We start from the raw sequence: 230,686 nt of genomic DNA on the forward strand, positions 1-230,686 counted from the left end.
ACATTGAAGACAAGAGTGATAACTGGAGCGATAGGAGGAGCTGTATTTCTTTCCCTTCTATTTTTAGGGGGAGTTAGTTATGGAGTCCTCCTTTTTTTCATCGCATTGGCTGGCTACTACGAGTGGCTGAAGATGAATAAGATATCTATTGGAAACCTCTCATCGATAATTGGCTTCTTGTTTACGATTTATTATTTTCTACCAAGTCACATCACGGGCGGTTTAACGATTGAAGCTTTTATCTTGCATCTTCTCATTCTATTAGCTGTGCCTGTTGTAAGCAAAAACAAATCCTCTATTCATGAGGTTTCTTATATATTTATGGGATCAGTTTATCTTGGTGTATCACTACACCTTATGCTTGAGACCCGTCTATTGGAGGAGGGATTAATTCTAACCCTTGCCGTATTATTGGCCACTTGGGCTACGGATACCTCTGCTTACTTTGTTGGAAAAGCTATTGGTAAACGGAAATTATGGCCTACCATCAGTCCAAACAAAACCATTGAAGGGTCATTGGGAGGAATTGTGGTAGCTGTAATTGTACTTGCTATATTGTCCTCTTTTTCCGATTACCTTACCTTATCCCATGCTTTTATTTTAGCTCTTGCCGTCTCCATTTTCGGTCAAGTGGGTGATTTGGTAGAATCAGCTGTAAAAAGGACTTTAGGAGTCAAGGATTCCGGGCAAATCTTACCGGGTCATGGCGGTGCGTTAGATCGTTTCGATAGTTTACTGTTTATTTTCCCGGTATTACACCTATTATCCTTGATTTAGGAAGGAGTACGTTTTTTGAAATACATATCTATACTGGGTTCTACGGGTTCGATCGGCAAGCAAACCCTAGACGTTATATCTCAGCATCCCGATCGTTTTCAAGTCATGGGTCTTGCTGCAGGAGCAAATTGGGAGGAGCTTATCCAGCAAGCTGCCCAATTTAGACCTCGGATCGTTTCGGTTGGAACAAAAGAATTAGCAGATAAAGTGCGTATGCATGTTTCACAAGATATTCGAGTTACATATGGTTCACAAGGAGTATTAGAAGTAGCGACATGGTCGCAAACGAATTTTGTAGTCTCTGCTATGGTAGGAAGTGCAGGTCTTGCCCCTACATTACAGGCTATCGAGGCTGGTAAAACAATAGGATTAGCCAATAAAGAGACCCTTGTTTCAGCTGGTCATATTGTGATGAGGCTTGCAGAAGAAAAAAAGGTAGAGATTTTACCAATTGACAGCGAGCATTCAGCTATCCATCAATGCCTCCAAGGTGAAGACCGAAGAGCAATTAAACGACTTATTCTTACCGCTTCTGGAGGTTCATTTAGGGATAAGACCAGAGAAGAACTTGAGGGAGTTACCGTGGACCAAGCCCTTGCACACCCGAACTGGAAAATGGGGGCGAAAATCACGATTGATTCTGCTACAATGATGAATAAAGGCTTGGAGGTTATTGAGGCACATTGGTTATTTAATCTACCTTTTACCCAAATTGACTCCGTATTACACCGAGAGAGTATCGTTCACTCTATGGTCGAATTTACGGATTCTGCCATCATTGCCCAACTAGGAACACCGGATATGAGAGTGCCGATACAATATGCGTTGGGTGACACGCATCGATTACCTCTTGACGTCCCGGCATTCGATTTGAGTCAAGCTTTGTCGCTAAATTTTGCCCCTATGAACTTTGAGCGATACCCAGCGTTAAGGCTGGCCTATGAATGTGGTGAGGCAGGAGGGACTATGCCCACAGTCCTAAATGCCGCTAATGAAGTAATGGTAGAGCGATTTTTGAAGGGACAAATCTCGTTTACTCAAATTGAGAGCAACATTGAGAAAGTATTGGAGAAGCACCAGAGAATAGCCAATCCACAGTTAGAGGCAATTTGGGATGCTGATCATTGGGCACGGAGAGAAGCGAGCCTAGTCTAAAACCATAAATTAGCCAGAAAGGTGGGGTATTATGTTTGAGGTCTTATCCATCATTCTAGTGTTTGGTGCGTTAGTGTTTTTTCATGAGTTAGGGCACTTGGTATTTGCAAAGCGTGCCGGAATACTCTGCCGTGAGTTTGCGTTAGGTATGGGTCCGAAGTTATTTTCTTTTAAAAAAGGAGAAACCACTTATACCCTGCGCTTGTTGCCCATCGGTGGATTCGTCAGAATGGCAGGAGAGGATCCTGAGGTGGTGAAGATCAACCCAGGACAAGAAATAGGGATCATTCTTGAAAATGAAAAGATCGTTCGAATTATTGTTGATCAGTTAAGATCTCATCCTCAAGCCGAAGTGATCTCCGTTGAACGAATCGACTTGGATAAAAAATTACTTATTGAGGCTTACCTCGATGGAGAATTGCATCGTTGGAACGTCCATCCTCAAGCTATGATGGTTTCTCATGGACAAGAGATACAGATTGCCCCTTGGGATCGCCAATTTGGAAGCAAGACGGTTCGTCAGCGAGCAACAGCTATCTTTGCCGGCCCTGCTGCGAATTTTATCCTTGCTTTCATCCTTCTTATGGTGATGGCACTTTCTTATGGAACACCTACGAATCTACCTTACTTAGGAGAGATCAGTAAAGGCGGACCTGCTGAACGTGCGGAACTCAAAGAAGGAGATCGAATCTTACAAGTTAACAATCAAGCGGTTCAGTCATGGCAAGATATCGTGACGATTGTTAGTCAATCACCCGGACAGGAATTGACCTTTATTATTGAAAGAAATAAAGAGCAATTCACAGTACCGTTAGTCACAGATTCGCTAGACGTGGAAGGGAAGGCCGTAGGTAAAATAGGAGTTTATCCTCCTGTAACGAAGGAATTCGGACCATCCTTAAACTATGCAGGAGAGACGACCTGGCAGTTTTCTACTCTCATCTTTAAGGGGCTAGGCATGTTGGTTACGGGCAAGGTTTCTATGGATGAACTTTCGGGCCCTGTTGGGATTTTTAATTATACCTATGAAGCCGCAGAAAGAGGCATGGCTATCCTATTGAAATGGTCTGCTATTCTAAGTATAAATTTAGGGATTATTAATCTTCTTCCTTTACCTGCTTTAGATGGTGGGAGATTAGTGTTTCTCATGCTTGAAGCCGTTCGTGGAAGACCTGTGGACCCGCAAAAGGAAGGTATGGTTCACTTCTTAGGCTTTGCTTTCTTAATGCTATTGATTTTAGTAATCACGTGGAATGATATTCAAAGATTTTTCTTCTAATTGATTGTGCTGTGTACGCGTTTAAGGAGGATGAAGGAATTGCGTCAATCGAGTTTGTTACTTCCGACACTAAGAGAAGTGCCATCGGAAGCAGAGATAGCTAGTCATAAATTAATGTTGCGTGCTGGTTTGATTAAGCAATTGGTTTCTGGTGTGTACTCTTACTTGCCCCTTGGGTACCGAGTGGTACGAAAGGTAACTCAGATCGTTCGTGAAGAGATGGATCGTTCCGAGGCACAAGAAATATCGATGCCTGCTATTCAGCCTGCAGAACTTTGGCAAGAGACAGGAAGATGGGAAGCGTACGGTCCTGAGTTGATGAGACTAAAAGATCGTCATGACCGCAGCTTTGTATTGGGTCCTACTCACGAAGAAGTCGTCACTAGTATAGCTAGAGATGGAATTAACTCTTACAAGAAGTTACCGATTAACTTATACCAGATTCAAACGAAGTATCGTGATGAGGTAAGGCCAAGATTCGGTGTTATTCGGGCGAGAGAATTCATCATGAAGGATGCTTATTCCTTCGATGTTGATCGTGATGGTTTGGACCGTAGTTATCAGGCGATGTATGACGCTTATACTCGTATTTTTACAAGATGTGGAATGGACTTTAGAGCTGTTGAAGCAGATGCTGGAGCCATTGGTGGAAAAGGGACACATGAGTTTATGGCCCTTTCCGATATAGGTGAGGATACGATTGCTTATTGTAACTCTTGCAACTATGCAGCTAACCTAGAAAAGGCTGATGTTGTGTACCAAGGTCAAGCTTCTGGGGAAACTTCCGAAACGCTAGAAAAGGTGCATACACCTGCGATTAAAACAATAGCTCAGCTTACAGAGTTTTTAGGCTTACCAGCGGAGAAGACGATAAAGTCGCTCTTGTTTAAGGTGGATCAACAGTATGTTCTTGCTCTTATTCGTGGAGATCATGAATTAAACGATATTAAACTTAAGAACATGTTTGATGCAAATGTAATCGACATGGCAACTGAACAAGAGGTAATGGAGGTTCTTGGTTCGCCTGTGGGATTCGTAGGTCCTATTGGACTTCAAGAAAAACCAGTAGCTATTGTGGCGGACCAAGCCGTGAAAGATATGGTCAATGCCGTGGTTGGTGCTGGTGTAGCTGATTATCATTATAAAAATATCACACCGGGTCGTGATTTCGAGGTTTCTCAGTATGGAGACTTAAGAAATATTCAAGAAGGCGATCCATGTCCGCAATGTGGAGGAGAGATTCGATTTGCAAGAGGCATTGAGGTTGGTCATGTTTTCAAGCTAGGTACACGTTATAGCGAAAAAATGAAAGCAACCTTCCTTGATGAAAACGGGAAAGAAAAACCTATGATCATGGGTTGTTACGGAATAGGCATCTCGCGTACGGTTGCAGCCGTTGTGGAACAAAATCATGATGAGAATGGTATTATATGGCCTCTTTCCATTGCACCGTTTCATATCCACCTTATCGCGGTCAACCCTAAGAATGAGGATCAGTTAAAATTAGCTGAAAGCCTGTACGAGCAAATTTCCCAAGCAGGATATGAGGTGTTATACGACGATCGACCAGAACGTGCAGGGGTGAAATTTAAAGATGCAGATCTTATCGGACTTCCTTTGCGCATTACGATAGGGGCAAAGGCAAGTGATGGTCTAGTTGAATGCAAGATACGCAAGTCCGGGGAAATGCAGGAAATCGCCGCTGATCAAGTTTTGGACTATATGAAAGAAACACTATCTAAGCTATAATATGATTGAAGAAGGTTGGGTTCCGATTAACTCTCGGAACTCTTTCTCTTTTTTGGAACGTATTTTGTGTTATGGGTAAGGAGAAATAGTAAAGCAGGGGTGTAAGGGGATGCAGCAATGGCTAGAACAGAAGGAGCGATTTCAACTTCTTTTACGACAGGCTGACATACCTGAAGAGTATAGAAGCCTATATTTTGCAGAAGGAAGAATTGATAGATTAGAACTAACAAGACAAAACAAGCAATGGACATTTTACATTGAACTAGAAAACATTTTGCCTAGTTTAGTCTATCGAGCTTTTATTCAGCGACTGCAAGCGACTTTCTCGCATATTGCAGTGGTAGATTGTTACGTGTCCTATATGAATCCAGTAGACATTCAAGCCTTCATTACAGATTATTGGGGGTACATTTTTGACATCCTGGCTGGCCAATTAACATCACTTGCCGGTATTATGAAGGAAACGGTGCCTGATATTGCAGGTAATAAATTAATTCTCTCCGTAACAAACGAGATCACTCTCTCCATGGTAAAGAAAAAGGAAGTTGATCGTCTAATAAGTGCAACAATGTTTAAAATGCTAGGTACTCACGTTCAAGTAGAATTCAAGGTCGTAGAGTCTGATGAAGACTATCAAGCTTTTCTTGAACAACGTATGCAAGAGGATCGCTCTCGTGCCTTAGAAGCCCTCATTGAAACCGAGAAAGAAAAGGAAAAAGGAGAATCGACCTCCCTCGCAGAGGCGAATGTGGAATTTCTCATTGGATATAAGATTCAGGATGATCCGAGCCCGATTCAGCAAATTGTGGAAGAAGAAAAGAGAATTACCATTCAAGGTCAAGTGTTCTCTACTGAAATCCGGGAACTTAAGAGCGGAAGATCATTGCTCACCTTTAGAGTTACCGATTATACCGACTCGATTAGCGTAAAGATTTTTTCCCGTGATAAGGAAGATCTTGTGATGATGAAAGCCGTTAAAGAAGGCATGTGGGTCAAAGTAAGGGGACGAGTAACTTATGATCAGTTTGCCCGTGAACTTGCGATGGAAGCGAATGATGTAAATGAAATTAAACCAAAGAACATCAGACAGGATACAGCAACTGAAAAACGGATTGAACTTCATTTACACACACCGATGAGTACAATGGATGCTATTACTCCTGTGAAAAAGCTGGTCGCTCAGGCTGCCAAGTGGGGACACAAGGCAATAGCCATTACGGATCACGCGGGGGTGCAGAGTTTTCCTGAAGCCTACAGTGCAGCACAAAAAGCTGGGATTAAGGTCATCTATGGGTTAGAAGCCAACATTGTAAATGATGGGGCGCCCATCGCTTATAATCCTAGTGATTTGCCCTTAAAAGAGGCTACCTATGTGGTTTTTGACGTGGAAACGACGGGACTATCCGTTGTCTATAATCAAATTATTGAACTAGCAGCCGTTAAAGTAAGAAATGGAGAGATCATTGACAGGTTCGAGAGATTCGCGAATCCACATGAGAATCTTACCAATACCATTATCGAGCTAACCGGCATTACCGATGATATGTTGGTCGATGCACCCGAGATTGACCAAGTATTGAATGATTTTAGGGAATTTGTAGGGGATGCCGTATTAGTAGCCCATAATGCTAAGTTTGACATGGGTTTTGTTAATACAGGATATCGGAAGTTGAATCAACCTGAGTTAAAAAATTCCGTTATAGATACATTAGAATTAGCTCGCTTTCTATTGCCAGAGCTCAAAAATCACCGTCTTAATACAATCAGTAATTATTTAAACGTGGAGCTTGTGAGCCACCATCGTGCGGTTTATGACGCCGAAGCAACGGGAAATGTTCTCTGGAAAATGGTGTTGCGTCTGGAAGAACGCAACATGACGAATTTACTTCAACTTAACGATCATATGGGCAGAAACGGTGACTGGATGCGTCAGAGGCCTTTCCATGGGATGATTCTTGTGCAAAATCAGGTAGGATTGCGAAATTTATATATCCTTGTTTCCAAGGCGCATACCGAATACCTTCATCGAGTGCCTAGGATACCACGCAGTGAGCTTATTAAATATCGCGAAGGATTGATTATTGGTTCGGGATGTGAACGTGGAGAGCTGTTTGAAACCGTTATGCAGAAGTCCATTGAAGAAGCTGAGGAAGTTGCTAAATTTTATGACTACCTCGAGATACAACCTACCTATTATAATCTTCACCTCATCGAGAAGGAATTAGTGAAGGACGAACAGGCTTTGCGGGACATTAATCGAAAGATAATGGAGCTTGGGCAGAAGCTAGGAAAACCGGTCGTTGCCACCGGGAATGTACACTATCTAGATCCACACGAAAAAATATATCGTCAAATTCTTGTTCGTAGTTTGGGTGGCGCAAGTATGCTTAAACCTGATAAGCTTCCAGATGCTCACTTTCCAACAACGAATGAGTTTCTAGATGAATTTAAATATCTTGGAGAAGATCAAGCTTATAATGTCGTAATCGCAGGACCGAGTCAAGTCAATGAATGGATAGAAGACGTTAAGCCGATTCCAGATAAATTGTATACACCAAAAATTGACGGTGCGAACGAAGATACGGAAGTGATGAGCTATGAACGTGCGAAAAGAATATATGGTGATCCGCTTCCGGAGCTCGTTCAAAAAAGACTGGAAAAAGAATTGAACAGTATTATTGGTCATGGTTTCGCGGTTATTTATTTGATCTCTCATAAGCTGGTGAAGAAGTCGCTTGACGATGGCTATCTTGTTGGTTCACGTGGTTCCGTAGGATCTTCCTTTGTGGCTACCATGATGGAAATCACAGAAGTTAACCCATTGCCTCCTCATTACGTTTGCCCGAGTTGCAAGCATTCTGAGTTTATAGAAGACGGTTCTGTGGCTTGCGGATACGACTTGCCGGATAGAGATTGTCCACAATGTGGCACAAAATACAATAAAGATGGACATGATATTCCCTTTGAAACATTCTTAGGTTTTAAGGGAGACAAGGTTCCCGATATTGATTTGAACTTTTCAGGAGAATATCAACCGAGAGCACATAACTATACGAAAGTGTTGTTTGGTCCAGACTATGTGTACCGCGCCGGAACAATTGGTACAGTAGCAGATAAAACAGCGTATGGGTTTGTAAAGAAGTATGAAGAAGAAAAAGGATTACAACTTAAAAATACAGAGGTTCTTCGCCTAGCGTCAGGCTGCACGGGAGTAAAACGAACAACGGGTCAGCATCCCGGTGGTATTATCGTTGTTCCGGACTATACGGATATCTATGACTTTTGTCCAATTCAATTTCCAGCAGATGATAAGGAATCAGAATGGAAGACTACCCATTTTGACTTTCACTCGATTCATGATAACTTGTTGAAGCTTGACATATTAGGACACGATGATCCGACAGCGATTCGTATGCTACAGGATTTAACTGGGCTGGATCCGAAGGGAATACCGACTGATGATAAAGCGGTTATGGGAATCTTTAGTAGTCCAGAATCTCTTGGTGTATCAACAGAACAAATAAGAACGAATACGGGAACACTCGGGATTCCTGAGTTTGGTACAAAATTCGTACGACAGATGTTGGAAGATACTAAACCTTCAACGTTTGCGGAACTTGTTCAGATCTCTGGACTTTCCCATGGGACGGATGTTTGGTTAAATAATGCTCAAGAACTGATTCGTAAAGGGACCTGCACCTTAAAAGACGTTATTGGTTGTCGTGATGATATCATGGTCTACTTGATGTATAAAGGCTTAGAACCGAGTCTCGCTTTTAAGATCATGGAAAGTGTGCGTAAAGGGAAAGGACTTACTCCAGAGATGGAGGAAGATATGTTGGCTAATAAAGTGCCAGACTGGTACATCTGGTCATGTAAGCAGATCAAATACATGTTTCCGAAGGCGCATGCAACGGCCTATGTTCTCATGGCCGTACGTATTGCCTATTTTAAGGTTCACTATCCATTGGAGTATTATGCAACTTACTTTACAGTTCGTGCAGATGATTTTGACATTCCAATCATGGTTAAAGGCAGTGCCGCCATACGGGCGAAAATTGAAGAAATTGAAAGAAAAGGGAATGACGCTCAGCCGAAAGAGAAGAACTTGCTGACTGTACTAGAAATTGCGTTAGAAATGTGCGAACGAGGCTTTCATTTCAAAAATATTGATTTATACCGTTCTCATGCCACTCAATTTCTCTTAGATGGTAAAGGCTTAATTCCTCCATTCAATTCCTTGCCAGGCGTTGGAACGAATGCCGCCATAAGCATTGCAGCTTCCAGAGAAAATGGAGAGTTTTTATCCATTGAAGATCTACAACAAAGGTCAAAGGTATCTAAAACCGTCATTGAATACCTGCAAGAACAAGGATGTTTACAGGGACTTCCTGCATCAAACCAATTATCATTATTCTAGAAAATGGAAATATAATGTTTTTCCGGGTACCTGTTATTGCTAGGGCTTCTGGGTTATGGTATAATCTTTTTGGAAATACTAAGGATACTTGAATTTTTGAGAGTGGGGAAACCCACTCTTTCGTTTTATACTTTTTGAGCAGTTGGTAAGGGAGATAAATAACCGGAGAGAATCCAAGTCGTTAACCGGAAGTTTTCTGTTAATTGGTGTTAGATTCTCCAGACAATACTTTAGCTTACATAAAGGAGGAAATTTGATGGGTAAGAATGTAACTGCAGTTGTTGAAGAACTCGTGACACCCATCCTTACAGACATGAGCATCGAGCTCGTTGATATAGAATACGTAAAAGAGGGAAACAACTGGTTCTTACGTGTATATATCGATAAAGAAGGCGGTATAGACATTGAGGACTGTGGAGCTGTCAGCGAAAAGCTGAGTAAGCGACTAGATGAAGTAGACCCCATCCCAGATGCCTATTTTCTCGAAGTATCCTCACCAGGCATAGAACGCCCACTCAGGAAAGAGAAGGATTTTCATTGGTCTATTGGAAAACGAGTCCACTTGAAGACGAAGGAACCGATAGAGGATCTTAAAGTTTTTGAGGGTACCTTGAGTCAGTTTACGGAAGGGATGATTATCATCCAAGAAGAAAACAAGTCGTACGTTATCCCAATGGATAAAGTAGAGAGTGCTCGTTTGGCTGTAGTATTTTAGTTCATACATATACAAGGTCTGTTCTAAAGGACAAGTATAGCTGGTAAACGAAAAGAGAATATTCGACGTAGTGCACCAGCTGATATATGAAGGAGGAATAAATCGGTGAACCCGGATTTTATTGAAGCTTTAAATGACCTAGAAAAAGAAAAAGGAATAAATAAGGAAATATTGATTGAAGCAATCGAGGCTGCTTTAATATCAGGATATAAGAGAAATTTCAATTCTGCTCAGAATGTCCGTGTAGATATCAATCGTGATACAGGGACGGTTAAGGTATTTGCCCGAAAGAATGTGGTTGAGGAAGTGTTAGATCCTCGTTTAGAGATCTCTCTTGAGGCTGCCCAAGAAATTGACCCGAATTTTACATTTGACGATATTGTTGAAATTGAGGTCACCCCTCGCGACTTTGGTAGAATTGCTGCCCAAACAGCAAAGCAAGTAGTTACCCAAAGAATAAGGGAAGCTGAACGTGGAATTATTTTCAGTGAGTTTATTGATCGTGAAGATGATATCATTACGGGTATCGTTCAACGACAAGATCCTAGAAATTATTACATTGACTTGGGGAAAGTGGAAGCTATCATGCCAGTCAATGAAAAAATGCCCGGTGAGAACTTCCAGCAAGGTGACCGGATTAAAGCTTACATCACGAAAGTAGAGAAGACGACGAAAGGTCCCCAGATCTTTGTGTCAAGAACACATCCAGGTCTGCTAAAACGATTATTTGAATTAGAGGTGCCAGAAATTTTTGATGGTGTGGTTGAGCTAAAGTCGGTAGCGCGTGAAGCGGGAGACCGTTCTAAAATTGCTGTTCACTCTATAGATCCTAATGTGGACCCAGTAGGTGCATGTGTAGGACCTAAGGGAGCACGCGTGCAAACTATCGTTAATGAATTGCGTGGAGAAAAGATTGATATTGTGAAATGGTCGGAGGACCCAACGGTATATGTTGCCAATGCACTGAGTCCTTCTAAGGTTCTCTCTGTAGATGTAGCTGAAGATGAGAAAATGACAAGAGTCATTGTTCCGGACTACCAGTTATCATTGGCTATTGGGAAGCGGGGTCAGAATGCTCGATTAGCGGCTAAATTAACCGGATGGAAGATCGATATTAAGAGCGAAACTCAGGCTAAGAAAGATGGCTATGAGGTTCCTGAAGGCTCTTATGATATACTAGAAGATGAGGCTGCCGAAGATCGTGTGAACGAGTAAAGGGGGGATTCTGATGAAGCCAAAGAAGATTCCTATGCGTAAGTGCGTAGCTTGCCAAGAGATGACCCCAAAGAAAGAATTGATTCGTGTAGTTCGCAATCCGGAAGGACAAGTAAGTCTAGATTTAACTGGTAAAGCTTCCGGAAGAGGCGCATATATATGCAAGAAACAAGAATGCTTTTCCCTAGCTAGAAAACGTAAATCGTTGGATCGTTCTTTAGAAGTTGCTATTCCAGACGAAGTATACGAGCGGCTTGAAATGGAATTGATGGGGCTGAGTACCCGTGAGCCATAAAGTTGAACAATTTCTAGGTCTTGCGCAAAGAGCGGGAAAGTTAATCACAGGGGAAGAACTCGTTGTGAAGGCGATAAGGGCAAAACAGGTTCATCTTGTGATTCTCTCAGGTGATGCGTCAGATAATACTCTAAAGAAAGTAACGGATAAGTGTCGAACATATGACATCCCTTTACGTTTGTTTGCTGACAGATATCGTCTTGGGCACTACATTGGTAAGGAACAAAGGGTTGTCATCGGTGTAAAAGATTATGGGTTTGCCCGTGAACTGCTGAAGCATATGGACCAAGTTGAAGGGGGTAACGTATGAATAAAATTAGAGTCTATGAATACGCAAAACAAATAAACATGTCAAGTAAGGAGCTCATAAATGTCCTTAAGAAGGTGGATGTGGAAGTCGCCAACCACATGAGTACATTAGAAACTGAGGCGATAACCAGAGTGGAAAATCATCTAAAGGGACTCAAGAATAAAACGGACCAACCTTCAGGATCTCCTTCGGTAGAGAATCGGAATCAGGACAATAGAACAAGTCAACGCCAACCCGGTGGCTCTGGTCACCAAGGAGGGCAGACTAACAGACCACAATCTACAAGGCAAGACGAGAGATCTCAGAATCGAGGCCCAGGGCGTGATCAACGACCGAACCAGCGACCAGCCGCGGCTGGTCAAGGGAAACCGGGTCCACAGGGTCAACAAAGAGGAACAAATGAACAACAGAGAAGACCGTCTAATCAACAGGCGGCAAACAACAAGCCATTTCATGGTGAGAAGGAAAAGAGAGGGAATTTGGTGGAGAAGAAAAATAATAACAATAATAATAACAATAATGTGAAACCGAAAGTCGGTACCCCTACAACGGATGAAAATTACGCATCTCGTGGAAAGACAAAGGTAAAGTCAAAAGGGAATCCTAAGCGTTTTGATGATAATAAAAATTCAGTGGATTTCAGTAATAAGTTAAAGAACAAGAAGATGGGACAGCCAGAGCAAAGAGCTCCAAAACCACTTCCAGAAAAGCTTGTGTTTACTGAGGGAATGACAGTTGGGGAGTTAGCTAAGAAGTTAAATCGTGAATCTTCCGAGATCATTAAGAAGCTTCTTTTCCTTGGTGTCATGGCTAACATTAATCAAGAATTAGATGGGGATACGATTACTCTGATTGCCACAGAATATGGAGTCGAAGTAGAAGAGAAAATCCTAATCAATGAGTTAGAGTTCGAAACCATCGAGGAAATTGATGATCCTGCTCAATTGACTGAACGTCCAGCTGTGGTTACGATTATGGGTCACGTAGACCATGGAAAGACGACACTCCTTGATGCTATCCGTGAAACAAAGGTAGTAACAACAGAGGCCGGAGGAATTACACAGCATATCGGCGCTTATCAAGTAGAAGTTAATGATAAGAAAATCACTTTCCTTGATACACCTGGTCACGCAGCTTTCACATCCATGCGTGCACGTGGAGCAAAGGTGACGGATTTAACCATCCTAGTAGTAGCAGCAGATGATGGTGTTATGCCACAGACTGTGGAAGCTATTAATCATGCTAAGGCAGCTAATGTTCCTATTATCGTAGCGGTTAACAAAATGGATAAACCATCTGCGAATCCTGATCGTGTCATGCAAGAGCTCACTGAACATGGTTTAGTCTCTGAAGCATGGGGCGGCGAGACGATTTTCGTTAACCTCTCTGCACTTAAGAGAGAAGGATTAGATGAACTGTTAGAAATGATCCTACTTGTAGCAGAAGTTCAAGAATTTAAGGCAAACCCTGATAAAAGAGCAAGAGGAACCGTTATTGAGGCAGAACTAGATCGAGGCAGAGGACCTGTTGCAACGGTATTAGTGCAACATGGAACATTGAAAATTGGTGATCCATTAGTTGTAGGTAGCGCCTTTGGTCGTGTGCGCGCGATGGTTAATGATAAGGGTCGCCGAATAAAAGAAGCTGGTCCTAGTACACCAGTCGAGATCACGGGTCTTAATGATGTACCACAAGCCGGGGATCAATTTATGGTTTTCGAAGACGAAAAGAAAGCTCGTTCCATCGGAGAGAAAAGAGCTTCTAAGCGTCGCGAAAATGAGTTAAAGGCATCTGCAAGAGTCTCTCTTGATGACCTGTTCAACCAAATCAAGGAAGGCGACGTAAAAGAGGTTGGCGTGATCATCAAAGCCGATGTTCAGGGTTCAGCTGAAGCTCTTAAAGGCTCATTAGAAAAAATTAATGTTGAAGGTGCGAGAGTACGTATCATTCATACAGGGGTTGGGGCCATTACAGAATCCGATGTTGTGCTAGCAGATGCGTCTAATGCCATTATTATTGGCTTTAATGTACGACCTGATGCAAACGCAAAGTCTGTGGCTGAATCTCAAAAGGTGGATATCAGGTTGCACCGTATTATCTACAAGGTAATGGAAGAGATTGAAGCAGCAATGAAAGGAATGCTTGATCCAAGCTTTGAAGAAAAGACTATCGGTCAAGCAGAAGTACGCCAGGTATTTAAAGTGTCTAAGGTAGGTAATATTGCTGGATGTATGGTTACTGATGGGAAGATTACAAGAGATTCCGGCGTTCGTGTCATTCGTGATGGCATTGTTATTTTTGAAGGTAAGATCGATGCCTTGAAGCGTTTTAAAGACGATGCGAAAGAGGTTGCTAGAGGCTACGAGTGTGGAATCACGATTGAAAAGTATAATGATATTAAAGAAGGAGACATCATTGAGGCCTTCATTATGGAAGAAGTTCCTGCTTCCTAAGATCTGTTAGGATAAACCCGTGATGTTAATCCAAAATAATTAAGCATAGTTTACGCCGCCGGGTTCACTCGGCGGCTCATTAATACTCGAGGTGATGGCCGTGAGTAAAGTTCGTGTTAGCCGTATTGGTGAACAGATGAAGAAAGAATTGAGTCAGATTATACAACGTGAAATAAAAGACCCTCGCATCGGGTTCGTTACCGTGACTGGTGTGGAAGTGGCAGGAGATCTACAATTAGCTAAGGTGTTTATTAGTGTTATGGGTAATGATGAACAAAGGGAAAATTCTTTAGGGGCTTTGAATAAAGCTAAGGGATTTATACGTAGTGAATTGGGGAAACGAATCCAACTTCGACACACCCCTGACTTGCAATTCAAGGTGGATGAATCCATTACCTATGGCAGCCGTATTGAGACTATATTAAGAGATATTAAGAAGGATACGGATCATGACATATAAAAAAGACCTAGAAGCAACCGGTCGTTTCCTAATGGAAAACGACCACTTTCTTGTTGTAAATCACGTTAACCCAGATGGTGATGCTACGGGATCCCTTCTTGCCATGGGTCATATTCTTCAAGCGCTAGGAAAAACGTTTATTCTTGCTAACGAGGGGCCAACCCCAGAGAAGTTCTTATTCATCCCTCTCAGTGAAAAGATTATAAACTTGTCTGAGGTGGAGCTGGATCAGATTTTTGATAGAGCAATTGCTTTAGACTGTGGAGATTTTCCACGAATAGGAGAAGCAGCACGGCTTTTATCGGAAGATGTGCAATTGCTTAATATTGATCATCATCCAACGAATGACTTATTCGGTCAAGTTAATCTTGTGCGGACAGATGCGTGCGCTACTGCAGAGATTCTCTACGATTTAGTAAAAGAAATGGGATTACCTTTACATACTAGTCTAGCTACAGCTCTCTATATGGGACTTTTGACTGACACAGGTGGATTTAGATACTCCAACACAACAGCTGAAGTTATGCATAAAGCCGCAGACCTCTTGAATCAAGGGGTTTCGCCTTCTGACGTTGCTGAGCGATGCTTAGAAACGATTACAGCTTCCTATTTGAAGCTATTACGGGAAGTCTTACCTACCCTAAACATGGATTTCAATGATGAAGCTGCATTTTTAACCATTTCTTTAGAAGCCATGGAAGCAAGTCAGGCTAATCGGGAAGACATGGAAGGGCTTGTGAATTACGCCAGAAATATTGAAGGTGTAGAAGTTGGAATTCTTTTCAAACAGGTGGACGTGGAAACCGTAAAGGTCAGCCTTCGTTCAAAAAAACATATCGATGTCTCTGCCATTGCTAAAGCACTGGGCGGCGGCGGTCATGCAAAAGCAGCTGGGTGCACCGTTAAAGGCAATCTCGATGAAGTGACCCAGATTGTAAAGAACAGATTAGAACAGGCATGGGGTAACCAATAATGGATAAGATAGGCATTATTCCATTACTCAAACCACCAGGTATGACTTCCCATGACTGTGTAGGTAAACTCCGCAGAATATTGAAAATGAAAAAAATAGGTCATACGGGTACCCTAGATCCATCTGTAATTGGAGTGCTTCCCATATGTATTGGACATGCAACAAGGGTAGTTGAGTATATTCAGGATCTTCCTAAGGAGTATGTAGGAACCGTTTCTCTTGGACGTTCTACGACCACGGAGGATGCGGACGGAGAAACGGTTGAAGAGAGAAGTGTTACGACCCCTCTCTCGGAAGTGGAAGTTAAAGAGGTACTAAAAAGCTTCCTTGGGACTATTGATCAGGTTCCTCCTATGTATTCGGCTATTAAAGTGAATGGAAGAAGATTGCATGAATTAGCGCGTGAAGGTAAAGAAATTGAGCGGAAGGCGAGATCTGTCCAGATCTACGAGCTTCATGTTCTCTCGATGGATCTTAATCCACCATACCCAGAGATTACGATCCATGTAAAATGCTCAAAGGGAACATATATTAGAACACTATGCGTAGATATTGGGAAGAAGTTAAAGTATCCTGCTCATATGAAAAATTTGCAGCGTGTTGCAAGCGGTCCCTTCCGCCTAAAGGACTGCGTTACTTTTGAGCAGATCCAAGAGGCAGTAGAGGATGGAACCATTGATTCTATCATTAAGCCGTTAGATTGGGCTCTGTTGCATTATCCTGAAGTGAGGGTGAATCTCGGGCAAGTCCCGGATATTTATAATGGTAAAAAAATTAGACTAGAAATGGACTTCACTGAGGGTCAACTCATTCGGGTTTACTCAATGGAAGGAACGTTTTTAGCCTTATATAAAGCTGTATACTTGGAAGGGGAAGCTTGGGGTAAACCGGAAAAAGTGTTTCGATTGGAAGGGGAATAAAAAACATGATCATACAGCACTTGCAGTATCCCTTAGAAGCCCTCGAGTATCATCCTAGTGTGCTGGCGATTGGATATTTTGACGGCGTTCATCAAGGGCATCGAAGAGTTATTCAGAAGGCAATGGATGTGGCAAAAGAAAAAGGATTAAGTTCTGCTGTCATGACGTTTCACCCTCATCCAAGGGAAATACTTGGGCAAAGCGGTTATACTCATTATTTAACACCTTTAGAGGAAAAGCTTAACCTATTAGAGAAGATGGGGATTGAGCTCGCTTATGTCGTTGATTTTGACATTCCGTTTTCCTCAGTATATCCCCAGGATTTTATTAATGAATTTCTTATTCCGCTGCAAGCTAGGCATATCGTGGTTGGGTTTGATTATACATTTGGATATAGAGGGAAAGGAACGGCCTTTACTCTGCAAGAGTATAGCCATAATCGGTATGGGCTGGATGTTGTGTCTCCCATCACACGTTACGGAGAAAAGATAAGTAGCACCATTATTCGCGAGTATCTTTATGGTGGTAAGATCCAGGAAGCTACTGAATTTCTAGGTAGGCCATACAGTATAAAAGGCATTGTTATTCATGGTGAAAAACGCGGAAGGCAAATTGGGTTTCCAACTGCTAATATTGGGCTAGAGGATCCTTATTTAATTCCACGAACAGGCGTATATGCGGTAAGGATCTATTTTGAAGAGAAGATCCTGTATGGCGTAATGAATATAGGCATTAAACCCACCTTTGAACAGGAAAAAAAGGAGAAGAGCCTAGAAGTATATATTTTTGATTTTAGTGAAAATATGTATGATATGGATATACGGGTAGATTTTCTCTTTTTTATTCGCGAAGAACAGAAGTTTGCTGGTGTGGAGCAGCTTGTAAATCAAATCAGGCAAGATGTTAGCCATGCAAAAAGCCGAATCTTTGGTACTTAAATGCGCTACTTAGAGATTGAAGAGTTATATTGCATGCAAGACCAGCATAATCTTTGTAATAACTGAAATAGACATTTACTCGTCCAAGAATTTATGCTATACTAACTCGTGGTAATTTCTTATTAGCTAAACGAGCTAGTAGACTTCCTCCTACTACACTTTCACTTGGATTTGATCTCACGGAGAAGATTAAAGTTTCGGTACTGTGAAGAAGGGAGAGGTTCATGATGAAATTGCCGAAGGCCGATGATACAGATCGGCAATTAAGTAAACTTTGCCAAGAAGTGGCCAATATATGTTGCAGTGATGAATTTAAGAGACTGCACAAGGAAATGTTTAAGATCTACCGAAAAAACGGATTAACTGATGCCCATAGGGTTGCATTCCAAGATTCATTGTTTACAATGTATCTTGAGCAGCTCCATTCTGAGGCAAGGGAAGAAATTCCCTACCTTTAGGCTATGCATGTGATTATTACTTCACATGTGAAGCAGCGGATTCGTCAACATCGACAAGTGGGAATATCAGTACCTGATATTATCCATCAAGCGAGATCAATACCTGGTACCGTGCCTGTAGCTACTCGTTTTCGAGGTTTTATGGCAAGCAGTGGAAGGGTTTTTGATATGGTGGTGAAGGACATTTCACAAGGAAGATTGGTAATCACGATTATTGGCAAGTAACCTTTGGCTTGGATGACCGACATCACCGACGGTGTATCTCGGCTAATGGGGATTATGATGAAGGAGGTGAAAAGGATGGCATTAACACAAGAACGCAAGCAACAGTTGATCGAAGAATACCGCGTACACGAATCCGATACAGGATCTCCAGAAGTACAGGTAGCTATCCTTACGGAGAAGATTAACTACTTAAACGGACATTTGCGCGAGCACAAGAAAGATCATCATTCTCGCCGTGGTCTTCTTAAGATGGTAGGACAACGTCGTAATTTGTTGACTTACTTGAAGAATTCCGATGTAACTCGTTACCGTGATCTTATCAATAAGTTAGGCTTACGTCGTTAGAGAATAAGCGGGGGCATTCCCCGCTTTTTCTGTTGTCTAGGATAATGTAAAATTATAGAAAAATACTCAAGGGTATCCATCTTTAATTTTTCATTTATAGGAAATAATAGTATAATGACGAAAGATCCAGTTTAAAATGACTATGGAGAAGGGAGGCCTACATATTATGGAGATTTTTTCTTATGATTTAGGTGGTAGGAAGCTTACAGTCGAATACGGAAAAATGGCTAAGCAATCGAATGCGGCTGTATTAGTACGCTATGGAGACACTGCTGTTTTATCCACGGTGACGGCGTCCAGTCAACCATCCACTCTTGATTTTTTTCCCTTAACCGTGAACTACGAAGAACGCTTATATGCGGTAGGAAAAATTCCTGGAGGATTTATAAAAAGGGAAGGAAGACCAAGTGAAAAGGCTATTTTAGCCAGCAGGCTGATTGACCGTCCTATTCGTCCGCTATTTCCAGATGGGTTCCGTAACGAAGTTCAAGTTGTAAACATTGTTATGTCAGTTGACCAAGATTGTTCCTCAGAAATCGCAGCGATGATTGGTACATCTATAGCCTTAAGTATATCTGATGTACCGTTTAACGGGCCGATTGGAGGAGCAGTTGTAGGAAGGATTAATGGAGAGTTCATCCTGAACCCTACGGTTGAGCAACAAAATCAAAGTGATATTCACCTTGTAGTCGCAGGGACGAAAGATGCCATTAATATGGTGGAAGCTGGAGCTCAAGAGGTTCCTGAAGAAGTGATGTTAGAAGCTATCATGTTTGGTCATGACCATATTCGTTCTGTTGTAACGTTTATCGAGGATATCCAATCGAAGGTCGGAAAGCCAAAAATGGAAGTTATTCTTCATGCTGTTGATACAGAAATCGACCAAGCGGTTAGAGAGTATGCACAAGAGCGGCTTGTGGAGGCAGTTCGTATAGAAGAAAAACAAGCAAGGCAAGATGCAATAGACGCAATCAAAGAGGAAACGCTAGAGCACTTTGCTGAGATCTTTCCGGAAGGTTCTAAGAGTATATCAGAAGTGTTGTACACCATTGTTAAGGATGAAGTACGACGTTTAATTACTCATGATAAGGTTAGACCGGATGGACGAGCTATTGATGAGATTCGTCCGATTACAGGTGAAGTGAACTTGTTGTCTCGGACACATGGCTCAGGGTTATTTACGCGTGGACAGACTCAAGCACTGAGTATTTGTACACTAGGAGCACTTGGTGACGTTCAAATCTTGGATGGTCTTGGAATCGAAGAGAGCAAGAGATTCATGCATCATTACAACTTCCCTCCATTTAGTGTAGGTGAAGCACGTCCGCTTCGACCTCCTGGGAGACGTGAAATTGGCCATGGAGCTCTAGGGGAACGCGCGTTGGAGCCTGTTATCCCAACTGAGGAAGAATTTCCTTATACGATTCGATTAGTCTCTGAAGTTCTTGAATCAAACGGATCTACATCCCAAGCTAGTATCTGCGCCAGCACACTAGCCATGATGGATGCTGGAGTACCCATCAAGGCACCGGTTGCAGGGATTGCCATGGGTTTGGTTAAGTCAGGAGACTATGTCACAGTTCTTTCTGATATTCAAGGGATGGAAGATCATCTAGGAGATATGGATTTTAAAGTGGCAGGGACAAGCAATGGAGTTACAGCCCTCCAAATGGATATTAAGATTGATGGTATCGATCGAGCTATACTTGAACAAGCACTTACACAGGCTCGTGTTGGACGCCTACACATTCTCGACCGTATGTTAGAAGCCATCTCCCAACCAAGACAGAGCTTGTCACAATTCGCTCCTAAGATACTAACTATGAAGATTCATCCCGATAAGATCCGTGACGTTATCGGACCAGGTGGTAAGATCATCAATAAGATCATTGAAGAGACCGGTGTCAAGATTGACATCGAACAAGATGGACGCATTTTTATTGCCTCTGTTGATGAAGCCATGAACCAGCGGGCAAAGCAGATTATTGAAGATTTAGTGCGTGAGGTTGCAGTAGGTCAGACGTACTTAGGGACAGTAAAACGAGTCGAAAAGTTCGGGGCTTTCGTTGAAGTGTTCGCAGGTAAGGAAGGTTTGGTGCATATCTCTCAATTGGCTGAAGAAAGAGTGGCTAAGGTAGAGGATGTTGTTTCAGTAGGAGATCAGATCATGGTCAAAGTTATTGAAATCGACAATCAAGGAAGGGTTAACCTTTCACGCAAAGTGCTTCTCAAGGAAGCAAAAGAACAACAAGAAAATCCAACAACCTAGTACAAGGGAAAATATCGGTTTGTTTTAGAAATCGATATTTCCCGAACTAGATATCTTAGTCACATAATGGCATGAAGTTAAGAATATAATACACCATTTCAACATAACTTGTACCATTGGAGAAACGGAATTCAATGGAGGTGGGTGTTATGAAATGGTCAAAAGCACAGGTGCAGCTCTTATTAAGCGGGCTTTTTCTAGTGCTTTTTTTGTTTGCGTTGCAATCGCAGGCAATCGATAGATATGTTTCCTCGGTGAAAGGCATCCCTGTCAATGGCCAGAACAGGGAGGAATGGATGGGGAAGTTACAAGAACTCAAGGCCAAGCATGAAATTGCTCCAATTGACGCGCGAATTGATCCAGTTTGGAAGGCCATTCCAGGATACAACGGTATAACTCTCAATATAGAGAAGTCCTTAGACAAGTTAGAGGATGCTGGTCGATTTGATCATTCACTCGTAGTGTTCGAGGAAGTTGAGCCAAAAGTAAAACTAGCGGACTTAAACCCCTCTCCCATTTATAGAGGGAACCCGGATAAGCCTGTAGTTTCTTTCATGATTAATGTAGCTTGGGGCAACGAATATTTACCCGAAATTTTGAGGACATTAGAAAAATATAATGTAAAATCTACCTTCTTCCTGGATGGTTCTTGGGTAAGCAAGTTTCCAGAGGAAGCCAGAAAGATTAAACAAGCAGGTCATGAGATTGGCAATCATGCCTTTTCTCATCCAGACATGAAAACCATTTCACTCAATAGAATCCGCTTGGAGATTTCAAAGACCAACGAGGTTATTCAAAAGGAACTAGATGTCAAACCAACGTTGTTTGCACCACCTTCTGGATCTTTTGATGAACGCACCGTACAAATGGCTGCACAAGATGGAATGTATACCATACTATGGACATTAGATACAGTAGATTGGCGTAAACCGGCACCATCCGAAATTATCCAAAGACTTACTCCGAAATTAGACAATGGCGGCTTGATTCTCATGCATCCTACAGAATCTTCCATGAAAGCCTTACCTGCATTATTAGAATCAGCTCAGTCTAAAGGACTTAAAGTAGGTACAGTGAGCGAACTAATCTCCTCCGGACGTGTGTATCCTATTGAGGTGAAAAGGTAATTTTGCTATAGTAGATATACTGACTGTCAAGGGGCAGATCTTACCAAGGTAATGACCAGCAATAGAGGACCCCACTGTTTGGGGACGACAAGGAGGCTTCACTCGTGATCGAAAAATACACCCTAGATAATGGGGTACGTGTGATAATTGAAAAAATCCCAACCGTGCGCTCTGTCGCTCTGGGGATTTGGGTTGGAACCGGCTCCCGGAACGAAGAGCCAACGAACAATGGAATTTCCCATTTTATTGAACATATGCTCTTTAAGGGAACGAAGTCCAGATCAGCGAAAGAGATAGCCGAGTCCTTTGACCAAATAGGCGGTCATGTTAACGCCTTTACTTCTAAAGAATACACGTGCTATTATGCCAGAGTATTGGATGATCATGCTCCAATGGCGCTTGATATACTTTCGGATATGTTCTTTAATTCTGTTTTTGACGAGGAAGAGATTAAGAAAGAACGTAAAGTTGTTATTGAAGAGATTAAAATGTACGATGATACACCCGATGATCTTGTTCATGATCTGATCTCTAAGGCCAGTTTTCCTCATCACTCCCTGGGGTACAGCATACTAGGAACTGAGGATGTACTAAATCAGCTTAATCAGGACAAAATCCTTTCTTATATTAATCAACGTTATACACCATCGAATGTGGTTATAACCGTTGCCGGAAATGTAACGGACGGACTATTAATGTCCATTAAAGAACAATTCTCTGCATTCCAGCGTGGAACAGAGGATAACAGCAGGACAATCCCACAGTTTCATGCGGGAATCAAGTTGAAGAAAAAGGATACCGAACAAGCACATCTATGCTTAGCTTTTCCAGGGCTTGAGGTAGGAAATAAGGATATCTACGCACTTATACTAATGAATAATATTCTTGGCGGCAGCATGAGTTCAAGGCTGTTCCAGGAAGTTCGTGAAGAGCGTGGCTTAGCTTACTCTGTGTTCTCTTATCATTCTTCCTTCCAAGATAATGGAATGTTTACGGTATATGCGGGCACAGCTCCGAATCAGCTAGAAGAGGTCTACTCTGTGGTTGTTAATACCCTGCAATCCTTGAAGGCCGATGGAATGACAAAGGAAGAGTTGAAAAAAGGAAAAGAACAGCTCAAAGGTAGTCTAATGTTAAGCTTAGAGAGCACGAATAGCCGAATGAGTCGTCTGGGTAAGAATGAGTTGCTTCTCGGGAAGCATTTGAATCTCGATGAGATCCTTCAAAGAGTAGACAATGTTTCGCTCGGTCATGTAAAGGAAACTATTGATAAAATATTTAATCAACCTATGTCGATTGCGTTAGTTAGTCCTTTCGAGGAATTACCAGCGTCTTTTAATCAGGAACATCTACTAAGATAACGTCATGAAGGGAGGGGAGCTTTTGCAACCTTCTATAGTCACCATACAAATTATGAAGACACCAGGGAATGAGGATATAAGCCTTCCTTCTAAAATGTCAGAATTTGCAGCCGGCTTTGACCTTTATGCTGCAACTAAGGATTCGGTAGCTATTGCCCCGGGTCAACGTGCACTAATCCCTGCCGGTTTTTCTTTGGCTCTACCAGTCAATATGGAGGCTCAGATTAGACCAAGGAGCGGGCTCGCATTGAAGCATGGGATCACCTGTCTGAACTCTCCGGGGACCATCGATGCTGACTACCGTGGAGAAATCGGGGTTATTTTAATTAACCATGGAGAGGATGTATTTAGCATCTCTCGAGGAGATCGGATCGCACAAATGGTCATTCAATACGTTCCATCTGTTGAATGGGAGATCGTTCAGGAACTTCCATCAAGTAATAGAGGTGCTGGTGGATTCGGCCACACTGGAGTTTAATAGTAAAATCTGTAGCTAGTACTTTTGCTTTTAGAGCAGAAGTACTTTTTTTTTTGCTAAGAGCATATCCTTCCACTGCAGGGATCATGAATTCTAAGATGAAAGGAATGGGAAAAGGATGAGATATAGCGAATTTAGTGGGAAAGAAATCATTGATCTCGACAACGGAGAGCGAATGGGAATGCTTGGACATTCCGATTTAGTCATTCATACTGAATCTGGACAAATCGATTCTATTATCCTTCCTGGTACCTCTTTCTTAGGGTGGGGAAAAAAGAAAAATGATTGTGTCATCCCGTGGAATGCCATTCGTAAGATTGGACCAGATATGATTATTGTTGAACTGAGAGAAAGAGGAAGGGCGAAATATTAAATAAATTGTTAAAGTAATTCTATATAAGGATAGTAGCTGAATGGGTGTAACGCTTCCGTGGGCGCTCACATACGATGAGGGTAGAACGCAACGAATTCCGGCAAACGGCTTTGAAAAAATCAATTCGTTTATACTTTTAATGTCAACTTTATTGTAGTAAACTGTTTGAAAGGGGTTATCAGCTTTATGCTCACAGGGATTCACGCTACCTTCATCGGAGGAGATGCTCGCCAACTTGAAGTAATTAAGAAGTTTATCGAGCTGGACGCATCGGTAACCCTCATTGGATTTGATAATCTAGAAAGTAATTTTATTGGAGCCACGAAAAAGGAACTTTCCTTGGACGTACTGCAGGAAACGGATGCTTTAATTCTTCCTATCGTAGGTACAGATGACGAAGGGGTGGTAGAGAGCATCTTCTGTTCAAAGCCGGTTCAATTAACTGACAAACACTTCGAGGTCATGAATAAAAATATGGTCATTTATACAGGTATGGCTAAGCCATTCCTTAGAGACCATAGCCAAGCTTATCAATTGCAACTCGTTGAGATTCTTGATCGGGACGATGTAGCCATATATAACTCCATCCCTACTGTAGAGGGAGCGTTAATGATGGCGATTCAGAATACAGACATCACGATCCATGGGTCTACCTGCATTGTATTGGGCCTTGGAAGGGTAGGAATATCAATGGCAAGGGCTCTGCACGCTTTAGGGGCCCATGTCCGAGTGGGCGCGAGGAAGCCTGAACATCTAGCAAGAATTTACGAAATGGGCTTATCTCCGTTTGAGTTAGATGATCTTGCGGAACAGGTAGACGATGTGGATATTGTCTATAATACGATCCCCAAAATGGTAGTCACTCCGCAAATTATTGCTCGTATGCCCCACCATACCCTTATCATAGATCTCGCTTCTAAGCCTGGTGGAGTAGACTTTCGATATGCTGAAAAAAGAGGAATTAAGGCCTTGTTAGCACCTGGTTTGCCTGGAATTGTTGCGCCGAAGACAGCAGGCCAGATTATTGCTAAGACTCTGTCTAGGCTGGTTTCTGAACAAATGGCAGATCGGGAGGGATCATCATGAAATTAGCAGGAAAAACAATTGGTTTTGGAGTAACGGGCTCTCATTGTACCTTAGAGGAGATAATGCCTCAAATTAAGCGATTAGTTGATGAGGGAGCGAATGTAATTCCCATCATTACACATACGGTGGCAACGACGGATACGTATTTTGGGAATGCCGTGGACTGGAAAAAGCAGTTAGAAGATATCACCGGCAACAAAATTATTTCAACAATTGTGGATGCTGAGCCGCTAGGGCCGAAAAGACCTCTAGATGTCATGGTTATTGCACCGATGACAGGCGGATCAACAAGTAAATTTGCTAATGCTTTAACAGACAGCCCTGTACTAATGGCTGCCAAGGCAACCATGCGTAACCATAGACCGGTGGTATTAGCTATTTCTACAAACGATGGTCTAGGACTAAACATGGCAAACATTGCTAAATTAATGGCTGCGAAGGATATCTATTTTGTTCCATTTGGGCAAGACGCTCCTGAGAAAAAGCCAAAATCATTAGTGGCAAGGATGGAATTAATTAAGGAAACTTGTGAGATGGCTCTTGAGGGCAAGCAGCTGCAGCCAGTGATTGTTGAAAAATTTAAATATATGCACTAGTATATACAATAACCATAGGATAAGGGAGAGAATACAATGGCAAATGCAAAAACTTTTAATGTAGCAGTAGTCGGAGCAACGGGAGCAGTAGGTACACAGATTTTACGTTTGTTGGAAGAACGTAATTTCCCAATTAGTCAGTTGAAGTGTCTCTCCTCTGCAAGATCTGCAGGAGCAACTTTAACCTTTAAGGGACAGGAAATAATCGTAGAAGAAGCTACTCCAGAAAGCTTTGAAGGAATTGATTTTGCCTTGTTCAGCGCTGGAGGAAGCGTAAGTAAAGCCTTAGCACAAGAGGCTGTACAACGCGGGGCTGTAGTTATTGATAATACGAATGCGTTCAGAATGACTCCAGAAGTTCCGCTTGTTGTGCCAGAAGTAAATATGGAAAAAGCGTTCGAACATCAAGGAATCATAGCTAACCCTAATTGCTCTACGATCCAGATGGTGGCAGCTCTTCAGCCGATTAAAGAAAAGTATGGTATTGACCGCATTATTGTTTCCACCTACCAAGCGGTATCAGGTGCTGGTAATCGTGCAATCGGGGATCTTGTAAGCCAGACTCAAGCGGTGTTGGAAGGAAAAGAGGCTAATGGAGAAATCTTACCTGTTGGCTCCTTGCCAAAGAAACATCAAATGGCTTTTAACGTTATCCCTCAAATTGATGTCTTCCAAGAAAATGGCTTTACTCTAGAAGAAATGAAAATGATTAATGAAACAAAAAAGATCTTTGGTGATGAAAACGTAAAGGTTGCTGCAACTTGCGTTCGTGTTCCTGTCTTAAACGGACATTCCGAATCTGTTTATGTTGAAACCAAAGAGGATTTCAACTTAGATGAGATCAAGGAATTATTAGCTCATGCTCCTGGAGTCACGCTAATCGACGACCCTGCTGAACAGGCATACCCGTTAGCTACTGATTCAACTGGGAAACTTGAAGTATTCGTAGGACGTTTAAGAAAAGACGTATCTGAGCCTCGTGGTCTTCATATGTGGATTGTAAGTGACAACCTACTCAAGGGGGCTGCATGGAACGCAGTCCAAATTGCAGAACAAATGGCAGCTAAATTTGAAAATTAACATAATGGATGTCCCTTTGGTTAGGTCTCAATTAAGCAATGATCTACAAGGGAGCAATGTGAAGAATGAAAATATTAGTTCAGAAATTCGGAGGTTCTTCCCTATCTTCACCTGAAGATAGGGAAGAAGCTATTAATCATATTTGTTTAGCATTGGATGAAGGGTATTCAGTTTGCGTTGTCGTTTCAGCTATGGGACGTAAGGGTCAACCCTACGCAACGGATACCCTGATCGAATTGATTCGTTCGAACGGTTCTACCTTGCAGAAGAGGGATTGGGACTTACTTCTTCATTGTGGAGAAGTAATCTCCGCCACAACTCTAGCTAGTATGCTTAATAGCAGAGACATATCTGCAACTGTTTTAACCGGTGGGCAAGCAGGGATTATTACAGACAATGAGTTTGGTAATGCCCAGATTCAAAAAATGGATGGAACGAGAATTAAAAAAGAATTATCGAACCATCGTGTTGTCATCGTGACAGGATTTCAAGGAAGAACAGAAGATTGGGAGGTCACGACTCTAGGGAGAGGTGGGAGCGATACGACAGCCACAGCCTTAGGAGTTGCTTTAAGGGCAGAATGCGTGGATATATTTACAGATGTGAGCGGGGTTATGACAGCCGATCCTCGCATTGTAGAGGACGCTCAACAATTAAATGCAGTGACTTATACGGAAATAGCGAACATGGCTTACCAGGGGGCAAAAGTTATTCACCCAAGAGCTGTAGAGATGGCAATGCAAGGGAATATTCCAATTCGTGTTCGCTCTACATTTAGTAGTGATGCAGGAACTCTGGTAGCTAACCGTTCCGAACTTCAAAAGAGATCCGATCAAACAGTGGAAAGAACCATTACGGGTATTGCTCACATTTCCAATATTACGCAGATAAAAGTGTTAGCAAGGGACGGACAGTACGATTTACAGTTAAGTGTATTTAAGGCAATGGCTGAACATGGAATAAGCGTTGACTTCATAAACGTAAACCCTATTGGAGTAGCCTATACTGTGAGGGATGAAGTTGCAGAGAAAGCAGTAAGAATTCTTCAGGAAATGGGCAATGATCCAATACCGACTCCGCATTGTGCCAAGGTTTCCATTATTGGCGCTGGTATGGCAGGAGTTCCCGGCGTAATGGCCAAAATAGCCGAAGCCTTAAATCAAGAAGATATTCAGATATTACAATGTGCAGACTCCCATACGACCATATGGGTATTGGTGAAGGAAGAGGATATGATAAAAGCGGTCCGGGCCCTTCATCGCAAATTCGATTTGCATAAACTTGCACACTAGACTTGAAGGGAGAGCCCCATCGTGACAGATTTCGGACGTTTATTGACAGCAATGGTCACACCTTTTAATGAAGACCTTGAGGTGGACTTTGAGAAAACAACACAATTAGTTAACCATCTTATCCAAACCGGGACGGATACCATTGTAGTTGGTGGTACCACAGGGGAATCGCCTACCCTGAGTAAAGAAGAAAAAGTAGCTTTGTTTAAACATGTTGCTCAGCAAGCCAAAGGAAAAGCAAAAGTAATTGCCGGGACGGGAAGCAATAGTACCCAGGCTTCTATTGAATTAACTCGTAAAGCGGAAGAAGCGGGTGTAGACGGAATTATGCTAGTGGTTCCGTATTATAACAAGCCTTCTCAAGAAGGATTATACCAACATTTCAAGGCTATTGCGGAATCAACAACCTTGCCGGTTATGCTCTATAACATTCCAGGCCGCTCTGCTATTAATATGCAGGTAGAAACAATTCTCCGTCTTGCTCAAATTTCTAACATAACTTCTGTTAAAGAGGCTAGTGGTGATCTCACTCCGGTAGCAGTTCTCGTAGATAAAGCGCCTGTTGGCTTTAAAGTGTATACAGGTGACGACAAGCTTACTCTCCCTACCTTAAGTGTTGGAGGCCATGGTGTAGTGAGCGTGGCAAGCCACGTGATTGGTCAGCAAATGAAGAGTTTGATTGAGACCTATGTTAAGGGAGATGTACAGACAGCTGCATCCCTTCATCGGAAATACTTACCGGTTTTTGAAGGGTTATTTATCACATCTAATCCTGTTCCGGTAAAGTATGCCTTAAATAAGAAGGGAATCGAAGTCGGGTCTGTAAGACTTCCACTTGTCCCTGCAAATGAGCATGAAGCAAAGTTTATAGATAACTTATTTGAATAAGCAGCCCTCTGTGGCTGCTCTTTTTGTCTTCGTTATAATCCATTCATGAGATGGTTAAATTAAGCTTACTATCCATCTGTTCAAGGGCTGACACGGTTTTGAATGCATTCGGAATATCTATCCTTCATTTGATCATTCATGTATAATAGGTTCAAATGACTCGTCCGGTGTTATTGTACCTATGAAGGCTAGCATCCTCAATATGAGGTGTACTTATATGGAAATCTTCATACGCTAAAACTGAATATAGGAGTCAAGGCTAGGAGGTATACAGTTGGTGAAACAAGGCAACAAGATATTGTCTATCTTTGCGTTGGGCGGCGTTGGCGAGATAGGCAAGAATATGTATGTTGTACAGTATGATGATGAGCTCGTTGTCATTGATGCAGGATTGAAGTTCCCTGATGAAGATATGCTTGGGATTGATATGGTTATTCCAGACATTACGTATTTGCAAGAGAATCGGGATAAAGTGAAAGGGATATTTCTTACTCATGGTCATGAAGATCATATTGGTGGACTTTCCTACGTATTGAGACATTTGAATGTTCCTGTCTATGGAAGTAAGCTTACACTTGGTCTAATACAAGTTAAGTTAAAAGAAGCCGGCTTATTGAGAGATGCTTCCTTGAATATAGTAGACGATCAAAGCATCGTTGGAGTTGGCAAATTAAAGGTAAGCTTCTTTAGGACTACGCATAGTATTCCAGATTCCCTAGGGGTTTGTGTAGATACACCAGAAGGGAAGGTAGTACATACAGGGGATTTCAAGTTCGACCAAACCCCAGTAGACAATCAAATGGCAGACTTAGTTGCTATGAGTAGAATTGGTCAAGAGGGAGTAGCCGTTTTACTTTCGGATAGTACTAACTCAGATAAACCTGGTTTTACGGGATCGGAACGACGTGTTGGACAAGCTATTGATCGTGTTTTTCGCCAAGCGAAGGGACGGGTTGTTGTTGCAACATTTGCTTCCAATATTCATCGTATCCAGCAGGTTATTGATGCTGCCGCTCATTATGGTCGTAAGGTTGCTGTTATAGGTAGAAGTATGCAGAATGTCATGCAAATTGCCATCGATCTTGATTATTTGCACGTTCCTGAGGGCATTATTATCGAGATTGATGAGATCCATCGTTTTACAGCAGACCAACTTGCTATTCTTTCCACCGGTAGTCAAGGGGAGCCGATGTCTGCTTTAACTCGTATGGCACGGTCTTCACACCGGAAGGTAGATATTCTACCTGGAGATACTGTAATTATTGCTGCGACGCCTATACCTGGTAATGAGCGACATGTAGGGCGGATTGTAGATCAGCTCTATCGAATTGGGGCAGATGTCTATTATGGGTCAGATGTCCATGTATCTGGTCATGGGAGCCAAGAAGAGCTGAAATTGATGCTTAATCTCTTTAAGCCGAAATATTTTATTCCTATTCACGGAGAGTTTCGAATGATGCGTGCACACGCGAAGCTCGCCCATGAGGTTGGAATACCCCCGGAGAATGTTTTCCTACTAGATAATGGGGACACAGTTGAGGTATCCGAGGGAACGGCACGCTTAGGTTCTAAGGTCCATTCAGGTCAGGTCCTTATAGATGGTTTAGGTGTAGGAGATGTAGGAAATATCGTGTTGCGCGATAGAAAACTCCTATCACAGGATGGTATCCTCGTTGTTGTTGTAACCCTTTGTAAACAAACCGGAGCTATCCTTTCAGGTCCGGATATTATATCGCGTGGCTTTGTTTATGTTCGTGAATCTGAGGAACTACTTGATGAAGCGAATCAGTTAGTTAGTCAGATTTTAAAGAAATGTATGGAAGAAAAGGTGAATGAATGGTCTACTTTAAAGAATAGTGTAAGAGATGGTCTGGGACGTTTTCTTTATGAGAAAACAAAGAGAAGGCCTATGATTTTACCCATTATAATGGAAGCTTAGATCTTAGCTAGAGCGAAGGCCCAAGCCCGTACAACCTTTATTGTACAGGACTTGGGCTTTTCATTTTAATTTTCATGAAGGGCTTTGTACATGTTCTATAAGATTCAGTCCATAATAATGGGGGAAGCTCCAAGTTCCGTTAATTATGGAGGGAAAAGACATGTCTTATGATTGGAACCAATTTAGACCTTATAACAATAATCCGATGCAAACTCCTGTACGAAATCCAATGTTTGTGAACCAGCCTGGCCAACCACCTAATTCAGATCCTGGTCAGCAGCCCAATCGAACGGAAGCCCCAGCACAGCCAAATGAGGATCAAAAAAAGAAGGGGATCTTAGAAACCATCCAACAGTTAGGGCAAACGGCGGTAGCTACAAGTCCTGAGAGTAATATTCATTGTTTGACCATTATTGGCCAAATTGAAGGACATATGCAATTACCTCCTCAGAATAAGACAACAAAATATGAACATATTATCCCTCAATTAGTTGCAATTGAGCAAAATCCTAAAATTGAAGGATTGCTCCTTGTCCTTAACACAGTTGGAGGTGACGTGGAAGCAGGCTTGGCCATTGCCGAAATGATTAGCTCTCTTTCCAAGCCGACGGTCTCCTTGGTGCTAGGGGGAGGTCATAGTATTGGGGTGCCTATTGCTGTATCAGCAGATTATTCTTTTATTGCCCCATCTGCTACGATGATTGTTCACCCCGTACGCTTAACAGGGCTTGTTATTAATGTAGTAGAATCCTTTGAATACTTAGAGAAAATGCAGGATCGTGTGGTCAGATTTGTCGTGGAACATTCGAAGATTGAAGAAGAAAAGTTCCGTGAGCTTATGCTAAAAGTTGGAGAGCTAACAAGAGACGTCGGAACCAATGTGGTTGGAACTACTGCAGTTGAAGTCGGGTTAATTAATGAAGTGGGTGGGATTGCCCAGGCAATGAAAAAACTTAATGAATTAATCCAACAACAAAAATCGCAAAATCCAATGTTACAGTAAATTAAAATCTAACCTGTTGGGTGGGATGAACATGATCATATATTCCGTAATGCCTATGGAAATGATAATGAAGAATTTGGATTCTACGGAATATCAGTATCAAGAAGCGGAGATTGAGGGAGTGAAAATGCTCGTTGAACCAGTACCTCATTCCACCGAAGTTAAAATTGTAAGATTAATGAGTCCGAATCCACAGGATTATTTAAATCCTAAATACATGCCCGGTCAGACCATACATTTTCGACCGGAGATTAGCCATTCTTAAGATGAGGAACTATTATCCAACTGCTTATTATGGTATAATATAGAAAATCATGGGCAGCCCCCTCTGTGGCTGCCTTTTTTCGGGTGAGAGGTGGATTATCAATGGCATCTAGCAAAAACAAAAAAAGTAAAAAACAGAATTCACCCAGATTCTCATTAAAGAGTACGTTGGTGTTCGAGTTATATGGACTAGTTCTTTTAGCCGTATTTCTTATCACTCTTTCAAAGTATGGTTGGGTTGGGGAAACTTTTTCTTGGATCGTTCGTTTCCTTACGGGTACTTGGGATTTTATCATTCCCTTGATTGGGATCTTCTGTGCAGCGCATATTATGGTTCGAAGGCAATGGCCAATTCTGTATACTCCCCGTTGGGTTGGGTTATTTATCATATTTTTCTCGGTTTTGCTCTTTGATCATATTCTCTTCTTTGATCAGTTATCAGCTCAGGGTAAATTTACAGATCAAAGTATTGTGAAGATTTCATGGGATGCTATCCTACAAGAAAAAGCACAGCTGGAATCAGGAATGGTTTCAACTACGGATATTGGCGGAGGAATGATTGGGGCAGTTGGACTTGCTATCAATTATTACCTATTTGCTCGTACCGGAACGATGATTATTGCCTTCTTTTCGTTTCTTATAGGTCTCATGCTTCTTTTTCAAATATCCTATGTTGCCTTGTTTACAAGAGGACGAGACTTGGTATCTGTTGCAGGCAAGTCTGTTGCAAACAAAGGGAAAGAGGCCGTTCATTTAATGCTTGAACGAGCTGAAAAGGAAGATTCAAAGAATGAGGTGACGAAAGGGAAGCCCGAGCCTAAAGGAGATTTCTCCTCTGTTGATTTTGATTTTCGTAAACCGGCCATGGAACCACAACAAGGGAGTTTTGATCCACCAGTTATACACGATTTTATAGAAACAGCTTATAAGCAAGAGGAACTAGATCTTGGCTTGGAGCCCCTTTCTTCCAAGGAACCGTCTTCACGAACCGGGGGCACCAAGGAGAAGCCTGCAGAGGTGGAATTAGATTTAAAGGATATGGAATTTATACAGATGGAGGAGAGCAATGGGGTGATAGTAGAGGAACCAGCTCCTCATTATGAGATCCCAAGCTTATCTTTGTTAGCGAGACCTAAACTTGCTAAGCAACAAGGAAAAGAATATCGAGATATGCAGTCCAATGCACGAAAATTAGAACAAACACTTGAAAGCTTTGGTGTGAATGCAAGAGTCATGCAGATTCACAGAGGTCCGACAGTCACACGGTATGAAGTTCAGCCTGCTGTAGGAGTAAAGGTTAGTAAAATTGTCAATTTAGCCGATGACATTGCTCTAGCATTAGCAGCAAAAGATATCCGAATAGAGGCTCCGATACCTGGGAAATCGGCCATTGGGATCGAAGTACCGAATTCGGAAGTCGCTGTAGTTAGTCTCAGAGAGGTTCTAGAGAGTGGGACTTATCAGGACTCAGAAGGTAAACTCAACGTAGGATTAGGCCGTGATATATCGGGCGAACCGATTATTGCAAACCTTGCAAAGATGCCGCATTTACTTGTAGCCGGGGCTACCGGTAGCGGAAAAAGTGTTTGTATTAATGGAATTATTACAAGTGTACTCTTTAAAGCAAAACCTCATGAAGTGAAGCTTATGATGATAGACCCGAAAATGGTGGAGCTAAATATGTACAATGGGATTCCTCATTTGTTGGCTCCCGTTGTAACAGATGCAAGAAGAGCTTCCATGGCCTTGAAAAAAGTAGTTGTGGAAATGGAAAAAAGGTATGAGCTATTCGCCAAAAGTGGAACAAGAAATATCGATCTATATAACCAAGCGGTAGTTCAATCCGGTACAGGGAAACCTTTACCCTTTATTGTAGTCATTGTGGATGAGTTAGCAGATCTTATGATGGTTGCTGCCGGCGATGTTGAGGATGCGATATGCCGATTGGCCCAGATGGCAAGAGCAGCTGGGATTCACTTGATTATTGCTACACAACGACCGTCTGTTGATGTAATTACTGGAGTGATTAAGGCGAACATTCCATCACGGATTGCCTTCGGAGTTTCCTCTATGACGGATTCAAGAACGATTCTTGATATGGGCGGAGCAGAGAAGTTGCTCGGTCGTGGGGACATGCTCTATCTCCCCATGGGAGCTTCGAAGCCAACCCGGGTTCAAGGGGCTTTCGTTTCCGATGAGGAAGTAGAAGCAGTCGTTGAATACGTGAAAAATCAGCAAAGTGCTAAATACCATGCAGAGATGATTCCGGCAGAACCTGAACAAGTGACCGAAGCAGTACCCGAAGATGACTTGTATGATGAAGCGGTAAAACTTGTAATTGAAGCCCAAACCGCTTCTGCTTCTTTACTACAGCGTAGATTTCGTATAGGCTATACACGAGCTGCTCGACTAGTTGATATGATGGAGGCGAATAAGATCGTCGGACCATTCGAGGGAAGTAAGCCACGAGAAGTTCTAGTTAAAAAGAACGAATCTAATATTTCATAGCCTTGTGGTTTCTGAATAAAAAACACATATCTTCCAAAACTAATGATGTAAGTGGAAGCACATAGGTCAAATGAGTTCGAGGATGTGGAGATATGTGGTCTTGCCCCTATTGCGGAAATCATAGCGGTGTAAAGTTTAAGGATATGAACTTGCAAGGGATGCTATGTATGCACCCGGATTGTGGACGTTTTAATGAGTTGGACGAAGCCAAGTTTGCGGAATTGAATCTAGAAGAGAACGAATCATGGAGTTTTGCCTAATCGCGAAACTCCATTTTGTTTGATAACCCCTTAATTTAGGTTAAACTATGAAGGGAAGTGGAGTATAATGGAAATAATACACTCAAAAAAGGAGAGGGATCATATTGGGTCAACTCTTGTTTGACAGCGTTTCAGTTCATGACATGAACCTACATGTGTTATCCACGGATAAATTTAAAACAACTACAATTGTCATTCAGGTGGAGCAAGATTTACATGAAAATACCGTGACGAAGACGGCATTGGTGCCTTATGTCCTAAAGCGAGGGAGTACTAAATATCCAACGACTAGACAGCTTCGACAATATTTAGATAGCTTATTTGGAGCCGTGTTTCATACCGATGTTATAAAAAAAGGAGAGAAACAGATCATCCAGATCCAACTTGAGATGGCAAATGAAAAATTCCTCTCTGATCCATCTCCCTTATTGAGTCGTGGGATCGAATTCCTGGGTGAAGTAATAACTCAGCCTTTAGTGCAAAACGGAGGTTTTCACCCAAGCTTTGTTAAATCGGAAGCCGAGCTGTTGAAAAATAAGATTACAGGTCTTGTTGATGACAAGATCAAATACGCTAATCAACGAGTTACAGAGGAAATGTGTAAGAATGAGCCTTACCGATTGTTGTCTTATGGGAAGCTAGAAGAATTAGACAAGATCGATCCGGTCGATCTGTATACATACTATCAACAGCTACTATCCCAGAATCCTATAGATATTTATGTTGTTGGGGACGTTCGGACAGCAGAAGTCAAGGAGGAAGTTAGAAAATATTTCAAGATAGAGCGAAATGAAGTGAAGAAACTCGTCTTTAATCCCGTTCAAAAAAGGGAGGTCGAGGAACACACCATAGTAGAACAGATGGAAGTGGGGCAGGGAAAATTAAATATAGGATGTCGCACGCAGACGACCTTAGCCGATGCGGACTATGAAGCGTTGTTAATGTATAACGGAATCCTAGGAGGATTCCCTCATTCCAAGTTGTTCGTTAATGTAAGAGAAAAGGAAAGCTTAGCGTATTATGCGGTCTCCCGTCTAGAGAGTCAAAAGGGAATTCTTATGATGATGTCGGGTATAGAGATAGATAAATATAACCAGGCAGTCGAGATTATGAAGGAACAGCTTCAAATGATGAAAAAGGGAGAGATTAGTGATCAGGAGCTATCCCAGACGAAAGCGACCCTTAGAAATCAGTTGCTAGAAACCAAGGATAACGCTAGAACCATTATTGATTTTACTTATAACACTCGTTTAGCAGGAACAGAAAAATCGCTTGAAGAGATGCTTGAGAAAATAGAAAAAGTGAGTGTGCAAGATATTGTAAATATCGCTAATAAAGTAGAAATTGACACCATTTACTTTTTAAGAGACAAGGGGGGGAATTAACATGAAGGAAATCACATATGATCAGCTAAAAGAAACCCTCTATTACGAAAAACTCGATAATGGTCTCGATGTTTATATCCTACCTAAGCATGGTTTTAGTAAAACCTACGCGACTTTTACGACAAAGTATGGTTCCGTTGATAATCATTTTAAGGTTCCTGGGAAAGATCAAGTGAAGGTTCCAGATGGTATAGCTCATTTTCTAGAGCATAAGATGTTCGAAGAAGAAGAAGGCGGAGATGTGTTCAATAAGTTTGCCACCTATGGGGCATCGGCTAATGCCTTTACAAGCTTTGATCGCACCGCTTATCTGTTTTCTTCTACTGGGAACGTCAAAGAAAATTTGACAACACTACTGGATTTCGTACAAAGTCCGTACTTTACTGAAGAAAATGTGGAGAAGGAAAAAGGGATTATAGGCCAAGAAATTAAAATGTACGATGATAATGCTGATTGGAGGGTTTATTTTGGATTAATTCAAAATATGTACCACCATCATCCTGTTCAGATTGATATAGCTGGAACCATTCCTTCCATCACGGAAATAACAAAAGATATGTTGTATACCTGTTACGAAACATTTTATCATCCTAGCAACATGTTATTGTTTATTGTGGGAGCAGTAGAGCCTAAGGAGATCTTGAACTTAGTTAGAGAAAACCAAGCCAAAAAGAATTACCAAGCTCAAGAGGAAATTGAAAGGTTCTTCGAAGATGAGCCTACTCACGTAGATGTTCCTCAAACAATAAAAGAAATGACCGTTGCGATGCCTAAAGTGATGTTTGGCTATAAAGAAAAAGAGGTAGGATTAGTCGGGGATGACCTACTAAAGCGTGAATTGACAACACAACTTGTATTAGATATTCTTCTAGGGCAGAGCTCAAATTTATATCAGAGCCTGTACGAAGAAGGACTAATTAATGATACATTTGGCACGGATTATAGTGGAGAGAGTAAGTATGGTTTCTCTGTTATGGGTGGTGATACACCGGACCCTGAGAAATTAGTCAAAATGATTACGGAAGGATTAGAAGCAGCGAAGGAAAAAGGAATTGAGACTGATGAGTTCGAGTTAAATCGAAAGAAAAAAATCGGATCATTCTTACGTTCCTTAAACTCGATTGAGTTTGTGGCTAATTCCTTTACAAAATATAAATTTAATGGATCAGATTTATTTCATATCGTTCCAACTCTCGAGCAAATTACACTAGCAGATGTAAACAACAGACTAAGGGACCATATTCAAAAAGAACAGTTGAGTGTTTCTATCATAAAGCCGCTAAAAAGGGACTAAAGAGAGAAAAGGGGAGGAGATGATTTGATCCTCCTTTTTTCTTTAGGAGGATTTTTGGAAATGAACGAGGAGAAATGGGCGTTAGTGACTGGAGCGAGTGGAGGAATCGGATCAGCTATTGCTAAGTTGCTTGCTCAAAAGGGTTACCATCTATATTTACATTATCGCAGCGGGGAGGAGGAAATAAAAAAGGTAAAGCAGGTCTGTGAGCAATCCGGTGCTCTGGTTATCCAACTTAAAGCAGATCTGTCCCGTATTGAAGAAATAGAGGGTTTGGTTTCCCAGATTTCAAGAATGCCTGATGTTCTAATTAATAATGCCGGTATAACTCATTATGGTTTATTCACGGAGACGCAGTTAGGGGATATTGAGTTGTTGTATCAAACGAACATCCGAGCCCCGTTTATTCTCGCCCAGAAGCTCGCACCTTCTATGGTTAACAAGCAATCGGGCAGAATAATTAATATATCTTCCATTTGGGGAGTGACAGGAGCATCATGCGAGGTACTCTACTCTACAACGAAAGGGGCTCTTCTTGCGTTCACTAAGGCATTAGCTAAGGAATTAGCACCAAGTCAGGTGACGGTCAATGCAGTTGTCCCTGGAGCAATTGAAGGGAAATTACTTAGTCGTCAATTTGCTGAGGAAGAGTTGAGCATGATTGCTGAGGAGATTCCCATGGGACGATTGGGCAAGCCTGAAGAAATTGCTTCATTGGTATGGTATTTAATGCAACCGGAGGCACAGTATATCACCGGTCAAGTCATTAGTCCTAACGGAGGATGGTATACTTAAGAAAATAAGCATAAAGAGGACGAAAACTTCCCATATTAATTGTGAGCAGGTTTTACCACCTGCGTACGTCCATTCAGGGAGGGGCGTTTGTGTCCGCTAGTGGTAAACCTTAGCTCTACTTTTATTTTATATACCCCCATATGGGGGTTATTTCTTTTTATTTTTTAGTAGAAGCTTTGATTGTGACAAGCTATAGAACATTTTCTATACATAAGGTTGAAATCCTATGGAGAAAACAAATAAAATGAGTTATGTATCTAATAAAATATGGTATACTTGCCAGAAAGATTATCTTTCCGCTTGGCCACATGATCGATGGGATTTAGGGGGATTATAATATGGAAACTCAAGATTGGTATTTAGAATATGAAATTCATAAGAACAGACCAGGGTTACTCGGAGACATTGCTTCGATCCTGGGTATGCTTACGATAAATATTATTACCATAAACGGCGTTGAAGTTCGCCGTAGAGGGATGTTACTTCAGACTGATGATGATAAAAAAATTGAGTTACTGGGAAATATATTAAGAAAGGTAGAAAACATTACCATTACGGCTCTTCGACCTCCAACCATAATGGACACCCTTGCCGTGCGTCATGGTCGCTATATCGAGAGGGATATGAAGGATAAGAAGACCTTTCGATTTTCCAGAGATGAAATTGGATTACTGGTGGATTTCATGGCTGAAGTCTTTAAGAAAGAAGGACATCAGTTAATTGGGGTGCGAGGTATGCCGCGTGTCGGGAAAACGGAATCCATGGTGGCTGCGAGTGTATCCGCGAATAAGAGATGGATTTTTATTTCCTCAACCCTATTAAGGCAAACTGTACGTAACCAATTAGCTAATGATGAAATGGTAGCTGAGAGCGTATTTTTTATTGATGGTATTGTTTCAACCATGCGTTCAACGGAAAAGCACCATTCGTTAATGAGGGAAGTTATGCGTTTTCCGGCACCAAAGGTCATTGAGCATCCGGATATTTTTGTGCGTGAAACAGAGTACACTCTTGACGATTTTGATTACATCATTGAGTTAAGAAGTCATCCGGATGAGGAAATTACGTATGATCTAGTTGAATCGAGCTTTACAGGATTTGATTTAGCTTAAGGATTAGGCAAGGTCATGAATTATAGGGAGGTGAAACAGTGAATGAATTGGGTGAAATGCTAAAAGAAGCAAGAATAAAAAAGGATTACACCCTTGAAGATATACAAAAAACAACGAAAATTCAAAAGCGCTACTTAGAAGCCATTGAGGAAGGAAATCTTGATGCTTTACCAGGTCATTTCTATGCTCGAGCATTTGTTAAGAGTTATGCGGAGGCTGTTGGTTTAGACCCCGAAGTCGTATTAGGTCAAGTAAAAGCAGAACTTCCTACACCTACAGTGGAAGAACACATAGTTCCACTAAGACGAGGCAGGCAGCCAAAAGCTCCTATTCAAGGCGGAAGATGGCTGTCTCGAGTGTTGCTTTATTTGTTTGCTGTGCTTATACTTTTCGTTATCTACATAGCTGTCTCAGAATTAGATAAAACGCCGGATGCGGGTGGGGATCAAGTTTCTCCGAATGCACCTATGATGCCTCCAGAAGTAGAACAGGGGGCGGATACGCCTGCGACTCCTGACGGACAGAGTCCCACTCCTCCAAGTGCAGAGCCAACGCCAACCGCTCCTCATGCAGCAGCGGAACCACCGGCACCTTCTGCAGCTTTGTCCTTTGTTCAACAACAAAATAATATCTATCGATATGAACTTACAGGAGCTAAAGATTTTTCCATCGCTATTCAAGCCACGGGTAGTTGCTGGTTACGGGTATTGAAAAATGGACAAAACGGGGAAAAAGTGGATGAACTGACTATGACTCCGGGAATGCAAAAGGAATGGACCCTTACAGGTGCGCAAGAAGCGTGGATACGCTTAGGAAGTGCACCTGATGTTAAGATAACAGTAAATGGCCTAGCATTAGACACAAGTCAAATGAAACGTTCATCACAGATCATAGCCATAACCCTAAAGCCATAACCCTTGCTAATAGGAGGTAATCTTCTCCTGAGCAAGGGTATCTTTTTTGACAGTGATCTATCCATATATTATACTGTAGGAGGCAAAAAAAGCTCATCATTGGATAAGATATGCGAGTCGATCATAGAAGTTTAAAGTAGAAAAGTGAGGCAAAACGAATGACTATAAAAACGAACACCAAGGAAAAAGTGGCGATTGTAACCTTGGGGTGTGAGAAGAACCTTGTAGATTCCGACATTATGTCTGAATTAATAGATAAACGGGGCTATGAACTGGTTAAGACTCCGGAAGAGGCTACGGTTGTCATTGTAAATACTTGCAGTTTCATTGATGCAGCTAAGGAAGAGTCGGTTAATACGATTCTCGATATGGCTGACCTGAAGGAAAAAGGCAACGTAAAATCATTGATCGTAGCAGGATGTCTCACGCAGCGTTACAAGGAAGTGCTATTAGATGAGATGCCGGAGATCGATGGTATTGTAGGTACAGGCGACTTCGATAAAATTACGGATATTATTGAAAAGTCTCTCATTGGGGAAAGACCCGTATTTGTGGGTAATCCTGCATTTTCCTATGAGGATGTAGCTAGGCGTAAGGTCGAAGCAGGAACCTACACAGCGTATGTAAAGATCGCTGAGGGATGTGATAATACTTGTACCTTCTGTATTATCCCGCAACTCCGTGGGAAATTCCGTTCACGTACGATTGAGTCCGTTGTTCGTGAAGCCGAGGATTTAGCTCGACAAGGCATTAAGGAGATCAGCTTAATTGCTCAGGACTTGACTAACTATGGTATGGATTTATACGGCGATCACCGTCTTCCTCAGTTACTTACGGAAGTGAGTAAGGTGGATGGTATTGAATGGGTGAGAATTCATTATGCATATCCGGGGTACTTTACGGATGAGCTCATAGAGGTAATTGCAAACAATCCGAAGATTTGTAACTACATTGACATGCCATTGCAGCACAGCGAAGACGCTATCTTAAAGAGAATGCGTCGCCCAGGTCGACAACGAGATACTCGTGAGCTAGTAAGAAAAATGAGAGATAGAATTGGACAAGTGGCGATTCGAACTTCAATTATTGTTGGTTTTCCTGGTGAAACGGAAGAAGAATTCGAACGTCTATGCGAATTTGTGAAAGAGATGAAGTTTGACCGTCTAGGAGTCTTCACTTATTCCCAGGAAGAGGGGACCGCGGCTAATCGCCTTGGAGATCAGATTGATGAGGAAACTAAGGAACGCCGTGCGAATACTTTAATGGAGATTCAACGTGAAATTGCTAATGACCGGAATGGTCAATTCGTAGGTCAAGTTTTAGATGTTCTTATTGAGAAGTATGATGGGAAAAACGATATCTACATTGGGCGAACTCAATTTGATGCACTAGAGATCGACGGCGAAGTATTCGTGACGGGGTATAAGGGTCCATTAGGTCAAATAGCAAAGGTAAAGATTACGCATTCTTACGATTATGACTTGTCGGGGGAGGTAAGTCTAGGTTGAATCTACCTAATAAGATAACCTTGGCACGTATTTTTTTAGTACCAGTAGTGATGCTTTTCCTACTGGTACGCTTTGATTTTGGTGTTTTTACAATTGGAGCATTTAAAATTACATACAGTGAAATTATCGCTACATTGATTTTCATCATTGCTGCTAGCACAGATGGTCTGGATGGCTACATTGCACGAAAAAAGAAACTGGTTACCAATCTTGGTAAGTTTCTTGACCCATTGGCAGATAAACTGTTGATCTCTGCGGTACTCATATCGTTAGTGGAGATGCAACGTTTAGATGCATGGGTGGCCATTCTTATTATCAGCCGAGAGTTTGCTGTAACGGGTCTCAGGTTAGTGGCTGTAGCAGAAGGGCAAGTCATTGCAGCGAGCAATTGGGGCAAGTTGAAAACGGTAGTGCAAATCGTTGCCGTCTGTTCCCTCATGATCAATAACTTCCCGTTTTCCTATATAGGTATTCCCTTCTCAACCATTGCTGTCTGGGCCGCCATTATTATTACTCTCTTCTCAGGAGTAGATTACTTTGTTAAAAATAAGCATGTTATAGATTTTAGTTAGACAAAAAGGGGTGAGGGGAAATGAGAGCGGAGATTATCGCGGTCGGTACGGAGCTTCTACTAGGTCAGATCGCCAATACAAACGCACAATACATATCTAAGAAGCTGGCCGAGCTTGGAGTGGATGTCCTTTATCATTCGGTAGTCGGAGATAATACAGATCGGCTTAGAAGAGTCGTAGAGGCGGCTCAGAGCCGTTCCCAGATCATTATCTTTACAGGTGGCTTAGGTCCAACGAAGGATGATTTAACTAAGGAGACCATTGCTAAGTGCATTCATAAAACATTAGTATTGGACCAAACAGCCATGCAGCGAATCGAAGAATTCTTTATTCGACGCGGTATTGTTATGACTGAGAATAATCGCAAACAAGCGATGGTTATCGATGGCTGTACAGTCTTACCCAATGACCATGGGATGGCCCCAGGAATGGCCATAGAGGCGCAAGGGCTCCATTATATCTTATTGCCTGGTCCGCCGCGTGAATTAAATCCAATGTTTGATTCTTATGGTATACCTTATCTACAAACGCTGTTCCCAGATGAGCAGATTGTTCACTCTAAGGTGTTGCGTTTTTTTGGAATTGGAGAGTCGGCACTTGAAGAAACCTTACTAGATCTTATTGATAATCAAACTAATCCGACAATTGCTCCGTTAGCAAGTGAAGGGGAAGTGACCATCCGGTTAACTGCTAAGACGAAGACGGTTGAGATAGCTAATGACATGATTCACCAATTAGAGTCGATAATCTATAGTCGCGTAGGGCAATATGTCTACGGATATAACCAAGATACTTTAGAGAGTGTTGCTTTTGACCTGTTAAAAGAAAAAAAGCTGACGCTAGCTCTAGCAGAGAGCTGCACTGGTGGACTGGTTAGCCGTTTGATTACAAGTATACCAGGCTCTTCAGAAGTTTTCGTTGGTGGAGTTGTGAGCTACTCAGCTGAAGCTAAAGAGTTGTTGTTAGATATCCCCTCAGGCTTAATTAATCAAGATGGAGCGGTTAGTGCTTCTGTTGCTGAAAAGATGGCTTTGCAGGTCAGACTGAAGTTGAATGCAGATATTGGTTTATCGATTACTGGAGTAGCTGGTCCTGGACAAACGGAAGAAAAGCCGGTTGGACTGGTTTATATCGGTATTTCCTCAGCATTCGGTGAGGAAACGTTAGAGCTTCGACTTTCTGGAACAAGAGAAGGAATCCAAATTCGAGCTGCTAAAAATAGTCTTTTCTTACTCATCCAGCAGTTAAAAGAACGAAACGAAATTAATTGAATACAAGGTGGTAAAATATGATTACTTTTTCAGATTTTGATCTACATCGCAATGTACATAGAGCCATTCATGATATGGGCTTTGAGGAGCCATCTCCCATTCAAGCTTCAGCTATTCCTCTCATTCTTCAAGGTAAAGACCTGTTAGGCCAAGCTCAAACAGGAACAGGAAAAACGGCAGCTTTTGGAATACCACTCATCGAAAAAATGACCAACGAACTTAAAGTTCAGGCCCTTGTACTCACTCCAACCCGTGAATTAGCCATTCAAGTTTCGGGTGAACTTCGAAAAATCTCTAAGTATAAGCGTACTCGTACACTTCCTATTTATGGTGGGCAATCCATTGGTCATCAGATCCGTACATTAAAACAAGGTGTTCAAGTCGTTATAGGGACTCCTGGAAGAATATTAGATCACTTGAGAAGAAAAACCCTTCGTCTAGACGAAGTAAGTATGGTTGTACTCGATGAGGCGGACGAAATGTTGGATATGGGCTTTATCGATGATATTAAAGAAATTCTTGGGCATACGCCTAATACTAGACAGACTTTATTATTTTCAGCAACAATGCCACATGAAATAAAAGATCTGTCTAGACGATATATGACTGACCCAGAAACGGTTGCCATCAATCGAAAAGAAGTTACCGCTCCTCTTATTGATCAAGTCTATTATAAGGTTCTAGAACGCAATAAAATGGAAAGTCTATGTCGCATATTAGACAGTGAGGATATAGGGTTAGGAATTGTCTTCTGCCGTACTAAACGCGGTGTAGACGAACTAACTGACGCCCTTCAAGAAAGGGGCTATATGGCGGATGGACTACACGGGGATCTTAGTCAAGCCCAACGAGATCGCGTGATGAAAGCTTTCCGTGATTCAACCATTGAATTGCTTGTCGCTACAGATGTCGCTGCTAGAGGGATTGACGTAGGAAATGTAACTCATGTTATCAATTACGATATCCCTCAGGATCCAGAGAGCTACGTCCATCGTATTGGAAGAACCGGTCGAGCAGGGCGTAAGGGAATTGCGCTAACTTTGGTTACTCCTAGAGAGATGAAGCAATTAATTACGATTGAAAAAGTAACCAAATCTTTAATACAGCCGCGCAACGTGCCTACTTTAGAGGAGGTTGCTGAGCGCCAACAAGGACAATGGAGAGATCAAATGGTTTCTTTATTGTCACAAGATGTGGACTTATCCCTATTTAACAGTATCGTAGAAGAACTTTCACAGAAGTTTCCTCTGGAAAGAATTGCCTCTGCAGCTCTCTACACGGCCTTTTCCTCCTCGCTTCAAGTAGGTGAAGAAGAGGAAGTGTATAACTTTGGAGAAACTGGAGCCACTAAAGGCATGGTTCGCTTCTTTATGAACGTAGGAAGAAATGTAGACATTAAACCGCACGATTTAGTCAAAGAAGTGTCAGAAATGGTTGGGATTTCCTCTAAGTCTATTGGACGTATCGATATCTTTGAAAAATTTACCTTCTTTGAAGTGACTGAAGAAGTAGCACCATTCGTTTACGAGGCCCTTCGTCAATCCAGGATTAAGGGTGCGAGGGTGAATGTAGAACCTGCAAAACCAAGAGGCGCGAAAGCATAGATGCCTGCTGGCTTAAGAGAGGCTCTCCTTAGTAGGGGAGTCTTTTTTTATGGACAGCATCTTGGTTGTTTAACATTGAAAATCATGTAATTTTTAATTAACAGTTTAAAAGAACGCATTTCACCAAAAGGGAACATCTGTTTGTAAAAAACTATTGGCAAGTGCCGTGATTTTAGGTATCATAGATATGAAGGATATAGGGCTATGCAGGTAGCTTTTTATCGTTACTCTAATTGAGGGAAGGGGAGAGCTTTTTTGTCTGATAGAAAAGCTGCCTTAGATATGGCGTTACGCCAAATAGAGAAACAATTCGGAAAAGGTTCGATCATGAAGCTAGGGGAGATGGCTGCTTCAACAACAGTTTCTACCGTACCTAGCGGATCCATCGCTTTAGATATTAGTCTTGGAATAGGTGGTTACCCACGTGGAAGAATCATCGAAATATATGGTCCAGAATCATCCGGTAAAACAACCGTAGCATTGCACGCAATTGCTTCAGTGCAGAAGAACGGAGGACAGGCTGCATTTATTGATGCGGAACATGCTTTAGACCCTGTCTACGCTCAGAAGCTAGGGGTTAATATTGATGAATTATTATTATCTCAACCAGATACCGGTGAACAGGCGTTAGAGATTGCTGAGGCGTTAGTGCGAAGTGGTGCTGTTGACATTCTCGTAATAGACTCCGTTGCAGCTTTAGTACCGAAGGCAGAAATTGAAGGAGAAATGGGAGATTCCCATGTCGGTTTACAAGCTAGATTAATGTCTCAAGCATTAAGAAAGTTAGCAGGGGCAATCAATAAGTCTAAAGCTATTGCTATCTTTATTAACCAGCTTCGTGAGAAGGTTGGCGTGATGTTTGGTAACCCTGAGACCACTCCAGGTGGAAGAGCCTTGAAGTTCTATTCTAGTGTACGCTTAGATGTTCGACGTGCAGATACCATTAAACAAGGCAATGATATGGTGGGTAATCGCACAAAGATCAAAGTGGTAAAGAATAAAGTTGCGCCTCCTTTTAAGGTTTGTGAGGTCGATATTATGTACGGAGAAGGGATCTCGCATGAAGGAAGCTTATTAGATATTGCTGCAGATGTGGATATCGTCAATAAGAGCGGTGCTTGGTATTCCTTTAATGGTGATCGTTTAGGACAGGGCCGTGAGAACTCTAAACAGTTTTTGAAGGATAATCCAGGGATTGCAGCTGAGATTGAAAAACAAATAAGAGAGCATTATAGCCTGGATAATCCGGTAATTCAACCTCAGAACGATAAAGAAGAGGATGCGCTTGATGAATTAGAGCTGGATTTTGAATAAAGAGAAGTCGCAAGAAGCAGTCTGATCGTTTTCTTCGGAGGAGGAACGGACTGCTTTTTTACGTATAACATAACAATAGTTTTATTGTAGTGAGTATATAAATATAAGGCCTGAGGCGCTGTTAAACGGAAATGTTCCTCTTTTTTGGCCGATATAATGATAAAGTAGGGATATCAATGTATGAGCAGCAAATGCACGGAAATGATTCAACAATAATAACGTCTATAGAACAGCAAAAGAGGAACAGATCTCGCTATAACATTTACATCAATCATGAATTTTCATTTGCGGTACATGAGGACATTCTAGTCAAGTATCGGCTAATGAAAGGTAGGGAGATTAATCCAGAAGAGATTAAGGAAGTACTGATTGCAGAAGAACGAAACCGAGCCATGCAATATGCGCTCCGCTTTTTGAGCTACCGCCCGCGCACCGCGACAGAGGTAAGTGAGCATTTACAGAGAAAAGGTTTTCTGCGTGAGGATATTGATGGTATCATAAGTTATTTACAAGATAAAAAATATCTAGATGATCAATCCTATGCTCTTCAATGGGTGGAGGAAAGAAAGAGGCTAAAGCCACGGGGAAGAAGCCTACTCCGGATGGAATTGATTCAACGTGGTATAGATGATCATTTGGCTGATCAAGCGCTTGAAGACCAACTCACTGGTCAAGAAGAAAGAGAAATGATTGAGAACTGGATTTATAAGAAATGTAGTCAAAAGAAATTTCCCAATCTCTATGAAATGAAAAAAAGAATAGTTCCATTTTTACAAAGGAAGGGTTTTCCATTGGATTTGATTTTAGAGGTAGTTCATACTGTTGGAGAGGACTTTCTAGAATAAGTTTATGTGTTAGTGAGGGTCCCAAGTGTAGCTCATCCTAGCTCACCTCATGATAATTAGTTAGTAATTTCTTGACAATGTTCACTTTCTATCAGTAAAATAAAAAGGTATATTCACCTTTACTCTTTTTTATAACTACTGTAAGATGCAAATTGATTTTTAGAACACTTCTATTTGAGTCCCTTATGGACAATTATTTCTAAAATTCAATGAGAAAGTTTATGTGTAAATTGAAAAATGACTTTAAGACCCAGGTGCAGGGAGGTGACAACAGATGGATCTACTAAGTATTGGAGGAATTACCATTCTGCTTGCATCCACGGCGGTCGGAGTCGGTATCGGTTATCTAATTCGAAAGTCCATAGCAGAAGCCAAGATCTCAAGTGCAGAAGAAGCTGCTAAGCAGATTCTTGATCAGGCGGGGAAGGAAGCTGAAGCGCTTAAGAAAGAGAAAATTCTTGAAGCGAAGGACGAGGTGCATAAAGTCCGCACCGAAGCAGAGAAAGAGAATCGTGAAAGACGAAATGAGGTTCAGCGTTTAGAAAAACGTGTCCTGCAAAAGGAAGAAACTCTAGACCGCAAATTGGATAATTTTGAGAGGAAAGAAGTCGAACTTGAAAAAAGAGACCGAGCTATCTCAGAATTGCAAAGCAAAGTGGAAGAACTTTATAATACTCAGAAAGTTGAACTAGAGAGGATATCGGGACTAACAAGAGAAGAAGCGAAGTCCATTATCCTATCTCAAGTTGAGAGTGAAGTTAAGCACGAGTGTGCGATACTCGTAAAAGACATTGAACAAAAGTCTAAAGAAGAAGCTGACAAGCGGGCAAGAGAGATCATTACAACGGCTATTCAGCGTTGTGCAGCTGATCATGTGGCCGAAACAACCGTATCTGTTGTGTCTCTACCGAACGATGAGATGAAGGGAAGAATTATCGGAAGAGAAGGTCGAAATATACGTGCCCTTGAGACATTGACTGGAATTGACTTAATTATTGATGACACACCAGAAGCGGTTATATTATCAGGCTTCGACCCAATTCGGAGGGAAATTGCTAAGTCTGCTCTCGAGAAGCTTGTAGCTGATGGGCGTATTCACCCAGCACGTATTGAAGAAATGGTTGAAAAGTCTAGACGTGAAGTGGATGAGCGAATTCGAGAATATGGAGAACAAGCTACCTTTGAGACGGGAGTCCATGGATTACACCCTGATTTAATTAAGATCATGGGTCGATTAAGATATCGTACAAGTTATGGTCAGAACGTGCTTAAGCATTCTATTGAAGTTGCTCATTTATGCGGATTGATGGCAGCCGAGCTTGGTGAAGATATCATCCTTGCTAAGCGTGCTGGTTTGTTACACGATATCGGTAAAGCAATTGACCATGAGGTGGAAGGATCTCATGTGGAAATTGGTGTAGAATTAGCCAAGAAGTATAATGAACACCCTCATGTCATTAATGCGATTGCTTCCCACCATGGAGATGTGGAGGCTGATAATGTTATTGCCATGTTGGTAGCTGCTGCTGATGCTCTTTCTGCGGCAAGACCAGGAGCGAGAAGAGAGACGCTTGAAACTTACATCAAGAGACTCGAGAAGCTTGAAGAAATCTCAGAATCCTTTGATGGGGTGGAGAAGTCGTATGCGATCCAGGCAGGACGTGAAGTCCGTATTATGGTGAAGCCAGAGGTTGTAGATGATTTGGAAGCACATCGATTGGCAAGAGAGATTACTAAGCAAATTGAAAGTGAATTGGATTATCCTGGCCATATTAAGGTAACGGTTATTCGTGAAACAAGAGCTGTTGAATATGCAAAATAAAGTGGCTAAGAGCCACTTTATTTTTTTGGTCTATTAGCGTTTGCGAAAAATTTATAAATATTTATAGGGCTGCCCAATGTGGTTAACCTTAGAATAAACAGAAAAAAGAAGGAAAATGATAAACTGAGGTGAAGCCATGAGAATACTATTTATCGGAGATATAGTTGGGAAAGGTGGAAGGGATACGCTTATTGAGTACCTTCCTAAGTTGAAAAGAAAATATCAACCATTGTTTACTGTGGTAAACGGAGAGAATGCTGCTGGTGGCAGAGGTATAACGGGCACGATTGCAAAATCATTTTATGAAGTTGGTGTCCAAGTGATAACCATGGGTAACCACACATGGGATAATAAGGAAATATTTGAATTCATCGATAATGAAACGAAGATAGTGCGCCCAGCTAATTATCCTCCGGAAACACCAGGTGCTGGGTATACTTATATCAAATCTAATCAATATGAGTTAGCCGTTGTAAACCTGATGGGAAGAACCTTCCTTCCTCCTCTCGATTGTCCTTTCCGTGTTGCAGAAGAACTCATTCAAAAGATAAAGCAACGTACTCCATATATTTTTGTTGACTTTCATGCGGAGGCAACTTCAGAGAAGCAGGCTATGGGATGGTTTCTTGATGGAAAGGTGTCAGCTGTTATAGGGACTCATACCCATGTGCAAACAGGGGATCCTAGGATATTGCCTAAAGGAACAGCTTACCTCACGGATGTAGGTATGGTTGGCCCTTATGACTCCATTCTAGGAATGGAAACAGATGCAGTGTTAAAAAAATTTCTAACGCAATTACCTGTTCGTTTTGAAGTAGCAATAGGACGTAATCAATTAAATGCTGTAGTCATTGATTTACATCCTCAAACAGGTAAAGCGGTTAAGATTATGCCGATTCGGATTGATGAGGATCACCCCTTTGAGCAGTAAGGGGTGATTTAATTTTTAAATAATTAATTGAAAATTTAGAAAGATCAAGAATCGTTAGTGGAATGTTTAGGAGTTCTAGTGAATATAGTAGCAGTGGTAATAATCCTACAATTATTCAAGGAGGTACTAGATCATGGAGGTATTAAAAGTTTCAGCAAAGTCCAATCCTAACTCTGTAGCTGGTGCGCTTGCCGGGGTGCTGCGAGAACGTGGTGCAGCTGAAATCCAAGCGATCGGAGCAGGTGCGCTTAACCAAGCTGTCAAAGCGGTAGCTATTGCAAGAGGATTTGTAGCTCCTAGTGGTGTCGATCTTATTTGCATACCAGCATTTACAGATATATTAATTGATGGAGAAGAGCGTACGGCTATAAAGCTTATTGTAGAGCCAAGATGATATTCTATGATAATATATAAAGGTAAAACCTGTTTGTTCTTCATGAATAAGCAGGTTTTTCATTATGTTTGCAATATTGCCAACCCTAGGAGGATGCTCGAGTGAAAATCATCGATGCTCATTGTGATGCTTTACTTAAGTTGTTGGAAGAGCCGGCCCTATCTTTTTATGCACCTAATGAAAAGTTGCAAGTGCAGTATTCGTTTATGGAAAGATCTAATGTAGCAGTTCAAGCTTTTGCTATGTTTGTTTATCCAGAAACCCCTGTTCAGCTCCGTTTTGATACGGCTTTGCAGATGGTTGACATCTTCCATGAGAAGGTCGTTAAAGAAAGTAAACTAATGCCTATATATAAAGCAAAAGACTTAGACACGGTCATGAAGGAAGGTAGCAGCATCCGTGGAGGATTATTAACCTTAGAGGGTGCAGACGCCTTGCAAGGCAATATTGTGAATCTGCGAACCTTATACCGTCTTGGAGTTCGAGCTCTGGGTTTTACGTGGAACTATCGCAACGAAGCAGCTGACGGTGTAGAGGAACCTAATCCTAGCGGACTCTCTCATTTCGGACGGGAAGTTCTGCGCGAGTGTAACCGCTTAGGGATCGTACTCGACGTTTCTCACTTATCAGAGAAAGGTTTCTGGGATGTGGTTGAGTTGTCGTCCCAATCGTTTATCGCTTCTCACTCGAACTGTCTACGTGTACATAAGCACCAAAGAAATCTAAACGATGAACAAATTAAGGCGATCTACCAGAAGAATGGTGTGCTTGGACTCACTTTTGTACCTTACTTTATTGCAAATAAGGAGCAGATTTCGATTGATGATTTTCTTTTACACTTAGAACATGCGTTAGCACTAGGTGGAGAAGACCACATTGCCTTTGGTTCTGATTTTGATGGAATTACGCAAACGATGGTGGATTTGAAGAGTATGGAATATTATACCCAATTAGTTAATTCATTATTGGTTCATTATAAAGAAGAACAAGTAGCGAAGTGGCTCCATGGAAATTGGTCGAGAGTATTCCGTGAGGTTTTGGGTTAAAATGTAAGATTGTAAATTCGCATTTATTCCGCAAAATTACTTGCATTTTTCTGTAGATAGGACTACAATGGAGACGGCTAAAAGCTTAACAATTTGTTCACATTTTAGGGAAGCTGTACGTCAAGTAATCGATTGGAAATACTCTTCCTTCTAAAAGTAAGAAATGATAAACTTGTAGGTGTATTTCGAGAAAGAAAACGATGTCAACGTTTGAAGGGGTGGAGTTCATGTTAAGTCAACTTTCGTGGAAGGTTGGAGGACAACAAGGGGAAGGGATAGACAGTACGGGTGAAATATTCGCTATTGCATTGAACCGTTTAGGTTATTACCTGTACGGTTATCGTCATTTCTCTTCTCGAATCAAAGGAGGACACACAAATAATAAAATGCGCGTAAGCACTAAGCCTATTAGCGCTATCTCCGACGATTTAGATATCCTAGTTGCCTTCGATCAAGAAACCATTGATGTTAATGCTCATGAGTTATGTAAAGGTGGCATTATCATTGCAGACAGTAAGTTTTCTCCAACTGCGCCAGAGGGTATGGATGTTAGATTATTCTCGGTACCTTTTACACAACTTGCAGAAGATCTAGGTACATCTCTAATGAAAAACATGGTTGCCGTGGGAGCTTCTACCGCGGTATTAGGGTTGCCTGTTGAATCCTTTACTGAAGTTGTGACGGAACTGTTTGGGAAAAAAGGACAAAAAGTTGTAGATAAAAATATGGAAGCGATCAGTAAGGGCGCTGAATATATAAATAATGAAGCTGGTGGAAGCATTCCAGAATTCAAGCTTGATCCTGCTGATGGCAAGAAGCGTATGTTTATGATCGGTAACGATGCCATCGCGCTTGGATTCGTTGCGGGTGGAGTTCGCTTCATGGCAGCTTATCCTATTACACCTGCTTCTGAAGTAATGGAATACTTGATTAAGAAGCTTCCAGAGTTTGGTGGTACGGTTATCCAAACGGAAGATGAGATTGCAGCGGTTACTATGACTCTAGGTGCTAACTATGCAGGAACTCGTGCAATCACAGCGTCTGCAGGTCCTGGACTAGCCTTGAAGATGGAAGCCATTGGTTTGGCTGGTATGACAGAAACTCCTATCGTTATTGTTAACACTCAACGTGGGGGCCCTTCTACAGGTTTACCGACGAAGCAAGAACAGAGTGACGTTAATGCGATGATCTATGGTACTCATGGTGAGATTCCGAAGGTTGTTCTTGCTCCAAGTACAGTCGAAGAAGCTTTCTATGATGCTATGGAATCCTTAAACATCGCGGAAGAATTCCAGGTTCCTGTAATCCTTTTAACAGACCTTCAGCTTTCCCTAGGAAAGATGTCCGTAGAACCGCTTGATTACACGCGAGTGAAGATCAACCGTGGTAAATTAGTGGACGAGGATCAACCAGAGCAAGAAGGTGGTCTGTTTAAGCGTTATGAATTTACTGAAGATGGAGTTTCTCCTCGTGTGATCCCTGGAGTGAAGAATGGAATTCACCACGTAACGGGTGTAGAGCATAACGAGGGTGGTAGACCATCAGAAGATACAGTAAACCGTCAAAAAATGATGGATAAGAGAATGGGTAAACTTAAGAACCTGAAAGTAACGAATCCAATCCTTGTTAATGCGAAGCATGAGCAAGCGGACGTACTTCTCGTTGGTATGAGTTCTACTCGAGGTACAATTGAGGAAGCCATTGAGAGACTTGAGCAAGACGGATTGAAAGTAAATCAAGCACATGTTCGTTTGATCTGGCCGTTCCCAGCAGAGGAATTAAGACCGCATTTAGAGAACGCGAAGACCGTGATCGTAATAGAAAACAATGCAACAGCTCAGTTAGCCAATCAGATTAAGCTTCATGTTGGTATGCACGAGAAGATTAAATCTGTATTGAAATACGACGGTAATCCGTTCTTGCCTTCCATCGTTTATAAAGAATGTAAGGAGTTGTTATAGTCATGGCAACATTTAAAGATTTTCGTAACAATGTAAAGCCAAACTGGTGCCCTGGTTGTGGAGACTTCTCCGTACAAGCTGCGATTCAGCGTGCTGCAGCTAATGTAGGGTTGGAACCCGAAAGTCTAGCTGTAGTTTCTGGTATCGGATGTTCTGGACGTATTTCTGGATATATCAATTCTTATGGATTCCATGGTATCCATGGACGTGCATTACCTATCGCCCAAGGGGTGAAAATGGGGAACCGTGAATTGACTGTCATCGCATCTGGTGGAGACGGAGACGGTTTTGCTATCGGTATGGGTCATACTGTACACTCCATTCGTCGTAACATTGACATCACTTATATCGTTATGGATAACCAAATCTACGGACTTACAAAGGGTCAAACCTCCCCACGAAGTGGAACTGGATTCGTAACGAAGAGTACACCTAAGGGTGCGATTGAAGCAGCTGTATCTCCAATGCAATTAGCACTATCTGTTGGGGCTACCTTCGTTGCTCAAACGATGTCTAGTGATCTTAAGGGAATGACAGACATTATTGAAAAGGCTATAAACCATAAGGGCTTTTCTTTGGTTAACGTATTTAGTCCATGTGTAACCTTCAACAAGATTAACACCTACGATTGGTTTAAGGAGAACGTTGTGAACTTAAGCGATATCGAAGGTTATAACCCTAATGATAAAATCTCGGCTATGCGTGTGTTAATGGAGCATAACGATCTAGTTAATGGTTTGATCTACCAAAACACGGAAGCTAAAGATTACCAGTCTCTTGTTCCAGGATTTAGAGAAGAAGGATTGGCAAAGCAAGATCTAACATTTGACGGAGCGAAGTTCGATAAGCTTTGCGCTGAGTTCATGTAATGATAAAGAAAGGGCTTGCTCATCTATAAGGATGGGCAAGCTTTTTTGTATAGTAAGGAGGTAACTAGATGTTCCCGAGAATTACGCAATATGCACATCAACTCCTCCAATCGAGGATAAAAGTTGGAGATTGGGTCATTGATGCAACAATGGGTAATGGTCATGATACCCTCTTTTTAGCTCAATTGGTCGGAGAGGTTGGGAAGGTTTATGCCTTCGACATCCAAACTCAAGCTTTACATAATACGAATGAACTATTAGAAACATATAACCTACGGCACCGTGTGGAGCTCTTTCAACAGTCTCATGATCGTTTGCATTTTCCACTGAGTAGTATCGCTGCAGTGGTATTTAATTTGGGATACTTACCAGGTTCAGATAAGACGATAGCGACTATGCCAGAAACAACACTCAAGGCGATTGAAAACTCTTTAGAGTTACTAAAAGTAGGGGGATTAGTCGTTTTGACCATTTATTGGGGACATGAACAGGGCCAGTTAGAAAAAGAGGCGGTGGAGAAATATGTTGAAGGGTTATCCTATCCAGAATATATGGTTCTTCGCTACCAATATGTTAATCCTAAAAATAATCCTCCATTTATCTTAGCTATAGAACGACGTAAGTAGAAACGTTAAGAGGGGCTCGAACCCAAAAGCAGACAGCTTTGGGACAGCCCCTCTTTTTTGCAAAAGTTTATTGCTCACCAGGGTTCCCAATTTTCTTGTGGAAAGGAACCTTCTTATTCTTTAAGCCTTCATAATGCTCAGGGGCATATTGTCGTACCTGTGACTTTGCTTCACGCGGACGAGGACGCCCAGCAGGCTTATAGAATTCGGTTGCAAACTCCGCTCTTGCAAAGTCACGTTTATTTCGGAAAATGTCATTAGGCAAGTGAACTACACCTCCTTATGTCAACTACCTTTAGCTTTACCTGCTGAACGCAAAACATGGCATGTAAGATTCACCAGTGCATGGAGCCATCTTGGTTAGGGAAACGTAAGCTTATCATGAAGTAGCGGAATAACCAAGGGAGGTGGAGCGAGTGTGGTATACTGCATCTGTATTATTTCGTTTGGAAGCAATAGGAGAATTGCCTACTCACTGTGAAACCCTAGTTTTACTAAAGGCTGATTCGGAGGACGAAGCAGCGATACTAGCAAATCAATGGGGAAAAGAATATGAAGACGAGATATGGGAAACAGATGGGAAAAAAACGCGCTGGGTATATGAGCAGGTCCTTGATCTCTGGGAGTTGTTTGACGATGAGATTCGCTCTGGAACGGAGGTTTACAGCCGATTCTGGGCAACTCCTCCGTATGTTGAATAGTAAAACAAATAAAAAAGGATAGACGGCGAACGATTTTCCATTTAAAATAAATGTCGGAAAAAAAATATAGGCATAGGTGATACATATGGGTAGATATCAAATTTTATTTGAGACAACAGAAGGAAAACAAATCACCGGTCACATGCTGGCGAATAACCAAGAAGAAGCCAGAAAAAGAGCGGAACAAGATTTAAATGAAAAAAATGGATTGAAGAGAGTTATCGAAGTTAAAGAAAGATAACCAGCCAAGCAGTCACAATGAGGTGGCTGTTTCTTTTTTCTATAAAAATCTAAGGCTAGCGTACATAAGTTTTACTTTGACAAGTCATTTGTTATAATAGGGTAGTTAAAGTGTGAACAATAATAAAAATAATTATGTCCACTAACACGCTAAGGTGTTTCAGATAAATGCGAGAACGTCTTATTCCATAAGGAGTGATTTGATGTCTGACAAGGATTATAGCCAATATTTCCAAACGACGTACAATGGTGAATCTAAGAAGAAAAAACCAAAAACAGCAGAGGATGTTGGATACTTCCAAAAAGAAGCTAAACGTCGTGGGAAAGAAGAAATAATGGTCGTCAATTTTGACCCTATACCTGATGAACTTAAGGAACTGGGCAAGGATAAAACGTACTGCCTTGTAACATTTGGATGTCAAATGAATGAACATGATAGTGAAACGATTGCCGGTATTCTCGAGAACATGGGATATACCTCTACGGATAATGAGCGTCAGGCTGATATAGTGCTTTATAACACCTGTGCGATCCGTGAAAATGCAGAAGACAAGGTTTTTGGTCATCTTGGAGCGCTTAAAGCGGTTAAGTTAGAACGGCCCGAGATGATTATTGGCGTTTGTGGATGTATGTCTCAAGATGAGTCTGTGGTCAATCGCATTCTACAGAAGTATCAACATGTCGATTTGATTTTTGGAACACATAATATCCACCGTCTTCCTATTCTCTTAAGAGACTCCTTATATAGCAAGGAAATGGTCGTAGAGGTATGGGCCAAAGAAGGAGACGTCATAGAGAACATGCCCAAGGTGCGTGAGGGCGGACTAAAAGCATGGGTCAACATTATGTACGGCTGTGACAAGTTTTGTACGTATTGTATTGTTCCTTATACAAGAGGAAAAGAACGTAGTCGTTTACCGGAAGATGTTGTTTCCGAAGTAAGAGAACTAGCGAGACAGGGTTATAAGGAAATTACATTGTTAGGACAGAATGTTAATGCTTATGGTAAGGACCTAACCGACCGCAACTACCTCTTTGGAGACTTAATGGACGATATATCCAAGATTGACGTCCCTCGAGTACGTTTTACTACGAGTCATCCGCGTGATTTTGATGATCATCTGATTGAAGTTCTTGCTAAGGGTGGGAATCTTGTTGAGCACATTCATCTTCCTGTTCAATCCGGAAATACGGAGATCCTCAAGAAGATGGCTCGCAAGTACACGAGAGAACAATACATGGAACTAGTCAACAAAATTAAGAAGGCCATTCCTAATGCTGTTTTAACTACGGATATTATTGTTGGTTTCCCGGGTGAAACAGAAGAGCAATTCCAAGATACCATTTCTATGGTAGAAGAGGTAAGATATGATTCTGCGTATACCTTCATCTATTCTCCTCGGCACGGTACACCTGCTGCAGGAATGGAAGACGATATTACCGAAGAGGTGAAGAAGGAACGTCTTCAGCGTCTAATGGAGGTTGTTAATCGTATTGCAAGAGAAAAGAATGAAGAACTGACGGGACAAGTCGTTGAACTCCTAGTAGAGGGAGAATCAAAGAATAATCCTAATGTTTTATCCGGAAGAACTCGAAGTAATAAATTAGTGCACTTTGTAGGACCAAAGGATTGTATCGGTAAGTTTGTCCATGTTAAAATTACAGAGGCTAAGACATGGACATTATATGGGGAACTTATGACGAAGGTGGAGGTTTAAGATGGGGATGGGGAACGAACAACAAGTTATTAATCAATCAATTATCGTAGATAAAGCGAAGGAACTAGCGGACATTATCGCAAGATCCAATGAAGTGGAATTCTATAAAAAAGCAGAACAACAAATTAAAGGCAACGCTAAAATACAGGAGCTTATCAGTGCCATTAAGAAAAAGCAGAAAGAAGCGGTCGCATTAGAACATCTAGGTCGCACGGAACTCATTAAAAAAGTGGAAGCTGAAATTGACCAACTTCAGCAAGAACTTGATGAAATTCCTGTTGTGGCAGAATTCAAACAAACCCAATTGGATATAAACGATCTATTGCAAATGGTAACGAATGTAATTGCAAATACAGTATCCCAGAATATCATCGTATCGACTGGCGGGGATCCGCTAAGCGGTGAAACCGGTTATCCGAAAGCTGGAGCCGGGGATCACGATGACTGTGGTTGCTGCTAATAGGATAATTAGAGAGTGCTCTTATGAGCGCTCTCTTTTTCTTTTTCCTCTGTTTAAGAAGTAAGAACGCTAGACGAATGACCTGCATAGGCTGAAGTAAACATAGAAAAATGTTCAAGGTTTGGAAGTACGTTTGTGAATTCACTTTTAACAAAGTGAATCTTGCACCCTAGACGAATGTCCTGCATACAAATGTACTGAAAAGCAGTATGGAGGAGGTAAAAACATGCCGAGTACAGATAAAGAAATGCAGTGCCGTGAAATTATTACAAAAGCGGTCTGTGGAAAAGGTCGTAAGTTCTCTCAAAGAACCCACACCCTTACCCCTAAGCAAACCCCTTCCAACATCTTGGGATGCTGGATTATCAATCACTCCTTCGATGCGGATAAGGTAGGTGACGTGATCGAGGTTTCGGGTTCCTATGATATTCAAATCTGGGTATCATTTAACAACAATACGGATACGGCAGTAATCAAGGAAAATGTTTCGTTCGTTGAGAATGTTCCTCTGTCCTTCTATGACAACAATTGCCGTGGGAAGCTCGAGGTTCACGCTCAAGCAACCCAGCAACCGAACTGTCTCGAAGCGCGGATTTCTGCAGGCGGAGACATTGTTGTAAGAGTGGAGAGTGAATTTGCAGTAGAAGTCATCGGTGAAACCAAGTTATGTGTTGTCATTTGCGATAGTTGTGATGATGGCGACAAGGATGTCGACTTCGAAGATCTTGAAGATGTGGAAGACTTCGATGATCTTGATGGATTAATCGATGACCTTGATTAAAAAAGGTTAGGGAGGGTGAACCTCCCTTTTTGTTTTCTTGTTGTATACCCATTTAATTTTTGATTCGCACCCTCTTGGAATAGGCGCATATGCTGATATGGAGCTATTGCGGTATTCTTGGCATTGAGGACCATCCCTTGATGTTGGAGAAAGGAAGAGTTGAATGTCAGCATTCTTGATATATTCTAAGCAGAACTCATTGGCGCCATTACTGTCTCTCCTGAAGATCCCGAGTGGTACCACTCTGACCAATGAAGATGCGGATGTTGTCATCCAATGGGGAGGTAATTCCTTTACGGCACAGGATCCTTCCAGACATGTGCTAAATGGAGCAGAAGGGTTAGCCAACGTATCTAACAGGCGACTTATGCTGGATATGTTGAAGTGGAATGGGATTCCCACAGTAGACAGTAATCAGCGTTCTTCCAAAGTGTCTACAATCAGGAGGTATTTCGTTACCGTTTTTCAGCAGCAAGAACTTGCTCTCTTCCGATCACGTGGTCGAAAAGTATGGTTGACCAATGAAATTTCCGCCAGTACGGATGATTCATATGAAGAAATTCCAATGAATCGAAGCGTGAGAGAAGTACGTAAGGTTCTTCGCTTAGCTGTTCGCAGTCTGTATTCGGTTGGGTTGGACTTTGGTGGTGTACTGATTGCGATCGGCCTTAATGGGGGTATGCAAGTTATTGATATTACACCTACCCCTAGATTAAATGGAGATCTAGCCCAAAAATTTGCTAACGCCATACATGAGTATGTAGCCGTGTATAGCAGGAAACCTAAACCTGTTACCCTCGGTGCAGATCCTGAATTTGTATTGAGGAACAAAACGAGCGGTAAAATGGTGTTGGCCTCCCGTTACTTTGGTAAGAAAGGGAAAGTGGGATGCGATCATATATGGCTTCGCAGTGATCAAACAAGAAAACAGCTGCCTCTAGCGGAATTGCGACCAGATCCCACTCAAGACCCAAGGCAACTAACAGTGAACCTATATAAGACCATGCTCTTCGCTGAAAAGAAGATAGGAAACTCCTCCATTGAATGGTTGGCAGGAGGCATGCCACTAAAAGGTTATCCTATCGGTGGGCATATTCACTTTAGTCGAGCACCCGTGAATTCTTCTTTTTTACGAGCTTTGGATTCATACTTAGCCCTTCCTCTCATGTTAATTGAAAATCATCATTCCCTCAATCGTAGACCTAAATATGGTTTTCTTGGGGATTTTAGGAAACAATTTCACGGTGGTTTTGAATACCGTACACTCCCAAGTTGGCTAGTTTCTCCCCGAGTGACCAAAGGAGTTTTGGCCTTAGCCAAACTCATTGCGGAATCCTATACTGAACTTCATCAGCTGCCGGTTCTAAATCCCACCGTTCAGAGAGCATTTTATGAAGGGAATAAAGACATTGTATTAAGTGCCGTACATTCTGTTTGGGCAAAGTTGGAGAAAACAAATGATTATTCGAAATACCAACATTATATAAATCCACTCCGCGATATGATGTTTCGTATGGAGGTGTGGAACGAGTTCCAAGATATTCGGGTCGCTTGGCAAATCCCTCCCTATTCTCATAAGAAATCACTCATTGTATGATATAATAGTGTCGATTTGTGATTTAGGAGAGGAAGTCTAATGGCTAAATATACACCGATGATGGAACAATATCTATCAATTAAGGCAGACTATCCAGATGCCTTTCTTTTTTTTCGTTTAGGAGATTTTTATGAGCTTTTTTTCGATGACGCTGTTTTAGCTGCAAGAGAACTTGAGATAACCCTTACAGGACGAGATGGGGGCGGAGAAGAGAAGATTCCCATGTGTGGGGTGCCTTACCACTCTGTTGATTCCTACTTACAGGCATTATTAGGGAAAGGCTATAAAATTGCAATATGTGAACAGGTAGAAGATCCTAGGGTGGCCAAAGGGGTTGTTCGGCGAGAGGTTGTTCGAGTGTTGACTCCTGGTACGGTTATGGAAGGAAAGATGTTGTCTGACCGGGAGAACAACTACCTCGTATCAGTCTGGATGGAGAAAGGTCAATTTGCCATGGCGGCATGTGACATTTCGACCGGGCATTTCCATGCTGGCTCATTTCATTCTTCGCAGCAACTGATCGGGGAAGCTTTATCCTTCCAACCAAAAGAAATCTTGGTCTACCATAATGAGGAAGGTCAGATGTTAAAAGACCGCTTCCATGTTATGGGTGTAGGAGCCATTCAGCTACTAAAAGGCCATAATGAAGAGGAGCTAGTGAGGTTAGCGAGGTCTCAGTTTTCTGTAGAGCTGGAAGAGCCTCTGCTCCGGAAGAATGTTGGACTACTGCTGTCCTATCTAATGGAGACTCAAAAGAGAACTTTGGGACATATTCAGACCTTAGACATTTATCAATCAGAACAATATATGATGCTCGATCTCTACTCAAAGAGAAATCTAGAATTGACAGAAACTTTAATGGATCAGTCCAAAAAGGGTTCTCTTCTTTGGTATTTAGATCATACTATTACTCCCATGGGAGCTCGTATGTTACGAAAATGGATAGACAAGCCTCTTGCTAATCGGGACAGGATCGAACAGCGCTTAGATGCCGTGGAATTCTTTACTCAACAATTCATGTTACGGGTCGAACTAAGGAATTATTTGAAATCCATTTATGATCTAGAGCGCTTAGCAGGGAGAGTCTCGTATGGGAATGCAAACGCTAGGGATCTGGCCAATTTGCGGAGCTCCTTGGAGTGCATACCAAATATTAAAGGACTGTTACGCGGCGGATCGTACCTTCTTCCTACTGGGCTGGAACGAATCGTTGCAGGGCTCGATGAATGCGAGGACATCGTTCATCTTATAGGTCATGCGATCGCTGAAGAACCACCGATCTCCTTAAAGGATGGAGGTTTAATTCGTGAAGGTTATGATGAGTATTTAGATAAACTAAAGATGACTAGCCGAGACGGTAAAAAGTGGATTACTGAGCTAGAACAGAAAGAACGTGAAGCAACGGGCATTAAGTCCTTAAAAATAGGCTACAATAAAATATTTGGCTATTATATCGAAGTGACAAGAGCTAATTTAGCGTCCATTCCCTCTGGTCGATATGAAAGAAAGCAAACCTTAGCCAATGCAGAGAGATTTGTTACCCCGGAGTTGAAAGAGAAAGAAGCACTCATTCTTGAGGCAGAAGAGAAGTTAACGGAGTTAGAGTACCAAATTTTTGTTGATATTCGAAACCAAGTAGCCGTGGAAATTGCAAGACTTCAGGCATTGGCTAGGGAAGTGGCCTCTCTTGATGTTCTTAGTTCATTGGCCGAGGTTGCTCAAGAGCATCGTCTTGTTCGTCCACGCATAGCCGATCAATCGTCTATAGCCATCGTAGAAGGAAGGCATCCTGTAGTAGAGAGAGTACTTGAAACAGAATCTTTTATCGCCAATGATACGATGTTAAATGATGAGGATCAACGTATGTTACTGATTACGGGACCCAATATGGCTGGGAAGAGTACTTACATGCGCCAGTTAGCTTTAATTGTGATTATGGCCCAACTAGGTAGTTTTGTCCCTGCTAATGAGGCGACCTTGTCCTTAGTAGATCGAATATTTACCCGCATTGGGGCAGCTGATGATTTAGTTGGCGGTCAGAGCACATTCATGGTTGAAATGAAAGATATTCAGTTGATGACCACCCAAGCTACGAAAAACAGTTTGGTTATCATTGATGAGATCGGAAGAGGGACCTCTACACATGATGGGATGTCCATTGCTCAAGCCGTTATTGAGTTTCTCCATAGTGAAGTAGGCTGTAAAGCCCTTGTATCTACCCATTACCATGAATTAGCTATCCTAGAGGACGAGCTTCCCTGCTTGAAAAACTTTCACATGGCTGTCCAAGAGAAAGAGAGCAATGTGATATTCCTAAGAAAGCTGAAGCGGGGAGCTACCGATGAGAGTTATGGTATCTACTGTGCCAAGCTGGCCGGTTTGCCAAGTAATATAATTAGCAGAGCTCAGGAACTCCTAGCCAACTATAAGCACACCCCCTTAGTTGGTTCAGTGGAACAGGCTGCGAGTAGTGAAAACTTACAGCTAGACCTTTTTGCAGTTCATGAACCACCAAAGGAAAAGATAGATGAATCAAAGAAAAAATATGAAAAAATAGTCAAAGATCTAAAAGAAGTCGACTTGCTAAATATGACACCCTTGCAAGCACTCAACTATCTTCATGAGCTCAAGCAAAAGCTTAGGTAATTCACCTAAGCTTTTTTTAGTATAAAGATCGACATGGGGACATATAGATGGGAAGGTGTACATCAAGAGGAGGGATGAAATTGAGGCTTTTGTGTCGATCCTTTATGAGCTTTGGGCTGCTTGCCTTTATTCTTGTCTTTTCCACTACGGAAAGCTCGGCTTTCTCAGATTTTAATGAGACTTACTGGGCAAAACCGCATCTGGTAAGATTAGCTGAAAAAAACTTGCTTGTTGCCAATGGACCTAACTATTACCCCCGAGCTGAAATTACGAAAGAAGAGTTTCTGAGTATGGCAACCAAAATTTTAAACTTACATAGAGGTTCAAATTCTAGGCAGGATAAACGGGATGGATTTGGCTTTTTGACAAGGGAAGAAATGGTGACCATTGCTGCCCATCTCAAACAGCCAGATAAGAAGAAGCAAAAACAAACTCCACATCCTTTTAAAGATGATAAGGCTATTAGCAAAGGAGCTCGAAAATCTGTCTATATCGCTGTCCAGCAAGGCTGGATTTCGGGTATGGAGGATCATTATTTTGCTCCAAAGAAAAGGGTCACGCGAGCAGAAGCTGCTGTCCTCCTTGACCGCATGGCATTTGGGAATCCACCTCCACTTAACGAAAAAATAGTTTCCGTATCAGGAAGTCACTATGAATATAAGACGAAAATGTCTATGAAATCGACAGCCTATGGTCCCCATGTAGGTTCAAGGACCGCCACGGGTAAAAAAGTCAAGTTTGGCATGATAGCCGTCGATCCGAAAGTCATTGCCCTTGGAACGAAGGTGTATGTTACCGGCTACCAATCTCCATATTTACCGTCTGAAGGTTTTTTAGCTGTAGCGGAGGATACTGGGGGAGCCATAAAGGGCAAGAAAATTGATATTTTTATCAATCAATCTAGAAGGAATATTATGAAATATGGAGTACAGCAGGTAGATGTATATATATTGAAAGACTAAGTGGTGGATATACTAAGGGCATCACTTAAGGTAAGGGGAAGGTTATATGTCTACACAAGAAAATCTTATGGAGTCTATCATTGAGCTTGTTAACCGGCACTTTGCTATGACCATCACGCTAGGAGAAGAGAATATCCCCGTTGTAACATCGGCTAGTCTGAAGACGGATGAATCAGCTGTTCAATTTCTCAATGAGATGATCCAAACCGTAGATCAAAATCTGGGTGCACAAGGAAAGCTTAATTATTACATGGATAATGAGTTGGATTTTGATACACCCGAAGAATTTCATCGTTATTAGGAGGGAAGGAAACCATCCAATACGAAAGACCACCTTTTTCTAGGTGGTCTTATTATTTCGCTCCTGTTGTTTCTGGTACATCATCTCATAAACACTAAGACCTTCCACCCGCCCCTCTTCTAGCTGGTCTGGGTCGAGTGCACTGTCATAATGATGGATTGAAAAAGGGTGGCTTGGCTGTTTTCTAGTAGTCTTTTGGTTGTTTTCCAACGTTCTAACCTCCACTCATGCTTTATTAATAAATAAAATACCCCAATTTCCTAGAGCATCTTCAATTTCTGTATGGTATAATATGTTATTGAGTGATTGTTCAGTCATTGTAACAGGGGGTGGGTGAGTGTTAACCGCAAGCAAAAAAGGGAAGATCGAGCGGATCATTATTCCTACACCATTTGCCGTTGGCGACGTGAATGTCTATTTACTGATCGGCGATGCTGTATCGCTCATTGATGTAGGGCCTAATACAGAAGAAGCCTGGAAGGCTCTAGAACGAGGTTTATCCATTTACGGTTTGAAACCATCTGATATAGATCAAATTCTGCTGACTCATCATCATGTTGATCACTATGGGTTAGCAACAAGAGTTCAGGAGAGGAGTGACGCTAAGCTTTACTGCCATCCTCTTAGTGAAATGTATGTGACCAGGCATGAAGAAAAAATGAAACAGGCTGTTCAATACTTTAATCAGTTCTATTTACGTCATGGAGTCCCAGAAACAGAGGCGAAAAAGGCCATTGGACTAAGCCATTTATATGACGTATATGGTACAAGCGCACCCATATTTGGTTGGCTGCAGGACGGGGAAAGTTTACCTGGTCATGAAAATTGGAAGATCTATCATATGCCCGGACACTCTCAAGATCATCTCTGTTTCTATGAGCAAGAGCAGAGGGTTATGATAGGCGGAGATCATCTGATTAAACATATTTCCTCCAATGCTATACTTGAAGCGCCGCAAGTGGAGGGAACAGAACGACCCAAGACATTGCTTCAATATCGGGACTCGATGCGCAGGTGTCTTGATTTTGATATTCAGCGCGTTCACTCTGGTCATGGCGAAACCATCTCGGAAGTCCGTGAGCTTATTCTGAACCGCTTGGAACGTCAGGAGCAAAGAGCAGAGGGTATGCTTACCTATCTCCAAGATGGAGCAAAAACAGCATGGGAAATTGCCAATCAGATGTTCGGAGAGCGGATCGAGCAAGAGATGTCGTTGATTTTGTCAGAGGTTATTGGCCATATGGATCTACTCCAGGATCAAGACAAAGTCACAACGAAGATGCAGGATTCTATCCAATATTACTATTCTAAATAATTGATGAGGAACTCAACCTATTAGACATGAGTTCCTTTTCCGTGTTAGCTTGATTGTATGGTATGATAAGATGATAACCATAACAACCCCTAAGAGAAAGTAGGTGTAGGAAAAGTGGGGGTTATTCAAGTATTAGACGATCGTCTGGCCAATATGATTGCAGCTGGAGAAGTAGTCGAGAGACCGGCATCTGTAGTTAAAGAGCTTGTCGAGAATGCCATTGACGCTGGCAGTAAGCGCATCGAGGTACATGTGAAAGAGGGAGGCTTAAGTCTCATCCAGGTTATTGATGATGGCTGCGGCATGGCGGTGCAAGACTGTGAGCTCTGTTTCGAGCGACATGCAACCAGTAAGATTAAAAGAGATCGAGATCTCTTTCATATCTCTACATTAGGCTTTCGAGGGGAAGCCTTGCCGAGTATTGCCGCGGTGGCACGAGTGGAGCTTAAGAGCTGCAGAGAAACGGGACAAGCGGGGACGAGAATCATCCTTGAGGGCGGAGAGAAAAAAACGGTGGAGTCTGTTGCTCAGCCTAAAGGAACGGACATCATGGTGAAGGACTTATTCTTTAATACACCTGCCCGACTGAAATATCTTAAGAGCATTCAAACGGAGCTAGGTCATATTTCTGACTATATGAACCGTCTGGCTTTCTCTTACCCTTCAATATCTTTCTTGCTAACCAGTGATGGCAAGACTTTATTTAAGACTTATGGAGATGGTCAGCTGCAACATGTTATTGCAGCGGTGTATGGCATGCCGATTGCTAAGGAAATGGAACACCTGCAAGCGAGTAATCTTGATTTTCAGTTGGAGGGATACTTCGGAAACCCTCAGATTACTCGTGCTAATCGATCCTACATCACTCTTTTAATAAACGGGCGATACATTCGGAATCATGCCCTGATCAATGCTATTTTGCGAGGGTATCATACCTTGTTGCCTATTAATCGCTACCCCATTGCGATATTAAATATCCGGCTGGAGCCGACGTTAATTGATGTCAATGTTCACCCGGCCAAGCTCGAAGTTCGCCTAAGTAAGGAACAGGAGCTGCTTGCCTTCGTTGAAGAGGAAGTTAAGAAGATATGGGGAAGGCAGAGATTAATTCCTGAACCTACCCGTTCAAAAGCAGTGGAGGATACAGCACAGACTCGTCTAGATCTGAGTAGGACTCCGGCTTCTTATATCCAGGAACCTCGAGAGAAAGAACGCTTCTATCAGCGTGCAGAGGATGCAGAGACGACGATGAAATATACAGAGTGGCTCCTACGCTCGGCTGAGGAGAAGGAAGAGCAGAACGAACAAGGACAAAAGCTTCCACAAGTGGTGGACTCCCCCCCCACACCAACTCCCGCTGTACCAGAATTTTATCCTTTAGCTCAGCTTCATGGATCTTATATCTTAGCCCAAAGTGAAGAGGGTCTTTATATCATTGACCAGCATGCAGCACAGGAAAGAATCTGGTATGAATACTTTCTGAATAAGCTCAGTGAGGAACAGATAGAATTACAGGATTTGCTAATTCCTCTCTCGATCCACTTATCCGTTAAAGAGATGAAGCAAGTACAAGAAAAAATGAACTTATTCAATCAAGTTGGTTTAGAGATGGAACCTTTTGGGAACCAGACCTTCCTTGTTCGTTCTCATCCTAGATGGTTTATACAAGGGGAAGAGGAAGCAACCATCCATGAGATGGTGGAGATGATTATTCGTGGGGAAACTAAGATTGATACGGTGAAACTGCGCGAGAAAGCCGCGATCATGATGTCATGTAAAGCAGCGATAAAAGCCAATCGATATCTAAGTCATATCGAAATGGAAGCTTTGTTAGACAAACTTAGAGAAACCATTTCACCTTACACTTGTCCTCATGGACGACCGATTATTATTCACTTTTCGAAGTATGAGATTGAAAAAATGTTTAAGCGAGTGATGTAAGGGATGATCATAACTACATCTCAGAGGGTAAACCAAGAATTAATCAATAAGGCTCAGGCATTAGCTGAGAGGGTAAACGGAACGTTTGTTTCAAGAAGGGAAAGGTCAATTAGGAAGTTTTATATAGAGGAGAAAATAGAGCAATTCCTTGTTGTTTCAAAGGATAGGATTCAGTGGTATGCAGAAGGAAATGAACGTCCATTTTTTTTTCATCCTGGGATGTCTGCCATTCGTATAAAGCGCTTGTTAGGCGGCGATAATGATATAATGATTCAAACATGTCAGTTGCAATCAGGGGATTCTATGTTAGATTGCACGATGGGTCTTGGAGCGGATAGTCTTGTTGCTTCCTTTGTGGTAGGAGAGACAGGAAGAGTCGTAGGAATTGAGTCAGAGCCTATGATCGCTCTCCTTGTCGAAGAAGGGCTAAAAGAGCTTGAACTATTTAAGGAATTGGATGAAGCGGCAAGAAGGATTGAAGTAATAGCCAAGCATCATTTAGAGGTATTGCAGCGCTTGCCTAGCAAGAGTTTTGATGTTGTATACTTTGATCCGATGTTTCGCCAAAGTATTGCTGAATCGACCTCTCTGCAGGTACTTCGCGGCTTTGCTAACCCATCCCCTCTTGAAACGACCGCCATTCAGGAAGCCGTTCGGGTGGCCAGGCGTCGCGTAGTTCTTAAGGAGCGAAGGGATAGCCGAGAATTCGATCGCTTGGGATTTACCATGATCTACAACGAGAACAAGGAAGTCGCCTATGGCATCCTCGAGGTTTGAAGGAGAATAAGACATGAGTAATAAAGAGAAACTCCTCGTGATTGTAGGTCCGACTGCAGTGGGGAAAACGTCCTTAAGTATCGATCTGGCTAAGGCGCTAGATGGTGAGATCATCTCGGGGGATTCCATGCAGGTTTATAAGGGAATGGATATCGGAACAGCCAAGATTACAGAAGCTGAGATGGATTCGGTTCCTCATTATTTGATTGATATCCTTGAGCCGGATAAAGATTTCTCGGTTGCTGATTTTCAGCATCAGTCACGCCAGCTCATTACGGAAATCAATCTGAGGGGTAAGCTTCCTATGATCGTGGGAGGAACAGGGCTGTATATCCAGTCCGTCATCTATGAGTACAAGTTCTCAGAAGCGCAGAAGGACCTATCCTTGCGTACAGCCTTAGAAGAGTATACGGAACTCCATGGGAAGGAAGCACTCCATCAGCGCTTGCAGGCCATTGATCCAATTACAGCTAAGCGATTGCATCAAAATGATGTAAAAAGAGTTATCCGTGCCCTTGAAATCTATGAATTAACGGGTAAGCCGATGGCCGAATATCAACAGCGTTCTTCCGAATCCCCCTATCAGCTCTGTCTTCTGGGATTGACTATGGAACGCACACTTCTCTATGAGAGAATAAATATGAGAGTGGACTTGATGATTAGTCAAGGCCTTGTGGCTGAAGTTCAGAGATTGCTGGATCAAGGATATGATAGCAGTATACCTTCACTGCAAGGAATTGGTTATAAAGAGGTCATAGATTACTTACATGGTAAAACATCGCTAGATGAAGCGATTGAACGAATTAAAAAGAATAGCCGTAATTTTGCTAAGCGTCAATTGACTTGGTTTAGGTCTATGAAAGATATCAACTGGCTCGATATGACAGAACCTGGGGATAGAGCTGAGCTTGTCGAAAATATTCGAAGCTTTGTAGCAGGAAAGATTAGGTAAGATAACGAATATAACTGTTAAGATATAAATAGAGGAGGTAAACCCCCAATGGCAAATTCCATCAACATTCAGGATACGTTTCTTAACCACTTAAGAAAGGAAAATGTTCCCGTTACCATATATTTAGTGAACGGATTCCAATTGAGAGGTCTCATTCGTGCATTTGATAATTTTACAATCGTGATTGATAGCGATGGCAAGCAACAATTAGTCTATAAGCACGCCATCTCGACTTTCCTTCCACAACGTCCTGTATCTTTGATGCCTGATAATCAAGAGTAAGCCTTAAGTCGGAGTAGAACTCCGGCTTTTTTCATTTACTCAGATTGTTCAAATTATAAAGACTTCATCTTTTTTCGTTGACATAATGAGTAAAACGTAATATTCTCAATATCGTTAACTTCTTCACATTCGGCATTTTTCAACAGATCGAAAGATAATGTTGACAACAATGGAGTCGGATGGTAGAGTAAGAGTAACAATTAAATAAAACAATTCCAATCGGAATTGTTTTCTTATCCAGAGAGGTGGAGGGACTGGCCCGATGAAACCCGGCAGCGGATCTTCAAAGAGAAGATGCTGTGCCAATTCCACAGGACGAATTGTCCTGACAGATAAGAGCGTGACCGTGACTACTACACGTCAAACCTCTTCTCTGAGCGAAGAGGTTTTTTATTTGTCAAACAACCAAGGGCCCTGGTAGCTGACAGTAAAAAGGTTCGCTCTCCTTAACACGAATACACATATGAAGGGGAGTATTAGAAAATGAAAAAGTGGACAAAGGTGTTAACAACTTCTATTTTAGCAGTATCACTTCTTGCGGGGTGTGGAAGTTCTTCCGATCAGCCAAGTCAAGCTAGTGGCGGTGGAGACCAAGTTACCAAGATTAAAGTAGGGGTAACTGCTGGTCCTCACGAAGAAGTAATGGAAAAAGTAAAAGAGGTAGCAGCAAAAGATGGCCTTGAAATTGAAATTGTTGCCTTTAACGATTATGTGCAACCAAATAAGGTATTAGCAGAAGGGGAATTGGATGCTAATAGTTTCCAGCATGAGCCTTACTTGGAAAGATTCAAGGCAGATCATAACTTAGATCTTGTAAAACTAGCTAACAACATTAACTTCCCAATGGGACTTTACTCTACTAAAATTAAAGATGTCAGTGAACTAGAAGATGGGGCACAAGTAGGATTACCAAACGACCCAACGAATGGAGCAAGAGCACTTCAACTGTTTGAGGAAGCAGGCTTAATTAAGTTGAAGGAAGGGGTAGGAGTTAAAGCTACGATTCACGATATTGCTGAGAATCCTAAGAACTTGAAGTTTAAAGAACTAGAAGCTGCATTTATTCCTAAGGCTCTTGATGATCTTGCGGTAGCAGCAATCAATACGAACTTTGCGATGGAGCATGGATATGTTCCAACGAAGGATTCCATCTTTATTGAGCCTAGTGATTCTCCGTGGGTAAATCTTATTGCCGTACGTACAGCTGATAAAGATCGTCCAGAATTTCAAAAGCTTGTAAAAGCTTATCACTCTGACGAAGTTAAGAAGTTTATAGAAGAGCATTTCCAAGGATCTGTTGTACCATCCTGGTAGTTTTCCTTGTATGCAGGAAAAAAGAGGATTAGGAGATGCTTTTGAAAAGGGAAGAGAAGACCTCCAACAGGGGGTCCTTCTTTTTGTTTGGTCTATGAGCAAAGATGTTTGGAGGTTGGGTACTCAATGATTGTTATCAAAAATTTATATAAAACATATGAACAAAATGGACGCAATGTAGAGGCGGTTAAGAACGTTAGCCTAGAGATAAAGAAGGGTGAAATCTTCGGAGTTATTGGGTTTAGTGGTGCCGGAAAAAGCAGCTTGATCCGTTGTGTTAATCTCTTGGAGACGCCTAGTTCAGGATCTGTCATGGTAAATGGGGTTGAAATGACAAATCTATCTGAGCGCAACCTACGTGAGGCAAGGCGGAAAATAGGAATGATCTTTCAGCACTTTAATTTACTTTCATCTAGTACGGTGTTTGAAAATATTGCAGCCCCTCTTGAGTTAGCTAATACGCCAAAGCATATAATCGAAAAGAAAGTTAATGAATTATTAGGTTTAGTCGGATTGTCAGATAAAGGGGCTTCTTATCCATCACAATTATCAGGGGGGCAAAAGCAAAGAGTAGCGATTGCTCGAGCATTAGCTAATGATCCAGAAATCCTTCTTTGTGATGAAGCAACCTCTGCCCTAGATCCCCAGACTACTGACTCTATTTTGGATTTACTATTGGATATCAATAAGAAATTTCAAATCACAATTATGTTGATTACCCATGAAATGCATGTCATTAAGAAAATTTGTGATCATGTGGCGGTTATGGAAAATGGGCAGGTTGTAGAGCAGGGAAGTGTATTAGAGATATTTTCACAACCTAAAACCCAAACGACCAAAAACTTCATTAAAAATGTTTTTGACATTAATTTACCTCAAAATCTTCAACTTAAGTTTAAAAACGAAAGGGCAAATGGGGAAATCATCCGTGTCTCTTTTGTCGGTGAAACAACAACAGAACCTGTCTTTGCTGAACTGGCTACCCGTTTTCCGCTTCGTCCCAATATCTTGTTTGGGAATATAACACAAATTAAGGAAACCACCTTTGGAAGTCTCATCTTGAAGCTAACAGGTGAAGCGAGTGTAATTCAACAAGGAATGGAGTACTTGCAAAGTGAAGGCTTGAGTGTGGAGGTGCTGCAGGATGTTGACTAGTTTATTTGATCGAAGCGATCTATATATTCAATCCTTAATTGAAACTTGGTGGATGGTATTTTACGCTTTATCGATCTCGGCATTAATAGGACTCCCGCTTGGTGTTCTATTGGTGGTTACTCGTCCGAAGCATATTTTTGAGAATGTCATGATCTATAATGTCTTGAATGTCATAATTAATATTCTTAGATCGGTGCCTTTTGTTATTCTTATGGTTGCTATTATCCCATTTACGAAGTTTATCGTAGGGACTGCCATTGGTGTTAAAGGAGCTATCGTACCTCTTGTGGTCTATACGGCTCCCTACATTGCAAGATTAATGGAATCTGCTCTTCTCGAAGTGGACCCTGGAATTATTGAGGCTTTTAAATCTATGGGAGCAAGCAGAAGACAGATTATCTGGCGTGTGATGATCAGAGAAGCTAGACCAGCAATATCATTAGGTTTAACCATTGCGACGATCGGTTTGATCGGGGCAACCGCGATGGCAGGGGTGATTGGTGCGGGTGGTTTAGGAGACTTAGCGATTCGTTACGGTTATCAGCGATGGGAACTTGATGTTATGCTTTGGACTGTTATTCTCTTAATTATTATTGTTCAAGGGGTTCAGTCCATTGGGAACTATATTGCGAAACGTCTTCGGAAAAACTAAGGCATGGAGTAATCATGTAAGGGGAATGAAAGCATGAACATTGAATCAGCTGATATTATGAAAGGCTTGCCAACTCAATTTTTCGCTACGCTTGTCGCGAAGGTGCAAAGGGAGGCAGCGGCAGGACACGATATAATTAATCTAGGTCAAGGAAATCCAGATCTACCTACCCCTGAGCATATCGTGGAAGAGATGCAACGTGCCGTAGCTAATCCTATTCACCATAAATATCCCCCATTCCAAGGGCGCAGGGAATTGAAAGAAGCGGTTGCTCATTGGTATAAAAGTGAATTCGATGTTGAGTTGGATCCAGAACAAGAAGTGGCTATCGTTTTTGGGGGGAAAACAGGCTTAATTGAAGTATGTCAAGTCTTATTAAACCCTGGAGATATCTGCCTAGTGCCAGATCCAGGATATCCAGATTATTGGTCGGGGGTTGCTTTAACAGGGGCTCGCATGTCCTTTATGCCTCTTCGAGAAGCGAATCAATTCCTACCGGATTATTCAGCTATTCCTATTGAAGATGTAAATAAAGCTAAACTTATGTTCTTGAATTATCCTAATAATCCCACTGCAGCGACGGCGCCACTTTCTTTCTTTGAAGAAACGATTCAATATGCAGACAAACATGGGATTGTGGTCTGTCATGACTTTGCCTATGGGGCAATTGGATTTGATGGACAAAAGCCAGTGAGCTTTCTCCAAGCCCCGGGAGCGAAAGAAGTGGGGATCGAAGTATATACACTTTCCAAAACTTATAACATGGCTGGCTGGCGAGTGGGTTTTGTCGTAGGAAATAGAAAAATGGTAAGTCTGATCAATCTCCTACAGGACCACCTTTTTGTAAGTCTGTTTGGAGCAGTCCAGATGGCGGCAACCCATGCCTTAACTAGTTCACAGGAGTGTGTAAGAGAATTAGTATCAACATATCAGTCGAGAAGAGATACGTTATTTCATGGATTATCTCAAATTGGTTGGCAGGCTAAGCCATCTCAAGGCTCTTTCTTTGCTTGGCTGCCAGTTCCAGATGGATATAGCTCCGTTTCCTTTGCGGACAAACTGCTAGATGAAGCCCATATTGTTGTAGCTCCAGGAAAAGGGTTTGGAGAGTACGGAGAAGGGTACGTTCGGGTCGGATTGTTAACACCAGGGGAACGTCTTAAGGAAGCGATCTCGAGAATTGATCAATTAGGGATATTTAAGTAATAGAAACAAAAGAGACTTGGCTGACCCCAAGTCTTTTTCCCGTTTCTTGTATCTTTTTTCTCCATGTACGAAACTATTTATTTGTTAAGTACGTATTATAGAATGATGAAACCAATGAAAGGATTGAATGCTCCGATGGATAGAAAAGCTTCACTCATCGTTATACATGCGAGTGCCTTTTTTGCTCCTATACTTGTTCCCCTGATTTTTATGTTTATTACAAAGGATCATGAAGTAAAGGATTTTGCTATACAGGCTTTACTATTTCATATTCTTCTTAGCTTCTGCATTTTTATTTCCTTTGTCTTATCCTTTGTATTAATTGGGATGCCTCTTCTTGTGTTCTTTGGAATCGTTGGGGTGTGGTACCCCATTAAGGGAATTATCTATGCAGCGCAAGAAAGACCTTATGGTTATCCTATCGTAGCCAAATGGGTAATGTAAAAATTCAAGGAAAGTTTTATATCCCTTCAGCATATAAATATAAAGGTTAAAAACAAGGATTAGGTAATATGGAGGGATTAAAGATGTACTTAGGCGTATTCGATCTTAAGCAACGACTCGAACATACTAGGAAGCTATTGAAAGACAAAATTCGGCTAAAGGAGTTGCTAGACGATGATATTAAAGAATTGGAGCAATCCATAAAAGACATAGAAGATATGATGAATAAAACTGAAAAAGCAATACTCGTGTAACTTGTTATTAAGGCCTCTCAGCCAATGTGGGAGGCCTTAAAACTTTCCCTTCACGAAGAAATCCTGTAAAATAGATTTGGTAACAATTTGCATGATTTCCCTAGCTTGATCTTGTTGAGAAGGGAAAGAAGGGAAGAAACTCTGGCAGGAGGAATCGGAGTGAGCAATCGTGATTGGGATAAATTCTTGATCCCGTATGAGCAAGCGGTAGAAGAACTAAAGATAAAGTTTAAAGGAATTCGAAAAGAATATAAAAAAAGGGAAGATTATTCTCCTGTTGAATTTGTAACGGGGAGGGTAAAGCGGATATCGAGTATATTCTCTAAGGCGAAAAGACTCAATGTCTCGATGGAAAACATTGAGACGGGGATTGAAGATATAGCTGGCATACGCATCATGTGTCAATTTGTTGAGGATATTGATAAGGTAAGGGAACTCGTCTTACTTAGAAAAGATATGGAAGTGATCTATGAAAAGGACTACGTTAATAATCAAAAAGATAGCGGGTATCGAAGTCATCATATTATCGTGAGGTACCCCGTGCAGACTTCCATAGGTCCGAAAGAAATACTAGCCGAAGTTCAAATTCGGACGTTGGCCATGAATTTCTGGGCAACTATTGAACATTCCCTCAATTATAAATATGAACAAAATATTCCCCCTCATATTCGTGAAAGATTGGTTAAAGCAGCAGAGGCTGCACATGAGTTAGATAAAGAGATGTCATTAATTCGGGAAGAGGTCAAGGATGCTCAACAGGAATTTGAAACAAAATCACAAATGGTAAGTAATATCCTGCGAGATATCCAACGACTTTATAGTTATGGCAAGGTCACCGAAGCCGATCGGTATTATCAGAGCTTTAAGGAGATTTGGGAATACGGTCGAATTTCACAACTTGGGCACCTAGGAGAACGTATTCGTTTAGCAATAGAAAATGCGGTTACGGATTCAGAAGGGACGGTATAGCAGCCGTCCTTTTTTAAACAAAAATTTAAGCTTAGCATAAGACAGAAAAAATCTCCTCGGATAAGGAGGAGAAGAAACAAAGGTTATGAGGTAGTGTTATTATAACACAGGTATTTCCTATTTAACAGAATTTTTTAATAATTACAACAAGAAATATCGCTATCGAAGACTTGACTAGATGGTTTACAATAGAGGTATACCAATATTAATCTCTAACCTAAGGCTGTCCGAGGATCAACAGGCATAGAAATGAGGGGTTAGTGAACAGTTCCTTTCCTTATGCTTTTCCCTCTGACAGGATAAAAAAGGAGTTACGTTATGTACCATAGAACGCAGACCAAGCCAGTTAAAGTAGGAAACCTGACCATCGGCGGAAGTGATCAAGTGGTTATACAGAGCATGACCACTACGAAAACAGCGGATGTGAAGTCTACTGTAGAACAGATTCTCCGCTTAGAAGAAGCAGGCTGCCAGGTTGTTCGGGTAACTGTAAATAATATGGAAGCGGCTGAAGCGATAAAGGAAATTAAGAAGCAGATTCATATCCCACTTGTGTCGGATATTCACTTTGATTATAAGCTAGCTCTTAAGGCAATTGAGAATGGAATTGACAAGGTAAGGATTAACCCAGGGAATATCGGGAAGAGAGAAAAAGTAGAAGAAGTGGTGAAGGCGTGTAAAGAAAGAGGGGTACCGATCCGTATTGGTGTAAATGCAGGATCTTTAGAGAAGCACCTATTGGACAAGTATGGTTACCCTACAGCTGATGCAATGGTGGAAAGTGCCCTTCATCATATTGGAATCCTAGAAGACCTCGATTTTCATGATATTATTGTCTCTTTGAAGGCATCGGACGTACCGTTAGCGATAGAGGCCTATACGAAAGCTGCTTCTGCCTTCTCTTATCCACTTCACCTAGGAATTACAGAGGCAGGAACCTTGTTTTCCGGAACGGTCAAGAGTGCGGCAGGTCTTGGCGCCTTATTAGCACAGGGAATAGGTTCTACGATTCGGATTTCTCTCAGTGCAGATCCTGTTGAGGAAATTAAGGTATGCCGTGAATTGCTGAAAACATTCGGGTTAGCTGCGAATGCTGCGACACTGATTTCTTGTCCTACGTGTGGTCGCATTGAAATTGATCTTATTTCTGTAGCTAATGAGATTGAAGATTACATCAGTAAAGTCAGGGCTCCAATTAAGGTTGCCGTCCTTGGTTGCGCAGTTAACGGGCCAGGGGAGGCTCGGGAAGCCGATATTGGAATCGCGGGAGCTAGAGGAGAAGGATTGCTTTTCCGTCACGGTGAAATTGTTAGAAAGATCCCAGAAGCGGTGTTGGTTGAGGAGCTTAAGAAAGAAATAGATGCTTTAGCGGAGGTCTATGAACGTACTGGAGAATTACCTAGGAGACATTAAGTCTTCAAGTATCCAAAAGGAGGTTAATAGATCTTATGAAAAGAAAAACGTCCTCCAAGTCTTCTTCTAAACCTGCAAACAATGAAGCAGCTCTCAGTTTAGGTGACTTGCTAAGTCAAGACATGGCCGAGCAATTAAAGAAGATAAAAAAGGAAAAAGAACAGGAACTACAGAAGCAACGAGAAGAAGAATTGGCTCGTAAGCAATTCGAAGCAAAACAAAGAGAAAAGAATAAAACGTTTGAAGAGCTTCTTAATGAAACTCCAATGGATTGGAAGAAATACAAATAGCTGACATAAATCCAAATCCCTCAGTGCAAAATAGGATATATCATGCATTGGGGGCATTTTTTTGTTGTAGCCATCACTTATTTACATTAGGAGTCTGAAAAGAGAAGGCTTCGAATAGGAATAAGTGGAGGGGGGATACACGAATGCTTGTCCAATTTATTTCGGGAGTTACGTTTTTATCTTTTATCTTTCTCTGGGCTATAGATGGATTTGAAGGTTATTTTAAAAACTTTGAAAAGCAAATTGCAGAAGTCAGTTACATGGACCGCATTAATAAGGAAAAGTATCTTGAAGAGGTTGGCTATAATGTAATGAATGATCCGTGGTAGGAGTAGATAGCATTGAGGGACTCTCTGTTCATCCATTCGATAAAGGAATATATAAGGTTATTAAGCTCTTCTGCTCCAACCCCAGGGGGAGGCAGCACATCGGCTGTCGTTGCCTCCCTAGGAGCGGCTATCGCTCTTATGGCGGCAAGAATCAGTGATCGCTCTGAGGTGGAAATAGAGCTGCAGATACGGATTCAGAGTTTGTTGAAGCATCTTGATCATTTTGAAGCATTGTGCCAAGAGGATATTCAAGCCTTTCAAGAGGTGATGACTGCCCTTGAAAAGAAAGAGGAGAAAGAACAGCTTCAGCACCGAATTTTACAAGCGGCTCAAGTGCCCTTCGAACTTGCAAGAGAGTGTTTGGATACAATATGTCTATGCGGTGAGCTTCTCTACCGGATAAAAAAGAATGTACTAAGCGATCTTGGCTGTGCTGTATTGTTTCTCGATGCTGCTTGCCAAGGAGCCTTACTGACGATGAGTATAAACTTGAAATATATAAAAGATAGCAAGCAACTTCAATTTTATCAAGGGGAAGTGGAAAGGTTGAAAAAGCAGAGTCGTGTCACGTGTAAAGATATACTTAAACGAGTAGAGACTCAGATGGAGAACATTCGATCAAAGGAAAAGTAAACCTATTATTCCGCCTTTGATTGTGAACATGAGAAGGGGGAGAATATCTGTGTATAAAGCTGTTTTTTTAGATTTAGATAATACGATCTTTAGCTTCGACGAGATGTATAAGAAGACTTCTCATGAAGCCTTGAACCAAGTGATCGGAATTCAAGAACTTGGGCTTGCATTTCCATCATTTTATGAAACGTTTCGATCTATAGCGGACGAGCTATATTTTGAATATGAAAAGGGAAAACGAACGATGGACAGCTATCGAGATGAAAGATGGATCAGAACCTTTAAGCACTTTAAAATCCCGATCGAGCAGGATAAGATGAAAGAATTAAATGAGTATATTGTCTCCAATTACCTTGATCATGTCGAGCCATTTACTGGGGCAAGAGAATTTCTTCAGAGGTTGCAAGAGCGATACCGAGTGGGACTGATTACGAATGGTCCAGTCGAAATGCAGTTGGCCAAGCTGGGTAAAATGAATATGATGTCTTACTTTGAAAAGGATCTCGTTATTATTTCCGAAGAGATTGGGGTGAGTAAGCCCGATCCAAGAATCTTTCAACAGGCCTTAGCGAGAGCTGGGATGACGGCTGAGGAAGCCGTTCACATGGGAGACTCAATGAAGCATGATATTGTAGGGGCTAATGGAATAGGAATGGCTTCTGCTTTAATCCATACTGAAAAAACTGATTTAGCCAATCAGGTTCCTACCTACCATTTTCGAGATTTTTTTGACGCTGCAGAGGTTTTTTTCAATAAAGTGGAGAATGTGTAAAGTGCGCCTTTGCGCACTTTTTAGTTTCTTTTAAGGAGGTGTCTTCTTGAAGACGCTCGTTATCGCAGAAAAGCCCTCTATGGGTCGAACTATTGCTGCTGTTATGGAACCTAGAGGCAAGAATAATAAGACTTATATTGAAGGGCAAGATTATATCATTACGTGGGCAATAGGACATTTAGTTGAATTGGCCCAACCGGAAAAATATGATGCTAAATTTAAAAGGTGGAACCTAAACGACCTCCCTATTATTCCCCAATCTTTTAAACTAGTCCCCAACTTTAAAACCCGCGATCAACTGAAGACGATTGCCGAACTTTCCAAGAGATGCCAAACATTAATTAATGCGTGTGATGCAGGACGGGAAGGCCAGCTTATTTTCTATTTTATTCAGCGTCATCTCGGATTGAAGCAACCGGTTAAACGTTTATGGATTTCAGATCTGACTCCGGAAACGATCCGTCGCGGTTTTATGCAATTGAAAGATGAAACGGAGTACGCTAATCTGACCAAGGCTGCCAAGTCCCGAAGTGAAGCGGACTGGTTAGTAGGAATGAACGGATCGAGGGCTTTTACAACACAAGTGAAGGCGCTTGTATCTGTAGGGAGGGTACAGACCCCCGTACTTGCCTTGATTTATGATCGGCAAAAGGAAATGGAAGAATTCAAGAAGGCTAACTACTATGAGATTGTAGCTCACTTCAGGCAAGATGATTTTGAATACAAGGGAAAATGGCAAGGAGAGAGAATACTGGATCGGAAGTTTGCTGAGACGATCGTGGAGAAGGTGAACCTAAAGAGAGGGCGCATTGCGCAATATGAACAGAAAGAGACAAAAGAATATCCATTTAAATTATATGATTTGACTTTATTACAGAGAGAGGCCAACGCCAAGCTCCACTTCTCAGCCAAGAAGACGTTAGATCTTGCCCAGGCTTTGTACGAGAAACATAAATTGATATCCTATCCGCGGACAAATAGCAACTATGTCACCGAGGAGAATATTCCTGAGATGTATCGAACCTTGGAGTCTCTTCGGGGTACAGATTATGGGGCCCTAGCTAACGGAGCGAATAAATCCATAGTTCATAAAAATAACAGGAGCATATGTAATCCTTCAAAAGTTGAGGATCATCACGCCATCCTTCCCACAAGTAAGAAACCAGGTAAGCTCACGGTAGATGAACAGAAACTGTATGATATGATTGTTAGAAGATTTCTTTCTCAGTTCTATCCCCCTGCAGAATACCAAGTTCACAATGTGATCACGGAAGTTGAAGGAGAGAGGTTCAAAACTCAGGTAAAGCAGCTTTTATCGGCGGGATGGAAGGTGGTCTACCCGGAAACTCCGAAGGGAAAGAAAAAAATAGAGGTAGAGCAAGAACAAGAAGAAATGGTAGCCTCATTTCCTATTGAACCGAGCAAGCCAGCTCTGTGCCAACGTGCCGATTGTATGGAGAAAGAAACCACACCTCCAAGCCTATATACGGAGGGAACCCTACTTAAAGCCATGGAGAGCGCGGGGAAGCGCATAGAGGATGAAGAATTGCGCGACGCCATGAAAGACTCAGGGCTTGGCACCCCTGCGACCCGCGCTGCTACAATTGAACGGCTAAAAAAGGTGGGCTACATTGCGATGGAGGGTAAGAAGCTAGCCTTAACTCCTAAGGGACGCTCAACAATTGAATGGATCCGTCAAATTGGGATTGAGCTTCTTACATCACCTGAAATGACGGGACAATGGGAAAGAAGATTAAATGAAATTGCAAAGGGGCAAGCGTCAGACACTTCTTTCCTTGAGCAGGTGAAGAAGCTAACTCACCTCATCGTGGAGAAGGTTCGTAACCAACCGTTGCCAAACATCGCTACAGAGTCCATCCGGCAAACGACGGCTGCTCGCCTACCGCTGGGCACTTGTCCTCGAGCGGGATGTGGAGGGCAGATTGTGGAAGGAAATAAGGGTTATGGTTGCACTCATTATAAAACGGGCTGTACCTTTGTGATCTGGAAAAACAGCTTTGGTAAAAAGATTTCCGAAGGTATGGTAAAAACTCTAATAACCAAGGGAAAGACAGGAAAACTAAAGTTTAAGAGCAAAACTGGTCATCAGTATGAAGCTAAGCTAGTATTAAAAAGTGAAAGTACGGGAGAATTAGAATTAGAATTTATAAATAATAAGAAAGCGGAGATGTAAATATGGAGTTTGCAGTCATAAGCAGAGGCGATGAGGTCTCTGAGGCAAAGAAAGAAATAGTCACCCAGTATCTGAATGGCCAAGGCTTTAACTACAACCAAGTTTTTCCAAGGGTTGTCATCGCTATCGGCGGAGATGGGACGGTACTGCAAGCCTTTCATACATATAAGCATCGGTTAGAAAGTACAGCGTTTATTGCTTATAATACGGGGCATTTAGGTTTTTATTCAGATTGGGACAATGTAGAATCCCTCCTAGAAGCCATAGTGGATAGCAGTTTAATTACAGTAGAATATCCACTGGTTCAAGCTGAGGTGGAAGCAGATGGCCAAACCGTAACCTACCAAGCTCTTAATGACGTTACCATTAAAGGGGTTAAAGGCTCCGTTCAAATTGACGTACGATTAAACAATCATCACTTTGAGTCGTTTAAAGGGGATGGTTTATGCATATCAAGCCCTTCAGGCAGTACTGGCTATAACAAAAGCTTAGGTGGGGCGATTGTTCACCCCTCACTTGAGATCATCCAGTTAAGTGAGATGGCATCCATAAATAATCGAGTTTACCGGACCATTGGTTCCTCCCTGGTAATTCCGAAGCATCATATCCTTACGTTGTTACCAAAAGCTGACACATACATGCTCTCTGTCGATCATGAGTCGTTCCCAGTGGAATCGATTCAACAGCTTACCTGTTCGGTTGCTAAAGAGAAGATTCGTTTTCTTCGGTGTCGTTCTTTCCCTTTTTGGAATCGAGTTAAAGAGGCATTCATCTCATTAAATGACTGCGAACCAAGAGGTGGAAGATAGGTCTTCTTCGAAGATATAATGGATTCCCCCAAAAAAAGGGCTTGCGTCATGGTTCAATACATGTTATTTTATTCATTGTTGATACAGAATAGGAACCAGGATTCACTCAAGGAAATTCTCCTCGATGAAAGTGAATGGCGTAGGTCCTAGCGATATCGTTTAACTATAATATGCTAGGAGGGGGGACCGAAAGATGGAATACTCAACTTTCGGAAGACATGTTGCAATTGATACTTGGGGTGTAGACTTTGATTTATTGAACAATGCAGGACTACTTCAACATCATATGGTAGAAGCTGCTGAGGCTTGTGGTGCTACGGTGTTATCCGTACAATCCAAGCAATTTGATCCACAAGGGGCTACAGTTCTGGTTCTTTTGTCTGAGAGTCATATCTCAATTCACACTTACCCTGAGAGAGGGTTCGCTGCACTTGACTGTTATACTTGCGGTGATACTGTAGATCCTGAAGTTGCTATTGAATATTTGGTTAAGATCCTTAATCCGGAGAAGACTTACGCACGCAAGATCATCCGTGGTGTTGGTGAGATGGAAGTCGTAATACCAGATCTAGTGAAGGAATCTGTACCCGTTATAAAGTAAATGAAGAAACCCAGCCACCTTATTCTCAGGTGGCTTTTCCATTACTTACTTGCATCATATCAAGGCAATTAGTGATATATTTGAATAAATAAAAGAGGACCTCTTCAACGAATTCTTATAGAATGGGGACGTGATGGATAATGAATCACATCTTTCTAATGTCTGAAAGTCCTGAGGCTCAGCTCAAAACGAACATCGTTGCTGGTCAAGAGTGGATCGATGTACGTAAATGCCTAAATGAAGGCTGCATTGGCTGGTCAAAGAATCTGGATATGGAAGTTTGTCCATTTTGCACGGGTAAGATGGTCATAACTCAAAAGAAGACACCACAAATTCAAGCGGTTAATTCATGCAGGAACTGCTTCTACCTTGTTAAGTCAGAAAACCTTTGCATGAAGAAGCAAAAGAAGCTATCCTTCCATGCGAGCGATTATTCTGAGGATTGTTCCTCTTATAAAATGGAGCGCAAGGCGACAAAAAAGGAGCGCACAGAAAAAGAACGATTTCTTGATGAGTGGAAGAGAAAAGTGACAGCTAACCTATAATAGACAGAAGAATGTACCTAATGGATACTTTCCTACATGGTCATTCTTCTTTTTTGGGTTTTTAGAAAATTAAGCGTTTTCATTGCTTGTTTTCATGCTTTCGACTATAATAAATCTTGTCGAGTGTTTTAATGTTTTTACATCCTTATTAGGCGTTCATTAAGTATTCAATACTTAGATGAACGCCCTTTTTTGTGTGTTTAGATAACGACCCACTTTCCTTTTCCTGTATTCTTAATTAGGTTATTGTATTCTAGCGTTTTTAGATCTCTCTGAATGGTACGTGTAGTATATCCAAACTCTTCGGCCAACTCCGTCGAATGTACATCATTCCCTTTCTTTTTCAGATAGTAGTAGATGGATTTGATACGGGTTACCATTCGTTCATTTGGATTCAACTAACAACGCCTCCTTTTAGAAGTGAGAAATTCGATAAGAAATGTTCTATTCCTCAAAAAGGTAATAGATCTGGTCTTATGTTTCCTGCAAAACTTGAAGAGAAAGAGGATGGTAGCTTTTTCTGGTTTAGGAATAGTCCTTAGTCATATTTTGGATTTATTTCCTATTATTATCCTGTCCGATTCGCAAAATTTGAGACGATCTAAACAGAAGATAATAAGTATTACCTGTTGCAACGCGAAAGAACTGAAAGTTTCGTAAAGTAAATCTATTGATATATAAAGGGTACCATATAACTCTCTGAAAGTGAACTGAATATCTTTTTGAATACTTGTACTATATTATGCAGAATTTTTTTGGAAAATAACGGTACACCCTTAATTTGAGTATAACATATAGGAGTTGAATGTAATGTTAATCTTCTGTTTATTTTATCTAAGACGACTTGGTTGAGTTAAGTATAAACCACCCTCGAATTCATGTATAATATGGTCAGGTTATAGTGATAGAAGGAGTGGTTTTTCATGACAAAAGAGGAAGTGTTATTAGCATTAAAGCAAAAAGGTTTAGAAGATATTGTGGAATTAATTGAAGATGCCGAAACAGGGGATCTCGAAGAGTTGGAATTAGTGGAATCCATTGGGTTAGTACATGATCCATTGTTGAATGATGCCGTGCTTCAGTTGCTTCAAGACTTAGGGGTAGAACTAATCTTTGTAACAGACGATGAAGAGGAAGAGGAAGAGACGGATTAAAATATATAAAGGGGACGAGCTATGAGTAACTTAGATGATCTGATTATCTGTACGAATCCCACACGTCGAGATGTGAAAAAGATTTATGGCCAAGAAAGATACGCCCGTGGTGTGATATTGAAGAATGGTGATGTCATTGTTTGGAACGGAGAGGTTATGCATAGCAAGGTTATGCCTTATATGCCGGAAAGTGGCCTTCATTTCAGCATCTTTAAAGATAAACTTGAGGTTTGTTGGCAATTTGAATCATGGCAAGACGTTCAAGAACGACTAAAGCAAGCCAAGAAGTATTTTGATATCCTGGATTATCCGGAAGATGGAGAAGTTGTAATGGATACGATGTTTTACACACATACGAAGAAAAAATTCCCTGAGATTCGATATAAGGAGCTCTTCGAAGAAGGGTATGAACTAGGGCCAATAGAGGAATAAACAAAAGGAGGATGAACCCTAATTTGGGACATCCTCCTTTTCTTATGCCTTAGCTTGCTCTTGTCGAATGGCTGCTTGTGCAGCAGATACAATGCCAACGGGGACGAGATGAGGGACGCAAGATAGATAATCTAAGCCTAATTGGTGAAAGAATCGAACGGATTTCTTCTCGCTGCTTGGGACGCCACAGACGCCCACGCGTAGGTTTGGATTATTCCTTCTTCCGTTCTCTGTCCCAAAGCGTATTAATCCTCCAACACCCTCTTGGTCTAAGACAAGGAAAGGATTCTCTGGCAGTATCTTATGGTCTACGTAATAAGCAAGATACTTGCCTTCCGCATCATCACGACTAAAGCCATAGGTAGTCTGAGTCAGGTCATTACAACCGAATATGATAAAGTCGGCATATTTAACAATCTGACCTGCTGTAATGCAAGCTCGAGGAAGCTCCATGAAGCATCCAACTGGAATGTTTATCCTCTCTTTATATACTCCGAATATGTGATTGAGAGTCTCCTCCACTTGTTCCCGAACGATCTTCATTTCATTGGCATGGCTGACAAGGGGAACGATGATAAGGGGTTGAACTCGAATTCCCTCCTGTTTTAGCTCCAGTGCCGCTTCTGCTATCGCTGTCACTTGCATTTCATAAATTTCCGGGTAGGTAATCCCAATTCGGCATCCACGGTGACCGAAGGATGGATTTAGTTCATGCAAAGCTTTTACTCGGCGGAGTAACATTTCTTTCTCTTGGACTTCTTCGAAATTTTTGTGGAGCTTTGCACGCTCAATCTCAATGGATAAGGTTTCTGCACTAGGTAAAAATTCATGAAGAGGTGGGTCTAATAGACGGATAATAACGTCTTTGCCTTCCATAATACGAAACATCTCAAGAAAATCACTTTTTTGCATCGGAAGCAACTTGTCCAGTGCTTTTTTTCTCTCCCATTTATTTTGTGAAAGAATCATTTCTTGAACGGTAGGAACGCGAACAGGATCCATAAACATAAATTCCGTACGGCACAGACCGATACCTTCGGCACCTAATGATTTCGCTTGAATAGCTTCTTTAGGGGTATTCACGCTCCCTAGGACGCCCATTGTTTTCTTTCTCTTAGCCCAATAAAGAAGCGTAGTTAGTTCTTGGCTAAGTGTAGGAGCGACAAGGGGAGCTCTACCAAGGATCACTCTACCTGTCGAACCATCTAGTGTGATCGTATCCCCTGCCTTAAGTGTAATTTGACCGAAGGTCACTTCTTGCCTAGACTCATTAAGTTGCATGGATTCGCAGCCGACAATACAAGGCTTGCTCATGTCGCGAGCTACAACGGCAGCATGGCTGGTCATTCCACCGTGGCTGGTTAAGATACCAACACTCGCCACCATCCCATGAATGTCGTCTGGACTAGTTTCCCTTCGCACCAAGATAACCTCGTGCCCTGTGCGCTGGAGACGCTCAGCTTCTTCTGAATCAAACACGATAATACCAGCAGCTGCACCTGGACTTGCGGGTAGGCCATGGGCTAAAACTTCCACTTCGACATCCATGTCCAATGTTTCGTGAAGCAGAGGAATAAGAGAATGTGGTTCAATACGCAAGAGAGCCTCCTCTTGGGTAATGAACTCCTCTTGAGCCATGTCGACAGCAATTTTTATGCTTGCTTGTGGAGTGACTTTGGCATTACGAGTCTGGAGTAAAAAAAGTTTACCTTGTTCGATGGTAAATTCAATATCCTGTACCGCTCGGTAGTGGGTTTCTAAATTGCGTGCTAACATTTTAAATTGGTGGTATGCTTCTGGAATATAACGTTTTAATTCAGACAGAGGTTCTGGAGTGCGAATCCCAGCAACAACATCTTCGCCTTGAGCATTGAGCAAGAACTCACCGAATATTTCGTTCTCACCATGATTGGGGTTACGTGTAAAGGCAACGCCAGTACCAGAGTCGTCTCCCATATTACCGAAGACCATAGATTGAATATTTACAGCGGTTCCATAGTCCTTCTCGATCCGGTTAATTCTTCTGTACAGTACCGCTCTTTGATTGTTCCAAGATTCAAAAACCGCACCTATTGCTAACATAAGCTGAATCTTAGGGTCTTGTGGAAACTCATCTTTGATTTCCTTTTTTATAATCTTTTTATATATTCGAACTAGCTCATAAAGATGAGCAGCAGAAAGATCTGCATCTCTTTTTACTTTGGCTTTCGCTTTCAACTGTTCAAGTTCTATTTCAAATTGATAATGATCGATTTGTAATACGATATCACTGAACATTTGAATAAAGCGGCGATAGGAATCAAAAGCAAAACGGGGATTACCTGTTTTTTGGGCAAGGCCCTCAACGGTAGTGTCATTCAAGCCTAAGTTTAAAATGGTATCCATCATACCAGGCATGGAGATGGGGGAACCCGATCGAACAGAGACAAGAAGGGGATCTTTAGCATGTCCAAATTCCTTGCCAGTTATTTCTTCTATTTTAATCAATGCTTCATCCATTTGTTTTTCAATAAGAGAGTTGATCTTTTTTCCATCCTTATAGTACATGCGGCAAGCTTCAGTTGTTACAGTAAAGCCAAAAGGGACTGGAAGTCCTAAACCATACATCTCAGCCAAATTGGCTCCTTTTCTGCCTAAGAGGTCACTCATGCTTGCATTTCCCTCGGAGAATAGGTACACATGCTTGTCATTCATTTGAATGTTTTCCCCCTGATTTGTTGTGTTTTGCTATTGTAGTTATTATAGTAAAAACTTGTAGGATTTGTAAGGTGCATGAGTATAAACATATGAAAAAAGCCGTGGTCTTGGCTCCCAGGGCTCTTTCGTTATTTACCTTAGATGATTTTTTCTCATGTTCTTGAACATAAGATAGCGTGGGCTGTTATCTTCATCCGTCTCATGATCAATGATAAGATAATGATTTCGTTGATAAAAACGCACAGCTTGAATATTTATGCTGCTTGCATGAAGAAAAGAGGATATAGCTCCTAATTCCTTCCCCATTTCTTCATAGTGGTTTAATAACAAATGACCGTATCCTTGTCCTCTATACTTCTCTTCAACAAACATCTGCATGAGGTAGGCCGTGGATTCATTTTTCTGAAATAAATAAAACCCCATTAAACTCCCATTAGAATCGTATAGGAGATTAGAATGACAATCTTGCTTCTTCGTACCATCTACATACCATTGCGTAATATTTTGGTAAAACTGATCATCAAAGTTCATCTTCTTAAAGTTAAGGGAGTATAGCTCTTTTTGATGATAGAGAATGTTTGGAAGATGTTGGATTGAGTACTTTTCCCACTTATAGGGGGAGTAATGTGACGGAATCATAAGTCGTTCCTCCGAAAGTTTTTACTCGCTCTTAGAATTAGACTCTATGTCTAGGGATTTAAAGCGTGTGAGAATTTTGCGAGTTCGATCCGTTCGCTCCTTCGGATCGGGAGAAAGTGGATACTTTTTCATTAATCCGTTCTTCGATGTATCTGGACGGTGAGGTTCAGAAGGTTTGTTATGGGACATAAGTCCGTATCATCCTTTCGCTGTAGCAAAGTTCCTTGGTAGTTAACTAGGTTAGAACTTGTCCCATTGTGGTGGACGGCCTTCTATAAAAGCAAGAGCACCTTCGTGATAATGCTCTGCTTCAATAGAGCGCAAAAGGGCAACATCTGACCCCAACTCAAGGAAAGCTTCTTTCGCATATTTTATCGCAATTGGGGATTTGCCCGCAAATTGAATGGCATATTCCTCTAGTTCCTGATCTATACGTTTATGACTTGCTATTCTGTCGGCAATCCCGTACGACAAGGCTAGTTGGCCGTTTATGGTAGATCCGCTTAAAACAAGGCGCTTGGCAATCTGTAGGGGAATGAGACGCTGAAGTCGCTTGGTATTATAGGTAAATCCCACATTAACACCTGGAAATCCAATTTTCGCTTTTTGTTCCATCCAACGGAAATCACAAGAGAGCGCAAGTTCAGCTCCTGCTCCCATAGCATAGCCCGTAATTTTGGCAATAGTGATAAAGGGTGCTGTTTCTAGTTTGTTTAAGAACTTCTCATAGGTGGCAAAGAGAGTTGTTACTTCTAAAGGAGCTAGATGGGCTAGTTGTTGTAAATTCATACCTACAGAGAAATGAGGGGTGCCCTCAATGATAAGTACGCTGGTTTTCTCGCTAATCGTATCTAGTACTTCCATAAAACGGTGAATAAAAGGTAAATCAATGGAGTTACCTTTATCATGACTAAATTGGATATGTGTATACTGAGAATGTTCAGTGACTTGGAACATAGGGTCTCCTTTTAGCATTCGTCGATATATTTAGTTTACCATATTTTTCAATGAAAAAGGACTAGCGTTAAGCTAGTCCTATCCTAAAAGTCCTTCTACTAGGACTACTCGTGCTGGTGCTGCATCTGTTCCTATTAATTTAATCGGAGCTGCCATCATAAAGTATTTACCTGCAGGGACGTCCTGCAATCTGAGCCCTTCAATGATGATAATCTTGGCACCAAAGAGACATTTATGGGTTGGATGCCCGGGTTGGCTGCGTTCTATACCTAAAGCATCTATTCCCACACCTTTCACCCGTTTGTAGGCGAGGAGCTTCGCAGCGTCTTCCTTCACATAAATAAAGTCGGGATTAAACGCGGTGTCAAGTGAATTAGCTGTCTTAAGCAACAGAAATTCCCCTTCTTGAATATCGAATGGCGCGAGGTCGTCAGCCGTAATGCCATCTTTAACATGGGATAGATCTAATACTCTGCACGGTCCTACCAGATCCTCCAAGGATATGGATTCCATCGTTTCACCGCTAACAACCATATGTAGAGGGGCATCAACGTGGGTGCCAGTATGTACATCAAGGCTTACCCTTGTTTCACTAACATAGTTATTTTGAACCGTTTCAAAGGCTGGCTGTTTTTCAGGTTTGTTTTTATAAACCGTCATTCCTTCATGGATGGCCATGGAGACATCGTAAATTTTATACATGGACTTTTCCTCCGTAATCATAATGTGCTCAAATCAAGTATTTCGCGTTCTATCTTGGCATTTCCTCCCCATTTTACACGGACAGTTGGTTATTATGCAAAATCAGGCAAGGATAAAACGATAGTAGGGGATAAAACTAAAAGAAAAAAGGGCGGGATTTTTATGAGTTGGGCAGTCATCATTCTCATGATATTTTTAGTTATATTATCTCTTAGTTGGCTTAATACTAGAAGGCGCGTACCCGCGAAGGCTGAAACGCTGGTCTATCTCCAAGGGCGTAATATGATGAATAATCCAGATTCGGATGCAGATATGCAAGAGCAATACAATTACCGAAAAGACACCAAAGAGGACGATTAAGCTTTTGGACATACTACCCCTATGGGGAGGTGGAAAAACAAATGGCATTAAAAGAACAAGCAAACATGAAGAAAACCCCGAGGAACCGCAACGGTTTAATGAGAGATGGCGTACCATTGGAAAAAGGGAAAATTAGTATTGAACCCAAGAAGAGATAAAACTTTGGAAAGAGGCATTCTGCAGCGGTTGCTGTGAGAATGCCTTTTTTAGTATGAATAAACTAATTCAGCTAGATAATGGGAAGTCGACTTCCCTCTTGTAATCCTCAAAGAAATATCCTATGCTTACGATAACTTTCCATAAATGGTCTATTTTTAGTCTGGGGGGAACATAAGGAATGAAGATATCGAGAGCCTTAACGATTGCTGGGTCTGATAGCGGTGGGGGTGCAGGCATTCAAGCGGATTTAAAAACATTTACAGTTCGAAAAGTGTATGGAATGAGTGCCATTACCGCCATAACCGCTCAGAATACGCTTGGTGTTGAAGGTATTCATCCTATACCTTTAGAAATGATTGCAAAACAGATTGAGATGGTGATTGAAGATATAGGAGTAGACGCTGTGAAAACAGGCATGCTTGGGACCTCAGAGATTATTGAACTCGTGGCCGACAGGCTAAAGCGATATGAAGTGCCTTATGTAGTCGTGGATCCTGTCATGGTGGCTAAAGGTGGGGCAAAGCTGCTTCAAGATGATGCTGTAAAGAGTCTTATTACTTCTTTACTTCCCCTCGCGTCTATTGTAACTCCTAACATTCCAGAAGCAGAAGTGATTACAGGCAAGCCGATCCACACTCTTGATGATATGCTGCGAGCAGCAAAAGAGATCGTAGATATGGGTGCGAAATCCGTTATTGTAAAAGGGGGCCATCTAGAAGGTGAGCCTATCGATCTGTTTTATGATGGTGTAGAAATTACGACTTTTAAGGGGATTAGAATCCCTACAAGACATACTCATGGCACTGGGTGTACCTTTGCGGCTTGTCTTACAGCAGAACTGGCTAAAGGCCATGAGATGATCGATTGTATTCGAACAGCAAAAGCCTATATAACCGCAGCAATTAGCAAGGAACTTGGCTTAGGAAAGGGCCATGGACCAACGAATCATTGGGCGTATGGGGTAGGACAAGATGAATAAAAGCAAGCGTTTGAAACAGTGGGATGTATATTTAGTCATGGACCTTCAAGGCCACGGTCCGTTCAATGCTCTAGAGCTCGCAAGGCAAGCCATAGATGGTGGAATCAAGGTTATTCAGATTCGTGAAAAAAACATGGGAAACCCTGATTATCTCCGTTTAGCGCTGCCTATTCGTGAACTATGTAAGACAAAGCAAGTAGACTTCATTATTAATGACCGGATAGACCTTGCACTAAGGTTGCAAGCAGATGGGGTGCATCTAGGCCAAGATGATATTCCAGAAGGGGCAATAAGAGATGAGATTGGCGAGGACATGATCTTGGGGATCTCAGCTTCAAGTACAGACGAAGCAAGGCGGGGGATACGCGTTGGTGCAGATTATTTAGGTGTCGGAGCCATATATCCTACATTTTCGAAAAGTGATGCAGGTGACGCGGTATCGCCATCCTTAATTCAGGACATCCGACATTTTAGCGATCTACCTATCGTGGGCATTGGCGGCATCCAATTGGGAAGAGCCACCCCTGTTATTGTTGCTGGAGGGAATGCCGTGGCTGTGATCTCGGCCATTTGCCAAGCTCCTTCGCCGGTAGAGGCTGCTAGAAAACTTCAAGTTGAGGTCAGAGAAGCAAAACAAAGGGTAACAGATTAATGGCATTTATATCGCAAATAGTAGCTCAAGATGGTCATAAACCAGTAGTTGGTACTATTCCAAAAATAATCCTTTTACTTTCTAGAAGCAATTTGATAAAATTGGGATAATTTAAAAGTTCATAGATTCCTTCGGGGCCGGGTGCAATTCCCGACCGGCGGTGATGGGTAGTGTACCCTTAGTCCGTGAGCCGAGACCTGTAACAAGGTTGACGCTGATTCGGTGAAATTCCGAAACCGACAGTATAGTCTGGATGGGAGAAGGAGATGGAAAAGAGGCAGGGGAAGACTGTGCTTATTTAGGTATGCCAGAGTCTTAAACTTTTTGCTTTTTTTAACTTTCATTTTGAATGTGAGCCCTGGGAGTAGTCTAACTATTTCCAGGGCTTTCTTTTTTTATTGAGTTTTACAAGCATGTTTAGGGTTAGGAGCGGATGGACTTGTTGAATACTCACGATTACTTTATGGATATTGCTCTTGGGTGGGCTCGTTCAGCCAAAGGACAAACAGCCCCGAATCCAATGGTAGGAGCAGTAGTAGTTAAGGATGGGGAAATTGTAGGTATGGGTGCCCATCTAAAAGCAGGCGAACCACACGCGGAGATTCATGCGTTGGCCATGGCGTCGAACAAGGCTAGAGGAGCAACCATCTATGTCACTCTTGAGCCGTGTTCCCATTATGGAAGAACTCCTCCTTGTGCAGAAGCTCTAATCCGTGCGGGAGTATCTAGAGTTGTTGTAGCTATGCTTGATCCTAATCCGCTCGTCGCCGGACGAGGTGTACAACTGCTTGAAGATGCGGGAATAGAGGTAATCAGCGGCATTCGTGAAAGGGAGTCCCGTAGATTAAATGAGGTTTTCATCAAATATATTACAACGGGGCGTCCGTTTGTAACCATGAAGACGGCTAATACACTAGATGGGAAAGTGGCAACCGAGATAGGAAGCAGTCGCTGGATTACAGGAGAAAAGGCAAGAATCGATGTGCATCGTTTGCGCCATGAGTATCAGGGAATTCTAGTAGGTGTTAACACGGTAATCAAGGATAATCCTGTATTAACTACCCGGCTCCCCGAAGGTGGAAGGAATCCCATTCGGATTATTCTAGATTCAACGCTTAGAATTCCCCTTGAATCCAATATCGTTCAAGATCACCAAGCTCCAACTTGGATCTATACCACGCGTGCGGCAGATGAAAGAAAGACTTCTCAATTAAAGGAAATGGGTGTTGAGGTTTTTGCTGTTTCGAGCGGGGGACAAGTGGATGTACTGGATGTGCTCTCCCATCTCGGAGAACAGCAGGTTTCCTCCGTGCTAGTTGAGGGAGGAAGTGAGGTGAACGGATCGTTCTTAAAAGCAAAAGCGATAGATAAAGTAATCACATATCTTGCTCCAAAGCTGGTAGGAGGCCGCCACGCTCCCACGTCTTTCGGTGGAGAGGGAATCCTCCAAATGAATGAAGCGATCCAATTAAGAGACCTTGAGGTCGAGATAATAGGAGAAGATATTCGTATCGAAGGTTATCCAGAATGGGGGGATTAGATGTTTACTGGAATCATTGAAGAACTAGGGGTCATCCAAGGCATCAAGCGTGGAGGAGAATGGATGGTTCTTACAATTGGGGCATCCATTGTGCTTAAGGATGTTCAATTAGGTGACAGTATTGCTGTCAATGGTGTATGTCTTACCGTGACCTCATTTTCCTCTCGAGAATTTACTGTCGATGTCATGCCGGAGACTTTTCATAAGACAAGCCTATCTGATATTCAAGTGGGGAGCAAAGTCAACTTAGAAAGAGCCATGGCTGCAGGCGGACGGTTTGGAGGGCATTTTGTTTCGGGGCATGTAGACGGAACAGGGAAAATCGTATCGAAGACCAGCTACGGAAATGCGGTCCTGTTTGAAATTAAAGCTCCTGAACAACTTTTGCATTATATGATACCTAAAGGTTCCGTGACCATTGATGGGATCAGCCTAACCATTTTGGATGTGTCCTCTGACAGATTCAGTGTGTCTATTATCCCACACACCCTTGAGATGACCATTCTGCAACACAAGGGAATGGGTGCTACCGTTAACTTGGAGTGTGACATGATAGGAAAATACATTGAAAAGTTTATCACGACCCGCAAGCCAACTTCCAAATTGACGGAAGCTTTCTTGTCGGAACACGGATTTATGTAGAAAAGGGGAGAAGAGGATATGTTTCATAAGATTGAAGAAGCCATTCATGATCTAATTCAAGGCAAACCCATTATTGTAGTAGATGATGAGGATCGTGAAAATGAGGGAGATTTTGTAGCCCTGTCCGCAAAAGCAACTCCAGAAGTCATCAACTTTATGATTACTCATGGACGGGGACTTGTTTGTGTACCCATTACAGAGGAAAGGGCGAGCGAGCTCAAGCTTGAACCGATGGTGTTCAATAACACGGACGCACACGCTACAGCCTTCACCGTTTCAGTTGACTCCTTTGATACGACGACAGGCATTTCTGCACATGAACGTTCCCAAACCATTATGGATTTGATCAACCCAAGCATTAAACCTAATCATTTTCGCAGACCAGGTCATATCTTCCCCCTCGTAGCGAAAAAGGGAGGAGTTCTGCGTCGAGCGGGACATACGGAAGCAGCTGTAGATTTGGCCCGATTATGTGGATCCTATCCTTCAGGAGTGATTTGCGAAATAATAAATGAAGATGGAACAATGTCTCGCGTTCCTGATTTATTAAAAATTGCCGAGCAATTTGATCTTAAAATTATAACGATAGAAGACTTAATTAAATATAGAACCAACAAGGAAAAGCTCGTCCAACGTGAGGTAGAGGTAAACATGCCAACCGATTTTGGAACCTTCCGAGCGATCGCTTATACCAATGAAGTGGATCAAAAAGAACACGTAGCCTTAGTAAAAGGTACGATTGATCCGAATGATCCGGTTCTGGTAAGGGTGCACTCCGAGTGTCTAACCGGTGATGTGTTCCATTCTCATCGATGCGATTGTGGGCCTCAGTTGGCAGCGGCCTTGTCACAAATTGAGGCGGAAGGAAAGGGAATCCTTCTTTATATGCGTCAAGAAGGCCGGGGCATTGGTCTAATTAACAAACTTAAGGCATATAAGCTGCAAGAACAAGGACTAGATACGGTCGAAGCGAATGAACAGCTAGGGTTTGCAGCCGATTTACGAGAATATGGTATTGGGGCTCAGATCTTAAAGGACCTAGGAGTCGGTAAAATCAAATTATTGACCAATAATCCTCGGAAAATTACAGGAATTTCAGGTCATGATCTTGAGGTTGTTGAAAGAGTACCGATTCAAATGAAGGCCAATGTAAGTAATGAGCGATATTTAAATACCAAGAAAGATAAACTTGGACATTTATTAAACTTATAAAAGGGGATAGAATCATGGCAAAAGTATACGAAGGTAAATTGGTTGGTACCGGGTTAAAATTTGGAATTGTAGTAGGACGATTCAACGAATTCATCACTTCGAAATTGTTGAGCGGTGCTCTTGATGCCCTTAACCGACACGGGGTAGATGAAAATGATGTGGAAGTTGCCTGGGTGCCTGGAGCATTTGAGATTCCTATGATCGCAAAAAAGATGGCCGAAAGCGGAAAATATGACGCCGTCATTACTTTAGGTACAGTCATTAGGGGAGCTACTCCTCACTTTGACTTTGTCTGTAATGAAGCCGCAAAGGGAGTAGCCGCTATTGCATTACAGACTGGGGTTCCAACCATCTTCGGTGTTCTTACGACAGATACCATCGAACAGGCAATTGAACGTGCGGGTACGAAAGCAGGTAATAAAGGGTGGGAGTCTGCTGCAGTAGCTATCGAAATGGCAAATCTAACAAGACAATTTTCTTAGAACATGAAAAAAGCATTCATAGCCACAAGCTATGGATGTTTTTTTTTTGCAAAGAAGAATAAAAGGGATTGAATTTTTATAAATTATAATGTATATTTAAAACAACCAAGGGATGAAATGAGGGGAAGTTAATGAAGATGGAATTACTAGAAAATAAAAATGAACTTCAATCGCAGCAAGAGAGTGAACTGTTGCGCAAGTCCCTAATTGAGGCCACGGAAACAATTGAATTTATGGTAAACTCCCTTATGTGGAGTGCTGAATATAAGGTTTTAGCTCAATCGAAAGAGAAGCTATGGAAGTTAAAACAAGTCTTGGCCCACTTAGATGCTTAAATTTCTAGGAAGCGGAATTCCCGCTTCTTTTTTGTTTTTTGTTTTTGGAAATGGAAATCATGCGGACATTAAATTCTGATCATAATGTGAATTTGTGAGATATGTCACAACCTGCTCTTACCCTTCTTGTTAAGATAGAGTCAGTTCAAATGACGAGGAGGAAAATTGATGTTCTGTTATCAATGTGAGCAAACACCATCTGGAGGCTGTAAGGTTATTGGCGTATGTGGTAAGAATGAAGATATTGCAAGTCTACAGGATACGATGATCTTTGCCCTCAAGGGGATTGCTGCTTATGCTACACATGCTCGCCAATTAGGTTATTCAGATCCAGAGGTGGATGCGACAACACATGAAGCATTATATATGACGCTAACCAATTCAAATTTTAATATGCAAGAACATATTGATATGGCAATGAAGGTCGGCCGGGCCGCTGTGAAAGTGATGGATCTTCTCGACCGTGCTCATACGTCTAGATTGGGAATTCCTCAGCCTGTAACCATCTCCCAAAATAAAGTAGAGGGAAAAGCTATCGTTGTTACAGGACATAATCTATTTGCTTTAGAAGAGCTTCTCAAGCAAACAGAGGGTAAAGGGATTAACATCTATACACATTCCGAAATGCTCCCAGCCCATGGATACCCAGCCTTGAAAAAATATGCTCACTTAAAAGGAAATATTGGGAAGGCCTGGTTCGATCAGCGCCGATTATTCGAACAATTCCCAGGAGCCATATTGGCCACTACAAACTGCGTAATGCCAATCAAGGGAACGTATGCTGATCGCTTCTTCTCCTACGAAGTAGCCGGCCTGGAAGGGGTTGCTAAAATTCAAGGGGAAGATTTTAGCCCGCTTATTGAAAAAGCTCTTTCCCTTCCAGATGCCAACATGGAGTCTGATCAAACTTTGACTACAGGGTACCACCATGAAACCGTACTTGGATTAGCACCAGAGATCATTGATGCGGTTAAGGCAGGTAAGATTAAGCGCTTCTTTGTTATCGCTGGATGTGACGCTCCAGGAAAAGGTGGAGAGTATTATCGTGAGCTAGCCACTTCTCTTCCTAATGACACGGTTATTCTTACTACATCCTGTGGAAAATTCCGCTTTAATGATGTGGACTACGGAACAGTTGGAGACACTGGAATTCCACGCTATATTGACTTAGGTCAATGTAATAACTCGGGATCCACGGTGAAAATTGCTATGGCACTCGCTGATGCCTTTGGCTGTGAAGTAAATGAACTGCCTGTAAGTATTGTGTTATCATGGTTTGAGCAAAAGGCTGTTGCTATTCTATTAGGTCTCTTCAGTTTAGGAATCAAAGACATTCGCATTGGTCCAAAGCCGCCAGAATTCATTACGCCTGGGGTTCTAAATATTCTTCAGCAAGCATTCAATCTGAAGTTGATTGGTGTTGCACAAGAGGATATGGAAGATATGTTATCCTTGTCACACTAATAGGAAAGATAAGAGGCTGTCACAAGAAGGGTGTATTACCTTTTTAGTGATGGCCTCTTTTTACCTTCACCCCCATAAACTCCCTCTTCCTTGCGAATCAAAGAGACAGGAGGGAGAATGATAACATGAAATTAAATAAAATAGCCTATATGTCCATTGGAGCCTTATTTGCCATAATCTTATCGTTTAGCATCATTAGCTTAGCAGATAATCAGGATCAAAAAACAGAAGGGAAGAATGAACAACCAGAAGTAACAGAAGAGAAAAAGGGAAATATAGAAGGAAAAATCTCTTATTTAGATCAGGCATCAGGGACTTTCATGGTGTTTGATGGGAAGCAAAAGCATGACTTCAGTTTAACGTCTGAAACTCAAGTGATGATAAACGAAGTGAGAACAGATTCCAGTCAACTACGATTAGATGATGATGTAAAGATCATGTTAAATTCTAACGGGGATGTACGATATATATTAATCAACCGTACTGTACAGGAACCTAACCAACCAGAACCAGAGGTAACCACCGCTTCTATTCCGGAATCTAAGCCTGTTCAAGCACCATCTACCTTAGCTGTTCCGGCTTCCAACTTACCAGCTAAGGAGCTAGAGCTTCAAGAGTTAAAAGTTGAACTCCATCAAGGGGCTCAAAAAATCAAGCTAGAATGGAAAGAAGATAAGGCCGAATTAGAATGGAAAACCGGGAAGGGAGAGGTAAAGCTCAAGGGATCAGAAGCCCAGGCGTTTTTGGATGAATGGTTTACCTCCTTAAATTTAGGGGAGGGAGCAAAGGAAAAGGAAACGATAGCTCTGATTGCCAAGTCATTCAAAATAGATAGTGGAAAACCTTACACTGCGACCATTGAATGGAAAAGGGGAGGGCAAGAAGGAAAATGGACGGTCGAACCCAAAGACTGGGCAAAAGGGAAAAAATCAAAAGATCAATCCCATGATGACGATGATGATAACGATAATGACGACTAATACACAAAACTCCAGCTAACTCATGTAGCTGGAGTTTTGTGTCTTGGAGTTAGCCTATTGGCGAGCTCTTCTTTCGTGTTTCTAAGAGCTGTTTATATTTATAAGCCATTGCCACTCGCCATGGAAAGATCATGCCTACTGCAAGGATATAGAATAAACCTCCTGCTTCGTAGAAGCTAACATATTCCTCCAGATAAAACCTCATGCCTAGTCTTAAGAGGAACAATCCCATTAAGATAAACATAAAAGATCTAGAACGCTTTAGAAAGATATCTGAACCATTGATCTCAAATTTAGAAGTAAGGATCAAGGGAATGGAGAGCAGCATACCAATAAGTAAGGATTCCACTGCATACAAGAACTGAACGTGCATGGGCGGAAACAGAAACATAATAAAACCCGTGCTCATAAAAATAGGTGGTAGGATAATACGCTTTAGTGATGTGGGCTGTTGATCACGCTTGATTCTTGCAAACATAACAATGAACATCATTAGAATACTTAGAAGGGTAGCCATAATGGTCATGAGAATGCTTTCCTTTCAAACAACCTGAATGCTTATGATTATAACAAAAAAATGAGGAAGAGAAAATTTCAGTATAAAACTGTAATCTAAGTGAATTTGTCCCATAGATGTCGGAATCCTTAACGTGATCGTCTCATATATATAGAGTAGGTTCAACTCTATTTATAAGGAGGCTGAAATCATGTTTTGTAAAGTCGTATGTTCAAACCAAATCGCTTTCCAGGAAATCTGTGATCATCTTACTTGCTTGAATATACTTTATTTAGCTGAAGCGCCCAAATTAGAAATTAGCATCAAGCGTGAACCGGAATTTGTAAGCAAGCTTTTACAAGACAACGGATATGATGCTCAAGTACTTGTTCTTAGGTAATTGTTACAATGAAAAAGGCCCCTGTTTGCAGAGGAGACAGGGGGGTTAAATAGGATCATTCTTTGCATCCATGATAATAATCTCTCCCACGAGGTATAGGTGTCCATCAGAGCCTAGGATAACTAGAGGTTTTTTGCATAAGCTGCATATAACTACTAATCCGTCCCTCATTTTTCGGTGGGTTATAATGATATTCTCGTCTGGGGTACATGGGCACTGAAGAACAACCATCCATTCCCTATCCGGTCCCATCGCTCTCCCCCTCGAAAACTATAATAATTAAGATATGCGGATAAGCTAAACGGCGAAATCGGCATCTATCCCTCATAACAGCCTAATTGTTGTAACAGCTCCATTTCATCAGGAGATGCAGAGCTGTTTTTTACGTTTCTTTTATGACGAAATTTGCAGGAATCTGTCCAGTAATGGAAGGTTTTTTTATTTTCGTGTGGAATAGAACTAAGCAGATGCCTTCTATGGGGGAGTGGATAAAGATGTGGGTATCAAAAGAGTGCACCAATCCTGATTGCAAGGAATTTGGCATACAACTCGTACATCATACTTCTTTACAAGTACATCCGGAATACATGTATTGCACCTCTTGTTTGATCGGCAAGATGGTAGTTCATATGAGTCATCATCGTTTAGATGCTGAAGACACTCTAGTCGAAGAGAAAGACGAGGAAGTATCAGCGATGTTTCATTTAAATAGAATTTTCAAGAAATAGGAGAGAAGAAGTATGAGCTTTTTTACCAAGTTAACGCAATTTAGAGATAATCCAGATACAACTCTTGATCAGCAGCAGAAAGAAAGCCCATTCCGTCCTTATTCTCAAACAGAAGATGATCAGAATCAATCGATCCGCGATCTATGGCAGCAAGCCGTGGATATTCATAAAGAAAAGCTGAGTGCTTCCAAGGAACTTGATGGGGAGCATAGCGAGCTCACCATGAACGATGAGGGCCCTTTAGTCGTCGAACAGCAAGCCCAGGAAAAAGTTGAGGGAAAAGTTGAAGAAGAGCAAGTTCCGGATCTGCTCCTAGTGCCGCCCATTGAAAAAGAGACGGAACCAGTAGTACCCGAGCATGTCCTGACGGAACCTGTTATAAGTAAATCTGGATCTCAAGTGGAAAAAGCGGATCTTGAAGAGAGTGTCTCGAGCTTGGCTCACGTTACTCTTGATGAATTGAACGCTCAAGTTGATCATATCCTTCAGACCGTTTATGGAGAGTACAGAAAACAGACTAAAAACTTTCTTGGAAAAGACCCTTTGTCCATTTCGTTGCAGGAACTAAAGGATACTCCACTGGGTCAAGATTTAAAACTTATAGTGGAAGTGTACATAAATCAAGGAAGAATAACACATCAGGCCTTACTTGCAGTAAATCGAGTACTAGAAACGTTATGGAAATCATTTGGAGATCAGGATTACCGAGTTCCTGAAGGATGGTATCAGTCTCCGATTGGCTATGTTTGTCGATATATCATGGCGGGGCAGTCCACCCCCATCTTCGACCCGGTTGATCTAAGTACAGCAGCATCGATGTTAGGACAAACGGAACGTTCCATTATAGAAAATTATCCGAGACTTGGCGGTGTGAAATTGGCTGGGGGTTATGTTTTCAGTAGGCATAAAATATTGGAGTATCATCATTCCAATCTAGCTAGCGTATCTCCCGTGACTTTTGAAATGTTAGAACACTATTACAGCAACTCTAAAGTCGTAATGAAAAAACTGATGAAGATTCGATCCTTTATGATTGAAGCTTATGATCAAATTCGATACCTTCGCGAACTTCTTCTGCAGCATATTGATTTTAATGAGAATCGTATGAGACAAGCAGTAAAGGAACAGACGGAAAGGCGCTTGTCAGATTTGTATCAGTCGTTTTTAGAACTTAAGAGTTATCGAATCGATGAGATTCAAATTAATAAAAATGACTTCTTAGCTTATTCCATTCCTAATGTTTTCTCCGAAATGGATCGATTAGAGGGAGGAACGATTAGCGGCGATGCCTTTATTCGCAGCTTAGAAGAAACCGTTAAGATTATGGATGAGGAAAAAGCAAAGGTAAATTCTCTTATCAACGAGATGGCTAAGAATCTAGGATATTTAAATATGGAATTAGAGCAAGGATAAGTTAAACTAGAATACTTTTCATCAATAGAGCTTTTGAGGAGGTGGTGATATGGACGTACAATGGGCGATAGAAGCTTTGAATAGGAGATTGCAACAGTTAGAGTCATTCCACTCGGATGATGAATATGTGCAAGCTACGTATATTGCAGAGCAGAAGAACATTCAATTTACACTTTCTTTTTGGAGCTTGTTACAACGGGTTCAAGAGTCTTCCTCTGATTATACGCTTTTCCTTCCCTTAGTGGACCATCACGAGCTGTTGTTTGATGCCGTGTTCTTGACACCTGGAGGGGTCTATTTATACTATTTGCTGCCGAATGATATTCACCGCTTGTCTGTTCTACCAGAGAAGATCATCTGGAGTATCCAAAAGAAGGATGATGAATGCTACCTTGGAATAGGACGCAAGACAATAAAACAAATCCAGGAAAAGATAGCCTTAGCCTCTCTTCCTGTTTATGAATTTTACGTGGTGCCTGATTCGGGAAGAAACATTCGCTATGTAATGGAAGACACGGTTATCCTCTCCTTTAATCACATTCCGCTATTATTTGAGAACTTTGTCTTTAGAGAGCATCCCATTCATCAAGAAAGCCAAACGAAACTCTTTCAGTACCTTACTGCTTCGTCGACCCCACCTTCGGTCATCCCTGCAATCGAGGCTCTGGAAGAATCCTTGCCTGTAGAGGAGAGCAAGGATGAGGAAATTAGGGTAGTTGATATTACGCAAGCAATAGAAAAGGATAGCCTTCTTCCGCCGAGGCAGAGGAGAAGGAAACAAAAAGAAGGCGGGTGGCTGTCGAGACTGATCTCAAGGGAGAAATAAACGTATTGTCAGGGTTAGAAATAGCGGAACGATGCTCCGCTATTTTTTATTTTCAGGTAAGAAAAATATGAAAACGCTTTTATTTATTTTAAAAGAGAAATAACGGTAATAACTTCTCCTTTTTCATTAAAGAAATTTTCCCGTTATAAGGATGTTCAGCCCACTTATCAGATACTGCTTACCCCAAAGAGGGTGGTGGAGTGTCCTTCTTTATCCCATATCTTTTTATATCGAGGCATAGTTTGGCCATCAACGTCAACTTCACTTTGAAACATCTCAAGGGGTCTGACGAACATCATCTCGCCGTCACTTTTATAAATAACCATTTCTTCAGTCGTTTCTGCATGAATGGCCCTGCCAATGATCATGTAGAGGTTTCCCTTATAACTTTGGTAAACATCTCCTGCTTCCGGTTTCTCTACTGTCTCCTTCATATTTAAGAGCCCCCCTACCACCATGAATATTTCTATATGACAAGATTATATACTCTTACCCTTTAATGCACAACAATGGGGATCTTGCATCCACCTTCAATAGGATGAAAAAAGTGGATGGGAAAAAGGAAATTGGAGAGAATATCCTCATGTACGAATCAATTAGGAGGAAGAGATATGACAACGTGGAAAAAGTTTTCAAGGGTAGGTCTGGCCCTTTCTTTAACGTTTTCTTTAGTGGCATGTGGGGGTGGACAAGCCACACCGACACCTGGTGAAACACCGGCTGCTGATCAGCCAGCAGGAGATAAGGTGAAACTTGTCTTTGCTCGGGGGAAAGATGTTACAGGTGCTTCTGATCGGATTATTGAAGCGTTTGAAGCGAAGTTTCCAAACATTGACGTTGAGTTAAGAGAGATGCCAGCAGATACGGGGCAAAGTCATGACCAATATGTAACGATGTTTAGTGCTCAGTCTTCGGAGATTGATGTCTTTGATTTGGATGTAATATGGCCTGCAGAATTCGCTCAGGCAGGATATCTCCTTCCTCTAGATCGCTTTATTGAGGAAGACGCCATCAATATGGATGATTATATTAAAGGGGCAGTTGACGCTGGTAGCTTCGAAGGGAAGCAGTGGACTATGCCTAAGTTTATTGATACGGGCCTCTTGTTTTATCGCAAGGATTTGGTCCCTGAGCCGCCAAAAACCTGGGATGAATTGATTGCAAAAGCTAAAGAAATTAAGGGACAGCAAGGAACCCAATTCGGCTATCTTATGCAAGCAAAGCAGTATGAGGGATTGGTGTGTAACTTTATCGAGTTCATTGGTTCTTATGGCGGTCGAGTCATTGATGCCCAAGGGAATGTCGTTGTAAACAGCCCTGAAACAATTAAGGGCTTGGAAAAGATGATCGAGATCGTGAAATCAGACTTTGTCCCTGGCAATATTACCACCTTTACGGAATTAGAGTCCCATACAGCGTTTATTGAGGGGCAATCTCCCTTCATCCGAAACTGGCCTTATCAATTTGCATTAGCCCAAGACCCTGCTCAATCCAAGATTGTAGATCAGGTCGGTGTAGCTCCACTTCCGGCTGGGGATCAAGGGTCTGCAGCAACTTTAGGCGGATGGATGTCAGGTATAAATAAATTCTCAAAGAATCCAAGAGAAGCCTGGGAGTTTTTAAAATTTATGAATGGGTCGGAAGGACAGAAGATCACTGCTATTCAAGGAGGTTCAGCTCCAACCTATCTACCGCTGTATGATGATGCAGAGGTACAGGCAGCCAGTCCATTGTTTGCGAATAGAGATTTTGTAGATGGGATTAGTGCAGCTGTCCCTCGTCCTACAAGTCCGATCTATCCAAAGATATCAGAAATTATCCAAATTGAAGTTTCAAAAGCGGTTGCTGGTCAGCAGACGGCTGAGCAAGCAGTAAGCAATATGGAAGCGAAAATGAAAGAAGCTACGGGAAAATAGATTGAATCTCCAGGTGGGAAGGAATGTCTCATTCTGACACCTGGAGAGCATTTTTTTAAGATTAATCCGGCTAAAGTAGGTGACTCCATGAAATTAGACTTATCTGAGAAACATATAGGATACTTGCTCGTCTTACCGGCTTTATTAATTATTATTGTAATAGCCATATGGCCCGTTGTGCGCTCCTTTTGGATAAGTCTTTATGATATCCGTCTGAATGATCCAACCAAAACAGAAATTCACTCTACTTACGGTATAGACCTGGAGCGTTACGTAGGAACAATGCCAACTTTGTTAAGAGCAATAGATCGAGAGATGAAGCAAGCAGAACCGGAAGGGGCAACAAGATTAGAATCTATTCGGGAAAATTTAGCCAATTTAGATCAGGTGATTCGAACACAGGAGCAAGTTGCTAATCGATATGAAGAAGTGGATCAGTTATTATACGATTTTCGTCCTGTGCCTCAAGATTTAAAATATGCCTCCATTGATCTTGCGGTAACAGAAGAAATCAAAGCTTCACTAAAACAAATGGAAGCCGAACTAGTACAGGTTGGATCAGAAAATATATTAAGAAAGCCTAATGATGTAATAGGATTAACGAGAGGTCTTCAGGCGGCAGTTATCTCCCCGAACTACGTAGGTTTTACCTATTATCGGCAATTCCTTACTGATCAGCGGACTTGGACGTCTTTGACGAATACTTTATTTTTTACCCTCATATCCGTGTTCTTTGAATTGATTTTAGGTTTGTGGATTGCGTTATTAATAAATAAGTCCTTTAAAGGTAGAGGATTAGTTCGTGCTGCTGTCCTCATTCCTTGGGCGATCCCTACTGTTATTTCAGCTTTAATGTGGAAATTCCTTTACGACGGACAAAACGGGGTGGTTGCTAAGTTTTTTGAAGCGATTGGTTTAATTCCTGACATGTCTGTTTTGCTTACGACAAAACTAGGAGCCTTATTCTCCGTCATTTTTGCAGATGTGTGGAAAACGACTCCCTTCATGGCTTTGTTAATATTCGCTGGACTGCAGACCATTCCTGATTCACTTTATGAAGCAGCTTCCTTAGATGGGGCGAATAAGAGGCAGCAATTTTTTACCATCACTTTACCCATGCTTAAATCGGCTATTCTTGTAGCTTTACTGTTCCGTACCTTAGATGCTTTCCGGGTGTTTGATCTTATCTACGTGTTAACAGGGGGAGGACCTGCTAATTCTACAGAAACGATTTCTATCTACGCCTATAAAACGATGTTTGCCCAGATGAACTTCGGAGCAGGTTCGGCTCTTTCCGTGCTTGTATTTCTTTGTGTAGCGGTAATAAGTATAGGATTTATCAAAATATTAGGTGCTGATATTCTAGCAGATGGAAGAAAATAGATCCGGATTGGAGTGACATCATGCAAAGGCAGGCTGGACCTACCTTCTATATTTTTCTTGTGGGATTCCTATTTGTGATTATGTTTCCGTTTCTTTGGCTGCTCATTGCATCACTTAAGCCACCGGCTGAGCTATTCGGTGCCAATGCGTTCAATCCTATTATTCAAAATCCCACCTTTGATAATTATATACGTGTGTTTACGCAAAGACCGTTCGGGAGCTACTTATGGAACAGCTTTGCCGTGGCAACACTGACGACAGCATATAGCATTTTAGTTGCTTCTATCGCGGCTTATGCTATAGCCTGGCTTGATTTTAGAGGGAAGGCGATTATATTAGGCATCGTTCTTGCTGTATCTATGTTTCCACAGATTGCAACAATCTCCCCGATCTTCTTATTTATGCAATCCGTGGGACTTACGAATAGTTGGCATGGGCTCATCATTCCTTACACGACTTTTGCTTTACCCTTAGCCATATGGAATCTAACCGTGTTCTTTAAGAAAATTCCTTATGATCTTGCAGAAGCGGCTAAAGTGGACGGAGCGACAATTATGCAAACCTTATTTAAAGTGTTCTTTCCAATTGCACTTCCTGGGGTATTTACCACAGCTATCCTTGTATTCATTGCAGCGTGGAACGAGTTTCTATTTGCATTAACGATTAACACAGAAGAAAGTATGAAAACCGTTCCCGTTGGGATAGCAATGTTTCAGGGGCAGTTTACCATGCCTTGGGGAGAGATTTCTGCTGCCTCCATTGTTGTGACCATTCCTCTTATTATCATGGTGCTGGTGTTCCAAAAACGAATTATATCTGGTCTAACATCAGGTGCTGTCAAAGAATAGGAAAAGGATTGTCGCTAAAAAATTATCAATTGTATTAACATAGATTATGTAGTATAAATATACATTATAGTACTTTATTAGATTTACGCCGTGTGAGGGGAGAATTATTTGATGTCTACGTTTCGCGTCATTGAGGGGAATATTGCAAAACCAAAGGGGTTTAAAGCAACAGGTATTTACAGCGGTATAAAGAAAGTAGAGAAACACGACTTAGGAATCTTAATCAGTGAGGTCCCAGCGTATGCAGCTGGAGCATATACAACGAATCTATTTCAAGCAGCCCCACTAGTGGTAACGAAAGAAAGTATTGGGCAGCAAGGAAAACTACAGGCTATCATTGTCAACAGTGGTAATGCTAATGCATGTACGGGGGAAAGAGGGTTAGACGATGCCCGCAGTATGCAGCAAGCTGTTGCTAATGCCTTCTCCATTGCTCCTGAGCATGTAGGTGTAGCTTCTACGGGTGTTATTGGTGAGTATTTGCCTATGTCTAAAGTAATTCAAGGGATAGAAAATTTGCCTGCAAGCCTATCAAGCGAGAGTGGTCCATTCTTTTCTCAAGCCATCCTTACTACAGACTTGGTAGAGAAGACGGTTTGTGTTGAATTGGAGATCGGCGGAACCCTTGTCACGATGGCAGGAACGGCAAAAGGATCCGGAATGATTCATCCTAATATGGCAACGATGTTAGCTTTTATTGCTACGGACGCTAAGGTAGATCAAGCCTTTTTACAGGCCTCGTTGAAGAAAGCCACAGATGAAACCTTTAATATGATTACAGTGGATGGCGATACTAGCACCAATGATATGGTTCTAGTAATGGCCAATGGATTGAGCGGGAATGAAGAACTAAGCGAAACTCATCCTGAAGCAGAGGACTTCTATCAGGCTCTCTGTTACTGTATGAGGGAACTAGCGAAGAAGATTGCCCGAGACGGAGAAGGGGCGACGAAGCTACTGGAGGTTGAAGTGAAAGGTGGACCATCTAAAGCAACAGCTAGTCAAGTAGCTAAGACGGTTATCAGTTCTAACCTTGTAAAGACAGCAATCTACGGTGCTGATGCCAACTGGGGACGGATTCTCTGTGCCGTTGGATACAGTGGGGCGGACATTTCGCCAGATAAGATTGATGTTTTTCTTGGCGATATCCAAGTAGTTGAGTCTAGTTTCCCTATACCATTTAGCGAGGAAGACGCGAGGGAGTACTTACTTCAGGAGAATGTAAAGGTCGTCGTAGATCTACATATGGGGTCAGAGAAAGCAACAGCATGGGGCTGCGATTTAACTTACGATTATATCCGAATTAATGCAAGCTATAGATCATAAATAATCAGGAAAGGTCTCTTAAGCGAAGTGTTCGTTTGAGGGACCTTTCTTTTATTCGGGTAGTTTGGAGGTTAACATTGTTTTCTTGTAGAATATAGTAATAAAGAAGAAAATCCACGGGGGTGCGGCATGACTCGTTGGCGGTTAATTGCCTTAGACATGGACGGAACGCTATTGGGTAAGGATGGTACCATCTCCAAGGAGAATAAGAAATGGATTCAGTATGCTCGAGAGTCAGGAACGGAGGTTACGATTGCCACCGGTCGACCAACCCGCATGATACGCTTCTATCTAGAATCTTTAAACCTTCAAGCTCCATTTGTGGTTGCGAATGGCAGTGAAGTTTGGACCGTTGGCGGAACGTTGTTAGAGCGCCACACGTTAAGTCACAAACATGTTTCCTTTTTATACAGCCTAGCGATCAAGTACGGAACACACTTTTGGTCTTCTGTTGTAGATGAAGTATTTAAACCGGGGACCTTCCCTAAGGAAATAGAAAAATACGAATGGCTTAAATTTGGATTCAAGAATGAAGATCCAGAGCTTATGGCATATTTGTGGAACCGGTTAGAAGAGTATGGAGGCTTAGAAATTTCGAGCTCTGATCCGTCAAATATTGAGGTTAACCCTAAAGGGATTTCGAAGGCAACAGGTTTACAACGAGTCTGTGATCACTTAGGGATATCATCAGAAGAAGTCGTAGCCATAGGGGATGGGCTCAATGACGTAGCGATGTTTCGCTGGGCCGGATTAAGTATCGCAATGGCGAACGCACCAACAGAGGTTCAAGCTGTCGCAGATCGAATCACCGCTCATCATTCGGAGGATGGAGTAGCACAAGCGATCCAGACGTTAATAAATTAGAACCCTCCCCCCATAAAGGAAGTCAGGTATCCGAATGATATAAATGTAACCAGATCCCACCACATGTGAGATCCTTATACCTTAATTTATACAGGGTGACTCAAAAGTTGACTTAAGCTCGGCTTTGAGGAAGCCCTCTTTTTTTGGGAAAGCATTAGGTAATACTAATTAAGAAGAAGACTAGGGTATAATAGACACTTCAGTCTTATTGTTAATCGTTTGACTTGGGAGTGATATGATTTTGGATACGATTCGTGATCGGTTGTCACATACAGTTAAAGAACTATTAGATCAGATAGATAGTCAGAATCCTTCGGATCATGACTATTTAATAGGGGCAGGTGGCTATGTTCCGCCGGATGCCGATCTGTTAGAGGATGCGGTGACTGCCCTTGCCATGGGAAAAAATATTCTCTTAAAAGGACCGACTGGTGCAGGTAAAACAAAATTTGCAGAGACCTTGTCTTATCTTTTTAAAAAGCCTTTGCATATGGTCAATTGTTCAGTTGATTTAGATGCAGAAAGCTTAGTAGGTGGGAGGTATATTGATTATAAAGAGAACCGGCAAGTGATTGAATTTTCTCCAGGTCCTGTGATAAAGGCTATGGAGCACGGTCATTTCTTATATATTGATGAAGTAAATATGGCAAAGCCTGAGACCCTTCCCCTCATTAATGGCGTGTTGGATTACCGCAGGATGATTACTAATCCGTATACGGGCGATGTAGTAAAAGCGAAGAGCGGATTCGGAGTTATTGCCGCGATCAATGAGGGTTACATTGGAACCGTACCACTGAACGAGGCACTCATGAACCGTTTTATCGTAATTGATGTTCCTTATCTTAGAGGTGAGGAGTTAAGAACTCTCATTCGTACAAACAGCTTGCTTAAAGATGAGTCCATTATTCGTTTATATGTTCAATTATCGGAGGATTTAATCCTTGCGGCTAGTCAAGGGAAGGTATCAGAAGAAGCAGCTTCCATTCGAGCCCTTTTAGACGCTTGTGATTTGAGTACAGTTATTCCACCACTTCGTGCAGTAAAGAGAGCCATTGCCGACAAGATGGAAGAGGAAAAAGAAAGAGAGTTTATTCAGAACCTTGCCGAAACCTTGTTTTAAACAAAGGGTGACGAAAAAATGAAATATATTGTTTTTAATAATAAAAAAGTAGATACAGGGTTGTTTATGCAGCTGCAGGATTTGGCCGGTGTGCTGACAGGATTTCCAGAATTAAAGTTTAAATTTGATTACGGCCATTATCTTGATTTAGAAAATAAAGTGATGACAGCAAGCCACTTCTGGGATAACCTTCTGCCGTTGGAGAGAGAAGCGGGGTATAAAACAGATATTTATCTCCGAGCAATAGGGACTGTAAAATATACAGATGCAAGAGAAGTGTATCGATATGTAAGACAAATAGAAGAGTACCGGTTAAATAAATTTGCCATTCAGGTATTTACGCTTTTAGAAGATATGCGCCTAGAAGAAATCTGTAAAAAGAAAAGACCCGGTACCTCAAAATGGTTTCAGATTCGTAAGAAAGAATACCAGAAGTACTTTGAAAGTCAATTAACGGTAAACCTTAGTCGTGGATACCACTTAGATGCGATGTTTTGCCTTATTTATCTAACTCTTCAGGCCGATTCGCCGGATCCATATTTTGCAGATATAAGCAACCGACAGCAGATGGAGCTGGAGGGCATTAAGCCTACCCTATATGAATCCTTTGAATCAAGAAGGACTCAGGAGGTGTCCCGAATTGCTGAACGCATTGTTGCAAGTTTATCTGATCTGACCAACAAGGATAGTTTGAATGAGTATTTTATTCTCCCTTTCCTTCAATCTCAGCTTAAAGAGGAAGGCATCTCCTTTGATGACTTGAAGCGCCAGAGTAAGCTGAAAAACAATAATCAAGATGATCATCACAGAGATTCAGAAGAAGCGAAGCAGGAGAAAATGCCAAAATGGCATGGAGAAACTAAGGAAGGCGAGCAGTCTCGAGCTTTTTTACAGTTTGATTTGGAAAGTGGAACTCAAACGGAAATGCTAGGAAATGCGATAAGAGGGACGGAAGATGGAGACCAAGCGATGGGGACAGTCCAAGGGAAAACAAGAGCTAGCGACAAGAAAAACTATAACCAGATGGAGGCGGAATTAAATAAGATAGATAATCCTGCAATGGGGGGAAGGGCCTCTTACGGGGAAGAGAATAGAGATGCTGTGCTTATCTTGAAAGAGGCCACAACACCGAGTATAGACGATGAACAATTGTATCAAGCGTATCTCTTCGATGTTGAGACGTATATTCGAAAGTTATCGAAGACCATTGAAAATACACTTGAGCATAAGCGAAGTCAACCAAGACAAGGATTAGCTTATGGGCGTTTATCCAAAAACCTCCTTCCTATCGTTCTAGATGATTTTCCTAAGGTCTTCTATAAAAAAGACCATCAGTCAAAAGAAATCGATGCCGTCTTTACCTTATTAGTCGATTGTTCTGCCTCCATGCATAACAAGATGGAAGAAACGAAACGGGGTATTACCTTATTCCATGAAGTATTAAAGAAGTTGAATATTCCTCATACCATTGCAGGATTCTGGGAAGACGCCAACCGAGTTAAGGAAGGATATCAGCCGAATTATTATCATTTGATTAAAGATTTTCACCAATCCATTTATAATAGAAGCGGAGCAGAAATCATGCAACTAGAACCTCAAGAGGATAATCGAGACGGTTTTAGTATCCGAGTGGCTGCACAGGAATTGAAAAGAAGGAGAGAGAAAAATAAATTCTTGCTTATCTTTTCAGACGGAGAACCTGCTGCTGCCAAGTACGACCAAAACGGAATCATCGATACAAAAGAAGCCGTGATACAAACCCGTAGGCAAGGCATAGAAGTTCTAGGCATGTTTTTATCTAACGGAGAGATTTCTGAAGAAGAAGAGAAAACTATGCAAAATATTTATGATAAAGAATATATCATGGTGCCAACAGTTGAGGAATTACCTGAACAATTTGCCCCCATCTTAAAAAAATTACTTCTAAAGAGTATCTAAAAGATAAGGTACCGGCGTATCGACAATCCTTACGATTGGACTATAATAGAAAAGAAAGAGCAAGGGAGGGACTTATTCGTCACGATGCGTCGTAAACGCTTCTCAAACATGGATGAAACACCAAATAAACGGACATGGGATCACTTTGTTCGGTGGCAAAAATCCAGAAGATCGGTAAGTAAGGATTATTCCTTTGTCATTCCTAATGAGCCACAGCCGAATATTGATTATTTACAAGCCAATCGAACAGATAATACGATGGTATGGATTGGTCATGCCACTTTTTTGGTTCAGATGGGTGGAATGAATATCGTAACAGACCCTGTTTGGGCGAACCGTATGGCGATGGCCGGACGGCTTACTCCGCCGGGGATAGGATTATCGGAGATGCCAGAGATTGATCTTGTTCTAATCTCCCACAGCCATTATGATCATCTTCACTTTAAGTCTATTCGAGGATTGCGAGGGAACCCTTCCTTCTTAGTTCCAGAGGGGCTCGGGGTGAAATTCTTATATAAAGGATTCAATCGAGTAGAAGAGTTTACCTGGTGGGATACAAAGAAAATAAATAATATTGAGATCTCGTTTGTTCCTGCTCAGCATTGGTCTAAACGGACCCCTTGGGATACGAATGCGTCTCATTGGGGCGGATGGGTAATAAAGGACTTAAGCAAGAAAGAAACGATTTATTTTGCAGGGGATAGTGGATATTTTCCTGGCTTTAGAGAAATTGGGAAGCGATTTGATGTGGATTTCTGTTTGATGCCAATTGGAGCCTATGAGCCGGAATGGTTTATGGGGATGCAGCATGTATCTCCTGAAGAAGCTGTTCAAGCTTTTCTTGATCTGAAGGGAACGACCTTCATCCCCATGCATTACAGCACATTTCGTTTGGCGGACGATACGCCTTGGGAAGCCATGGTCCGTTTGCAGACGGAATGGAAACGCAGAGGACTAGAAAAGAATCAATTAGCGATTCTTAAACTTGGAGAGATATTAAAGATAAGCAGCGCCTGAGCAAGGAGAGGAGTGTTCTAGCCCCTATGAAGAATGATTATGAGATATGTGGGACAGGTACGATCATCTTTGTTCGATACAAGGTATATTACCTGCAAGTTTGGATTGATACGAACGACTTAGAGAAGGTCCAATCCTTTCCAGGTACCTGGTTCGCAGGTTTTGATGATTCTGGAAGGCGATACTATATCCATGGAAAAGACCGACGAGGCGGAGTCAACAAGACCATCTTACTCCATCGTTTTATTATGGATTGTCCAGAAGGAATGGTTGTTGACCATATTGATCGGAACTCTCTTAATAATAAAAGGGAGAATTTAAGAATTGTTTCTCCCGGTGAAAACATGCAAAATAGAAAAATACACAGAAATAATACAAGTGGAGTTAGAGGGGTTTCTTGGTATAAGAAAACCGGACAATGGCGGGTACAGATTTCTTTAAACGGAAAGATGAAGAATCTAGGCTTGTTCGATCACTTTGACGATGCCGTTTCCATCGCCAAGGCTGCTTATGAAGATCACATGCCCTATTATGAAGACAGTGACGAAGAAAAATACGAGAAGAGTCCTACTCTTTTTGACTATACGTATAAATAACCCAGAGGGGATTCCTCTGGGTTACTTGTATTCTCGAGTTTTCGAGAAATATTCTTTAATGGTGTTGATCTGCTCTTCTGTAAGAGATTGGAGGCTTCCCTCCTCTATACGAGTAAATATAGCTGTACCATACACCCAGTCATGTGAACCATCAGTTTCAATGGTAAAGTTGTGTGGCTTCAAGCCACGTACTTCTTCATTGACAAGAATGCTAATTCCTTCTAGTTGGTCATCGAAGGCGACTTCGAACTCGCCCTCCAGCTTTTCTTCTAATTCTTCAATCGCGTTGATATGATAAATGGTCGGCGGCTGCTCCGGTTGTTTTAAGACAATTGTAATCATCTCTCATCCCCCTCTTTTAGTCATTTTTATTGTACATAAGAAAAAGGGTGAAAGCGAGAGGGGAAGTGAAATTAACGGATCTGTAAATAGATGCTTAACTGTTCCTTCATTTCATTTGATTCCGCCATGTTAGTCGGCATGATTCGGTAATGATCGCCAGTTAAATCAGCCGTAAATTCTCCAAAACCGTTTTGTTTTAGAAAATGATCAATGTCTTGTAGGGTATCATTTTGTGTAAGGAGTATTTTTTTTCCTACATAATCTTCATTGACGTAGACGTCATATTCATCATGAACTTGCTTGAGTTGATGATTGTCATCTAGATCCAGGCCTACAGACATAAGGTATTGACTTACAAAGGTATTATCTGTCACAAGGATTCTCCCTTTCCCAATAAAGTATCGTTATTATCTCCTGGGAGGGGGAGAATATGAAATGAAAAATGGACAAGTCCAATTTAAGACTTGTCCGCTAAAGCATCTCGAACGACCATTCTTTTTCTGCAAGCTGTTCTACAAACAACTTCTTGCTTAATTTGGGTAAAGGGACAGTCCATGCTCGAGCTGAACGAATATATTTAGGCTCACTCTGCGTAAGTTCCTTTAAATGGGCAAGGACGTCTTTATAAGGGCCATCCTCATAGTAATAAAGCAAATTATCACTTTTTGACATGCGAAATTGACCTACATAACGTGTCATTTTAATCACCTCACCTCAATTATTCTGCCCATAATTGGAAATTTAAGAAGGTAGGTGAGTATTTTTGGATTGTTCTTTTTCTTGAAGCCATCTTTTTATCGAATCTGATGGGAAAATTATATATTTTATGACAAGAGCTGCTGGGAGGATGTATCCAATTAAGGCTTGGATAACAGCAATTGCTTTAGACCATCCCATAGGGGTAACATCACCATAACCTACTGAAAGCAGAGTAATGGCGCTGAAGTAAAATGAACGGGTGAAACGATCCAACCATGGTTCTTGGTGAGTGGAAGAAGCATAGTGATCTACAATGGGACCAATCTGGGTAATATCCATTGTTGTATAAATGAGGGCAAAGCTTAAAATTATATTAAGGTAGAAAAGAAAGAGAGAAATAATCTGATATAGAAGGACCCTACTCCGATGCATATTAGAAAGCTCCTTTCACCATGCGGAAGAAAAGCATTACTACATTCTATGTGTTGGGTGGCTTCAGAATGAAAAAAAAGACAAGAATGAGGGAGAGGGACCTCAAGTCTTGTCTTTTTTGGTTTATTTTTCAAAAGCTAAAAGCTCAAGCTCATCGCCTTCTTGAAACCCTAGTGCAGGCAGACCTGTTTCGGGTGGAAGAGAGGCAAGTTTCCCGTGAGAATCGCGTGCAAGAAGAAGGAAGGTGTCCAGCTGTTCCTCTCCTACTTTCATGGCCACAAGATAAAAGCGATGATCAGAGAACTTCAACATCCCTGTTCTCCAAGTCTTGCCAAGTGATTGGATATAATGGCGGATGGACAGAGAGGCTGCCGAATTCAGGATTCTTTGAATTTCTTCTTCCGTCCCACCGAGGATTTGCAATTCACCTCTAAGGAATGACTCCTTCATAGTCTTACCTTGTTCTTCGAGTTCACGTTCTTTTGCTATGGTACAAGATGGGCAAATAGAATGAATCCCTTGAGATTCGTAAAAACCTGCAAGATGAGCAAGGGTAGTTAGTTCAAGAGGAAAGGATAGCCTCACCTGTCTACATTGCCCGCAAGGCTGGATAAACTGATTCAGTACCATCTGTGCCCAAGATAACAGCTGGTTCTCAAGTGGAACGGAGGGGTTTCGGTGGTGGTTTAGCACTTCTTCACTTAGGTCTTCTTCAATAAGGAGTTGCCCATCTTCATAGACTTGTACTGTATTACCTTCAAAAGCAACCTGATAAGTTAAACCATTCTGTTCAAGAGGATACGTTGTTTTTCCTGGTATTTCCCAGCGTAGTGCTTCCATGAGCTTCCCCCAATATTTATGGATTGAAACAGTAGCTTTATCTTATGATGACAAACCCTGTCTTAAGAGTCAAGCTGTTCAACTTTAAGCCTTCTTATGGCGAAATTGTGAAATATTAAGCCTTTAGGAGGAGATATGCGATTATTGTCGAAATATGTAGAGTCTGATAGGTGAAAGGAGCGTTTTTATGGCAGTTAATACAATTGAAGGGGCTCATACTTGTCTCATATGCAAAGGGAAGTTTACCTGGTCTGCAGCTATTTCGAAGGAACCAAATCAAGAAGGTCAAGTTGAAGTAGTTATAGCAAGTACATTCTTTACAGTGGATCAGGGGAGGAAAGCAGACCTTGAGATCTATGCCAAGTGTCCTTCTTGCCATACTAAATATAAATTCGAGTCATCTTGTCCATTAGAGATGATTAAATAAATAGAGTTGGGAGCGCAGGTTTTGCTGCAGCTCCCAATTTTTTTGAAGCGAAAGAAGAGTAAAAAAGCCGGTGCTCCTATGTACGTAGGGGACCCGGCTTCTTATTTTAAGGTGTTATGGAAGCTTCGCATGAGAAATGGAAGAGCGACAATGAGACAGGACAGCAAGCCGATTTCAAGTAACTCGATATTCATGGTTACCACCTTCAATTAATAATAATTATCATTTTTATTTTATCTTATTATAATGGGCTTTAACCTTTCTGTCAATTTCTAGTTTACAAACAGCTGAGGTCTAGCATATAATGGTAATATAAAGTTTCCTTTAGGCAACAATATTAGACATACACAAAATAATAATAATCATTCTTAACTAGGGATGCTGCTGTCAAATTGACAGCAGCATCGGTGCTTTTTAGGAGGAAAAAAATGAAATTCATTATCAGGAGGGATCGAGTATGAGTGATCTAAAACCGGCTGTTTCCTCGCCCCGTACGAACTCGAGAATAAGTACATCATTTTTACTTCAGCATGGAGAAGGTTTGGCCGCTATGGTGTGCGGGATATTAACCATGATTGCATGGTTTTTTGACCACTTCAATTATAGTGAAGTGTCACCCTATATTTATCTTTGTGCTTATATTGTAGGTGGATTTGTAAAAGCGAAAGAGGGGCTGTACACGCTTCTCAAAGAAAGAGAGCTCGATGTTAACCTACTGATGCTACTCGCTGCAATGGGAGCAGCAGGGATCGGTTATTGGTTAGAAGGGGCTATCCTCATCTTTATTTTTTCTTTAAGTGGAGTTTTAGAGAGTTATACTATGGCAAGAAGCTATAAGGATATTGCTTCTCTTATGGATCTAAAGCCAGAAACAGCCACAATGCTCAAGGATGGTAAAGAATGCGTTGTTAAGATTGAACAACTCCAAGTGGGCGACCTCATGGTAGTGAAGCCGGGAGAACGGATTCCATCTGATGGGAAGATTATCGAGGGACGTTCATCGGTTAATCAAGCGTCCATTACTGGCGAATCCATACCCGTTGAAAAAGGACTAAACGATGAGGTTTATGCCGGTACGCTAAACGAGAACGGAGCCCTTATCGTTGAAGTAACTTGTCGGAGTGAATCAACCCTTTTTTCTAAGATTATTCAACTCGTGCAAGAAGCTCAAAGTGAAAAGCCTGTTTCCCAAACTTTTATGGAGAATTTTGAGCGGATCTATGCAAAGGTGATTATTGGGGTAACCCTAGTTCTTATTTTAGTCCCTTCTTATTTCCTTTCTTGGAGCTTTGAAGATTCCCTATATCGGGCGATGGTGTTTCTCGTAGTAGCATCTCCTTGTGCGCTTGTAGCATCAATTATGCCTGTCGTTCTTTCCTCGATCTCTAATGCGGCAAGGCACGGGATATTGTTTAAAGGGGGGGCACACTTAGAAAATTTGTCAGAAGTGAAAGTGGTAGCGGTGGATAAGACAGGAACTCTTACCTATGGCCGTCCTAAGGTGACCGATGTCTTTACTTTCCAGCAGATGAGCCAGGAAGACTTGTTTTATGCTGTTGGTTCAATTGAAAGTCTCTCTGAACATCCATTAAGTAAAGCGGTAGTAGAAAAAGCCAAGGAGCTTCAACTCTCTCTAGATCGCCCTAAGGAAATAGAAGCTGTAACCGGTTTTGGAATTCAAGCTCTATTTAGTGGAGAGTATTGGAAGATTGGAAAAAGTGGGTTTATGGAACCTTCTGTAGTAACTGCAGAGGGAAAGGAACTCGCATCAAGGTTGGAAAGTGAGGGGAAGACGGTAGTTTTTATCCAAAATACAAAAGGCTTAGCTGGCATTATGGGGATTCAAGATATCATTAGACCGGATGCATTGGCAGCTGTAAAGCAGTTACAGAAACAAGGCATAAAAGTTATCATGTTGACAGGAGATCGAGAAGGTACAGCGCAAGTTATTGCTGAACAGTCAGGGGTGGATGATTTTTACGCTGAATTATTGCCTGAACAAAAGGTGGAAATGGTAAGAAAATTAAAGGAAAAATACGGAAAAGTAGCTATGCTTGGGGATGGAGTGAATGATGCTCCTGCCTTGGCGACTGCCACAGTAGGAATTGCAATGGGGACGACGGGCAGCGATGTGGCATTAGAAACCGCGGATCTAGTTCTTATGAATGACGATCTTGAAAAAATTCCTTCCGCTATCCGACTAGGCAAGCGAGCAAAAAGCGTGATTAAGCAAAATATCGTGTTCTCTTTATCTGTTATTTTACTGCTTATCATTTCTAACTTTGCCTATGAGTTAGCTCTACCACTGGGTGTCATAGGACATGAGGGCAGCACGATTTTGGTTATACTCAACGGACTCCGTCTACTAAAAATGTAATGGTGTAAGTCTTACAGCTGCTTTGATTTTACTTCGACAGGAGTTTTTCTTATAATGATACAGAACGTCTATGGAGAAAAGAGGGAATATCATATGAAGTGTAAGATTACCAGAAACGCAGCAAAAAAAATAAAAGAAATTATGGCTAAAGAGGATACAGAAGGGAAAATGCTCCGTGTCGCCGTTACTCATGCTCATGGGGACCATGCCCATTATGGTATAGGTATGGATGAACCGACGGAAAATGACGTAATTGTAAAGACAGATAAAGAGATTGATGTACTGCTTGATAAGACGCAAGATATGTTAGATGGTGTAAAGATCGATTACTTATACATTCCTCAAGAGGGCTTTGTGATTACCAACCCAAGTAAAGGAAATCATGGTGACCATTAAAGGGGCTGACCAAAAACAAAGTTTTAAAAGAAGGGCTACTCTCAACTGCTAGGTTGAGAGTAGCCCTTCTTTAATTTTCTGACAGGAGCTCGCGTTAAACCCCTGGAGCTGTCCGAATAAGGCTGGCATCCTGACAGGACTGCGCGATTTCCCCCTGCCGCTGTGCGCCTACCATATCTTAGTATACTCTTAAGCCCCTAACAGGTCAGGATTTATTTCTTGACGCGAAATATATTCAACAGTATGATATATTTCGTGGTGTAAATATTTCGTGATAGAAAAATTTTGTTTGACGAAAGATTGGGGGTATAACCTTTGGAACATTTAGCCAAACGGCTCATGAGTCTCAATCAGACTTTCATGGGAATTGTGGCCTATGAGCTCAAGAAACGACATATTACGATTCCACAGGCTATTGTTCTAGATACGATAAAAGATCGAGCTAAAACAATAGGCGATATTAGTAAAGCTGTAGATCTCTCCTATAGTACAGTCTCGGGCATCATAGACCGGTTAGAACGACAAGAGTTGGTCGAACGTTTTCGAGACGTCTCTGATAAACGCGTTGTCTTTGTTCGAATGACGGAAAAGTGCTTAGCCTTTCATAGTACAGATCCTTTTATGAGTCCAGATTTTTTTCAAGAAATCTTTAAGGGTATGACAAAGGAGGAAGAGGATCGGATCGTTGATTCCTTGTCCATCTTGCAAAACTATCTTGAAGAACACGTGAAGTTGAATGTCTAATAGGAAAGGATGTGAGTAGTAATGAATCTTTCTGAGTTATCGCTACGCCGCCCTGTCACGGTATGGATGATCATCGTGGCTATGCTAATATTTGGTTTTGTTTCATTTCCAAAGATGGCGGTAGACCTTTATCCGGAGTTGAATCTTCCTGTTGCTGTAGTAGTCACGAGTGTTGATGGAGGTACACCAGCAGAAGTCGAAAAGCTAGTTACGAAACCGATTGAGGAAGCACTCGCTTCTGTATCGAATATAGATCAGATCTCATCTAATTCTGTTGGAGGAGCTTCGCAGGTTATCGTTCAATTTAATTGGGGGACAGACTTAGACCAAGCTACCTTAGATATGAGAGATAAGGTAGATTTAATCCGTGGTATGCTGCCTGACTCAGCTAATACACCACAAATTCTTCGTTTTGACCCGAACGCTCAGCCTGTCGTCACTCTGGCGTTGACAGGAAGTGAGGATACAGCGAATCTAAAATCCGTAGCGGATAATATGATTAAGCCTAGACTAGAGCGTATTGATGGAGTTGCTTCTGTTGGGGTGATCGGTGGACAAGACCGCTTGGTTGAAGTCATGCTTGATCCGTTAAAGTTAGAGACATATGGCATCACAGTAGATCAAATCCGACAATCTCTTGCCTCGTCTAACCTTTCCGGTTCCGCAGGTTCCGTTAAGCTGGGGGACGAAAAACTGAGTATTCGTGTGCAAGGGGAATTTAAAGACATTGAGAGCATTGCCGAAACTCCTCTTTCTATGCCGGGAGGCAGTATCCCGTTAAAAGATGTCGCGGTGGTTACGGATAAATTAGCCGATATTACGCAGTTAACGTACTTAAATGGAGAACCAAGCCTCGGATTATCAATTACGAAGGCATCAGGCGGGAACACCGTACAAGTAGCTGAGATGGTTCACAAGGAGATTGAGAAACTGGGGACAGACCTCCCAGATGATCTTAAGTTAACCGTGATCGTAGACACATCAAAATATATTAAGGACTCTATTAACACAGTAGCGGAACATGCTGTATTGGGAGGTCTCTTCGCTATATTGGTATTGTATCTATTCTTGAATAGCGCTAGATCAACCTTAGTTGTATCCATTGTAATTCCGATTTCTATCGTGGCCACATTCTCGATGATGTATTTCTCTGGGCAAACGATTAACCTTATCTCTTTAAGTGGATTGTTGCTCGGATTAGGATCCTTAGTTGACTTTGCCGTCGTCATACTCGAGAACATCTTCCGTTTGCGTCAACAAGGGAAAGGGATGTTAGAGGCTGCGAAAGAAGGTTCGAAACAGGTAGGGAATGCCGTTATGGCATCTGCCCTAGCCCAAATCGTTGTTTTTGTTCCGATTATTTTTGTGGATGGAATAGCTGCTGAGCTCTTTGGTCCGCTGGCCTTAACGGTCATCTTCTCACACATCGCGGCATTAGTCGTTTCTATCATGCTTGTACCGATGTTAAGCTCTCGATGGATTAAGACCGTTCCAGATGAATCCATCTACCATTCAGGAACCTATAAAGGAAGAAACCCAGTTATCTGGTTTAACATTGGGTTTGAGAAGCTGTCTAAGACGTATGGTAACCTGTTATCGTGGGCGCTTAAAAAGAGAAAAACCGTATTTGCTTGGACGGTTGCACTATTTGTAGGCGCAGTTGGTCTTATGCCTATGGTTGGAATGGAGTTTATTCCCAAAATGGACCAAGGACAACTGAGTGTTAGTATTAAAATGCCAAATGGTACCGTACTAGAACAGACGGCTGATGTCGTATCGCAAGTAGAAGCTGTAGTGAAAGATATACCAGAATTAGATAAAGTGTATACCTCGATTGGTTCATCTGGTGGCCCAGCTGCTCTCTCTACAGGAGTATCTAACAGAGCTCAGCTAGATGTTATGCTTGTTGACCTTCAAGAGCGAACTCGTTCTACAGAGCAAGTGATGATGGAGCTTCGAGAGAAACTTAACTTTATTCCTGATGCAGAAATTAATGTAACAGAAGCTCAGGAGGGTGGAGGGATGACAGGTTCTCCTCTGCAACTTAACCTGCGCGGAGACAATCTTGAAGTTTTAAAAGATATTGCAGACATTATTGTTGCTGAAGTAGAACAGGTGGAAGGAACCTTCAATGTGAAGACTTCATTAGATTCTACGGGGCAAGAATTTCAAATCGTGGTTGATCCCAAGAGACTTAGCCAATATGGGCTGACAACGGGCCAAGTGTTAAATTCCGTTCGAACGGCCTTTGATGGTCAGAAGGTCACTCAGTATCGTACAGGGGATGACGAAATTGACGTGAAGTTAAAGTTGCCAGCAGAATTTAAACAGGATGTAACCTATTTAGAAAGGTTGCGAATTACGACTCCGCAAGGAGCGTCCGTAGCGTTATCCTCTGTAGCTTCAATTGTGAAAGAGGATGTTCCTCAAACGATCAGGAGAGCGAACCAGACGCGTGAGGTCCAGATTACGGCAGATATTGCTGGACGTGATTTGGGTTCTATAACCAGAGACGTTGAGGAAAAGCTAAACCGTCTTAACCTGCCGGAAGGCTATCAACTGCAGTACGGTGGGCAGAATCAGCAAATGACAGATTCTTTTATGAAGCTCGGGCTCGCTATGCTGTTAGCTATTGTGTTTGTTTATATGGTTATGGCAGCTCAGTTTGAATCTCTGTTTAGTCCATTTATTATCATGTTTTCAATTCCGCCTACGTTCATTGGTGTGGTAGTTGGTCTTGCTGTGACGGGTCATTCACTAAGTGTAATGGCAATTATTGGTTATATACTTCTAATCGGTATCGTAGTAAACAATGCTATCGTTCTAATTGACTATATTAATCAATTAAGGCAACAAGGTATGGAAAGGGATCAAGCAGTGCTTGAGGCCGGGCCTGTACGTTTGCGCCCCATTCTTATGACCACTTTATCTACCATTCTAGCTATTCTGCCTTTGGCCTTTGGAGGGGGTTCTGGGAATGAAGGTCAGGCACCCATGGCGATTGTTGTAGCATTTGGTCTGAGTTTCTCTACCTTAATTACTTTGATTCTCATCCCTGTGGTCTATACGTGGTTTGATGATATTGGACTCAAATGGCGTAATCGGAAGAATAGAAAGAAAAAAGCTGATTCAGTAGAACAGAACGTACAGTTGTAATTGAGGGAGGGAAGGAAGAAATGAAGAATATGAGATTGACATCGCTAGTTTTCATGCTTGCGTTATCCCTAAGTGTATTAGGGTGTTCGAAAAAAGAAGAAGTTTCCCAAGCAAGTGAGACGGCGGCTGTGCCTGTCCAAGTAGAAACTGTGAAAGAAGGAACGGTTGAGGAAAAGGCAGGGATCAGTGGTAAGCTAGCTCCGAATGAGACCGTTCAGGTGTCACCAAAAGTTAACGGAAAGATTAGTAAAATACACGTTACCCTAGGGCAGCAGATAACCCAAGGAGATATCCTATTCACACTTGATCAAGCAGATTTAGCCAATGCCGTCAAGCAGGCCCAAGCCGGCTATGATGTGGCCGTAGCGAATTTAAAGCAAAGTGAAAGTAGTACAAGTCAAGGAATTAATCAAGCGGAGGGAACAGTTGTTCAAACCAATAATGCCATCATCCAGGCTGAGAATGGGTTGGCTCAAGCCACCCAAGCGCTTCAAGATGCGATGGCCAATGAACAAAGAATCAAACAATTGTTTGAAGCGGGAGCGGTACCTACTATCGAGATGGAAAAAGCAGAGACTGCGCTTAAGAATGCTGAATTAGCCTTGAAGAATGCAGAAACAACACTTGCTAATGCGAAATCTTCTTATGACAATGCAAAGAAATCTTTACAAAATGTTCAAGGGAAAACGGGAGTGGAAGTGGCTAGGGCTTCCGTTCAACAGGCTCAAGTGAGCCTACAGAATGCAAAAGATCAATTAGCGAATGCTACCGTAAAAGCACCTATATCGGGAATCATCTCGCTGGTACAAGGAGCCACGGGACAGATGGCCTCTCCCCAAGCACCTGTTGTACAAATTGTAAATATTGATCCTATGCTGGTGAAGGCTCATATTTCGGAAAATGAAATGATCTCCGTGAAAATGGGAATGAAGGTTAATCTGGAGATTCCAGCACTTCAGAAAAAGCAAGAGGCGACGGTAACGGCGGTAAGCCCTGTCATGGATTCTCAATTAAAAGCTTATCCTATTGAGATATCCATACCGAATCCTACGGGTGAGCTGAAAGCTGACATGGTTGTGGATGTTAAGTTATCAAGTCAAACTAAGGGGCAGGTTAAGTCCCTTGTAGTTCCACGTAAGGCTGTCCTAGAGGAACAAGGCAAGCGTTATGTCTTCTTAGTCGAAGAAGATATAGCCAAGAAAGTAGAAGTATCAACCGGTAAAGAGACGAGTGAATGGACCCAAATAAAAACGGGCTTATCTGCAAACGATATAATTGTAGTTAAGGGACAAACTCTCTTGCAAGATCAAAGCAAAGTTGAAATTCAAGAAACAAAGTAGGATCATAGTTTATAAGAGAACCCCATGAGACAGCTTAAGAAAATCTGTTCGTGGGGTTTTTTCATAAAGATAAGGAGTGAGTGCTCATGAAGTTGACTTGCCTTGGAACGTGGGGGGCCTACCCTGAAGCTGGTTCGGCGACAACCTCATTTTTACTTGAGGAGGATGATTTTCGGCTTTTAATCGATTGTGGAAGTGGGGTTTTGGCTCAATTACAGCGAGTGATAAAAGTGGAACAGCTTGATGCATTGATCCTTTCTCATTTTCACCATGATCATATAGCCGATATCGGATGCCTTCAATACGCTACGCTCATCCAGACGATTCTTGGAAACCGCTCCGTTCCCTTACCCATATATGCTCATCAAGAGGAGGGTAACCAATTCTCCTCTTTAACTTATAATTCTTATACACAGGGTGTACAGGTATCGGCACATCAACCTATTCATATCGGGCCTTGGCAGGTGGACTTCTGTCCAACCAATCATGCTGCCTACTGCCTAGCTATGAGATTTTCCGATCAAAGGAACACGCTGATCTACACGGCAGATACAAGTTGGAGTGATGAGTTGGTTGAATTTTCGAGGGGAGCTGATCTCCTGATCTGTGAAGCTAGTCTATATAATGAGCAAAAGGGTAAAGTATCTGGGCATATGACGGGAGGAGAAGCTGGAAAGTTGGCTCGCCAGGCAGGAGTTAAACAATTAATTTTAACTCACCTTCCTCACTATGGAGATCAGCAGTTACTAGTCATACAAGCGCAAGAAGAATACGAAGGGCCGATACATCTTGCTGCTTCTTTATCGAGCTGGGAGTGGTAGAGGCGTTCTCTTGAGATACCAGTGCATCCAGTATAGGACCTCGCTGCGGACAAATTCCCACTTATATTCGGCCTGGTGATGATATCCTTGGTAGAAATAGCGCAGCTCTACTCCCTCCTCGGTTCGTTTTTCAGAATAGATTTTTACCCCTCGGTCTCGAAGGGCTTTCTTAATGCTGCCATAGTCCTTTTCTACGCGTAGAGATGCCTCCTCAATTATTGCGAGATAAGGCTCCTTCAGCTTGATTAAGGAATCGGTAATAAGACCCCGGTCACGATTGAAAACATGAAGAACGAGAGGGATGTAGACATATTGGGAGAGAAGCTTTTGTTCTCTTTCTGGAAGGAATTTCACCTTGTTTGATCCTCCTTTCATAAATAGGAACACTTGTTCTTAATCTAAGTATAACGCGGGATACGTACATTTATCAATGCGGGATTTTAATTGGATGAGGGACGTCTTGGGTATACTTATTTTAAATATTAACTAAAGCGGATGGTAAGGATGAAAACGACTATTACACAATTACACCAATCTCAGCAGTCGAAGCTTATTTGGAAAGGGAATTTTATTAAAATTGATGGCGTACGTATTCACTATGTAGAAAAGGGAAAAGGTTCCCCATTGCTGTTAGTTCACGGATTGGGAGCTTATTCTTTTACATGGAGACATAATCTAGATGAATTAGCGAAGCAATTCCGTGTCATTGCGGTTGATCTTAAGGGTTTTGGTTTTTCTGAGAAGCCAGTGGGACCTGGTTATTCCATTGACCACCATGTCAAAATAATGGCAAGCTTTATTTCTCAGCTGGGCTTGGGCCAAGTGGATTATGTGGGAAGCTCCATGGGAGGAGAAATAGGGCTGCGATTATGTTTGAAGCATCCTGATCTGATCCGAAAGCTGATACTCGTCGGGAGCTCCGGGTACCGAGACAGGCTTCCGTTATGGGTAAAGATGCTCGGGCATCTCCCTTATAAATCGTTCATAAAGACGTATATCCAAAGTAAATATCTACGAGTTGAAGTACTAGCAGAGATGTTTAAGGGAGCCTATCACGACCCTAACGTTCTATCTGATGAAGAGATCAAGCAATATCTCAGCCCCATTTACACACAAGGGTTTGAAGAATCTTATCTGACTATGCTTCGGGAGTTTGACTTTGGAAAGTGTAAAGATCAGTATGATCAGGTAACTCATTCTTCTTTAATCTTGGCTGCAGAGCATGATCTCGTCATTCCTATGGAACATTCCAAACAACTCCATCGAGATTTACCTCAATCCGAGTTTATTGTACTGCCAAAGTGCGGTCATTTTCTCCATGAAGAGAAATCGCAAGAAACGAACCAATTAATTCTTGAATTTCTGCACTAGACTTATAAATTCTAGAGAAATTAAGGATACTGTTACTATAGCTAGCTGGAAAAGTAAGGCAGGGGGACAAAAAAACGTGGGAAATGAGATGAGAGAAAAATGCGGTGTCTTTGGGATCTTTAATCATCCCAAGGCAGCCGATTTGACTTATTATGGACTTCATGCCTTACAGCATCGTGGGCAAGAAAGTGCAGGCATTGTTGCCAGTAACGGAAAAACCTTCAGTTATCATCGAGGTATGGGTCTCGTAACAAAAGTATTCTCACGATCTATTCTAGATCAGATTCAGGGAAATATGGCGATCGGTCATGTGCGTTACTCCACAACAGGAGAAAGTCTTCTCCATAATTCTCAACCGTTGGTCTTCAAATATCGGGAAGGGGATTTAGCCCTAGCTCATAATGGAAACTTAGTGAACGCGGAGTATGAACGAGAATTATTACAACAGCAAGGAAGTATTTTTCAGACCACAACAGATACCGAGGTGATTGCCCACCTCCTTGCGAGATCAGCCAAAAAAAGCTTGGAAGAGGCCATACCTGATGTACTTAAGAGAATTCATGGTTCATTTGCGTTATTAATGATGACGGAGCGACAATTGCTCATTGCTCTAGACCGTAACGGATTAAGACCGTTGTCCTTAGGGAAGATAGGTGATGCTATTGTGGCAGCTTCAGAGACTTGTGCCTTAAATGCCGTGGGAGCGACGTTCTGGAGGGATGTAGAACCGGGGGAATGGCTTTTAGTGGATGATCAAGGGGTTCGAGGCGGTAGATTTGCTCAAGAAGAGAAAAAGTCTCTTTGTTCATTTGAGTTTATCTATTTTGCAAGAGCGGACAGTGTGATCCAAGGAAAAAGTGTCATGGGTGTGCGGAAATTACTTGGCCAAACTCTGGCGGAGGAACACCCTATAGAAGCAGATGTAGTGGTAGCTGTTCCTGAGTCAAGCATACCTGCTGCCATAGGTTATTCTCAGCAAGCTGGAATTCCTTATGAGATCGGATTAATTAAAAATCCTTATGTTGGACGTTCTTTTATTGAACCTACTCAGGAATTACGCGAACTCGCCGTTAGGCTCAAACTCAGTGCAGTAAGAGAATTAGTGCAAGATAAAAGAGTGGTTCTTGTAGATGATTCCATCGTCAGAGGTACAACAAGTAAACGAATAGTGGAGCTTCTTCGTGATGCAGGGGCTAAAGAGGTACATGTTCGGATCAGTTCTCCTAAAGTCGGCAACCCTTGCTATTATGGGATAGATATGCCAACGAAAGAGGAGCTTTTTGCCAATCGTCATGCAGAAGAACGAGCGATGGGTCAAACCATAGGGGCAGATACCTTGGCTTTCTTGAGTGAAGAAGGCCTGCTGAAGGTCATCGGAATGGGGATGCCAAAGGGACCTGAACACTGTCTTGCCTGCTTTAATGGAGCCTACCCAACCAAATTATATTTGAAGTCAAAAGAAGAGCAGCCTAAAGGATAGGCTGCTCATTTTCTTGTTTCTTGCAAGCGGCGTACTACCTTCGTGAGCATCTTGCGAGGGGCCAGCCTGACTGAGGAAGCTAATATCTGGTTCTTGAGACCGGGGATGATGATGGTTTTCCCTTGAAGCAACCCAACATATCCAATTCGAGCAACCGTTGCGGCATCCATGTTGACCCCTTGGAAGAGCTTGGACTTCTCTAAGTTTGCCCGCTTCTCAAAGCCTGTTTCTGTCGGTCCTGGACACAGAGCCGAAACACTTATTCCATGCGGTTCCACTTCATTAGCTAAGGCCTCGGAAAAAGAAAGGACATACGCTTTAGTGGCATAATAGACCGCCATGAGAGGGCCCGGTTGAAAAGCCGCGGTTGAAGCAACGTTTAGAATTTTGCCGTTACCTCTTTCCATCATGCCGGGAAGAAGTAATTTCGTTAAGTGGGTCAGGGAGGAAATATTCACTTGAATCATGTCTAGAATCTCTTGAGTGTCTAACGTAGAAAATAAACCATATAAACCAAAACCCGCATTATTTACAAGTATGTCAACCTTCAGCCCGTCCCCCTCTAATTTTCTCAGTAGTTCGGCGGGGGCGCTTGGGTCGGCGAGATCCTGAACAATAATGGAACTCTTCGCTTGAAAAGAATCCTGCAAGTGTTGTGCCAGCTCGACTAGCTTTTCCTCCCTTCTGGCACAGAGAATAAGATGATATCCGTCTATAGCAAAGCATTTTGCCAGCTCATAGCCGATGCCGCTGGATGCTCCTGTTATTAACACGCTTTTGCCTTTTGTCTCTCCCATAATTATACTCCTGCTCCTTCTTTCAACTGATGTTTAGCTAGTTCACGGTATACCGCATGTTCTTCTAGTAGTTGTTCATGTGACCCTTGACCCGTCACTTTCCCCCTCTCCATGACAACAATTTGATCAGCGTCTACCACGGTAGACAGACGATGAGCAATAATGAGGGTGGTTCGATCCTTCATGAGATGTTGAAGTGCTTTTTGTACAAATTGCTCCGACGCACTATCAAGGCTAGAGGTCGCCTCGTCTAACATGAGAATAGAAGGGTTTCGAAGAAGGGCTCTCGCAATGGCGATCCTTTGTCGTTGCCCTCCCGAGAGGCGAATTCCTCGCTCCCCAATCTCGGTATCATAGCCGTTAGGCAGCTGATTAATAAATTCATCCGCATACGCCTGAGCGGATGCTTCTCTTAATTCTGCTTCACTTACTTCTCTTTCCAGTCCATAACAGATATTTTCTCGTACCGTTCCAGCCATCATGGGGCTATCCTGGGAGACATACCCCAGGTGTTTTCTCCAGGAGTTGATGGAAAAGGAGGAGATCGGTGTTTGCCCTAAAAGGATGCGACCTTCATGGGGAGTATAGAATCGCTCTAATAACGAAAATAAGGTCGTCTTCCCAGCACCGCTTGGTCCGACGATGGCTGTAACCCTTCCAGGCCATATCGTAAGATCTAAGCCTCGAAGAACGTCCCCGCTTTCTGGATACGAAAAGGAGATCTTCTCAAACCGGATAGGCTGATGGACGGAGGCCACTTCACGGTTCTCTTCGCTTTTTTCTTCTTCATGACCCAAGATGGAAATGATCCGTTCTGTTGCTCCCATTGCCTTTTGAGTAGCTGTATAAAATTGAGCAAGAGAGCTGAAAGGCATCATAATCTTAAACAAGTAGAGGAGGAATGCTACCAGTTCTCCAGCAGTTAACACCCCGGAAGAAACACGGATACCTCCGAATCCAATGATCACAACAAGGATGGCCATCATACAAATTTGCATGATAGGGGAGAGAACCGCATAAATTTTGGCTTCCTTCATACTGTATCGAAATAAATGTTCAATCCCTGTTTCTCCGTTCTTGCTTTCTACCCGCTCTGCATTGAATGACTTAACCAAGCGAATTTCTGATAGAACTCCTGTAAGCACACCGGATAATTGGGCTGTTTCATCTTGTAATCTCTTAGATATGAGGTGGATCTTGCGCCCCATCGGCCGAACAAACAAAACCATAAAAGGGATGGCTATGAGCAAGATAACAGTCATCTGCCAATCAATATAGGAGAGGATAATAACCGAACCAATAATCGAAATCAGACTAGAAAAGAAAGAAACGAGATGATTGGAGATTAAGTCCTTAATTACTCCTGTATCTCCCGTGACACGACTAATCGTTTCTCCTGTCCGCTGTTTATCAAAGAAAGGAATCGGAAGAGACAAAATCTTATTCCATAACTGCTTGCGCAATCGAGCTACCGTGAGTTGCCCAACATAAGCTAATAGATATAAAGACAGCCCTGACGTTACAGCTTGAATTAAAAAAGCAATACCCAGTAAGATGAACAGATGGCGATTAACGCTCTGAGCTGAAACTAAATCTACAACATCTTTCGTTAAGAAAGGAACAATAAGACCTGCAATCGTAGAAACGATACTGAGTACGCCAGCGGCAACGATTGCCCCTATAGGTGGGTTTGCCCATCGTAAGAGATGGAGAAAATCTTTAAATTTAATGTTCATCGCCCTCCAGCAAGAAATTTCTATGACATATTGTAGCATGAATTTTTCCATTTCTCGAAAGTTCAGGGTGCTATGCGTATAATTTTAGCTGTTTCCAAAAAGAATATTCGGGTTTTGGGTTGATTCTTCTCCGGATGCATGTATAATAGAGAAGGCTTGTGGAAATTTGTTCGTTTTTTCTCGCAAGCCAAACAACTATGATACAACAAAGGAGATCGTAAAACATGATGTACGATGTCATTATTGTAGGAGCAGGACCTGCCGGAATTTTCACTGCTTATGAAACGATAGAAAACAATCCAGAATTAAAAGTTCTTTTAATAGATAAAGGCCATGATATTTATTCACGACGCTGTCCGATTCTCGAAAAGAAAATAAAGAAATGTCCACCTCCAGCTGGTCGAAAGGACTTTAGTGGTTGTCTTCCAGCCTGTTCCATTACGAACGGCTTTGGAGGAGCTGGCGCTTACTCTGATGGAAAGTTTAATATTACAACAGAATTTGGCGGATGGATGACGGATTACCTCACACCATCCGAGGTGCTTGATTTAATTAAATATGTGGATCAGATTAACTTGAAGCATGGGGCTACATTAGACGTGACGGATCCTACGACCCCTGCTGTAAGGGAAATTGAAAGAAGGGGTGCAGCAGTAGGTCTAAAGCTATTGCGTGCGAATGTTCGTCATTTGGGAACCGAACAGAACCTCGAGATCCTTAAAAGCATCTCTGAGTACATTGCACAGAAGATTACGATGCGTTTTAAAACAGAGGTCGCTGATATTCTTACAGAGAAAACGGAAGGCGGTATAGTCGTTCAGGGTGTGGAGCTGAAGTCCGGTGAAGTGATTACTGGGCGTAAAGTTGTCATCGTTCCGGGGCGTGATGGTTCGGAGTGGTTTGGTAATATCATGAAGAAGAAGGGGCTAAAGCTTCTTAACAACCAAGTAGATATCGGAGTTCGGGTAGAAACTTCTGATGTGGTTATGGAGGAAATCAATCGCCACTTGTACGAAGGAAAATTTATATTTAAGTCTTCGACAGACCAAGTCGTTCGCAGCTTTTGTTCCAACCCTAGCGGTCATGTTGTCGTTGAGAATCATAGTGGTGTTATGACAGCCAACGGACACGCCTATAAAGATAAAAATTTGGGTAGTGAAAACACAAACTTTGCTCTACTGATTTCCCATGTCTTTACAGAGCCGTTTGACAAGCCGAACGAATATGCAAAAGAAATATCACGACGTGCCAATGACTTGTCCAGTGGATCCGTTATCGTTCAGCGATTTGGCGATATTAAGCGCGGACGTAGAAGCACAGAAAAGCGTATGAAAGAAGGATTCTTAGAACCAACGTTAAAAGAGGCTATCCCAGGCGACTTGGGTCTAGTCCTTCCTTATAATACGATGAAGAGTTTAATTGAGATGGTAGAGGCTCTAGATCATGTAACACCAGGAATCGCGAGCGATCATACGTTATTTTATGGAGTAGAGGCTAAATTTTATTCAGCTCGTCCGTATTTATCTTCTAACTTTGAAACAGAAATTCAAGGATTGTATGCAGGAGGAGACGGTGCAGGGATCACGCGTGGATTGGCTCAAGCTGGTGCCTGTGGAGTACACATTGCAAGGCATATCTTGAAGGAACTAGACAAGATGGAAGAGAAGCAGACAGCATCCGTATAAGAAATAGGAAGGGTCGATATAGGATAAAAAACCTATGTCGACCCTTTTTTGTTTTAGCGAATTACTCGGACAGCTCCAACATAATGCTTGTCCCACCATCCGCTAGACATCGTATTATACTTTACGCCACCTTTTCCATAGGTATGCAGAACACGGTTTTTACCAGCGTAGATTCCAACATGGCCAATGCGCTTAACCGAATAACGCGAGTATTTTAAGGTAGCCTTGGTTGAGAAGAATACTAAATCACCTGGTCTTAGATCATTCCTAGCTACCTTTACCCCGTGGTTATATTGTGCCCGCGCCCCACGAGGAAGGGAGATCCCATTCCTCTTGTAAACATATTGTGTAAAAGAGGAACAATCGAAACGGCGAGAAGTTTCATATTCTGCCCCCAATCGGTAAGGAACGCCTAAGAAACGATGGCCGGTACGGATAATATTTGATCTAACGTTCTGCGTAGTACTTGTAATTTGCGCACTCTGCAAAGAAGAGCTTGTACTTCCTGTATTCGCAGAAATGTTAGTTGTAAATCCAAATATCGTAGTTGAAAAGACGATACTCGCAAGTGTGAGTTTGAGTAATTTTTTCATACACTTTCAATCCTCTCTTTGTTTTATTTCCTAGTAGTCATCGCTGGCACCTAGTGAGTAGTATTGAAAGGGCACACAACATATGTTAATTCATTCGTACACTTGTATAAATACCAAAAGATTTCCAGGCTTCTCAGATCCCTCTGGCGGCAATGGTTGAGCTATACTGGTCCAATTCTTTCCTTCGAGATTTAACAGCTAAACAGAGAAGGGTTCCATAAGGAACCCTCACAGATGAGTATGATTAGTTGATTACACGTGCAGCAGCCACATAATGCTTGTCCCACCAGCCTTTAGACATATCATTGTATTTAACTCCGCCGTCACCGTAGGTATGTAATACTTTATTGTTTCCTGCATAGATCCCAACATGGCCAATACGCTTAATGGAATCCTTTGAGTACTTCGTTGTTTTTGTAGTCGAGAAGAATACCAAGTCTCCAGGTCTTAGGTCCTTACGAGCAATTTTCTTTCCATCCTGGAATTGTGCTCTTGCACCGCGGGAGAGTTGAATACCATTCTTTTTGTAGACATATTGAACGAAAGAAGAACAGTCAAAACGACCTGTGTTTTCATACTCAGCTCCAAGCTTGTATTTAACCCCTAGATACTTATGTCCAGTTTGGATGATATTCTTTGCTAATACGGATGTATTTGGTGATGATGGGTTGAAACTGTTCTTTTTCTCAGGAGTAATTCGTTTAGCCCCTAAAAAGTGATTCTTCACAACCGGTGAATTCATTGGTATTTCTTGGACTGTTCCGTAGGTCTTATAAGCAACCACGAATTCTCCTTCACCTGTATAGATACCTGCAGCTATAAGATCTGTTCCGCTGTTCCCAAAGAAAACGACATCACCTGATTTTAGTTTGCTTTTGTCTTTTATGAGGGCCCCTTGTTGGCTTAAGTTCATCAAATTTGCTGGAACTGGCAAACCCTCTCTTTTGAATACATGAGACACAAAGTCACCAGAACCAAAATTCGTTATCTTAGTTCCAATATACGCTTCGGCTCTAGAGGCAAGATCCTCCCCAAACGAAGAGGCATAGCTAGTTGGAGTGAAGGTAAATAATGCGCTTAGAGCAATTGTTCCAGCAAGGGCAATATTTAATAGTTTTTTCTTATTCATGGAATTCGTCCTTTCCTTAGCTGTATTTCATGTTGGTACCATGACTGGTAGGTCTTTGTAAAAAAGATACCATGTCGCAGATTGTCGAATAAGGGTTAAATGATGGATAAAACTTTAACAATTGGAAGGTATGGCAGCTTGAGGGTCTGGTAGTAAATTTATGATGGGATCTTCTAGGGCTCTAGGCCTGAAAAAAAATAAAAACAGAGCCCTTTTTCCTGAAAAGGACTCTGTTTTCCACAAACTTCCTTAGTTGTTTTCCGCTTTCTCCTCATTGCTTTCTTTTTCTTCTTGACTTACGAGAGTGGCAATCGGACCTGAACTCTCTTGTTTGTTTTTGACTAAGTGGAGAGCATATTGGAGTGGGCGCTGGACGGACTTTCTATAGAGTTCAGGTCTACCGAGTTCCTTAAAAATATCACGTCCTGGTTTAGGGTTTACCTCAATAAGCCAAACCCTACCGTTCACATCAATTCCAATATCAAGTCCGAATTCCATCATACTTCCAAAGTGCTTCTCGATGGTCTTAACGACAGTAAAGCCCAAGAGCTTACATTCATCCTTAATCCTTTCTGCCTTTTCTTCACCGAAGCGTTCTTTCATCAACTTTGAAAATTTTACTGGTTTTCCTCCATTGTGCAAGTTAGAGGTGGGGCTCTTCCTTGGACCAACACGTACACCTGATCCGGTAATGCACCATTCGCCAACCTCATTCTTTTGAATCAGCAGTCGGGTATCTGCCACGCGGTCTGGAATTAAAGCGAGATCCAATCCTTGTTGAATCATGAAATTTCCTTTGCGAATACATTCCTTATTGACCCAACGGTTTACAACTGAGATAAGGGAAGCCGCCGTCGAAAAAGAGGCTGACTTTGTTCTAAGGTTACGAGCTCTCCCAAGCAAGGAATATTTCGTCCCGTCATGACTAATTTTTAAAATACTTCTTCCACCAGTTCCATTCCCTGGCTTTATATACAATAAAGGAAATTCTTTTAGCATCTGTTGCAAATGATTAGGAGAATACTCTACTGTCTTTGGAATCCAAGATCTGAGTTCTTCCTCGCGAGAAAATAGTTGTGTTGCGTTCCATTTGTTTGTGTAGGTGTTATTCGCATAAACAAATAGATCCTTTTGTCTTCGTAAGGCAAGATAACCAGGTTCGCCTTTTCGGCAACGATCAATCACAATATCAGGCCAAGGGTAGATTTGACTTACCCATCCATTGGTGGAAGGGATAAACCCTCTTACTCTTTTTTTATTTTCCAATACATCTTCATGGGAAAATAAAAATACGGTACAACCTAATGAACGCCCTTCAAGGATTAACTGGCGAAGATAAGTAGGTTCTTCAAAACGAACCCCTTGTCTCCAAGTTAAGATTCCGATGATTGGTTTATTCATGTTGAGATGACAACTCCTCCAACTTATCCTCCTATTAATGTAAGTTTATGATGGACCTGTGTAAATGTGCCATTATGAACTGGTTATAGGCGCTATTGGATTGTCTCTAGGTTAGATCTTCCTTATAATCAAGAAGAAAATGCTTATCCGAAAGGGAGAAGATAAGATGACGTTAGGTAAGAATAGTGTGGTTGGGTTTATTGGGATTGGCGTGATGGGGAAGAGTATGGCAGGGCATCTGTTACGCGCAGGCTATCAAGTATTAGTTTATACACGCACAAAATCAAAAGCCGAAACCTTGCTTCAAGAGGGAGCCGTATGGAAAGAATCCGTTGCAGAGCTTGCAGCCCAAGCCCAAGTTATTATTACGATGGTTGGCTATCCGTCCGATGTTGAGGAAACATATCTCGGAGACGGGGGAATTCTTCGACATGCTAGGACCGGAACTTATTTGCTTGATATGACAACATCCACTCCATCTTTAGCTAAGGAAATCTATCAAGCTGCAAAACAAAAGGGAATGTATGCATTGGATGCTCCTGTATCAGGAGGAGATATCGGAGCTAGGGAAGCACGCTTAACCATTATGGTCGGAGGTGATCAAGAAGCTTTTGAGACCGTTCGTCCCATACTAGAATTGATGGGGCAAAATATAGTTTTGCAGGGACAAGCAGGAGCCGGTCAGCATACGAAAATGTGTAATCAAATTGCGATTGCTTCAAACATGATCGGTGTATGTGAAGCGATGGCTTATGCCGGCAAGGCAGGATTAGATCCGCTGAGCGTTCTACAGAGTATTGAGGCAGGAGCGGCAGGAAGCTGGTCATTGAGTAACTTAGCTCCACGGATGATTGCTGGGAGCTTTGAACCTGGTTTTTATATCAAGCACTTTATTAAAGATATGAATATAGCACTAGCTGCGGCAGAAGAAATGGGACTCTTGACGCCAGGATTGAAATTGGCCAAATCTCTTTATGAAGAATTAGCCGAAAAAGGAGAAGCCGAAAGCGGAACACAGGCATTATATAAGTTGTTTACGGAAAAACAGGGAGTATGAATGACAAATAGAAAGGGAAAAGAAGCATATGTTGCACGAATTTAGCCTTGAGATTCCCTACGCTGAGGTGGATGAAGCGATAGAAAAACTGAATGCGGTCGGAATTTATTACATTTCTTACGATGCTCCCATTGAGTTAGTAACAACGGATAATGGCTACGATTTTACAGAGAATCAAGACGCGGTGATTAATCTGATGATTTATGCAGAGGATGACGGTTTAGAAACACAGCCTGCTTACTATCTGGAGATCCTACCCGAAGTACTTGGGGTTGGGGAGGAACAGATCCGTTACCAGCTTCTGTTAACCGATTCATGGCAGCAGCCCTTCGAGGATGTCAACTTAGGAAACGGTTGGATCATTGGCTTGCCTGACCATGAAAAGAGCACGACTTCAAGTCATCAGTATTTATGGTTTGATCCACAAGGAGCTTTCGGTACAGGTCTGCATGGTACGACTCAGGATTGTCTGACTATCATATTAAAGCATGACTTCAGAGGTCAATCCGCTGCCGACCTTGGGACGGGTTCGGGAATCCTAAGCATTGCTGCTGCGGTTAAGGGAGCTACGGCCATTCAAGCCATAGATATTGAGCGGGTTGAACGGGAGATCCAGTATAACGCCAATCTAAATGGCGTAACATGTATTAGAGTGGAACAAGCAGACTTGCTTGAAGGTGAGTATAGAGTAAGCCCTTCCTATGACTGGATCTTTATTAATATTGGAGGAGATGAAGCTGTTCAAATGATGAAAAGGCATAACCTCCTAGAGGGGTATCAAGGAAATTTACTAATATCCGGTCTCGTAGAATGGAACGCGGGGGAAGTCGTTACATTGCTCGAAAAGTTTGGGTTTCGTTTGATGGAGAGATTGCAGTCCAATGAATGGGTAACAATACACTTCATAAAATAATAGCAAAAGGCCTCTCTTAAGGAGCAATCCTTCAGGGAGGCCTCAACTTATGACGGGAGGGGCTGTGGTAATGGCTTACCAAACAGATAGCCTTGGAATAATTCAAAACCAACATCTCTTAACCATAAGAAGTCTTCTCGAGTCTCAATTCCTTCGGCAAGAGGGACGGAACCGATTTCTTGGGCGGCTTTCAGTAGACGTTTGGCCATCAGCTGCTTCATTGAATCGCTTGCTACGCCGTGGACGTATTTCATATCCAGCTTCATATATCCAGGTGATAACTCCCTAAGCAATTCTATCGTACTAAATCCTTCCCCCACATCGTCAAGTGCATATTGAAATCCTTGCTTCTTGTAATAGGTTAGAATCGACTTTAGATGTTCAATGTCATCTACCTTCTCACTTTCCACAACCTCGAAGACGAGGTTCGTTGGTTTAACCCCTAGTTCCTCAGCTAAGCGGATTGTAGACTGTAAGCAGTGGGAGGGTGAGTATATAGAAGTAGGCAGGAAGTTAATAAAGGCCATTACGTTGATTCTGGCAGAATTTCGCACTGCAGTCATGCGGCACAATCGGTCTATAGCATAGAGACGATTTCTCTTCTTTGCCGCTTTGAAAACTTCACCGGGAGATCTTAAGTTGCCATCTTGTCCATAGAAGCGTGATAGAAGCTCGTAGGCTACGACTTGTTCCTCTTGATTGACAATAGGCTGAAAATAAGAGGTGACTTGTCCTTCACGTATAATATCATCAATCCATTGATTTTCATAAACGGCTTGCGCCTCAATAAGCGGTTTCCAGTCCTGATTATCAACACGAAAGAAGATATACTCAAGGTCCATATGGTCACGACAGAAATCGATAAGATCCAATAATGCATGTTCTTTTAGGTGGACAACCTCAGCTTGGGCTTCAATTAAAGCTTTTTCTCGTCGAAGATAGTTCAATAACTGAGGGATAAACGAGGTATTGTGAACGCCATCAAATCGAATCTGATAGATGAGTTCTGGGTTGAAACAGGCTGAACAAATGGACATGACTACTAAATCACCTCAACTACATATCTTATTTTCTATTATATAGGTTTGTGGTAAGAAAGTCCTGATTCGATGTGTAGTCATATCATAATTTATTCATTTTTAGGAAACAATACACCTATAGTAACGATGTAGGGAGATGGCATGATCATGACTGGCCTTTGGATGAAGCTTATTATTTGTCCCCTGGTTATCTTTTTAGTTGATTGGATGACGGGGGAAGTCTATTACCCGATGTTCTTTCAAGCTCTATTAGTCGGCCTCGTTCTTGCTGCCGCTGGACATGCAATGGAAGTGATGTGGTTAAAAAGAGGACGCCTTTGGGTAATGACAATTCTTGATTTCTTTGCTAGTGCGGCCATCGTATTTTTTAGTCAATTTGTGTTACCAGGAGCGTTTGTAACGATCATAGGAGCTCTTATCGCTGCTTCTTTCTTAGCCATTACGGAATACTTTACGCACCGTTGGCTTATTCAACGAGGAATGACAGAAAAAGCTGCGTAGTAAAAAACCGGAAGCTTATGTACAAGGCTTCCGGTTTTTCTGTGCTTATACTTCTCTCTCCATAGCTCGAATTCGGTGGAACATTTTTTTGTTTTTCAACTTAAGGAATAGGGTGATGTCAGGTGCAAAGTTTGCCTCAATAATCCAGATCTTCCCTTTGTGATCTATCCCCATATCCATACCTACTGTTCGCAGCCAACGATATGACTTCGTTAGACATTTGGCAGAAGATAAAGCAATATCATGGATCTTTGAAGAAAGTTTCTGTTTGTTTTTCGTTTTCACCGATGATTGCTGGATGGCTTGCTTTAGAGAAAGCACCTTTCCCTTACTTCTTTTAATATTGGTTACGAGATAGCCTTTTCCTGCCCATTTGGCTAGCTTGCCCGTAACTTTCCACGGTGTCCGCTTTCCTCTTTGAACCATGACACGCAAATCAAAAGGCCTATCATGGATCGTTGCGAGCTGAATTTTTTGTTGGATAATATAAGAGTTACCTTTCATTCTTTTGAAAATTTCCCGTATGGCGGCCTTTTTGCCTCTCATTTTTTTCTGCCTGTCTTCATAATGAATTTTATAACGATCGTTGCCGATGGATGTAAGCTGCAGAATACCTTCTCCTCCTTTTGTCCCGACAGGCTTTAGGACAAGTTCTCTATGTTTTTTTAGCATCTTCCAGAGTCTTTTTTTGGAGAAGGGCTTTGTACTGGGAAGGGTAGAGGAGAGGTGGCGGCACTTCTTAAGAAGTTTAAATTTATGCCATTTACTTTTATAAGTCTTGGCCATTAGGGTTGCTCCCCTAAGCTGAGAAAAATCACGAGTTTAACCGTTGCTCGATGAATCTTACCTTTGCACATCATTCGAAGCATGGATCTTTGTTCTCCTTCCACCGCTATTCTTCTATACAAGACAATGTATGTCAGTTGTCGACTAATTGCTTTAGGCTCCTATTGCGAGGCATGAGGAGGCTTGTCCCTCATACAATCAAAAAGGAAAAGGCGTTCAGCCTTTAATAGGTTTTTCTATTTGAGCAAGAGAACGGGGAGGGGCGATAGTTCTTGGTCAGGGGCCATTCGGTGCATCTTTTGGGCTTTTACAAATCGAGAAAGGATAATTTTCTTTCTTCTCATTCCATGAAAACTACCAGTAAGAGAACTTTGCTTACAGATATCGATAATATCTGACCAGTTAGCTAAACTCATATGAATATCCTCCTTTTTATCGGCAAAACCGTATTGGTGAGTTCTAATTACTAAAATATATTATCAGCCAAGTTTTTTGTTGACTAATTCTAGAAAATATTTTTCCCCTAAGGTCTCTACCGACAAATAACATATAGATGTTCTGCTAAAGATAGACGTAATTTAACACAATTATTCTGGTATATGCCTATGGACTTTTGTTAAATGATGAATCGAAACAAAAGGAAAGAAAATACTGATAATTGATTGGCAAACAATTGTCTTACAGCCTCATAAAAATGGTTTGTAAAGAAATGTGCCCTAAGCATTCGCACAAATCTGGTCAATTCGATATAATGAAGGTGCATGAGTGAACGAGGTGATTAGATTGAGCGGAATTGTTGGATATATAGGGAAACGCAATGCACAGCCGATCCTCCTAGATAGCTTGGAGCATTTAGATTACAGAGGATATGATTCGGCCGGTATTGCGATCTCTAATGGAACAACCATTGAAAAAAGAAGATCTGTAGGACGGGTTAAGGATCTTCGTACGTGTATACTTAGGGAACCCATCCCGTCAGGAACGATTGGGATTGGTCACACGAGGTGGGCGACACATGGGACCCCTTCTGTTCAGAACTCCCATCCTCTGACCGGTTGCGATGATCGTTTTCTCGTTGTTCATAATGGAATCATTGAGAATTATACCGCATTAAAAAGAAGTTTAAAGAAACAAGGGCATGTTTTTAAGACAGATACGGACACTGAGGTGATTCCTCATCTATTGGAGCAATATGATACAGGCGACTTTGAGACGACGGTACAGGCTATTCTTCCTTTACTTAGAGGCTCGTTCGCTTTAGCTATGATGTCGCGCGAACACCCTAATATGATCATCGCTGTTTCCCAAGATAATCCTTTAATTATTGGATTTGGTAAAGGTGAAGCTTATTTAGCGTCCGATATTCCAGCTTTGCTTCCTTATACACGAGAATTTTATCCTATTAAGAATAACGAAATGGCGATACTGACTTTGGGAAAAGTACAGTTGAAAACCTATGATGGGATCAGTGTGGAGCCGAAACGAGTTACCGTGGATTGGAATGTTCAGGATGTCTTGTTCCCTGATCAAGATCACCATATGTTAAAGGAAATCTTAGAGCAAACGAAGGCGGTTGAAGAAACATTAAAGGGACGCCTAACACCTGTGGGGGTGAAACTTCCTGAGATAGAAGCTCCTTGGAGTAAAGAGCGAGTCCAGAATATCAGCAAGATTCATATTGTAGCGAGCGGTACTTCTTACCATGCCGGTATTATTGGGAAAAAGGTGTTAGAACAGTTATTACAGATTCCTGTTCAGGTTTCCTTTTCTTCCGAGTTCCGAGATGATCATCCCCCGCTAGATGACAGGGATTTGATCATTGTCCTCAGTCAATCGGGTGAAACGGCCGATACCCTTTCTGCTCTGAGGGAGGCTAAGCGCTTTGGTTGTCCTGTCATTGCCATTACGAATACCGTTGGAAGTACGATATCGAGGAAGGCGGACAATACCCTTTATACGAAGGCAGGACCGGAGCTCGCAGTAGCTTCTACGAAGGCCTATACATCCCAACTCACAGTCATGATGCTGCTAGCTCTGTGGTTAGAGCAACAAATACGGGATACGCATGACGAGTATTCTCAAGCCTTGTTAGAATCCTTGACTCGGCTGCCAATGGATATTGATTCAACTTTAATCATGACTAAAGACGCCATAGATCAGTTAGCACAGATTACGTATGATCAGGAGCACCTTTTTCTTATCGGACGCGGACTTGATTATGTACTAGCATTAGAAGGTGCCTTGAAGTTGCAGGAGGTTGCCTATATTCACGCTGATGCTTATGCTGCGGGGGAAATGAAGCATGGTACCATGGCCTTGATTACTCCAGGTGTTCCCGTCATCGCGTTAGCCACGCAAACCCACTTGATGGATAAAGTGATAAGCAATATTAAAGAAGTTAAAGCCAGGGATGCCTTTGTCATCGGGATTACGAAGATCGGGGAGGACTTATTAACTGAAGAAGTAGATCAGGTCTTATATATTCCAGAGACCCATCCCTTCCTCATGCCCATCCTTGCTGCCATTCCCCTTCAATTACTAGCTTATTATTCTGGTACGGTACGCGGACATGATGTGGATCGCCCAAGAAATCTAGCGAAGTCTCTTACGGTGGAGTAGAAGTTAAAAAGCTCGTATTCACGGAATCAGTGCCCCTAATAAGCAGCCCTTTTTGTTTGTCACCCTAAAATAGCGATACGCCCTAGACCCTATGATGAATACAGATATAGGATAAGAATTGAAAGCTAGGGGCTGATATCTTGGGGAAGTATACGTATCACGACTTTTTGGCTCATTTTGGTGTAGGGGCTGCTCATCCGGGAGGTTTGGCACTAACGAAGGAACTTCTTAAAGGAGAACAGGTTACGTCTACTAGTAAAGTTATAGAGGTAGGATGCGGGACAGGGAAGTCTGCTGGCTATCTTGCTTCAACCTACGGGTGTGAGGTAACGGCTATAGAACCCCATCCCGTCATGTTACAGAAAGCTAGTCAACGGTTTGTAAAAGAAAAAGTTCAAGTTCACCTTTTACAAGGAAGCAGTGAACGGATCCCGGTTCCTTCCAACTCGTTTGATTTTCTTCTAGCTGAGTCAGTTACGGTTTTCACGAACATCCTTGCCTCTCTTAAAGAATATGCAAGGGTGCTGCGTCCTGGGGGGATCGCCCTAGACGTGGATATGACTGCAGGTCATTCATTTACAAGTGGACAGCTGCGTGAATTTACTAAACTATACGGGATTAAGCGAGTACCGACAGAGGCAGAGTGGAAAAGAATGGGCTTGAGGGCTGGTTTTCGTAAAGTAGAAGTGCTGAAAAGTGTTTGGGTAAATTCTGCTCTCAAGAAGAGTGGCGTTAGTACCGAAGAAACACCTGAACTCGATCCATCGCCTTCCCTTCATCCTGACCTTTATGACATCTGGGGAAATCATCAATCCTTGACTGAGAAATATGCAGGAAAATTGAAATATGCGGTCTACAGATTTACTAAATAAAATACTTTTTGGGCACTTGCCCAAAAATTCTTAAACTGGGCCCTTGCCTATGCCGCCTGGGCGAATGAACTCATAGTCTAGAGTGTAAGCTTGGAAAGGAGTTCTGCTTATGAGCGGTCAATCGGGCGGATTTTTTCAGGACGATGAGTTTGTAATTATCCTCGTACTGTTCATACTATTGGTCATCTTATTATTAAGGAGAAATTAGCCTTCTTTTGAAAGGAAGGCTTTTTTTCGTTCCATCATTTCTTCACATTCTTATGCTAGGATGATGTTTGGCTAGAGGTTTTGGGTCTGCTCCAGCGTTCCGTTACCCCTGTCGTCACAATCGAACATGTTGTCGGAATGGAAGAAGGTTCAACATTTATGGTTGTTATTCTTGATCATACTGGTCAAGTAACGGATGAAATTGCCCAGCTAGCACATTCCATTAACCATATGTCGGAAGGAGCAATTACTTAAGCTCATTTGGGGGCAGGATTATGAAGGTGATGACAGAACAGTGGATTCCCATGTGAAAAATTTGCGTGAGAAATTAAGAAGATCTGGGATTGATGTCAACGCGGTGATTAAGACGGTTTGGGGAATCGGCTATAAAGGCGTGTAAGGAGTAGGTAAGGAGGAAGCCCTTGGCTTCCGCCTTACTCGGTTTCGTAACCCGCTTCTTCAACCGCTGCTTTCATCCGAATGGGGTCTACTATGTCGGCGTCATATCTAACATGCACCTCTCCCTCAGCTAAATCAACGAGAGCTCTTTCTACTCCTGGTAAGGAGCCTAAGGCTTCTTCCACTGCTTTTACACAGTGATCACATGACATTCCTTTTACATGTAAAACGATATCCACCATACGCGTAAATTCCTCCTTAATTTCATGCTTCCTTTAGTTTCTGCATTATTTGAAATTAATATATAGATTAGTAAAGAAATTTATGGAATGGAGATAAAAATAATAGATTCGCTAGAGATTCCTTTGCATGGTTCATGTATAATTATCCTTACTTACATAATCTATCCTTGTTTGACACAAATAGTTTTAATAAGATTAAGGTATACTAGATTGTGAGATTCATAGTATCTGCACCGGAGGTATGTACCATGAAGAAGATCGCAGGAATCTTACTCCTTTCCTTTTTAGTAACAACAAATACAGCAGCTGCAGAAGAGTATATAGTTTCGAAAGGGGATACTCTATTTAAACTTTCCCGCCAATTCGGACTGGGCGTGGAACAGCTGAAGAAATTAAATCAATTATCCTCTGATACCGTTTTTCTTGGTCAGAAGCTTATTGTTTCGGATAAGTCACTCGGAGGAGGAATCAATACTCTTACCACACAAGAAGTAAAGTCTGTTTCGTCTACACCTGTAACTGTGCGAACCCAAGGTAGAAGCGCCGTCATTACAGGGGAAACGGTAAACGTAAGACAAGAGAGACACATCGAATCCAAGGTCTTAATTACCTTGAAGAAGGGGACAAGTGTAGAAATCGTCGAGCCCGGAGAACTCTGGACACAGATTAAGTGGGGTGAGACTGCTGGGTTTATCTATACCCCACTATTGGCTTCTGTTAAAGAGGAATCGGTATCGAGATCTGCGGACCTATCAGCATCAAGGATACAACAGCTTATTTCTCCTTTAATTGGTACACCTTATCGTGCTGGTGGATCTGACTTAAACGGGTTTGATTGCAGTGGTTTTACCTCCTATGTCATGAGCCAATTGGGGGTAAAATTGCCTAGAATATCGGAAGAGCAATTTAGTGTTGGTACATTGGTAGAGCGAGAGAATTGGAAAGTAGGAGATCTTCTCTTCTTTGATTCTTATTCGTCAGGAAAGATCTCCCATGTAGGAATCTACATAGGAAATAATAAGATGGCTCATTCGGCTGTCAAGTCTGTAGAGATTAGTGATGTAACCTGGTACCTCAATAATTATCCATTCTACGGGGCAAAGCGAGTATTAGGGGACTAGTTGATTAGCATAATGAATACATAGCGGTTAAGAGGCTGCTCAGGGAAGCTTACACTTTTCGGGTAGCCTTTTTGACCGTAAAACAAGAAAGGAGAGTGCAAGTTTTTTGAATGCAACTACATCTAAGTCTATACGTTGGATTCGATGGACAGCGATCTTGTCCATTCTAACGGGACTTCTGTATATTCCTTATTTTCCTTGGTATTTATTGGGTGATGAAACCGAGTCAGAAATTATGATTTGGGGAATCTTGGCCATCGGTGGCGGTGCCTTGGCTTGGATTGGATCTAGCTTGGTAGCGTTGGAGAGTAGGGCGATTCGGCAGATATCACTTCTTACTGCTTTTATAGGCATGTTTCTATTCATTCTCGGACAAGTTCCTCCGCTTTATTACTGGTACCTCTTCGCAGGCGTTCCAATTACCGAGGGTTCTGCAGAACAAGTGACAACAGGTAGTTATACCTATATGCTTCCCCATATAGCTGTTGTCGTACTCGCAGTTGCGACAATGGTTGTAATCGGAACAGAGCTATTTTCTACACGCTCTAGTAGTCGCCTGTCAGCGAAACAAACGATGGCCGCTATAGGAACTATTCTGTTCATTTTATCAGGATGGTTCGGGTGGGATAAATACCAAGATGCAAACTGGATTAGCTATACTTATCCTCAACATGGGGCGATCAATGTTCCTCTTTACGATACGGTAACGGTGCAGTGGAAAGAGGAAGCTTCGAGTATGGGAATGAGCGTAACTTATGCAGATGATCCAACGATCCGAGTCCAAGGTTCCACTTCTGGGTCAAAGGATGGGATGAGCTTTACTCCTGATATGTTTCTCCCTGGCAAGGAAGTGTTGGTCGAGGTGACTGCCGGAAGAAGATCGCATAGCTTTAGCTTCACCACAGCACTGGAAGCAGACGATAGAATTGGGCTGTATCGGGCTGTTCTTGCTCATATCTTCCGTTCTCCTCAATCGGGACAGCCACCTGAGGTATTAGCTTTTGATACAGCTAGTTTAAAGAACGCAAAAGAGGACGAAAAACGAACTATAGCAAGAGGCTTAATGGCTTATCACGGTCAAGTGGTGTATGGTAGTGTTGGGGCTGGTTTTACCTCTGCAGAACCTAGTTTTCTCGTCCCTCTTGAAGAACAGACAGAAGCTCTATTACTTTCAATTGAGATTTTAGAAGAAGTCTTTGATGAATATCATATACGAGTGATCGGCACCAAAGGTCCTGGAGTTCTATCAGGGATGCCAGGTCAGGTTTATGAGTTGGATTATACGCTGAGGTTCCAAGATGGAATATGGCAAATAACGACGATAACAGAGCAGGACACAGTGCGTCCGTGGGGTTAGTACCTTTTAGATAGAGTTTTCATCCAACGTACTTTGAATCTTTTGCGATCATGATGTCGGTTCCATTCATTAGGATCTGCAAGAGCATCCATCATGTGGCCAATTTCGAAGGATGATTTTCTAAGTCGTTTTGAGAGCTGAACGCATAATATTCTGCCTGGGACACTAGCTCCTACAAGGGCTAGATCCCACTGATGTCTTGTTCTCTTTAGGTAATTGAAGGTTTTCGGGAGAGAATGATAATGATCTAGGTTTACTGCTACCGCTACAGGAAGATTTCTTTTTCTAAGCTGCTTAGCAGCAGCCTTAGCAGACCTGCCGACTAAAGCTACTCTACAAGTGCGGGTCAATTCATGTAGGTAACCTTGATCATACATCTGATCATTAATGAAGGAGTCCGTGATTAGCCTCGGTCGCCAATGTCTGGCCTGCATAAAGTTCATCAATTGTTTGGCCCGATTTGGAAAGTAAGTAACTCCAACTACGGTTGCTTGGCGAACGGATTGATCAAGATCTCTTAAGAGCTGAGGAGTGGGAGGATAGGGGATGCCTATAAATGGGGCAACCTTTTTTAATGTAGAGATATCCCTTCTAGCTAATAGCTTAGCCATGACATCGCCAAGACGAATGACGGAAATAGCCTTCTTCTTTTTCACAGATAGCTGCAGCAAACGGAAAACATGATAAGGCTGAAGTAGTTTACGCCGGTAGAGATGATTCATTAGAATGTATCTTTCTCTTGAGTTCAATATCATAATGCTCTTCACCACCAATTAAATTTACGATTAATCTGTTATATCTTACTTTCTATAAACAAGTTTGTGCCCCCAATTCTCCTGCCCTCAGGGTAGCATTCCTTTAAACGGGCAATGATAAGGATGAGGATGAAAAGAAAGGAATGAAAGTAGATGGCAGATTACCGTTACAATGTCATGCACGAAGTAAGTGATAATGAACTGCACCATATTCACCAACTGCTTGAGCAGCTAAAGAAGCAAGATACCCTTACGATCATGGTGGATCATGTCAATGAGCGCAGTGAGGACAGAATTCAAGGGGCGATTGATCGCGATCAGTTTGATTTCTATACGAGGGGTATCAATGAGGATGATACGGAGTTTGTGGTTAGAAGAAAAATGTAAGACACAGGGGTTGATGTGTGAACATCGACCCCTTTTCTTTTGTCTTTTAGATGGATATTGTCCATTTTTAACGATATGATGTTAACGAGAATCATCTTTTTTATCATCGGATATAGGGATACCAGAAAATAATTCGGAGAAAACCTGTGACTGAACTTCTGGTGTTGTATGGGTGGGTAGTGGGAGACCATACCGCAAGGCCTGCATCCGATCGATTTCTTCTATCTGTTTTTCGGCTAGCTGTTCATAGGCTTGTTCTTTTAAATTGTTTTTATTTTCACTCATACACTTCACCTCCATAGCTAGGTTCTCCCATTGAACCAGATCCCAATAAGGAACATATTTCAAGTAAAGGAGCTTACATTTTGGATAGAGTCTATCTAGATTACAATGCCAGTACACCAATTGATGAGCGAGTAACGGAGGCGATGAGGCCTTACTGGATGGAGCACTACGGGAACCCATCGACAACCCATTGGGCAGCTACCCCAGCTAAGCAAGCGGTGGAAAAAGCACGCACCCAAATCGCGAATTTGCTTCAATGTGATCCCGCCGAAGTCATCTTTACTAGTGGTGGTAGTGAGGCTAATAACCATGCCTTAAAGGGAGTGTTCTATGCCCTACAGCATAAGGGCAAGCATATCATAACATCGGCTATCGAGCATCCTGCAATTATACAGCCCTGTAAGTTTTTAGAGCGTTTAGGTGCTGAAGTGACTTATGTCGGAGTAGACGAATACGGAAGAGTTTCACCGGAGGAGATTGAAGCAGCGATTACGGATAAGACGATCCTTATCTCCGTCATGCATGCGAATAATGAAGTAGGCACACTACAACCTATTGCTCAAATTGCTGAGATAGCTAAGAAGTATGGTGTATTGTTGCATTCTGATGCTGCTCAGTCAGTGGGGAAAGTTCCTACACGAGTCAATGAGCTGGGAGTTGATCTTCTAAGTATAGCTGGCCATAAGCTTTATGCACCGAAGGGAGTAGGGGCTCTTTATATCCGAAAGGGGACTCCTATTGAGACTTTCATCCATGGAGCCGGACATGAGGACGGAAGGCGTGCTGGTACAGAAAATGTCATCTTAGCGGTAGGGCTTGGAAAAGCTTGTGAATTAGCTGGAGAAGAGCTTGAACACTCGAAGGTTGAGGAGCTTCGAGATTACTTCTGGCATCGATTGCAAGAAGAGTTTGGACCAGCGATACGATTGAACGGACATCTACTAGAACGATTACCTAACACGTTGAATGTTAGCTTTATGGGACGCTTAGGAAGTGACATATTAACTTTCATTCCTGGGCTTGCTGCATCGACAGGATCGGCATGCCATTCTGGAAAAGTACAACTTTCTTCTGTATTACAGGCAATGGGTACAACGGAGGAAGAAGGACAAGGGACAATCCGGTTTAGTTTAGGTCGATATACGACGAAAGAAGAACTAGAGCAGGCCATTGGTTGGTTAGTAGGGACCATAAATTAGAAATGAAGAGGCTGATCTCAGGGAATTGGTTATCCAATGTCTTGGGACAGTCTTTTTGTCTTGACCAAACCAACCTTCCTTGCTAAGATTAATCTTAAAATTGTACTGACTAGTCAGTACAAAAAAGAACTTACGTTAGGGTGATAGGCAAGTGATAAAGAATGTTCGGGTAATCGTATTTACTTTTATGGCTCTGTTGATCTCTGCTGGGATTTTTGCTCTCACCTTTTATCAACAGACGGGAGAGACCAGGGCGGTGACAAACCAACCAACAGCTTATATAGAAGCGACTCATATGAATGTAGGTTTTAAAGTGGGAGGACGAATTGCTGAGGTTCTTGTTCAAGAAGGGGATCGAGTGGCAAAGGGTCAGGTATTAGCTCGATTACAAAATCAAGAGATTCAAGCAAAGGTAGCACAAGCAGAGGCGGCTGTAGCAGCGGCTAAAGCGAAAGAAACCCAAGGAAATCATGCGGTTGCCGTTACGAATCAAACCACTATAGAACAAGCTGCTCAAGCTAGAGCTGCAGTGCAAGCAGCAGAGGCTCATCTTGAAGCGTTAAAGAATGGAGCCCGCCAGGAAGATCGGATGAAGGCGGAGATTCAGTTGGAAGCAACGAAAGAGGGGTATCGCCTTGCAGAAGAAAATATGAAACGAATGAACGAATTGTTTGAGCAGGGAGTCATACCTCAGGTGAAGGTGGATGAAACTTATCTTTCACTGCAGAAAGCGAAAGCTGAGTATGAGGCTGCGGTTCAACAAGTAGAACTTGTGAAAAACGGGGCAAGGCCAGAAGAATTGAAGGCGGCTCATGCGCAGGTTGAGCAAGCGAAGGCTGCGCTAGCCATAGCTGAGGCGGGAAGGGGTCAGGTACAGCTAAAGAGGGATGATGTGTCCTTGGCAGGAGCTTCTGTTATGCAAGCGGAAGCCTCTCTATTAGAAGCCAAGACCTACTCTGATTATACGGAACTCATTGCACCAGCCGAAGGTTTGATAACCGGTCAATCTGCCCAACTAGGAGAGTTAGTAGGTTCTGGTTTTCCAGTATTTACCTTACAGGCAGAATCCGATCGCTGGGCTTATTTTTATTTTCCAGAAACAGACATTGGCGAGCTTCATATTGGACAGAAGGTAACGCTCAAGCTAGTGGCCACGGGGGACATAGTGCAAGGGAAGATCGCAGTCCTCAAGCCAGCTGCTGATTTTGCCATCCAAAAGTCTACAGGGCAGATGGGGGAAACGGATATTCGTTCGTTCGGACTAAAAGTAGTGCTAGAAGGTACGCCAAGCTCCTTTCATCCTGGGATGACCATTCAATGGGTCGATAAAGGGGCGAATACACCATGAAGCCATCGTTTAAAATAGGGGACATCATTCAGGAGGAATGGCTCCATATTTTTAAAGATAAGAGACTTATAGGGATACTTTTTATAATCCCTATTTTCTATACGGCACTGTTCGGTTATCTCTATTCCAACCATCAGGTAACCAATATAAAAACCGTTATTTTTGATGGAGATCAAACCGAGTTTAGTCGTAAAATTATTCAGGGTTTTGCAGAGTCGGAGGCGTTTGAAATTATTGGCCAAGCGTATGGCGAGCCTGAGGTGAACCAGTGGATTGAGAGAGGAGAGGCGAAGGTAGGAGTCATTATTCCTCCGGATTTCTCCGCTCGCATCAAGCATGGGGAGAATGTCCCTATTTTAACGATGATAGATGGCAGTAATATGTTGTTTTCCAATACAGCGACGAGAGCTGCAAATCACATCGTTTCTACCTTCAGCTACGGGGTGTCTGCTAATAAATTAAGTCAACAAGGGTGGCATGAAGAACAGGTTCATTCTACTTTTCAGTCGATTCCTTTTCGTACGAGAATATTATATAATCCCACATTTAACTACAGTCACTTCCTGCTTTTCGGTTTAATGGGGGCCATCTTACAACAAGTCTTGCTGTTGGGCATAGCGCTAACGGTTACTAGAGAAAAAGAAAAGGGGACATGGGGCAGATACTCCGAATGGAGAACGGCCCCATGGAAGGTAGCCTATGCCAAGACGGCCCCTTATTTCCTAATTGGCATCTTTAATCATTTAACTGTGCTCGGACTTGGACTGTATCTGTTTCAACTGCCTTTCCGAGGAACATTGTTCTCCGTGTTGGCTTTATCTGTATGCTTTGTTTTTGCTTTATCAGGAATAGGGTACTTAGCAAGTCTGTTTTCACCTAATCAAGTGCAAGCTACTCAGACGACGATGCTCATTGCCGTCCCTTCGTTTTTGTTATCGGGGTTTTCCTGGCCATTCGATGCGATGCCTGATGCCTTGGTGATAGCCGGACATGGATTGCCACTCACTTACTTTCTAGATGGAGTTCGGGAAATTTTTATTAAAGGACATGGATTTGGGATGATACAACAGGATTGTCTTGTTCTTCTCCTTATGGGTTTTATCTGTTACTTTGCTGCTTGGCTAATAACCCCAATGCAGTTTAAGCATAAGGTGAGAGGAGAAGAAAACATATTTCCTGGGACAAGCTCATAGAGTAGTAGGGAGAACCGTCCGAAAGGTGGGAACAAACAGGGTGAGAACCTCCCTTTTATTCATTTCCATAATGATGGTATGTGGTTTGATTTTTAGTGGTTGCAGTTCGTTTTCCCAAGAGTCTGCGTCTTCTGGAGAAGATAAGAAAGATATGAACTACGACCTATCGCGAATGGGAAAAGAACAAAGTACGAATGATAAGGCGTTTATCGAAATGCTAAAGTCTTCGGTGGCCACTGCAGAGCGACTGATAGAGGAGCTTGAACTAGAGCTGCTCGAGGCGCAGGGGCATGATGAACTGCATGAAGTGAAAGAAATGATGAACCAGACTCATCAGGATCTCCTTTATATCTGGAACAAAGTGAACAATGATCATAAGCCGGATCATCCTGAACTAAAGAAACTGCAGGCAAAGTTTGTGTATCTTATCGGGCAATATCGGTTAGGTATAAGTACGGAGCTTGAAGGAATGGAAACAGGTGATCCAGCTAGGCTCAAGGAAGGCTATCAAACGTCTATGGAGGCAAGACTACAATTGCAGGCGTTGTTTGAAGATGCCCAGGAGCTTTGGTGAGTACAGGCATTTCATAAGCGGAGAATTTAGATATCATACTCCGCTTATTTTTTCTTACTACCTACTAATCATCTCATAAGTTTCAGTAATCTCTATACTATCTTTTACCGATTGGACCATAGGACAATTTTTTCTAGTAAGCTCGATTGCTTTTTCAATTTTATCTTGATTTAAATTTTCGCCTTTTATGATGAAGTGGACATGAATTTTTTCAATTCGGTTCGCTTCTGCTTCATTTCTTTCTACCTGGGCAGTAAGCTTGATATCTTCATAGGGGACCCGCATTTTAGTAAGTACTTTGCGCAACACACCTCCACTACAAACCGCAATAGAGGAAACCATTAATTGAAATGGTCGAAAACCATAAATGTCATCTCCAGAAATATGAAGCTCTCCATATTCGAATTCTGCAATGTAACCATTTTCCTTCATTTTGAATTCCATTATAGGTCAATAACCTCCTTCCTCTTATCAAGCAATTATAAATCAAGTGTCACTTTAATTGGAACAAAAAAAGCTAAAGTAACTCTGAGTAAGAGTATGCTTTAGCTTTTCCTAAAGTTCAATTGTCACGCTGAATAATATAATACCTATAATGATCACGCCGAATGAACCGAGAAGGATATTCACTACAGAATTATTTACGGAATCTTTAAAGGATTGTACTGGAGAATGGGAGAGAGAGCCACATTCCTTGCACACTCCTGAAGATGACGAGGTAGATGTGTTACAAACTATGCATTTCATGTATTTCACCCTTTAATTATAAATGTTTCATAAACCTATTTCATTTTAATAAAGTAGAAATAAGAATGCAAATGAAAATCCTGCTAATCACAACGTTTTTATATTGACAAACGAAGAGGAAATGTTAATATTTTAATTAAATATTTATAACCGACTGATTTAAAGAGAAATTTAATTAAGCGGATATCACTTTAGCGTTCTGTAACAATCTTTGAGACAGAGTGAAGGAGTGAAGAGAAGCTATAAATTTTGCTAAAGATAGATCGGTATGTTTCTCCTTTTTATCATGGCGAATGGGGACACATGCCGATTCTTTTGTTTAGTATTCGTTTTTGTCAGCATCTTAAGAAGCTAAGTACCAGAGGTGATAAATGATGAATAAGCCAATGTCTAAAGGAGAAATGGAAAATCAATTAAGTCGGGCCTTGACCCAATGGGAGAAGGAATACCTAGGCCGAGGATCTGTATTGGTTAAGGCTGACATTGTTCGTAATATGATCATCGTATTGCTTAAGGGAATCTTGACCCCAGCCGAGCAGAATTTAGCCAAGACCCAAGAAGGCTTACTATCTATTAAGAAGATTAGGGCTGATCTTGTGGAATCAGGATTAGATCAGCTAGGTGAGATTATTGAGCACACAACCAATGAAAAAATGATGAGTTTCCATACTGACATCAGTACTCGTACAGGAGAACGCATCATGGTATTCATGATGGAAGAAAATCTTGAGAAAAAGTTACAAGGGTAGACTTTCAAAAAACCTCTAGGTCCGTTGAAAGTAAACCGGCATTGAACTAGAAATTCAGTGATTCGAATGGAATCGGCTGATATTTTTAGAGCTTGCCGGTTTTTTTTATGCTAAATATCCCGTCAGGAGTGATGAACATGTTGGAAATTGTCTTACAGAATTTGATATCCCCCGTAATTTTATTTTTTGTTCTAGGTTTGTTTGCTTGCTTCGTAAAATCCGATTTAAAATTTCCGACTGGGCTCAGTGAATTCCTTAGTATCTACTTGCTTATCGCTATCGGGTTAAAGGGTGGGATTGAGCTTTCTGAACATAACCTTATAACATTAATTAAGCCCTTGATTGGTGCCCTCTTTCTCGGTGTGCTCATACCTGTTATTATGTTTTTCATTTGCCGATGGGTGGGGCTAGATGTGAAGAACTCTATTGGGCTGGCAGCAACGTATGGTTCTGTGAGTATTGTAACTTACGGAGCCGCCATTTCGTTCTTGAGTCACTCTAACGTATCATTTGAGAGCTATATGAATGCTATGGTCGTTATAATGGAGAGTCCTGCTATCCTAGTATCTCTTCTTATGCTGAAGTCCATCGAAGCTAAACAATCGACACCAGGTATTCGTCAAGGTTCATTAGGGATTACGGCAGGGCGGCCCTTGTTAGTGAGATGGATTGAGCCAGAGGTAGTTAGGGAGAGTCTATTTGGAAAGAGTGTGCTACTGCTTGTGGGAAGTCTTCTCGTTGGATTCGTCGTTGGTCAGGAGGCCATTCCGGTAGTAAAACCGTTATTTATAGATTTATACAATAGCTTTCTTATTTTGTTCTTACTAAACATGGGGCTCGTAGCTGGACAGAGACTCTCAGATGTTCGCCGACACGGAATTGGTTTATTGGCTCTTGCGGTGTTAATGCCTATTACGTTTGGGATGCTTGGGGTCGTTATTGGAAGTTTGGCTGGTTTGTCTCAAGGTGGCGTTACTCTTATGGGGGTATTGGCTGCAAGTTCTTCTTATATCGCTGCCCCAGCAGCATTAAGGACATCAGTTCCCGATGCGAATCCATCGATTTATCTGGGTTTATCATTAGGGATTACCTTCCCATTCAATCTGACACTCGGTATTCCACTCTACTATATTATGGCGGAATGGATTGTTAAATTGTAGATACGTGTAAATGAAAAAGGTAACTAACCATGCACTCTTGTCTATCCTTTTCAAAGAAAAGATTCATATATTATTAGGGTGGAGAGGAGGGAAGTTTGGTTGGATGAAATTAGTTCGGAATATATGGCAACTTTGGTAGGTAAACGGATAAAGCTTGAGGTAAGTGGTTCGAGTATTACCGGAATAGTGCTATCAGTCCAAGGCGGACAAGTGATGATTAAGGTGCTGTCTAAAAAACGTCAGTCAAGAGAAGTAGTGGTTTCTGTTGATGAGATTGATGCGCTTATTATTTACTCAAAATCTAAGAAAGTGGGTTACTAAAAAGAAGAGTCTTGCTTGCGAGACTCTTCTTCTTATGATTTTCTTGAATATAACATTTACATTATGATATATACTACTAAAAAGATAATAAGGGGAGGTTAAGGAATGCGAAAGGTGTTCAGACGGTTTCGCTTCTTATTGAATCTTCGGAAATCGATACCATTTCTATTTGCTTTCTTTCGATCTGGTCAGGTTTCTATAGCGTATAAGTTGCTATCAGGATTACTCGTAGTAGGATATTTAGTATTCCCCTTTGATTTAATACCCGATTTCTTAGTGTTTTTTGGAATATTAGATGATATAACTCTGCTAGCTTGGATTCTTCAAACCATTGTGAAATGGGCGCCAGAATCCTTAAAGGAAAAGTATGAGGTCTTGGATTAAGGGTTTGGTCCTTTACTCACCCAAAAGGTGATCTGCGTTTCCTTTTCGACTTTACTTCCTGCAGGGATATCTTGTTTAAATACCTCCCCCTGCTGTCGCTCATTTACTTCTAGAAAAAATTGATAGTGCAGCCCGTGTTCTAGTGAGAGCTTTTCTGCGTCTTCTTTAGTTAGTCCTATAAGATTAGGCACATCTAGAGTCACTCCGTCACCTGCAGGTGGACTAGCCTTCTCAGGCTCCCCGTCGGCTACCGCTACTGGGGGTGTGACCTTCTCAGCAGGCTCTTCTACTGTCACGGGTGGTTCCAGAATTGAGGCTTCCTCTGTCTTCCAGTAAGATTTGCCCCATACGGCGACGAGTACAATGATAAGGAGAAATACTAATATAGAAGTTTTGGGTCTCTTAAGTAACCGTTGTTGTAAATCCTTCTTTGGAGCTTGTGGTTCTGTGGGAATTCTATCTATATGGTTATCTGCGATTAAGGGCCCTTGAAGCAAACTGCTCAATTCCAGAATAATAGAGGAAATGGAATCTTGACCATTGTAGGCTCGGCGGATGATCCGAAGGATGGCTCCTTTTTCTACGGGCGTTAGTTGGTTCAGATTTCCGCGGATTACGTCCTCTAATTTTTCATAGCAGTCAGGGATCGTAGGGGACTTGGTTAACAATTGATAAAGCAAATGGACTAAACCCAAGACACCCCGGTGGTGGCGTTCCCCTTCAGTCCAGTAGTTAATGACCATGACCTGGTTCCGATAGATCCATAAATTATCCGCTGTAATGGAATATCCTCGTATACGTTCTTCTAGAGCATCTTGGACAGCCTTTCCAACTTGAATAACCAGCTCAATGCTCTTTTTATAAGAGAGATTAAAATTTTCTTGCTGCATGAACTGTGACAAGGGAACCCCTTCTCGCTTTTCCATAACGGCGAAAGCCCCTTCTGAGGAGCCCATGTCGAGGATATGAAAAAAGTGAGGATGAGCAAAATGTGACACACCTGCCATCATGCGCATATATTCTTCGTCTGTTGTTGTAGTCTTTTTGTCCATCAGATAAAGAAAAACTTGGCGCTTTAATGATACATCTGTACCCAGAAAAAGGCTTCCTGTCGGCGAGGAGAATAGCTCCTCTCCAAATTGATATCTTTCATCTATGGGGATCATACGCCAGCCCTCCTTACTAATAACCTTATTAAGCATTCGAAACGAGAATAGAACTTGAGGGGGGAATCACAAAGCCTAACACGTCTATAATTAGCCATTCAGTCTTGAATTCCTGCTTTTGTTTGATCTCGCACTGTATGGAAAAGCCGGAGTTGTGCTTGATCGAGTGAATCAGGATTTAGTCACTTTATAAAAGTAAATATTCCTGTTATTTTCAGCCGAAAAAGAAAATAACAGGAAAAGGGTTCTCTTATTCTACCCAAACAGGTACCACTTGCATCGCTTTCCAGAAGTCGCTGTATTCAAAGCTTCCATAATAGGTCTGCGGTTGGTGGAATGAGGCACGAGAGGCACCAGACCACATTGCGAAGGGAATATTCATGAAGCCGACTTGCAGCTTTCCTATTTTTTGATCCTCCTTGAGCTCTCTTCCAGGCAGAAGTGTCCCTTCAATGGCCCATTGTACCGGAGGAAATCCCTGACCAAAAGGTTCAAGCTTAGCCAGAACTTCGAAGAATCGATCCATCTGCGGCAGCTCGTCTATGCTAAGTAAACCATCCCAGCGGTGAATTTTCACCCAGGTTTCAGGAGGGTATGTAGCTAGTTCTTCGTCCAAGGCACGGAAAAAAGGTTCGACCATGGATTCGTCTTCAAATGTAAGACCTGCAGCTGCCGCATGTCCTCCCCACTTATTACCTAGAAGATGCTGATACTTCTCCATAAGTTGAAAGAGGTGTACGCCCTCAATAGAGCGAGCAGAGCCCTTTACTTTCCCCTCATGCTTAGACAAACAGAACGTGGGTTTATAAAAGCGTTCAACAATCTTGGATGCGGCTATGCCCACTACTCCCTCATGAAACGTCTCATCCATAACAGCTAGAACATACCGGTAAGGAGAATTCTCAGCCTGTTTCATTCCTACTTCAACAACATGTTCCTGCGCTGCTTTTCTTTCTGTATTTCTTCTTTCTAATTCAGCTAGTATATGTTCACAGTAAGCGGCATCTTGAGAAAGTAGCAAGTTAACTACCGGGTCGGCATCTTTCATTCTCCCTGCGGCGTTAATGCGAGGGCCAATAGAAAAGCCTAGAGTTTTTGTATTCACTTGCTTCCAGCCAAATTTTTCTTTCATCAGACGGAAAGCCAAACGTTGACCACTTCGGATCTTATCCATTCCTAAACGCACATAGACTCGATTATCTCCTCTTAACGGCATGATGTCGCAAACCGTTCCAACAGCCACAAGGTCTAAGAGGTCCTCTGAAACCCATGTAGGAGGCTTCTTGCCCTGGCACTCCCAGATGGCCTTCATAAATTGATATGCAACCGTGCAACCGCAAATTCCATGATCAGGATAGTCCGTAATCATAGGATGAATTACCGTATAAGCATGTTCAGGGAATGATTGCTTAGGCTCGTGGTGGTCTGTAACGATTGTATCAATGCCTAACTCTCTTAGGACTTTTATTTGAGCATCACTTGATACGCCACAGTCGACGGTAATAACTAATTGAGGTTTCTTCTCAAGCAGACGAGGCAAGTTATGATCATTCAAACCATACCCCTCTGTAAAACGGTCTGGAATAAGATATTCCACTTCAAAACCATAATGCTTCTGCAATGTGCTTAAGACGGTCATAATCACTGTTGCTGCTGTGGTTCCATCTGCATCATAGTCGCCAACGATAACGATTTTTTCTTTATTTAAGAATGCTTTCTTTAGACGATCTACTCCCTTATATATCGCAGGTCCAAAAGCAATACTTGGAGTAGTTTGTTCAAGTTTGCCATGAAAGAAGTGCTCCAACTCCTGTATAGTCATGATTCCTCTACGATGGAGGATCGGGCCAAACAGCTGCGGAATATTATTTTCCTTTAACCATTGCTGCATGGGTACGGGTACATGAACCGGTTCATATGGCTTCCAAATCATAGATGATACTCCTCAGTAGATTCTATGTATCTATTTTTTATTCAGTAGTTTTCATCTTACCATTCCTACTAAATAAATTGAACCTACCAAATATATGAGAATAGATAAGATGGATGAGGGGAGAATAGTTTTGACATGAAATGAAGGAGAGATCGTTAATGACTCATAATCCAAGGGATGTAAGACAACTCGAGCAAGAAGCCAGCGAGCAGGAGATAAGTGATCGTCAAGCTCGCCTAGAGGTAGAGCAGGCTCTAAATCACTCAATCCCACAGAGGCGTTATCAACAGGAGCACACACAACAAAATATTTCAAATTTGACCCCCAGAAAATAAAGGAACTCATCGAAACCTGTCGATAGATGTCAAATAGAAAAACATGGCAGGAGGCAGGAGTATGGTAAAGAGAATGGGGAAAATTGCGTTAACCACGGCTATAATGACAGGATGGTTGACTACAGTCAGCTATCCTACTTATGCTGAAATTGCACCCAATATGAAAGTTACATCTCAAGGGACACAAATCACTTTAGGTTTTAAGCATTATCAGTCACTTGGTGCTGTAACATTGCATCTATTCCATTTAGCTAAAGCCGGGGATACACTTTGGAGTATCGCAAAAAAATACGGTTTAACTGTTGAAGAATTATCAAGGATAAACAAACTGGAGCCGACTAGGGTCTTGTTGGTTAACCAAAGAATTCTCATTCCGGTAAAAACTAAGGCAGAAGCAACGAAAACGGAAGAGAAGAGTGCAGTTCAGGTCTATATAGTGGTTGATGAATTGAAAAAGGAAAGCATCCAACTTAAATCATTAGACCATAAAGTGAAGCCAGGGGAAACTCTGTTTTCCATTTCTAAAAGGTATGGTGTTTCGCTAGAAGCGATGGCAAAACATAACCAAATCATTTTGCATCATCGGATTTCTTCTGGCACAACCTTGAAGGTCCCGCAACTAGTTGAATACAGTGTTAAATCGGGAGATACTCTCCATCAGATTGCACGAAAGCATAATCTAAGTGTGGACACCATTGCCCTACATAATAATTTAAAAGAACATCATTCTATAAAAGTCGGACAACGTTTAAAAATACCTCAATAATACATAATCAAGTCTACTTTCTGGAGGTGAGAGTGTGGAGAGTCATTATTTTCTGGCCCTACCAGTCCCAGCACCACTCACTCAGCCTTTAAATGAGTGGTTACTATCTAGACGTGCCGGTTTGCCCTTCAAGAACTGGGTCGCTCCAGAGGATTACCATATTACCCTTCATTTTTTAGGGAAGGCCAGCGTTGACCAACGAGCGCAAATTCATCATGATCTTCCAAGCGCTATAGAGAAAATACCTTGTTTTACACTTCAGGCTACTCACTTCGGTTTCTTTGGAGAGCAACAAGCCCCAAGAATTTTCTGGGTTGGTTTAGAACAAGAGGAAGAACTAAATCGTCTTCAAAAAGAATCGGGTGTTGTCTGCCAAAGAGCAGGATTTACCCTAGAGACGCGGCCCTATCGTCCACATATTACAGTTGCAAGAAGATGGCAGGGAACGTCTACTTTAATTCTTCCATTCTTTGATGAAGTAGGGAAACCATCGAATTGGACCTGGATAGCTGATCGAGTCGTCCTATATCAAACACATCTGGACCGAACTCCAAAGTATGAAGCAATTCAAAGCTATGGACTAAATAAGGTCAATCGATAATCGATTGACCTTATTGATTTATTGACGAATTATATTTAATAAAGTAAAAGAAAACCCAGAGCGTTGGGCCCTAGGTTTCCATTATCTAAGCTTCTAGTATAAACAATTCTTGGGTTAGTTCCTTTAGACGAGTATCAATCTCTTGTTTATTAGTTACCTTCATTCGAAGATCTAACAATTGGTCGATTTGCAGTCGAACCCAAGCAATTTGATCCTCGACTCCCCGCTCCTGAAAGAGACGAGTAAGTGCACCAATTGTATCTTTGTATTCAAAGATCAGCTTTGTTTTTTCTCCACGAATTTCCTGGATTTTTACAACGTTCCCATAGGCATAGTGATATTCCATGATGTGCTTGTGATAGAGGCGATGAACGAGAGCGTGACCTTTACATTCTTGAACAGCTTTGCGCATAGTATTGGCCAATTGAAGATCTTTCACAACAAAAGATCCTTCGAAGCAATAGTGAGGTCCTAAAGGATGAAAAACAAGAGGGATTTCGTTACCGTTATCAAAGAGGATCATCTCCGTGTCACCATTCTCAAAAACACGGATTTGTGTTGAAGTATGATGTGTTTCAAAAAGTTTAACAAACTCCTTTAACTGGTGGGGGCTAAGTTCCAACTTGACCTGTTTATACATGGTGGCTACTCGTTGAGCCATAAGAATTCGCTCCTATTTGTCCAATTTGTTATAGTCTTATTATACCTAAAATCTTCATTTAAATCATGTTACAAAAGCAGAGGAAATCGATTATATTTCAAATGAAAGCGTTTTTAACCAGTGATTTAGCCGGATAATCTTTGTATTTCTTTGTATTTCGCATGATTGCTCGACTTCTCGCTGAAACCTAGAAATCATATACTGGATAAATACACTTATTGAATTAATTCACTAATTTACAGTAATAAAATGCGATGGTATTATAAGTTCACAACATTTAGAAAATTATATTATTTATAATGCTGGGGGGAGTTTTAATGTCCTTCGTACACTTTGATGAGATTCTTGAACTTTGCTGTGAGGCCGCAGATTGGAGGAGAAAAGAGAATATAGATAGGATTGGCCGGAATGCCGTACTTGCTGTTACAGAACGTGGCGGGCTTAATCATCCAGTCGCTATGAAGAGGAAAAGAATAACCGTTTCCTCCAAGTCAAAGTCCAAGATTCCGCAATTCACATAAGGGATAGACCCAATTAAATTAAAAATAAAAAATAAGGAAGGACTCTTCTCATAACGGATAGAGTCCTCTTTCACTTTCAATTATTCCGGAGCCGTTTCTTGTTGCTTAGCTTTTTGCCCCGCATTTTTTAGTCCATTTGATTGCACTTGATCTTGGGGGAAATCGGGAACAATATCATTCTGATCAAGAGTTTGTGATGGCTTCTTTTGTTTTGGCATGTTCCACTCCCTCCTTTCTGTTTCTATCTTGTTCAGCTGAGGGGAAAAGTATCCACAACGACTACAGAGCTTCCATTCAGTACTAAATCCGTTATAATTGGTATAGGTTTTGTAAAAAAAGAGATAAAGAGGAGAGAGAAAATTAATGCAGGTTGCTGTAAATACGAGGGCTGTACCACAGCCTACCATGTACAGGATACTATTTGCCATTGGCTTCGTCCATTTACTCAATGATTCCATGCAGTCTGTCATTCCAGCGATATTTCCCATTTTAGAACAGTCGATGAAGCTTTCTTATGTGCAATTGGGATGGATTGCCTTTACCCTGAATATGACCTCTTCCGTCATCCAACCTATTGTTGGTTGGTTTACAGATAAGCAAGCAGCGCCATACATACTCCCCCTTGGGATGGGCTCTTCTCTATTAGGTATGTTAGGCTTGGCTCTAGCTCCCAATTTTGAGATGCTGTTGTTCTCGGTAATCTTTATTGGGCTTGGATCGGCAGCTTTTCATCCTGAAGGCTCACGCGTTGCCTATATGGCTGCAGGACCAAAAAGAGGATTAGCGCAATCGATCTACCAAGTTGGGGGAAATAGTGGTCAATCCCTTGCTCCACTTATGACTGTCCTTATTTTTGTTCCGTTAGGGCAATTTGGAGCGATCTGGTTTACCGGAGTAGCTGCTCTTGCTATTATCATCCTCATATATGTTTCTTTCTGGTATCGACAACAGTTAAGCTACTTTCCACGTACAAAAAAAGTAACAGTAAGTAAAGAAATCAATCCAGAACGAAAGAAAAAAATCATTTTTGCGATCTCCTTACTTATTTTTCTTGTTTTTGCACGAAGTTGGTACTCAACTGGAATATCGAACTATTATCAATTTTATCTTATTAACCATTATGGTTTGACCATTGAACAAGCACAGTATTATATCTTTGCTTTTTTAGCTTCAGGTGTATTGGGAACCTTTTTGGGCGGCCCGCTAGCTGATCGGTTTGGGAAAAGGAATATTATTATGTTCTCTATGCTGGGCTCTGCACCATTAGCATTACTGTTGCCACATGTCCCACAGTCTTGGATCTTTATTATTTTTATTCTTATGGGTTTCGTATTGTTATCTAGTTTTTCCGTTTCTGTGGTTTATGCCCAAGAACTCATGCCAGGAAGGGTTGGAATGGTTTCAGGTCTAATTGTAGGACTTGCATTTGGCATGGGAGCTTTAGGTTCAGTCATATTAGGAAAGATGGCTGATACTTATGGGCTTGTGTACGTTATGCTATTTTGTAGTTTTCTCCCCTTGGTTGGGGTTTCAACATTTTTGTTGCCTTCAGACGATAAGTTAAGGGAATGGCAAGAGTAAGTTAAAAAAAGCTCCTCATAATTTCCAAAGTAAAAGTCACATGTCAAGGACATCCTATTTATCGGGTGAGAATTTAGTATCCAAGGAGAACCCAACAATGGACTTGACAACAATGATGAACTTAAGGAGGTCAATGATGGGTATTTTAAGCGGAAATCCACAAAATGAGCCGATGCATTATGGTGAGGTTTTTGGAGTTTGGACTTATTTATCAGGTGCTAAGAGCTTGATTGCCGGCTATCAAACTTTTATCAATCATGCAGGTGATGATGACTTACGTAACTTCTTGCAAGATTCTATCCAGACAAAAAAGCAAGAGATTACCCAAGTTGAAAATTTGTTGAAGGCAAATGGGGTAGGACTCCCACCTGCTCCACCTGAACGCCCTAAGGCCGACTTAGAAAGCATCCCCGTTGGAGCTCGTTTTATGGATAATGAAATTGCTACCGCGGTCTCGCGAGATATCTCCATGGGACTAGTGGCTTGCAGTCAGATTATGGGTCAATCAGTGCGAGAAGATATCGCGGCCATGTTCGGTCAATTCCACGCAACAAAAGCACAGTATGGACTAAGATTATTAAGGATTATGAAGGAAAAGGGATGGCTTGTCCCTCCTCCATTGCACATGAACGCTCCTGAATTAGCTTATGTATAATCCTATATGGCCCTCGGTTTGAGGGCCATTTTCTTTTTTCAGTTATTTGAACTGGTCAGAATTACTTGATGTAGAGATCTCTTGTTGCGGAAATAATAGTGGATAAGGGGAACTAGTCTTTTTACAAAAAAGGAGGGGTAGGATGCAAAAAAAGTGGCTTACTGCAATGGCTTCTATTTGCTGTGTAACCTTCCTATTTTCAGGGTGCGGATTTTATCAGACAGATCATACTCAGGAAAATACTCAAGGAACACGTAACCAAAGTAAGATAAGTCAAACCGACATTACCGATAAGAATAGAAATGAATGGACCAGAACGGGGGGAGATCGCTGGAACAGAGCACCTTACGCTGTGGAAGGCAGAGGGGAAACCTTCAAGAGAGCCTCTTCTGTGAATCAACGTGAAGATGTTTTGTGGGGAGACCGCACGAATTACAGTACGACAAACCAGAGCCAGACAATGTCAAACCGTAACTTGAGTGAAGACATCACGGATGAGGTACGCGGTTGGGGGAATCCTCATTATGCCCGTTACCAAAGAAATAATGAGCCGAATACAAATATATGGGGGCCACAAAGAGGGGCCATTGTACCAGAATGGACGCCGGAAGGACAGGTCTACAAGATTAAAAAGTCTGCTCCGTATATGGAAAGAAAGCAAACAAGAGAGGACAATAGGATCCCAATGGGATCAAGGTAGTCGTCGTGATAGAGAGGGTATACAAAAGGATTTGTATACCCTCTCTTCATGCTTTTAGTTATTTAGTCTCTTCTGAAGAAACGTGGATTCCGTTCTGAATAAAAAGGGCGGCCGTAACTCCAACACCTTTTTTCTTTGAATTAGAGTATGTTCCATCATATATCATATGACTTCCGCAGGACGGGCTTCTTTCCTTAAGGACGGCTTCCGTTGCTCCGACAGTCTGAGCGATTCGTAAAGCTTGACGAGCACCATCTATAAATTGACTAGTTACATCATTTCCTTGATTGTCTATCACTTTTGCTGTTCCATTAAGCACATCAAACCCATCTCCACCAACAATTTCAGCGGGGTTTCTTGGTGTGGGGAGTCCGCCTAGTTGCTCTGGACATACGGGAAGAGCAGTTCCTTCTCGAACAAGTTGCTCAATATCCATTATCAGGTTCGACTTTTTGTCATAGCGGCACTCACATCCCATTAAACAGGCGCTTACTACTCTCATATTCCGATCCCCCCTTAATATTTCCCTATTTTATCATAAATGCTTTAATTTATGGAAGAAGTGGATAAAATGGTTATTAATAATCTAATACAAGGAGTTAATTGGAGATGAGTTTGATTATTAGAGTGCCAATGATCGGGATATTTTTGATATTCATCCTTACTGGCTGCAGTTCAATAAAACAAGAAGAAGAATCTATCCCTGTGTCTGAAATTGTATCAGCACGAACTGTTAATATAGTGAATGGTAAAGGAGAAAAGATAGGAAAAGCCGTGCTTACGGAAGAGAAGAGTGGAGTACGTTTACATATGCAAGTTTCCGGATTAAAGCCTGGAAGTCATGGGTTTCATATTCACGAAAAAGAGTTTATGGGTACCGACTTTCAAACCGCAGGCTCGCACTTTAATCCTACAGGTAAAGAACATGGTCATCTAAATCCAAAAGGATCACATATGGGGGATATGAAGAACTTAATGGTAAAGGCTAATGGTGAGGCCAAACAGACAGAATTTTTAAAAGGTGCTACCTTAAGCAAGGGAGATGCGCAATCCTTATTAGGTAGATCGATTATAATCCATGAAGGAACAGATGATTATTCGACTGATCCGACAGGAAACTCAGGAGATCGCATAGCAGGGGGCGTCATTCCTAAGTAAAGTATCGCGGGTGTTATAAAAAAAGCTGCTGAGTAATATAAACTGTACCCTATAGAGTAGACACGTAAAAAAAGTCTACCTGTAGGGTGCTTTTTTGTATAATTAAAAAATACAACGAGATAAACACACCATGGGATTGGAGAAAAGGAAAATGAGTAAAAAGATATTTACAGAGAAGGAGATTAAGGTACTCTCTGCTAACCCTTATGTTAAATCAGTGAGTTCAAAAGGAATTACCTATACGAATGAATTTAAGCAACTTTTTATTGTGGAAAATGAAAAGGGAAAGTTACCAAGGGAAATATTTGAAGAGTATGGATTCGATATAGAGGTGATTGGTTTAAAGCGGGTTCAATCGTCAGGTAAGAGGTGGCGTGCTGCTTACCGAGAAAATGGAGAAGCTGGGTTATGCGATACCAGAGCAGGAAACTCAGGAAGGGCAAGAGAAAGAGAGCTTACTTTAGAAGAGAAGAATGCTCGCTTAGAAGCTCAGATTGCCTTACTAAAGGCTGAAAATGAACTGCTAAAAAAGATTCGTTTGGTAGAAAGGAGGCTGAAGAAGTAGTCCTTCCTCCTAGCCAGAAATATATCCTTATTCATTCCGTGATTGAAAAATATCAACTAAAAGACATGGTGAAGCACCTTTGTGAAGTAACAGGTGTTTCAAGAAGTGGTTATTATAATTACTTCTCGTTAAAATCACAGGATCGAAGAAAACAACAAGATGAAGAGGATGAGGTCGTTAAGGATGTCATCTTAAAAGCATTCCACTTTAAAGGTCGTAAGAAAGGGGCACGTCAAATTAAAATGACCTTGGCGGGTCAATTTAATGTTGTCCACAATTTGAAACGTATACGACGAATTATGAAGAAGTACAACATTGTTTGCCCTATTAGAAAGGCCAATCCTTATAGACGAATGATGAAAGCCACACAAGAACATCGTGTCATGCCCAACTTATTGAACCGAGATTTTAATCAAGGGGTTCCGGGAAAGGTTCTCTTAACGGATATTACGTACTTATTTTACGGCAAGGGTCAGAAGGCTTACCTATCCACGATTATTGATGGATCCACTGGTGAGGCCTTAGCTTATCATGTATCAGATCGCATGACCATGGACTTAGCAACAGAGACCCTTTTAAAGTTAAAGAAGAACAGAGGCTTTAAGAAAGCAAATGATGCCCTCATCCACTCCGATCAGGGAATTCATTACACTCATCCTGACTTTCAAAAGATAGTCAAGAAAATGGGATTACGCCAATCCATGTCAAGACGAGGAAACTGTTGGGATAACGCCCCTCAAGAATCTTTCTTTGGCCATCTTAAGGATGAAGCCTCTATTAAAGTATGTTCAAACCTTGATGAATTAAAAAAAGAGATTAAGCAACATATGACCTACCACAACCACTACAGATATCAATGGAATCGAAAAAAGATGACCCCTGTTCAATACAGAGACCATCTTCTTAAGACTGCCTAGGCTTTTTTTAAAATGTCCTTTACAAAGGGTACAGTTTAATATTCAGCAGCTCTTCTTTTTATTGTAAGAAATTAAGCAAGCATGTAAGAGTTACAAAGCTAATTAAGGTTGTTATTAGGGTGCTACTGGATACAAATTGTGGCTTAGTATTGAATTGTATGGCGTACATAGTAGTTGTAGCAGCCGAGGGCATAGCCGCAAGAGTAATTAATACTTTTTGCAGGATCGGATCAAGAGGAAACCATAAGCAAATGAAATAGGCAATAATGGGTGATGCGATGAGGCGAATCACAGTAGCTAAACTTAATCCTTTCCATTCTAACTGATGGGTGGATACATTAGCTAATTGCATACCCAAGATAATCATGACGATGGGTATGGCCGCTTGGGCAACCATATCAATAGCTTGATAAAAGTTTTCAGGAACAATAATCCCCCATTTTTGGAGTAAAACCGCCACTATGACTGCGTAATTAGATGGCATCTGTAATACAGTTTTTATGGCTAGTCTGGCACCGTTTTGCCCTCGGGAAGCAAAATAGACGCCAAAAATACTCATGATGATCGAATGAAACACCATAATGGAAACAGCATAGCTGAAGCCTACAGGTCCAAATGCAAATAAGATGATGGGTGCACCATAGTTTCCGCTGTTCATGAAGGCTGTGGAAAGCATCAAGGCACTCTCTTGCTCCTTATCGTAACGAAAACATTTTGCTGTAATCACAGTAAGGATGATAAGTCCAAAGAGTAGTAGTAAGGAAATAACAACAATATAAAAGAGCTGTACGTCTAAAGGAGTTGTGTAGAAGGTACGGAAAACTAAAGCAGGTGATAAAATATAAATGGCAACCGTTGAAATTGGTTTTAGGTCAAGCTTGTAGATCCGTTGTATGATATATCCGCTTAAGAATATAAGGAGAACTGGAAGGATAACATTAACAAAAATCACGTTCAGACACCTACTTTCTATTGTCTATATAATAGAACGAATTAATAGATAAAACAATCACAGGAAGAGGGCAATCATTGTTTTTCTCTAATTTTTTGTATAGAGAGCTATTTTCGTAAGGGAATTGTCACAAAAAGTCTATAACTCTCTTACTCATTTTGATCGGATACTGCATAAGATAAAGAAAACCCCATCCTTTAGGATGATGACATAGATATAGGCTGCTCCAATGGAGCAGCCTTCTATTGTAAGTTACAGTATGTACATAAAAAAAGAGACGGTACCTCACTCAGTACCGTCTGGATTTTGGAAAAAAGGAGGTGTTAAGGCTATTGCAGGGTATATTGCCCTTCCCCTCCAGCTTACTCACTGGATTACTGTATTGTATTCCAATACATATCCATGCGATTGGATGTTTGTACAGGTAAACCATAAATAGGTTCAAGAAGCTTACCGCTAGTCAATATTAACGTAAGGCGATAAATTGCTTACTTTTCGTCCGGGCTACACGCTGTATAGTATTTTTTTTAGGGTTTACATCATGTTCTTCATTGTAGCAATCCATGCAAAGCCCTGACTTTTCACGCGCTTCATATTCAGTCAATTTCACTCCACATTGTTTGCATGTTCTTTCAGATAGGGTAATGTTCATAACTTGCCTCCTTACTTAAAGAATTATCTATGATTAGTTCAAGGAATATCAATTATATTCAGATAAAGGAATGTAATTAACATATATCATTATATCATGCATTCGACTTTGTTCGACAGTTGGTTTGTGAAGTAATTGTGACATTATAGACAAGTTGCAGAACAAATAATTTGAATAACTTTACCTTCACAGGACAGAATAACCTAGACTAATTTGAAATTATATTTATGCTTGTGGTGTAAAAAAGTAGAGAAAATCTAAAAATAAGAGTAACAAGCATAAAGGAGAGAATGGAATAAATGGTAATTCGGCAAGGCAAAGTGATCATGATTGTTTTAGCGCTAATGTTTTCTCTAACTGCTTGCAAGATGATACAGGAGCAAACGAATAGGGAAGCCCCTAATCAAGTTCAACAAAGAGAGGGAAGACAAGAAATTAAACAAGGAGCAGAGGGGAAAAAAGAAGAAGGGGCAAAGGACAGTAAAAAATAGTGCAACTCCCTGTATGGTTAAACTTCCAAGCTAAAGTGGATACTAACAGCACAGGGAGGTGAAGGAATGACAAAATCAATCTCGAAAACAGTTTGGATTCCAATATTCACCGCATTTCTGGCGAGTGCCTGCGGCTATACTCCTCAGGCAAATGATCAAGGGCCTAGAACCCTTACGGATAACCGAGGGGAGTATATGATTCAGCGACAAACGTCAGAAAACGAATATATGGACAAATCCACTACTCCTCATAATACGTATTTAGAGAATGTAAATCCTACAATCGACACTAGGATTACAGATGAGAGAAACAGGGCAGGAATTTCAAGCCAGGCTCGTCAAGCTGCAGAGTACGATATAGAAAGTACAATGAAATCAAAGGTTATGCAAATATCGGGAATTCGGGATGCAGAAGTTAATGTGCAAGGAACAAATGCCTCCATCCGGATTCAACCCGAAGAAGGAACCGATAGGGAAAAATTAGAAGAGCAGGTACGAAAGCAAATTCGGCTCCTTTACAATTTTAATGTTCAGGTAACTTCTTATTAACCATTCAGGAGAGCGGCAGAAAGAGCCGCTCTTTTTTCTGTCATAATATTCCACTAGTTCTATTAAACTATTACAAAAAGGAGAAAATCTGATGAGATTGATATGGGAGAAGATTAATGACTGGAAATTCTGGGCCCTAGCCAACGGTAAGGAAGAGTTCTATCAACTCTTGCTTTATAATAAAATAAACTCGATAAGAGGGGTATATTATGAGGAGCGTGAACCATTTCTTTCGCTAGATATCCCTAATCATCAACTGCTCCTGAGCAAAGCAAAGGGTTTATTAGAGCCAGATATATATAAAGAATTCTCAGCGGAATTATTCAAAACAGCATAGGTGAAAAAGGGCGTATGGCGGTGCTCATCGTTGCGCTTAGTGCATAGTCTATAAGGGATGAAAGGGGGCATAAGATGGCTATGAAATGGAGAAATTACTATCATCCAGGATATTTTTCTCAAGCTACACGCTTTGAGATAGATAATCATAGTGATGCGATAAAGCAAATCCTTAGTGGACGCTCCTTTGCAATTCTTTTAAGACAACATCATAAAAAGGAAATTACGTTGGTCACGTTAAGGGAAACACTATCAGGGATACTGACAAACCTGTGGTCAGATTATCTTGAATTCCAAGTTGATGAACGAACCTATTATATTCCGCTTAAGAGCATACTATATTTTTATAAATAACATGAATGCATAACAAAAGTGTGTTTATTCCATCCTATTACATAGATAAAAGAAAAGGAGGAGTAGTGCACATGTATGAATCAGACGAATGGTATATTCAAGATGACTTGACGGCAAAGCAGTATAAGAAAAAAGGAAGAGCATTTACAAACATGGTTGACTATACTCAATCAGCCACTCATGAAGTTGATGAGGAATGGGACTTAGATGCATCTGCTAGTGATAATGAATCCTTTGACCTTGAGATGGAGCAAATGTAAATCGAAAAACCTTAGCCTTTCGAGATGAGGCTAAGGTTTTTTCATTTATTTTGGAAACCTTTTCGAAATTCCTCTCGTCTATCCTTTTAAAGGAGGGTTTTCAATACCATGCAACGTTATGCACTTATAATGATAACTCTAATAACCATCCTATTTCCCCATACGGTTAGAGCTTGTGGGGTATTAGTTTCAGAATCAGGAACCAATGTCCGGGCTAACCATATGCTGGCAGCGGTGTTTTGGGATCAAGGTAAGCAGATAGAGGATTTGACAGTAAAAGTCCAGTATCTAGTAAACGAAGGAGAACCTTATTCATTTGGTTGGATTATGCCTTTTCCTTCACCGCCAGACATTCGAGAGCAAAATCATACTTTCTTTGATCACCTATATTATTTTACACAGAAAAAAGAAAATTGGTTAGAAAAGGCGGAGTTGCCTAAACTATCCTTCAATATGGGTGAAAAAAGTGAGGCAGGAATGCCTCAGGGTGTGGAAGTAGTTGATCAGTCCGTTATAGGGATCTACCAAACGGCAACCGTCAAAGCTACCGATGTCAAAGCTCTACATAAATGGGCCAAGCAACACGATTATGCCATCCCATGGGGTGAGCATCCATATGTCCAACATTATGTGGATAAGGGCTGGTATTTTGTATTAATGAACCTCAATGAAACAAACAAACTTGAAGAAGGCGATATTCATCCCATTCGTTTTACCTTTAGATCAGAGCAACCGGTTTATCCTATTCTCCTTTCATCTTTAAACCGAAAAGGAGAAGTTGGGAGTGAAAAGACGGTCCCTCTCACTCTCTATCTTTTATCTCGTCAAAAAATGGTGCCAGCTGCTCCATATGAGGAGAAGCTTAATCTTCAATATAGCGGAGAGTTAAATGAAGTAGAGACACGTACCCTGTTTAATAAAGAAGGCGGGAAGCTATGGGTTAGTCGGTGGGATGCGGTGCTCGTCGCCAGTCAAATAAAGGATGAAATATGGTTTGAAGCCTCATCTTATCTTCCAGAGGTCGGAAGTGGAAAAATGAACAGCGGAGATGTCTTTGTCTTATTTTGGACATTAGTAACCGGAGGGATTCAGTTTATTTCCATTTTAGTCCGACTCCTGTTTACTCTTACCTTTGAGAGTGTGTGGGTTGTAAATGCTGTTTTTGCCGGGCTTACTTTGTTTCTTCTAATCAGGATGCTAATGAAGTATTCGTGGTTAAACATTTTTCGAGGGCTTATTATTATGGAAGGGTTGGGTGCTTTATTACTCGCATTCTATTATAAGCACGAGCCTTTATTAGCCCTTAGTCAATTGGCAATTATCTTTTTCCTTTTTCTATGGTTTGCTTACCGCTGGTTCAGAAAAGTGGACGCATAATACATCAGAATTGTGGAAAGCTATATTTACATAAAATTCCCATTTAAGAGGACAGAATAATGCCTAATCGCAACCGCAAACTAGTTCCTCAGTCAAGTCAGGCGATTGATCAAATGAAGGTTGAAATAGCTGCAGAGTTTGGAGTTCAACTAGGACCTGACACAAGCTCTCGCGCTAATGGTTCGGTTGGTGGCGAAATTACTAAGCGGTTAGTCCAATTTGCAGAGCAAGCTTTATCCAGTTCAAGAATGCAGTAAAAACTAAGGCCTTAAAATCGAGCTTTGATGATTTTAAGGCCTTTACTATTGGAGTCAGAAAAAAATGAATTTCAAAATGGATATTCTGCTATTATAGTATTGGGCAATTATTCCATGGTAGGAGGAGATCATATGAACTTACAAGACAAATTAGGAAAAGGTCTAAAGCCTAAAGCTTTTATTGAGAGTATGTCCGTTAACCAGGAAAAGTTTCATGATGTATATGAGAGTTTTACATGGAAGAAGGAAGATGAAGAATACTTCGCTAGTCTAAAAGAGAATCAGCAACTTCAATGTTTTATCTTAGCCGCTGATTGGTGTGGGGATGTTGTCCGAAATGTACCTATTGTATTTCATGCAATGGAAAAAGCAGAAATTCCAACTGAAGTGTTAGTCATGGAGCAGAACTTGGATGTCATGGATCAACACTTAACTATGGGTGGGAGGTCTATTCCCATCGTCATATTCACAGATCTTGAAGGCAATGAATTAAAGCATTGGGGTCCAAGACCACAAAGGGTTCAGGAACCTATGGTTCAATTCAAAAGACAGCATCCAACTCGGGATGGTGTAGAGGATTATGAAGAAAAGATAAAAGATGTGTATCGTGAGATTGGAAAACGTTATGGAGAAGGTAACCTGTTGTATCAAGAAGAAATCATCCATGAGTTAAGAGTCCTTATCAGTTCAATATAAGCTTCAAAAAAGAAGAGTGCATAAGAAACCGAATAGTTTCTATGCACTCTTATCTTATTCATTCTCCATAACATCATCCGAGTAAGTTACGGACATGTCATCTTGACATTCCCAGCACTCACTTCTGTTTCTTTCCATAACAGCTAATTCCTCTTCGCACCGTACACAGTGATCTCTCATTTCCGTAACCTCCTCTTTCATAGTAGTGGGCCGTTAATTGTTAGCCAGAGCCAAAATTTGTCCTACTTCTATATTAGCGTAAAAAGACTATTTTGTAAACGTTTTCTTTTCTAATTTTTCTCTATATCCCATTCTCCTGAATCCATAGCTAAAAATATTGCTAGATCTTTTTTGAAAATTATGCGGCGGCAGTCAGTTTTAATCCGATCGCTCCGACAGCAATTAGGGATAGGAAAACTAACCGCTTCCAATCTTTAGACTCCTTGAAGAGGATCATCCCAACGATTACACTACCCGCCGCCCCGATCCCTGTCCAGATGGCATAAGCTGTACCAACAGGAAGAGAAAGGAGTGAAAGCGAAAGAAGATAAAAGCTTATGGACGCAGCTAGCACAGTTAATAGGGTATAAGGTGTTCTAGTAAAGCCTTTAGATAATTTCATAAACGTAACAAACGCTACCTCAGCTATCCCTGCAACGACTAAATATCCCCACTCCATTACGAAGACCTCACATTCGTTGGGTTTTCTTCATCACTTACATCGTTCGTGGTGATCTTCAAGCCAATGATACCCAGCAATAGGACGATAACAAAAAAGATTCTCATGAAATGAACACTTTCATTAAAGAGTAGCATTCCAATTATTACCGTTCCTGCGGCACCAATCCCTGTGAATACAGCATAAGCAGTACCAATAGGAATAGAGATTAGGGATTTGGAGAAAAGAATAAAGCTTAATACAATGGCCACAATCGTTAAAATCGTTGGAAGAAGGGAGGAGAAGCCATTAGAAAATTTTAGCCCAAATGCCCAAATGATCTCAAGTATACCAGCCAAAAAAATATATCCCCAAGCCATGTTTAACCCTCCTTAATTCCAGCCCAGAAAATTTCCCAAGAAGCCTCCATCCGGAACCTAAGTACTTCTGCTTCATAGTAGTGATGCTCCACAAATAGACCATCAACAAAACAGTAAAATGAAGCGAGTAGCTTGGAATAGTCAATATTACGTATCTCATTTGTTTGAATTCCTGCTTGGAAAATCGCAAGAAGGATTTGATCTATTTTTCTTTCAAAATCGAGGAACTTTACTTTTATTAATTTCTTAAAGGGTTCTGGTGGAAAGAATATGGCTCGTTTCCAAAAAAGCCCATGAATTGTTGTTCCAAAAGTCTGGCATAGGTGCTGGTAAACCTGGTTTAATCTTTGCTCGCAAGAATCACCTTCACCATGGTTATCGACCAGCTCCTGCAAAGACTGAGTTTCAAGATCTAGAACGTCGTCTAAAATAGCAAGAAATAACGCTTCCTTGCTCTCGTAATGATTGTATATTGATGGTTTCTTAATTCCCACACCATTCGCGATATCAACTAGGGATGTTTCTTCATAACCATAACGACCGAATAACTCCATTGCGACCTGTCTAATCTTTTGATTCGTCATTTTAATCCTCCAAAACTAACTATCGGTAGTTCATATTATAAAAATAAAAAATTCCTTTGTCAAAGGAATCAGTAATGCGAAGCTCAACTTATTTCTTTATAGCATGTTTACGAATTCCACTTTCTGTCATGATCGAGAAAAGACCACTCAAAAAAAATGTGATAAAGAAAAAAGATAATTGAGTGGGAGTGAAATTTAAGGTGTAATTCCATTGTAATGAGACGTCAAGTTTTGAAGTCAAAGCTTGAAGGAGGAAGAATAAAAGCAGAAGGAAAAGAAAAAGGTACATGTAGATAGTCGAGAGCCATTTGCCAATTTGATAAAACATAACCTTTTTCTCTAGCTTTTTTATGCGATTTTTTTCTACGCGGCTAGTCATTCCTATCATACCTTTCCAATATTCATTGTCTATTATATTATACAATGAGACAATACTTTGCATAGTTCGACATTATTGAATTATATGGCTAAGGTTTTTTATTGACGGGGAATTCAAATAGATGAGATTGGAAGAAAGGAAAGTAGGATGAAATGAGAGATTACTTAAAAGCTGATCTAGATATGCTGGAACATCTACTGGACTGGAATGATAAGAGAGGGAGACAATTAGAAATTGAGGTGCGTAAGCAGCGCCAGCAATGTATTGTTACTTTTTATGGATCATGCGAAGATGAGAGCCCCTCACTAATTGCTCAATTCACTGGAGAATCAGAAGAGGTACTTGATAGATGGGCAAAGAGTATTGTCCGTCGTTATGAAAGAAGAAAACAGCATGCCATCTCCAAGACATCTGCCACAGTAGCTGAATAAAATGAAAAAAGGCTGATCCCAAATAAGTCGGTTATTAACGTGACTTACTAGGGACAGCCTTTTAAGTAGCGTCTACATGCCCAGATTTCATTGCGAAATTGGTTACATTCTTGACTTATACCTCGTCTTATAATGTAAAAGAGGGATGAGGAGGTTTGAGTGATGATAAAGTATCAGAATTGTATTGATGTTGAGGATCGAAAGATCCACGAGGCGTTCCAAGCCGGTTTTAGCGATTACCTCGTAAAGATGGAATTTACGTGTGAAGAGTTCATTAAGCGCTTCTTTGGGGCAGAAGGAAATGAGCGAGCTTATTCTTATATTGCCATGGACGAGGACCGTCCAGTAGGTGTGATACTAGGTGGTATTAAAATCTATGAGGGTCTAAAAACGATGCGGTGCGGAACTTTATGTATCGATCCATCTTATCGAAAAGAAGGAATTGCCGAGCAATTGTTTTCATTGCATAAAAGCCAGGCACTTGCACAGGGGTGCAAACAACTCTTCCTGGAAGTCATTAAGGGTAATGATAAGGCTATAAAGTTTTACGAAAAACAAGGCTATCAGAAAATGTATGATCTTAAAATTTTCTCACTCCACAATATAGACCAAAAGGTATTAGGAACATCAGTGAAAAATATTGTTCCTATAGCTTTAGAACAATTGAGTCAGATTCGGTTAAACACCATAGATACTCATTTAAATTGGCAGAATGATATAGAATTTATAGAGAAAGTTGATGGACAACTACACTTTGGCTACCTAGACGAAGGTGATGTTCAGGGTGTTATCAGCGCGAATCCGATGGGCCGTATTCACTTTCTATGGGTGTCTTCGAAAAGCAGGGGAAAAGGGATCGCTAGTTCCTTAGTCACTCATGTGATTAATCATATGGAATTATCCAATGTAACGGTTACCTTTCCCAACCACGCTAACCTGGAGGGGTTTTATAAACATCTTGGTTTTAAACAAGCGGAATTATCTCAGTTTGAGATGTATCTCACAATTTAGATTGGTAAGTATCCTGATCTTACATAATTTTTAATGTTAACGGGCAAACTTCATACATAAAAATGGGGGTGAATAGGGTTGAGACCTACTGTAAAATGTGTGGTAGATACTTGTACACACTATCTGTATGGAGACCGTTGCGGTGCTGGAAACATTGACATTATGCACGAAGAAGAAACCCATATGTCTGAAATCATTGAGCAAACCATGTGTAAGACGTTTTCTCATGCACGTAATATTCTGAGCTATGTTAGTTCTGCAGACAATGTGAATTGGGCAGGCTCTGTAGCCGGTCTGTTAGATCCGGATTATAAAGTATCTCCTACGATTGCATGTACTGTTGCTTCCTGCAAATATTGGGGAGAAGGAGCAATCTGTATTGCGGAAGCAATAGAGGTAACAGGAGAGAACAGTGATGAGTGCCAAGACACAAATTGTAAGACGTTCGTAAGGAGGGAAGAAGGTGAATTATAACATAAAGGTAAAAGAACTAGATGAGGGTACTAACTATCCCCTTATTGTTCTCTCTGGTATGACAGGATTAGGTCAGAAGACAATTCAAGAATTAGCTGAACAAGGGAATTTTTCGATGATAAGCGAGAATGGTCAGCAAGTAGTCAAAGGTAAGGAATTTCTAGATTGGGCCAAGTCAGTTGATAATCAAATTGAAGTTGAAAAAAACGATTATCATCTAATGGATGTTGAAGATAGGTAGGAGATTGTTGAAAAACTGGCAGAAAAAAGAGAATGACAAAGACAAGGTAAAATGATATATTTATCTTTGTCGCTAAATGTACTTCAAAGAGGTGCCACCGTGCGACATGCTGAGCAGCTTATCATTTTTTAGCGATCAGCTTGACAAAGAATATTGATTTGATGTATGATCATATTCGCTAGTTGTTTTTGATGCGGGTGTGGCGGAACTGGCAGACGCACTAGACTTAGGATCTAGCGCCTTTGGCGTGGGGGTTCGACTCCCTTCACCCGCACCATCTATCTCATTCCCACTACGTCGAATAGACTTCTTAGTTGGAATGAAATCTCTGTACTCGGAGAGTGCACCATTATTATTGCGCTCGTAGCTCAGCAGGATAGAGCGGCGGTTTCCGGTACCGCGTCTGCCGGGGGTTCGAATCCCTCCGAGCGCGCCAAATTTATCATTCTTATTTACTCTACATGGCGGTGTAGCTCAGCTGGCTAGAGCGTACGGTTCATACCCGTAAGGTCGGGGGTTCGATTCCCTCCGCCGCTACCATACATAATATCATCAAGAGGGCTTCCCAGACTGTAGAGGGAATAGCCCTCTTTTTAATGTAAATATAAAAATGTCCTAACGAGGTTTGACTAGTCTAAATTTCCAAAAAGATGTAAAGGATGGTGAAGTAATGTATTGCCGTTACAGAGAAGTTTCACCCATCTGCGTGGGCAAACATCGACCATTAAGGACTGATGAAATAACTAAGGAACATTTAATTCCTCGTTTTCTTATGAAAGATCCTAAGTTCAGAGCAAAATGGGGAATCGCATTTAATCCCTCAGACGAGCCTAATGTGGACATATCGTGTCATAAATGTAACCATTTAAAGAATCAAATGGCAGATGTTCCTTTTGTATGGAAATTGCAGTATTTTAATAAATATGGGATTGTCATAAAAACCAAGAGATCGTTAGCAAGAAGTATTCGATTTCAAGAAGATATGACGCTAACTGTGAAAGAAAGAGATACCGCTCTTCAATGCATCTTAAGAGGGGATTTCGAATGGTTAGAGCATCGAGTTGCTCGTTTTAATTTCCGCCAAGTATCCGTAGACTTATCTGATGGAGTTGTTGTTAATTACTTAGACGCACGACGGAAGTTGCCAAGGAAAATAAAAAAGAAAAGTATATGACGATTATGTGAAAGCGCTTTTATTCGTCTGAAGATTACGCTATTATATTACTATAGTTAATCTGAGATAGTGGGGGTCAATCATGGAAAACACAGCGAAGAATGAAATCGAGATCTATCGAAAGATGCTAGAGGACCGATTAGAAGAAGCAAAAGAATTAGCTAAGCGATATGAGGATGACCCGTTTTATTATGGGTTGCATGAGGGCAGAAAGTTTGCCTATCGAAAAGTGCTAAAGGACTTAGAGGATCTTGGAACTATGTTGAAAGAGCATATGCCCCTAGTAGTTTCGAAAGGGAAAATATAAATATATAAGCAATTTGGCGAGTTACGTCAAGTTGCTTTTTTGTAACCATCATAAATTTTACTTTATTGAATAAAAAAGGTAACATGAGAAAAGCCGACCTTTACTTAAAGGGACGGCTTCATTTTTTTATTTTATATTGTTAATAATTCCAAGCAGGAATTGAGAACATAAATAAAGATGGGGGGAGGAACTTGCATGTCTATTGAACAACAAGATTGGATTCAAGAACAAAATCGGCTCAAAAGAGTGAAATCAGAAATTCAAACGGAAATGAAGCGCCTAGAAGGAATTGTTGAACATCGGGGTTCTGAGGTGCTAGATATACGTAGAAACTTCTGGGATGAAATAACGGTTAATCTTTCTAACTACGATGATGTAGCTGAGACAGCTGCAAGCATTACACAGCAACAAGCGGTACTTACCCAGCAGGAACGAAGTTTCCGGCACGCAGAGCTAACACTTCATAAGCTCCTAAAGCTAGAGAAGACTCCTTACTTTGCGAGAATTGATTTTTCTGAGAAGAACCATGATAAGTTGGAGCATGTTTATATAGGAATCGGTTCAGTTGTAGATGAAGATACGAATGAATTGCTTGTTTATGATTGGCGTGCCCCTATCTCTGGGATGTTTTATGATTATACACCAGGGCCAGCTAAGTATAAAACTCCTGAAGGTGAAATTGAGGGAGAGATGGCCTTAAAAAGGCAATATATCATCAAGAATAGTCAACTAGAAGATATGTTTGACACGGGTATTAACATAGGAGATGAAATGCTCCAGGTTATGCTTGCCAAAAATGCTCACGATAAAATGGGCAGTATTGTTATGACTATTCAGCAGGAACAAAATCAAATTATACGAGATGATCAGCATCGTGTACTGATTGTACAAGGTTCAGCAGGAAGTGGCAAGACTTCAGTTGCCCTGCAACGTGTAGCATACCTACTTTATAAATACCGGAATGCTCTAGATGCGGACCAAATGCTTCTCTTCTCACCAAACTCTTTGTTTAATGATTATGTTTCAAATGTATTGCCAGAACTCGGAGAGGCAAACATGCAGCAAACGACGTTCCAAGACCATCTTGATCGAGGGTTTGACGATGAATGGACTTTAGAAGATGCTTATGATCAATTGGAGTATCTCCTTAATGGTTCCGAACAACTAGTAGATTACCAGATGCGTGTTAAATCAATTGAATGGAAAACTTCAATAGAGTTCATGGGGGTTATGGACCAGTATATTGAACATCTTAAGGGGAAGGATATGTTGTTCCACGATTTTACCTTTAAGGAAAAGGTTCTAATAAGTAAGGAAGAACTCGCTGAATTATTCTACCATGAATTCGGTCATGATGAATCCATTAGCAATCGGCTTGATAAGGTAAAAGGAAAGGTATTGTCCGAACTGGAGAAAATTGAGCAGAGAGTGGCTCGAAATGTATATAAGAGAACGTTAAATAGTCCTAAGTACTTAGGGTCAAATAAGGAAATGAAAGAGGAAAGTAATAAGAAGGCGAGAAAAGCATTGGCGCCGCTTCGTGAAAAGGCGAAGACGCTTGCCTTCGTCGATGTGATTGGGATGTATAAACAACTACTGACGGATGAGCAATGGATGAAGCGTTTTGAGGGTAGTTCAGATAATTTCTTTGAACTGGCAAAGAAGACCATCAATCAATTAAATAACCGGAAGATACCTTATGAGGATGCTACACCGATGGTTTATTTTCAAACTGCGTTTAAGGGATTCCATACACTTAATCGAATTAAGCAGGTTATTATTGATGAGGCTCAAGACTACTCTCCTTTTCAGTTAGAATACATCCGTCGATTATTTCCTCGGGCTAAATTTACATTACTCGGTGATCTAAATCAAGGGATTTACTACGCAAATGTCCAGAGTTATAACCGAATTGGTCAATTGTTTGGCGAAGAGGATGTAAAGGTCATGCGTTTAACAAAAAGTTATCGCTCGACGGATGAAATTATAGAGTTCTCCAAGCGAATACTGAGAAAACCGGAACCGATACAGCCTATAGGGCGTCATGGCGAATCTCCGCAAATTATAGCTGTTAAACAAGTTGAGCAATTAGCTCCTACTGTAGCGGAGGGAGTTCGCCTGATGCTCCGGAAGGGAGCGGAATCAGTTGCCGTTATATGCAAAACAGATCAAGAGAGTGCTGAAGTCTATAGAATGCTGCTGACGTTGCTGGACCAAGAAGTGCATCTTTTTACCAAGAAGAGTCGTTCTTTCTTAAGTGGCGTCGTAGTGGTTCCGGCCTACTTAGCTAAGGGGCTGGAGTTTGATGGTGTAATCGTGTTCAATGCAAGCAGAACCGTGTATGAGCATGATAGTGAAAGGAAATTATTGTATACAGCATGTACAAGGGCATTACATTACTTGAATGTATACTTTGTAGGGGAGTTATCTCCGCTTATTGGATCTTAATTCCTTACAAAAGAAACAGGGAGCTTAAATCAGCTCTCTGTTTCTTTTCATACTCGTTGCTCGGATAAAAAAAGTCTATTCTCAATTTCTGAAGCCTTTAGTGGTTTAGCAAAGAGAAAGCCTTGAGCTTCATTACAAAGGTTATCCTTAAGGAATTCTAGCTGTTGAGGTGTTTCGACACCTTCCGCAATTATAGATAGGTTAAGATTATGTGCAACGTGGATAATAGAACGAATAATAGAAGATTGAGCCGAGCTTGTTTCGATGTCCCGAATGAAAGTTCTATCAATCTTGAGATAATCCACTGGGAATTCCTTTAAATAATTCAGTGATGAATAACCAGTACCAAAATCATCAAGAGCTAATTGCACGCCAACCCGTTTTAGTTCCTTTAGTTTTTCGATTACATAATCAGGATGTTTCATTGCAATGCTTTCCGTTATCTCCAGTTTAAGTTCCTCTGGATCCATTCCCGTTTCTCGGAGGATATTACGAAGGTTGTGAATGAAATCCTCGTGTAAAAACTGCTTCATAGAAACATTCACAGCTATTCGCAAGTCCGTCTGCCACTTTTTTCGTTGCCTGCAGGCCTCTCTCATCACCCATTCTCCAATAGGAATGATAAGTCCGGTCTCTTCGGCCAGAGGGATAAAGTCCGCTGGAGAAATCACACCCATGTTAGGATGATTCCATCTTAGAAGTGCCTCTACTCCGGAGATCTTGCCGTTATGAATATAAAATTGCGGTTGATAGAGAAGCTCAAATTGATTCTCTTCAATCGCTTTTCGGAGTTCCTTTTCTAGCTCCATTTTATAAAGGATAGATTCATTCATATTGGAACTAAAGAATTGGTATTGATTTTTACCTGAATCCTTTGCCGCGTACATGGCGGTGTCCGCATGCTTAATTAATGTTTTAATATCTTGGCCATCATAAGGATATATACTGATGCCCATACTTCCAGTCACGACAAATTCATGGCCTTCTAGATGGAATGGCTTTTGTATTTGATCAAGGATACTCTGGGCAACTGATTCTACTTCTTCCATATGTATGACCTCTGGAAGCATAATGAGAAACTCATCTCCGCCGTACCGCGCGATGACATCCTTTTCTCCACATTGCCACACCATACGTTTTGCCATTTGTTGAAGTAATAGATCACCAATGTCATGCCCGATGGAATCGTTAATGAATTTAAACCGGTCTAGATCAATAAAAAGTATAGCTATAAGGGTGTTTTCCTTTTTGGAATCCACAAGAAGTTGGAATTTTTCTTTAAAATGATATCGATTAGAAAGGCCTGTGAGTTCGTCATGGTGAGCCAGGTATTCTAGGTGTTCATTTGATTGCTGAATTTTATAAAACATATCTTTCAATTTCTCAGACATCAGTTGAAAGTTTTGAATAAGGATTTGAATCTCACGAATAGAAGTTCTCGGCCATGCTTCTTCTTGCTGTTTATGAGTTATCGCATCCACAGAGAGATTACTTGTAATTCTAGATAATCGTTCTATTGGCGATACAATCCAACGGCTGAGCAGAAGAGATAATGGTTGTGTTAAAATTAAGATAAACAAGCATATAGTTAGGATCTTGATATACAAGTTGTATACTTGAAGTTGATAGGGAGCAACTGACCCTTTTACAATGATAGACCAGGGAAGTGAACTTCCTAGGTGCGTATGCTTCCAGTAGTAGGACTTTTCCCACTTCAGCATTGGTGGAATGGACGGATCTGATGGTTGCCAAATTTGAATAGAACGATTAGACGTCAGGGAGTGCTGCTTCAGCTCATCTACGGTAGAATGAGGTAAAGAGCCGTACATATCCATCGTTCTCTTTCTAGGTTCATTGGTTGTAATTACTTGATTTTTAGAGTCCATAATGGTTACAGTATAGCCTGGTTTATCAAGCTTATCTAAGATGAGATTACGAACAGAATCAAGTGAAAGGGCAGCTCCAATAAAGCCATGGAAGTGATGGTCTTGGATAATAGGCATCCCCAATGCAACAATAGGATAGGGTTTACCTTTTGCAATGATAACATCAGATACAACCGGTTCGAGAGTGTTCTTCAGTACGCGGTAATAATCTCTATCACTATAATTTAATCCAATTAAAGATTCTCCCTGTTCGTTCGTAAGCGGATAAAAAGCATAGGCTGTACCATTAGGTTCGGCAATATACATCATAGTGAATTGTGGAAATGACTGGGTTAAGAGTTCTAAATTTTGATTGAGCTGTTCTAAAGGTACCGGGTTGTATGTCTGCTGTACTGCTAGCTTCCGCAAAGGCGTAAGATGCTGATAGTACCAATTGTTTAATTCTTCTTGAATATTTTGTGTGATATCAATGAGTGAAATTGCCATTTCTTGTCTTACGCGTTGTACTTCCTTATACCCTTCATATAAAATAAAGAATAAAGTAGGAAATAGTATAAAAGAAACTAGAAGATAGAAGATATTCCTCTGTAAGGAATGAGAGGCTTGTCCAAACGAGAACCACTTCTTAATTGGGCTGAATTCAAGGAGTAACCCGGCAACAAGAGCATTAAAAAGTCCGTTAACGCAATGTTTCAGGACGATTACAAGACTAAATGTTGTACCCATTCCAATTACATAATGGTAAAAGATCCAGGTAAGAGGAATCCCAATACTAAACCAAAACAATCCATCCCAGAACAATAGGTTCCTATTCATTCTATTCTTTCTTAGGAAAAAGCTAAGAAAAAGAGTTTCACTTATAAAGATGATGTAAGCGTAAGGATGTTCCCAAAGTATTAGCGCATAAGAGTGGATAATGAGAGCAGAAACAACACCACAGATTGGTCCGTAAATACGTAAAATGATCAGACTAGCAATAGACCCGAAAACGATACCAACCCCAAAGAACAGGGAAACACCAAAAATATTACCTACCAACCCCAAGGAAATGAGTAGGAGAAGCTTTTTCCATTGTAGTTTAGGGAAATGAGCAATATCCATCTGGCAATCTTCCCTTCTTATGTAAACGCATCGAAATGTAACGGAGTGTTCCTATTTTCCTATATTAATAGTCTATACTGTGCTTCTATTTTACTAGTTTAACCATAAGTTTTTCAACATAAAATCTTTTATTTGCAACAAAAGAAGTGATCCGTATGTTGTAGAGAAATGGAGGGATAGCTATGTTCACAATACGAGGGATGGCTGGTGGAAGGATGGCCCAAATGACTTGGCATGACGATGGTACGATAACAGGTGATCATTTTTTAGTTGATCTTATTAAGTATAAGGCGATGCGTATGGAAGGAGAGCCAGTTGGATTTCCGGAGGGTCCGTTCACGGAAACCAATCATTTATCAAGTCCTCTTAGTGTCCTTTTTTTAGCTTCTCAATATTATGATTTTATTGTGGATAGCGAAGGTGTTGTACCTAAGCGCTTAAGGGGGAAGTAATACAAAACAAAGGAGACCAGGTTGTCTGGTCTCCTTAGTGTATAGGCAAAACATAGAAGAAAATGGTGAAAAAGTGAAATACGCTTCCGCCTACTACAAATAGATGCCAAACGGCATGGTGATAGGGGAAGAGACGCCACATGTAAAAAATCGTCCCTAAGGTATATAGAAGGCCGCCAGCGACTAGCATGATAAGGCCGTTAGTGGCCAAGCTTGCAACGACGGGTTCAAAGGCAAAGACAATCATCCAACCCATCATCAGGTAAATGACAGTAGAAAGAAACAAGAAACGTTTAGTAAAAAACACTTTGAAAATAATCCCAAACAAGGCGATGCTCCATACGACACTCAGTAGAGTAATGCCTAGTGTTCCTTTAACAACAACTAGAAGTATTGGAGTGTAACTTCCTGCAATAAACACATAGATGGAAGCGTGGTCCATGATTTCTAGAATGTCTTTCGCTTTCCCTTCCTGCAGACTATGTAGGAGGGTAGAGCTTAAATACAGAAGGAGCATACTGGCTCCATAGATGCTAAAGCTAACAACATGTGCAGTAGTTCCTTCCTTAGCGGAATAAACAATAAGCAGAACTAATGCTGCGATGCTAAAAAGGACTCCAACCCCGTGTGTGATGGCATTTGCAATTTCTTCTCGTCTCGAATAGGTGTGTGAACCCACGGATTAAATCACCTCATTAATTAAGCTTACAATTAGGATGTACATCAACAAAGTCATTTTATGTGTGAAGTTATTAAATGGACACTTCGTTATTATCTCATATTTAAAGCTTGAAAAAAATAGGCAAAGTGAAATATCGAATCTTGTCGGAAGGTTTCTTGTAATTGCTTGTCGTTTTTTTCCACTTTTGTAAACAATAAAGGTAAGACATAGGGAAAGGATAGATGAGGGTGAGAATATCCCGAGCCCAGATCGCCCTTTTATGGTCACTGACCTTTCCGGGATTTGGTCAGATTTACAATCGTCAGGTCATTAAAGGGTTTACACTTATAGGATTAGAGTTTTTAATAAATTTGCAAGGCGGGATTAACCGAGCTATTCTATATAGCTTTCACGGGCAGTTTGCACCCGCGAGTCAATCAGTAGATTGGAATTGGCTATTATTTTATCCGTGTATTTATATTTTTGCGGCAGGTGAAGCCTTCCATCAAGCTACCCTTCAAGATCATAAGGAGTACCCGAAGAAAGCCCTTGTCCCATTTATTCTTGCAGCTATGGGTGGGACCATCGGCGCGATTTATGGCTATCAATTTGGGTTCGGACCTATCTTTAATGGTTTAATTGGCATGGCCATTGGTGCGTTAATTGGTCAATTTTTATCGAAGAGAATATTGGTGGACCTATAACTAAAGTATAAATTCTCCAATGGGTGCTTAGGCGGACCCTTACTCCGTAAGCAGATTCAAAAAAATCATAGCTTGTCTTTTATGCGGTCTTCTTTAAAGTAATGGAGATCGCATTGTTTGTTTCAGCGCTATTTTATGCTATAATCCAAGGAAATAAATTGGGTAACTCGTATCAGTGGTAAACCTTGTAGCTGTAGATACGTTGAGGGGGTATACAAAATGAGTGAAACTTCGAAGTTACAAAAAGAGGCTATGGAGATGCTATTAGCCACAAGCCGTACTTTTTACATTCCAATAAGCCGATTATCACCAGGTCTTCAAGAGGCTGTGGCGTCAGCTTATCTCTGTATGAGAGCAATTGATGAAATCGAAGACCACCCCCAACTTCCATCCGATACTAAAGTGAAATTATTAAAAGAAACGTCAAAAGTTCTGCAAAAACCGTTTAGTGATAAGGATTTCACTGATCTTTTCCATCCCTTTGAATCAGTCCTACCCGAAGTTACATTACGTCTAGGCGACTGGGCTAGGTTAGCTCCGGAGTCGATCGCTCAGACCATCTATGACTCAACGGCGAAAATGTCTAACGGGATGGCCGATTGGGTAGCGAAAGAGTGGATTATTCATACGAGAGAAGATTTAGATGACTATACGTATTATGTTGCAGGTTTAGTTGGAGAATTGCTCTCTGATATATGGATGTGGCACGATCAAACTAAAACAGATAGGGAACTTGCTGTTGCCTTCGGCCGAGGATTGCAGGCTGTCAATATTATTCGGAATAGGGTGGAAGATCAGACTCGTGGAGTGAATTTCTTCCCTGACAATTGGGAATTAAGTGATATGTTAACATATGCTAGAGGCCAATTGCAATTGGCTCACGTCTATACAGAAAGTCTTAGACCCGGTCCAATCCTTTTATTTTGCAAGATTCCTCTCGTTCTTGCACAAGGGACCTTGGATGCTATCGAGTCAGGCCAATCAAAACTTAGTCGAGATGATGTCGTTCAGCTAGTGAATCAGGTGTCAGGGGAATAATTTACGGAGGGTGTCCATTTTTGGATACCCTCCGTTATCTTGCTAATCTAGGATTAAACGGACATCCATTTATTCTAGAAAAAGAAAGAAGACTTGCTCTGAAAGCCAAGTCTTTAGTGATATTTATTAAGGGGGTTACTTGATAATTTAATCATACGGTATAAATATTACAGGTATGTTACAACAGTTTTACTTTTTTGTAATTCATTATTTTGACACAATTATAACGATTTTTCATCTATGAGTGAAAAAATTCACTGCTTTATTTCTTATTGTTTAGTAATCTGTAAATATAAAAGAGAGGGGGAGCATTTATGTATATCCTAATACCTGTAGACGGTTCTGAACATTCGTTAAAGGCTTTAAATTATGCAATAGATATGGCTAAGGCTTACGGAGATGAATTAATGATCTTAAACGTTCAGCCAAGTTTCGAGACTATGAACACTCGTCGCTTCTTCAGCAAAGAAGATATTGCCGAATATCGAAATCAATTAGCAGATGAAGCACTAGAGCAAGCCGTTCGTCTAGTAGAAGAATCCGGATTAAACTTTATCAAGAAGTTAAAAATTGGAGTACCAAAGATTGAAATCTGCAATGAAGTACAAGAAAACGATGTGCGTTGTATTGTAATGGGATCTCGGGGGAAGGGGCCAGTAATTGGAACAGTGATTGGAAGTGTAAGTTACGGTGTTCTCCATGAGGCGCCTTGTCCAGTTACGATCGTACCATAATATAAAATATAAAAGGCGATAGTCCCGACTATCGCCTTTTATACTTCCGTAAGATTGTTTAAACACCCGTGCGTCTGCGTTGGTTATTTGCCTTCTTTGTTTGCTGGCTTTTCATCTTCTGGTTTGATTGTGAAAAATTAGCAGCATTTTTGCTATTGGACTGAGCCTGTTTTTTGTTGGCCATCTTTTGTCGAATAGCTTCTTGTAAGCTTATCTTATTTCTTACAGGTTCCTGTATTTCTTTGTCTTGGTTAACATTATTTTCAGACATGAAGTAATCCCCTTTATTATAAGAATAACAGTATTATAATACATGGAACCGTTGAAAATACACCTGGAAATTACATAAGGAGTAGACTATCTGAACACATTATGGACATGGAGGTGAATAAAGGTGGAGAATAATCAGAATACCAAAGTGTACAACTTGTTAGCAGATGAAGAAGTGGCAAGAGAAAACAAAGAAGCAGAACAAGTCTACAAGAAAGTGTATGACTTAACGAATGAGGTACCAGGTAAACATCAGCCAGATTATATAGACCAATAGTTACGCCATACGGGAGAGTGAAGAGGTGCCTGAACTCTTCCTTTACTGTCTCTACGATTAAGGTAAAAGAAAAAAGACTCCAGCTTGAGTGAAGTCCTTAGAACTCTATAAAGAGTTAGTAAAATGGCATTAAGCATTAATGACTTGATTAAGAAGAAGCTCAGCCTGTTCCTCGGCGATTCCTTTCACAAGTACTACTTCACTGATTAGAATCTGACGGGCGTTATCGAGCATGACCTTGTCTCCAGTTGCAAGCTTCTTGCTCTTCTCAAGAAACATTAAGTCGCGGATCACTTCCGCTCCTTCATAGATATCGCCGCTCTTCATCTTGGTCATGTTAATTCGGTGTCTCTGCATAGGATTAGAAACTGGTTCTAAATCCCCGTGATTTATCTTCTTAAGCACATTCTCCAATATGTCGGAGTTTACTACCTGGCGTAATCCGAGATCAGCTGTCTTCGCCTTAGGAATCATGACCTGCATATTCTTCAAAGGCATGCTAAGAACATAGTAAAGCTGTCTTTCACCAAGGATTTCCTTTTCCTCGATAGCTTCAATCACGCCTGCTCCATGCATAGGATAAACAACCTTATCACCGATCTGAAACAACCGATACACCCCCTCATAGAGTCAACTCATTAAGTATATCATAAATTTGAGAAATTATCAAAAATAAAATATTATCATAATAAAATAAAGGGTGTCAATCTATGTTTAATTGGGTAAAAAAGACTTTGTTGGCAGGCCAATTTTTGGGGGCAATTATGTAACATTAATTGGATGAGCTACGTATTACAGTATGGGCACTCTCTATGATAAACACAGATAAAGGAATGGTGACATAAGCGATGAAAAAGGTTCTAAATACAGTCATATTATCAACCTTGGTATTCTGCTTTGCTCTTAGTGGTTGTTCTTATCAAGGACAAGAAATAATTTCGGATAAGGAAGTTGAAGTAGTGAAGGAGGCGGGAAAACAGCTAGGTAAATTGGCTGGTGACGTAGCTCAGAAGGTCATGGAAGATGAAGAGCTACAGCAAGCGTTGGTGAGCACAGCGAAAGTTAGTGCATCTGTTGCAGCAAGGTTCCTACAACAAGTCATGCAAGACCCTCAAGTTCAGGAAGCCGCTAGTCAGTTAGGAGACCAAGTTGTACAAGAAGTGATTCAGCAGGTGGTAACAGAAAATGGCGGCAACTTGAACGAGGCTGTGATTTCTTTAATTGCAGAGGAGTTAAAGCGTCGTATGGCGCAATAAAAATAGAAGTTCACGGTCGTACCTACCAATTTTCCTTCGAAGATACTAGTACAGGATATACTAGGAAAAACGAATGAAAGGTAGGATTGCAGAATGCTACACCAAAAACTATTGTTCATAGTTTTATTGATATCGGCTTTACTTACTACAGAGAGTGTTGCCCACGGAACTACTAGACTACAGTCCAATGTTCAAGTAAATGTTAATGGACAACTGATTGAATTCCCAGATGCTAGACCGTTTATTAATCGTTCAAATCGAACGCTAGTCCCTGTTCGGTTTATATCAGAACATCTGGGGTATGCAGTTACTTGGAATGATCAAAATCAAAATATTAGACTGCGAAATGATAGTCAAGACCTAATCTTTCGTATCGGTCAATATGAGTCTGTAATTGTAGATTCTCGTACGTTCGTCCCATTAAGATATGTCGCGGATGCCTTTGATGCGGAAGTGCATTGGAATGAAGAGTTGAGAGTGGCTACTGTAATGACAGAAGAATTAATCCATGAGCCAACCTCACCGGTCGACGAACCCCTAACCGAAGATATTCCAGAAGAGCCGTTATCTACAGCCAAACCGAGTGACATGGGCTGGAAGAAAAAAGCTGAAGATGTAATTAGCTTAGCAGAAACTTATTATGGTATTGATTATCTCTATGGTGCTAAAGCAGGGAGAACGGATGTATTTGATTGTTCTTCGCTTACTCAATATGTATTCTGGAAGAATGGGATTAAACTGAAACGAGCCTCACGCCCTCAGTTTCTCTATGATGGGGACAAAGTTCTAAGAAGAGAAGAACTTCGTAAAGGGGACTTGGTTTTCTTCTCGACCGCAGGGACAGCTAAGAAATACAATTTAGATGATTATCAAAGAAATGGGCATGTTGGGATTGTTAAAGAAATCAAAAAAAATGGTGAGATTATATTTATCCATACATATAAGAAAGGGATTGGGGTAACCGATTCTAAAATGAAGGCTAATCAGGAGAAAGGTTGGTGGAATCGTCACTTCCTATATGGGAAGCGAGTCATTGCTGACGACGGATCGGAAGCTCCAGATATTGAAGTAAAAAAAGAGGATATTCACTTGTTCATTAAAAAATAGAAGGGCTTAAAATGCCCTTCTATTTTTTTACAGTTAGTAAAACACGCACATAATTGAAGAGTGGGGATTAGTATAGTTTGAAGTATAGGCTAACGTAATTCGTTTGATAGCATATATTTTCGATTTCTTAATCGTTTTAATAAAGGAACTTGGACAGAGGTCTTACGTGGTTCTTTCTCCCGATGACAATCTATGCATTCTCCGGCATACTCCATCTTCTCATATTCACTTAATGTTATTCCGCAGCTCTTGCAAGGAATTTTCTTCGTGTTCATGCTCTCAACTCCCTATCGATTTTAACTTTTCTGTATATTTAAATAATAATCCATAGCTCGACAATATTCAACAACTTTCTTTGAATATTTTTAAATTTTTGTAACTATATCTTACTTTAATGTTTATTCGCCATTTAATATGCTATAAAATGAAAATAGTAAGGGGGTAAAAGATGCAAGCGTACGCGTATATATTTATCTTAGCTGGTGCAGCGTTATGGGGACTCATAGGTATTTTTGTACAGAAACTCTCTAGTTTGGGGTTTACCCCTTTCCAAATTGTAGCGATTCGAGTGATCACAGCTGCTGTAATTCTAGTGGTCTACACGGTTTGGAAAAATTCGGCGTTATTAAAGATAAAAGCGAAGGATTCAAAGTATTTCATAGGAACAGGAATTATTAGTGTTGTCTTTTTTAATTGGTGCTACTTTACCGCAATTGAGGAGACTTCTCTATCTGTTGCAGCGATTTTGCTTTACACAGGCCCTGCTTTTGTTGTATTACTCTCACGTTTCTTCTTTCAAGAAAGTCTAACGAGTCGCAAGTTGCTATCGTTAGGGCTTACTCTAGTGGGTTGTGCGTTGGTAGTAGGATTGATTCCCGGAGGAGGACATAAAGTTTCCACTTATGGTATTCTTGTTGGATTAGGATCTGGACTTGGATATGCCTTATATAGCATCTTTGGAAAATTTGCATTAGGGACTTATCAATCCTTGACCATTACCACTTATACGTTTGTCTTTGCTAGCGCCGTCATGCTTCCCGCAAGTCAACTATGGAATTCCTTAAACCTGCTTTTGAATTGGGAAGTGTTGTGGTATGGATTAGGCTTGGGATTTTTTCCTACAGTATTGGCATATCTTCTCTACACCTTTGGCTTATCCTTGGTTGAATCTAGCAAGGCATCTATTACAGCTACGGTAGAACCAATTGTTGCAGCTCTTGTAGGAATATTTGTGTTTGGAGAGGTTTTGCATAGTTGGCAAACAGCGGGAATTATGTTGATTTTAGCCTCGATCTTTCTTATTCAGAAGAGTTCCCAAGTGTCAGACTTAGATACCATGCAAGAACAGCAAAAGATACAAGCATAAATGAACCTGTTAGCATCTTAAGAGTTACTATTTAGATGCTATTTTTTTAATGTTGACTTTATTGTAAAAAAATGTTGATTCCTAGCAGGAAAACGTTTACAAAAGGGAGAATAATCTCAACATAATGGATGGGGGCTTGGTTTGGAGAGGGGGGACTTACAAAAGATGCTAAAGGACTTATTTTTGAATCTAACAGTTTTTTTAAGCGCTTTATTTATAACTCATCAATGGTTTCAGCTCAAGATTGATTTAAGAAGAACTACGTCCCTGCAGCGTATACAAGTCGGTCTCATTTATGGATTTATTGGTATTGTGATGATGAGTTTCCATACACGAATCAGTCCTGATCTAGTAGTCGATCTTCGACATCTTATCGTATTGTTTGCGGGATTGTTTGGCGGTTGGCTCACAGGAATAACAACCGCGATTGTTATGAGCATATACCGATTTATATTATTTGGTTGGGCTTGGTCTAGCTGGATAACTGCTTCCAGTTTACTAGTCGTGGCCATATGGTGCAGTTGGGTTGGGGACAGGAACTGGAATCGCTGGACGAAAGTATCTATGATGATCTCAGGGATTTTTATAGTGAATTTTGTCATGTTTAATTCCTATAGTTCTACCATTGCAAACTATAACTCTATAGTAATGAGCTACGCTTTTGCACTTTGGGTAGGTGGTCTTACAGCTTATAGTTTGACTGAGTATCTGCTGGAATCAGCTCGATGGGTTGAACTTATTAAAGAATCGCAAAAGGAACTACAACAAGTAGTAAAGGAGCAACAGGGAGCAATATTTAAATTTAAAAAAGAAGGTGTACGGTTTCGCTATACTATGTTTGACGGACAATTAGTTTATAAGCTTGACCGCAAACCGGACGACTTCGTTGGCAAATATATAGATGAACTTTCTTTTCAATCTGATTTTGGTTTACATGATCATTTTCATAAAGCATGGGAAGGAAATGAAGTGACTTATGAATATCGTCTTACGAACCATGTTCTTTTGGTATTATTAAGACCTATCTATCACCAGAGTGAAGTCTTTGAAGTAATAGGTTCTTGTATGGATATTACAGCGCAAAAATTGGAAGAAGAGGAACGAGTGACAATAAAGGAAAGATTAGAGTCTCTCATTACTAATAGTGCTGATGCGATTGTCATTTTCGACTTGCAAAGTCGTGTGATCCAGGCCAATCCCGCCTTTGAGAAGATATATGGTTGGTCGATTGACGAACTAATAGGCAAAAAGATACCTTGTATGCCGGGTCAATTAGAAGAGCTAGAACGTGTTATTCGAGAACAAATTATTGAAGGCAGCAAGATTGGGGACAAGCAGCTCTTGGTTCTTACGAAAAGTGGAAAAATGATAGAGGTATCTATATCGATTTCACCGATCAGAGATGCTGGTGGGAATGTAATTGCTGTATCAGGTATTTCCCGGGATATAACAGAGAGAAAAGTAATGGAAAGAGCCATACAGCAGAGTGAAGCAAAATATAGGGCCATTGTTGAACATACATCAGATCTAATTGCAATCTTTACTTTCAATCAAAAATTGGCGTATGTTTCACCGTCCCATCAACAGGTATTGGGCTATAATATGGAGCAATTCAAACAACTTATAAGTCTAGATCTTTATCATCCAGATGACCGGAGATTTGTCAGTCATGCGTTTTATAATATGTTTGTTACCCCAGTACCAACCGAAATATCTAGCCGAATACGTCATAAAGACGGTCATTGGATTTTTTTGGAGACCAGAATGATGCCTGTTTTGTCTAAGACTGGGGAATTACAAAGTGTTATTAGCATCAGCCGTGACATTACAAGAAGAAAACAGGAAGAAGAATGGATGATACAATCAGAGAAGCTATCTGTGGTAGGGCAATTAGCCTCAGGTGTTGCTCACGAAATCCGGAATCCATTAACAACTCTTAAGGGATTCGTACAAATGATGAAAAACAGTGAGGATGTGAAGGCCCAATATTTAGAACTCATGCATTCGGAATTAGAACGAATTGAGCAGATTACGAACGAGTTCTTAGTCCTGGCCAAGCCACAAGCTACCCAATTTCGTGAGACCAATTTAGAGTATTTAATTGAGCAGGTCGTCATGATTCTAAATACGCAGGCCATCCTTAGCAATGTTCAAATTGAGATACATAAAGGGTATGGCGTCCCAATAGTACTCTGTGAGGCAAACCAAATTAAACAAGTATTGATAAATATAGGGAAAAATGCCATTGAAGCCATGCCGAGAGGGGGTACGCTCACGATAAGAATTTCTAGAGAAGGGGACCAACAGGTAAGTATTATTGTAGAAGACCAAGGGGAAGGGATACCCGAAGATCGATTGCATCGTTTAGGGGAGCCATTTTATTCCTTGAAGGAAAAAGGAACGGGTTTAGGAATTATGGTCTGTCAGAAAATTGTTGGAGCTCATAAGGGGAAAATGACTTTCTTCAGTAAAGTTGAAGAAGGAACAAAGGTTGAGATTATTCTCCCTATCGGACAAGAAGGTTTAGCAAATAGCAAAATTAGTTAGGCGAGAGGAGTGAGCTCTCGCCTTTTACTCTTATGTGTTAACTATCCTTCATTGCTGTCTGCAGTATTTTTCTTTGGTATGGGTTTATTACGAAGAATCGGCTTTCCATCCTTAAGTGGAATAACAAGCTTGCTTTTACTAAGTTTGCTTACAATTTTTCCTCTTTTGGCTGCTTTTTTAATGCTTTCACGTTGTTTTTTTGATTTTTTTAACTTTTCTCTTCTTTTTTGTTCTGCTTTATCACTCATAGTTTCCTCCTACAGGATTGGATAGGTATTAGTATAAACAAAAGGTTATAATTGTAAAGATGCTAGAGCTGGATCGAGAAAAATGTTACGTTTCACTTGAATACTATAGAGGGGTATAGTAAAATAATAATACAAAGAGGAGGTCGATTTTATGGAACAGACACCAGAAAACCTAGGATCTAACTTGGAAGATACTGAAAACTGTTGCTCAGTTGATGGGGAGAGGAAAAGTCATCATTCAGACAAAGTGAAAGCGAACCTTACCACTCGACTTAACCGAATTGAAGGTCAGATCCGCGGAATTAAGGGCATGATTGAAAAGGACGCTTATTGTGACGATGTGCTCAATCAAATTGCGGCAATCCAATCAGCACTTAATGGTGTTGGAAAGTTGTTGTTGGAGGGTCATATGAAAAGCTGTGTGATTGAAAGGATTCAAGACGGAGATCATGAAGTTATTGATGAATTATTAAAGACCATGACTAAACTAATGAAATAAGGAGAGATTCAAATGACAAATGTAACATTAAAAGTGGAAGGTATGTCTTGCGGTCATTGTGTAACAGCTGTTGAAGGAGCTTTAAAAGAGCTCGGTGCACAAGGAAAAGTAGATTTAAGTGCAAAATCTGTTGAAGTACAGTATGACGAATCGAAGGTTTCTCTTGAGACAATTAAAGAAGCCATTGAAGATCAGGGCTATGACGTAGCATAACTCCGTTGAAGTTGTAGAAGAATGCTCTCTGCTAAAACCTACTTAGCGAGAGAGCTTCTTTTTTTACTCTAGGCGCTCGTATACATCATTTTCGTATTCTCCAATACCTTCCATAAACTGTCCTAATTCCAGAGCTTTATCCCATGTTAAGTCTTCTTTTAAACGTACATTTCCGACCTGATGAAGGATCCGGCATGTAAGCCCCATTGATTCCAAACCATCTTTAAGTTGTAAAGCTACACTAGGGTGCCATGTTTTTGCCATATCCACCCAATCCTGCGATTCCTCACTAGTCACGGATAAGATCCAGTTCATATTTTGCATGTCATCCCTCCTCGAGCTTTATTATGCCCATCCTGTGGACTGTACTCGACAAGAATCAACTAGACAAATCGATTTATTTTTTAAAAATTAACGAAATTTTACAAAAGTAGTGGAAAAGCGCCCCCTCCAATCGACACTCTTTTCTAAGACAAGTTGGTAAAATCTGTAGTAGCTTTTCCTAAATAACAATCTCATGGGAACATCTGGAGGGGAACGATGGAAAAACGTGTCGTTTGGTTAGCTGTGATCAGTGTGGTTGTACTTTTAGTAGGGGTCGGATCACTGTCGTACTATATGCATCAAGAGCAGAAACTCCGTATCGACGCCTTGCAGAAAGAATTTCAGGAAAAAGATCAGCGAATCACCCAGCTTTCATCGGAACTAGTAAAAAATCAGAGACAACTTGAGAACTATAAACAGGAAATAACAGGGCAACTTGCAAAAATTAATGAATTAGAAAAAGAGTTAAGTGTACAGAAATCTTCCATACAAGAGGTTAAAAAGCAGGTAAATTTTTAGCAAGCCGAGCGAATACAGCAAAAACTATAGATCCAATTAAATTAATGTCTCGCTCGGCGAAAGATGGACCATGGATGGATTTTACCGCCACTTGGTACACCCCATCAGGAGGGGTAGGAGATGGCTTAACAACGGCTAGTGGTCTTAAAGTTTCTGAACAGGTCATAGCTGTTGATCCATCTGTTATTCCATTAGGCAGCGTTATCGAGGTTAAGTATCGTGATGGCCGTATTGAACGTAAAGTTGCTGCTGATACAGGTGGATCGGTCAAAGGAAGAAAAATTGATATCTTTTGTTGGAACCGAAGTGATGCATTACAAAATGGCAGACAAAAAATTCAAGTACGAGTTATCGGTCAAACTCCTATCGGTTAAGGGAACGTCAAAGCTAATTAATTGAATACGTTTTTTGACCTAGGTTAAGCAACCATTGATCTAAGGCTTCCTTAGGAAATAAAAACTTATTGTCTAGTTTAATATAGGGGATGTTTGTTTGGTTGATAAAATGATCCAGCTCTTTTCCTGATACGCCAAGATACCTCATGGTTTGACCGTAAGTTAATACCCCTGGGTCAATGGGTAAATAAGGTTCATGGTGTTCTTGGTTTCTTGGGTTTAATTGGCCTACTTCATAAGCAAGGTTGGATATGGAATTACTTACTTGATCTAAGCGTACATACTCCCGCTGAGAGATTAACGCAATAGAATTAGATATAAAGTAAGAACCGATAATAAAGGCAGCGCCTAAGAGGAGATGAGAAGCAGATAGTTTTGCATTCAAGAGCGTTGACTCCTTTCTTAACATTTTCAAGACAAAGACACTACGTCTATGTCTTTTTTCTTTTTTGGTTTGCAATCTACATCATGTTACAGTTTATCATATATGTAATGAAGGAAAATGTGATCAGATATTAGAACCTGGTAATAAAAAATATTGAAAGATTTTGTTACTACTGATAGAGTATTGTCATAAGCCCTTAAGCTTAAGATGAAGGGAGCAAAACAACTTATGAAGGAACTGAAAAGTTACGGCTGGTATGCAGCGCGAATATCTCCACTTTTGCCAGAGGAAGCGTTTAAGCCTGTGCCTACGAGGCTGTGGGGTGGATTGGCTTATCTTCTCATAACCGTTGCTGGTTTTCTTATTATTGGTCTAATTGAGCCACCGTTGTGGGTCAGTCTAATCATCTCCGTGATTGTAGGTTTATGCTTTGCAGGGTTAGGTTTATTGGGACATGAAATTCTTCACGGAACTGTTGTCCGAAAGGCATGGTTGCGGGACTTTTTAGGAGCGATTGCCTTTTGGCCATTAACTACAGGGCCTCAGTTATGGAGAAATTGGCATAACATGAATCATCACATCTATACCCAAGATGAACATCGTGACCCCGATGCATGGTTGAGTAAGGAACAGTTAGCAAAATATCCATTATTGATTGTTCTATATAAACTTCCCTTATGGGTTCGTGCAACAATAAGTTTTGTTTCCTTATCGTTTTCGTTTACTCTTCATTCAGCCAGGATGTTTTTTCGTTCACTTAAAAATTTCCATTCTAATAAGAAACCAAAAGTATGGATACAGTTTATCCTTCCTTGGGCTACTTGGATTTCCCTTCTCTTTTTTATGGGACCGGTGAAGTGGTTACTTGCCTTTTTAATACCGCTATTCATTGGAAATTTTATTGTTATGAGTTATATTTCAACCAATCATCGTCTTAACCCGCTTGTAACGGTTAATGATCCTTTAGCGAATAGTTTGACAGTAACCGTACCTAAATGGGTAGATTTCCTTCATTTTAATTTCTCATATCATACGGAACATCATTTGTTTCCAGGGATAAGTCCGAAGTATTATCCTCTGGTCAAGCAGCATATCCTGAACATGTGGCCGGAGCGCTATCATCAGATGCCACTTGTGAATGCTATGATTGCATTATTGAAAACGCCAAGGATATATTACGAAGAGACGGAATTAGTTGACCCCAATCATCACCATCTTTATGGAACTTTAGGACATGGTTTGGATCTTGATCAATACAAGTATAGAGTGGAAGGGGAAGCCTACCTTCCTACCGGAACAGATATTAAACAGAGAGACTCTTAGTACTACTCCAAGAGGGTGATCCCTAGGTCGCGGTTTTATTGACCTTGAGGGATCATCCTCTTTTCTTATTACAACAGTTATACAACAACCTATTGACTATATGCAACTGTTATAATACAATAAAGGTAAGTAAATTATATAAACAGGAGGAATCAGAAAATGAAGTTTGTAATGAATCGTACAAAGAAAGAATGCCAACAATGTGGAGAAACTTTCGAAGAAAAAGCCCTGTCGCCAATTTACGAGTGCACGAAATGTTTCGGGAAGCATCATGAATAAAAATTAAAAATATAGAAGGTGAAATTTTGACAACAATGCCCTTATTTTAAGTGCCCTGTCTCTTGTTAAAGAAGAGCAGGGCATTTTGTTTTGTCTTTGACAAAAAAAGTAAAAAATCAACACAAATTATGACAAAATTCTAACAAATGTTATGGTACATTATCACTATAAACCGAAGGACTTGTAATTAGGTCAAAAATCATAGGAAAACGTCGCTTTATAAATTCAGTGATCTATATTTTAGTGAGGAGATGAATTGTAAGATGAAACAGGGATTAGATCAGGAATGGGTAGAGTTAATATTAATGGCCAAGGAAATGGGTTTAACCATTGATGAAATCAGGGATTTTCTTAGGCTATCCATGCCTGCTTCGAGAGGGAGAATTGCGATCTAATATTACATAAATGCTTTAATAAAGGTCACTGGTTTTGAGTTTTTGAATCCTCTTCCTGCATAAGATGACCCCGTCTCGGAGAACATACTAAAGACACATACGCTCCCTTCCCTGAAAAATTTAAGGAGGTATTAAATTATGTCTGTACTAGATAACTTCAACGACTGGAAATCCTTCTTAAATGAGCGTATTGACCAAGCTCAAAATGCTGGCATGAATGATGCTACTATTTCCAACATTGCCTATCAGATGGCCGACTACTTAGCTGATAAAGTTGAGCCAAGAAATGATGAGGAGCGCCTTCTGAAGGAATTATGGGAAAGCGCAAATCCTGACCAGCAAAAGACGCTCGCTTCGGTTCTTGTTCAATACATGGATCGGAAGCCTAATCAGTAAGAAAGAAAAATCCCCCCAACGAATGGGGGGTTTTTCTTTGGATAATTGTATAGTTTTTGAATAGTAATTGTATAAGTTAAAGGCGTGTGATATCGTTAAAAAGAAGAGGTACTAGAGGGAGAGTGGATACTGAGACATGTTGATGTGGATGTTTAAACGTTCCAAAGTTGTAATCATTACTATTATATTATTGACTCTAATTGGAGTGTTAACCTTTATTCAGCTTCCTAAAAGAGACGTTCCAGAAGTGATGCCTAATGTCGCGACGATAAAAACTGTATTTCCGGGTGCATCACCTGAAGAAGTGGAAAGAAATATTACGAATCCACTCGAAGAAAAGTTGCTAGAATTGGATGGACTTAAAAAAGCATCTTCCGTTTCTGCTGACGGCTTCTCAAATATTGTTTTGGAGTTTGAAAATGATTTTAAGAAAGACACCGTTTTTTCGGATATAAGGCAGAAAGTTTCCAATGTTGCCCTTCAATTTCCTGATCAAGTCAGGAGTCCAGAGATTAATACGGATATCCGACCCTCTGCCGTCGCGTCTTATCATATTGTGGGCCTAGATAGGACCATGTTGACATCATTAAGAGAGGATCTTAAGGTTTGGGAAGAAGAACTTGTTAAGTTACCGAAGGTTGCCAAGATTCAATGGAAGGGCTTGCCTGAAGAAGAGATCACGATCCGCCTCGATCCGTTAGAACTTAAAGAACATGGTCTATTCCCATTCCAAGTCATTCAAGCCATTCAAGCAGAATTTTCGCCCCAATCAATTGGTAGGCAAGACAGAGAAGGAACCTCTTATCTTGTGAAAATGAGAAATTACACCCAGCTCGCTGAATTCAGCAGTGTCATGATTGGAAAAGGTCGCTATGGTGAATCTATCTACTTGCGTGATGTAGGAACCGTAGCGCTCAGTCCAAAGGAAACAACTGACTTGATTACGCATAAAGGAAAACCAACGCTGTCCTTTACCATTTTTGCGGAAAAAGGGGCAGATATTCCATCTCTCCAAAGAAGTATTGAAGCTAAAATGACTAGATTGACAGAGGGTTTGCCAGAGGGGATAGAGGTTGTCCCTTTTTACCTGCAAAGTGTGTATGTTGAACAAACATTTAAGAATCTAGCCATTTCTTTTATTATGGCTATTATTGCTGTAGCATCGATTATGCTTCTAGGGCTTTCTATTTCAGCTTCGTTACTTGTAACCCTAGCCATCCCTATGTCCATCTTAGTGGGGCTAGTTCCGCTCCCCTACACTGGGGTTGATCTCAATCAAATCTCTATAATTGGGATGATCATTGCAATAGGCATACTTGTTGATGATGCGATTGTGGTTAATGAGAACATTCATAGACGGTATGCACTTGGTGATAGCGCACTAGAGGGAGCAGTAAATGGGATAAATGAAGTGAAAATATCTATATTTACCTCTTCCATCATGATCATATTTAGTTTCTTTCCTTTAACCTTTTTATCCGGAACAGGAGGCAGTTTTATCCGAGCGCTTCCTACGGTACTCATCTTTACTATTATTGGTTCAACTTTTGTTGCCCTAACTTTTGTACCGATTATGACGTATTGGCGAAGAAGCAGGAAGGAAGGAAAAGGAGTCACATCGAAGAGATTAGGTCTTCTTTACAAAATGTTTACAAAATTAGAGACGTATTATGCAGATAAAGTATTAGCCCAGATCATCAAGAGGCCTTTTACAATCAGTTTTTTAGGATTGTTTTTATGTATTATGTTAACAGGACTTGCTGCTAAGATTCCTTTTGAATTTTTTCCTCCTGCTGATCGAGAAGAGGTTACGATTCAGGTTACCTTGCCTAATGGAACCAAGTTAGTAGACACATATAGTCAACTAGAATCGATTGAACGACAATTACTTCAAGATCCTGCCATTAAAGAAACAGCTGTTTTTGCAGGGACAGGTTTGCCTGGATTGTTTAATTCAACCCTAGCCAATCCTGGCTTGAATACAGGGCAGATCTTAGTGCGTGTGGACCTGGAACAGACTTCAACTACAGCCATGATGGCTCGATGGGAAATGGTATTACGAGAGAATTATCCTTCTGCCGACATTATGCTAGAGACTATTGAATCAGGTCCACCTGTAGGTGCACCCGTGGCTATCCAGATTGTTGGTCCTGGTCTTGAAGAGCTCATTGATCTAGCCGAGATATTAAAGCTTAAATTAGCTGCGATTGAGGAAACTAAATTAGTTACAGTGGATATTGGGACTCCACAGCCCGTTATTGAATATATTCCGGATCGAGCAAAATTGGATTACTTTGGATTCACAACACAAGAAATAAGTGAACAAGTCAGACTTGCAAGCACTGGTATTCAACTTGGTATTTTTGATGATGGTGTAGAACGTCGTGACTTAAAAGTGTTCTTAGATACGCAAGGCGGAGAGGGAGAGGTTGATCTCTCTAAAATTGAATTGCGGCCTAAGGATTATCAACAGGTTTATCCAACCGTATCCGTTCATTCTCTCGTAACTGAAAATATTACAGAACAGATACAACGAATTCCCCATCAGGATGGGAAAAGAACCATCACCGTTCGGGCGTATCCTGTGGAGGGTAAAAAGAAAGAATTCGAACAGAGTGCCCTTGTCATTACTAATCAGATGAAAGAGTCACTTAGAGGAGACTATACACTCAATGTAGGTGGAGAAACTTCGGAGCGAACCGATTTTTTTATTGAAGTGACGAAACTATTCGTCATTGTTCTCTTTCTTATATATCTCGTAATTGTCATTCAGTTTAATTCTTTATCGATGCCAGTACTTATTTTGAGTTCCGTCTACTTGGCAGTCACGGGAGCGATAATTGGTTTATTCATCACCCAAACCCCTCTAAGTTTTTTAGCTGTTCTAGGAATAGTCTCCTTATCAGGAATAGCGGTAAGGAATTCAATTATCCTTATCGAGTTTATTGAACAGAGGAGAGAAGTGGGGGAAGATATTGAGGAAGCTATTAAAGATTCTGGCAGAGCTAGAATTCGTCCGATCATATTGACTTCCCTGACGTCAATAGCAGCACTTCTGCCGATTGTTTTTAGCGGAGATGTATTGTTTAAGCCTTTAGCCATATCGATTGTTTCAGGATTATTGTTTTCTACGGTATTAACGCTTATTTTAACGCCAACCTTTTATTTATCCCTTTCTAGAATACGTAATAAGGGATAAAGAGTTGTGACTTAAGACAGCATCTGTGTCATGGACAGGATGCTGTTTTTATTTTTTCTTATTAAAAAAGATAAAAAGCAGGATTTAAAAAATATAAAGAGAAATGTGTTATTAAACAAAGAATTGAAAGGATACGCTTATGAATCTTAAGATAAGATTATTTATGGGATTTGGGTTTATCATCATGCTGATGATCCTACTACTCGTTAGTATTGTCAGTATGATGAATAATCAAAATCGAAGTATGAATAAGCTCGTTACGGATCGATATGAAAAGATTCAGCTTGCCAATCAAATTCGCTTCGAAGTAGGTCAGATCGGAAGAGAAATCAACGGAGTTACGTTTTCTGCTGGTGAACACTTTAATAATGAAAATATTGAAGCTATCCAAGTTTCTCATCGTATGGTGACGGACACCTTACAGAAACTCAGCAATATCATTAATCTTCAACAAGGTAAAGAGCTATTAGGTAATTTGAATAAAGATTATCAGATTTACAATACTGCCGTTCAACAAATTATTATGCTTGACTTGGCACTACAGAATGAGGAGGCCATAGAGAAACAAGCCTTATTAGAAACTCACAGACAAAGCCTAGTATCCTCTATAGAAGCCTTGATTGATTTCCAAGAAGGTGTGATGGAAGAAACATTAGTGACTTCTATGCAAACGTATGAGAGAGCCATGAATATGGTCGTCATCGCTTCTGTTTTTGTTATTTTGTTTGGTATAGGTATGTCAATATGGGTAGTTCATACGGTAACTAACAGACTTGCACGTGTGAAAAACGTAATGAGGAGTGTCGTTTATGGTGCTGAGCAATTGCCGAGAGCTGAGGTCGTATCGAAGGACGAGATTGGCGAGATCGCCATTGCTTTTAACGAAATGGCAGCGGCGTTAGAAGAGCATGAAAGATTAGAGCGGACTTATAAGGAGAGTATTCAGGAACAAGGGTGGTTAAAATCGAAATTAGCTGAGCTTTCTATGCTAGCACAAGGGTTGAATGATCTAAAGGCCTTAGGTAGTCAATATATATCTGCCATGACTCCTATTCTTGGAGCAAGCTATGGTGTGATCTACCTTAGGGACAGAAGAGGGAATCAACTAACAAAATTAGCTACTTATGCAGGTAGGGGTAAGCAGGGTGAGAGCCTTGGATTGACATCTATTGGTATTGGTGAAGGTCTTGTGGATCAATCTGCATTGGAAAACAAAACGATTTTACTCGAGCGTGTTCCTGAGGATTATATCCAAGTGAGCTCAGGTCTAGGGGCATCCGCACCGGCAAGTGTTGTCATTGCACCGATTGCATTTGAGGGAGAAGTATTAGGTGTATTAGAGTTAGCATCTTTTGAGGAGTTTTCTCCGCTTCATCAAGCACTCTTAGAACAAGCAACAACACATCTTGGGGTGACCTTCGATCGAATTGCTAAACATATGCAAGTTCAAGAGTTATTAAAGGAAGCCCAGACTTTAAACGAAGAATTGCAAAGTCAATCAGAGGAATTACAACTCCAGCAAGAAGAGTTGCGTACGATGAATGAGGAATTAGAAGCTCAGTATAAAAATTCAGAAGAAAAAACAAACGAGTTAGAAGAAATCCAGATTGCTCTCGAAGAGAAGGCACGCCAAGTTGTACTTAGTTCGAAATATAAGTCAGAGTTCTTGGCTAACATGTCTCATGAGTTGCGGACGCCATTAAACAGTCTACTCATTCTAGCTCATATGTTATTGGAGAATAAAGAGAATAATCTTACGGTAAAACAACTGGAATATGCAGGAACCATTTATTCTTCTGGGAATGACCTACTGCAGCTTATCAATGATATCTTAGATCTTTCCAAAATTGAGTCGGGTAAAATGGATATCCACCAAGGTGAGGTAGATTTAGGCGAAGTCTTACGTTTTGCAGAGCGTCAGTTTTTGCCAATTGCTCGTCAGAAGGGAATAGAATATTCAATTAAGATGGAGCAGGAAGTTCCTAATATTATTCATACAGATGAACAGCGAGTCTGCCAAATTCTCAAGAATTTACTTTCTAACGCATTCAAGTTTACTGAACAAGGCAGCGTTACTTTATGGGTACGAAGTGAAGCCAAAAGCGGTAGGGATAATAAGCATCACAGTTATATTTGTTTTTCAGTCGTTGATACAGGAATTGGCATCGGTCCTGATAAGCAGGAGTTGATTTTTGAAGCTTTCCGCCAAGCGGATGGCACAACGAGTCGCAAATATGGCGGTACAGGATTAGGCTTATCGATTTGCAAAGAGTTAGCTCAATTATTAGGTGGTTTTATTGAGATACAGAGTATTGAGGGTAAAGGAAGCACCTTTACTTTTTATCTCCCTATTCATGAAGTGGAATCGGTTATTGACTTGTCTCCAATAAATAAAGAATCGGCGGCCAGCTTTGAACAAGCTATAGAAGAGATAACAGGTAAGGAAATTCATGCGGATACGATCAAGCGATCCACCGGTGAACCACTAGAAGGGCGTAAGATCATGGTTGTAGACGATGATATGCGTAATATATTCGCACTGACTAGTGCATTAGAGGCGGAAGGGCTGGAAGTAGTATTCGCCGAGAATGGGAGAGAGGCATTGCATATACTTGCAGACCATCCTGATATAGATCTCATTCTCATGGATATCATGATGCCTGAAATGGATGGTTATGAGGCCATGCAGATGATTCGTCATATGCCAGAGTTCCATTCATTGCCTATCATAGCGTTAACAGCGAAGGCCATGAAGCATGACCGACAGAAGTGTATTGATGCTGGGGCTTCAGACTATATTAGCAAGCCCGTAAATCTTGACCAGTTATTCTCCTTGTTGAGGGTCTGGTTATATCAATAGGTGAGGAATTTGGAAGAACATTCAAATCTATGTAGTGATTTAGAAAAATTAGAAATAGAATTACTATTGGAAGGTATTTATCGTCATTATGGCTTTGATTTTAGAAATTATGCCTTTTCCTCCATTCGCAGAAGAATTTGGCACCGAATTCAAGCCGAGAAATTGAGTACGGTGACTTCATTGTTAGACAAGGTTTTACATGATAAGAAGATTATGGATAAGCTGTTTGCTGATTTTTCAATTAATGTCACGGAGATGTTCAGGGATCCTTCTTTTTTTCATGCTTTCCGCACTAAGGTAGTGCCGTTGCTTCAGGATCTGCCATCGATACGGATTTGGCATGCAGGGTGTTCCACCGGGGAAGAGGTCTACTCTATGGCTATTTTGTTGCATGAGGAAGGATTATATCATAAGACACGCATCTATGGAACAGATATTAATGATAAAGTGTTACAACAGGCGAAGACAGGTCAAATCCCCATCCATCGCATGCAAAGCTATACAAGCAATTATGTTTTGTCAGGGGGAACAAAATCATTTTCAGAATACTATACGGCTCAAAGAGAATACGTTCGATTTCATCCGTTCCTAGGAGAAAATTTAGTATTTGCTCAACATAATCTAGTAACAGACGGCTCCTTTAACGAGTTTCACGTGATTATTTGCCGGAATGTGATGATCTATTTTAACCGCGATCTGCAGGAACGTGTTCAACAATTAATTTATGAAAGCTTAGGCGTAAGCGGGATTCTTGGCTTAGGCAGTCGTGAAGGGCTCTCTTTTACCCCTTATGCTCATTGTTATGAAGAGATGGATAGTCTAGAGAAGATCTATCGGAAAATCAAATAAGGTTAAAGAGAAGGCGAGGTTGACATGGACAATCAAGCAGTAAATATATTAATGGTGGATGACAGACAAGAGAATTTGATTGCACTTGAGGCAGTACTCCATTCTCCCCATTATAATTTAATAAGAGCTTATTCTGGTGAGGAAGCATTAAAGTGGGTTCTTCGACTGGACTTCGCTGCCATTTTATTGGATGTTCAAATGCCAGGTTTAGATGGTTTTGAAACTGCAAAGTTGATTCGAGCAAGAGGGAAGTCTAGAGATATTCCGATATTGTTCATTACGGCATTAAGCCAAACACATGATCATGTCATGCATGGTTACTCAGTTGGTGCTATCGATTATATTTTCAAGCCCTTTCACCCCTTAGTACTAAAGAGTAAAGTAGCCGAGTTCGTTAAAATTTATCAAAACCAGCAACAGATCCAAATGCAAAAAGAGCTATTAAAGAAACGAGCGGAAGAACTAGAAGTTGCATACTCTCAGCTTAGAAGAAGTGAAGCGTTAGCTCGTGCTATAGGAGAATCATCTATTGATACGTTAATAACTATGGATGCATCTGGTGAAATATATACCGTAAATCCTGGTGTTAGGAATATGTTTGGATACGTAGAGGAAGAAATATCCAATCAGAACATTGCTAAGCTTCTCCCCATTTTCCAGACTGATGAAATATCAAACTTTCCGAAGTCTATGATTATTGAAGTGGAGGCAAGACGCAAGGACGGAAGTCTATTTCCTGCAGAAGTGCAAGTAAGTCAAGTAACCGTAGAGGAAGAGGTTATCTTTGTCTGCTCGATTCGGGATATCACAGAACGGAAAATTCAGTATCACCTATTAGAGTGTCTTGTCGAAGAGAGAACACAGGAATTAAAACAGAGTGAAGATAAATACCGCCAACTAGTAGAAGAATCACCTGAGATTATCATTGTACGTAAGTTGCATAGTGATATCTGCTCTTTTATTAATAAAACTGGACTTAATCTACTCGGAGCTGAAAGGATGGATCAGATCATAGGAAAGAGCGTTTTCGACTGGATCCACCCTGAGGATCATACATATGCTTCCACAATGATGGAAGATCTAAGACTAGGTAAGGAAATAGACGTTGTCGAGGAAAGATGGGTCAGATTAGATGGAACAGTTATTGATGTGGAACTAAAGACGATCCCAACGGAGTACCAAGGGGAGCCAGCGATCTATGTTTTTGCTCGCGATATAACAGAGTGGAAGAAGAGTCAGGAAATTTTGCAACAGTCTGAGAAACTTAGCGTTGTGGGAGAATTAGCCGCGGGTATTGCTCATGAAATTCGGAATCCGCTTACAAGTCTTAGAGGATTTGTTCAATTGCTTGATTTAGAAGGAGGGTTTGGAAAAGAATATGGTCATATTATGCTTTCGGAAATAGATCGAATTAATATGATTGTGAGTGAACTTTTACTTCTTGCAAAGCCTAAGAAAATGGATTTTCAGGAGCATGAACTAAAGCTTATGCTAGATAGCATTATTACGCTTCTTAATGCTCAGGCCAATCTCCATGGAGTGGAAATTGTCGCTTATTACTCGGATACAACAACTCATTATCCTGTCGTCTGTGAAGAAAACAAGTTAAAGCAAGTGTTCATCAATATTCTTAAGAATGCCATTGAGGCGATGCCAGACGGTGGACAAGTGAGGGTAGAAGTTGATAGGTTAGAAAATGACGTTTCCATTGCCTTTATTGATCAAGGTAACGGCATACCAAGTGAACAATTGTCCTTGATCGGTCAACCTTTTTATACGACAAAGGATAAAGGAACCGGACTTGGGCTCATGGTCAGTCATAGCATTATTCAAAACCACCAAGGCAAGTTAAAGATTTCAAGTGAAGTGGGAAAGGGAACCCTTGTTGAGGTGGTTTTGCCAACTACTAAGGTTGAAAAGGTTGGAAAATAAATGATGATGCCCCCTTGGTTGTCAAGTTGTCAGCCGTGGGGGGCATTTTTCTGTCTTTTTTGTTTTTTCGATATCGTCCTGACATCAAAGCAGATGCAAAAGACAAGTCTAGGACTGCTTTCCAGTATTCAATCGATGAAAAGAGTTGTATAATGAATTAGTTGTGTAGAGGCTGTGTCCATCATGGGACCAGTTTTTTTTTGCAAGATTCTTGGTAATAACTACGTTATTCCTAACGTCAAATAGAGTTGGAAGGATTATCTGAAAGGAAAAGAAATATGAAGAAAACGGACTCTTGGAAGCAAAAGTTAAATCAGTTTAGTGTAATACTTTTCCCTATTCTGATTACACAACTCGCTCTTTTTTCTATGACTTTCTTTGATATTGTGATGTCAGGCCATGCTGGTCCAGAGGACTTAGCTGGAGTCGCGATTGGCTCGAGTCTGTGGGCGCCAATATCTACGGGGTTATGTGGGATTCTCCTTGCACTAACCCCTATCGTAGCTCAATTACTTGGTGCGGAGAAAAAAAATGAGGTACCTTTCCAAGTCATACAAGGAATCTATCTATCTATAGCGATCTCAGTGGTAGTTATTGTGGCTGGAGCCATGTTCCTGGATCCGATATTAAGTGCTATGCAGCTAGAGGATACGGTGCGTACGATTGCAAGGGAATATTTAATTGGTCTATCATTTGGTATTATCCCTATTTTTGTCTATACTGTTCTTCGATGTTTTATTGATGCTCTTGGGCAAACACGGGTAACGATGATGATCACGCTGATGTCTTTACCTATTAATATCTTTTTTAATTATGTTCTTATTTTTGGGAAGCTTGGTTTTCCTAGGTTAGGGGGTGTTGGAGCTGGATATGCTTCCTCCATTACCTATTGGGTCATCCTCGTGATTGCCTTTGTTTATATTAACCGGGTTAGTCCATTTAACACCTTTGGGGTGTTTAAGAATTGGGTCGGGATTTCTTTTAGAACCTGGAAAGAACAACTAACAATAGGAATACCTATTGGCTTTGCTATTTTCTTTGAAGTCAGTATTTTTGCTGCAGTTACTTTACTTATGAGTGAGTTTAATACAGCAACGATCGCTGCCCATCAAGCGGCTATTAATTTTGCTTCATTTGTTTATATGGTTCCTATGAGCATTTCGATGGCTCTAACAATAGCTGTAGGCTATGAAGTGGGTGGGGGCAGGTATAAGGATGCTAACCAGTACTGTTTCCTTGGGGTTGGACTTTCGGTCTTGATGGCGGTAGGATGTGCTATCGGGCTTTATGTATTCAACAATGAAGTAGCAAGACTCTATACGACCGACGCACTGGTTCTTGAATTAACGAAAAAATTCTTAATCTATGCGATCTATTTTCAGTTATCCGATGCCATTGCTGCACCGATACAAGGAGCATTAAGAGGATACAAGGACGTGAATGTGACTTTATTAATGGCCTTTATCTCTTACTGGATTCTTGGGCTGCCAATTGGCTATCTTTTAGTTAGAGTTACTGATCTTGGAGCATATGGATATTGGGTTGGTCTGATATCGGGGTTAGCTTTTGGGGCGATTTTCTTGTCCTGGAGATTACTACGTATTCAAAAGCAAAAGAAAGCGATGCTAGAAGATATTCCATTAGCACACTAAGTCTAAAAAGCTGACACGAAGATGTTTTGTGTCAGCTTTTTTAGGGTATTTATCTTACATTATTATTAACAATGCTTGGATTACTTCCCATTTTTTTTGCTTGCGCTTGCGATTGTAAACTTCCAGCAATGCTGTTTATCCGTACTAGATCGTTTTCCAACTCGTCCGGGGAGTTGACATGCTCTTTAATATCTTTTGCAATGCCCTCTAGCTGATCTGCTAGACGGTGAATGAGGGAAACATCAAAATTCTGCATATATATCACCTGCCTTATAGGAAATAGATTAAGGGAAATCTCTCCAGCTGGGGATGTGAGAGTTCTTGTGTCACCTCATATTTTATTATGTCCAACTATCTAAAAACTTTTTGGAAAAATACTGGACAAATAGTTTATTCAAGTGTATAAATATTTTATAATTGTATTAAAAATGTGATTGTTAAGAGGAGGTAAAATATTGGAAGCGCTTGTAGGAATGATTAATGACTTAATATGGAGTCAAGCGTTAATTTATCTATGTCTTGGGACGGGGTTGTTCTTCACCATTGCGACTCGTTTTATGCAACTTCGCCATTTTAAGGATATGATTAAATTAATGTTTGAAGGAAAAAGCTCTGAGGCAGGGGTTTCTTCTTTCCAAGCTCTCACGCTTGCGTTATCTGGTAGAGTCGGTACAGGTAATATTGCAGGTGTAGCCACAGCGATCGCTTTTGGGGGGCCTGGTGCAGTTTTTTGGATGTGGTTAATTGCTTTTCTAGGATCAGGATCTGCTTTCGTTGAAGCAGCTCTAGGTCAAGTTTATAAAACCAAGCAAGAGGGTCAGTTCCGAGGAGGGCCTGCTTACTACATTGAAAAAGGTTTAAAGATCAAGTGGTATGCTGTTTTATTCGCATTTGTAACGGTTATTGCTACTGGTGTTTTACTGCCAGGCGTGCAAGCGAACAGTATTGCAGCTGGACTAGAGAACGCCTTTGGAATTAATACTTCTTTAACCGGAGTCCTATTAGTTGGTTTCCTTGCTGCCATTATCTTTGGAGGCGTTAAACGTATTGCTAGTGTTGCACAAGTTGTAGTACCTTTTATGGCATTAGGTTATATTTTGGTTGCTCTTATTATTGTTGTTGTAAATATTGGTCAATTACCTGGTATCATTTCATTAATCTTTACAAGTGCTTTTGGAACAGATGCTGCTTTTGGTGGGATTATTGGTGCCGCCATCTCATGGGGAGTAAAGCGTGGAATCTATTCCAACGAAGCAGGTCAAGGTACAGCTCCGCACGCTGCTGCAGCAGCTGAAGTTTCTCACCCAGCTAAACAAGGTCTAGTTCAAGCATTTTCTGTTTATATTGATACGTTGTTCGTTTGTTCCGCCACAGCTTTTATGATTCTTATTACCGGAATGTACAATGTACATCCTGACGGTGTTGCTCCGATCGTGAATAATCTAGGAGATATAAAGCCAGGCCCAATGTACACTCAACAAGCCGTTGAATCGGTATTGCCAGGTTTCGGGGCTCCATTTGTAGCGATTGCTCTTTTATTCTTCGCTTTTACAACGATTATGGCATACTATTATATGGCCGAAACGAACTTGGCCTACCTTAATCGCACAGTAAAGCGTGTATGGTCTGAACATCTTCTAAAAGTAGCTCTTCTTATTGTAGTATTCTACGGAAGTATTAAGACAGCTGATCTTGCATGGGGATTGGGAGATATCGGTGTAGGAAGTATGGCTTGGCTTAACATTATTGCGATCTTACTATTAACTAAGCCTGCATTAAAGATTCTTAGAGACTATGAGGATCAAAAGAAAGAAGGAAAAGATCCCGTATTTGACCCAGTAAAGCTTGGTATCAAGGATGCTGACTTCTGGGAGAAGGAATATAAGCAACATGAAGCAACAGTGAGCAAGTCTTCCGGACGATCTGTTTCTTCTTAAATCATAGAAAAGAGTGTCTCGAAGTATTGGGGACACTCTTTTTACGTGATTACAAGACCATATTTCTCATGGTGCTCATATTGTAAGGATCATTAGGATTCATTCCTTGGTGGACAGAATGTTGTCCGGCAGGCATTTGAATCATGGGGTTCATTTGACCCATTTGATTCATTGGACCTCCCTGAGTATAGGTATTTATCATGGTGTTGGTGGTCATTTCTTTCATAGTTGGGATTTGGTAGTATCCCTTTTCGTTCATATATTGCCATACTTCATAAGCCATCTCGGAACAATTTACAGCTCCTTGCTGCAAGGTTCTGCGTAACTGTGGATCTGCACATTCCAATGCGGCGTTCATTTTAAATACAGCGGAGGCTTTATAGCATCCAAGCATTCCACTTGCAACATCACGATCATCCATGTTCTGAATGGACATGTTTGGTGCTTGAGTGCTTGGGTTGTCTAGCCCATAAGTTGGAGAAACATTTCTAGGAGCTCGGTATGGGACTGCCTGGTTCATTCCTTTTTGATTTAGGGTTTGTACCATTAGGTTATACTCACTTAACATAAACTGTAGATGTCGATCAATCATTTGTACTAGTTGCTGGTCAGTTGCATGTGGACGATACAGTTGAAATTGGTTAATTCCGTCAATAGCGTCTGTTAGGACTTCATGCATTTCCATTACTTCGTGAGCGCCATATTGTGCGGTCATAAAAGATCCTCCTCATGTGTTTCTTAATTACCCAAATATTATCGACGCGTAATGATGGGGTTATACTATGGAGGAGAAAAACTCCTGATATGGTGGTGAGCATGTGGACGCGAAGACGACATCGGATATTGAAAAAATAGTAAATATACTCGAAAATGATGGCGCTTTTACTATGGATCAAATAGAAGTTCGAGCAAAGGATATCTTGGAGGAACTTAAAACAAAAATGCGAGTGGAATTTAGCCCAACTCGTTATGGCGTTATCCGAAAAGAAGAAGGTATGATGCTGCTAGCTGTATTCGAGAAGGGACACCACGTTAATCCTGATCAAATGATTGAAGAATTTCCACTTGCTTAAATGGGCAGAATATCAAAAGGAAAAAAGGAGGGAGCTAATCTTATGAACTTAACTGAAATGATTAACAAGCAAATTGCCAACTGGTCTGTCATGTTTATAAAACTGCATAATTTCCATTGGTATGTAACAGGTGAGCAGTTTTTTACACTCCATACGAAATTTGAGGAGTTTTATACAGAAGGAGCATTGCACATCGATGAGCTAGCCGAGCGTTTACTTGCCATCGGAGGTAAACCTGTAGCTACGATGACTGGGTGTTTGGAGTTGGCTTCAGTTCAAGAGGCAAAGGGTACGGAGACTGCCAACGAAATGGTTCAATCGGTAGTTAACGATTTTACTCAAATGTTAGGTGAGCTAAAGCATGGAATGGAGATTGCTGAATCTGTTGGTGATGAAACAACGGGAGATATGTTCTTAGCAATCTTCTCGAGCTTAGAGAAGCACGTTTGGATGCTGAATTCGTATCTGGGAAAGTAAGGTAATATTCAATGAATGGCTTAATTCGGAAGTTAATTCTGAACGGCTTTGTTATTGTCCCATTTTTACTCTGGTTTTCCGATGCATCCTTTGGGATCGCGATAGTAACTTCATTAGCTTTTTCCGTCCTATCCTATCTTATTGGAGATCAGATGCTTTTACGTATAACGAAGAATACAACGGCAACGCTGATGGATGCATTATTTGCCGTTGCTTTCTTTTGGATGGCAGCTTGGATTACAAACTGGACTCTCAATTTTGTAGAGATTGCTTCGCTTGCTATCTTGCTTGGAAGTGTGGAGTGGATGCTTCACCGATATTTAAAGAAGAAGGATAGCCCCAATCGGATTATGTGAGCTAAAGATTACGCTACCTTAAAAGAGGTAGCGTAATTGTCATGTTAGAAATTTAATATGATCCGACTTGCCCAACCAAAAAAGGCAATTGTAGGAACAGAGCAAAGCAGGACGATTTCCCAAGTACTTGGAATGTCATTTCCCATGATGTGTACACCTCCTGTTTTCTCTGCTAGTAGTATGTCCCAAACCAGCCGGAAAACAAAAAACTGTCCATGTGGACAGTTTGTAGATATTAGTAGTTTACTTAGTTGGCAGCAGCTGACTCCACCTGTTTAGGTTTCACTTTGCGTTGATTAAGTGAAAGAACAATTACGGTAGCAATGATACAGAGGGCTCCCAACATCTCATAAAGGCCAAAGGATAGTTGCAGCCAAAGAACGGAAAAGATAACAGCCGAAAGGGGCTCAGCACTGTTCAGCATTCCTACTTCAGATGGTGCGAGATAGCGTAAGCTCTCAAGTACTAAATAAAAAGGTATTAACGTTCCAAAAAGGATAACAAAAGCGATACCAAGCCAAGCCATTAAGGAAATACCTGTAATATCAATCAACCATGGAGGATTTATGAAACTCATACCAATCCCGCCGATGAGCATACCCCAGCCGACCACGGACATCGAGCCCCATCGCTTTAATAATTGTGCTGGGTAAAGAGTGTAAAAGGCAGCCGTTATCGCTGCTCCGAGCCCCCATCCTACTGCAGATGGTGTAATAGAAAGCCCTTCCGTTGAACCATTAGTAACCAACAGATAAGTTCCTAGCAAAGCTAGACCAAGAGCTAGATATTCCATTATCGTAGGTAAACGTAGATACCTCAGAGCCAGATAGAGTGTGATAAAAACAGGTCCTAAAAACTGAAGAAGGGTAGCTGTTGCTGCATTTCCAACTTCAATTGCAGCAAAATAGGTATATTGGACCCCAAGCATTCCGAGAATCCCGAACCAAATAAGCTGGATACGATCCGCGCGTGACTTCCATACAGCACTTGTTTGTTGCCAAGTTGTATTAACTATTGTGTAGAGGACTAGGAGAAGTCCTGCTAATAAGAGTCGAATGGTAACCAGCCAAGCCATCGGAATACCGATATGGATAAATAAAACTTCGGCAACCGTTCCTGAAATTCCCCAAAGTGCAGCCCCGCCGAATGCCATTGATATCCCTTTTAACCGAAGCCAGGTACCGCTTTCCCATGTTATTGTGCTCAGGCGAAGTCACTTCCAATTCATATAAGATTCATTATGCTCATTGTACAAAGGGACGGAGAGAAGTTCAATGATTTATTGTCTTTAACATAGCCCAGAACCTAGGGATAATCCCTTCTGCGGTTTCTTTGTTTGGTAGATGGAAAGTAAATAGAAATCTTTGTTTATCAATATCCTTGACGACATAAAGTAAGTTGGTCTGTTGTGGGGCAGGAGTTTCCACTAATAGATAAAGCTGTGCATCGTGGAAGTATGGGTCAAATAGTTCTTTGGGATCGAGATCATGTATTGTCCATGTTGAGGAAAGGGATTGGCGTAATTGCTCCTTGAAAGCAGGTATGTTTGCTTCTCGGTCAAGCTTTTCGATACGAACAAAGAAGTCCGAATCATAATCTGTGAGTAAGATATCCTTTCCAGGCTCCTCTGACACCAATGTAAATTTATCAAGGCCATACATATAGTAATTCATGGTGCCTTCCGTGAAGTACGCTTTCTCTTTCTCACTCATACCTTCAAGAATGACTTCGATTTCTACTTCTGATGCTTGTGATTGATCAGGGACTTGCTCACTTTTGGCAGGTTTTTCAACTTCACGTGGATCAGGTCCACTCTGGCATGCAATTAAGCTGGTGAATAGGAGAAGTGTCATTGCTAATGCTGTACATTTCTTCATTGGTTTTTTCCTCCCGTCAGATTCAGTTTCATGATGTAAGACGGTACTAACGGAAGAAAGGTTTCAAAAAGGAAAAAAGCAAGCCTCAATTTAGGCTTGCTTTTGGCTGTTCTCTTGGCAGCAATTACACTTTACATAAAGAGTGCTTACCTTTTCATCATGCATGAAGTCTACAGTTGTATCGCAATCTTGGCAAACTAGAATAGTCATTCGTTCCAACTCCTCTTTTAAATTAGTATCATTTATTCACGATTTAGTATGTCATATTTATATTATAGAGTGGTTGTTTACTTGTGTGAAGACTGCATTTTTTGTCTTCCTTGGTCATTTTTCGTCCCTAGACGGAATCCATATGTAGTCATGAGACAGTCGTAGAGGAAATAAAGGATTTCCTCTTAAAAAAATAAAACAGGTCTGCAGGAGACACCTGCAGACCTGTTGGAATAACCAGCAAGAGTTTGGTAAACAAGACCCAAACCAAAATTTCCAATTCATGAAAGCCCTACCTCTCTTCCATCCTTACGGCTCCGATGACCGATCCAGGGGAACGTTCGAAAAACACCTTGAGTTATAGCCAGGAAAATAACCGAGTGGGTTCTGTCGAGGGTATAGGGTTTTGTTTCATGTAGATTAAAGTGAAGTCGGTTATTAATTATATAGGAAACGTTGATTGTTTGCAACTATTCTTTATTGCCTAGGCTGCCGCCTATTCGATAGCATGGTTAAAATCCCGTGGAAAGTCAATCATATTAGGGATTGTACTTGTTTTATCCTGTTCGAGCCTGAGTTTTACGCCTAACCCTGTAGCGCGTAGTCTAGTTCTGAAAAAGATGACTTGAAAGGATAGGAAGAGATGAATAAAACCTGGTGGAAAGAAAGTGTTGTATATCAAATCTATCCTCGAAGCTTTATGGATTCGAATGGGGATGGAATCGGTGATCTTCGAGGAATTATCTCAAAGTTGGATTATCTACTGGACTTAGGTGTTGATGTCATATGGATTTGTCCGGTTTATAAATCACCAAATGCGGATAATGGTTACGACATCAGCGATTACTATGACATCATGAATGAGTTTGGAACAATGAGGGATTGGGAGGAATTATTGGAGCAAGTTCATAACCGAGGAATGAAGCTTATTATGGATCTTGTACCGAATCATACCTCTGATGAGCATCCATGGTTTATTGAGTCGCGTTCCTCTAAGCAAAATCCAAAAAGAGACTGGTATATCTGGAGACCTGGGAAGGACGGGAAAGAGCCAAATAACTGGGAGTCCATCTTCAGTGGTTCAGCTTGGGAGCTGGACGAAGCAACTAGCGAATATTATATGCATTTATTTGCTGTAAAACAACCTGACTTAAATTGGGAGAACCCAGAGGTCAGACAGCATCTCTATGAGATGATACGTTGGTGGCTAGATAAAGGAATTGACGGATTCCGGGTAGACGCCATTACGCATATCAAGAAGAAAGCAGGTTTTCCTAACATGCCTAATCCAGAAGGAAAGCGCTATGTTCCTTCTTGGGATGGACATCTCAACCAACCCGGCATTCAGGATTTCCTAAGAGAACTTAAAGACGAAACCTATGGCCGTTATGATGTGATGACCGTGGGAGAAACTCCTGGCGTCTCTCCTGAGGATGCGATGGAGTATGTTGACGAGAAGATTGGAAAATTTGATATGGTTTTTCAATTTGAGCATATGCAACTGGATAATGGTCCAGAAGGTAAATTTGATCTTGTTCCTTGGCGCTTAAGTGATCTAAAGCAAGTCATTACCAAGTGGCAAAAAGGCTTAGAAGGACGTGGCTGGAATACCTCCTATCTAGAAAATCACGATCAACCTCGATCCGTTTCTCGATTTGGTGATCACCGGCAGTACCATAAGGAATCGGCAAAGATGTTAGCAACGTTCTTCATGTTTCTCCAGGCTACTCCTTATATTTACCAAGGTCAAGAGATTGGCATGACCAACGTTCAGTTTAAAGGCATTGAAGATTACCGCGATGTGGAAATTATTAATCATTATCGAGAAGGACTTAAGGACGGGAAGGAACAAGGAGAGATCATGAAATCCATCTGGGTAAAAGGAAGAGATAACTCTAGAACCCCAATGCAATGGAGCGATGAACCCTCCGCTGGATTTACCACTGGGAATCCATGGATCCAAGTCAATCCGAATTACTTAAGTATCAATGTAGAGCAAGCAAAGGCAGATCCAAATTCTATACTAAATTATTATAAGTTGCTTATCCAACTTCGGAAGCAGAACGAGGTTCTCATCTACGGAAATTACAACATTCTACTAGAGCATCATGAACAACTTTATGCCTACACAAGGACTCTTGGTGAAGAGCAGTGGATGGTACTATTAAACTTCTCCAACAAAGAAATCCATGTAGATATGACGGAATTCATTTCTACCAAGACGCTTGAGCTCATGATAGCGAATTACGAGCAAACATCATCAATTGACTATGGGAATCTTATCATGAAGCCATATGAGTCGAGGGTTTATCGTCTTGTGTAGACGAGACTGGAGGAATACATAAATGCAACCTGTAAAACTTGGGATGATAGGGGCGGGAGGGATTGCGCGCACAGCTCATTACCGCGCATTAACTCAACTAAAGGATGAGGTCCAGGTCGTGGCAGTGGCAGATGTAGCTATAGAAGCTGCTCAACAACTAGCTCGAGAGTTTGGAATTGAACAAGCTTTCTCCAATTATCAGGACCTTTTAACCATAGAAGAAATGGATGCGGTCCTCATTACAGTACCGAATTTTCTTCATTCACCCGTAGCTAACGATTCCATGCAAGCTGGCAAACACGTATTATGTGAAAAGCCTATGGCTATCAATGCGAGTGAAGCAGAGAAGATGTTGGAAGTGAAGCGCAAGACCGGAAAGCACTTGATGCTTGCCCTTAACAATCGCTTCCGCAAAGATATACAACATCTTAAAGGACTAGTAGAACGGGGCGAATTTGGTGAGATCTATCATGCGAAATGTGGCTGGATGAGAAGGGCAGGGATTCCGGGGTGGGGTGGTTGGTTTACCACCATGTCTCAATCTGGGGGAGGCCCTCTGATTGATATCGGAGTACATATGCTTGATTTGGCACTTTACTTAATGGGGAATCCTAAACCGGTTTCGGTTGTTGGCTCTACCTATCAGAAGTTTGGTGATCTTAAACATGCCGGGAATAGAGTGTGGAATGTTGCAAATCCCAAAGGGACATTCGATGTGGAGGATTTTGCGACGGCTTTTATCCGGCTGGATCTAGGTGCTACCTTAACCCTTGATGTTAGCTGGGCAGCTAACATTGAAAAGGAAAATGTGTTCCTCAATCTGATAGGAACAAAATCAGGAGCGTCTGTTAACAATGATTTAGGAACCGTTCTGTATTCCGAGCAATCAGGGATTCTTCAAAATATTCATCCACACATTTCATTCGATGATCATCAGGCTAGGTTGGCCATGTGGAAACATTTCCTTCATTGTGTGCGTACAGGAGAGGAACCTCAGTCTACGCCTGAGCAAGGGATGTTTATTAATAAGATTCTAGATGCCATATATCAATCCAGTGAATTAAAGAAGGAAATTCAAATCTAGCGAGAGTGAAGGGGGAGTCGGAAGTGAAATTAGGGATATTTACAGTATTATTTGGAGACAAGAACCTCGAAGAAGCCCTAGACTACATCCAGTCACAAGGGTTAGAAACAGTTGAAATAGGAGTAGGTGGATATCCAGGGAAAAAGCACGCAGATGCAGCCACTCTTATTGGTGACGAACAGTTATTAAATACTTTTAAGCAAGCTGTCGTTTCTAGAGGGCTTGAGATTAGTGCCATCTCTTGCCATGGCAATCCTCTCCACCCTGATGCTGAAGTTGCTGATGCCTTCCATCAAGACTTTCTTCATGCTGTTTTACTAGCAGAAAAATTAGGAGTGGAGACGGTTATTGGCTTTTCCGGCTGTCCAGGAGAATCGGATTCATCAAAGAATCCGGTTTGGGTCACTTGCGCTTGGCCACCAGAACATGTTGAAGTATTAGAATGGCAGTGGAAGGAAAAAGTCATTCCTTATTGGAAGGAGATGTCCCAATTTATGAGGGAACATGGGGTGCGCGTGGCTATTGAACCTCATCCGGGCTTTGTTGTCTATAATACCGAAACAGCACTTCGCTTACGCGAGGAGGCAGGAGATAATATCGGTGTCAATTTTGATCCAAGTCACCTGTACTGGCAACAGATGGACCCGGTAGAGTGTATTAAGGAACTTGGAAAAGCGAAAGCCATCTATCACTTTCATGCTAAAGATACAGCCTTTGATACACGTAATGTTGCTATCAACGGGGTTTTAGATACCAAATCGTATCGTGATGAGCTGACTCGTTCATGGATTTTCCGTACAGTAGGGTACGGTCACGGAGAAGAAGAGTGGAGACGGATTATTAGTGCTCTGCAATTGATAGGGTACGATGGAGCGATTTCTATTGAACACGAGGATAGCCTGATGTCGATTGAAGAGGGATTTGAGAAAGCAGTTACCTTTTTAAAGAGCATATTAATTCGCCAACGAATCGAACAGATTTGGTGGGCTTAAAATATATGCGGGAAGGAAAGAGGGATATGACAAAGAAGGTACGCATTGGAATTATTGGTTGCGGTGGCATTGCTTTTGGTAAACATATGCCTAGTTTAGCGAAGCTTGAAGTTGTTGAAATGGTCGCATTCTGTGATGTGAATGAGGAAAAGGCAGAGGAAGCTGCTAAACAGTTTGGTACAACAGAAGCTCATGTGTTTAAAGATTATCGACAGCTCTTACAGGACCCTACGATTGATGTAGTGCATGTTTGCACACCGAATGATTCTCATGCTGATATCACTGTTGCCTCGCTTGAATCAGGGAAGCATGTGATGTGTGAAAAGCCGATGGCGAAGACGACTGAAGAAGCACGCAGGATGGTTGATGCCGCAAAAAGATCAGGAAAAAAACTGACAGTAGGCTATCAAAATCGTTTTCGGAGTGATAGTCAATACTTACACAAAGTATGTGCACGTGGAGACTTAGGTGAAATTTATTATGCCAAGGCCCATGCCATTCGACGTAGAGCCGTTCCTACTTGGGGTGTATTCTTAGATGAGGAAAAGCAAGGAGGGGGCCCGCTAATTGATATTGGAACCCATGCTTTAGATCTCACCTTATGGATGATGAATAATTATAAGCCACAAGTTGTTCTCGGAAGCACCTTTCATAAGCTGGGGAAAAAGGAAAATGCAGCAAATGCTTGGGGATCTTGGGACCCAGAGAAGTTTAAGGTAGAGGATTCTGCTTTTGGCTTTATTCGTATGGAAAATGGGGCTACGATTGCCTTGGAATCAAGCTGGGCATTAAATACTCTTCAAACCGGTGAAGCCAAGTGTACGCTTTGTGGTACCGATGGCGGAGCAGACATGTGGGATGGCTTACATATCAATGGGGAGAACTTGAGCAAATTATATACCCAACGAATCGACTTAGATGCAAAGGGTGTTGATTTCTATGAGGGAGAGAAGGAAAGTGCAGCTGATCTAGAAGCAAGGCTCTGGATTGAATCGGTGATCCATGATACGGAACCTGTCGTGAAGCCTGAAGAGGCTTTAGTCGTAACAGAAATTCTCGAAGCGATTTACAAGTCTGCTGAGACAGGTGAAGCGGTTTATTTCAATAAATAGGAGGAACCTTATGTCTAGAAAGATACAAGTAACGGTGTGGAATGAAAACCGCCATGAACAGCTGAACGAAGAGGTACGTAAGGTATATCCAAACGGTATTCATGAGGCCCTTGCTGCTCCTTTGCGAGAGTCAGGAATGGATGTACGTACAGCTACTCTCGAGCAACCGGAACATGGACTCAGTCAAGAGGTCTTGGATCAAACAGATGTATTAATTTGGTGGGGACATATTGCTCACGATCAGGTGAGTGAGGAGATCGTGGAACGTGTACACCAGCGCGTGCTCGGAGGTATGGGGTTAATCGTCCTTCATTCCGGACATTTCTCCAAAATTTTTAAGAGACTTATGGGCACAGGCTGTGATCTAAAATGGCGGGAGGCCGACGAAAAGGAGCGACTATGGGTAGTCAATCCAAGTCATCCTATTGTGGAAGGACTCGGGCAGTATATCGAACTAGAAAGAGAAGAAATGTACGGGGAATTCTTTGACATACCAGAACCTGAGGAATTGATTCTCGTTAGCTGGTTTGAAGGAGGAGAAGTGTTTCGAAGTGGATGCACGTTTACTCGAGGGCAAGGGAAGATCTTCTATTTCCGTCCTGGCCATGAAACGTATCCTACTTATCATCAGAGTGACATCCAGAAAATCATAGTGAATGGGGTTCGATGGGCATCTCCAACGAACGGACCTAAACCTGTATACGGTAATCATCCGCCTATAGAAAATATTAAAGCCAAGAGCTAGTCTTACCAGCTCTTGGCTTTTTACTAGCTGCGAAAAAAACCGCCTTCAGAGTTGATCACTTGTCCCGTAATCCATGCTGCCTCATCGCTCGCCAAGAAGGCTACAAGATTAGCAGCGTCTGAAGGAAGTCCTAGGCGCCCGCTTAAGAATTTTGGAAGAAGCTGTTCTTTTATCGCTTTATTCATCCATCCGGTGTTCGTTGGTCCTGGATTTACTGCATTGACTGTAATTCCTAACGGAGCAAGCTCAGCAGATAAAGAAAGCGTAAAGGCTGAGATGGCTCCTTTTGAGGCAACATAAGCTAATTCCCCTGTCATGGGTCCTTGCGCTTGTCCAGACGTCATATTAATAATGCGGCCTTGCTTGAGTTTCGCATCTCTAAAGCGTCGGGCGAATTCTACACTAAGCAGACATGTTGCACGGACATTGACGGCATAGTGATCGTCTAGTGTCTTGGCATCTAGCTTAGAATATCCATCTTGGGTAGAGTGGGCTGCATTGTTAATGAGAATGGTTGCCGGTCCTAATCCGCTAACCTGATCTAGGAGTGCGGTTGACGCTTCCGATTGAGATAAGTCTATCTCTGCATGTTGACACCGCACACCATACGTATGAATCTCATGCTGCAATTGATTCGGCCATTCAGATGACGAAGCCCAGTGGGTGAAATAAATATCCGCCCCTTCACTCGCGAGTTTCTTGCAAATGGCGTAACCAATCCCTCTATCATGACTAACTCCTGTAATTACAGCTATCTGTCCTTTAAATATATCCATAATGATTCCTCCATTCATCTCATTGGACGAGGGTTTTGGGAAGAGTAACGAATACTTTAAAAAGATCTCCATCAATCTCTATTGAAAGATTACCTCCGTGAAGTTCTACTATATTTTTAGCAATAGCAAGTCCAAGGCCAGACCCTTCGGTATTACGGGATTGATCTCCTCGTTTAAATCGCTCAAACAGCTCTTCTACGTCAAAGTCAATCTCGTAAGCAGAGGTATTCTTCATGCTGATGACAACATGCTCTTCTTGTTCGTCTACAGAAATATAGACCCTCGTATGAGTTTGTGAATATTTTAGTGCATTACTAATTAAATTTTCGAAGGCCCTCCATGTCTTATTCCCATCTAAGGGAACATAGACCGGAACAGGACCTAGCTTGATACGGAATGTTAGCGTAGACTGTTCAATCTGATCATGATACTCCGCAAGGGCTTGATTAAGCAGAGCTCCAACATCTACTTGTTGAATTTCGAGATCGACAGCTCCACTCGCCACTTTAGAGGCTTCAAATAGATCATCAATTAGGGTCTTAAGCCTTTGCGTTTTTCTTTCCAACACATCAAGGTATTGTTTCTTTTTCTCAAGGCTTAAATCTTCTGTCTTTAACAAGTCCACATAATTAATAATAGACGTTAATGGGGTCTTTAAGTCATGAGAGACATTCGTTATAAGCTCGGTTTTCATTCTTTCACTTTTTAGCTGCTTCTCCAAGGCGCTCTCAAACCCGCTTCTCATGGTGTTGATGTGGCTAGCTAATGCAGAAAGTTGTCCTTTGCCGGTTTCCTCAATTCTAAATTGAATATTCCCAGCAGCGATTTCTTGACTTCCCTTTAGTATTCGATTTAAGAGTCCTATGCGTTTTAACACAAACGGAATTACAATGAAGCAATACACGAATATATATACAAAAGAACTAAAAATCAAAACTCCAGCTCCATATCGGAGAGCAGGAATACCCACCATTACAAATATGCCCAATCCAATGGAAGACAGAATAATAAAAAGAATGGAGTAGAACACTTGTTTGTTTTGCATGCTTTCCTTTAGAAGTCCATGGCTCTGTTTATAGAAACTTTTATCCCATTCTTGCTTTAGCTCCGTCCGATTCTTCAGCAGGGTAAACGTATCTACCAAATACAGAAGCAAAAAGCCACTTAAAAGAGAGATGAACGTCCAAAAGAAGATTTGTGTGAAGGTAAAAGGAAACTGGAAAAAGGATATTATATTGGCCATACCGATAATAATCAGGCTTATCATGATAAAAACAAGAGTTCTCATATCTATAGGCAATCTTCTATAGTAATTGTGACACAGGCTGACCCAGGGATGATTCAACTTCTGTTTATTAGCAAGTACAACAAGAATACCCATTGCAGTTGATAAACTAAAGACAAGAAGAATACCTTCTTTCGCAACTCTTTCTCTTATCGACTCATAATACGTATAGCCTTGATGGATGGCAGTAGATGATTCACTTAATTTAGGAACGATGATATACCCTTCCCACTGATTATCCTCAAAAGTTTGGTTAATGTTTCGTAAGTGCCACTCCGTCGTAAAGGACGATTTAGGAAAATGAAGGCTGTATAACGCATCGGTCTTTATATAATCCTCTATTGAACGGTTATCTATATTCGTATAGACGGCGGTCGTTTGCGTATCACGTATGTAATATTTAAAGCTGTTATTTCTTTTTTCTAAACTATCTTTTAGGGTCTGAAATTGTTGGTCTCGTGCTTTGACGATTTTAGCAATAGTTTCTTCAAAATCAAAGTGTCGAGCATGTTGAGCTTGAGCCAGTTCTAAGTCTCTTTTCTCTTCAAGCTTCATTCTTTGTTCATCAGGCAATTGGGGATTGGCTTCTAGTTCAGCTTTATAGGCTTCGTTTATTTCATTTGTTTTGGCCTGGTATATATCCTCATATTTTTTTTGTATTTGCTTATAGCTCGTCTCTCCGACCTTTTCGAGGACCGACCACTGAACATAGTGCTTATTATCCGTGTAATAGGATTCTAGTAGGTTAAAATAGGTAGTCAGTTCGTTATGAAAGGCTGAGCTATGGAAATAATGATCAGGGTTTTGTATGTATTCCCGTTTATTCATGATATCTACGAGGCTTAGTAGGGACAAAGCAATAAGATAAAGGCTAGCTGTGATGCCAATCATCGTTGCGTACTTATTTATCAATTTTGTAGCCAATGCCCCACACCACCTTTAAGTATTTTGGTTCCTTTGGATTGATCTCAATCTTCTCGCGAATTCGTCGAACATGAACGGCCACTGTATTTTCTGCATGATATCCTGGTTCTTTCCAAACCCGTTCGTAAATTTCATGAATGGAGAAGACCCTGCCTTTATTTTCAATTAGCAACTCAAGGATTTTGTACTCCGTTGCTGTGAGACGAACTTCGACTCCATCTACACTAACCATTTTTGTTTTTTTGTTCAGGGTGAGCCCTCGCACATCGATCTCATCTTCATTGGGTCTATAGTTTCCAAGGTTGGTGTATCGGCGGAGCTGAGATTTCGTTCTCGCGATTAATTCAAGGGGGTTAAAGGGCTTAGTCATATAATCATCAGCGCCAATGTTGAGCCCGAGAATTTTATCGGTATCCTCAGATTTGGCAGATAGCATGATAATAGGGATGTTTCGGCTTTCTCGTATCTTAAATGTAGCAGAAATTCCATCCATCTTAGGCATCATGATATCGAGTATAACCAGATGAATTTCTGTCGTATCCAAGATGGATAAGGCCTCTCTTCCATTTTTGGCTTTAAAGATTTGAATATCTTCACTAGTTAGATAGATTTCTATTGCGTCACGTATTTCGGTTTCATCATCGACAACAAGAACATGGTACTTAAACATTTTCTTCACACCTTTCCTACAACATCTTAACTCAGCTTCAGGTATATTTTACAAGTCATTTTTTACAAACAACTTGATAAATTTCTTAAGAATTTCTTACAAAAGCAAAAAGACCACGTGAAGTGGTCTTTTTTGCTGCCTTAGTATATAAACCCTGGACGTGCAATGATGACAAGTAGGATATAAAGAACCAAGATAAACCCGATCCCCGTTCCTAGTCCCGCTACTGGAGCACATCCTCCTGCTCCTACACCTGCTCCGTATCCTGCAAATGGTACACCCATCAAGAATCTCCTCCTTTTCAATAGTTAATATATACTATGAGCACATCCATTCTTCGCTTGTTCGGATGCCTACTTGGGTGGGATTTGGGCAAGTAATGATGAAATCGCTACCGCAAAATACTCTGGGATAACCTGTTAGTTAAAGACTCATATCTTTTCCTGTTGTACATACTACAAACATGAAGAAAGTACTTTGAAGGAGAGAAAGATATGTTTAAACAGGCCTTTGGAACCTTGCAAAAAGTAGGAAAAGCTCTAATGCTTCCGGTGGCTATTCTTCCCGCCGCGGGGATATTGCTCGCACTTGGTAACGCTTTACATAACCCGGCTTTAACCTCTCGATTCCCTGGACTTGAAGCGGGTGGAATCCAGATGGTCGCGAATGTCATGGAGCAGGCAGGGGGTATTGTCTTTGGTAATTTACCCTTATTATTTGCTGTAGGTGTTGCCGTTGGTTTGGCCGGTGGGGATGGTGTTGCCGGTTTGGCTGCCATCCTTGCGTATCTGGTCATGAATGTAACGATGAGTGTCATATTGGGCGTGACACCTGAGGTAATTGGTACGAACCCTGCTTACGCGAATGTCCTAGGGATTCCTACACTTCAAACTGGTGTATTCGGTGGAGTTATCGTAGGGATATTAGCAGCTTATATGTTTAACCGTTACTTTAATATTGAGCTTCCTTCTTATTTAGGATTCTTTGCAGGAAAACGATTTGTGCCTATTATTACCTCTGCAACAGCCATACTTTTAGGTATTGTCATGGTTTTTGCTTGGCCCCCCATTCAACAAGGATTAAACGCTTTTTCACATAATATGGTAGGTGCTAACCTAACAGCCTCGGCTTTTATTTTTGGAGTCATTGAAAGAGCACTAATTCCATTTGGTCTGCACCATATTTTTTATTCTCCATTTTGGTTTGAGTTTGGCGAATATGTTACTCAAACGGGCGAGATTGCAAGAGGAGATCAAAAGATATTTTTCGAGCAGCTTAGGGATGGGGTGGAATTGACAGCTGGAACCTTTATGACCGGGAAGTACCCATTTATGATGTTCGGTCTTCCAGCCGCTGCGCTAGCTATTTATCATTCTGCGCGTCCTGAACAAAAAACGATGGTAGCTGGTATTATGGGGTCTGCAGCTCTAACCTCATTCTTGACAGGTATAACTGAGCCTATCGAATTTTCTTTCCTATTTGTGGCGCCATTACTGTTCGCGATTCATACGATTTTTGCAGGCTTGTCCTTTATGCTCATGCACATCTTAAACGTGAAAATTGGAATGACATTCTCCGGCGGAGTCATTGACTACCTGCTATTTGGAGTGCTCCCTAATCGTACGGCTTGGTGGTTGGTCATTCCGGTTGGGCTTGTGTTTTCCGTGATTTATTATTTTGGGTTCAGGTTTGCTATTAAGGCATTCAATTTAAAAACCCCAGGACGTGAAGAAGTGGTTGAAGAGAGACAAGTAAGGGGAAATGAAGCTGGGGGAGCCCTTGCCTACAATATCTTGCAAGCTATGGGTGGCCAGCATAACATTTCTCACTTGGACGCATGTATTACACGCTTGCGTGTATCGGTTAACGACAGTAAACAAGTGGACAAGGAACGGCTTAAGCAGCTGGGAGCTGCAGGGGTATTAGAAGTAGGAAACAATATTCAAGCTATTTTTGGTCCAAGATCCGATAATTTGAAGACACAAATGAAAGATATTATGGAAGGAAAAACACCACAACCTGCTGAATCATCTGCTTCCCAAGAAATTCGTGAGCAGGTTGAGGAAGTCATGCCTGATGCGTTAGCGGATAAGGAGTTAGAGGAAAAGGAAAATGTTCATCAAGGGCATCAAGTCCATCGAGAATTAACGATTGTATCTCCTCTTGAAGGAGAAATCCTGTCGATGGAGGAAGTGCCGGACCAAGTCTTTTCACAGAAAATGATGGGGGACGGATTTGCAATTCTGCCGACTGAAGGGACCGTGGTATCACCGATTGAGGGAGTGGTGTTGAATGTTTTCCCAACAAAACACGCAATTGGTCTGGAGTCAGAAGACGGAAGAGAGGTTCTTATTCATTTTGGAATTGACACCGTCAAATTAAAAGGCGAAGGATTTGAATCTTTGGTATCTCAAGGGGATAAGGTCGAACGAGGGCAACCTCTTCTGAAGGTCGATCTGGACTCGGTCAAGAGAAAGGTTCCCTCCATTATTACACCTATCGTTTTTACGAATCTTAAGCAAGGCGAGTATGTAGAAATTGAAAAACAAGGGAAAGTAACAAAAGGCGAAGAAAAAATTATTTCAATTAAGAGAAGGGGTTGATCAATATGGTAGAAAAAATCTTCCACATTACAAGCGACTCAGGACTTCATGCTCGTCCAGCAACAGCCTTAGTTCAGACAGCAACAAAGTTTAGTTCAGATATAAAATTAGAGTATAGTGGAAGAGTAATCAACCTGAAGTCCATAATGGCCATAATGTCTCTAGGAGTTGGACAAGGAGCTGAAGTGAAGGTTACGGCTGAGGGTTCGGATGAACAAGAGGCTCTTAGCGCGATTACTGAAATAATGAAGCAAGAAGGACTAGGCCAATAATGACTTCACAGATTCAAGGGATTGCTGCATCTGCTGGAATTGCCATGGGGAAAGCTTATCTGTTGAAGACTCCCGATCTCTCTGTAACCAGAAATACGGTTAAAGATCCGCAAACGGAGAAGCAACGTTTAGGACAAGCGGTGGAACAGGCCAAAGTAGAACTTGAAGAGATTAAAGAACACGCAAGAGTGAAACTTGGGGAGGATAAAGCGGCGATATTCGCCGCTCATCTTCTCGTCTTGAGCGACCCCGAGCTCTTGGATCCCATACAGGAGAAGATCGAAAATGAAGGGGTTAATGCGGAATATGCGCTGCATGAGGTTTCGCAGATGTTCATTACGATGTTCGAGCAGATGGACAACGATTATATGAGGGAGCGGGCAGCTGATATTCGAGACGTAACGAATCGAGTGTTGGCTAAGCTGCTGAATGTTACCATTCCTAATTTAAGCTTGATATCAGAAGAAGTTATTATTATTGCAGAAGATCTAACCCCTTCGGATACAGCTCAATTGAATCGTAATTTCGTAAAAGGGTTTGTGACCAATATTGGGGGTAGAACCTCTCATTCGGCTATTATGGCACGTTCCATGGAGATTCCGGCTGTAGTTGGCACAAAAACGGCCACATCTTTGATTGAACAGGGCAAGCAGGTGATTGTAGACGGAATAAATGGTCTAGTCATTGTAAACCCAACAGAAGAACTTCATGGAAAGTATCAGGAAACCCAACTATCGTATGAAGCTCAGAAAGCAGAATGGGCAAAGCTTGTTCATGAATCTACAGTGACCATAGACAATCACCAAGTTGAGCTTGCTGCTAATATTGGAACCCCAGACGATGTGTTGGGGGTGCTGGAGAATGGCGGAGAGGGAATCGGACTCTATCGTACGGAATTTTTGTATATGGGTCGTAGCCAATTGCCTACAGAAGAAGAGCAGTTTGAGTCCTATAAAACGGTCTTAGAGAAGATGGAAGGAAAGCCGGTTGTTGTTCGAACGTTGGATATAGGGGGAGATAAAGAGCTCCCTTACCTTAATTTACCTAAGGAAATGAATCCGTTTCTAGGCTTCCGTGCTATTCGGCTTTGTTTAGAGGAGAAGGAGCTATTCCGAGTCCAACTAAGAGCTTTGTTACGTGCAAGTGTTTATGGCAACCTGAAGATCATGTTCCCTATGGTGGCGACCATTGAGGAGTTTCTTGCGGCAAAAGAAATGCTATTAGCAGAAAAAGATTCTCTTCGTCAAAATGGGATTCAAGTAGCAGACGACATTGAAATTGGAATTATGGTTGAGATTCCGTCTGTGGCTCTTATTGCAGATCAATTTGCAGAGTTAGTGGATTTCTTTAGCATCGGGACGAATGACTTGATCCAATATACGATGGCGGCTGATCGAATGAATGAAAGAGTATCTTACTTGTATCAGCCCTATCATCCGGCAATCCTACGCTTAATCGATCATGTCATCCAAGCTGCCCATCGCAACGGCAAATGGGTAGGAATGTGTGGTGAGATGGCTGGGGATCCCATCGCGATCCCTATTCTGCTTGGACTCGGATTAGATGA

The 230,686-nt window shown here is 41.4% G+C and carries 248 protein-coding genes, 3 tRNA genes and 2 riboswitches (1 of these 253 running past the window's edge); of the genes, 193 read left to right on the plus strand and 58 right to left on the minus strand.

What is annotated here, in order from left to right; all coding sequences use genetic code 11:
- Positions 1-3: 3 nt before the first annotated feature.
- From EIZ39_RS02755 to mnmM, 50 genes are all read left to right on the plus strand, one after another.
- Complete coding sequence (locus tag EIZ39_RS02755; protein ID WP_129197182.1) at positions 4-777, plus strand: phosphatidate cytidylyltransferase; 774 nt, start codon at positions 4-6, stop codon at positions 775-777.
- A gap of 15 nt (positions 778-792) precedes the next feature.
- Complete coding sequence (locus EIZ39_RS02760; protein ID WP_129197184.1) at positions 793-1,932, plus strand: 1-deoxy-D-xylulose-5-phosphate reductoisomerase; 1,140 nt, start codon at positions 793-795, stop codon at positions 1,930-1,932.
- A 31-nt stretch (positions 1,933-1,963) separates the two neighbouring features.
- Complete coding sequence (gene rseP / locus EIZ39_RS02765; RefSeq protein ID WP_129197186.1) at positions 1,964-3,211, plus strand: RIP metalloprotease RseP; 1,248 nt, start codon at positions 1,964-1,966, stop codon at positions 3,209-3,211.
- A gap of 39 nt (positions 3,212-3,250) precedes the next feature.
- Positions 3,251-4,960 carry a proline--tRNA ligase gene (locus tag EIZ39_RS02770; protein ID WP_164984857.1) on the plus strand — a complete coding sequence of 570 codons (1,710 nt, stop codon included), beginning with the start codon at positions 3,251-3,253 and terminating at the stop codon, positions 4,958-4,960.
- A 109-nt stretch (positions 4,961-5,069) separates the two neighbouring features.
- Positions 5,070-9,380 carry a PolC-type DNA polymerase III gene (locus EIZ39_RS02775; RefSeq protein WP_129197190.1) on the plus strand — a complete coding sequence of 1,437 codons (4,311 nt, stop codon included), beginning with the start codon at positions 5,070-5,072 and terminating at the stop codon, positions 9,378-9,380.
- A 256-nt stretch (positions 9,381-9,636) separates the two neighbouring features.
- On the plus strand, positions 9,637-10,095 hold the full coding sequence (gene rimP / locus EIZ39_RS02780) for a ribosome maturation factor RimP (protein WP_129197192.1): 459 nt from the start codon (positions 9,637-9,639) through the stop codon (positions 10,093-10,095).
- Between the two features lie 105 nt (positions 10,096-10,200).
- Positions 10,201-11,310: a transcription termination factor NusA gene (gene nusA, locus EIZ39_RS02785; protein ID WP_129197194.1), complete on the plus strand. Its 1,110-nt coding sequence runs from the start codon at positions 10,201-10,203 to the stop codon at positions 11,308-11,310.
- 13 nt (positions 11,311-11,323) lie between these two features.
- Positions 11,324-11,605 carry an RNase P modulator RnpM gene (rnpM, locus tag EIZ39_RS02790; RefSeq protein ID WP_129197196.1) on the plus strand — a complete coding sequence of 94 codons (282 nt, stop codon included), beginning with the start codon at positions 11,324-11,326 and terminating at the stop codon, positions 11,603-11,605.
- Positions 11,595-11,915 carry a YlxQ family RNA-binding protein gene (locus EIZ39_RS02795; protein WP_129197198.1) on the plus strand — a complete coding sequence of 107 codons (321 nt, stop codon included), beginning with the start codon at positions 11,595-11,597 and terminating at the stop codon, positions 11,913-11,915. Before rnpM ends, EIZ39_RS02795 begins: the two co-directional genes overlap by 11 nt.
- Positions 11,912-14,368, plus strand: coding sequence for a translation initiation factor IF-2 (infB, locus tag EIZ39_RS02800; protein ID WP_129197200.1), 2,457 nt, complete (start codon positions 11,912-11,914; stop codon positions 14,366-14,368). The genes EIZ39_RS02795 and infB overlap by 4 nt, the downstream gene beginning before the upstream one ends.
- 94 nt (positions 14,369-14,462) lie before the next feature.
- Positions 14,463-14,828 carry a 30S ribosome-binding factor RbfA gene (gene rbfA, locus EIZ39_RS02805; protein ID WP_129197202.1) on the plus strand — a complete coding sequence of 122 codons (366 nt, stop codon included), beginning with the start codon at positions 14,463-14,465 and terminating at the stop codon, positions 14,826-14,828.
- On the plus strand, positions 14,818-15,801 hold the full coding sequence (locus EIZ39_RS02810; RefSeq protein WP_129197204.1) for a DHH family phosphoesterase: 984 nt from the start codon (positions 14,818-14,820) through the stop codon (positions 15,799-15,801). The genes rbfA and EIZ39_RS02810 overlap by 11 nt, the downstream gene beginning before the upstream one ends.
- Positions 15,801-16,721: a tRNA pseudouridine(55) synthase TruB gene (truB, locus tag EIZ39_RS02815; protein ID WP_129197206.1), complete on the plus strand. Its 921-nt coding sequence runs from the start codon at positions 15,801-15,803 to the stop codon at positions 16,719-16,721. Before EIZ39_RS02810 ends, truB begins: the two co-directional genes overlap by 1 nt.
- A 5-nt stretch (positions 16,722-16,726) precedes the next feature.
- Complete coding sequence (locus EIZ39_RS02820; protein ID WP_129197208.1) at positions 16,727-17,659, plus strand: bifunctional riboflavin kinase/FAD synthetase; 933 nt, start codon at positions 16,727-16,729, stop codon at positions 17,657-17,659.
- A gap of 224 nt (positions 17,660-17,883) precedes the next feature.
- Positions 17,884-18,117 (plus strand): hypothetical protein, encoded by a 234-nt coding sequence (locus EIZ39_RS02825; RefSeq protein WP_129197210.1) that lies wholly within the window; start codon positions 17,884-17,886, stop codon positions 18,115-18,117.
- A gap of 3 nt (positions 18,118-18,120) precedes the next feature.
- The gene (locus tag EIZ39_RS02830) at positions 18,121-18,342 is read left to right on the plus strand and encodes a hypothetical protein (RefSeq protein WP_129197212.1); all 222 of its coding nucleotides are present in this window, start codon (positions 18,121-18,123) and stop codon (positions 18,340-18,342) included.
- Between the two features lie 75 nt (positions 18,343-18,417).
- Entirely contained in the window at positions 18,418-18,687 is a 270-nt protein-coding gene (gene rpsO / locus EIZ39_RS02835) for a 30S ribosomal protein S15 (RefSeq protein WP_129197213.1), read from the plus strand.
- 166 nt (positions 18,688-18,853) lie between these two features.
- The gene (gene pnp / locus EIZ39_RS02840; protein ID WP_129197215.1) at positions 18,854-20,956 is read left to right on the plus strand and encodes a polyribonucleotide nucleotidyltransferase; all 2,103 of its coding nucleotides are present in this window, start codon (positions 18,854-18,856) and stop codon (positions 20,954-20,956) included.
- A 149-nt stretch (positions 20,957-21,105) separates the two neighbouring features.
- Positions 21,106-22,083, plus strand: coding sequence for a polysaccharide deacetylase family protein (locus EIZ39_RS02845; RefSeq protein ID WP_164984858.1), 978 nt, complete (start codon positions 21,106-21,108; stop codon positions 22,081-22,083).
- Between the two features lie 104 nt (positions 22,084-22,187).
- Complete coding sequence (locus EIZ39_RS02850) at positions 22,188-23,444, plus strand: M16 family metallopeptidase (RefSeq protein ID WP_129197219.1); 1,257 nt, start codon at positions 22,188-22,190, stop codon at positions 23,442-23,444.
- Between the two features lie 4 nt (positions 23,445-23,448).
- Positions 23,449-23,922, plus strand: coding sequence for a dUTP diphosphatase (dut, locus tag EIZ39_RS02855; protein ID WP_129197221.1), 474 nt, complete (start codon positions 23,449-23,451; stop codon positions 23,920-23,922).
- 118 nt (positions 23,923-24,040) lie between these two features.
- A complete protein-coding gene (locus EIZ39_RS02860; RefSeq protein ID WP_129197223.1) occupies positions 24,041-24,295 on the plus strand; it encodes a YlmC/YmxH family sporulation protein in 255 nt (84 codons plus the stop codon).
- A 186-nt stretch (positions 24,296-24,481) separates the two neighbouring features.
- Positions 24,482-25,381 (plus strand): dipicolinate synthase subunit DpsA, encoded by a 900-nt coding sequence (gene dpsA / locus EIZ39_RS02865; RefSeq protein WP_129197225.1) that lies wholly within the window; start codon positions 24,482-24,484, stop codon positions 25,379-25,381.
- Positions 25,378-25,977 carry a dipicolinate synthase subunit B gene (locus tag EIZ39_RS02870; protein WP_129197227.1) on the plus strand — a complete coding sequence of 200 codons (600 nt, stop codon included), beginning with the start codon at positions 25,378-25,380 and terminating at the stop codon, positions 25,975-25,977. The genes dpsA and EIZ39_RS02870 overlap by 4 nt, the downstream gene beginning before the upstream one ends.
- A gap of 36 nt (positions 25,978-26,013) precedes the next feature.
- Positions 26,014-27,057 carry an aspartate-semialdehyde dehydrogenase gene (locus tag EIZ39_RS02875; protein ID WP_129197229.1) on the plus strand — a complete coding sequence of 348 codons (1,044 nt, stop codon included), beginning with the start codon at positions 26,014-26,016 and terminating at the stop codon, positions 27,055-27,057.
- 65 nt (positions 27,058-27,122) lie between these two features.
- Positions 27,123-28,349, plus strand: a complete 1,227-nt coding sequence (gene dapG / locus EIZ39_RS02880) for an aspartate kinase (RefSeq protein WP_129197231.1) — start codon at positions 27,123-27,125, stop codon at positions 28,347-28,349.
- A gap of 21 nt (positions 28,350-28,370) precedes the next feature.
- A complete protein-coding gene (gene dapA / locus EIZ39_RS02885) occupies positions 28,371-29,237 on the plus strand; it encodes a 4-hydroxy-tetrahydrodipicolinate synthase (RefSeq protein WP_129197233.1) in 867 nt (288 codons plus the stop codon).
- A 343-nt stretch (positions 29,238-29,580) separates the two neighbouring features.
- Complete coding sequence (locus tag EIZ39_RS02890; protein ID WP_483296012.1) at positions 29,581-31,176, plus strand: ribonuclease J; 1,596 nt, start codon at positions 29,581-29,583, stop codon at positions 31,174-31,176.
- Between the two features lie 160 nt (positions 31,177-31,336).
- Entirely contained in the window at positions 31,337-32,179 is an 843-nt protein-coding gene (locus tag EIZ39_RS02895; RefSeq protein ID WP_483296006.1) for a ClpP family protease, read from the plus strand.
- Between the two features lie 31 nt (positions 32,180-32,210).
- Positions 32,211-32,444: a YlzJ-like family protein gene (locus tag EIZ39_RS02900; RefSeq protein WP_129197237.1), complete on the plus strand. Its 234-nt coding sequence runs from the start codon at positions 32,211-32,213 to the stop codon at positions 32,442-32,444.
- A gap of 101 nt (positions 32,445-32,545) precedes the next feature.
- Complete coding sequence (locus EIZ39_RS02905) at positions 32,546-34,951, plus strand: FtsK/SpoIIIE family DNA translocase (protein ID WP_129197239.1); 2,406 nt, start codon at positions 32,546-32,548, stop codon at positions 34,949-34,951.
- A 92-nt stretch (positions 34,952-35,043) separates the two neighbouring features.
- On the plus strand, positions 35,044-35,211 hold the full coding sequence (locus EIZ39_RS26340; protein ID WP_164984859.1) for a hypothetical protein: 168 nt from the start codon (positions 35,044-35,046) through the stop codon (positions 35,209-35,211).
- A gap of 104 nt (positions 35,212-35,315) precedes the next feature.
- Positions 35,316-36,596: an EF-P 5-aminopentanol modification-associated protein YfmF gene (yfmF, locus tag EIZ39_RS02910; RefSeq protein ID WP_368666301.1), complete on the plus strand. Its 1,281-nt coding sequence runs from the start codon at positions 35,316-35,318 to the stop codon at positions 36,594-36,596.
- Between the two features lies 1 nt (position 36,597).
- Positions 36,598-37,890, plus strand: coding sequence for an EF-P 5-aminopentanol modification-associated protein YfmH (gene yfmH / locus EIZ39_RS02915; RefSeq protein WP_129197241.1), 1,293 nt, complete (start codon positions 36,598-36,600; stop codon positions 37,888-37,890).
- 60 nt (positions 37,891-37,950) lie between these two features.
- Positions 37,951-38,685 (plus strand): elongation factor P 5-aminopentanone reductase, encoded by a 735-nt coding sequence (ymfI, locus tag EIZ39_RS02920; protein ID WP_129197243.1) that lies wholly within the window; start codon positions 37,951-37,953, stop codon positions 38,683-38,685.
- A gap of 338 nt (positions 38,686-39,023) precedes the next feature.
- The gene (locus tag EIZ39_RS02925; protein WP_129197245.1) at positions 39,024-39,797 is read left to right on the plus strand and encodes a DUF3388 domain-containing protein; all 774 of its coding nucleotides are present in this window, start codon (positions 39,024-39,026) and stop codon (positions 39,795-39,797) included.
- 38 nt (positions 39,798-39,835) lie between these two features.
- Positions 39,836-40,711: a helix-turn-helix domain-containing protein gene (locus EIZ39_RS02930; RefSeq protein WP_129197247.1), complete on the plus strand. Its 876-nt coding sequence runs from the start codon at positions 39,836-39,838 to the stop codon at positions 40,709-40,711.
- 158 nt (positions 40,712-40,869) lie between these two features.
- Positions 40,870-42,219, plus strand: coding sequence for a 30S ribosomal protein S12 methylthiotransferase RimO (gene rimO, locus EIZ39_RS02935; RefSeq protein WP_129197249.1), 1,350 nt, complete (start codon positions 40,870-40,872; stop codon positions 42,217-42,219).
- On the plus strand, positions 42,216-42,791 hold the full coding sequence (gene pgsA / locus EIZ39_RS02940) for a CDP-diacylglycerol--glycerol-3-phosphate 3-phosphatidyltransferase (protein WP_129197251.1): 576 nt from the start codon (positions 42,216-42,218) through the stop codon (positions 42,789-42,791). The genes rimO and pgsA overlap by 4 nt, the downstream gene beginning before the upstream one ends.
- 20 nt (positions 42,792-42,811) lie before the next feature.
- Positions 42,812-44,062 carry a competence/damage-inducible protein A gene (locus EIZ39_RS02945; RefSeq protein ID WP_129197253.1) on the plus strand — a complete coding sequence of 417 codons (1,251 nt, stop codon included), beginning with the start codon at positions 42,812-42,814 and terminating at the stop codon, positions 44,060-44,062.
- A gap of 17 nt (positions 44,063-44,079) precedes the next feature.
- Positions 44,080-45,666, plus strand: a complete 1,587-nt coding sequence (locus EIZ39_RS02950; protein WP_129197255.1) for a DEAD/DEAH box helicase — start codon at positions 44,080-44,082, stop codon at positions 45,664-45,666.
- Positions 45,667-45,921: 255 nt separating this feature from the next.
- The gene (gene recA / locus EIZ39_RS02955) at positions 45,922-46,980 is read left to right on the plus strand and encodes a recombinase RecA (RefSeq protein WP_129197257.1); all 1,059 of its coding nucleotides are present in this window, start codon (positions 45,922-45,924) and stop codon (positions 46,978-46,980) included.
- A 176-nt stretch (positions 46,981-47,156) separates the two neighbouring features.
- Entirely contained in the window at positions 47,157-47,825 is a 669-nt protein-coding gene (locus tag EIZ39_RS02960) for a RecX family transcriptional regulator (RefSeq protein ID WP_164984860.1), read from the plus strand.
- Between the two features lie 274 nt (positions 47,826-48,099).
- Entirely contained in the window at positions 48,100-49,647 is a 1,548-nt protein-coding gene (gene rny / locus EIZ39_RS02965) for a ribonuclease Y (RefSeq protein ID WP_129197261.1), read from the plus strand.
- Between the two features lie 136 nt (positions 49,648-49,783).
- A complete protein-coding gene (locus EIZ39_RS02970; protein ID WP_129197263.1) occupies positions 49,784-50,578 on the plus strand; it encodes a TIGR00282 family metallophosphoesterase in 795 nt (264 codons plus the stop codon).
- Positions 50,579-50,711: 133 nt separating this feature from the next.
- Complete coding sequence (gene spoVS / locus EIZ39_RS02975; protein WP_094835567.1) at positions 50,712-50,972, plus strand: stage V sporulation protein SpoVS; 261 nt, start codon at positions 50,712-50,714, stop codon at positions 50,970-50,972.
- A gap of 101 nt (positions 50,973-51,073) precedes the next feature.
- Entirely contained in the window at positions 51,074-52,018 is a 945-nt protein-coding gene (locus EIZ39_RS02980; RefSeq protein WP_129197265.1) for a dipeptidase, read from the plus strand.
- A gap of 227 nt (positions 52,019-52,245) precedes the next feature.
- Entirely contained in the window at positions 52,246-53,979 is a 1,734-nt protein-coding gene (locus tag EIZ39_RS02985; RefSeq protein WP_129197267.1) for a 2-oxoacid:acceptor oxidoreductase subunit alpha, read from the plus strand.
- A 2-nt stretch (positions 53,980-53,981) separates the two neighbouring features.
- Entirely contained in the window at positions 53,982-54,848 is an 867-nt protein-coding gene (locus EIZ39_RS02990; RefSeq protein ID WP_129197269.1) for a 2-oxoacid:ferredoxin oxidoreductase subunit beta, read from the plus strand.
- Positions 54,849-54,916: 68 nt separating this feature from the next.
- Positions 54,917-55,474 carry a tRNA 5-(aminomethyl)-2-thiouridylate-methyltransferase MnmM gene (gene mnmM / locus EIZ39_RS02995; RefSeq protein ID WP_129197271.1) on the plus strand — a complete coding sequence of 186 codons (558 nt, stop codon included), beginning with the start codon at positions 54,917-54,919 and terminating at the stop codon, positions 55,472-55,474.
- A gap of 67 nt (positions 55,475-55,541) precedes the next feature.
- Here mnmM and EIZ39_RS03000 read toward each other — a convergent pair whose 3' ends face one another.
- Positions 55,542-55,739 (minus strand): hypothetical protein, encoded by a 198-nt coding sequence (locus EIZ39_RS03000; RefSeq protein WP_129197273.1) that lies wholly within the window; start codon positions 55,737-55,739, stop codon positions 55,542-55,544.
- A gap of 151 nt (positions 55,740-55,890) precedes the next feature.
- Between EIZ39_RS03000 and EIZ39_RS03005 the strand changes: the two genes are divergently transcribed.
- From EIZ39_RS03005 to EIZ39_RS03040, 9 genes are all read left to right on the plus strand, one after another.
- Positions 55,891-56,175, plus strand: a complete 285-nt coding sequence (locus EIZ39_RS03005) for a DUF4288 domain-containing protein (RefSeq protein ID WP_164984861.1) — start codon at positions 55,891-55,893, stop codon at positions 56,173-56,175.
- 85 nt (positions 56,176-56,260) lie between these two features.
- Positions 56,261-56,416 carry a hypothetical protein gene (locus EIZ39_RS26345; protein WP_164984862.1) on the plus strand — a complete coding sequence of 52 codons (156 nt, stop codon included), beginning with the start codon at positions 56,261-56,263 and terminating at the stop codon, positions 56,414-56,416.
- Between the two features lie 202 nt (positions 56,417-56,618).
- Positions 56,619-58,133, plus strand: a complete 1,515-nt coding sequence (gene miaB, locus EIZ39_RS03010) for a tRNA (N6-isopentenyl adenosine(37)-C2)-methylthiotransferase MiaB (RefSeq protein WP_129197277.1) — start codon at positions 56,619-56,621, stop codon at positions 58,131-58,133.
- 1 nt (position 58,134) lies between these two features.
- A complete protein-coding gene (locus tag EIZ39_RS03015) occupies positions 58,135-58,593 on the plus strand; it encodes a YlbF/YmcA family competence regulator (protein WP_240675675.1) in 459 nt (152 codons plus the stop codon).
- Positions 58,594-58,819: 226 nt separating this feature from the next.
- A complete protein-coding gene (gene cotE, locus EIZ39_RS03020; RefSeq protein WP_129197279.1) occupies positions 58,820-59,374 on the plus strand; it encodes an outer spore coat protein CotE in 555 nt (184 codons plus the stop codon).
- Between the two features lie 163 nt (positions 59,375-59,537).
- Positions 59,538-60,971, plus strand: a complete 1,434-nt coding sequence (locus tag EIZ39_RS03025; RefSeq protein ID WP_129197281.1) for a putative amidoligase domain-containing protein — start codon at positions 59,538-59,540, stop codon at positions 60,969-60,971.
- A gap of 39 nt (positions 60,972-61,010) precedes the next feature.
- On the plus strand, positions 61,011-63,617 hold the full coding sequence (gene mutS, locus EIZ39_RS03030; protein WP_129197283.1) for a DNA mismatch repair protein MutS: 2,607 nt from the start codon (positions 61,011-61,013) through the stop codon (positions 63,615-63,617).
- A 74-nt stretch (positions 63,618-63,691) separates the two neighbouring features.
- Positions 63,692-64,579: a 3D domain-containing protein gene (locus tag EIZ39_RS27195; protein ID WP_240675676.1), complete on the plus strand. Its 888-nt coding sequence runs from the start codon at positions 63,692-63,694 to the stop codon at positions 64,577-64,579.
- A 46-nt stretch (positions 64,580-64,625) separates the two neighbouring features.
- Positions 64,626-64,880 carry a hypothetical protein gene (locus tag EIZ39_RS03040; protein ID WP_129197286.1) on the plus strand — a complete coding sequence of 85 codons (255 nt, stop codon included), beginning with the start codon at positions 64,626-64,628 and terminating at the stop codon, positions 64,878-64,880.
- A gap of 39 nt (positions 64,881-64,919) precedes the next feature.
- Here the strand turns inward: EIZ39_RS03040 and EIZ39_RS26355 are convergent, their stop codons facing one another.
- A complete protein-coding gene (locus tag EIZ39_RS26355; protein ID WP_164984863.1) occupies positions 64,920-65,090 on the minus strand; it encodes a hypothetical protein in 171 nt (56 codons plus the stop codon).
- 127 nt (positions 65,091-65,217) lie between these two features.
- On the opposite strand from EIZ39_RS26355, the gene EIZ39_RS03045 reads away from it, so the two are divergent.
- From EIZ39_RS03045 to EIZ39_RS03140, 21 genes are all read left to right on the plus strand, one after another.
- Positions 65,218-66,195 (plus strand): MBL fold metallo-hydrolase, encoded by a 978-nt coding sequence (locus EIZ39_RS03045; RefSeq protein WP_129197288.1) that lies wholly within the window; start codon positions 65,218-65,220, stop codon positions 66,193-66,195.
- Between the two features lie 114 nt (positions 66,196-66,309).
- Entirely contained in the window at positions 66,310-68,136 is a 1,827-nt protein-coding gene (gene mutL / locus EIZ39_RS03050) for a DNA mismatch repair endonuclease MutL (protein WP_129197290.1), read from the plus strand.
- A gap of 3 nt (positions 68,137-68,139) precedes the next feature.
- On the plus strand, positions 68,140-68,913 hold the full coding sequence (locus EIZ39_RS03055) for a class I SAM-dependent methyltransferase (RefSeq protein ID WP_129197292.1): 774 nt from the start codon (positions 68,140-68,142) through the stop codon (positions 68,911-68,913).
- 13 nt (positions 68,914-68,926) lie between these two features.
- Complete coding sequence (gene miaA / locus EIZ39_RS03060) at positions 68,927-69,865, plus strand: tRNA (adenosine(37)-N6)-dimethylallyltransferase MiaA (protein ID WP_129197294.1); 939 nt, start codon at positions 68,927-68,929, stop codon at positions 69,863-69,865.
- A 48-nt stretch (positions 69,866-69,913) separates the two neighbouring features.
- The gene (gene hfq / locus EIZ39_RS03065) at positions 69,914-70,147 is read left to right on the plus strand and encodes an RNA chaperone Hfq (RefSeq protein WP_129197296.1); all 234 of its coding nucleotides are present in this window, start codon (positions 69,914-69,916) and stop codon (positions 70,145-70,147) included.
- Positions 70,148-70,377: 230 nt separating this feature from the next.
- Positions 70,378-70,486: riboswitch (SAM riboswitch) on the plus strand.
- A gap of 144 nt (positions 70,487-70,630) precedes the next feature.
- Positions 70,631-71,461: a MetQ/NlpA family ABC transporter substrate-binding protein gene (locus EIZ39_RS03070; RefSeq protein ID WP_129197298.1), complete on the plus strand. Its 831-nt coding sequence runs from the start codon at positions 70,631-70,633 to the stop codon at positions 71,459-71,461.
- A 126-nt stretch (positions 71,462-71,587) separates the two neighbouring features.
- Positions 71,588-72,616: a methionine ABC transporter ATP-binding protein gene (locus EIZ39_RS03075; RefSeq protein WP_129197300.1), complete on the plus strand. Its 1,029-nt coding sequence runs from the start codon at positions 71,588-71,590 to the stop codon at positions 72,614-72,616.
- Positions 72,606-73,268: a methionine ABC transporter permease gene (locus EIZ39_RS03080; protein WP_129197302.1), complete on the plus strand. Its 663-nt coding sequence runs from the start codon at positions 72,606-72,608 to the stop codon at positions 73,266-73,268. The genes EIZ39_RS03075 and EIZ39_RS03080 overlap by 11 nt, the downstream gene beginning before the upstream one ends.
- 33 nt (positions 73,269-73,301) lie before the next feature.
- The gene (locus tag EIZ39_RS03085) at positions 73,302-74,474 is read left to right on the plus strand and encodes a pyridoxal phosphate-dependent aminotransferase (protein ID WP_129197304.1); all 1,173 of its coding nucleotides are present in this window, start codon (positions 73,302-73,304) and stop codon (positions 74,472-74,474) included.
- A gap of 135 nt (positions 74,475-74,609) precedes the next feature.
- Positions 74,610-74,918, plus strand: a complete 309-nt coding sequence (locus EIZ39_RS03090) for a DUF4870 domain-containing protein (protein WP_129197929.1) — start codon at positions 74,610-74,612, stop codon at positions 74,916-74,918.
- An 83-nt stretch (positions 74,919-75,001) separates the two neighbouring features.
- Entirely contained in the window at positions 75,002-75,172 is a 171-nt protein-coding gene (locus tag EIZ39_RS26360; RefSeq protein WP_164984864.1) for a hypothetical protein, read from the plus strand.
- 159 nt (positions 75,173-75,331) lie between these two features.
- Entirely contained in the window at positions 75,332-76,141 is an 810-nt protein-coding gene (gene yjbM, locus EIZ39_RS03095) for a GTP diphosphokinase (protein ID WP_129197306.1), read from the plus strand.
- 318 nt (positions 76,142-76,459) lie between these two features.
- Positions 76,460-77,554 carry a flavodoxin-dependent (E)-4-hydroxy-3-methylbut-2-enyl-diphosphate synthase gene (gene ispG, locus EIZ39_RS03100; RefSeq protein ID WP_129197308.1) on the plus strand — a complete coding sequence of 365 codons (1,095 nt, stop codon included), beginning with the start codon at positions 76,460-76,462 and terminating at the stop codon, positions 77,552-77,554.
- Between the two features lie 35 nt (positions 77,555-77,589).
- Positions 77,590-77,844 (plus strand): YqkE family protein, encoded by a 255-nt coding sequence (locus EIZ39_RS03105; protein WP_129197310.1) that lies wholly within the window; start codon positions 77,590-77,592, stop codon positions 77,842-77,844.
- A 143-nt stretch (positions 77,845-77,987) separates the two neighbouring features.
- Positions 77,988-78,173 carry a hypothetical protein gene (locus EIZ39_RS03110; RefSeq protein ID WP_129197312.1) on the plus strand — a complete coding sequence of 62 codons (186 nt, stop codon included), beginning with the start codon at positions 77,988-77,990 and terminating at the stop codon, positions 78,171-78,173.
- Between the two features lie 12 nt (positions 78,174-78,185).
- Positions 78,186-78,806: a cyclodeaminase/cyclohydrolase family protein gene (locus tag EIZ39_RS03115; RefSeq protein ID WP_164984865.1), complete on the plus strand. Its 621-nt coding sequence runs from the start codon at positions 78,186-78,188 to the stop codon at positions 78,804-78,806.
- A gap of 49 nt (positions 78,807-78,855) precedes the next feature.
- The gene (locus tag EIZ39_RS03120) at positions 78,856-79,578 is read left to right on the plus strand and encodes an HAD family hydrolase (RefSeq protein ID WP_164984866.1); all 723 of its coding nucleotides are present in this window, start codon (positions 78,856-78,858) and stop codon (positions 79,576-79,578) included.
- Between the two features lie 46 nt (positions 79,579-79,624).
- A complete protein-coding gene (locus EIZ39_RS03125) occupies positions 79,625-81,772 on the plus strand; it encodes a type IA DNA topoisomerase (protein WP_129197318.1) in 2,148 nt (715 codons plus the stop codon).
- A 2-nt stretch (positions 81,773-81,774) separates the two neighbouring features.
- Positions 81,775-82,581, plus strand: a complete 807-nt coding sequence (locus tag EIZ39_RS03130) for an NAD kinase (RefSeq protein ID WP_129197320.1) — start codon at positions 81,775-81,777, stop codon at positions 82,579-82,581.
- Between the two features lie 193 nt (positions 82,582-82,774).
- Positions 82,775-83,182 carry an adenosylmethionine decarboxylase gene (gene speD / locus EIZ39_RS03135; protein WP_129197322.1) on the plus strand — a complete coding sequence of 136 codons (408 nt, stop codon included), beginning with the start codon at positions 82,775-82,777 and terminating at the stop codon, positions 83,180-83,182.
- Between the two features lie 140 nt (positions 83,183-83,322).
- A complete protein-coding gene (locus EIZ39_RS03140; RefSeq protein ID WP_164984867.1) occupies positions 83,323-83,727 on the plus strand; it encodes a hypothetical protein in 405 nt (134 codons plus the stop codon).
- A 200-nt stretch (positions 83,728-83,927) separates the two neighbouring features.
- On the opposite strand, the gene EIZ39_RS03145 is transcribed toward EIZ39_RS03140, so the two are convergent.
- Positions 83,928-84,125 carry an HTH domain-containing protein gene (locus EIZ39_RS03145; protein WP_129197325.1) on the minus strand — a complete coding sequence of 66 codons (198 nt, stop codon included), beginning with the start codon at positions 84,123-84,125 and terminating at the stop codon, positions 83,928-83,930.
- Positions 84,126-84,650: 525 nt separating this feature from the next.
- On the opposite strand from EIZ39_RS03145, the gene EIZ39_RS03150 reads away from it, so the two are divergent.
- Both EIZ39_RS03150 and EIZ39_RS03155 read left to right on the plus strand, forming a co-directional pair.
- Positions 84,651-84,881: a hypothetical protein gene (locus EIZ39_RS03150; protein ID WP_129197327.1), complete on the plus strand. Its 231-nt coding sequence runs from the start codon at positions 84,651-84,653 to the stop codon at positions 84,879-84,881.
- Between the two features lie 21 nt (positions 84,882-84,902).
- Positions 84,903-85,313, plus strand: a complete 411-nt coding sequence (locus EIZ39_RS03155; protein WP_129197329.1) for a hypothetical protein — start codon at positions 84,903-84,905, stop codon at positions 85,311-85,313.
- A 42-nt stretch (positions 85,314-85,355) separates the two neighbouring features.
- Here the strand turns inward: EIZ39_RS03155 and ppdK are convergent, their stop codons facing one another.
- The 5 genes from ppdK to EIZ39_RS03175 all read right to left on the minus strand — a co-directional run bounded on the left by ppdK (position 85,356) and on the right by EIZ39_RS03175 (position 90,308).
- Positions 85,356-88,007 (minus strand): pyruvate, phosphate dikinase, encoded by a 2,652-nt coding sequence (gene ppdK / locus EIZ39_RS03160; RefSeq protein ID WP_129197331.1) that lies wholly within the window; start codon positions 88,005-88,007, stop codon positions 85,356-85,358.
- Between the two features lie 135 nt (positions 88,008-88,142).
- Positions 88,143-88,649, minus strand: coding sequence for a GNAT family N-acetyltransferase (locus tag EIZ39_RS03165; protein ID WP_129197333.1), 507 nt, complete (start codon positions 88,647-88,649; stop codon positions 88,143-88,145).
- A gap of 21 nt (positions 88,650-88,670) precedes the next feature.
- Positions 88,671-88,838, minus strand: coding sequence for a hypothetical protein (locus tag EIZ39_RS26365; RefSeq protein WP_164984868.1), 168 nt, complete (start codon positions 88,836-88,838; stop codon positions 88,671-88,673).
- Between the two features lie 51 nt (positions 88,839-88,889).
- On the minus strand, positions 88,890-89,606 hold the full coding sequence (locus EIZ39_RS03170) for an enoyl-CoA hydratase/isomerase family protein (RefSeq protein ID WP_164984869.1): 717 nt from the start codon (positions 89,604-89,606) through the stop codon (positions 88,890-88,892).
- 78 nt (positions 89,607-89,684) lie between these two features.
- The gene (locus tag EIZ39_RS03175; RefSeq protein ID WP_129197337.1) at positions 89,685-90,308 is read right to left on the minus strand and encodes a cyclase family protein; all 624 of its coding nucleotides are present in this window, start codon (positions 90,306-90,308) and stop codon (positions 89,685-89,687) included.
- 162 nt (positions 90,309-90,470) lie between these two features.
- Between EIZ39_RS03175 and EIZ39_RS03180 the strand changes: the two genes are divergently transcribed.
- From EIZ39_RS03180 to EIZ39_RS03225, 10 genes are all read left to right on the plus strand, one after another.
- The gene (locus tag EIZ39_RS03180) at positions 90,471-90,668 is read left to right on the plus strand and encodes a hypothetical protein (protein ID WP_129197339.1); all 198 of its coding nucleotides are present in this window, start codon (positions 90,471-90,473) and stop codon (positions 90,666-90,668) included.
- Between the two features lie 337 nt (positions 90,669-91,005).
- On the plus strand, positions 91,006-91,806 hold the full coding sequence (gene thiD, locus EIZ39_RS03185; protein ID WP_129197341.1) for a bifunctional hydroxymethylpyrimidine kinase/phosphomethylpyrimidine kinase: 801 nt from the start codon (positions 91,006-91,008) through the stop codon (positions 91,804-91,806).
- A complete protein-coding gene (thiE, locus tag EIZ39_RS03190; RefSeq protein WP_129197343.1) occupies positions 91,799-92,458 on the plus strand; it encodes a thiamine phosphate synthase in 660 nt (219 codons plus the stop codon). The genes thiD and thiE overlap by 8 nt, the downstream gene beginning before the upstream one ends.
- 123 nt (positions 92,459-92,581) lie before the next feature.
- Positions 92,582-92,727: riboswitch (FMN riboswitch) on the plus strand.
- 164 nt (positions 92,728-92,891) lie between these two features.
- Positions 92,892-93,998 (plus strand): bifunctional diaminohydroxyphosphoribosylaminopyrimidine deaminase/5-amino-6-(5-phosphoribosylamino)uracil reductase RibD, encoded by a 1,107-nt coding sequence (gene ribD, locus EIZ39_RS03195; protein ID WP_483296007.1) that lies wholly within the window; start codon positions 92,892-92,894, stop codon positions 93,996-93,998.
- Positions 93,999-94,640 carry a riboflavin synthase gene (gene ribE, locus EIZ39_RS03200; RefSeq protein ID WP_129197345.1) on the plus strand — a complete coding sequence of 214 codons (642 nt, stop codon included), beginning with the start codon at positions 93,999-94,001 and terminating at the stop codon, positions 94,638-94,640.
- Between the two features lie 18 nt (positions 94,641-94,658).
- Positions 94,659-95,852, plus strand: coding sequence for a bifunctional 3,4-dihydroxy-2-butanone-4-phosphate synthase/GTP cyclohydrolase II (locus EIZ39_RS03205; RefSeq protein ID WP_129197347.1), 1,194 nt, complete (start codon positions 94,659-94,661; stop codon positions 95,850-95,852).
- Positions 95,853-95,866: 14 nt separating this feature from the next.
- Positions 95,867-96,334 carry a 6,7-dimethyl-8-ribityllumazine synthase gene (gene ribH, locus EIZ39_RS03210; RefSeq protein WP_129197349.1) on the plus strand — a complete coding sequence of 156 codons (468 nt, stop codon included), beginning with the start codon at positions 95,867-95,869 and terminating at the stop codon, positions 96,332-96,334.
- A 131-nt stretch (positions 96,335-96,465) separates the two neighbouring features.
- Entirely contained in the window at positions 96,466-96,669 is a 204-nt protein-coding gene (locus tag EIZ39_RS03215; RefSeq protein WP_129197351.1) for a hypothetical protein, read from the plus strand.
- A gap of 168 nt (positions 96,670-96,837) precedes the next feature.
- Complete coding sequence (hcp, locus tag EIZ39_RS03220; protein WP_129197353.1) at positions 96,838-98,133, plus strand: hydroxylamine reductase; 1,296 nt, start codon at positions 96,838-96,840, stop codon at positions 98,131-98,133.
- Positions 98,134-98,258: 125 nt separating this feature from the next.
- Positions 98,259-99,113, plus strand: a complete 855-nt coding sequence (locus EIZ39_RS03225) for a hypothetical protein (RefSeq protein WP_129197355.1) — start codon at positions 98,259-98,261, stop codon at positions 99,111-99,113.
- A gap of 49 nt (positions 99,114-99,162) precedes the next feature.
- Here EIZ39_RS03225 and EIZ39_RS03230 read toward each other — a convergent pair whose 3' ends face one another.
- Complete coding sequence (locus EIZ39_RS03230) at positions 99,163-99,639, minus strand: CcdC family protein (protein ID WP_129197356.1); 477 nt, start codon at positions 99,637-99,639, stop codon at positions 99,163-99,165.
- Positions 99,640-99,820: 181 nt separating this feature from the next.
- On the opposite strand from EIZ39_RS03230, the gene EIZ39_RS03235 reads away from it, so the two are divergent.
- Positions 99,821-100,009, plus strand: a complete 189-nt coding sequence (locus EIZ39_RS03235) for a hypothetical protein (RefSeq protein ID WP_129197358.1) — start codon at positions 99,821-99,823, stop codon at positions 100,007-100,009.
- Positions 100,010-100,054: 45 nt separating this feature from the next.
- Here the strand turns inward: EIZ39_RS03235 and EIZ39_RS03240 are convergent, their stop codons facing one another.
- A complete protein-coding gene (locus EIZ39_RS03240; protein ID WP_129197359.1) occupies positions 100,055-100,261 on the minus strand; it encodes a hypothetical protein in 207 nt (68 codons plus the stop codon).
- Positions 100,262-100,503: 242 nt separating this feature from the next.
- On the opposite strand from EIZ39_RS03240, the gene EIZ39_RS03245 reads away from it, so the two are divergent.
- From EIZ39_RS03245 to EIZ39_RS03255, 3 genes are read left to right on the plus strand one after another with little or no spacing between them, the layout of a single operon-like run.
- Positions 100,504-100,737 (plus strand): hypothetical protein, encoded by a 234-nt coding sequence (locus tag EIZ39_RS03245; protein ID WP_164984870.1) that lies wholly within the window; start codon positions 100,504-100,506, stop codon positions 100,735-100,737.
- A gap of 12 nt (positions 100,738-100,749) precedes the next feature.
- Positions 100,750-102,150 (plus strand): hypothetical protein, encoded by a 1,401-nt coding sequence (locus EIZ39_RS03250; RefSeq protein ID WP_129197363.1) that lies wholly within the window; start codon positions 100,750-100,752, stop codon positions 102,148-102,150.
- A gap of 49 nt (positions 102,151-102,199) precedes the next feature.
- Positions 102,200-102,976, plus strand: coding sequence for a hypothetical protein (locus tag EIZ39_RS03255; protein WP_129197365.1), 777 nt, complete (start codon positions 102,200-102,202; stop codon positions 102,974-102,976).
- Between the two features lie 167 nt (positions 102,977-103,143).
- Here EIZ39_RS03255 and EIZ39_RS03260 read toward each other — a convergent pair whose 3' ends face one another.
- Positions 103,144-103,410, minus strand: coding sequence for a DUF1653 domain-containing protein (locus EIZ39_RS03260; RefSeq protein ID WP_129197367.1), 267 nt, complete (start codon positions 103,408-103,410; stop codon positions 103,144-103,146).
- Positions 103,411-103,587: 177 nt separating this feature from the next.
- Here EIZ39_RS03260 and EIZ39_RS03265 point away from each other — a divergent pair, with 177 nt between their 5' ends.
- The 9 genes from EIZ39_RS03265 to EIZ39_RS03305 all read left to right on the plus strand — a co-directional run bounded on the left by EIZ39_RS03265 (position 103,588) and on the right by EIZ39_RS03305 (position 113,984).
- Positions 103,588-104,892 carry an ABC transporter substrate-binding protein gene (locus EIZ39_RS03265; protein ID WP_129197369.1) on the plus strand — a complete coding sequence of 435 codons (1,305 nt, stop codon included), beginning with the start codon at positions 103,588-103,590 and terminating at the stop codon, positions 104,890-104,892.
- A gap of 87 nt (positions 104,893-104,979) precedes the next feature.
- Positions 104,980-106,275, plus strand: a complete 1,296-nt coding sequence (locus tag EIZ39_RS03270; RefSeq protein WP_129197371.1) for a carbohydrate ABC transporter permease — start codon at positions 104,980-104,982, stop codon at positions 106,273-106,275.
- 20 nt (positions 106,276-106,295) lie between these two features.
- Positions 106,296-107,123 carry a carbohydrate ABC transporter permease gene (locus EIZ39_RS03275; RefSeq protein ID WP_129197373.1) on the plus strand — a complete coding sequence of 276 codons (828 nt, stop codon included), beginning with the start codon at positions 106,296-106,298 and terminating at the stop codon, positions 107,121-107,123.
- A gap of 111 nt (positions 107,124-107,234) precedes the next feature.
- Positions 107,235-108,449, plus strand: a complete 1,215-nt coding sequence (gene argJ, locus EIZ39_RS03280; protein ID WP_129197375.1) for a bifunctional ornithine acetyltransferase/N-acetylglutamate synthase — start codon at positions 107,235-107,237, stop codon at positions 108,447-108,449.
- Positions 108,450-108,578: 129 nt separating this feature from the next.
- Positions 108,579-109,313: a Cof-type HAD-IIB family hydrolase gene (locus tag EIZ39_RS03285; RefSeq protein ID WP_129197377.1), complete on the plus strand. Its 735-nt coding sequence runs from the start codon at positions 108,579-108,581 to the stop codon at positions 109,311-109,313.
- 241 nt (positions 109,314-109,554) lie between these two features.
- Positions 109,555-110,433 (plus strand): ATP-binding protein, encoded by an 879-nt coding sequence (locus EIZ39_RS03290; protein ID WP_483296008.1) that lies wholly within the window; start codon positions 109,555-109,557, stop codon positions 110,431-110,433.
- A gap of 18 nt (positions 110,434-110,451) precedes the next feature.
- A complete protein-coding gene (locus tag EIZ39_RS03295) occupies positions 110,452-112,371 on the plus strand; it encodes a vWA domain-containing protein (RefSeq protein WP_129197381.1) in 1,920 nt (639 codons plus the stop codon).
- An 84-nt stretch (positions 112,372-112,455) separates the two neighbouring features.
- Positions 112,456-113,388, plus strand: coding sequence for an MBL fold metallo-hydrolase (locus tag EIZ39_RS03300; RefSeq protein ID WP_129197383.1), 933 nt, complete (start codon positions 112,456-112,458; stop codon positions 113,386-113,388).
- 26 nt (positions 113,389-113,414) lie between these two features.
- Complete coding sequence (locus EIZ39_RS03305) at positions 113,415-113,984, plus strand: HNH endonuclease (RefSeq protein ID WP_129197385.1); 570 nt, start codon at positions 113,415-113,417, stop codon at positions 113,982-113,984.
- 21 nt (positions 113,985-114,005) lie between these two features.
- On the opposite strand, the gene EIZ39_RS03310 is transcribed toward EIZ39_RS03305, so the two are convergent.
- The 5 genes from EIZ39_RS03310 to EIZ39_RS03330 form a co-directional block, all read right to left on the minus strand.
- Complete coding sequence (locus EIZ39_RS03310; RefSeq protein ID WP_129197387.1) at positions 114,006-114,326, minus strand: DUF3846 domain-containing protein; 321 nt, start codon at positions 114,324-114,326, stop codon at positions 114,006-114,008.
- 71 nt (positions 114,327-114,397) lie between these two features.
- Entirely contained in the window at positions 114,398-114,700 is a 303-nt protein-coding gene (locus EIZ39_RS03315) for a hypothetical protein (protein WP_129197389.1), read from the minus strand.
- Between the two features lie 97 nt (positions 114,701-114,797).
- Positions 114,798-115,025 carry a hypothetical protein gene (locus tag EIZ39_RS03320; RefSeq protein ID WP_129197391.1) on the minus strand — a complete coding sequence of 76 codons (228 nt, stop codon included), beginning with the start codon at positions 115,023-115,025 and terminating at the stop codon, positions 114,798-114,800.
- Between the two features lie 42 nt (positions 115,026-115,067).
- Positions 115,068-115,457, minus strand: coding sequence for a potassium channel family protein (locus EIZ39_RS03325; protein WP_129197393.1), 390 nt, complete (start codon positions 115,455-115,457; stop codon positions 115,068-115,070).
- 123 nt (positions 115,458-115,580) lie between these two features.
- Complete coding sequence (locus tag EIZ39_RS03330; RefSeq protein WP_129197395.1) at positions 115,581-116,297, minus strand: hypothetical protein; 717 nt, start codon at positions 116,295-116,297, stop codon at positions 115,581-115,583.
- A 187-nt stretch (positions 116,298-116,484) separates the two neighbouring features.
- On the opposite strand from EIZ39_RS03330, the gene EIZ39_RS03335 reads away from it, so the two are divergent.
- The 7 genes from EIZ39_RS03335 (at position 116,485) to EIZ39_RS03365 (ending at position 125,558) form a co-directional block, all read left to right on the plus strand.
- Positions 116,485-116,724 (plus strand): hypothetical protein, encoded by a 240-nt coding sequence (locus tag EIZ39_RS03335; RefSeq protein ID WP_129197397.1) that lies wholly within the window; start codon positions 116,485-116,487, stop codon positions 116,722-116,724.
- A 457-nt stretch (positions 116,725-117,181) separates the two neighbouring features.
- Positions 117,182-119,101: a heavy metal translocating P-type ATPase gene (locus EIZ39_RS03340; protein WP_129197399.1), complete on the plus strand. Its 1,920-nt coding sequence runs from the start codon at positions 117,182-117,184 to the stop codon at positions 119,099-119,101.
- Between the two features lie 93 nt (positions 119,102-119,194).
- Positions 119,195-119,497, plus strand: a complete 303-nt coding sequence (locus tag EIZ39_RS03345; RefSeq protein WP_129197933.1) for a HesB/IscA family protein — start codon at positions 119,195-119,197, stop codon at positions 119,495-119,497.
- A 315-nt stretch (positions 119,498-119,812) separates the two neighbouring features.
- Positions 119,813-120,241 (plus strand): MarR family winged helix-turn-helix transcriptional regulator, encoded by a 429-nt coding sequence (locus tag EIZ39_RS03350; protein ID WP_240675677.1) that lies wholly within the window; start codon positions 119,813-119,815, stop codon positions 120,239-120,241.
- A gap of 21 nt (positions 120,242-120,262) precedes the next feature.
- Positions 120,263-123,397 (plus strand): efflux RND transporter permease subunit, encoded by a 3,135-nt coding sequence (locus EIZ39_RS03355; RefSeq protein WP_129197401.1) that lies wholly within the window; start codon positions 120,263-120,265, stop codon positions 123,395-123,397.
- A 20-nt stretch (positions 123,398-123,417) separates the two neighbouring features.
- Positions 123,418-124,737 carry an efflux RND transporter periplasmic adaptor subunit gene (locus EIZ39_RS03360; protein ID WP_129197403.1) on the plus strand — a complete coding sequence of 440 codons (1,320 nt, stop codon included), beginning with the start codon at positions 123,418-123,420 and terminating at the stop codon, positions 124,735-124,737.
- Between the two features lie 86 nt (positions 124,738-124,823).
- Positions 124,824-125,558, plus strand: a complete 735-nt coding sequence (locus EIZ39_RS03365) for an MBL fold metallo-hydrolase (protein WP_129197405.1) — start codon at positions 124,824-124,826, stop codon at positions 125,556-125,558.
- Here EIZ39_RS03365 and EIZ39_RS03370 read toward each other — a convergent pair.
- Positions 125,538-125,912, minus strand: coding sequence for a YhjD family protein (locus EIZ39_RS03370; protein WP_129197407.1), 375 nt, complete (start codon positions 125,910-125,912; stop codon positions 125,538-125,540). The genes EIZ39_RS03365 and EIZ39_RS03370 overlap by 21 nt on opposite strands.
- Before the next feature lie 150 nt (positions 125,913-126,062).
- Between EIZ39_RS03370 and EIZ39_RS03375 the strand changes: the two genes are divergently transcribed.
- Positions 126,063-126,929, plus strand: coding sequence for an alpha/beta fold hydrolase (locus EIZ39_RS03375; RefSeq protein WP_164984871.1), 867 nt, complete (start codon positions 126,063-126,065; stop codon positions 126,927-126,929).
- Positions 126,930-127,017: 88 nt separating this feature from the next.
- A complete protein-coding gene (gene purF / locus EIZ39_RS03380) occupies positions 127,018-128,409 on the plus strand; it encodes an amidophosphoribosyltransferase (RefSeq protein WP_129197937.1) in 1,392 nt (463 codons plus the stop codon).
- Positions 128,410-128,414: 5 nt separating this feature from the next.
- Here purF and EIZ39_RS03385 read toward each other — a convergent pair whose 3' ends face one another.
- Both EIZ39_RS03385 and EIZ39_RS03390 read right to left on the minus strand, forming a co-directional pair.
- Positions 128,415-129,206, minus strand: a complete 792-nt coding sequence (locus EIZ39_RS03385) for an SDR family NAD(P)-dependent oxidoreductase (RefSeq protein ID WP_129197411.1) — start codon at positions 129,204-129,206, stop codon at positions 128,415-128,417.
- A 2-nt stretch (positions 129,207-129,208) separates the two neighbouring features.
- On the minus strand, positions 129,209-130,942 hold the full coding sequence (locus EIZ39_RS03390) for an ABC transporter ATP-binding protein (RefSeq protein ID WP_129197413.1): 1,734 nt from the start codon (positions 130,940-130,942) through the stop codon (positions 129,209-129,211).
- 224 nt (positions 130,943-131,166) lie between these two features.
- Here EIZ39_RS03390 and EIZ39_RS03395 point away from each other — a divergent pair, with 224 nt between their 5' ends.
- Complete coding sequence (locus EIZ39_RS03395; protein ID WP_129197415.1) at positions 131,167-132,627, plus strand: NAD(P)/FAD-dependent oxidoreductase; 1,461 nt, start codon at positions 131,167-131,169, stop codon at positions 132,625-132,627.
- A 53-nt stretch (positions 132,628-132,680) separates the two neighbouring features.
- Here the strand turns inward: EIZ39_RS03395 and EIZ39_RS03400 are convergent, their stop codons facing one another.
- From EIZ39_RS03400 to EIZ39_RS03410, 3 genes are all read right to left on the minus strand, one after another.
- Positions 132,681-133,220, minus strand: coding sequence for a C40 family peptidase (locus tag EIZ39_RS03400; RefSeq protein WP_129197417.1), 540 nt, complete (start codon positions 133,218-133,220; stop codon positions 132,681-132,683).
- Positions 133,221-133,464: 244 nt separating this feature from the next.
- Complete coding sequence (locus EIZ39_RS27200; RefSeq protein WP_240675678.1) at positions 133,465-134,349, minus strand: C40 family peptidase; 885 nt, start codon at positions 134,347-134,349, stop codon at positions 133,465-133,467.
- Positions 134,350-134,598: 249 nt separating this feature from the next.
- Positions 134,599-135,750: a YheC/YheD family endospore coat-associated protein gene (locus tag EIZ39_RS03410; RefSeq protein WP_129197419.1), complete on the minus strand. Its 1,152-nt coding sequence runs from the start codon at positions 135,748-135,750 to the stop codon at positions 134,599-134,601.
- 166 nt (positions 135,751-135,916) lie between these two features.
- On the opposite strand from EIZ39_RS03410, the gene EIZ39_RS03415 reads away from it, so the two are divergent.
- On the plus strand, positions 135,917-136,807 hold the full coding sequence (locus EIZ39_RS03415; RefSeq protein WP_129197421.1) for an NAD(P)-dependent oxidoreductase: 891 nt from the start codon (positions 135,917-135,919) through the stop codon (positions 136,805-136,807).
- Positions 136,808-136,835: 28 nt separating this feature from the next.
- A complete protein-coding gene (locus EIZ39_RS03420) occupies positions 136,836-137,720 on the plus strand; it encodes a 50S ribosomal protein L11 methyltransferase (RefSeq protein ID WP_129197423.1) in 885 nt (294 codons plus the stop codon).
- 47 nt (positions 137,721-137,767) lie between these two features.
- On the opposite strand, the gene EIZ39_RS03425 is transcribed toward EIZ39_RS03420, so the two are convergent.
- Entirely contained in the window at positions 137,768-138,757 is a 990-nt protein-coding gene (locus EIZ39_RS03425; RefSeq protein WP_129197425.1) for an EAL domain-containing protein, read from the minus strand.
- A gap of 150 nt (positions 138,758-138,907) precedes the next feature.
- On the opposite strand from EIZ39_RS03425, the gene EIZ39_RS03430 reads away from it, so the two are divergent.
- Positions 138,908-139,261, plus strand: coding sequence for a DUF2512 family protein (locus EIZ39_RS03430; RefSeq protein WP_164984872.1), 354 nt, complete (start codon positions 138,908-138,910; stop codon positions 139,259-139,261).
- A 45-nt stretch (positions 139,262-139,306) separates the two neighbouring features.
- On the opposite strand, the gene EIZ39_RS03435 is transcribed toward EIZ39_RS03430, so the two are convergent.
- Both EIZ39_RS03435 and EIZ39_RS03440 read right to left on the minus strand, forming a co-directional pair.
- Positions 139,307-140,047, minus strand: a complete 741-nt coding sequence (locus EIZ39_RS03435; protein WP_129197429.1) for a YheC/YheD family protein — start codon at positions 140,045-140,047, stop codon at positions 139,307-139,309.
- 236 nt (positions 140,048-140,283) lie between these two features.
- Positions 140,284-140,463: a hypothetical protein gene (locus tag EIZ39_RS03440; RefSeq protein ID WP_129197431.1), complete on the minus strand. Its 180-nt coding sequence runs from the start codon at positions 140,461-140,463 to the stop codon at positions 140,284-140,286.
- 367 nt (positions 140,464-140,830) lie between these two features.
- Here EIZ39_RS03440 and glmS point away from each other — a divergent pair, with 367 nt between their 5' ends.
- The 4 genes from glmS to EIZ39_RS03460 all read left to right on the plus strand — a co-directional run bounded on the left by glmS (position 140,831) and on the right by EIZ39_RS03460 (position 144,145).
- Positions 140,831-142,666: a glutamine--fructose-6-phosphate transaminase (isomerizing) gene (gene glmS / locus EIZ39_RS03445; protein ID WP_129197941.1), complete on the plus strand. Its 1,836-nt coding sequence runs from the start codon at positions 140,831-140,833 to the stop codon at positions 142,664-142,666.
- Between the two features lie 140 nt (positions 142,667-142,806).
- Entirely contained in the window at positions 142,807-143,538 is a 732-nt protein-coding gene (locus tag EIZ39_RS03450; protein WP_164984873.1) for a class I SAM-dependent methyltransferase, read from the plus strand.
- A gap of 288 nt (positions 143,539-143,826) precedes the next feature.
- Positions 143,827-144,000: a HAMP domain-containing protein gene (locus tag EIZ39_RS26370; protein WP_164984874.1), complete on the plus strand. Its 174-nt coding sequence runs from the start codon at positions 143,827-143,829 to the stop codon at positions 143,998-144,000.
- Between the two features lie 4 nt (positions 144,001-144,004).
- The gene (locus EIZ39_RS03460; protein ID WP_368666304.1) at positions 144,005-144,145 is read left to right on the plus strand and encodes a winged helix-turn-helix domain-containing protein; all 141 of its coding nucleotides are present in this window, start codon (positions 144,005-144,007) and stop codon (positions 144,143-144,145) included.
- 34 nt (positions 144,146-144,179) lie between these two features.
- Here the strand turns inward: EIZ39_RS03460 and EIZ39_RS03465 are convergent, their stop codons facing one another.
- Entirely contained in the window at positions 144,180-144,386 is a 207-nt protein-coding gene (locus EIZ39_RS03465; RefSeq protein ID WP_129197439.1) for a copper ion binding protein, read from the minus strand.
- A gap of 248 nt (positions 144,387-144,634) precedes the next feature.
- On the opposite strand from EIZ39_RS03465, the gene EIZ39_RS03470 reads away from it, so the two are divergent.
- Both EIZ39_RS03470 and EIZ39_RS03475 read left to right on the plus strand, forming a co-directional pair.
- Entirely contained in the window at positions 144,635-145,507 is an 873-nt protein-coding gene (locus tag EIZ39_RS03470) for a C40 family peptidase (RefSeq protein WP_129197442.1), read from the plus strand.
- A gap of 106 nt (positions 145,508-145,613) precedes the next feature.
- On the plus strand, positions 145,614-146,864 hold the full coding sequence (locus EIZ39_RS03475; RefSeq protein WP_129197444.1) for an Ig-like domain-containing domain: 1,251 nt from the start codon (positions 145,614-145,616) through the stop codon (positions 146,862-146,864).
- Here EIZ39_RS03475 and EIZ39_RS03480 read toward each other — a convergent pair.
- On the minus strand, positions 146,861-147,619 hold the full coding sequence (locus EIZ39_RS03480; protein ID WP_129197446.1) for a GT-D fold domain-containing protein: 759 nt from the start codon (positions 147,617-147,619) through the stop codon (positions 146,861-146,863). The genes EIZ39_RS03475 and EIZ39_RS03480 overlap by 4 nt on opposite strands.
- Positions 147,620-147,772: 153 nt before the next feature.
- Between EIZ39_RS03480 and EIZ39_RS03485 the strand changes: the two genes are divergently transcribed.
- Positions 147,773-148,006: a hypothetical protein gene (locus tag EIZ39_RS03485; protein ID WP_129197448.1), complete on the plus strand. Its 234-nt coding sequence runs from the start codon at positions 147,773-147,775 to the stop codon at positions 148,004-148,006.
- Between the two features lie 81 nt (positions 148,007-148,087).
- On the opposite strand, the gene EIZ39_RS03490 is transcribed toward EIZ39_RS03485, so the two are convergent.
- Entirely contained in the window at positions 148,088-148,291 is a 204-nt protein-coding gene (locus EIZ39_RS03490; protein ID WP_129197450.1) for a hypothetical protein, read from the minus strand.
- A gap of 80 nt (positions 148,292-148,371) precedes the next feature.
- Between EIZ39_RS03490 and EIZ39_RS03495 the strand changes: the two genes are divergently transcribed.
- The 4 genes from EIZ39_RS03495 (at position 148,372) to EIZ39_RS03510 (ending at position 152,605) form a co-directional block, all read left to right on the plus strand.
- Entirely contained in the window at positions 148,372-149,490 is a 1,119-nt protein-coding gene (locus EIZ39_RS03495) for a cysteine desulfurase family protein (protein WP_129197452.1), read from the plus strand.
- A gap of 151 nt (positions 149,491-149,641) precedes the next feature.
- Positions 149,642-150,838: an HlyD family secretion protein gene (locus EIZ39_RS03500; protein ID WP_240675679.1), complete on the plus strand. Its 1,197-nt coding sequence runs from the start codon at positions 149,642-149,644 to the stop codon at positions 150,836-150,838.
- Complete coding sequence (locus tag EIZ39_RS03505) at positions 150,835-152,031, plus strand: ABC transporter permease (RefSeq protein WP_129197453.1); 1,197 nt, start codon at positions 150,835-150,837, stop codon at positions 152,029-152,031. The genes EIZ39_RS03500 and EIZ39_RS03505 overlap by 4 nt, the downstream gene beginning before the upstream one ends.
- Before the next feature lie 151 nt (positions 152,032-152,182).
- Entirely contained in the window at positions 152,183-152,605 is a 423-nt protein-coding gene (locus EIZ39_RS03510) for a hypothetical protein (RefSeq protein WP_164984875.1), read from the plus strand.
- Positions 152,606-152,662: 57 nt separating this feature from the next.
- Here EIZ39_RS03510 and EIZ39_RS03515 read toward each other — a convergent pair whose 3' ends face one another.
- On the minus strand, positions 152,663-153,049 hold the full coding sequence (locus EIZ39_RS03515; protein WP_129197457.1) for an OsmC family protein: 387 nt from the start codon (positions 153,047-153,049) through the stop codon (positions 152,663-152,665).
- Positions 153,050-153,723: 674 nt separating this feature from the next.
- Here EIZ39_RS03515 and EIZ39_RS03520 point away from each other — a divergent pair.
- The 4 genes from EIZ39_RS03520 to EIZ39_RS03535 all read left to right on the plus strand — a co-directional run bounded on the left by EIZ39_RS03520 (position 153,724) and on the right by EIZ39_RS03535 (position 155,966).
- On the plus strand, positions 153,724-154,101 hold the full coding sequence (locus EIZ39_RS03520) for a Na-translocating system protein MpsC family protein (protein WP_129197459.1): 378 nt from the start codon (positions 153,724-153,726) through the stop codon (positions 154,099-154,101).
- Positions 154,102-154,238: 137 nt separating this feature from the next.
- The gene (locus tag EIZ39_RS03525; protein WP_129197461.1) at positions 154,239-155,261 is read left to right on the plus strand and encodes a sodium-dependent bicarbonate transport family permease; all 1,023 of its coding nucleotides are present in this window, start codon (positions 154,239-154,241) and stop codon (positions 155,259-155,261) included.
- 99 nt (positions 155,262-155,360) lie between these two features.
- Positions 155,361-155,582 carry a hypothetical protein gene (locus tag EIZ39_RS03530; RefSeq protein WP_129197463.1) on the plus strand — a complete coding sequence of 74 codons (222 nt, stop codon included), beginning with the start codon at positions 155,361-155,363 and terminating at the stop codon, positions 155,580-155,582.
- 105 nt (positions 155,583-155,687) lie between these two features.
- Positions 155,688-155,966: a YkvA family protein gene (locus EIZ39_RS03535; protein WP_129197465.1), complete on the plus strand. Its 279-nt coding sequence runs from the start codon at positions 155,688-155,690 to the stop codon at positions 155,964-155,966.
- On the opposite strand, the gene EIZ39_RS03540 is transcribed toward EIZ39_RS03535, so the two are convergent.
- The 3 genes from EIZ39_RS03540 to EIZ39_RS03550 form a co-directional block, all read right to left on the minus strand.
- A complete protein-coding gene (locus EIZ39_RS03540) occupies positions 155,963-157,132 on the minus strand; it encodes a PASTA domain-containing protein (protein ID WP_164984876.1) in 1,170 nt (389 codons plus the stop codon). The two genes, EIZ39_RS03535 and EIZ39_RS03540, sit on opposite strands and share 4 nt — an antisense overlap.
- A gap of 250 nt (positions 157,133-157,382) precedes the next feature.
- Positions 157,383-159,065, minus strand: coding sequence for a single-stranded-DNA-specific exonuclease RecJ (gene recJ / locus EIZ39_RS03545; protein ID WP_129197469.1), 1,683 nt, complete (start codon positions 159,063-159,065; stop codon positions 157,383-157,385).
- A 51-nt stretch (positions 159,066-159,116) separates the two neighbouring features.
- Entirely contained in the window at positions 159,117-159,380 is a 264-nt protein-coding gene (locus EIZ39_RS03550) for a hypothetical protein (RefSeq protein ID WP_129197471.1), read from the minus strand.
- A gap of 81 nt (positions 159,381-159,461) precedes the next feature.
- Between EIZ39_RS03550 and EIZ39_RS03555 the strand changes: the two genes are divergently transcribed.
- Together EIZ39_RS03555 and thpR are read left to right on the plus strand one after the other, a co-directional pair.
- Entirely contained in the window at positions 159,462-160,166 is a 705-nt protein-coding gene (locus tag EIZ39_RS03555; RefSeq protein ID WP_164984877.1) for a LysM peptidoglycan-binding domain-containing protein, read from the plus strand.
- 34 nt (positions 160,167-160,200) lie between these two features.
- The gene (gene thpR / locus EIZ39_RS03560) at positions 160,201-160,767 is read left to right on the plus strand and encodes an RNA 2',3'-cyclic phosphodiesterase (protein WP_129197475.1); all 567 of its coding nucleotides are present in this window, start codon (positions 160,201-160,203) and stop codon (positions 160,765-160,767) included.
- A gap of 85 nt (positions 160,768-160,852) precedes the next feature.
- Here the strand turns inward: thpR and EIZ39_RS03565 are convergent, their stop codons facing one another.
- Positions 160,853-161,428 (minus strand): non-ribosomal peptide synthetase module, encoded by a 576-nt coding sequence (locus tag EIZ39_RS03565; protein WP_129197477.1) that lies wholly within the window; start codon positions 161,426-161,428, stop codon positions 160,853-160,855.
- Between the two features lie 317 nt (positions 161,429-161,745).
- On the opposite strand from EIZ39_RS03565, the gene EIZ39_RS03570 reads away from it, so the two are divergent.
- Complete coding sequence (locus EIZ39_RS03570; protein WP_129197479.1) at positions 161,746-161,949, plus strand: hypothetical protein; 204 nt, start codon at positions 161,746-161,748, stop codon at positions 161,947-161,949.
- An 80-nt stretch (positions 161,950-162,029) separates the two neighbouring features.
- On the opposite strand, the gene EIZ39_RS26375 is transcribed toward EIZ39_RS03570, so the two are convergent.
- On the minus strand, positions 162,030-162,167 hold the full coding sequence (locus EIZ39_RS26375; protein WP_164984878.1) for a hypothetical protein: 138 nt from the start codon (positions 162,165-162,167) through the stop codon (positions 162,030-162,032).
- A gap of 145 nt (positions 162,168-162,312) precedes the next feature.
- Here EIZ39_RS26375 and EIZ39_RS03575 point away from each other — a divergent pair, with 145 nt between their 5' ends.
- From EIZ39_RS03575 to EIZ39_RS03585, 3 genes are all read left to right on the plus strand, one after another.
- Positions 162,313-163,530 (plus strand): MFS transporter, encoded by a 1,218-nt coding sequence (locus EIZ39_RS03575; protein ID WP_129197481.1) that lies wholly within the window; start codon positions 162,313-162,315, stop codon positions 163,528-163,530.
- Between the two features lie 136 nt (positions 163,531-163,666).
- A complete protein-coding gene (locus tag EIZ39_RS03580) occupies positions 163,667-164,185 on the plus strand; it encodes a DUF3231 family protein (RefSeq protein ID WP_129197944.1) in 519 nt (172 codons plus the stop codon).
- Positions 164,186-164,327: 142 nt separating this feature from the next.
- Positions 164,328-164,885: a hypothetical protein gene (locus tag EIZ39_RS03585; RefSeq protein ID WP_129197483.1), complete on the plus strand. Its 558-nt coding sequence runs from the start codon at positions 164,328-164,330 to the stop codon at positions 164,883-164,885.
- Positions 164,886-164,943: 58 nt separating this feature from the next.
- Here the strand turns inward: EIZ39_RS03585 and EIZ39_RS03590 are convergent, their stop codons facing one another.
- On the minus strand, positions 164,944-165,387 hold the full coding sequence (locus EIZ39_RS03590; protein ID WP_129197485.1) for a 2-thiouracil desulfurase family protein: 444 nt from the start codon (positions 165,385-165,387) through the stop codon (positions 164,944-164,946).
- Between the two features lie 107 nt (positions 165,388-165,494).
- Here EIZ39_RS03590 and EIZ39_RS03595 point away from each other — a divergent pair, with 107 nt between their 5' ends.
- Positions 165,495-166,043 (plus strand): superoxide dismutase family protein, encoded by a 549-nt coding sequence (locus EIZ39_RS03595; RefSeq protein WP_240675680.1) that lies wholly within the window; start codon positions 165,495-165,497, stop codon positions 166,041-166,043.
- Positions 166,044-166,194: 151 nt separating this feature from the next.
- A protein-coding gene (locus tag EIZ39_RS03600; protein WP_240675681.1) for an IS3 family transposase occupies positions 166,195-167,525 on the plus strand; the annotation gives its coding sequence in 2 pieces (ribosomal slippage) (positions 166,195-166,567 and positions 166,567-167,525; 1,332 coding nt in all).
- A 58-nt stretch (positions 167,526-167,583) separates the two neighbouring features.
- Here EIZ39_RS03600 and EIZ39_RS03605 read toward each other — a convergent pair.
- Positions 167,584-168,477: an AEC family transporter gene (locus EIZ39_RS03605; RefSeq protein ID WP_129197487.1), complete on the minus strand. Its 894-nt coding sequence runs from the start codon at positions 168,475-168,477 to the stop codon at positions 167,584-167,586.
- A gap of 466 nt (positions 168,478-168,943) precedes the next feature.
- On the minus strand, positions 168,944-169,129 hold the full coding sequence (locus EIZ39_RS03610; RefSeq protein WP_129197489.1) for a hypothetical protein: 186 nt from the start codon (positions 169,127-169,129) through the stop codon (positions 168,944-168,946).
- A gap of 299 nt (positions 169,130-169,428) precedes the next feature.
- On the opposite strand from EIZ39_RS03610, the gene EIZ39_RS03615 reads away from it, so the two are divergent.
- From EIZ39_RS03615 to EIZ39_RS03650, 8 genes are all read left to right on the plus strand, one after another.
- Entirely contained in the window at positions 169,429-169,620 is a 192-nt protein-coding gene (locus EIZ39_RS03615; RefSeq protein WP_129197491.1) for a hypothetical protein, read from the plus strand.
- 66 nt (positions 169,621-169,686) lie between these two features.
- On the plus strand, positions 169,687-170,169 hold the full coding sequence (locus EIZ39_RS03620; RefSeq protein ID WP_129197493.1) for a hypothetical protein: 483 nt from the start codon (positions 169,687-169,689) through the stop codon (positions 170,167-170,169).
- A 91-nt stretch (positions 170,170-170,260) separates the two neighbouring features.
- Complete coding sequence (locus EIZ39_RS03625; RefSeq protein WP_129197495.1) at positions 170,261-170,506, plus strand: hypothetical protein; 246 nt, start codon at positions 170,261-170,263, stop codon at positions 170,504-170,506.
- 74 nt (positions 170,507-170,580) lie between these two features.
- Positions 170,581-170,859, plus strand: a complete 279-nt coding sequence (locus EIZ39_RS03630; protein WP_129197497.1) for a DUF2642 domain-containing protein — start codon at positions 170,581-170,583, stop codon at positions 170,857-170,859.
- Between the two features lie 71 nt (positions 170,860-170,930).
- Positions 170,931-171,119 carry a hypothetical protein gene (locus EIZ39_RS03635; protein WP_129197499.1) on the plus strand — a complete coding sequence of 63 codons (189 nt, stop codon included), beginning with the start codon at positions 170,931-170,933 and terminating at the stop codon, positions 171,117-171,119.
- 108 nt (positions 171,120-171,227) lie between these two features.
- A complete protein-coding gene (locus EIZ39_RS03640) occupies positions 171,228-172,496 on the plus strand; it encodes a DUF2330 domain-containing protein (RefSeq protein ID WP_129197501.1) in 1,269 nt (422 codons plus the stop codon).
- Positions 172,497-172,555: 59 nt separating this feature from the next.
- Entirely contained in the window at positions 172,556-172,753 is a 198-nt protein-coding gene (locus EIZ39_RS03645; protein ID WP_129197503.1) for an alpha/beta-type small acid-soluble spore protein, read from the plus strand.
- Positions 172,754-172,885: 132 nt separating this feature from the next.
- The gene (locus tag EIZ39_RS03650; RefSeq protein ID WP_129197505.1) at positions 172,886-173,449 is read left to right on the plus strand and encodes a thioredoxin family protein; all 564 of its coding nucleotides are present in this window, start codon (positions 172,886-172,888) and stop codon (positions 173,447-173,449) included.
- Positions 173,450-173,503: 54 nt separating this feature from the next.
- Here EIZ39_RS03650 and EIZ39_RS27480 read toward each other — a convergent pair whose 3' ends face one another.
- From EIZ39_RS27480 to EIZ39_RS03665, 4 genes are all read right to left on the minus strand, one after another.
- Positions 173,504-173,629 (minus strand): hypothetical protein, encoded by a 126-nt coding sequence (locus EIZ39_RS27480; RefSeq protein ID WP_255433861.1) that lies wholly within the window; start codon positions 173,627-173,629, stop codon positions 173,504-173,506.
- A 178-nt stretch (positions 173,630-173,807) separates the two neighbouring features.
- Positions 173,808-174,128, minus strand: a complete 321-nt coding sequence (locus tag EIZ39_RS03655; RefSeq protein ID WP_129197507.1) for a DMT family transporter — start codon at positions 174,126-174,128, stop codon at positions 173,808-173,810.
- Complete coding sequence (locus EIZ39_RS03660) at positions 174,128-174,487, minus strand: DMT family transporter (protein WP_129197509.1); 360 nt, start codon at positions 174,485-174,487, stop codon at positions 174,128-174,130. The genes EIZ39_RS03655 and EIZ39_RS03660 overlap by 1 nt, the downstream gene beginning before the upstream one ends.
- Before the next feature lie 2 nt (positions 174,488-174,489).
- A complete protein-coding gene (locus tag EIZ39_RS03665) occupies positions 174,490-175,071 on the minus strand; it encodes a TetR/AcrR family transcriptional regulator (protein ID WP_129197511.1) in 582 nt (193 codons plus the stop codon).
- A 531-nt stretch (positions 175,072-175,602) separates the two neighbouring features.
- Between EIZ39_RS03665 and EIZ39_RS03670 the strand changes: the two genes are divergently transcribed.
- From EIZ39_RS03670 to helD, 10 genes are all read left to right on the plus strand, one after another.
- The gene (locus EIZ39_RS03670; RefSeq protein WP_129197513.1) at positions 175,603-175,881 is read left to right on the plus strand and encodes a hypothetical protein; all 279 of its coding nucleotides are present in this window, start codon (positions 175,603-175,605) and stop codon (positions 175,879-175,881) included.
- Between the two features lie 162 nt (positions 175,882-176,043).
- Positions 176,044-176,892, plus strand: coding sequence for a GNAT family N-acetyltransferase (locus EIZ39_RS03675; RefSeq protein ID WP_129197515.1), 849 nt, complete (start codon positions 176,044-176,046; stop codon positions 176,890-176,892).
- Positions 176,893-176,970: 78 nt separating this feature from the next.
- Complete coding sequence (locus EIZ39_RS03680; protein ID WP_240675682.1) at positions 176,971-177,366, plus strand: DUF1540 domain-containing protein; 396 nt, start codon at positions 176,971-176,973, stop codon at positions 177,364-177,366.
- On the plus strand, positions 177,356-177,607 hold the full coding sequence (locus tag EIZ39_RS03685) for a hypothetical protein (RefSeq protein WP_129197519.1): 252 nt from the start codon (positions 177,356-177,358) through the stop codon (positions 177,605-177,607). Before EIZ39_RS03680 ends, EIZ39_RS03685 begins: the two co-directional genes overlap by 11 nt.
- A gap of 193 nt (positions 177,608-177,800) precedes the next feature.
- Positions 177,801-177,884: transfer RNA gene (locus EIZ39_RS03690), tRNA-Leu, on the plus strand.
- Positions 177,885-177,964: 80 nt separating this feature from the next.
- A tRNA-Arg gene (locus tag EIZ39_RS03695) sits at positions 177,965-178,043 on the plus strand.
- A gap of 27 nt (positions 178,044-178,070) precedes the next feature.
- A tRNA-Met gene (locus tag EIZ39_RS03700) sits at positions 178,071-178,147 on the plus strand.
- A 130-nt stretch (positions 178,148-178,277) separates the two neighbouring features.
- Positions 178,278-178,781 (plus strand): hypothetical protein, encoded by a 504-nt coding sequence (locus EIZ39_RS26380; protein WP_164984879.1) that lies wholly within the window; start codon positions 178,278-178,280, stop codon positions 178,779-178,781.
- 82 nt (positions 178,782-178,863) lie between these two features.
- Positions 178,864-179,088, plus strand: a complete 225-nt coding sequence (locus tag EIZ39_RS03710; protein WP_129197523.1) for a hypothetical protein — start codon at positions 178,864-178,866, stop codon at positions 179,086-179,088.
- Between the two features lie 195 nt (positions 179,089-179,283).
- Positions 179,284-181,536: an RNA polymerase recycling motor HelD gene (gene helD / locus EIZ39_RS03715; protein ID WP_129197525.1), complete on the plus strand. Its 2,253-nt coding sequence runs from the start codon at positions 179,284-179,286 to the stop codon at positions 181,534-181,536.
- A gap of 47 nt (positions 181,537-181,583) precedes the next feature.
- Here helD and EIZ39_RS03720 read toward each other — a convergent pair whose 3' ends face one another.
- On the minus strand, positions 181,584-184,523 hold the full coding sequence (locus tag EIZ39_RS03720) for a bifunctional diguanylate cyclase/phosphodiesterase (protein ID WP_129197527.1): 2,940 nt from the start codon (positions 184,521-184,523) through the stop codon (positions 181,584-181,586).
- 182 nt (positions 184,524-184,705) lie between these two features.
- Between EIZ39_RS03720 and EIZ39_RS03725 the strand changes: the two genes are divergently transcribed.
- Positions 184,706-184,975: a hypothetical protein gene (locus EIZ39_RS03725; RefSeq protein WP_129197529.1), complete on the plus strand. Its 270-nt coding sequence runs from the start codon at positions 184,706-184,708 to the stop codon at positions 184,973-184,975.
- Positions 184,976-185,009: 34 nt separating this feature from the next.
- Here EIZ39_RS03725 and trhA read toward each other — a convergent pair whose 3' ends face one another.
- Positions 185,010-185,654, minus strand: coding sequence for a PAQR family membrane homeostasis protein TrhA (gene trhA, locus EIZ39_RS03730; RefSeq protein WP_129197531.1), 645 nt, complete (start codon positions 185,652-185,654; stop codon positions 185,010-185,012).
- Positions 185,655-185,884: 230 nt separating this feature from the next.
- On the opposite strand from trhA, the gene EIZ39_RS03735 reads away from it, so the two are divergent.
- From EIZ39_RS03735 to EIZ39_RS03745, 3 genes are all read left to right on the plus strand, one after another.
- Positions 185,885-186,340 (plus strand): hypothetical protein, encoded by a 456-nt coding sequence (locus EIZ39_RS03735; RefSeq protein ID WP_129197533.1) that lies wholly within the window; start codon positions 185,885-185,887, stop codon positions 186,338-186,340.
- A 219-nt stretch (positions 186,341-186,559) separates the two neighbouring features.
- Complete coding sequence (locus tag EIZ39_RS03740) at positions 186,560-187,378, plus strand: squalene/phytoene synthase family protein (RefSeq protein WP_129197535.1); 819 nt, start codon at positions 186,560-186,562, stop codon at positions 187,376-187,378.
- Between the two features lie 314 nt (positions 187,379-187,692).
- The gene (locus tag EIZ39_RS03745; protein ID WP_129197537.1) at positions 187,693-188,112 is read left to right on the plus strand and encodes a universal stress protein; all 420 of its coding nucleotides are present in this window, start codon (positions 187,693-187,695) and stop codon (positions 188,110-188,112) included.
- Between the two features lie 58 nt (positions 188,113-188,170).
- Here EIZ39_RS03745 and EIZ39_RS03750 read toward each other — a convergent pair whose 3' ends face one another.
- Positions 188,171-188,383 carry a hypothetical protein gene (locus EIZ39_RS03750; RefSeq protein WP_129197539.1) on the minus strand — a complete coding sequence of 71 codons (213 nt, stop codon included), beginning with the start codon at positions 188,381-188,383 and terminating at the stop codon, positions 188,171-188,173.
- 123 nt (positions 188,384-188,506) lie between these two features.
- On the opposite strand from EIZ39_RS03750, the gene EIZ39_RS26385 reads away from it, so the two are divergent.
- A complete protein-coding gene (locus EIZ39_RS26385; RefSeq protein ID WP_164984880.1) occupies positions 188,507-188,659 on the plus strand; it encodes a hypothetical protein in 153 nt (50 codons plus the stop codon).
- A gap of 129 nt (positions 188,660-188,788) precedes the next feature.
- On the opposite strand, the gene EIZ39_RS03755 is transcribed toward EIZ39_RS26385, so the two are convergent.
- Positions 188,789-189,268, minus strand: a complete 480-nt coding sequence (locus EIZ39_RS03755; RefSeq protein WP_129197541.1) for a CarD family transcriptional regulator — start codon at positions 189,266-189,268, stop codon at positions 188,789-188,791.
- 239 nt (positions 189,269-189,507) lie between these two features.
- On the opposite strand from EIZ39_RS03755, the gene EIZ39_RS03760 reads away from it, so the two are divergent.
- Both EIZ39_RS03760 and EIZ39_RS03765 read left to right on the plus strand, forming a co-directional pair.
- Positions 189,508-189,915: a hypothetical protein gene (locus EIZ39_RS03760; protein ID WP_129197542.1), complete on the plus strand. Its 408-nt coding sequence runs from the start codon at positions 189,508-189,510 to the stop codon at positions 189,913-189,915.
- 93 nt (positions 189,916-190,008) lie between these two features.
- On the plus strand, positions 190,009-191,022 hold the full coding sequence (locus EIZ39_RS03765) for a C40 family peptidase (protein ID WP_129197544.1): 1,014 nt from the start codon (positions 190,009-190,011) through the stop codon (positions 191,020-191,022).
- Positions 191,023-191,111: 89 nt separating this feature from the next.
- Here the strand turns inward: EIZ39_RS03765 and EIZ39_RS03770 are convergent, their stop codons facing one another.
- Entirely contained in the window at positions 191,112-191,297 is a 186-nt protein-coding gene (locus EIZ39_RS03770; RefSeq protein WP_129197546.1) for a hypothetical protein, read from the minus strand.
- A gap of 173 nt (positions 191,298-191,470) precedes the next feature.
- On the opposite strand from EIZ39_RS03770, the gene EIZ39_RS03775 reads away from it, so the two are divergent.
- Entirely contained in the window at positions 191,471-192,388 is a 918-nt protein-coding gene (locus EIZ39_RS03775) for a DMT family transporter (protein WP_129197548.1), read from the plus strand.
- A gap of 165 nt (positions 192,389-192,553) precedes the next feature.
- Positions 192,554-194,935, plus strand: coding sequence for a PAS domain S-box protein (locus EIZ39_RS03780; protein ID WP_129197550.1), 2,382 nt, complete (start codon positions 192,554-192,556; stop codon positions 194,933-194,935).
- Positions 194,936-194,976: 41 nt separating this feature from the next.
- On the opposite strand, the gene EIZ39_RS03785 is transcribed toward EIZ39_RS03780, so the two are convergent.
- Positions 194,977-195,183 carry a hypothetical protein gene (locus tag EIZ39_RS03785; protein ID WP_129197552.1) on the minus strand — a complete coding sequence of 69 codons (207 nt, stop codon included), beginning with the start codon at positions 195,181-195,183 and terminating at the stop codon, positions 194,977-194,979.
- 151 nt (positions 195,184-195,334) lie between these two features.
- Between EIZ39_RS03785 and EIZ39_RS03790 the strand changes: the two genes are divergently transcribed.
- Complete coding sequence (locus EIZ39_RS03790) at positions 195,335-195,682, plus strand: metal-sensitive transcriptional regulator (RefSeq protein ID WP_129197554.1); 348 nt, start codon at positions 195,335-195,337, stop codon at positions 195,680-195,682.
- 12 nt (positions 195,683-195,694) lie between these two features.
- Complete coding sequence (gene copZ / locus EIZ39_RS03795; protein ID WP_129197556.1) at positions 195,695-195,895, plus strand: copper chaperone CopZ; 201 nt, start codon at positions 195,695-195,697, stop codon at positions 195,893-195,895.
- A 63-nt stretch (positions 195,896-195,958) separates the two neighbouring features.
- On the opposite strand, the gene EIZ39_RS03800 is transcribed toward copZ, so the two are convergent.
- On the minus strand, positions 195,959-196,219 hold the full coding sequence (locus EIZ39_RS03800; protein ID WP_129197557.1) for a hypothetical protein: 261 nt from the start codon (positions 196,217-196,219) through the stop codon (positions 195,959-195,961).
- A 216-nt stretch (positions 196,220-196,435) separates the two neighbouring features.
- Here EIZ39_RS03800 and EIZ39_RS03805 point away from each other — a divergent pair, with 216 nt between their 5' ends.
- Together EIZ39_RS03805 and EIZ39_RS03810 are read left to right on the plus strand one after the other, a co-directional pair.
- Positions 196,436-196,738, plus strand: a complete 303-nt coding sequence (locus tag EIZ39_RS03805; protein ID WP_129197559.1) for a uroporphyrinogen-III C-methyltransferase — start codon at positions 196,436-196,438, stop codon at positions 196,736-196,738.
- A 74-nt stretch (positions 196,739-196,812) separates the two neighbouring features.
- The gene (locus tag EIZ39_RS03810; protein WP_164984881.1) at positions 196,813-197,112 is read left to right on the plus strand and encodes a 3D domain-containing protein; all 300 of its coding nucleotides are present in this window, start codon (positions 196,813-196,815) and stop codon (positions 197,110-197,112) included.
- Between the two features lie 13 nt (positions 197,113-197,125).
- Here EIZ39_RS03810 and EIZ39_RS03815 read toward each other — a convergent pair whose 3' ends face one another.
- Entirely contained in the window at positions 197,126-197,518 is a 393-nt protein-coding gene (locus EIZ39_RS03815) for a MerR family transcriptional regulator (RefSeq protein WP_129197563.1), read from the minus strand.
- A gap of 228 nt (positions 197,519-197,746) precedes the next feature.
- Here EIZ39_RS03815 and desB point away from each other — a divergent pair, with 228 nt between their 5' ends.
- The 9 genes from desB to EIZ39_RS03860 all read left to right on the plus strand — a co-directional run bounded on the left by desB (position 197,747) and on the right by EIZ39_RS03860 (position 210,403).
- A complete protein-coding gene (gene desB, locus EIZ39_RS03820) occupies positions 197,747-198,841 on the plus strand; it encodes a Delta(10) desaturase DesB (RefSeq protein WP_129197565.1) in 1,095 nt (364 codons plus the stop codon).
- 159 nt (positions 198,842-199,000) lie between these two features.
- Positions 199,001-199,120: a YhfH family protein gene (locus EIZ39_RS03825; protein ID WP_129197567.1), complete on the plus strand. Its 120-nt coding sequence runs from the start codon at positions 199,001-199,003 to the stop codon at positions 199,118-199,120.
- Between the two features lie 263 nt (positions 199,121-199,383).
- Entirely contained in the window at positions 199,384-199,515 is a 132-nt protein-coding gene (locus EIZ39_RS03830) for an anti-repressor SinI family protein (RefSeq protein ID WP_129197569.1), read from the plus strand.
- Positions 199,516-199,653: 138 nt separating this feature from the next.
- Entirely contained in the window at positions 199,654-199,911 is a 258-nt protein-coding gene (locus tag EIZ39_RS03835; protein WP_129197571.1) for a DUF3243 domain-containing protein, read from the plus strand.
- Positions 199,912-200,047: 136 nt separating this feature from the next.
- Complete coding sequence (locus EIZ39_RS03840) at positions 200,048-203,110, plus strand: efflux RND transporter permease subunit (RefSeq protein WP_240675683.1); 3,063 nt, start codon at positions 200,048-200,050, stop codon at positions 203,108-203,110.
- Between the two features lie 139 nt (positions 203,111-203,249).
- Complete coding sequence (locus EIZ39_RS03845; RefSeq protein ID WP_129197573.1) at positions 203,250-205,970, plus strand: response regulator; 2,721 nt, start codon at positions 203,250-203,252, stop codon at positions 205,968-205,970.
- Positions 205,971-205,979: 9 nt separating this feature from the next.
- On the plus strand, positions 205,980-206,819 hold the full coding sequence (locus tag EIZ39_RS03850) for a CheR family methyltransferase (RefSeq protein WP_205668501.1): 840 nt from the start codon (positions 205,980-205,982) through the stop codon (positions 206,817-206,819).
- Positions 206,820-206,843: 24 nt separating this feature from the next.
- Positions 206,844-208,751, plus strand: a complete 1,908-nt coding sequence (locus tag EIZ39_RS03855; protein WP_129197577.1) for a PAS domain S-box protein — start codon at positions 206,844-206,846, stop codon at positions 208,749-208,751.
- Between the two features lie 278 nt (positions 208,752-209,029).
- A complete protein-coding gene (locus EIZ39_RS03860) occupies positions 209,030-210,403 on the plus strand; it encodes an MATE family efflux transporter (RefSeq protein WP_129197579.1) in 1,374 nt (457 codons plus the stop codon).
- Positions 210,404-210,452: 49 nt separating this feature from the next.
- Here the strand turns inward: EIZ39_RS03860 and EIZ39_RS03865 are convergent, their stop codons facing one another.
- Positions 210,453-210,659, minus strand: a complete 207-nt coding sequence (locus EIZ39_RS03865; protein ID WP_129197581.1) for a hypothetical protein — start codon at positions 210,657-210,659, stop codon at positions 210,453-210,455.
- Positions 210,660-210,858: 199 nt separating this feature from the next.
- On the opposite strand from EIZ39_RS03865, the gene EIZ39_RS03870 reads away from it, so the two are divergent.
- The gene (locus tag EIZ39_RS03870; protein WP_164984882.1) at positions 210,859-212,340 is read left to right on the plus strand and encodes an alanine/glycine:cation symporter family protein; all 1,482 of its coding nucleotides are present in this window, start codon (positions 210,859-210,861) and stop codon (positions 212,338-212,340) included.
- A 49-nt stretch (positions 212,341-212,389) separates the two neighbouring features.
- On the opposite strand, the gene EIZ39_RS03875 is transcribed toward EIZ39_RS03870, so the two are convergent.
- Positions 212,390-213,055: a spore coat protein gene (locus tag EIZ39_RS03875; RefSeq protein ID WP_129197583.1), complete on the minus strand. Its 666-nt coding sequence runs from the start codon at positions 213,053-213,055 to the stop codon at positions 212,390-212,392.
- 103 nt (positions 213,056-213,158) lie between these two features.
- Here EIZ39_RS03875 and EIZ39_RS03880 point away from each other — a divergent pair, with 103 nt between their 5' ends.
- Genes EIZ39_RS03880 through EIZ39_RS03890 form a run of 3 tightly spaced genes read left to right on the plus strand, consistent with a single transcriptional unit; the run spans position 213,159 to position 214,246 of the window.
- On the plus strand, positions 213,159-213,413 hold the full coding sequence (locus EIZ39_RS03880; protein WP_129197585.1) for a hypothetical protein: 255 nt from the start codon (positions 213,159-213,161) through the stop codon (positions 213,411-213,413).
- A gap of 42 nt (positions 213,414-213,455) precedes the next feature.
- The gene (locus tag EIZ39_RS03885; RefSeq protein ID WP_129197587.1) at positions 213,456-213,890 is read left to right on the plus strand and encodes a Dps family protein; all 435 of its coding nucleotides are present in this window, start codon (positions 213,456-213,458) and stop codon (positions 213,888-213,890) included.
- An 11-nt stretch (positions 213,891-213,901) separates the two neighbouring features.
- Complete coding sequence (locus EIZ39_RS03890) at positions 213,902-214,246, plus strand: DUF2512 family protein (protein ID WP_129197589.1); 345 nt, start codon at positions 213,902-213,904, stop codon at positions 214,244-214,246.
- 247 nt (positions 214,247-214,493) lie between these two features.
- On the opposite strand, the gene EIZ39_RS03895 is transcribed toward EIZ39_RS03890, so the two are convergent.
- The 3 genes from EIZ39_RS03895 to EIZ39_RS03905 form a co-directional block, all read right to left on the minus strand.
- Positions 214,494-215,399 carry an EamA family transporter gene (locus EIZ39_RS03895; protein ID WP_129197591.1) on the minus strand — a complete coding sequence of 302 codons (906 nt, stop codon included), beginning with the start codon at positions 215,397-215,399 and terminating at the stop codon, positions 214,494-214,496.
- A gap of 118 nt (positions 215,400-215,517) precedes the next feature.
- A complete protein-coding gene (locus EIZ39_RS03900) occupies positions 215,518-216,123 on the minus strand; it encodes a hypothetical protein (RefSeq protein WP_129197593.1) in 606 nt (201 codons plus the stop codon).
- 90 nt (positions 216,124-216,213) lie between these two features.
- The gene (locus EIZ39_RS03905) at positions 216,214-216,333 is read right to left on the minus strand and encodes a GapA-binding peptide SR1P (RefSeq protein WP_129197595.1); all 120 of its coding nucleotides are present in this window, start codon (positions 216,331-216,333) and stop codon (positions 216,214-216,216) included.
- Between the two features lie 643 nt (positions 216,334-216,976).
- Here EIZ39_RS03905 and EIZ39_RS03915 point away from each other — a divergent pair.
- From EIZ39_RS03915 to EIZ39_RS03935, 5 genes are read left to right on the plus strand one after another with little or no spacing between them, the layout of a single operon-like run.
- Complete coding sequence (locus EIZ39_RS03915) at positions 216,977-218,656, plus strand: glycoside hydrolase family 13 protein (protein ID WP_129197597.1); 1,680 nt, start codon at positions 216,977-216,979, stop codon at positions 218,654-218,656.
- A 22-nt stretch (positions 218,657-218,678) separates the two neighbouring features.
- Positions 218,679-219,740, plus strand: coding sequence for a Gfo/Idh/MocA family protein (locus tag EIZ39_RS03920; RefSeq protein ID WP_129197599.1), 1,062 nt, complete (start codon positions 218,679-218,681; stop codon positions 219,738-219,740).
- A 23-nt stretch (positions 219,741-219,763) separates the two neighbouring features.
- On the plus strand, positions 219,764-220,732 hold the full coding sequence (locus EIZ39_RS03925; RefSeq protein ID WP_129197601.1) for a sugar phosphate isomerase/epimerase family protein: 969 nt from the start codon (positions 219,764-219,766) through the stop codon (positions 220,730-220,732).
- 26 nt (positions 220,733-220,758) lie between these two features.
- The gene (locus EIZ39_RS03930; protein WP_129197603.1) at positions 220,759-221,844 is read left to right on the plus strand and encodes a Gfo/Idh/MocA family protein; all 1,086 of its coding nucleotides are present in this window, start codon (positions 220,759-220,761) and stop codon (positions 221,842-221,844) included.
- 10 nt (positions 221,845-221,854) lie between these two features.
- Positions 221,855-222,589, plus strand: a complete 735-nt coding sequence (locus tag EIZ39_RS03935) for a ThuA domain-containing protein (RefSeq protein WP_129197605.1) — start codon at positions 221,855-221,857, stop codon at positions 222,587-222,589.
- A gap of 23 nt (positions 222,590-222,612) precedes the next feature.
- Here EIZ39_RS03935 and EIZ39_RS03940 read toward each other — a convergent pair whose 3' ends face one another.
- The 4 genes from EIZ39_RS03940 to EIZ39_RS26390 all read right to left on the minus strand — a co-directional run bounded on the left by EIZ39_RS03940 (position 222,613) and on the right by EIZ39_RS26390 (position 226,528).
- Entirely contained in the window at positions 222,613-223,365 is a 753-nt protein-coding gene (locus tag EIZ39_RS03940; RefSeq protein WP_129197606.1) for an SDR family oxidoreductase, read from the minus strand.
- 19 nt (positions 223,366-223,384) lie between these two features.
- Entirely contained in the window at positions 223,385-225,574 is a 2,190-nt protein-coding gene (locus tag EIZ39_RS03945) for a HAMP domain-containing sensor histidine kinase (protein ID WP_129197608.1), read from the minus strand.
- Positions 225,552-226,244 carry a response regulator transcription factor gene (locus EIZ39_RS03955; RefSeq protein WP_129197610.1) on the minus strand — a complete coding sequence of 231 codons (693 nt, stop codon included), beginning with the start codon at positions 226,242-226,244 and terminating at the stop codon, positions 225,552-225,554. The genes EIZ39_RS03945 and EIZ39_RS03955 overlap by 23 nt, the downstream gene beginning before the upstream one ends.
- 140 nt (positions 226,245-226,384) lie before the next feature.
- The gene (locus EIZ39_RS26390; protein ID WP_164984883.1) at positions 226,385-226,528 is read right to left on the minus strand and encodes a hypothetical protein; all 144 of its coding nucleotides are present in this window, start codon (positions 226,526-226,528) and stop codon (positions 226,385-226,387) included.
- Between the two features lie 210 nt (positions 226,529-226,738).
- On the opposite strand from EIZ39_RS26390, the gene ptsG reads away from it, so the two are divergent.
- The 3 genes in view from ptsG to ptsP are tightly spaced (at most 5 nt apart) and all read left to right on the plus strand, a layout consistent with a single transcriptional unit that may run on beyond the window.
- Positions 226,739-228,847 carry a glucose-specific PTS transporter subunit IIBC gene (gene ptsG, locus EIZ39_RS03960; protein ID WP_129197612.1) on the plus strand — a complete coding sequence of 703 codons (2,109 nt, stop codon included), beginning with the start codon at positions 226,739-226,741 and terminating at the stop codon, positions 228,845-228,847.
- Positions 228,848-228,852: 5 nt separating this feature from the next.
- Positions 228,853-229,119 carry a phosphocarrier protein HPr gene (locus tag EIZ39_RS03965; protein WP_129197614.1) on the plus strand — a complete coding sequence of 89 codons (267 nt, stop codon included), beginning with the start codon at positions 228,853-228,855 and terminating at the stop codon, positions 229,117-229,119.
- A protein-coding gene (ptsP, locus tag EIZ39_RS03970; RefSeq protein WP_129197616.1) for a phosphoenolpyruvate--protein phosphotransferase crosses the window boundary here: on the plus strand, positions 229,119-230,686 show its 5' portion. It continues 151 nt past the right edge of the window; 1,568 of the gene's 1,719 nt are visible here — the first part of the coding sequence; its start codon is at positions 229,119-229,121; its stop codon lies beyond the right edge, outside the window. The genes EIZ39_RS03965 and ptsP overlap by 1 nt, the downstream gene beginning before the upstream one ends.

Origin of the sequence: Ammoniphilus sp. CFH 90114 (assembly GCF_004123195.1) — a bacterium.
Taxonomy (GTDB): domain Bacteria; phylum Bacillota; class Bacilli; order Aneurinibacillales; family RAOX-1; genus YIM-78166.

Excerpts from the sequence above, each read along its gene's own strand:
- rseP (WP_129197186.1), top strand. The coding sequence starts at position 1,964 with ATGTTTGAGGTCTTATCCATCATTCTAGTGTTTGGTGCGTTAGTGTTT.
- EIZ39_RS02775 (WP_129197190.1), top strand. The coding sequence starts at position 5,070 with ATGCAGCAATGGCTAGAACAGAAGGAGCGATTTCAACTTCTTTTACGA.
- rimP (WP_129197192.1), top strand. The coding sequence starts at position 9,637 with ATGGGTAAGAATGTAACTGCAGTTGTTGAAGAACTCGTGACACCCATC.
- rnpM (WP_129197196.1), top strand. The coding sequence starts at position 11,324 with ATGAAGCCAAAGAAGATTCCTATGCGTAAGTGCGTAGCTTGCCAAGAG.
- infB (WP_129197200.1), top strand. The coding sequence starts at position 11,912 with ATGAATAAAATTAGAGTCTATGAATACGCAAAACAAATAAACATGTCA.
- rbfA (WP_129197202.1), top strand. The coding sequence starts at position 14,463 with ATGGCCGTGAGTAAAGTTCGTGTTAGCCGTATTGGTGAACAGATGAAG.
- EIZ39_RS02810 (WP_129197204.1), top strand. The coding sequence starts at position 14,818 with ATGACATATAAAAAAGACCTAGAAGCAACCGGTCGTTTCCTAATGGAA.
- truB (WP_129197206.1), top strand. The coding sequence starts at position 15,801 with ATGGATAAGATAGGCATTATTCCATTACTCAAACCACCAGGTATGACT.
- EIZ39_RS02820 (WP_129197208.1), top strand. The coding sequence starts at position 16,727 with ATGATCATACAGCACTTGCAGTATCCCTTAGAAGCCCTCGAGTATCAT.
- EIZ39_RS02825 (WP_129197210.1), top strand. The coding sequence starts at position 17,884 with ATGATGAAATTGCCGAAGGCCGATGATACAGATCGGCAATTAAGTAAA.
- EIZ39_RS02830 (WP_129197212.1), top strand. The coding sequence starts at position 18,121 with ATGCATGTGATTATTACTTCACATGTGAAGCAGCGGATTCGTCAACAT.
- rpsO (WP_129197213.1), top strand. The coding sequence starts at position 18,418 with ATGGCATTAACACAAGAACGCAAGCAACAGTTGATCGAAGAATACCGC.
- pnp (WP_129197215.1), top strand. The coding sequence starts at position 18,854 with ATGGAGATTTTTTCTTATGATTTAGGTGGTAGGAAGCTTACAGTCGAA.
- EIZ39_RS02845 (WP_164984858.1), top strand. The coding sequence starts at position 21,106 with ATGAAATGGTCAAAAGCACAGGTGCAGCTCTTATTAAGCGGGCTTTTT.
- dut (WP_129197221.1), top strand. The coding sequence starts at position 23,449 with ATGAAGGGAGGGGAGCTTTTGCAACCTTCTATAGTCACCATACAAATT.
- EIZ39_RS02860 (WP_129197223.1), top strand. The coding sequence starts at position 24,041 with ATGAGATATAGCGAATTTAGTGGGAAAGAAATCATTGATCTCGACAAC.
- dpsA (WP_129197225.1), top strand. The coding sequence starts at position 24,482 with ATGCTCACAGGGATTCACGCTACCTTCATCGGAGGAGATGCTCGCCAA.
- EIZ39_RS02870 (WP_129197227.1), top strand. The coding sequence starts at position 25,378 with ATGAAATTAGCAGGAAAAACAATTGGTTTTGGAGTAACGGGCTCTCAT.
- EIZ39_RS02875 (WP_129197229.1), top strand. The coding sequence starts at position 26,014 with ATGGCAAATGCAAAAACTTTTAATGTAGCAGTAGTCGGAGCAACGGGA.
- dapG (WP_129197231.1), top strand. The coding sequence starts at position 27,123 with ATGAAAATATTAGTTCAGAAATTCGGAGGTTCTTCCCTATCTTCACCT.
- EIZ39_RS02890 (WP_483296012.1), top strand. The coding sequence starts at position 29,581 with ATGTATGTTGTACAGTATGATGATGAGCTCGTTGTCATTGATGCAGGA.
- EIZ39_RS02895 (WP_483296006.1), top strand. The coding sequence starts at position 31,337 with ATGTCTTATGATTGGAACCAATTTAGACCTTATAACAATAATCCGATG.
- EIZ39_RS02900 (WP_129197237.1), top strand. The coding sequence starts at position 32,211 with ATGATCATATATTCCGTAATGCCTATGGAAATGATAATGAAGAATTTG.
- EIZ39_RS02905 (WP_129197239.1), top strand. The coding sequence starts at position 32,546 with ATGGCATCTAGCAAAAACAAAAAAAGTAAAAAACAGAATTCACCCAGA.
- EIZ39_RS26340 (WP_164984859.1), top strand. The coding sequence starts at position 35,044 with ATGTGGTCTTGCCCCTATTGCGGAAATCATAGCGGTGTAAAGTTTAAG.
- yfmH (WP_129197241.1), top strand. The coding sequence starts at position 36,598 with ATGAAGGAAATCACATATGATCAGCTAAAAGAAACCCTCTATTACGAA.
- ymfI (WP_129197243.1), top strand. The coding sequence starts at position 37,951 with ATGAACGAGGAGAAATGGGCGTTAGTGACTGGAGCGAGTGGAGGAATC.
- EIZ39_RS02925 (WP_129197245.1), top strand. The coding sequence starts at position 39,024 with ATGGAAACTCAAGATTGGTATTTAGAATATGAAATTCATAAGAACAGA.
- rimO (WP_129197249.1), top strand. The coding sequence starts at position 40,870 with ATGACTATAAAAACGAACACCAAGGAAAAAGTGGCGATTGTAACCTTG.
- EIZ39_RS02945 (WP_129197253.1), top strand. The coding sequence starts at position 42,812 with ATGAGAGCGGAGATTATCGCGGTCGGTACGGAGCTTCTACTAGGTCAG.
- EIZ39_RS02950 (WP_129197255.1), top strand. The coding sequence starts at position 44,080 with ATGATTACTTTTTCAGATTTTGATCTACATCGCAATGTACATAGAGCC.
- EIZ39_RS02960 (WP_164984860.1), top strand. The coding sequence starts at position 47,157 with ATGTATGAGCAGCAAATGCACGGAAATGATTCAACAATAATAACGTCT.
- rny (WP_129197261.1), top strand. The coding sequence starts at position 48,100 with ATGGATCTACTAAGTATTGGAGGAATTACCATTCTGCTTGCATCCACG.
- EIZ39_RS02970 (WP_129197263.1), top strand. The coding sequence starts at position 49,784 with ATGAGAATACTATTTATCGGAGATATAGTTGGGAAAGGTGGAAGGGAT.
- spoVS (WP_094835567.1), top strand. The coding sequence starts at position 50,712 with ATGGAGGTATTAAAAGTTTCAGCAAAGTCCAATCCTAACTCTGTAGCT.
- EIZ39_RS02985 (WP_129197267.1), top strand. The coding sequence starts at position 52,246 with ATGTTAAGTCAACTTTCGTGGAAGGTTGGAGGACAACAAGGGGAAGGG.
- EIZ39_RS02990 (WP_129197269.1), top strand. The coding sequence starts at position 53,982 with ATGGCAACATTTAAAGATTTTCGTAACAATGTAAAGCCAAACTGGTGC.
- mnmM (WP_129197271.1), top strand. The coding sequence starts at position 54,917 with ATGTTCCCGAGAATTACGCAATATGCACATCAACTCCTCCAATCGAGG.
- EIZ39_RS26345 (WP_164984862.1), top strand. The coding sequence starts at position 56,261 with ATGGGTAGATATCAAATTTTATTTGAGACAACAGAAGGAAAACAAATC.
- miaB (WP_129197277.1), top strand. The coding sequence starts at position 56,619 with ATGTCTGACAAGGATTATAGCCAATATTTCCAAACGACGTACAATGGT.
- EIZ39_RS03015 (WP_240675675.1), top strand. The coding sequence starts at position 58,135 with ATGGGGATGGGGAACGAACAACAAGTTATTAATCAATCAATTATCGTA.
- cotE (WP_129197279.1), top strand. The coding sequence starts at position 58,820 with ATGCCGAGTACAGATAAAGAAATGCAGTGCCGTGAAATTATTACAAAA.
- EIZ39_RS03025 (WP_129197281.1), top strand. The coding sequence starts at position 59,538 with ATGTCAGCATTCTTGATATATTCTAAGCAGAACTCATTGGCGCCATTA.
- mutS (WP_129197283.1), top strand. The coding sequence starts at position 61,011 with ATGGCTAAATATACACCGATGATGGAACAATATCTATCAATTAAGGCA.
- EIZ39_RS27195 (WP_240675676.1), top strand. The coding sequence starts at position 63,692 with ATGAAATTGAGGCTTTTGTGTCGATCCTTTATGAGCTTTGGGCTGCTT.
- EIZ39_RS03040 (WP_129197286.1), top strand. The coding sequence starts at position 64,626 with ATGTCTACACAAGAAAATCTTATGGAGTCTATCATTGAGCTTGTTAAC.
- EIZ39_RS03055 (WP_129197292.1), top strand. The coding sequence starts at position 68,140 with ATGATCATAACTACATCTCAGAGGGTAAACCAAGAATTAATCAATAAG.
- miaA (WP_129197294.1), top strand. The coding sequence starts at position 68,927 with ATGAGTAATAAAGAGAAACTCCTCGTGATTGTAGGTCCGACTGCAGTG.
- hfq (WP_129197296.1), top strand. The coding sequence starts at position 69,914 with ATGGCAAATTCCATCAACATTCAGGATACGTTTCTTAACCACTTAAGA.
- EIZ39_RS03070 (WP_129197298.1), top strand. The coding sequence starts at position 70,631 with ATGAAAAAGTGGACAAAGGTGTTAACAACTTCTATTTTAGCAGTATCA.
- EIZ39_RS03075 (WP_129197300.1), top strand. The coding sequence starts at position 71,588 with ATGATTGTTATCAAAAATTTATATAAAACATATGAACAAAATGGACGC.
- EIZ39_RS03080 (WP_129197302.1), top strand. The coding sequence starts at position 72,606 with ATGTTGACTAGTTTATTTGATCGAAGCGATCTATATATTCAATCCTTA.
- EIZ39_RS03085 (WP_129197304.1), top strand. The coding sequence starts at position 73,302 with ATGAACATTGAATCAGCTGATATTATGAAAGGCTTGCCAACTCAATTT.
- EIZ39_RS03090 (WP_129197929.1), top strand. The coding sequence starts at position 74,610 with ATGGATAGAAAAGCTTCACTCATCGTTATACATGCGAGTGCCTTTTTT.
- EIZ39_RS26360 (WP_164984864.1), top strand. The coding sequence starts at position 75,002 with ATGTACTTAGGCGTATTCGATCTTAAGCAACGACTCGAACATACTAGG.
- ispG (WP_129197308.1), top strand. The coding sequence starts at position 76,460 with ATGTACCATAGAACGCAGACCAAGCCAGTTAAAGTAGGAAACCTGACC.
- EIZ39_RS03105 (WP_129197310.1), top strand. The coding sequence starts at position 77,590 with ATGAAAAGAAAAACGTCCTCCAAGTCTTCTTCTAAACCTGCAAACAAT.
- EIZ39_RS03110 (WP_129197312.1), top strand. The coding sequence starts at position 77,988 with ATGCTTGTCCAATTTATTTCGGGAGTTACGTTTTTATCTTTTATCTTT.
- EIZ39_RS03130 (WP_129197320.1), top strand. The coding sequence starts at position 81,775 with ATGGAGTTTGCAGTCATAAGCAGAGGCGATGAGGTCTCTGAGGCAAAG.
- speD (WP_129197322.1), top strand. The coding sequence starts at position 82,775 with ATGGAATACTCAACTTTCGGAAGACATGTTGCAATTGATACTTGGGGT.
- EIZ39_RS03140 (WP_164984867.1), top strand. The coding sequence starts at position 83,323 with ATGAATCACATCTTTCTAATGTCTGAAAGTCCTGAGGCTCAGCTCAAA.
- EIZ39_RS03150 (WP_129197327.1), top strand. The coding sequence starts at position 84,651 with ATGACAAAAGAGGAAGTGTTATTAGCATTAAAGCAAAAAGGTTTAGAA.
- EIZ39_RS03155 (WP_129197329.1), top strand. The coding sequence starts at position 84,903 with ATGAGTAACTTAGATGATCTGATTATCTGTACGAATCCCACACGTCGA.
- ppdK (WP_129197331.1), bottom strand. The coding sequence starts at position 88,007 with ATGAATGACAAGCATGTGTACCTATTCTCCGAGGGAAATGCAAGCATG.
- EIZ39_RS03165 (WP_129197333.1), bottom strand. The coding sequence starts at position 88,649 with ATGATTCCGTCACATTACTCCCCCTATAAGTGGGAAAAGTACTCAATC.
- EIZ39_RS26365 (WP_164984868.1), bottom strand. The coding sequence starts at position 88,838 with ATGTCCCATAACAAACCTTCTGAACCTCACCGTCCAGATACATCGAAG.
- EIZ39_RS03170 (WP_164984869.1), bottom strand. The coding sequence starts at position 89,606 with ATGTTCCAAGTCACTGAACATTCTCAGTATACACATATCCAATTTAGT.
- EIZ39_RS03175 (WP_129197337.1), bottom strand. The coding sequence starts at position 90,308 with ATGTATAAAATTTACGATGTCTCCATGGCCATCCATGAAGGAATGACG.
- EIZ39_RS03180 (WP_129197339.1), top strand. The coding sequence starts at position 90,471 with ATGAGTTGGGCAGTCATCATTCTCATGATATTTTTAGTTATATTATCT.
- thiD (WP_129197341.1), top strand. The coding sequence starts at position 91,006 with ATGAAGATATCGAGAGCCTTAACGATTGCTGGGTCTGATAGCGGTGGG.
- thiE (WP_129197343.1), top strand. The coding sequence starts at position 91,799 with ATGAATAAAAGCAAGCGTTTGAAACAGTGGGATGTATATTTAGTCATG.
- ribD (WP_483296007.1), top strand. The coding sequence starts at position 92,892 with ATGGACTTGTTGAATACTCACGATTACTTTATGGATATTGCTCTTGGG.
- ribE (WP_129197345.1), top strand. The coding sequence starts at position 93,999 with ATGTTTACTGGAATCATTGAAGAACTAGGGGTCATCCAAGGCATCAAG.
- EIZ39_RS03205 (WP_129197347.1), top strand. The coding sequence starts at position 94,659 with ATGTTTCATAAGATTGAAGAAGCCATTCATGATCTAATTCAAGGCAAA.
- ribH (WP_129197349.1), top strand. The coding sequence starts at position 95,867 with ATGGCAAAAGTATACGAAGGTAAATTGGTTGGTACCGGGTTAAAATTT.
- EIZ39_RS03215 (WP_129197351.1), top strand. The coding sequence starts at position 96,466 with ATGAAGATGGAATTACTAGAAAATAAAAATGAACTTCAATCGCAGCAA.
- hcp (WP_129197353.1), top strand. The coding sequence starts at position 96,838 with ATGTTCTGTTATCAATGTGAGCAAACACCATCTGGAGGCTGTAAGGTT.
- EIZ39_RS03225 (WP_129197355.1), top strand. The coding sequence starts at position 98,259 with ATGAAATTAAATAAAATAGCCTATATGTCCATTGGAGCCTTATTTGCC.
- EIZ39_RS03230 (WP_129197356.1), bottom strand. The coding sequence starts at position 99,639 with ATGACCATTATGGCTACCCTTCTAAGTATTCTAATGATGTTCATTGTT.
- EIZ39_RS03235 (WP_129197358.1), top strand. The coding sequence starts at position 99,821 with ATGTTTTGTAAAGTCGTATGTTCAAACCAAATCGCTTTCCAGGAAATC.
- EIZ39_RS03240 (WP_129197359.1), bottom strand. The coding sequence starts at position 100,261 with ATGGGACCGGATAGGGAATGGATGGTTGTTCTTCAGTGCCCATGTACC.
- EIZ39_RS03245 (WP_164984870.1), top strand. The coding sequence starts at position 100,504 with ATGTGGGTATCAAAAGAGTGCACCAATCCTGATTGCAAGGAATTTGGC.
- EIZ39_RS03250 (WP_129197363.1), top strand. The coding sequence starts at position 100,750 with ATGAGCTTTTTTACCAAGTTAACGCAATTTAGAGATAATCCAGATACA.
- EIZ39_RS03255 (WP_129197365.1), top strand. The coding sequence starts at position 102,200 with ATGGACGTACAATGGGCGATAGAAGCTTTGAATAGGAGATTGCAACAG.
- EIZ39_RS03260 (WP_129197367.1), bottom strand. The coding sequence starts at position 103,410 with ATGAAGGAGACAGTAGAGAAACCGGAAGCAGGAGATGTTTACCAAAGT.
- EIZ39_RS03265 (WP_129197369.1), top strand. The coding sequence starts at position 103,588 with ATGACAACGTGGAAAAAGTTTTCAAGGGTAGGTCTGGCCCTTTCTTTA.
- EIZ39_RS03270 (WP_129197371.1), top strand. The coding sequence starts at position 104,980 with ATGAAATTAGACTTATCTGAGAAACATATAGGATACTTGCTCGTCTTA.
- EIZ39_RS03275 (WP_129197373.1), top strand. The coding sequence starts at position 106,296 with ATGCAAAGGCAGGCTGGACCTACCTTCTATATTTTTCTTGTGGGATTC.
- argJ (WP_129197375.1), top strand. The coding sequence starts at position 107,235 with ATGTCTACGTTTCGCGTCATTGAGGGGAATATTGCAAAACCAAAGGGG.
- EIZ39_RS03285 (WP_129197377.1), top strand. The coding sequence starts at position 108,579 with ATGACTCGTTGGCGGTTAATTGCCTTAGACATGGACGGAACGCTATTG.
- EIZ39_RS03295 (WP_129197381.1), top strand. The coding sequence starts at position 110,452 with ATGAAATATATTGTTTTTAATAATAAAAAAGTAGATACAGGGTTGTTT.
- EIZ39_RS03300 (WP_129197383.1), top strand. The coding sequence starts at position 112,456 with ATGCGTCGTAAACGCTTCTCAAACATGGATGAAACACCAAATAAACGG.
- EIZ39_RS03305 (WP_129197385.1), top strand. The coding sequence starts at position 113,415 with ATGAAGAATGATTATGAGATATGTGGGACAGGTACGATCATCTTTGTT.
- EIZ39_RS03310 (WP_129197387.1), bottom strand. The coding sequence starts at position 114,326 with ATGATTACAATTGTCTTAAAACAACCGGAGCAGCCGCCGACCATTTAT.
- EIZ39_RS03320 (WP_129197391.1), bottom strand. The coding sequence starts at position 115,025 with ATGACACGTTATGTAGGTCAATTTCGCATGTCAAAAAGTGATAATTTG.
- EIZ39_RS03325 (WP_129197393.1), bottom strand. The coding sequence starts at position 115,457 with ATGCATCGGAGTAGGGTCCTTCTATATCAGATTATTTCTCTCTTTCTT.
- EIZ39_RS03330 (WP_129197395.1), bottom strand. The coding sequence starts at position 116,297 with ATGGAAGCACTACGCTGGGAAATACCAGGAAAAACAACGTATCCTCTT.
- EIZ39_RS03335 (WP_129197397.1), top strand. The coding sequence starts at position 116,485 with ATGGCAGTTAATACAATTGAAGGGGCTCATACTTGTCTCATATGCAAA.
- EIZ39_RS03340 (WP_129197399.1), top strand. The coding sequence starts at position 117,182 with ATGAGTGATCTAAAACCGGCTGTTTCCTCGCCCCGTACGAACTCGAGA.
- EIZ39_RS03345 (WP_129197933.1), top strand. The coding sequence starts at position 119,195 with ATGAAGTGTAAGATTACCAGAAACGCAGCAAAAAAAATAAAAGAAATT.
- EIZ39_RS03355 (WP_129197401.1), top strand. The coding sequence starts at position 120,263 with ATGAATCTTTCTGAGTTATCGCTACGCCGCCCTGTCACGGTATGGATG.
- EIZ39_RS03360 (WP_129197403.1), top strand. The coding sequence starts at position 123,418 with ATGAAGAATATGAGATTGACATCGCTAGTTTTCATGCTTGCGTTATCC.
- EIZ39_RS03365 (WP_129197405.1), top strand. The coding sequence starts at position 124,824 with ATGAAGTTGACTTGCCTTGGAACGTGGGGGGCCTACCCTGAAGCTGGT.
- EIZ39_RS03375 (WP_164984871.1), top strand. The coding sequence starts at position 126,063 with ATGAAAACGACTATTACACAATTACACCAATCTCAGCAGTCGAAGCTT.
- purF (WP_129197937.1), top strand. The coding sequence starts at position 127,018 with ATGAGAGAAAAATGCGGTGTCTTTGGGATCTTTAATCATCCCAAGGCA.
- EIZ39_RS03385 (WP_129197411.1), bottom strand. The coding sequence starts at position 129,206 with ATGGGAGAGACAAAAGGCAAAAGCGTGTTAATAACAGGAGCATCCAGC.
- EIZ39_RS03390 (WP_129197413.1), bottom strand. The coding sequence starts at position 130,942 with ATGAACATTAAATTTAAAGATTTTCTCCATCTCTTACGATGGGCAAAC.
- EIZ39_RS03395 (WP_129197415.1), top strand. The coding sequence starts at position 131,167 with ATGATGTACGATGTCATTATTGTAGGAGCAGGACCTGCCGGAATTTTC.
- EIZ39_RS03400 (WP_129197417.1), bottom strand. The coding sequence starts at position 133,220 with ATGAAAAAATTACTCAAACTCACACTTGCGAGTATCGTCTTTTCAACT.
- EIZ39_RS27200 (WP_240675678.1), bottom strand. The coding sequence starts at position 134,349 with ATGAATAAGAAAAAACTATTAAATATTGCCCTTGCTGGAACAATTGCT.
- EIZ39_RS03410 (WP_129197419.1), bottom strand. The coding sequence starts at position 135,750 with ATGAATAAACCAATCATCGGAATCTTAACTTGGAGACAAGGGGTTCGT.
- EIZ39_RS03415 (WP_129197421.1), top strand. The coding sequence starts at position 135,917 with ATGACGTTAGGTAAGAATAGTGTGGTTGGGTTTATTGGGATTGGCGTG.
- EIZ39_RS03420 (WP_129197423.1), top strand. The coding sequence starts at position 136,836 with ATGTTGCACGAATTTAGCCTTGAGATTCCCTACGCTGAGGTGGATGAA.
- EIZ39_RS03425 (WP_129197425.1), bottom strand. The coding sequence starts at position 138,757 with ATGTCCATTTGTTCAGCCTGTTTCAACCCAGAACTCATCTATCAGATT.
- EIZ39_RS03430 (WP_164984872.1), top strand. The coding sequence starts at position 138,908 with ATGACTGGCCTTTGGATGAAGCTTATTATTTGTCCCCTGGTTATCTTT.
- EIZ39_RS03435 (WP_129197429.1), bottom strand. The coding sequence starts at position 140,047 with ATGGCCAAGACTTATAAAAGTAAATGGCATAAATTTAAACTTCTTAAG.
- EIZ39_RS03440 (WP_129197431.1), bottom strand. The coding sequence starts at position 140,463 with ATGAGTTTAGCTAACTGGTCAGATATTATCGATATCTGTAAGCAAAGT.
- EIZ39_RS03465 (WP_129197439.1), bottom strand. The coding sequence starts at position 144,386 with ATGGTGGATATCGTTTTACATGTAAAAGGAATGTCATGTGATCACTGT.
- EIZ39_RS03470 (WP_129197442.1), top strand. The coding sequence starts at position 144,635 with ATGAAGAAGATCGCAGGAATCTTACTCCTTTCCTTTTTAGTAACAACA.
- EIZ39_RS03480 (WP_129197446.1), bottom strand. The coding sequence starts at position 147,619 with ATGATATTGAACTCAAGAGAAAGATACATTCTAATGAATCATCTCTAC.
- EIZ39_RS03485 (WP_129197448.1), top strand. The coding sequence starts at position 147,773 with ATGGCAGATTACCGTTACAATGTCATGCACGAAGTAAGTGATAATGAA.
- EIZ39_RS03490 (WP_129197450.1), bottom strand. The coding sequence starts at position 148,291 with ATGAGTGAAAATAAAAACAATTTAAAAGAACAAGCCTATGAACAGCTA.
- EIZ39_RS03505 (WP_129197453.1), top strand. The coding sequence starts at position 150,835 with ATGAAGCCATCGTTTAAAATAGGGGACATCATTCAGGAGGAATGGCTC.
- EIZ39_RS03510 (WP_164984875.1), top strand. The coding sequence starts at position 152,183 with ATGAACTACGACCTATCGCGAATGGGAAAAGAACAAAGTACGAATGAT.
- EIZ39_RS03515 (WP_129197457.1), bottom strand. The coding sequence starts at position 153,049 with ATGGAATTCAAAATGAAGGAAAATGGTTACATTGCAGAATTCGAATAT.
- EIZ39_RS03520 (WP_129197459.1), top strand. The coding sequence starts at position 153,724 with ATGATGAATAAGCCAATGTCTAAAGGAGAAATGGAAAATCAATTAAGT.
- EIZ39_RS03525 (WP_129197461.1), top strand. The coding sequence starts at position 154,239 with ATGTTGGAAATTGTCTTACAGAATTTGATATCCCCCGTAATTTTATTT.
- EIZ39_RS03535 (WP_129197465.1), top strand. The coding sequence starts at position 155,688 with ATGCGAAAGGTGTTCAGACGGTTTCGCTTCTTATTGAATCTTCGGAAA.
- EIZ39_RS03540 (WP_164984876.1), bottom strand. The coding sequence starts at position 157,132 with ATGATCCCCATAGATGAAAGATATCAATTTGGAGAGGAGCTATTCTCC.
- recJ (WP_129197469.1), bottom strand. The coding sequence starts at position 159,065 with ATGATTTGGAAGCCATATGAACCGGTTCATGTACCCGTACCCATGCAG.
- EIZ39_RS03555 (WP_164984877.1), top strand. The coding sequence starts at position 159,462 with ATGGTAAAGAGAATGGGGAAAATTGCGTTAACCACGGCTATAATGACA.
- EIZ39_RS03565 (WP_129197477.1), bottom strand. The coding sequence starts at position 161,428 with ATGGCTCAACGAGTAGCCACCATGTATAAACAGGTCAAGTTGGAACTT.
- EIZ39_RS03570 (WP_129197479.1), top strand. The coding sequence starts at position 161,746 with ATGTCCTTCGTACACTTTGATGAGATTCTTGAACTTTGCTGTGAGGCC.
- EIZ39_RS26375 (WP_164984878.1), bottom strand. The coding sequence starts at position 162,167 with ATGCCAAAACAAAAGAAGCCATCACAAACTCTTGATCAGAATGATATT.
- EIZ39_RS03575 (WP_129197481.1), top strand. The coding sequence starts at position 162,313 with ATGCAGGTTGCTGTAAATACGAGGGCTGTACCACAGCCTACCATGTAC.
- EIZ39_RS03580 (WP_129197944.1), top strand. The coding sequence starts at position 163,667 with ATGGGTATTTTAAGCGGAAATCCACAAAATGAGCCGATGCATTATGGT.
- EIZ39_RS03585 (WP_129197483.1), top strand. The coding sequence starts at position 164,328 with ATGCAAAAAAAGTGGCTTACTGCAATGGCTTCTATTTGCTGTGTAACC.
- EIZ39_RS03590 (WP_129197485.1), bottom strand. The coding sequence starts at position 165,387 with ATGAGAGTAGTAAGCGCCTGTTTAATGGGATGTGAGTGCCGCTATGAC.
- EIZ39_RS03595 (WP_240675680.1), top strand. The coding sequence starts at position 165,495 with ATGAGTTTGATTATTAGAGTGCCAATGATCGGGATATTTTTGATATTC.
- EIZ39_RS03610 (WP_129197489.1), bottom strand. The coding sequence starts at position 169,129 with ATGAACATTACCCTATCTGAAAGAACATGCAAACAATGTGGAGTGAAA.
- EIZ39_RS03615 (WP_129197491.1), top strand. The coding sequence starts at position 169,429 with ATGGTAATTCGGCAAGGCAAAGTGATCATGATTGTTTTAGCGCTAATG.
- EIZ39_RS03620 (WP_129197493.1), top strand. The coding sequence starts at position 169,687 with ATGACAAAATCAATCTCGAAAACAGTTTGGATTCCAATATTCACCGCA.
- EIZ39_RS03625 (WP_129197495.1), top strand. The coding sequence starts at position 170,261 with ATGAGATTGATATGGGAGAAGATTAATGACTGGAAATTCTGGGCCCTA.
- EIZ39_RS03630 (WP_129197497.1), top strand. The coding sequence starts at position 170,581 with ATGGCTATGAAATGGAGAAATTACTATCATCCAGGATATTTTTCTCAA.
- EIZ39_RS03635 (WP_129197499.1), top strand. The coding sequence starts at position 170,931 with ATGTATGAATCAGACGAATGGTATATTCAAGATGACTTGACGGCAAAG.
- EIZ39_RS03640 (WP_129197501.1), top strand. The coding sequence starts at position 171,228 with ATGCAACGTTATGCACTTATAATGATAACTCTAATAACCATCCTATTT.
- EIZ39_RS03645 (WP_129197503.1), top strand. The coding sequence starts at position 172,556 with ATGCCTAATCGCAACCGCAAACTAGTTCCTCAGTCAAGTCAGGCGATT.
- EIZ39_RS03650 (WP_129197505.1), top strand. The coding sequence starts at position 172,886 with ATGAACTTACAAGACAAATTAGGAAAAGGTCTAAAGCCTAAAGCTTTT.
- EIZ39_RS27480 (WP_255433861.1), bottom strand. The coding sequence starts at position 173,629 with ATGAGAGATCACTGTGTACGGTGCGAAGAGGAATTAGCTGTTATGGAA.
- EIZ39_RS03655 (WP_129197507.1), bottom strand. The coding sequence starts at position 174,128 with ATGGAGTGGGGATATTTAGTCGTTGCAGGGATAGCTGAGGTAGCGTTT.
- EIZ39_RS03660 (WP_129197509.1), bottom strand. The coding sequence starts at position 174,487 with ATGGCTTGGGGATATATTTTTTTGGCTGGTATACTTGAGATCATTTGG.
- EIZ39_RS03665 (WP_129197511.1), bottom strand. The coding sequence starts at position 175,071 with ATGACGAATCAAAAGATTAGACAGGTCGCAATGGAGTTATTCGGTCGT.
- EIZ39_RS03670 (WP_129197513.1), top strand. The coding sequence starts at position 175,603 with ATGAGAGATTACTTAAAAGCTGATCTAGATATGCTGGAACATCTACTG.
- EIZ39_RS03675 (WP_129197515.1), top strand. The coding sequence starts at position 176,044 with ATGATAAAGTATCAGAATTGTATTGATGTTGAGGATCGAAAGATCCAC.
- EIZ39_RS26380 (WP_164984879.1), top strand. The coding sequence starts at position 178,278 with ATGTATTGCCGTTACAGAGAAGTTTCACCCATCTGCGTGGGCAAACAT.
- EIZ39_RS03710 (WP_129197523.1), top strand. The coding sequence starts at position 178,864 with ATGGAAAACACAGCGAAGAATGAAATCGAGATCTATCGAAAGATGCTA.
- helD (WP_129197525.1), top strand. The coding sequence starts at position 179,284 with ATGTCTATTGAACAACAAGATTGGATTCAAGAACAAAATCGGCTCAAA.
- EIZ39_RS03720 (WP_129197527.1), bottom strand. The coding sequence starts at position 184,523 with ATGGATATTGCTCATTTCCCTAAACTACAATGGAAAAAGCTTCTCCTA.
- EIZ39_RS03725 (WP_129197529.1), top strand. The coding sequence starts at position 184,706 with ATGTTCACAATACGAGGGATGGCTGGTGGAAGGATGGCCCAAATGACT.
- EIZ39_RS03740 (WP_129197535.1), top strand. The coding sequence starts at position 186,560 with ATGAGTGAAACTTCGAAGTTACAAAAAGAGGCTATGGAGATGCTATTA.
- EIZ39_RS03745 (WP_129197537.1), top strand. The coding sequence starts at position 187,693 with ATGTATATCCTAATACCTGTAGACGGTTCTGAACATTCGTTAAAGGCT.
- EIZ39_RS03750 (WP_129197539.1), bottom strand. The coding sequence starts at position 188,383 with ATGTCTGAAAATAATGTTAACCAAGACAAAGAAATACAGGAACCTGTA.
- EIZ39_RS03760 (WP_129197542.1), top strand. The coding sequence starts at position 189,508 with ATGAAAAAGGTTCTAAATACAGTCATATTATCAACCTTGGTATTCTGC.
- EIZ39_RS03765 (WP_129197544.1), top strand. The coding sequence starts at position 190,009 with ATGCTACACCAAAAACTATTGTTCATAGTTTTATTGATATCGGCTTTA.
- EIZ39_RS03770 (WP_129197546.1), bottom strand. The coding sequence starts at position 191,297 with ATGAACACGAAGAAAATTCCTTGCAAGAGCTGCGGAATAACATTAAGT.
- EIZ39_RS03775 (WP_129197548.1), top strand. The coding sequence starts at position 191,471 with ATGCAAGCGTACGCGTATATATTTATCTTAGCTGGTGCAGCGTTATGG.
- EIZ39_RS03780 (WP_129197550.1), top strand. The coding sequence starts at position 192,554 with ATGCTAAAGGACTTATTTTTGAATCTAACAGTTTTTTTAAGCGCTTTA.
- EIZ39_RS03785 (WP_129197552.1), bottom strand. The coding sequence starts at position 195,183 with ATGAGTGATAAAGCAGAACAAAAAAGAAGAGAAAAGTTAAAAAAATCA.
- EIZ39_RS03790 (WP_129197554.1), top strand. The coding sequence starts at position 195,335 with ATGGAACAGACACCAGAAAACCTAGGATCTAACTTGGAAGATACTGAA.
- copZ (WP_129197556.1), top strand. The coding sequence starts at position 195,695 with ATGACAAATGTAACATTAAAAGTGGAAGGTATGTCTTGCGGTCATTGT.
- EIZ39_RS03800 (WP_129197557.1), bottom strand. The coding sequence starts at position 196,219 with ATGCAAAATATGAACTGGATCTTATCCGTGACTAGTGAGGAATCGCAG.
- EIZ39_RS03805 (WP_129197559.1), top strand. The coding sequence starts at position 196,436 with ATGGAAAAACGTGTCGTTTGGTTAGCTGTGATCAGTGTGGTTGTACTT.
- EIZ39_RS03810 (WP_164984881.1), top strand. The coding sequence starts at position 196,813 with ATGGATTTTACCGCCACTTGGTACACCCCATCAGGAGGGGTAGGAGAT.
- desB (WP_129197565.1), top strand. The coding sequence starts at position 197,747 with ATGAAGGAACTGAAAAGTTACGGCTGGTATGCAGCGCGAATATCTCCA.
- EIZ39_RS03825 (WP_129197567.1), top strand. The coding sequence starts at position 199,001 with ATGAAGTTTGTAATGAATCGTACAAAGAAAGAATGCCAACAATGTGGA.
- EIZ39_RS03830 (WP_129197569.1), top strand. The coding sequence starts at position 199,384 with ATGAAACAGGGATTAGATCAGGAATGGGTAGAGTTAATATTAATGGCC.
- EIZ39_RS03835 (WP_129197571.1), top strand. The coding sequence starts at position 199,654 with ATGTCTGTACTAGATAACTTCAACGACTGGAAATCCTTCTTAAATGAG.
- EIZ39_RS03840 (WP_240675683.1), top strand. The coding sequence starts at position 200,048 with ATGTTGATGTGGATGTTTAAACGTTCCAAAGTTGTAATCATTACTATT.
- EIZ39_RS03845 (WP_129197573.1), top strand. The coding sequence starts at position 203,250 with ATGAATCTTAAGATAAGATTATTTATGGGATTTGGGTTTATCATCATG.
- EIZ39_RS03855 (WP_129197577.1), top strand. The coding sequence starts at position 206,844 with ATGGACAATCAAGCAGTAAATATATTAATGGTGGATGACAGACAAGAG.
- EIZ39_RS03860 (WP_129197579.1), top strand. The coding sequence starts at position 209,030 with ATGAAGAAAACGGACTCTTGGAAGCAAAAGTTAAATCAGTTTAGTGTA.
- EIZ39_RS03865 (WP_129197581.1), bottom strand. The coding sequence starts at position 210,659 with ATGCAGAATTTTGATGTTTCCCTCATTCACCGTCTAGCAGATCAGCTA.
- EIZ39_RS03875 (WP_129197583.1), bottom strand. The coding sequence starts at position 213,055 with ATGACCGCACAATATGGCGCTCACGAAGTAATGGAAATGCATGAAGTC.
- EIZ39_RS03885 (WP_129197587.1), top strand. The coding sequence starts at position 213,456 with ATGAACTTAACTGAAATGATTAACAAGCAAATTGCCAACTGGTCTGTC.
- EIZ39_RS03890 (WP_129197589.1), top strand. The coding sequence starts at position 213,902 with ATGAATGGCTTAATTCGGAAGTTAATTCTGAACGGCTTTGTTATTGTC.
- EIZ39_RS03895 (WP_129197591.1), bottom strand. The coding sequence starts at position 215,399 with ATGGCATTCGGCGGGGCTGCACTTTGGGGAATTTCAGGAACGGTTGCC.
- EIZ39_RS03900 (WP_129197593.1), bottom strand. The coding sequence starts at position 216,123 with ATGAAGAAATGTACAGCATTAGCAATGACACTTCTCCTATTCACCAGC.
- EIZ39_RS03905 (WP_129197595.1), bottom strand. The coding sequence starts at position 216,333 with ATGACTATTCTAGTTTGCCAAGATTGCGATACAACTGTAGACTTCATG.
- EIZ39_RS03915 (WP_129197597.1), top strand. The coding sequence starts at position 216,977 with ATGAATAAAACCTGGTGGAAAGAAAGTGTTGTATATCAAATCTATCCT.
- EIZ39_RS03920 (WP_129197599.1), top strand. The coding sequence starts at position 218,679 with ATGCAACCTGTAAAACTTGGGATGATAGGGGCGGGAGGGATTGCGCGC.
- EIZ39_RS03930 (WP_129197603.1), top strand. The coding sequence starts at position 220,759 with ATGACAAAGAAGGTACGCATTGGAATTATTGGTTGCGGTGGCATTGCT.
- EIZ39_RS03935 (WP_129197605.1), top strand. The coding sequence starts at position 221,855 with ATGTCTAGAAAGATACAAGTAACGGTGTGGAATGAAAACCGCCATGAA.
- EIZ39_RS03940 (WP_129197606.1), bottom strand. The coding sequence starts at position 223,365 with ATGGATATATTTAAAGGACAGATAGCTGTAATTACAGGAGTTAGTCAT.
- EIZ39_RS03955 (WP_129197610.1), bottom strand. The coding sequence starts at position 226,244 with ATGTTTAAGTACCATGTTCTTGTTGTCGATGATGAAACCGAAATACGT.
- EIZ39_RS26390 (WP_164984883.1), bottom strand. The coding sequence starts at position 226,528 with ATGGGTGTACCATTTGCAGGATACGGAGCAGGTGTAGGAGCAGGAGGA.
- ptsG (WP_129197612.1), top strand. The coding sequence starts at position 226,739 with ATGTTTAAACAGGCCTTTGGAACCTTGCAAAAAGTAGGAAAAGCTCTA.
- EIZ39_RS03965 (WP_129197614.1), top strand. The coding sequence starts at position 228,853 with ATGGTAGAAAAAATCTTCCACATTACAAGCGACTCAGGACTTCATGCT.